This window comes from Flagellimonas lutimaris, from assembly GCF_003581615.1.
Lineage (GTDB): Bacteria > Bacteroidota > Bacteroidia > Flavobacteriales > Flavobacteriaceae > Flagellimonas > Flagellimonas lutimaris.
This window is the reverse complement of sequence record NZ_QXFH01000070.1, coordinates 634,387-865,072: the sequence shown is the minus strand read 5'-3', so window position 1 is coordinate 865,072 and position 230,686 is coordinate 634,387. Positions and strand designations below refer to the sequence as shown.

The 230,686-nt window shown below is 40.5% G+C and carries 208 protein-coding genes and 5 tRNA genes (2 of these 213 running past the window's edge); 104 read left to right on the top strand and 109 right to left on the bottom strand.

From position 1 onward, the window contains the following. A protein-coding gene (locus D2V08_RS08330) for a CBS domain-containing protein (protein ID WP_119607571.1) crosses the window boundary here: on the bottom strand, positions 1–1,417 show its 5' portion. The gene continues 428 nt to the left of window position 1, outside the view; 1,417 of the gene's 1,845 nt are visible here — the first part of the coding sequence; its start codon is at positions 1,415–1,417; its stop codon lies beyond the left edge, outside the window. Positions 1,418–1,601: 184 nt separating this feature from the next. Here D2V08_RS08330 and hemN point away from each other — a divergent pair, with 184 nt between their 5' ends. Together hemN and D2V08_RS08320 are read left to right on the top strand one after the other, a co-directional pair. Then, positions 1,602–2,960 (top strand): oxygen-independent coproporphyrinogen III oxidase, encoded by a 1,359-nt coding sequence (gene hemN / locus D2V08_RS08325; RefSeq protein WP_119607570.1) that lies wholly within the window; start codon positions 1,602–1,604, stop codon positions 2,958–2,960. 17 nt (positions 2,961–2,977) lie between these two features. Next, on the top strand, positions 2,978–3,799 hold the full coding sequence (locus D2V08_RS08320; protein ID WP_119607569.1) for a universal stress protein: 822 nt from the start codon (positions 2,978–2,980) through the stop codon (positions 3,797–3,799). Positions 3,800–3,893: 94 nt separating this feature from the next. Here D2V08_RS08320 and D2V08_RS08315 read toward each other — a convergent pair whose 3' ends face one another. From D2V08_RS08315 to D2V08_RS08275, 9 genes are read right to left on the bottom strand one after another with little or no spacing between them, the layout of a single operon-like run. Then, positions 3,894–5,162: an acetyl-CoA hydrolase/transferase family protein gene (locus D2V08_RS08315; protein ID WP_119607753.1), complete on the bottom strand. Its 1,269-nt coding sequence runs from the start codon at positions 5,160–5,162 to the stop codon at positions 3,894–3,896. Positions 5,163–5,176: 14 nt separating this feature from the next. Then, entirely contained in the window at positions 5,177–5,887 is a 711-nt protein-coding gene (locus tag D2V08_RS08310; RefSeq protein WP_119607568.1) for a sulfite exporter TauE/SafE family protein, read from the bottom strand. A 2-nt stretch (positions 5,888–5,889) separates the two neighbouring features. Further along, positions 5,890–6,336, bottom strand: a complete 447-nt coding sequence (locus D2V08_RS08305) for a FixH family protein (protein WP_119607567.1) — start codon at positions 6,334–6,336, stop codon at positions 5,890–5,892. 10 nt (positions 6,337–6,346) lie between these two features. Beyond that, positions 6,347–7,756, bottom strand: coding sequence for a cytochrome c oxidase accessory protein CcoG (ccoG, locus tag D2V08_RS08300; protein WP_119607566.1), 1,410 nt, complete (start codon positions 7,754–7,756; stop codon positions 6,347–6,349). Between the two features lie 50 nt (positions 7,757–7,806). Next, complete coding sequence (locus D2V08_RS08295; protein WP_119607565.1) at positions 7,807–8,781, bottom strand: cbb3-type cytochrome c oxidase N-terminal domain-containing protein; 975 nt, start codon at positions 8,779–8,781, stop codon at positions 7,807–7,809. Positions 8,782–8,785: 4 nt separating this feature from the next. Then, positions 8,786–8,974 carry a CcoQ/FixQ family Cbb3-type cytochrome c oxidase assembly chaperone gene (locus tag D2V08_RS08290; protein ID WP_119607564.1) on the bottom strand — a complete coding sequence of 63 codons (189 nt, stop codon included), beginning with the start codon at positions 8,972–8,974 and terminating at the stop codon, positions 8,786–8,788. A 2-nt stretch (positions 8,975–8,976) separates the two neighbouring features. Beyond that, the gene (ccoN, locus tag D2V08_RS08285; protein WP_119607563.1) at positions 8,977–11,178 is read right to left on the bottom strand and encodes a cytochrome-c oxidase, cbb3-type subunit I; all 2,202 of its coding nucleotides are present in this window, start codon (positions 11,176–11,178) and stop codon (positions 8,977–8,979) included. A 2-nt stretch (positions 11,179–11,180) separates the two neighbouring features. Continuing rightward, positions 11,181–11,390, bottom strand: coding sequence for a cbb3-type cytochrome oxidase assembly protein CcoS (ccoS, locus tag D2V08_RS08280; protein WP_119607562.1), 210 nt, complete (start codon positions 11,388–11,390; stop codon positions 11,181–11,183). 59 nt (positions 11,391–11,449) lie between these two features. Further along, positions 11,450–13,834, bottom strand: a complete 2,385-nt coding sequence (locus tag D2V08_RS08275) for a heavy metal translocating P-type ATPase (protein WP_119607561.1) — start codon at positions 13,832–13,834, stop codon at positions 11,450–11,452. Between the two features lie 173 nt (positions 13,835–14,007). Here D2V08_RS08275 and D2V08_RS08270 point away from each other — a divergent pair, with 173 nt between their 5' ends. From D2V08_RS08270 to D2V08_RS08260, 3 genes are all read left to right on the top strand, one after another. Next, complete coding sequence (locus D2V08_RS08270) at positions 14,008–14,643, top strand: Crp/Fnr family transcriptional regulator (protein WP_245980540.1); 636 nt, start codon at positions 14,008–14,010, stop codon at positions 14,641–14,643. Positions 14,644–14,722: 79 nt separating this feature from the next. Beyond that, positions 14,723–15,628: a universal stress protein gene (locus D2V08_RS08265; RefSeq protein WP_119607559.1), complete on the top strand. Its 906-nt coding sequence runs from the start codon at positions 14,723–14,725 to the stop codon at positions 15,626–15,628. Positions 15,629–15,677: 49 nt separating this feature from the next. Continuing rightward, positions 15,678–16,613: a threonine ammonia-lyase gene (locus tag D2V08_RS08260; protein WP_119607558.1), complete on the top strand. Its 936-nt coding sequence runs from the start codon at positions 15,678–15,680 to the stop codon at positions 16,611–16,613. A gap of 4 nt (positions 16,614–16,617) precedes the next feature. Here D2V08_RS08260 and D2V08_RS08255 read toward each other — a convergent pair whose 3' ends face one another. The 3 genes from D2V08_RS08255 to D2V08_RS08245 form a co-directional block, all read right to left on the bottom strand. Then, on the bottom strand, positions 16,618–18,075 hold the full coding sequence (locus tag D2V08_RS08255) for a sensor histidine kinase (protein ID WP_119607557.1): 1,458 nt from the start codon (positions 18,073–18,075) through the stop codon (positions 16,618–16,620). A 67-nt stretch (positions 18,076–18,142) separates the two neighbouring features. Next, positions 18,143–18,532 (bottom strand): response regulator, encoded by a 390-nt coding sequence (locus tag D2V08_RS08250; RefSeq protein WP_119607752.1) that lies wholly within the window; start codon positions 18,530–18,532, stop codon positions 18,143–18,145. Between the two features lie 477 nt (positions 18,533–19,009). Continuing rightward, a tRNA-Leu gene (locus D2V08_RS08245) sits at positions 19,010–19,091 on the bottom strand. Between the two features lie 96 nt (positions 19,092–19,187). Between D2V08_RS08245 and D2V08_RS08240 the strand changes: the two genes are divergently transcribed. Further along, positions 19,188–20,576, top strand: coding sequence for a dipeptidase (locus D2V08_RS08240; protein WP_119607556.1), 1,389 nt, complete (start codon positions 19,188–19,190; stop codon positions 20,574–20,576). Here the strand turns inward: D2V08_RS08240 and D2V08_RS08235 are convergent. After that, positions 20,573–21,151 carry a PhnA domain-containing protein gene (locus D2V08_RS08235; RefSeq protein WP_119607751.1) on the bottom strand — a complete coding sequence of 193 codons (579 nt, stop codon included), beginning with the start codon at positions 21,149–21,151 and terminating at the stop codon, positions 20,573–20,575. The genes D2V08_RS08240 and D2V08_RS08235 overlap by 4 nt on opposite strands. Positions 21,152–21,287: 136 nt before the next feature. Here D2V08_RS08235 and D2V08_RS08230 point away from each other — a divergent pair, with 136 nt between their 5' ends. From D2V08_RS08230 to D2V08_RS08220, 3 genes are all read left to right on the top strand, one after another. Continuing rightward, entirely contained in the window at positions 21,288–21,653 is a 366-nt protein-coding gene (locus D2V08_RS08230; RefSeq protein ID WP_119607555.1) for a BlaI/MecI/CopY family transcriptional regulator, read from the top strand. A gap of 2 nt (positions 21,654–21,655) precedes the next feature. Continuing rightward, entirely contained in the window at positions 21,656–23,689 is a 2,034-nt protein-coding gene (locus D2V08_RS08225; RefSeq protein ID WP_119607554.1) for a M56 family metallopeptidase, read from the top strand. 104 nt (positions 23,690–23,793) lie between these two features. Then, positions 23,794–24,894 carry a DUF4407 domain-containing protein gene (locus D2V08_RS08220; protein ID WP_119607553.1) on the top strand — a complete coding sequence of 367 codons (1,101 nt, stop codon included), beginning with the start codon at positions 23,794–23,796 and terminating at the stop codon, positions 24,892–24,894. Here D2V08_RS08220 and D2V08_RS08215 read toward each other — a convergent pair. The 14 genes from D2V08_RS08215 to D2V08_RS08150 all read right to left on the bottom strand — a co-directional run bounded on the left by D2V08_RS08215 (position 24,891) and on the right by D2V08_RS08150 (position 37,504). Next, positions 24,891–26,660 carry a MutS-related protein gene (locus tag D2V08_RS08215; RefSeq protein WP_119607552.1) on the bottom strand — a complete coding sequence of 590 codons (1,770 nt, stop codon included), beginning with the start codon at positions 26,658–26,660 and terminating at the stop codon, positions 24,891–24,893. The two genes, D2V08_RS08220 and D2V08_RS08215, sit on opposite strands and share 4 nt — an antisense overlap. 6 nt (positions 26,661–26,666) lie before the next feature. Further along, entirely contained in the window at positions 26,667–27,026 is a 360-nt protein-coding gene (locus D2V08_RS08210) for an MmcQ/YjbR family DNA-binding protein (protein WP_119607551.1), read from the bottom strand. Next, the gene (locus D2V08_RS08205) at positions 27,023–27,427 is read right to left on the bottom strand and encodes a Dabb family protein (protein ID WP_119607550.1); all 405 of its coding nucleotides are present in this window, start codon (positions 27,425–27,427) and stop codon (positions 27,023–27,025) included. The genes D2V08_RS08210 and D2V08_RS08205 overlap by 4 nt, the downstream gene beginning before the upstream one ends. Before the next feature lie 2 nt (positions 27,428–27,429). Continuing rightward, the gene (locus tag D2V08_RS08200) at positions 27,430–28,053 is read right to left on the bottom strand and encodes a DUF4230 domain-containing protein (RefSeq protein WP_119607549.1); all 624 of its coding nucleotides are present in this window, start codon (positions 28,051–28,053) and stop codon (positions 27,430–27,432) included. A 1-nt stretch (position 28,054) separates the two neighbouring features. Next, positions 28,055–28,405, bottom strand: coding sequence for a DUF4260 domain-containing protein (locus D2V08_RS08195; protein ID WP_119607548.1), 351 nt, complete (start codon positions 28,403–28,405; stop codon positions 28,055–28,057). Next, complete coding sequence (locus D2V08_RS08190; RefSeq protein ID WP_119607547.1) at positions 28,406–29,158, bottom strand: cyclase family protein; 753 nt, start codon at positions 29,156–29,158, stop codon at positions 28,406–28,408. It abuts the gene before it with no gap. A gap of 83 nt (positions 29,159–29,241) precedes the next feature. After that, a complete protein-coding gene (hemW, locus tag D2V08_RS08185; protein ID WP_119607546.1) occupies positions 29,242–30,390 on the bottom strand; it encodes a radical SAM family heme chaperone HemW in 1,149 nt (382 codons plus the stop codon). A 39-nt stretch (positions 30,391–30,429) separates the two neighbouring features. Then, on the bottom strand, positions 30,430–30,984 hold the full coding sequence (gene ruvC / locus D2V08_RS08180; RefSeq protein ID WP_119607545.1) for a crossover junction endodeoxyribonuclease RuvC: 555 nt from the start codon (positions 30,982–30,984) through the stop codon (positions 30,430–30,432). A gap of 1 nt (position 30,985) precedes the next feature. Then, positions 30,986–31,465: a hypothetical protein gene (locus D2V08_RS08175; protein WP_119607544.1), complete on the bottom strand. Its 480-nt coding sequence runs from the start codon at positions 31,463–31,465 to the stop codon at positions 30,986–30,988. Between the two features lie 44 nt (positions 31,466–31,509). Then, positions 31,510–32,646, bottom strand: coding sequence for a tetratricopeptide repeat protein (locus tag D2V08_RS08170; RefSeq protein ID WP_119607543.1), 1,137 nt, complete (start codon positions 32,644–32,646; stop codon positions 31,510–31,512). Positions 32,647–32,655: 9 nt separating this feature from the next. Further along, a complete protein-coding gene (locus tag D2V08_RS08165) occupies positions 32,656–34,311 on the bottom strand; it encodes a M56 family metallopeptidase (protein ID WP_119607542.1) in 1,656 nt (551 codons plus the stop codon). Next, positions 34,311–34,670: a BlaI/MecI/CopY family transcriptional regulator gene (locus D2V08_RS08160; protein ID WP_119607541.1), complete on the bottom strand. Its 360-nt coding sequence runs from the start codon at positions 34,668–34,670 to the stop codon at positions 34,311–34,313. Before D2V08_RS08160 ends, D2V08_RS08165 begins: the two co-directional genes overlap by 1 nt. A 120-nt stretch (positions 34,671–34,790) precedes the next feature. Then, positions 34,791–37,016: a TonB-dependent receptor gene (locus D2V08_RS08155; RefSeq protein WP_119607540.1), complete on the bottom strand. Its 2,226-nt coding sequence runs from the start codon at positions 37,014–37,016 to the stop codon at positions 34,791–34,793. 110 nt (positions 37,017–37,126) lie between these two features. Beyond that, positions 37,127–37,504, bottom strand: coding sequence for a hypothetical protein (locus D2V08_RS08150; RefSeq protein WP_119607539.1), 378 nt, complete (start codon positions 37,502–37,504; stop codon positions 37,127–37,129). Between the two features lie 177 nt (positions 37,505–37,681). Here D2V08_RS08150 and D2V08_RS08145 point away from each other — a divergent pair, with 177 nt between their 5' ends. Beyond that, positions 37,682–38,194: a DUF456 domain-containing protein gene (locus tag D2V08_RS08145; RefSeq protein WP_119607538.1), complete on the top strand. Its 513-nt coding sequence runs from the start codon at positions 37,682–37,684 to the stop codon at positions 38,192–38,194. Here D2V08_RS08145 and D2V08_RS08140 read toward each other — a convergent pair. Further along, a complete protein-coding gene (locus tag D2V08_RS08140; protein WP_119607537.1) occupies positions 38,191–38,745 on the bottom strand; it encodes a nitroreductase family protein in 555 nt (184 codons plus the stop codon). The genes D2V08_RS08145 and D2V08_RS08140 overlap by 4 nt on opposite strands. Positions 38,746–38,937: 192 nt before the next feature. Continuing rightward, on the bottom strand, positions 38,938–39,825 hold the full coding sequence (locus tag D2V08_RS08135; protein ID WP_119607536.1) for a LysR family transcriptional regulator: 888 nt from the start codon (positions 39,823–39,825) through the stop codon (positions 38,938–38,940). 73 nt (positions 39,826–39,898) lie between these two features. On the opposite strand from D2V08_RS08135, the gene hutH reads away from it, so the two are divergent. The 8 genes from hutH to D2V08_RS08095 all read left to right on the top strand — a co-directional run bounded on the left by hutH (position 39,899) and on the right by D2V08_RS08095 (position 53,102). Continuing rightward, entirely contained in the window at positions 39,899–41,476 is a 1,578-nt protein-coding gene (gene hutH, locus D2V08_RS08130) for a histidine ammonia-lyase (protein WP_119607535.1), read from the top strand. 1 nt (position 41,477) lies between these two features. Next, on the top strand, positions 41,478–42,704 hold the full coding sequence (gene hutI, locus D2V08_RS08125) for an imidazolonepropionase (protein WP_119607534.1): 1,227 nt from the start codon (positions 41,478–41,480) through the stop codon (positions 42,702–42,704). 10 nt (positions 42,705–42,714) lie between these two features. Continuing rightward, positions 42,715–44,718: a urocanate hydratase gene (hutU, locus tag D2V08_RS08120; protein ID WP_119607533.1), complete on the top strand. Its 2,004-nt coding sequence runs from the start codon at positions 42,715–42,717 to the stop codon at positions 44,716–44,718. Positions 44,719–44,722: 4 nt separating this feature from the next. After that, positions 44,723–45,694 carry a formimidoylglutamase gene (hutG, locus tag D2V08_RS08115; protein ID WP_119607532.1) on the top strand — a complete coding sequence of 324 codons (972 nt, stop codon included), beginning with the start codon at positions 44,723–44,725 and terminating at the stop codon, positions 45,692–45,694. A 418-nt stretch (positions 45,695–46,112) separates the two neighbouring features. Further along, positions 46,113–47,327 carry a DNA polymerase IV gene (gene dinB, locus D2V08_RS08110; RefSeq protein ID WP_119607531.1) on the top strand — a complete coding sequence of 405 codons (1,215 nt, stop codon included), beginning with the start codon at positions 46,113–46,115 and terminating at the stop codon, positions 47,325–47,327. A gap of 60 nt (positions 47,328–47,387) precedes the next feature. Further along, entirely contained in the window at positions 47,388–50,387 is a 3,000-nt protein-coding gene (locus D2V08_RS08105) for a DNA polymerase III subunit alpha (protein WP_119607530.1), read from the top strand. A 40-nt stretch (positions 50,388–50,427) separates the two neighbouring features. Next, complete coding sequence (locus D2V08_RS08100) at positions 50,428–50,796, top strand: DUF7009 family protein (protein WP_119607529.1); 369 nt, start codon at positions 50,428–50,430, stop codon at positions 50,794–50,796. Between the two features lie 5 nt (positions 50,797–50,801). Next, positions 50,802–53,102, top strand: coding sequence for an FdhF/YdeP family oxidoreductase (locus tag D2V08_RS08095; RefSeq protein ID WP_119607528.1), 2,301 nt, complete (start codon positions 50,802–50,804; stop codon positions 53,100–53,102). 7 nt (positions 53,103–53,109) lie between these two features. On the opposite strand, the gene D2V08_RS08090 is transcribed toward D2V08_RS08095, so the two are convergent. The 4 genes from D2V08_RS08090 to D2V08_RS08075 are packed head-to-tail and all read right to left on the bottom strand — an operon-like array spanning position 53,110 to position 56,215. Next, entirely contained in the window at positions 53,110–54,288 is a 1,179-nt protein-coding gene (locus tag D2V08_RS08090; protein WP_119607527.1) for an acyl-CoA dehydrogenase family protein, read from the bottom strand. A 44-nt stretch (positions 54,289–54,332) separates the two neighbouring features. Next, the gene (locus D2V08_RS08085) at positions 54,333–55,046 is read right to left on the bottom strand and encodes a tRNA1(Val) (adenine(37)-N6)-methyltransferase (RefSeq protein ID WP_119607526.1); all 714 of its coding nucleotides are present in this window, start codon (positions 55,044–55,046) and stop codon (positions 54,333–54,335) included. A gap of 56 nt (positions 55,047–55,102) precedes the next feature. Continuing rightward, positions 55,103–55,630: a ribosome maturation factor RimM gene (rimM, locus tag D2V08_RS08080; RefSeq protein ID WP_119607525.1), complete on the bottom strand. Its 528-nt coding sequence runs from the start codon at positions 55,628–55,630 to the stop codon at positions 55,103–55,105. Positions 55,631–55,642: 12 nt separating this feature from the next. Further along, the gene (locus D2V08_RS08075) at positions 55,643–56,215 is read right to left on the bottom strand and encodes a 30S ribosomal protein S16 (protein WP_119607524.1); all 573 of its coding nucleotides are present in this window, start codon (positions 56,213–56,215) and stop codon (positions 55,643–55,645) included. Between the two features lie 263 nt (positions 56,216–56,478). On the opposite strand from D2V08_RS08075, the gene D2V08_RS08070 reads away from it, so the two are divergent. The 14 genes from D2V08_RS08070 to D2V08_RS08005 all read left to right on the top strand — a co-directional run bounded on the left by D2V08_RS08070 (position 56,479) and on the right by D2V08_RS08005 (position 69,294). Beyond that, positions 56,479–56,934 carry a ferritin-like domain-containing protein gene (locus D2V08_RS08070; RefSeq protein WP_119607523.1) on the top strand — a complete coding sequence of 152 codons (456 nt, stop codon included), beginning with the start codon at positions 56,479–56,481 and terminating at the stop codon, positions 56,932–56,934. 146 nt (positions 56,935–57,080) lie between these two features. After that, on the top strand, positions 57,081–61,466 hold the full coding sequence (dnaE, locus tag D2V08_RS08065) for a DNA polymerase III subunit alpha (protein WP_119607522.1): 4,386 nt from the start codon (positions 57,081–57,083) through the stop codon (positions 61,464–61,466). A 102-nt stretch (positions 61,467–61,568) separates the two neighbouring features. Next, on the top strand, positions 61,569–61,886 hold the full coding sequence (trxA, locus tag D2V08_RS08060; RefSeq protein WP_100817082.1) for a thioredoxin: 318 nt from the start codon (positions 61,569–61,571) through the stop codon (positions 61,884–61,886). A gap of 83 nt (positions 61,887–61,969) precedes the next feature. Then, positions 61,970–62,899, top strand: coding sequence for a DUF58 domain-containing protein (locus D2V08_RS08055; protein ID WP_119607521.1), 930 nt, complete (start codon positions 61,970–61,972; stop codon positions 62,897–62,899). 126 nt (positions 62,900–63,025) lie between these two features. Further along, positions 63,026–63,099: transfer RNA gene (locus tag D2V08_RS08050), tRNA-Asp, on the top strand. A 197-nt stretch (positions 63,100–63,296) separates the two neighbouring features. Further along, positions 63,297–63,800, top strand: a complete 504-nt coding sequence (locus D2V08_RS08045) for a pyridoxamine 5'-phosphate oxidase family protein (protein WP_119607520.1) — start codon at positions 63,297–63,299, stop codon at positions 63,798–63,800. Positions 63,801–64,181: 381 nt separating this feature from the next. Beyond that, positions 64,182–64,625, top strand: a complete 444-nt coding sequence (locus D2V08_RS08040) for a GNAT family N-acetyltransferase (RefSeq protein ID WP_119607519.1) — start codon at positions 64,182–64,184, stop codon at positions 64,623–64,625. Between the two features lie 8 nt (positions 64,626–64,633). Next, positions 64,634–64,831 (top strand): 30S ribosomal protein S21, encoded by a 198-nt coding sequence (gene rpsU / locus D2V08_RS08035; protein ID WP_119607518.1) that lies wholly within the window; start codon positions 64,634–64,636, stop codon positions 64,829–64,831. Between the two features lie 29 nt (positions 64,832–64,860). Further along, complete coding sequence (locus D2V08_RS08030; protein WP_119607517.1) at positions 64,861–65,052, top strand: hypothetical protein; 192 nt, start codon at positions 64,861–64,863, stop codon at positions 65,050–65,052. 39 nt (positions 65,053–65,091) lie between these two features. Next, a complete protein-coding gene (gene proC, locus D2V08_RS08025; protein ID WP_119607516.1) occupies positions 65,092–65,898 on the top strand; it encodes a pyrroline-5-carboxylate reductase in 807 nt (268 codons plus the stop codon). A 3-nt stretch (positions 65,899–65,901) separates the two neighbouring features. Then, positions 65,902–66,678 (top strand): glutamate 5-kinase, encoded by a 777-nt coding sequence (gene proB, locus D2V08_RS08020; RefSeq protein WP_119607515.1) that lies wholly within the window; start codon positions 65,902–65,904, stop codon positions 66,676–66,678. Beyond that, a complete protein-coding gene (locus D2V08_RS08015; RefSeq protein ID WP_119607514.1) occupies positions 66,678–67,877 on the top strand; it encodes a glutamate-5-semialdehyde dehydrogenase in 1,200 nt (399 codons plus the stop codon). Before proB ends, D2V08_RS08015 begins: the two co-directional genes overlap by 1 nt. 181 nt (positions 67,878–68,058) lie before the next feature. Beyond that, positions 68,059–68,385, top strand: a complete 327-nt coding sequence (locus D2V08_RS08010; RefSeq protein WP_119607513.1) for a YegP family protein — start codon at positions 68,059–68,061, stop codon at positions 68,383–68,385. Positions 68,386–69,000: 615 nt separating this feature from the next. Next, positions 69,001–69,294: a LytR/AlgR family response regulator transcription factor gene (locus tag D2V08_RS08005; RefSeq protein ID WP_245980536.1), complete on the top strand. Its 294-nt coding sequence runs from the start codon at positions 69,001–69,003 to the stop codon at positions 69,292–69,294. 7 nt (positions 69,295–69,301) lie between these two features. Here the strand turns inward: D2V08_RS08005 and D2V08_RS08000 are convergent, their stop codons facing one another. The 11 genes from D2V08_RS08000 to D2V08_RS07950 form a co-directional block, all read right to left on the bottom strand. Next, the gene (locus tag D2V08_RS08000; protein ID WP_119607512.1) at positions 69,302–69,883 is read right to left on the bottom strand and encodes a precorrin-2 dehydrogenase/sirohydrochlorin ferrochelatase family protein; all 582 of its coding nucleotides are present in this window, start codon (positions 69,881–69,883) and stop codon (positions 69,302–69,304) included. A gap of 101 nt (positions 69,884–69,984) precedes the next feature. Further along, positions 69,985–70,926 carry a PorP/SprF family type IX secretion system membrane protein gene (locus D2V08_RS07995; RefSeq protein ID WP_119607511.1) on the bottom strand — a complete coding sequence of 314 codons (942 nt, stop codon included), beginning with the start codon at positions 70,924–70,926 and terminating at the stop codon, positions 69,985–69,987. 2 nt (positions 70,927–70,928) lie between these two features. Next, positions 70,929–75,074 carry a T9SS type B sorting domain-containing protein gene (locus D2V08_RS07990; protein ID WP_119607510.1) on the bottom strand — a complete coding sequence of 1,382 codons (4,146 nt, stop codon included), beginning with the start codon at positions 75,072–75,074 and terminating at the stop codon, positions 70,929–70,931. Between the two features lie 278 nt (positions 75,075–75,352). Next, on the bottom strand, positions 75,353–77,143 hold the full coding sequence (locus D2V08_RS07985) for a ribonucleoside-diphosphate reductase subunit alpha (RefSeq protein ID WP_119607509.1): 1,791 nt from the start codon (positions 77,141–77,143) through the stop codon (positions 75,353–75,355). A 3-nt stretch (positions 77,144–77,146) separates the two neighbouring features. Further along, the gene (locus D2V08_RS07980) at positions 77,147–78,421 is read right to left on the bottom strand and encodes a ribonucleotide-diphosphate reductase subunit beta (RefSeq protein WP_119607508.1); all 1,275 of its coding nucleotides are present in this window, start codon (positions 78,419–78,421) and stop codon (positions 77,147–77,149) included. 382 nt (positions 78,422–78,803) lie between these two features. Continuing rightward, on the bottom strand, positions 78,804–79,691 hold the full coding sequence (locus D2V08_RS07975; RefSeq protein WP_119607507.1) for a diacylglycerol/lipid kinase family protein: 888 nt from the start codon (positions 79,689–79,691) through the stop codon (positions 78,804–78,806). Beyond that, positions 79,688–81,655 carry an LTA synthase family protein gene (locus tag D2V08_RS07970; RefSeq protein ID WP_119607506.1) on the bottom strand — a complete coding sequence of 656 codons (1,968 nt, stop codon included), beginning with the start codon at positions 81,653–81,655 and terminating at the stop codon, positions 79,688–79,690. The genes D2V08_RS07975 and D2V08_RS07970 overlap by 4 nt, the downstream gene beginning before the upstream one ends. A 16-nt stretch (positions 81,656–81,671) precedes the next feature. Next, positions 81,672–83,162 carry a DUF3570 domain-containing protein gene (locus D2V08_RS07965; RefSeq protein ID WP_119607505.1) on the bottom strand — a complete coding sequence of 497 codons (1,491 nt, stop codon included), beginning with the start codon at positions 83,160–83,162 and terminating at the stop codon, positions 81,672–81,674. 7 nt (positions 83,163–83,169) lie between these two features. Continuing rightward, on the bottom strand, positions 83,170–83,379 hold the full coding sequence (locus D2V08_RS07960) for a DUF4266 domain-containing protein (RefSeq protein ID WP_119607504.1): 210 nt from the start codon (positions 83,377–83,379) through the stop codon (positions 83,170–83,172). Between the two features lie 8 nt (positions 83,380–83,387). Next, the gene (locus D2V08_RS07955; protein WP_119607503.1) at positions 83,388–84,434 is read right to left on the bottom strand and encodes an FAD:protein FMN transferase; all 1,047 of its coding nucleotides are present in this window, start codon (positions 84,432–84,434) and stop codon (positions 83,388–83,390) included. A gap of 10 nt (positions 84,435–84,444) precedes the next feature. Next, positions 84,445–84,888, bottom strand: coding sequence for a thioredoxin family protein (locus D2V08_RS07950; protein WP_119607502.1), 444 nt, complete (start codon positions 84,886–84,888; stop codon positions 84,445–84,447). A 112-nt stretch (positions 84,889–85,000) separates the two neighbouring features. Here D2V08_RS07950 and D2V08_RS07945 point away from each other — a divergent pair, with 112 nt between their 5' ends. From D2V08_RS07945 to D2V08_RS07935, 3 genes are read left to right on the top strand one after another with little or no spacing between them, the layout of a single operon-like run. Beyond that, a complete protein-coding gene (locus D2V08_RS07945; protein WP_119607501.1) occupies positions 85,001–85,522 on the top strand; it encodes an RNA polymerase sigma factor in 522 nt (173 codons plus the stop codon). A 43-nt stretch (positions 85,523–85,565) separates the two neighbouring features. After that, complete coding sequence (locus D2V08_RS07940; RefSeq protein ID WP_119607500.1) at positions 85,566–86,486, top strand: FecR family protein; 921 nt, start codon at positions 85,566–85,568, stop codon at positions 86,484–86,486. A 3-nt stretch (positions 86,487–86,489) separates the two neighbouring features. Continuing rightward, on the top strand, positions 86,490–89,054 hold the full coding sequence (locus D2V08_RS07935) for a TonB-dependent receptor plug domain-containing protein (RefSeq protein ID WP_119607499.1): 2,565 nt from the start codon (positions 86,490–86,492) through the stop codon (positions 89,052–89,054). 66 nt (positions 89,055–89,120) lie between these two features. Here the strand turns inward: D2V08_RS07935 and D2V08_RS07930 are convergent. Further along, positions 89,121–89,202, bottom strand: a tRNA-Leu gene (locus tag D2V08_RS07930). A 161-nt stretch (positions 89,203–89,363) separates the two neighbouring features. Here D2V08_RS07930 and D2V08_RS07925 point away from each other — a divergent pair. The 3 genes from D2V08_RS07925 (at position 89,364) to pth (ending at position 91,684) form a co-directional block, all read left to right on the top strand. Further along, entirely contained in the window at positions 89,364–90,305 is a 942-nt protein-coding gene (locus tag D2V08_RS07925; protein ID WP_119607498.1) for a ribose-phosphate pyrophosphokinase, read from the top strand. Between the two features lie 19 nt (positions 90,306–90,324). Further along, complete coding sequence (locus D2V08_RS07920; protein ID WP_119607497.1) at positions 90,325–90,966, top strand: 50S ribosomal protein L25/general stress protein Ctc; 642 nt, start codon at positions 90,325–90,327, stop codon at positions 90,964–90,966. 88 nt (positions 90,967–91,054) lie between these two features. After that, entirely contained in the window at positions 91,055–91,684 is a 630-nt protein-coding gene (gene pth / locus D2V08_RS07915) for an aminoacyl-tRNA hydrolase (RefSeq protein WP_119607496.1), read from the top strand. 2 nt (positions 91,685–91,686) lie between these two features. On the opposite strand, the gene D2V08_RS07910 is transcribed toward pth, so the two are convergent. After that, the gene (locus tag D2V08_RS07910) at positions 91,687–92,373 is read right to left on the bottom strand and encodes a hypothetical protein (protein ID WP_119607495.1); all 687 of its coding nucleotides are present in this window, start codon (positions 92,371–92,373) and stop codon (positions 91,687–91,689) included. After that, positions 92,370–96,164, bottom strand: coding sequence for a reprolysin-like metallopeptidase (locus D2V08_RS07905; protein WP_119607494.1), 3,795 nt, complete (start codon positions 96,162–96,164; stop codon positions 92,370–92,372). The genes D2V08_RS07910 and D2V08_RS07905 overlap by 4 nt, the downstream gene beginning before the upstream one ends. 58 nt (positions 96,165–96,222) lie before the next feature. On the opposite strand from D2V08_RS07905, the gene D2V08_RS07900 reads away from it, so the two are divergent. The 14 genes from D2V08_RS07900 (at position 96,223) to D2V08_RS07835 (ending at position 107,774) form a co-directional block, all read left to right on the top strand. Beyond that, the gene (locus D2V08_RS07900) at positions 96,223–97,152 is read left to right on the top strand and encodes a bifunctional riboflavin kinase/FAD synthetase (protein ID WP_119607493.1); all 930 of its coding nucleotides are present in this window, start codon (positions 96,223–96,225) and stop codon (positions 97,150–97,152) included. Then, positions 97,153–98,469 carry an HTTM domain-containing protein gene (locus D2V08_RS07895; RefSeq protein ID WP_119607492.1) on the top strand — a complete coding sequence of 439 codons (1,317 nt, stop codon included), beginning with the start codon at positions 97,153–97,155 and terminating at the stop codon, positions 98,467–98,469. Positions 98,470–98,519: 50 nt separating this feature from the next. Next, the gene (serS, locus tag D2V08_RS07890; protein ID WP_119607491.1) at positions 98,520–99,791 is read left to right on the top strand and encodes a serine--tRNA ligase; all 1,272 of its coding nucleotides are present in this window, start codon (positions 98,520–98,522) and stop codon (positions 99,789–99,791) included. Between the two features lie 104 nt (positions 99,792–99,895). Beyond that, positions 99,896–101,653 (top strand): tetratricopeptide repeat protein, encoded by a 1,758-nt coding sequence (locus D2V08_RS07885; RefSeq protein ID WP_119607490.1) that lies wholly within the window; start codon positions 99,896–99,898, stop codon positions 101,651–101,653. Positions 101,654–101,683: 30 nt separating this feature from the next. Continuing rightward, complete coding sequence (locus D2V08_RS07880; RefSeq protein ID WP_119607489.1) at positions 101,684–102,001, top strand: DUF4286 family protein; 318 nt, start codon at positions 101,684–101,686, stop codon at positions 101,999–102,001. Between the two features lie 4 nt (positions 102,002–102,005). Continuing rightward, positions 102,006–102,314 carry a gamma-glutamylcyclotransferase family protein gene (locus D2V08_RS07875; RefSeq protein WP_182835503.1) on the top strand — a complete coding sequence of 103 codons (309 nt, stop codon included), beginning with the start codon at positions 102,006–102,008 and terminating at the stop codon, positions 102,312–102,314. An 18-nt stretch (positions 102,315–102,332) separates the two neighbouring features. Beyond that, the gene (gene rsmA, locus D2V08_RS07870; protein ID WP_119607487.1) at positions 102,333–103,205 is read left to right on the top strand and encodes a 16S rRNA (adenine(1518)-N(6)/adenine(1519)-N(6))-dimethyltransferase RsmA; all 873 of its coding nucleotides are present in this window, start codon (positions 102,333–102,335) and stop codon (positions 103,203–103,205) included. Continuing rightward, complete coding sequence (mgtE, locus tag D2V08_RS07865) at positions 103,192–104,544, top strand: magnesium transporter (RefSeq protein WP_119607486.1); 1,353 nt, start codon at positions 103,192–103,194, stop codon at positions 104,542–104,544. Before rsmA ends, mgtE begins: the two co-directional genes overlap by 14 nt. Positions 104,545–104,553: 9 nt before the next feature. Further along, entirely contained in the window at positions 104,554–104,919 is a 366-nt protein-coding gene (locus D2V08_RS07860) for a cupin domain-containing protein (RefSeq protein ID WP_119607485.1), read from the top strand. 19 nt (positions 104,920–104,938) lie between these two features. Then, entirely contained in the window at positions 104,939–105,871 is a 933-nt protein-coding gene (locus tag D2V08_RS07855) for a 2-hydroxyacid dehydrogenase (RefSeq protein WP_119607484.1), read from the top strand. Positions 105,872–105,931: 60 nt separating this feature from the next. Continuing rightward, positions 105,932–106,390: a DUF1801 domain-containing protein gene (locus D2V08_RS07850; RefSeq protein WP_119607483.1), complete on the top strand. Its 459-nt coding sequence runs from the start codon at positions 105,932–105,934 to the stop codon at positions 106,388–106,390. Beyond that, complete coding sequence (locus D2V08_RS07845; protein ID WP_119607482.1) at positions 106,387–106,773, top strand: VOC family protein; 387 nt, start codon at positions 106,387–106,389, stop codon at positions 106,771–106,773. Before D2V08_RS07850 ends, D2V08_RS07845 begins: the two co-directional genes overlap by 4 nt. Positions 106,774–106,825: 52 nt before the next feature. Further along, positions 106,826–107,197, top strand: coding sequence for an NINE protein (locus tag D2V08_RS07840; protein WP_119607481.1), 372 nt, complete (start codon positions 106,826–106,828; stop codon positions 107,195–107,197). Positions 107,198–107,282: 85 nt separating this feature from the next. Continuing rightward, on the top strand, positions 107,283–107,774 hold the full coding sequence (locus D2V08_RS07835; RefSeq protein WP_119607480.1) for a GNAT family N-acetyltransferase: 492 nt from the start codon (positions 107,283–107,285) through the stop codon (positions 107,772–107,774). Here the strand turns inward: D2V08_RS07835 and D2V08_RS07830 are convergent. The 3 genes from D2V08_RS07830 to D2V08_RS07820 all read right to left on the bottom strand — a co-directional run bounded on the left by D2V08_RS07830 (position 107,771) and on the right by D2V08_RS07820 (position 111,429). After that, the gene (locus tag D2V08_RS07830; RefSeq protein ID WP_119607479.1) at positions 107,771–109,591 is read right to left on the bottom strand and encodes a GNAT family N-acyltransferase; all 1,821 of its coding nucleotides are present in this window, start codon (positions 109,589–109,591) and stop codon (positions 107,771–107,773) included. The genes D2V08_RS07835 and D2V08_RS07830 overlap by 4 nt on opposite strands. Before the next feature lie 78 nt (positions 109,592–109,669). After that, positions 109,670–110,917: an aspartate kinase gene (locus D2V08_RS07825; protein WP_119607478.1), complete on the bottom strand. Its 1,248-nt coding sequence runs from the start codon at positions 110,915–110,917 to the stop codon at positions 109,670–109,672. Between the two features lie 29 nt (positions 110,918–110,946). After that, positions 110,947–111,429, bottom strand: coding sequence for a GNAT family N-acetyltransferase (locus D2V08_RS07820; RefSeq protein ID WP_119607477.1), 483 nt, complete (start codon positions 111,427–111,429; stop codon positions 110,947–110,949). 113 nt (positions 111,430–111,542) lie between these two features. On the opposite strand from D2V08_RS07820, the gene fbp reads away from it, so the two are divergent. Beyond that, positions 111,543–112,550 (top strand): class 1 fructose-bisphosphatase, encoded by a 1,008-nt coding sequence (fbp, locus tag D2V08_RS07815; protein WP_119607476.1) that lies wholly within the window; start codon positions 111,543–111,545, stop codon positions 112,548–112,550. On the opposite strand, the gene D2V08_RS07810 is transcribed toward fbp, so the two are convergent. Continuing rightward, positions 112,547–112,978 carry a tellurite resistance TerB family protein gene (locus D2V08_RS07810; protein ID WP_119607475.1) on the bottom strand — a complete coding sequence of 144 codons (432 nt, stop codon included), beginning with the start codon at positions 112,976–112,978 and terminating at the stop codon, positions 112,547–112,549. The genes fbp and D2V08_RS07810 overlap by 4 nt on opposite strands. Before the next feature lie 97 nt (positions 112,979–113,075). On the opposite strand from D2V08_RS07810, the gene D2V08_RS07805 reads away from it, so the two are divergent. From D2V08_RS07805 to mfd, 3 genes are all read left to right on the top strand, one after another. Then, positions 113,076–115,538 carry a ligase-associated DNA damage response DEXH box helicase gene (locus D2V08_RS07805; RefSeq protein WP_119607474.1) on the top strand — a complete coding sequence of 821 codons (2,463 nt, stop codon included), beginning with the start codon at positions 113,076–113,078 and terminating at the stop codon, positions 115,536–115,538. Then, entirely contained in the window at positions 115,535–116,161 is a 627-nt protein-coding gene (gene pdeM, locus D2V08_RS07800; RefSeq protein WP_119607473.1) for a ligase-associated DNA damage response endonuclease PdeM, read from the top strand. Before D2V08_RS07805 ends, pdeM begins: the two co-directional genes overlap by 4 nt. Before the next feature lie 343 nt (positions 116,162–116,504). Then, positions 116,505–119,897: a transcription-repair coupling factor gene (gene mfd, locus D2V08_RS07795; RefSeq protein ID WP_119607472.1), complete on the top strand. Its 3,393-nt coding sequence runs from the start codon at positions 116,505–116,507 to the stop codon at positions 119,895–119,897. A gap of 118 nt (positions 119,898–120,015) precedes the next feature. Here the strand turns inward: mfd and D2V08_RS07790 are convergent, their stop codons facing one another. The 4 genes from D2V08_RS07790 to D2V08_RS07775 form a co-directional block, all read right to left on the bottom strand. After that, the gene (locus tag D2V08_RS07790) at positions 120,016–121,173 is read right to left on the bottom strand and encodes a serine hydrolase domain-containing protein (protein ID WP_119607750.1); all 1,158 of its coding nucleotides are present in this window, start codon (positions 121,171–121,173) and stop codon (positions 120,016–120,018) included. Between the two features lie 262 nt (positions 121,174–121,435). Then, on the bottom strand, positions 121,436–123,418 hold the full coding sequence (locus D2V08_RS07785; protein WP_119607471.1) for a DUF3352 domain-containing protein: 1,983 nt from the start codon (positions 123,416–123,418) through the stop codon (positions 121,436–121,438). 73 nt (positions 123,419–123,491) lie between these two features. Beyond that, positions 123,492–124,151, bottom strand: a complete 660-nt coding sequence (locus D2V08_RS07780) for an aspartate kinase (protein ID WP_119607470.1) — start codon at positions 124,149–124,151, stop codon at positions 123,492–123,494. Between the two features lie 53 nt (positions 124,152–124,204). Beyond that, positions 124,205–124,564: a YraN family protein gene (locus D2V08_RS07775; protein WP_119607469.1), complete on the bottom strand. Its 360-nt coding sequence runs from the start codon at positions 124,562–124,564 to the stop codon at positions 124,205–124,207. A gap of 170 nt (positions 124,565–124,734) precedes the next feature. Here D2V08_RS07775 and D2V08_RS07770 point away from each other — a divergent pair, with 170 nt between their 5' ends. From D2V08_RS07770 to D2V08_RS07740, 7 genes are all read left to right on the top strand, one after another. After that, positions 124,735–126,246 (top strand): DUF1800 domain-containing protein, encoded by a 1,512-nt coding sequence (locus D2V08_RS07770; protein ID WP_119607468.1) that lies wholly within the window; start codon positions 124,735–124,737, stop codon positions 126,244–126,246. Between the two features lie 10 nt (positions 126,247–126,256). Further along, positions 126,257–127,975: a DUF1501 domain-containing protein gene (locus D2V08_RS07765; protein ID WP_119607467.1), complete on the top strand. Its 1,719-nt coding sequence runs from the start codon at positions 126,257–126,259 to the stop codon at positions 127,973–127,975. Between the two features lie 143 nt (positions 127,976–128,118). Then, a complete protein-coding gene (gene metG, locus D2V08_RS07760) occupies positions 128,119–130,200 on the top strand; it encodes a methionine--tRNA ligase (protein ID WP_119607466.1) in 2,082 nt (693 codons plus the stop codon). Between the two features lie 82 nt (positions 130,201–130,282). Beyond that, complete coding sequence (locus D2V08_RS07755; RefSeq protein WP_119607465.1) at positions 130,283–132,415, top strand: Tex family protein; 2,133 nt, start codon at positions 130,283–130,285, stop codon at positions 132,413–132,415. Between the two features lies 1 nt (position 132,416). Continuing rightward, a complete protein-coding gene (locus tag D2V08_RS07750) occupies positions 132,417–133,319 on the top strand; it encodes a histone deacetylase family protein (RefSeq protein WP_119607464.1) in 903 nt (300 codons plus the stop codon). 31 nt (positions 133,320–133,350) lie between these two features. After that, a complete protein-coding gene (locus D2V08_RS07745; protein WP_119607463.1) occupies positions 133,351–134,193 on the top strand; it encodes a phosphatase PAP2 family protein in 843 nt (280 codons plus the stop codon). A gap of 327 nt (positions 134,194–134,520) precedes the next feature. Further along, on the top strand, positions 134,521–136,074 hold the full coding sequence (locus tag D2V08_RS07740; RefSeq protein WP_119607462.1) for a M20/M25/M40 family metallo-hydrolase: 1,554 nt from the start codon (positions 134,521–134,523) through the stop codon (positions 136,072–136,074). Between the two features lie 74 nt (positions 136,075–136,148). On the opposite strand, the gene D2V08_RS07735 is transcribed toward D2V08_RS07740, so the two are convergent. After that, entirely contained in the window at positions 136,149–136,553 is a 405-nt protein-coding gene (locus D2V08_RS07735; protein WP_119607461.1) for a hypothetical protein, read from the bottom strand. Positions 136,554–136,693: 140 nt separating this feature from the next. Continuing rightward, a complete protein-coding gene (locus tag D2V08_RS07730) occupies positions 136,694–137,026 on the bottom strand; it encodes a single-stranded DNA-binding protein (protein WP_119607460.1) in 333 nt (110 codons plus the stop codon). 198 nt (positions 137,027–137,224) lie between these two features. Between D2V08_RS07730 and D2V08_RS07725 the strand changes: the two genes are divergently transcribed. The 4 genes from D2V08_RS07725 (at position 137,225) to D2V08_RS07710 (ending at position 139,429) form a co-directional block, all read left to right on the top strand. Beyond that, positions 137,225–137,470: a hypothetical protein gene (locus D2V08_RS07725; protein ID WP_147374080.1), complete on the top strand. Its 246-nt coding sequence runs from the start codon at positions 137,225–137,227 to the stop codon at positions 137,468–137,470. Positions 137,471–137,698: 228 nt separating this feature from the next. After that, positions 137,699–138,193, top strand: coding sequence for a Dps family protein (locus D2V08_RS07720; RefSeq protein WP_119607458.1), 495 nt, complete (start codon positions 137,699–137,701; stop codon positions 138,191–138,193). 53 nt (positions 138,194–138,246) lie between these two features. Then, a complete protein-coding gene (locus D2V08_RS07715; RefSeq protein ID WP_119607457.1) occupies positions 138,247–138,717 on the top strand; it encodes a hypothetical protein in 471 nt (156 codons plus the stop codon). Between the two features lie 109 nt (positions 138,718–138,826). After that, positions 138,827–139,429, top strand: coding sequence for a GNAT family N-acetyltransferase (locus tag D2V08_RS07710; protein WP_119607456.1), 603 nt, complete (start codon positions 138,827–138,829; stop codon positions 139,427–139,429). Here D2V08_RS07710 and D2V08_RS07705 read toward each other — a convergent pair. After that, positions 139,426–140,562: a glycerate kinase gene (locus D2V08_RS07705; protein WP_119607455.1), complete on the bottom strand. Its 1,137-nt coding sequence runs from the start codon at positions 140,560–140,562 to the stop codon at positions 139,426–139,428. The two genes, D2V08_RS07710 and D2V08_RS07705, sit on opposite strands and share 4 nt — an antisense overlap. A gap of 123 nt (positions 140,563–140,685) precedes the next feature. Between D2V08_RS07705 and D2V08_RS07700 the strand changes: the two genes are divergently transcribed. The 5 genes from D2V08_RS07700 (at position 140,686) to D2V08_RS07680 (ending at position 146,057) form a co-directional block, all read left to right on the top strand. Continuing rightward, positions 140,686–141,384 (top strand): SIMPL domain-containing protein, encoded by a 699-nt coding sequence (locus tag D2V08_RS07700; RefSeq protein ID WP_119607454.1) that lies wholly within the window; start codon positions 140,686–140,688, stop codon positions 141,382–141,384. Between the two features lie 33 nt (positions 141,385–141,417). After that, positions 141,418–141,909 carry a DUF6265 family protein gene (locus D2V08_RS07695; RefSeq protein WP_119607453.1) on the top strand — a complete coding sequence of 164 codons (492 nt, stop codon included), beginning with the start codon at positions 141,418–141,420 and terminating at the stop codon, positions 141,907–141,909. Positions 141,910–141,972: 63 nt separating this feature from the next. Beyond that, a complete protein-coding gene (locus D2V08_RS07690; RefSeq protein ID WP_119607452.1) occupies positions 141,973–145,122 on the top strand; it encodes a VPS10 domain-containing protein in 3,150 nt (1,049 codons plus the stop codon). Beyond that, positions 145,122–145,694, top strand: a complete 573-nt coding sequence (locus D2V08_RS07685; protein WP_119607451.1) for a pentapeptide repeat-containing protein — start codon at positions 145,122–145,124, stop codon at positions 145,692–145,694. Before D2V08_RS07690 ends, D2V08_RS07685 begins: the two co-directional genes overlap by 1 nt. Positions 145,695–145,703: 9 nt before the next feature. After that, complete coding sequence (locus tag D2V08_RS07680; protein WP_119607450.1) at positions 145,704–146,057, top strand: hypothetical protein; 354 nt, start codon at positions 145,704–145,706, stop codon at positions 146,055–146,057. 1 nt (position 146,058) lies between these two features. Here D2V08_RS07680 and D2V08_RS07675 read toward each other — a convergent pair whose 3' ends face one another. Next, the gene (locus D2V08_RS07675; RefSeq protein WP_119607749.1) at positions 146,059–146,529 is read right to left on the bottom strand and encodes a CBS domain-containing protein; all 471 of its coding nucleotides are present in this window, start codon (positions 146,527–146,529) and stop codon (positions 146,059–146,061) included. Between the two features lie 122 nt (positions 146,530–146,651). Here D2V08_RS07675 and D2V08_RS07670 point away from each other — a divergent pair, with 122 nt between their 5' ends. The 3 genes from D2V08_RS07670 (at position 146,652) to D2V08_RS07660 (ending at position 150,504) form a co-directional block, all read left to right on the top strand. After that, entirely contained in the window at positions 146,652–148,922 is a 2,271-nt protein-coding gene (locus D2V08_RS07670; RefSeq protein WP_119607449.1) for a M28 family peptidase, read from the top strand. Continuing rightward, positions 148,915–149,724 carry an SDR family oxidoreductase gene (locus tag D2V08_RS07665; protein ID WP_119607448.1) on the top strand — a complete coding sequence of 270 codons (810 nt, stop codon included), beginning with the start codon at positions 148,915–148,917 and terminating at the stop codon, positions 149,722–149,724. Before D2V08_RS07670 ends, D2V08_RS07665 begins: the two co-directional genes overlap by 8 nt. An 81-nt stretch (positions 149,725–149,805) precedes the next feature. Further along, entirely contained in the window at positions 149,806–150,504 is a 699-nt protein-coding gene (locus D2V08_RS07660) for a hypothetical protein (RefSeq protein ID WP_119607447.1), read from the top strand. 1 nt (position 150,505) lies between these two features. On the opposite strand, the gene D2V08_RS07655 is transcribed toward D2V08_RS07660, so the two are convergent. Both D2V08_RS07655 and D2V08_RS07650 read right to left on the bottom strand, forming a co-directional pair. Further along, a complete protein-coding gene (locus D2V08_RS07655) occupies positions 150,506–151,009 on the bottom strand; it encodes a nuclear transport factor 2 family protein (protein ID WP_119607446.1) in 504 nt (167 codons plus the stop codon). Next, positions 150,999–151,496 (bottom strand): hypothetical protein, encoded by a 498-nt coding sequence (locus D2V08_RS07650; RefSeq protein WP_119607445.1) that lies wholly within the window; start codon positions 151,494–151,496, stop codon positions 150,999–151,001. Before D2V08_RS07650 ends, D2V08_RS07655 begins: the two co-directional genes overlap by 11 nt. A gap of 64 nt (positions 151,497–151,560) precedes the next feature. Here D2V08_RS07650 and D2V08_RS07645 point away from each other — a divergent pair, with 64 nt between their 5' ends. Next, positions 151,561–152,502: an NAD-dependent epimerase/dehydratase family protein gene (locus D2V08_RS07645; RefSeq protein ID WP_119607444.1), complete on the top strand. Its 942-nt coding sequence runs from the start codon at positions 151,561–151,563 to the stop codon at positions 152,500–152,502. A gap of 4 nt (positions 152,503–152,506) precedes the next feature. Here the strand turns inward: D2V08_RS07645 and D2V08_RS07640 are convergent, their stop codons facing one another. Beyond that, positions 152,507–152,833: a hypothetical protein gene (locus tag D2V08_RS07640; protein WP_119607748.1), complete on the bottom strand. Its 327-nt coding sequence runs from the start codon at positions 152,831–152,833 to the stop codon at positions 152,507–152,509. Between the two features lie 258 nt (positions 152,834–153,091). Between D2V08_RS07640 and D2V08_RS07635 the strand changes: the two genes are divergently transcribed. Beyond that, entirely contained in the window at positions 153,092–154,375 is a 1,284-nt protein-coding gene (locus tag D2V08_RS07635; protein WP_119607443.1) for a DUF2157 domain-containing protein, read from the top strand. Next, complete coding sequence (locus D2V08_RS07630) at positions 154,368–154,955, top strand: GDYXXLXY domain-containing protein (RefSeq protein ID WP_119607442.1); 588 nt, start codon at positions 154,368–154,370, stop codon at positions 154,953–154,955. Before D2V08_RS07635 ends, D2V08_RS07630 begins: the two co-directional genes overlap by 8 nt. A 125-nt stretch (positions 154,956–155,080) precedes the next feature. On the opposite strand, the gene D2V08_RS07625 is transcribed toward D2V08_RS07630, so the two are convergent. The 18 genes from D2V08_RS07625 to D2V08_RS07545 all read right to left on the bottom strand — a co-directional run bounded on the left by D2V08_RS07625 (position 155,081) and on the right by D2V08_RS07545 (position 171,511). Beyond that, positions 155,081–156,130 carry a serine hydrolase domain-containing protein gene (locus D2V08_RS07625; RefSeq protein ID WP_119607441.1) on the bottom strand — a complete coding sequence of 350 codons (1,050 nt, stop codon included), beginning with the start codon at positions 156,128–156,130 and terminating at the stop codon, positions 155,081–155,083. A 9-nt stretch (positions 156,131–156,139) separates the two neighbouring features. Beyond that, positions 156,140–156,904 carry a DUF6090 family protein gene (locus D2V08_RS07620; RefSeq protein ID WP_119607440.1) on the bottom strand — a complete coding sequence of 255 codons (765 nt, stop codon included), beginning with the start codon at positions 156,902–156,904 and terminating at the stop codon, positions 156,140–156,142. A gap of 159 nt (positions 156,905–157,063) precedes the next feature. After that, complete coding sequence (locus D2V08_RS07615; protein WP_119607439.1) at positions 157,064–157,918, bottom strand: CPBP family intramembrane glutamic endopeptidase; 855 nt, start codon at positions 157,916–157,918, stop codon at positions 157,064–157,066. Between the two features lie 273 nt (positions 157,919–158,191). After that, a tRNA-Arg gene (locus D2V08_RS07610) sits at positions 158,192–158,263 on the bottom strand. 111 nt (positions 158,264–158,374) lie between these two features. Continuing rightward, complete coding sequence (locus D2V08_RS07605; protein ID WP_119607438.1) at positions 158,375–158,782, bottom strand: response regulator; 408 nt, start codon at positions 158,780–158,782, stop codon at positions 158,375–158,377. A 104-nt stretch (positions 158,783–158,886) separates the two neighbouring features. Continuing rightward, complete coding sequence (locus D2V08_RS07600) at positions 158,887–159,300, bottom strand: DUF6691 family protein (RefSeq protein ID WP_119607437.1); 414 nt, start codon at positions 159,298–159,300, stop codon at positions 158,887–158,889. After that, positions 159,297–159,854, bottom strand: coding sequence for a YeeE/YedE family protein (locus D2V08_RS07595; protein ID WP_119607436.1), 558 nt, complete (start codon positions 159,852–159,854; stop codon positions 159,297–159,299). The genes D2V08_RS07600 and D2V08_RS07595 overlap by 4 nt, the downstream gene beginning before the upstream one ends. 61 nt (positions 159,855–159,915) lie before the next feature. Further along, positions 159,916–160,119 carry a YgaP family membrane protein gene (locus tag D2V08_RS07590; protein WP_119607435.1) on the bottom strand — a complete coding sequence of 68 codons (204 nt, stop codon included), beginning with the start codon at positions 160,117–160,119 and terminating at the stop codon, positions 159,916–159,918. Between the two features lie 9 nt (positions 160,120–160,128). Next, positions 160,129–160,434: a hypothetical protein gene (locus tag D2V08_RS07585; RefSeq protein WP_119607747.1), complete on the bottom strand. Its 306-nt coding sequence runs from the start codon at positions 160,432–160,434 to the stop codon at positions 160,129–160,131. 1 nt (position 160,435) lies between these two features. Further along, positions 160,436–163,630, bottom strand: coding sequence for an efflux RND transporter permease subunit (locus D2V08_RS07580; RefSeq protein ID WP_119607434.1), 3,195 nt, complete (start codon positions 163,628–163,630; stop codon positions 160,436–160,438). Between the two features lie 16 nt (positions 163,631–163,646). Then, positions 163,647–164,735 carry an efflux RND transporter periplasmic adaptor subunit gene (locus D2V08_RS07575; protein ID WP_119607433.1) on the bottom strand — a complete coding sequence of 363 codons (1,089 nt, stop codon included), beginning with the start codon at positions 164,733–164,735 and terminating at the stop codon, positions 163,647–163,649. 7 nt (positions 164,736–164,742) lie between these two features. Next, positions 164,743–166,047, bottom strand: coding sequence for a TolC family protein (locus D2V08_RS07570; RefSeq protein WP_119607432.1), 1,305 nt, complete (start codon positions 166,045–166,047; stop codon positions 164,743–164,745). Positions 166,048–166,270: 223 nt separating this feature from the next. Beyond that, complete coding sequence (locus D2V08_RS07565; RefSeq protein WP_245980535.1) at positions 166,271–166,969, bottom strand: DUF2202 domain-containing protein; 699 nt, start codon at positions 166,967–166,969, stop codon at positions 166,271–166,273. 135 nt (positions 166,970–167,104) lie between these two features. After that, positions 167,105–168,142 carry a cytochrome d ubiquinol oxidase subunit II gene (cydB, locus tag D2V08_RS07560; protein WP_119607431.1) on the bottom strand — a complete coding sequence of 346 codons (1,038 nt, stop codon included), beginning with the start codon at positions 168,140–168,142 and terminating at the stop codon, positions 167,105–167,107. Positions 168,143–168,147: 5 nt separating this feature from the next. Further along, complete coding sequence (locus D2V08_RS07555) at positions 168,148–169,521, bottom strand: cytochrome ubiquinol oxidase subunit I (protein WP_119607430.1); 1,374 nt, start codon at positions 169,519–169,521, stop codon at positions 168,148–168,150. Between the two features lie 131 nt (positions 169,522–169,652). Beyond that, a complete protein-coding gene (locus D2V08_RS17645) occupies positions 169,653–169,778 on the bottom strand; it encodes a hypothetical protein (RefSeq protein WP_262696701.1) in 126 nt (41 codons plus the stop codon). A gap of 94 nt (positions 169,779–169,872) precedes the next feature. Further along, positions 169,873–171,135, bottom strand: coding sequence for an NAD(P)/FAD-dependent oxidoreductase (locus D2V08_RS07550; protein WP_119607429.1), 1,263 nt, complete (start codon positions 171,133–171,135; stop codon positions 169,873–169,875). A 169-nt stretch (positions 171,136–171,304) separates the two neighbouring features. Further along, positions 171,305–171,511 (bottom strand): YgaP family membrane protein, encoded by a 207-nt coding sequence (locus tag D2V08_RS07545; protein ID WP_119607428.1) that lies wholly within the window; start codon positions 171,509–171,511, stop codon positions 171,305–171,307. Positions 171,512–171,755: 244 nt separating this feature from the next. On the opposite strand from D2V08_RS07545, the gene D2V08_RS07540 reads away from it, so the two are divergent. After that, a complete protein-coding gene (locus tag D2V08_RS07540; protein ID WP_119607427.1) occupies positions 171,756–172,631 on the top strand; it encodes a sterol desaturase family protein in 876 nt (291 codons plus the stop codon). A 9-nt stretch (positions 172,632–172,640) separates the two neighbouring features. Here D2V08_RS07540 and D2V08_RS07535 read toward each other — a convergent pair whose 3' ends face one another. From D2V08_RS07535 to D2V08_RS07470, 14 genes are all read right to left on the bottom strand, one after another. Further along, the gene (locus D2V08_RS07535) at positions 172,641–173,645 is read right to left on the bottom strand and encodes a c-type heme family protein (RefSeq protein WP_245980534.1); all 1,005 of its coding nucleotides are present in this window, start codon (positions 173,643–173,645) and stop codon (positions 172,641–172,643) included. Beyond that, entirely contained in the window at positions 173,642–173,911 is a 270-nt protein-coding gene (locus tag D2V08_RS07530; protein ID WP_119607426.1) for a heavy-metal-associated domain-containing protein, read from the bottom strand. Before D2V08_RS07530 ends, D2V08_RS07535 begins: the two co-directional genes overlap by 4 nt. Positions 173,912–173,928: 17 nt before the next feature. Further along, a complete protein-coding gene (locus tag D2V08_RS07525) occupies positions 173,929–174,273 on the bottom strand; it encodes a rhodanese-like domain-containing protein (protein WP_119607425.1) in 345 nt (114 codons plus the stop codon). A gap of 91 nt (positions 174,274–174,364) precedes the next feature. Further along, complete coding sequence (locus tag D2V08_RS07520) at positions 174,365–174,748, bottom strand: rhodanese-like domain-containing protein (RefSeq protein WP_119607744.1); 384 nt, start codon at positions 174,746–174,748, stop codon at positions 174,365–174,367. Positions 174,749–174,756: 8 nt separating this feature from the next. After that, positions 174,757–176,166, bottom strand: a complete 1,410-nt coding sequence (locus D2V08_RS07515; RefSeq protein ID WP_119607424.1) for an MBL fold metallo-hydrolase — start codon at positions 176,164–176,166, stop codon at positions 174,757–174,759. Positions 176,167–176,222: 56 nt separating this feature from the next. After that, positions 176,223–177,956 carry a SulP family inorganic anion transporter gene (locus tag D2V08_RS07510; protein WP_119607423.1) on the bottom strand — a complete coding sequence of 578 codons (1,734 nt, stop codon included), beginning with the start codon at positions 177,954–177,956 and terminating at the stop codon, positions 176,223–176,225. A 63-nt stretch (positions 177,957–178,019) separates the two neighbouring features. Continuing rightward, positions 178,020–178,652, bottom strand: a complete 633-nt coding sequence (locus D2V08_RS07505) for a Crp/Fnr family transcriptional regulator (RefSeq protein ID WP_119607422.1) — start codon at positions 178,650–178,652, stop codon at positions 178,020–178,022. Between the two features lie 145 nt (positions 178,653–178,797). Further along, complete coding sequence (locus tag D2V08_RS07500; RefSeq protein WP_119607421.1) at positions 178,798–179,874, bottom strand: sulfatase-like hydrolase/transferase; 1,077 nt, start codon at positions 179,872–179,874, stop codon at positions 178,798–178,800. Continuing rightward, positions 179,864–181,468, bottom strand: a complete 1,605-nt coding sequence (locus D2V08_RS07495) for a fibronectin type III domain-containing protein (RefSeq protein WP_119607420.1) — start codon at positions 181,466–181,468, stop codon at positions 179,864–179,866. The genes D2V08_RS07500 and D2V08_RS07495 overlap by 11 nt, the downstream gene beginning before the upstream one ends. Then, positions 181,468–182,838, bottom strand: a complete 1,371-nt coding sequence (gene pbfA / locus D2V08_RS07490; RefSeq protein WP_119607419.1) for a (R)-1-hydroxy-2-aminoethylphosphonate ammonia-lyase — start codon at positions 182,836–182,838, stop codon at positions 181,468–181,470. Before pbfA ends, D2V08_RS07495 begins: the two co-directional genes overlap by 1 nt. Continuing rightward, positions 182,816–184,090, bottom strand: a complete 1,275-nt coding sequence (locus D2V08_RS07485; protein WP_119607418.1) for a ComEC/Rec2 family competence protein — start codon at positions 184,088–184,090, stop codon at positions 182,816–182,818. Before D2V08_RS07485 ends, pbfA begins: the two co-directional genes overlap by 23 nt. A gap of 2 nt (positions 184,091–184,092) precedes the next feature. After that, a complete protein-coding gene (locus tag D2V08_RS07480; RefSeq protein ID WP_245980533.1) occupies positions 184,093–185,763 on the bottom strand; it encodes an alkaline phosphatase family protein in 1,671 nt (556 codons plus the stop codon). A 9-nt stretch (positions 185,764–185,772) separates the two neighbouring features. Continuing rightward, entirely contained in the window at positions 185,773–187,227 is a 1,455-nt protein-coding gene (locus D2V08_RS07475; protein ID WP_119607417.1) for a SusD/RagB family nutrient-binding outer membrane lipoprotein, read from the bottom strand. 19 nt (positions 187,228–187,246) lie between these two features. Further along, positions 187,247–190,534 carry a SusC/RagA family TonB-linked outer membrane protein gene (locus D2V08_RS07470; RefSeq protein WP_119607416.1) on the bottom strand — a complete coding sequence of 1,096 codons (3,288 nt, stop codon included), beginning with the start codon at positions 190,532–190,534 and terminating at the stop codon, positions 187,247–187,249. Positions 190,535–190,816: 282 nt separating this feature from the next. Here D2V08_RS07470 and D2V08_RS07465 point away from each other — a divergent pair, with 282 nt between their 5' ends. Next, positions 190,817–191,383, top strand: coding sequence for a helix-turn-helix domain-containing protein (locus tag D2V08_RS07465; RefSeq protein WP_119607415.1), 567 nt, complete (start codon positions 190,817–190,819; stop codon positions 191,381–191,383). On the opposite strand, the gene D2V08_RS07460 is transcribed toward D2V08_RS07465, so the two are convergent. From D2V08_RS07460 to D2V08_RS07450, 3 genes are read right to left on the bottom strand one after another with little or no spacing between them, the layout of a single operon-like run. Then, positions 191,384–192,058, bottom strand: coding sequence for a phosphonatase-like hydrolase (locus D2V08_RS07460; protein ID WP_119607414.1), 675 nt, complete (start codon positions 192,056–192,058; stop codon positions 191,384–191,386). It abuts the gene before it with no gap. Further along, complete coding sequence (locus D2V08_RS07455; RefSeq protein ID WP_119607413.1) at positions 192,055–193,227, bottom strand: TIGR03364 family FAD-dependent oxidoreductase; 1,173 nt, start codon at positions 193,225–193,227, stop codon at positions 192,055–192,057. The genes D2V08_RS07460 and D2V08_RS07455 overlap by 4 nt, the downstream gene beginning before the upstream one ends. Further along, positions 193,217–194,425: a DUF5690 family protein gene (locus D2V08_RS07450; RefSeq protein ID WP_220473386.1), complete on the bottom strand. Its 1,209-nt coding sequence runs from the start codon at positions 194,423–194,425 to the stop codon at positions 193,217–193,219. The genes D2V08_RS07455 and D2V08_RS07450 overlap by 11 nt, the downstream gene beginning before the upstream one ends. Positions 194,426–194,853: 428 nt before the next feature. Between D2V08_RS07450 and D2V08_RS07445 the strand changes: the two genes are divergently transcribed. After that, the gene (locus D2V08_RS07445) at positions 194,854–196,503 is read left to right on the top strand and encodes a solute:sodium symporter family transporter (protein WP_119607412.1); all 1,650 of its coding nucleotides are present in this window, start codon (positions 194,854–194,856) and stop codon (positions 196,501–196,503) included. A 51-nt stretch (positions 196,504–196,554) separates the two neighbouring features. Here D2V08_RS07445 and D2V08_RS07440 read toward each other — a convergent pair whose 3' ends face one another. After that, positions 196,555–197,244, bottom strand: coding sequence for a LytR/AlgR family response regulator transcription factor (locus tag D2V08_RS07440; protein ID WP_182835502.1), 690 nt, complete (start codon positions 197,242–197,244; stop codon positions 196,555–196,557). A 4-nt stretch (positions 197,245–197,248) separates the two neighbouring features. Next, the gene (locus D2V08_RS07435) at positions 197,249–198,091 is read right to left on the bottom strand and encodes a sensor histidine kinase (RefSeq protein WP_245980532.1); all 843 of its coding nucleotides are present in this window, start codon (positions 198,089–198,091) and stop codon (positions 197,249–197,251) included. Positions 198,092–198,501: 410 nt separating this feature from the next. On the opposite strand from D2V08_RS07435, the gene D2V08_RS07430 reads away from it, so the two are divergent. Together D2V08_RS07430 and D2V08_RS07425 are read left to right on the top strand one after the other, a co-directional pair. Beyond that, complete coding sequence (locus D2V08_RS07430) at positions 198,502–199,062, top strand: YceI family protein (RefSeq protein WP_119607410.1); 561 nt, start codon at positions 198,502–198,504, stop codon at positions 199,060–199,062. Positions 199,063–199,133: 71 nt separating this feature from the next. After that, complete coding sequence (locus tag D2V08_RS07425) at positions 199,134–199,643, top strand: PepSY domain-containing protein (protein ID WP_119607409.1); 510 nt, start codon at positions 199,134–199,136, stop codon at positions 199,641–199,643. Positions 199,644–200,303: 660 nt separating this feature from the next. Here D2V08_RS07425 and D2V08_RS07420 read toward each other — a convergent pair. Continuing rightward, positions 200,304–200,774, bottom strand: coding sequence for a cupin domain-containing protein (locus D2V08_RS07420; protein ID WP_119607408.1), 471 nt, complete (start codon positions 200,772–200,774; stop codon positions 200,304–200,306). Positions 200,775–200,810: 36 nt separating this feature from the next. After that, a complete protein-coding gene (locus D2V08_RS07415; RefSeq protein WP_119607407.1) occupies positions 200,811–201,416 on the bottom strand; it encodes a TetR/AcrR family transcriptional regulator in 606 nt (201 codons plus the stop codon). 113 nt (positions 201,417–201,529) lie between these two features. Here D2V08_RS07415 and D2V08_RS07410 point away from each other — a divergent pair, with 113 nt between their 5' ends. The 5 genes from D2V08_RS07410 to D2V08_RS07390 all read left to right on the top strand — a co-directional run bounded on the left by D2V08_RS07410 (position 201,530) and on the right by D2V08_RS07390 (position 205,504). Beyond that, complete coding sequence (locus tag D2V08_RS07410; protein ID WP_245980530.1) at positions 201,530–202,321, top strand: sterol desaturase family protein; 792 nt, start codon at positions 201,530–201,532, stop codon at positions 202,319–202,321. Continuing rightward, on the top strand, positions 202,318–203,166 hold the full coding sequence (locus tag D2V08_RS07405) for a DUF5694 domain-containing protein (RefSeq protein ID WP_119607406.1): 849 nt from the start codon (positions 202,318–202,320) through the stop codon (positions 203,164–203,166). The genes D2V08_RS07410 and D2V08_RS07405 overlap by 4 nt, the downstream gene beginning before the upstream one ends. Positions 203,167–203,172: 6 nt before the next feature. Then, on the top strand, positions 203,173–204,099 hold the full coding sequence (locus tag D2V08_RS07400) for a PLP-dependent cysteine synthase family protein (RefSeq protein ID WP_119607405.1): 927 nt from the start codon (positions 203,173–203,175) through the stop codon (positions 204,097–204,099). Position 204,100: 1 nt separating this feature from the next. Further along, complete coding sequence (locus D2V08_RS07395) at positions 204,101–204,739, top strand: class I SAM-dependent methyltransferase (RefSeq protein WP_119607404.1); 639 nt, start codon at positions 204,101–204,103, stop codon at positions 204,737–204,739. Positions 204,740–204,964: 225 nt separating this feature from the next. After that, complete coding sequence (locus D2V08_RS07390) at positions 204,965–205,504, top strand: GNAT family N-acetyltransferase (RefSeq protein WP_119607403.1); 540 nt, start codon at positions 204,965–204,967, stop codon at positions 205,502–205,504. A gap of 190 nt (positions 205,505–205,694) precedes the next feature. Here the strand turns inward: D2V08_RS07390 and D2V08_RS07385 are convergent. Together D2V08_RS07385 and rseP are read right to left on the bottom strand one after the other, a co-directional pair. Beyond that, a tRNA-Asn gene (locus tag D2V08_RS07385) sits at positions 205,695–205,768 on the bottom strand. Between the two features lie 69 nt (positions 205,769–205,837). After that, a complete protein-coding gene (rseP, locus tag D2V08_RS07380; protein ID WP_119607402.1) occupies positions 205,838–207,193 on the bottom strand; it encodes an RIP metalloprotease RseP in 1,356 nt (451 codons plus the stop codon). 152 nt (positions 207,194–207,345) lie between these two features. Here rseP and D2V08_RS07375 point away from each other — a divergent pair, with 152 nt between their 5' ends. From D2V08_RS07375 to D2V08_RS07340, 8 genes are all read left to right on the top strand, one after another. After that, complete coding sequence (locus D2V08_RS07375; protein WP_119607739.1) at positions 207,346–208,020, top strand: SCO family protein; 675 nt, start codon at positions 207,346–207,348, stop codon at positions 208,018–208,020. Between the two features lie 88 nt (positions 208,021–208,108). Further along, the gene (locus D2V08_RS07370) at positions 208,109–208,351 is read left to right on the top strand and encodes a FeoA family protein (RefSeq protein ID WP_119607401.1); all 243 of its coding nucleotides are present in this window, start codon (positions 208,109–208,111) and stop codon (positions 208,349–208,351) included. Further along, positions 208,348–210,564: a ferrous iron transport protein B gene (feoB, locus tag D2V08_RS07365; RefSeq protein ID WP_119607400.1), complete on the top strand. Its 2,217-nt coding sequence runs from the start codon at positions 208,348–208,350 to the stop codon at positions 210,562–210,564. The genes D2V08_RS07370 and feoB overlap by 4 nt, the downstream gene beginning before the upstream one ends. Before the next feature lie 217 nt (positions 210,565–210,781). After that, the gene (locus tag D2V08_RS07360; protein ID WP_119607399.1) at positions 210,782–211,180 is read left to right on the top strand and encodes a TonB-dependent receptor plug domain-containing protein; all 399 of its coding nucleotides are present in this window, start codon (positions 210,782–210,784) and stop codon (positions 211,178–211,180) included. A gap of 116 nt (positions 211,181–211,296) precedes the next feature. After that, positions 211,297–211,821, top strand: coding sequence for an RNA polymerase sigma factor (locus D2V08_RS07355; RefSeq protein ID WP_147374079.1), 525 nt, complete (start codon positions 211,297–211,299; stop codon positions 211,819–211,821). Positions 211,822–211,823: 2 nt separating this feature from the next. Beyond that, positions 211,824–212,609, top strand: coding sequence for a HEAT repeat domain-containing protein (locus tag D2V08_RS07350; RefSeq protein ID WP_119607397.1), 786 nt, complete (start codon positions 211,824–211,826; stop codon positions 212,607–212,609). An 18-nt stretch (positions 212,610–212,627) separates the two neighbouring features. Then, positions 212,628–213,380, top strand: a complete 753-nt coding sequence (locus D2V08_RS07345) for a DUF4097 family beta strand repeat-containing protein (protein WP_119607396.1) — start codon at positions 212,628–212,630, stop codon at positions 213,378–213,380. A 34-nt stretch (positions 213,381–213,414) separates the two neighbouring features. Then, entirely contained in the window at positions 213,415–214,125 is a 711-nt protein-coding gene (locus D2V08_RS07340; protein ID WP_119607395.1) for a DUF4097 family beta strand repeat-containing protein, read from the top strand. Here the strand turns inward: D2V08_RS07340 and D2V08_RS07335 are convergent. The 3 genes from D2V08_RS07335 to D2V08_RS07325 are packed head-to-tail and all read right to left on the bottom strand — an operon-like array spanning position 214,122 to position 215,379. Further along, positions 214,122–214,514 (bottom strand): DUF423 domain-containing protein, encoded by a 393-nt coding sequence (locus tag D2V08_RS07335; protein WP_119607394.1) that lies wholly within the window; start codon positions 214,512–214,514, stop codon positions 214,122–214,124. The genes D2V08_RS07340 and D2V08_RS07335 overlap by 4 nt on opposite strands. A 14-nt stretch (positions 214,515–214,528) precedes the next feature. Further along, on the bottom strand, positions 214,529–214,933 hold the full coding sequence (locus D2V08_RS07330) for a DUF2141 domain-containing protein (RefSeq protein ID WP_119607393.1): 405 nt from the start codon (positions 214,931–214,933) through the stop codon (positions 214,529–214,531). Positions 214,934–214,935: 2 nt separating this feature from the next. Beyond that, the gene (locus D2V08_RS07325) at positions 214,936–215,379 is read right to left on the bottom strand and encodes a hypothetical protein (RefSeq protein WP_119607392.1); all 444 of its coding nucleotides are present in this window, start codon (positions 215,377–215,379) and stop codon (positions 214,936–214,938) included. 104 nt (positions 215,380–215,483) lie between these two features. Between D2V08_RS07325 and D2V08_RS07320 the strand changes: the two genes are divergently transcribed. The 7 genes from D2V08_RS07320 (at position 215,484) to D2V08_RS07290 (ending at position 227,837) form a co-directional block, all read left to right on the top strand. Continuing rightward, the gene (locus D2V08_RS07320) at positions 215,484–216,239 is read left to right on the top strand and encodes an SDR family NAD(P)-dependent oxidoreductase (RefSeq protein WP_119607391.1); all 756 of its coding nucleotides are present in this window, start codon (positions 215,484–215,486) and stop codon (positions 216,237–216,239) included. Between the two features lie 6 nt (positions 216,240–216,245). Continuing rightward, positions 216,246–216,722, top strand: a complete 477-nt coding sequence (locus D2V08_RS07315; protein ID WP_119607390.1) for a hypothetical protein — start codon at positions 216,246–216,248, stop codon at positions 216,720–216,722. Between the two features lie 138 nt (positions 216,723–216,860). Beyond that, entirely contained in the window at positions 216,861–219,977 is a 3,117-nt protein-coding gene (locus D2V08_RS07310; protein WP_119607389.1) for a VPS10 domain-containing protein, read from the top strand. 73 nt (positions 219,978–220,050) lie between these two features. Further along, positions 220,051–221,796: a glycoside hydrolase family 13 protein gene (locus D2V08_RS07305; RefSeq protein WP_220473385.1), complete on the top strand. Its 1,746-nt coding sequence runs from the start codon at positions 220,051–220,053 to the stop codon at positions 221,794–221,796. A gap of 81 nt (positions 221,797–221,877) precedes the next feature. Then, entirely contained in the window at positions 221,878–222,279 is a 402-nt protein-coding gene (locus D2V08_RS07300; protein ID WP_119607388.1) for a hypothetical protein, read from the top strand. A 78-nt stretch (positions 222,280–222,357) separates the two neighbouring features. Beyond that, on the top strand, positions 222,358–226,707 hold the full coding sequence (locus D2V08_RS07295; protein WP_119607387.1) for a CusA/CzcA family heavy metal efflux RND transporter: 4,350 nt from the start codon (positions 222,358–222,360) through the stop codon (positions 226,705–226,707). A gap of 2 nt (positions 226,708–226,709) precedes the next feature. Beyond that, positions 226,710–227,837: an efflux RND transporter periplasmic adaptor subunit gene (locus D2V08_RS07290; RefSeq protein WP_119607386.1), complete on the top strand. Its 1,128-nt coding sequence runs from the start codon at positions 226,710–226,712 to the stop codon at positions 227,835–227,837. Between the two features lie 3 nt (positions 227,838–227,840). On the opposite strand, the gene D2V08_RS07285 is transcribed toward D2V08_RS07290, so the two are convergent. Both D2V08_RS07285 and D2V08_RS07280 read right to left on the bottom strand, forming a co-directional pair. Then, on the bottom strand, positions 227,841–228,662 hold the full coding sequence (locus D2V08_RS07285; protein WP_119607385.1) for a ZIP family metal transporter: 822 nt from the start codon (positions 228,660–228,662) through the stop codon (positions 227,841–227,843). Then, entirely contained in the window at positions 228,662–229,336 is a 675-nt protein-coding gene (locus D2V08_RS07280) for a metal-dependent transcriptional regulator (RefSeq protein ID WP_500683414.1), read from the bottom strand. Before D2V08_RS07280 ends, D2V08_RS07285 begins: the two co-directional genes overlap by 1 nt. A 61-nt stretch (positions 229,337–229,397) precedes the next feature. Between D2V08_RS07280 and D2V08_RS07275 the strand changes: the two genes are divergently transcribed. Continuing rightward, positions 229,398–230,686, top strand: partial view of a TonB-dependent receptor gene (locus D2V08_RS07275; RefSeq protein WP_119607384.1) — the 5' portion only. It continues 982 nt past the right edge of the window; only the first 1,289 of its 2,271 coding nucleotides appear in the window; the start codon lies at positions 229,398–229,400; the stop codon falls past the right edge of the window.

Genomic DNA, 230,686 nt, shown 5'->3' with positions numbered 1-230,686 from the left:
TTGCCTTGGTTAGTTGTACAATTGCACTGTCCTGTTTCATCTGTTTTTTAAGTTCCCTAAAATTTTTGATTTGCCACTCGGCACCTGTACCATTTTTGATTCTGTCCTCGATTACCCCTAATAACCTATTGATGTCATCTTCATCAATATTAAATTTTCGCAATCCATTGTATGCTATCGGCAAGAGTTCATCTGTGATCATTTTTTTTACAGTCATGGTTTTGTCCATCCAAGAAAATACAGTATGTCTTCCACTCATGGCGGCTCTGATAAAATTGAGTTTGGCCATCTTAAAATCCATAATATTGGACATATCATCGTACTTCTTTGGTCTTCCGGCCATAAGGCCAACCCAAAAGGCAAAATTGGCCATTTCATCAATAACGGTTGGACCAGATGGGATATATCGATTTTCAATTCTTAAATGGGGCTTCCCATTCCCAACTCCATAGCATGGTCGATTCCATCGATATACAGTGCTATTGAACAGACTTAATGCTTCAAGCTTTGGTATTTTTCCTTGCTGTAAAAGGTCCAAAGAGTTATTTTCAATGGGTTTGGTCAGCAAAATTCGATGGGTTGAAATATCCTTCTTAAAAATCTCGGCTACAGAATCCTTTTGCCAGGATTCACCAAAACCCACTCTAGCCACCTGCTCCTTTACCGCTTTTGTCCAAACCCGTGTATCCAAACTTTGCTGGAACAAAGCTATCCGGGTTTCTCTCCATAATTCTTTTCCCAAAAGGAGCGGAGAGTTACAACAAACTCCCAATACTGGTCCGGAAATAGCCTGGGCCCAATTATAGCTTTTGATAAAATCTTTTGGGGGTATTTGTAAATGGAGCTGAAAACTGGTATTACAAGCTTCAAACAGTACAGAATCATGGTGAAGTGATAGTTCATCGGCACCTTTGATTCTCACTGTAAAATCATCACCTCTCCATGCTGTTAAAACTTCATTGATTCTATAATATCTGGGGATTGGTGTCATAAAATCCATACCAAGCTCATCCTTGCTGATCGTGGGAAGTATCCCTGTCAATATAACCTTGGAATTGTATTTATCGGCGGACTTTTTCACCTTGCCCAACAATCCTCTTAATTGTTGCTCCATGGTTGTAAAGCAATCTTTTTCCAAAGTATAAGGGTCAAGGTTGGCTTCAATATTATACGTGGCAAACTCGGTGGTAAAATGGGAATCGTCAACATCCTTTAATATGTCCAATGAGTTTGGTGATGGTCTGTAATCATCCCTTATCAAACACATTTCTTGTTCGGCACCAATACGGACAATATCGTCCTCTACCAATCCCTCTTTGATCATGTACTCCAAGGCTTGGATATCATCGATAAGATGTTGTACAAAAACTTTCCGTTCCTCTTCTCCAAATGAGCTTTTCTTGATATGTTCTCCCATAGAATTAAATTTAAGAGCAAGTCAAAATCATTTAAAGATACGATGTCGGCAACACGAAAAACATGATACTCATCAGGCACATAATTAGAGTCCGATTCTTTTTACATCGCAACACTGACAATTATCATGTTTTTTGCAGGCTATCAAAAGTAATTTTGAACTATAATGAAATGGTATGTAGCTTATGTGCGAATTAGTTCAAAAATATAATGTTCCTGGCCCTCGATATACGAGTTACCCGACTGTACCATATTGGGATTTGGAAACTTTTTCAGGAAAAAAATGGAAATCCAGTGTACTAAAAGCTTTTGGGGAAAGTCCCGAAGAAGGAATCAGTGTTTATATACACTTACCCTTTTGTGAAAGTATGTGCACCTTTTGTGGATGCCATAAACGCATAACAAAACGACACGAAGTAGAACGGCCGTATATAAATGCGGTGTTAAAAGAATGGGAATTATACGTTGACTTAATGGGTTCCAAACCTGTTATAAAGGAACTACATTTAGGTGGTGGCACGCCCACTTTTTTTTCTCCAGAAAACTTAAAAATACTGATTGAGGGCATTGTTCGCCTGAGTAAAAAAACGGATGAAATTGAATTCAGTTTTGAAGGTCATCCCAACAACACTACCAAAGAACATTTACAAGCACTTTACGATGTAGGGTTTAGAAGAGTGTGTTTTGGTGTCCAGGATTATAACCTCACTGTTCAACGTGCGATAAATAGAATACAGCCCTTTGAAAATGTGAAAAACGTTACTGATTGGGCCAGGGAGATTGGCTACACATCGGTAGGACACGATATTATTTATGGTCTGCCATTTCAGGAAAGTGCCGACGTGGAGAAAACTATTATGAAGACCAATGCCATAAAACCGGATAGAATTGCTTTTTACAGCTATGCACATGTGCCTTGGCTAAAAGGAAACGGACAAAGAGGTTATAAAGAATCCGACCTTCCCTCATCCGAAGAGAAAAAGTCACAATACGAAATGGGAAAAAGGATGCTTAGCGAGTTTGGTTACAAAGATGTTGGGATGGATCATTTTGCCTTACCCACCGATAGTTTGTACAAAGCTTTGGAAACAGGAACGCTACATAGGAACTTTATGGGCTATACACCTTCCAAAACCAAACTAATGGTTGGTTTAGGAGTATCGAGCATTAGCGATAGTTGGTATGGTTTTGCCCAGAACGTAAAAAACGTGGAAGAATACGAAAATTTGGTTTCACATGGAGTTATCCCTATTTTTAGGGGGCACATTCTTAATGCAGAAGACGAAATCTTAAGAAGGCATATCCTCAACATCATGTGTCAATTCGAGACCACATGGGACGTAGAGGAAGAACGAATAGTTGATTTTGAAAATATTTTGGCCAACCTATCGGAATTGGAAACGGATGGATTGGTCGAAATTAACGGCACAAATATTAAAGTGACCGACAAAGGAAGACCTTTTGTAAGAAACATAAGTATGGCATTTGACTTAAAAATGCATCGAAAAAAACCAAATACCCGAATATTTTCCATGACCGTTTAACCTAAAAAAGCAATAAAATGAAAAGTATAATCGTACCGGTTGATTTCTCAAATCAATCTGAAAAAGCCCTTAAAGTAGCTGCTTCCCTTGCGAAGCAACACAAGGCAGACCTATTGGTCCTCCATATGTTGGAGCTTTCTCCTGCCATTATGGGAGAATCAGGATATATATCCCAAGAACAGGTGGTTCACCTCATAAAACTTGGCGAACAACGATTTACGGACTTTTTGGACAAACCTTATTTAAAGGATATCAAAGTAGTTCCGGTAATAAAACACTATAAAGTGTTCAGCGAAGTGGCCGAAGTGGCCGCTAAACACAATGCAGACCTTATTGTAATGGGCTCGCATGGTGCAGATGGACTTCAAGAGATCTTTATAGGATCAAACACCGAACGTGTTGTTAGAACTTCTGATGTCCCCGTATTGGTAATCAAAGGAGATATCGAAGATTTCAAACCAACTAATTTTGTGTTCGCTTCCGATTTTGAAGAAGAAAGTGTTCCTGCCTTAAAGAAAGCCAAAGCAATGGCCGATTTATTAAAATCCAAGCTTCATTTGGTGTACATAAACACTCCTGGGGATGAATTCCTGAGCAATAATGATGCAAATGAAAAGATCTCTAAATTTTTAAAAGCTGCCAACGTAGGCATGGAAGTAAAAATATATAACGACTACACTGTTGAAAAAGGTGTTCTTAACTATAGTGAGCGAGTATCCGCCGACCTTATCGGTATTCCAACACATGGTAGAAGAGGCTTATCACACTTCTTTATGGGAAGTATTGGTGAAGATATTGCCAACCATTCCGAAGCACCTGTGATAACCTTTAAAATTTGATGGATTGCATTTTTGATTGGTTTCATGCGATTCAAAAAAAGGGGGGCAATTTTAAAATTGCCCCCTTTTTTATTGTGATTAATTTTTATAAATCCTAACCATGAAATCTTTCATAGGCTGCTTTTTCCAGTGCTTCCCGATGATCTGGATGTGCAATGGAAATTAAAGCTTCGGCCCGTTGATGCAGGTTTTTCCCAAAAAGATTCACCACACCATATTCCGTTGCTACGTAGTGCATGTGGGCACGAGTTGTTGTCACCCCTGCACCCTGTTTTAAAAATGGTGTTATTTTGGAAACACCTTTTTTTGTAGTAGATGACATGGCTATTATGGGCTTTCCTCCTTTTGAAAGGGATGCCCCTCTCATAAAATCCATTTGCCCGCCCACTCCGGAGAATTGATATCCTCCAATGGTATCCGCACAAACTTGACCCGTAAGATCAATTTCTATAGCACTATTAATAGCGGTCGCTTTCGGGTTTCTTCGGATTCTGGCCGTATCGTTGGTATAACCGGAGTCCCTAAAATCACATATCGGATTATCATCAATAAAATCATATAGCTTTCGGGAACCCACTGCAAAGCAGCTTACAATTTTACCACGTTTTACCGCTTTTTCCTTTCCGTTTATAACGCCACTTTCCAACAAAGGCAACACCCCATCAGAAAACATTTCGGTATGAATTCCCAAATTTTTATGGTTTCCCAAATTGGATAGTACCGCATTGGGTATGTTTCCAATTCCCATTTGGAGGGTAGCACCATCTTCAATCAACGATGCCACATGCCTACCTATTTCATGTTCCACTTCTGATATTTCGGTCGGATTATGTTCGTGAATAGGCCTATCTACTTCAATGGCAAATTCTATTTCGTCCACATGAACAATGCCAGTACCATGTGTTCGGGGTACTTGGGGGTTTATCTGCGCTACAATTTTTTTGGCGGTTCTAACCGCAGGTAATGCGACATCAACGGATACTCCCAGTGAACAATATCCATGTTTATCTGGAGGTGACACCTGAACAAAGGCCACATCCAATGGAAGATATTCGTCGGTGAACAACCATGGTATTTCACTTAAAAACACAGGAATATAGTCGCCCATGTAGGTGTTTACAAAGTTTCTTACGTTGCCCCCGACAAAACAGGCGTTCAAAGTAAAGGCATCGGAATAGGGTTTTCTGGTATACTTCGCATCTCCTTCGGTGTGGATGGAAATAATCTCGACATTTTCAAGTTCATCATACCTATCGCATAAGGCATCGATCAATTCGTTTGGGGTCATGGCCGCCCCTTGGAAAAAGACTCGGTCTCCTGATTTAACACTTGCTACCGCCTCTTTCACTGATGTTATTTTCATTGTGGATTTGATTTTTAGGGTTGATGGCATTCTATGGTCGCCGTTACTGAATCTGCAGGTGCTTGTTTGGGGGAAACATAGGGTATTCCCAATCCAAGTCCACGTACAATAAACAAAATACCTATGATGACCACAAATACCGGTATCAATTTCTGTATCTTAAATTTGATGGAACTACTGAACATTCCTTTGGAATAGACCACCAAGGACATCAAAGGAACTGTTCCCAGACCAAAAATCATCATGTAAAGACCTCCTTCCAACGGGCTCCCCATGGCAATGGCTCCCAAAAGGGCCATATACACAAGACCGCAAGGCAAAAAGCCGTTCAAGAAACCAATGGTCAAAAAGGTATCGGGGGTCTTTTTTTTAAGTTCAGCACCCAATTTGGATTTCACCTTACCGATAATAGAATAGATAGGTGATAAAAATTTATGACCGTTCAAGTACTTCCCTGGAATCAGTACTAAAAGAATCATAAGTACACCGATACCAATGGATAGTTTTTGCTGAATCCCGAAAAGGGACAAGCCCTTGCCCAAAAGTCCAAAAAGGACTCCAATGACACCATAAGCCAACAATCTTCCGAAATGGTAGATGGACAACTGTGTGGTCTTCTTTAGATTATTTTTTTGATCCAAAGGCAGCATAAAGGCGATTGGCCCACACATACCCAAGCAGTGCAAGCTTCCCAAAAGCCCCAAAACCAACGCGGATGTCAACATGATCAGTAGACCAATTTTTGTTTATGCAAAAAGGAATTACCTTCGTATTCCCAGTTTATGGAAATGTCCCAGCGACCGTCTACCAAGCGATTGTCAGGTATGAGCAAATGTGTTTTGGACAAACTTATAGAAAAGTTAGTATCCAAGTGCTTGTTAGACGGTCTATATAGGGACACTGTTCCACTTATTTTTTTGGGGTCGAAACGCTCTGGAAAATATATCACCAAACCCTTTTCAGTTTTTTCAACCTTTAGGTTGGCATTCATTTCCGATGCTGTATTTGATGCATCGATTTCCTGCTGATAGGATAATTCTTTTTTATAGTATTCCTCCGTCACCAAATCGTGATTGGCACTATCATCAGTGCTCATCCTGAAGACGAAGTATAGAATGAAGGTTATAAAACCTATAAATGCCAAGACAATTCCCGTTCCCCAATTAATTTTCATTTCAATCTTTTTAATTATAACTCCTTGGCGCCAAAAACTGGGTCACCGTGGTTTCTATGAGTTTATCATCACTATAAACCCCTATCTCCAACTTATCCTTGTCTCCGTTCAATGCAGAGGCGTTAATCTCGATAAACAATGTTCCTTCTGCAATTTCTTCTGCTGGAACAGTAAAGCTGTCCTGGGACACCATTTTAATTTCTCCATTATGGGACATCAGTTCAAACCGAACATTTTCGATATCCTTTGTGGTCTTGTTCACCAATTTATAAGTGTAAACATTACTGATGATATTGTTCTCCTTACGCTCATATAACTGACCAGGTAAGCGTAGTACATTGGCCTCGACCTCGTTCCTCATGAACAACATTCCGATAAGAATACCTGTAAGTACCGCAAGTACAGCCGTATAACCCTTCATACGTGCCGTAAATTTGAATTTATTGTTGTTGGTTATCTCATCTTCACTAGCGTATCTAATCAACCCTTTAGGTTTATTGATACTGTCCATTATGTGATCGCACTCATCTATACAAGCTGTGCAGTTAACACATTCCAACTGTGTTCCATTACGAATGTCTATTCCGGTAGGGCATACATTCACACATTGAAAACAATCGATACAATCACCATGTCCAAGCGCTTCCCTATCTTCATTTTTTCTGAACTTCTTACGTCCGCTTTCACCTTCACCGCGTTTATGATCATAGGCTACCACGATGGATTTATCATCCAAAAGCACTCCTTGCAATCTACCGTAAGGGCAAGCAATAATACACACCTGTTCCCTAAACCAAGCAAAGATGAAATAAAACACTCCTGTAAAAATCAGCAATGGGACCATAGTACTCAAGTGCGCCATTGGACCATCTGTGATGTATGATAAGAGCTGGTCACTCCCGATCAAGTAGGCCAAGAACACATTGGCTATAAAAAAGGAAATGATGAAGAAAATGATCCACTTCAATACTCTTTTCCTAATCTTTTTACCCGTCCATGGAGCTTTGGCCAACCGCATTTGTGCTCCTCTATCCCCATCTATCCAATATTCAATACGTCGGAAGACCATTTCCAAAAATATGGTCTGGGGGCACATCCATCCACAAAAAATACGACCATAAGCAACTGTAAACAGTGCAATGAATATTACTCCAATAATCATGGACACGACCACCAAATGAAAATCCTGGGGCCAAAACGGAAGTCCAAATATATTGAACCGTCGATCCAATACATTGAACAATAAGAATTGGTGCCCGTTGATTTTAACAAACGGAGCTGCTATCAAGAAAATCAGCAAAAAGTAACTTACATACTTTCGGTAATCATAATACCGTCCACTGGGTTTCTTTGGAAAAATAAAATTCCGTTTACCTTCCTCTGTGATTGTGCCTATGGAATCCCTAAAGTTCTCTTCCATCGCATTTGTGGTTTATGGATAAATATTTGTCGCCTATGTGTCTCAAAGGACTAATTCATGGCAACTTCTGTAGAATCTACGGCCTGCTCCATTTCTTCCGGGGCAGTTCCTTCCGTTTCAGATTCTGTTCCATTGGATTCTTCGGGAGCATCTGGGTCTACCCAAATTTCTCCTTCAGGTTCCTTTGGATTGGCGGGTGTGGTACCGCCCAAAGTGATTACATAACTGGCAACCTGAGCCATTTCGGCAGGTTTTAGGGTTTGTTTCCAAGCAATCATACCCTTACCATCTCGACCACCTTCGGAAATTGTTGTAAAGATATTTTTGATTCCTCCTCCCAATATCCAGTGTTTGTCGGTCAGGTTTGGACCAATTCCACCACCTCCGTCAGCCATATGACAGGCCACACAATTGGCCTGAAAGATTTTCTCTCCTGCGGCCAAATCCGATTCATCGGATAGGAATTCAACCGTACTGGCATCTACCAAGTCTTTGGCGGTTCTTTTGTATTCTTCAATGGCCAATTGGGCAGCGGCTACTTCTTGTTCATATTCAAGTTCTTGGTCGTATTCGCCGATAACATGGAAACGAACCAAATAGACTACTGCAAAAACAATGGTCGCATAGAAAAGATATACCCACCATGGAGGTAGTACGTTATCCAACTCACGGATACCATCATAATTGTGGTCCAAGACTATTTCACCTTCACGCTCAATCGAGCGGCTTTTGGTAAGTCGTTTCATTAAGTTCTTGGCCCATGTCCATTCAAACTTCTTGTCTTTGGCTTCCAAGTAACGCTCTTTTCCTTCTTCTGAAAGGGTTTGAAACATGATATTCTCAATGGAAGCTAAAATCAGTTCTATGGCAATAAGAATCATCAATACCAACAGCATAAAAAACTGTGTGATCGGATATTCAATTATTGCAGGTTTATCACCAGAGTCTATAAAGAATTCCATCAATCCGAAGATTAAAAAGAATAAAACGGGGACTCGTATCCACCAAGGTGTTTTTGTGCTCATAATGTTATAGTTTGTTTTGTTGATCTTCGTTATCCAATGGCAGTTCGGACATCTCCCTTATGTGTTCTTTGGTAGCGGTAAACACCCACCAGAACAATAGAACAAAAAATACAAAGAAGATTAGTAGGGAAACCATGGGATAGTTGGCTATCCCATCGATGGTTTCCATATGTTCTTTTACAAATTTCAACATGGTTATTTGTTTTGAGATATAGTTTCTTCTGTTCCTTTAATTTTGATATCGGTACCCAATCGCTGCAGATAAGCAATCAAGGATACGATTTCACGATCTCGCATTTCCACAAAATCCAATCCGTTTTCCTCGGCGTATTTTTTATCCGCTTCATACGTCTTGGCGAATTCAGGGTCCGTGTAAAGGTTCTTTTCGATTTGCGCTGCTTGCTCTGCCATTGATTGCGGAGCATTGGCAATATCCTCTTCGGTATAAGGAACTCCAAGTTTTACCATGGTTTCCATTTTTGCCTGCACATCACTGCGGTCGTGCTCATCGGTAACCAACCATTCATAAGATGGCATGATTGAGCCGGCAGAAGTACTTTGCGGATCGTACATGTGGTTCAAGTGCCAGTTATCGGAATATTTACCGCCAACTCGCAATAAGTCAGGTCCAGTACGCTTACTACCCCATAGAAATGGGTGATCGTAGACAAACTCACCTGCCTTGGCATATTCTCCATAGCGTTCTACCTCGCTACGGAACGGTCTGATCATTTGTGAGTGACAGCCTACACATCCTTCTCTTATATAAAGGTCTCGACCTTCCAATTCCAGTGGTGTATAGGGTTTAACGCTGGTGATTGTCGGGATGTTGGATTTTACCAATATGGTTGGAATGATTTGAACCACACCTCCAATCAAAATGGCTACGGTGGCCAAGATGGTCAACTGAACCGGTTTTCTTTCCAACCAGTTGTGGAAAGTTTCACCTGCCACTCTTCTTTTGGCAACTCGTTCCAATGCTGGAGCTTCTGCTGCTTCGTCTTCTACTTTGCTACCAGACCTGATGGTCAACACAACATTGTAAAGCAAAACAAACATACCCAAGATATAAAGGGAACCTCCAATGGCCCTCATCCAGTACATTGGGATGATTTGGGTAACGGTCTCCAAGAAGTTACCGTATACCAAAGTACCATCTGGGTTGAATTCTTTCCACATGAGAGCTTGGGTGAATCCAGCTACATACATTGGAAGGGCATAAAGCACAATACCCAAGGTTCCAATCCAGAAGTGGAAATTCGCCAATCCTTTGGAGTGCAATTCTGTTTTGAACATTCGTGGCACCAACCAATAGATCATACCAAAGGTCAAGAACCCGTTCCAGGCCAAGGCACCTACGTGAACGTGTGCAATGATCCAGTCACTAAAGTGAGCAATCGCATTTACGTTTTTCAAAGAAAGCATGGGGCCTTCAAAAGTGGCCATACCATAACCGGTAATGGCAACCACCATGAATTTTAGGGTGGCATCGGTACGAACTTTATCCCATACCCCACGGAGTGTTAACAATCCGTTGATCATACCACCCCAAGAAGGTGCTATCAACATTATGGAGAACACCACACCAAGGTTCTGCGCCCAATCAGGCAAAGCAGAATATAACAAGTGGTGAGGACCTGCCCAGATATAAATGAATATCAGCGACCAGAAGTGGACAATGGAAAGTCTATAGGAATAAATGGGTCTGTTCGCGGCTTTTGGAACAAAGTAGTACATCAACCCCAAGAAAGGCGTAGTCAAGAAGAATGCCACTGCATTGTGACCGTACCACCACTGTACCAAGGCATCCTGTACACCTGCGTACACGGAATAACTTTTAAGTGCGGTCACTGGAAGCTCCAAGCTGTTAAAAATGTGCAGCACGGCTACCGTAACAAAGGTGGCCAAGTAGAACCAAATGGCCACATATAAGTGCCTTTGCCTTCTTTTTAAAATTGTACCGATCATGTTCCAACCAAAGACTACCCATACAACTGCAATGGCCAAATCAATCGGCCACTCCAGTTCGGCGTATTCTTTGGATGTAGTGTACCCAAGTGGTAACGTCAACGCGGCAGCGACAATAATCAATTGCCAACCCCAGAAGTTGATGTTACTCAGGGCATCACTGAACATTCTCGCTTTAAGCAAGCGTTGTAGGGAGTAATATACCCCTGCAAAAATCGCGTTCCCCACAAATGCAAAGATCACGGCATTGGTGTGCAATGGGCGTAAACGTCCAAAACTCAACCATGAGATACCTTCTGTAACATTGGGGAACAAAAACATAAAGGCCAACAAGAGACCTACCGACATACCTACCACGCCCCATAAAATGGTAGCGTATAAGAACTTTTGTACGATTTTGTTATCGTAGCGGAACTGTTGTATTTCCATATTTATTGGTTTGTACTTTTAGTTTGTTTGATTTCCTTTTTATTTAGATTTGATTCATCCTTGTCCTTGACCACCTCATCTTCAAACAACATTCTTACCGATGGGGTATAGGTATCATCGTATTGTCCGCTTTTTACCGAAAAAACAAAGGCTATAAAAAAGACTATGGCCACCGTTATGCTAATGGCCAGCAACACATAAATAACACTCATACCCTTGTTAAATTTGGGTTAAAACTACTGTGATGATATCCTTCAAAAAATGACATATATCAGCTTTCTAAAATTTTTAATTCTTTACCGAGATAATTTGTTGCCAAGGTTGTGAACACTACAATACTTATGGAGCTCAACGGCATCAGAATAGCGGCAATAACGGGCTGCAACTGACCTGTTACAGCAAAATATAATCCTACAATATTGTAGCAGAGCGATAGCAAAAAGCTCATTTTTATTATCCGAATGGACTTTTTGGACAGCTTAATGAACTTTGGCAGCATTCTCAACTTGCTAGCATCCAAAATTCCATCACAAGCTGGCGAAAACACGTTGATGTTTTCGGAAACGGCCAATCCCACATCACTTTGGGCCAAAGCCCCTGCATCGTTCAATCCATCGCCCACCATCAAAACTTTGTGGCTTTCTTGCAAACTTTTGATGTATTCCAGCTTGTTCTTCGGTTTTTGGTCGAACATCATTTTTGTCTTGACTGGAAGTGCTTTTTGCAACTGCTCCTTTTCCCCGTCATTATCACCGGAAAGAATGCCAAGTTCCAAATCAGTCCCTAGCTCCTCAAAAATTTGACTCATACCATCCCGATACGTATTCTTGAAAACAAAACGGCCTTTCACGTCCTCATCTGCACTTACATACACCGTGGTATTGGTCAAAGAATTTGCTTTATTCTCACCAACATAAGACGCCGAGCCAACTTTTATAGAGTGTTCATTATATTTTCCCTCAATGCCTTTTCCTGTATGCTCTTGGAATTCCTCAAGAGTCATTATGGCATTTGACTTTAAAATATTGTAGAGTGATCGGCTCAACGGGTGGTTAGATGCCCTTAAGGTTGTTTTTAAAAGGGCCGTCTCCTCTTCTGTAAGTTCCATCCCTTCATAGTGAATAGTATCTTTTATGTTTGTGGTGAGGGTTCCCGTTTTATCAAAAATAGCAGTGTCTATCTTTGACAATCTTTCAATGACATTGGTATTCTTCAAATAGAATTTATGCTTTCCAAAAATGCGGAGCATGTTCCCCAAGGTAAATGGAGCAGCCAAGGCAATGGCGCAAGGACAGGCAATGATCAATACGGAAGTGAATACATTCAGGGCCAAACTCGGATCCAAAATCAACCAAAAAAGAGTAGCCAAAGTGGCAATGCTCAAGACTGCTATGGTAAACCGTTTGCCAATACTATCGGTAAGGGTCTGGAATTGACTTGCTTTATCTTTGGAAAATACCGAGTTACCCCACAGCTGCGTTAAATAACTTTGGGAAACGGATTTTAATACCTCAACTTCCAAAACTCCCGAAAGTTGCTTTCCACCCGCAAACAGCTTTTCACCAGATTCTTTGAACACAGGTTCGGACTCACCGGTAACAAAACTATAATCAATTTCGGCCGTTCCTTTGATCAGGATACAGTCTACGGGTATAATCTCATGGCTTCGAATCAAAACCCTGTCCCCTACTTCAATATTATAGATTTGGATGTTTTCTTCTTCTCCATTTTTCTTCAAACGGGTAACGGCTATTGGGAAATAGGATTTGTAATCCCGCTCGAAAGATAGATAGGCATATGTTTTCTGCTGAAAAAATTTCCCTAATAACAGGAAGAATACCAAACCTGTGAGACTATCAAAAAAACCAGAGCCCAAATCAAAAACAATGTCCACCGTACTTCTGATAAAAAGAGTTAAAATACCCAGGGCAATTGGGACATCAATATTCAGCAATTTGGAACGAATGCCTTTATAGGCTGAAATAAAATAATCTTGAGCGGCATAGAATACAACGGGTAAGGAAAAGGCGAACATCAACCAACGAAAAACGTGTTTGTATTGATCCAGCCAAAACTCCTCTACCTCGAAATATTCAGGAAAGGAAAATAGCATCACATTGCCAAAGGCAAAACCTGCAAACCCCAATTTATAAATTAAGGAACGATCCACCTTTTTTCCCTTTTTGTTGTACTCCTCTAAAGAGATGTATGGTTCATAACCGATACTTCCCAACAAAAGCACTAACGCTTTTAGGGAGAAATCTTCAGTTTTATAAGTAACTCGAATGGTTTTCTTTGGGAAATCTACTTGCGAAAATGTAATGGCGGAATGTAGTTTGTTCAAGTTTTCCAATACCCAAATACAAGAACTACAATGGATTGTAGGAATACTTAAACTAACCACTTGGACGCCTTCTTCATTAAACTCCACCAATTGCTGTACAATTTCCTGGTTGTCCAAAAAATCGTATTTCTGGCGGATTTCGTTGGGTGTTGTTCCTGCCTTGCCCTCTATCTCATAAAAGGTGGACAGGCCGTTCGATGTAAAAATCTCGTAAACGGTTTTACAACCGTTACAACAAAAGTCTTCATCATCAAACCGCACACTACCCCTACCGCACTCGTCTCCACAATGATAACAGGTCGAGTCTGCCATTTCACATTTGCTTTACCTGATGCAAATTTGTAATACTATTCCCCTTAAAAATATGATAATTATCAGTAAATTGTGATTGTTTATCAACTATTTTTGTTGAATCAGGTAAACTAATTAATATGGAAAGCAGGTGTGAAAATTGTATAGTCCGACAGTTCAACTCGCTACGCGCGATGAGCAAAGAGGAGCTGAAAAAAGTCTCCGACTCCAAAACCACCAAAACGGTAAAAAAGGGTGAGCCTTTATTTGAAGAGGGCGATAAACTCAACGGCGTTTATTGTGTAAGAAATGGTGTTTCCAAGCTTTCCAAATTAAGTGCCAACGGAAAAGACCAAATTGTGAAATTGGCGAGCAAGGGGGAAGTTCTTGGTCAGCGCTCGGTTATTTCGCAAGAGAGCACCAATCTTTCTGCCATTGCCGTTGATGATATGGAGGTTTGCTTTATTCCTAAGGAAAGCATCAACAATACCCTTCAAAAAAATCCAAATTTCACTTTAGAGGTTTTGCGTCATATGGCCCATGACCTCAAAGAAGCAGACGATGTAATTGTCAATATTTCCCAAAAAACGGTAAAACAAAGAATGGCGGAAGCTTTTCTATACCTAAAGAACAATTTTGGAGAGGATGCCGATGGCTTTTTGGCCCTTACCCTGTCTCGAGAAGATATTTCCAATGTAGTGGGTACCGCTACGGAATCTGCAATTAGAATCATTTCAGAGTTCAAAAAGAAAGGCTTGATTCATACTTCGGGCAAAAAAATTGGCATTAAGGATGAACGCAAACTTTTGGAAATGGTTGAAGGCTTTTAGCCCATTTTTAAAAAGCTGACAATTGTCATAGTATCCCCTACCCCATAGGTCTAATTTTATGCATCATAATCTTAGTCAGATGCAAAAGATTTTAATACCTACGGATTTTTCGGAAAATGCATGGAATGCAATAGATTACGCCATGCAATTGTTCCGCAACAGGCGTTGTACTTTTTACCTGCTCAACACCTATACCCCTGTTATCCCCAGTAGCCGATTTATGGCAAAAATGATTGATGGAGTTCGCATTGTGGATGCGGTGAGGGAGAATTCTGAACGAGGATTGACCAATACCGTGGAACGGATAAAAACCAAATATGGCAATCCCAACCACAGTTTTGAGACCATTTCCTCCTTTAACCTTTTGGTAGAAGAGGTAAAGGATATCGTGGAGACTTTTGGAATCCATTTGGTAGTTACCGGAACCAAGGGTGCTTCTGGTGTGGACGAGGTATTTATGGGCAGTAATACGGTGCGGATTATAAAAAGCACCAAAAAATGTCCTGTTTTGGCCATTCCTTATCATTTTGAATACGTAACACCTTCGGAAATTGCTTTTGCCACAGATTTTAATCGATTTTACACCTCTTCCGAGCTATCTCCGCTTCTGGAGATGGCCAAAATGTTCAATGCAACCATCCGAATTGTTCATGTGCAGTACGGTATAAAAGCATTGACGGAACTGCAGCAGTTCAACTTAAATATGCTGCGACGCTATCTTGGTGATGTGGAACATTATGTTCATACGGTTTCCGAGCTAAATTCGGTTTCTCACACTTTGGAAACATTCTCTAAGGAATTGGATATCCATCTTTTAGCGATGTTGAATTATCAGCATAGTTATATGGAAAAGATGACACGTGAACCCATAATCAAAAGAACGGCGTTCCATACCCAGATACCCTTGTTGGTAATACCTGAATTGGGCATGGAAGGTGTTTCTACAGAAGCAAAAGAAGAAGAGGAAGTAGAGTCGCACAATTGATATTCGGTTGTTATCTTTATACCGTAAAAAACTCGGTATAAGGTAATTTATGGACAAACAACAATTAATTGACTGCCACGAACGGATAAAACCTTTTATCCATAATACTCCTGTGCTCACTTCCAGACTTATTAATGAGATAGCTGGTGCCGATTTGTACTTTAAATGCGAAAACTTTCAACGGATGGGTGCCTTTAAAATGCGCGGTGCCGCCAATGCCATAATGCAACTTACGGACGAGCAGAAACAAAATGGAGTCGTTACCCATTCTTCCGGTAATTTTGCACAAGCCCTATCCCTTTCTGCGCAAAGTTTAGGAGTAAAGGCCTATATCGTAATGCCAAATTCAGCGCCTAAGGTTAAAAAAGAAGCGGTCAAAGGATACGGTGGCATCTTGGTTGAGTGTGAATCTACCTTAGAGGCTCGGGAACGTGAATCTGATCGTATTGTAAAAGAACATGGAGCAACTTTTATTCACCCTTCGAATGATGACCATGTGATTTTAGGACAAGGAACAGCCTGCAAAGAACTATTGGAACTCCGACCAAGTCTTGATTATGTAGTTACTCCTGTTGGCGGTGGAGGATTGATTGCTGGAACAGCCTTGTCTGCCTATTATTTCGGAAACAATTGCAAAACCATAGGTGGAGAACCCTTTGAGGTGGATGATGCTTATCGGTCCTTGCAAAGTGGAAAAATAGAGACCAACACCACAACAAATACGATTGCAGATGGACTCAAAACCCAATTGGGTGATAGGAACTTTCCAATCATTCAAAAATTTGTGGACGAAATTGTTCGGGTAACAGAAGATGAAATCATTTCGGCCATGCGATTTATTTGGGAACGACTCAAAATTGTATGTGAACCTTCCAGTGCTGTTGCCCTAGCGGCGGTTCTTAAGAAAAAAGATGACTTAGCGAACAAAAAAGTGGGTATTATAATATCTGGCGGAAATGTTGACTTAAGCCATTTGCCCTTTTAAGATATTACAGAACTTTAGGGAAAGTTATGGTAAAAGTGGTTCCAACATCCTTCTCACTCTCAACTTCTATTTTTCCATCCATGGCCTCCACTTGTGTCTTTACCAAATAAAGTCCAAAACCCTTGCCCTCAGTAGCACCGCTAAGTCTGCCATACATATCAAAAATCTTTCGCTCTTTTTCGGGGGTAAGTTCCATTCCTATACCATTATCGGAAAACTTCAATACAACTTCTTTATCATTTTCATCCGAAGCTATTTCAATAACCGCTGAAACTCCTTCCTTGGCATAATTTATCGCGTTAAGAATAAGGTTGTAAAAAACATTTACTACGTAGCTCTTTGCACCAAATACAATATTGGCTTTTGAAAAATTGGTTTCAATGGAAGCTCCATTTTTTGTGATTTCTTCTGATAGAAGCCCATTTACATCTTTCATTACATCCCCAAGAAGAACCTTCCTGAATTTTTCCTTGTCCGCAGCTTTTAACGCCAACGAATGATGAAGGTCCTTTATAGTCTGATCTAGAGCTTCTGTAGTATGCTCTATCTTTTTCATAATATCGTCGTTCATCTCATCCTTGCCCCAATCATATATTTTGGATAACATTAAAAGGTTAGAAATGGGGCCTCGCAAGTTATGGGATATAATTCGGACAAAATTTTGAAGCTCATGATTTTGTTCCACTATTTGCCTATTGGACAGTACATCTTTGGTAACCTCTTGGGTGGTACCACTCATCCTGTAAGGCTTGCCATTTTCATCGTAAAAAGCTCTGCCCTTTTGATGGACATACCTAATTTCTGCGTTACCCACCAAAATCCGATGGACAATATCATGTAATTTTTTTCCCTCGATACATTTATTTACATCTTCATTAAAAGCATCTCTGTCCTCCGGATGAATGATTTCCATTAATGACTCATAATTCGCTTTAAATGTTTCAGGATGCTTATCAAAGATTCTGAAAAGTTGGTCGGACCAGGTGATTTCGTTCTTTTTCATGTCCCAGTTCCAATGCCCAACATCGGCAACTTCTTGGGCCTCCCGATACTTTCTTTCACTTTCCCTTAATCGATGATTGTTGTTTACTTCTTGTGTAATGTCCTTTTGCCAGATACAACAACCAACTACATTTCCAAAGTGATTCATAAAAGGTTGGAAGGAAAACTCGTGCACCACTATTTTTCCGTTCTCCTCAAAAGTATGCTTTGATGTGGTTGCATAGCGATTTAGCGCCCTTTCACAACCTTGTTGACAGGGATTAAAGAAACTATCTGCCTTATATACCTCTTTAAGGTCTATACCCCTTTCAACATCTCCTAAACCATTCTGTTTAAGACGTGCCTTGAAGGACGTATTAAAAGCGGTAAGCTTGTAATCTTCATCCATTGCCCACACAAGGTCACCCCTATCTTCAACGATTTCAATTTTATTTTGAATAAAGGCGTGGTTCTGTTTCACAGTTCAAAAGTTATTCAGAATAAAATTAAGGGCCTTATATAAGTTAAGTAATAATTAAATATGTATCTTATTTATTGGCACTTTGCAGATAGTCCTCCAAATGCTCAATTTTTAACGGCTTTGTGATAAATTCCTTGACGTATTTCTCATACTTTTCAGCCTCTTCCTTATCCGCATCCGATTCCGAAGAAGTTACTAAAAGCACTTCATTGGATTCTGGAAAATCTTCGAGCATCATAAATTCCAAAAATTCAAAGCCACTCATCTCCGGCATATTGATATCCAATAAAATGAGTGTTTTAACTTTTGGGTCATCTCTAAACCTGAGATTATCAAGGGCCAGTTCCGGGTTGGTAAAACTCTTTACCCTATCTTCCATTCCCATTCTTCTAAAGTGAATCGCATTCACAGTATTCACTAGGTCTTCGTCGTCGACCAAATATATTTCCTTGTACATAGCGTTGTTGGTCAATTATTTTAGTTAGTTTCAGTTTGGTTTTCTCAAAAAATTGATAAATATCAATATTTTCTAATTAATAGAACTTAAATAACACTATTTTATTGTAAAATCAATAGTCATGATTAGTTGATAAACACCAGTGATATTTAAGGTCCCAATTACATTAAACCCGCCTTTCAACAAGGTTTATCGTAAATTTAACATTTTTCTTTTTATTCGTAAAAATCACTAAATATTTATTTTTTTATAATCTACCCTTTATTTTTTTATCATATTTAAAAAAATTGTCCAACTGAGTTAATTAAAATCTAAACGGGAAATATATGAGAGATGTAACTAGCAAAATACCCTTTTAGATTTTCATTTAAACAGTATTGATATATAATACCAAGGAAAACTTACGCAAGATGGAGGCTAAAGAGCAATTAATTATATTAAAAAAAGGCCCTTCAAATATTTGAAGGGCCTTTTTTGTGCGGGTGAAGGGAGTCGAACCCCCACGCCTTGCGGCACTAGATCCTAAGTCTAGCGTGTCTACCAATTCCACCACACCCGCGAAACGGAGTGCAAATATAAATCAATTTTCCGATTTGCAAATGTACTCCCTTTAAAAACTTGTTTTTTGTACTTTTAGGGTACTTTTAATTCATATATGAAAGACATAAATAATTACATCAGCACGAACAAGGACAGATTTATCAACGAGTTAATCGACCTGTTAAAAATCCCCTCCATCAGTGCTGACCCAGCTTATTCAAAAGATGTGTTGGAAACTGCTAAAGCCGTAAAGAAATCATTGGATGATGCAGGTTGTGAAAACACAGAAATTTGCGAGACTAAAGGCTATCCCGTGGTGTATGGTGACAAAATCATAGACCCTAATCTGCCAACCGTATTGGTTTATGGCCACTACGATGTACAGCCACCAGACCCCATTAATCTTTGGGATTCACCGCCTTTTGAGCCTATCATCAAGAAAACGGAATTACATCCTGATGGGGCCATTTTTGCTCGTGGAGCCTGTGATGATAAAGGTCAGTTCTTTATGCACGTAAAGGCTGTTGAGTATATGATCAAGAACAACACCTTGCCTTGCAATGTAAAGTTCATGATCGAAGGTGAAGAAGAGGTAGGAAGTGATAGTTTGGAGGATTTCCTAAAGGAAAACAGCGAAAAACTCAAAAACGATATTATTTTGATTTCCGATACCGGAATGATTACCAATGACACACCATCCATTACCACAGGTTTACGTGGACTTAGCTATGTTGAGGTAGAAGTGACTGGCGCCAACCGAGACCTGCATTCAGGTATTTATGGAGGTGCAGCACCAAACCCCATCAATGTTTTGGCAAAAATGATTGCTGAGCTGCATGATGAGAACAACCATATCACCATACCTGGTTTTTATGACAAAGTAGAAGTCATATCAGATGAGGAGCGTGCCGAAATGGCAAAAGCGCCTTTTGATTTGGAAGAGTATAAAAAAGCTCTGGATATTGATGATGTACATGGAGAAAAGGGATATTCAACATCTGAACGTTTTGGAATACGTCCAACTTTAGATGTTAATGGTATTTGGGGAGGTTACATGGGCGAAGGTGCAAAAACCGTAATCGCCAGTAAAGCCTACGCTAAAATTTCGATGCGATTGGTTCCCGATCAAGATTGGCACGAGATTACCGATTTGTTCACCAAGCATTTCAAATCACTTGCGCCCAAAAGCGTAAAAGTAAAAGTGACTCCTCACCACGGTGGGCAGGCATACGTAACACCGATTGAGAGCATTGGCTACCAAGCAGCTTCCAAAGCAATGGAAACTACCTTTGGAAAAACGCCAGTTCCACAACGAACAGGAGGAAGTATTCCGATCGTAGCACTTTTCGAGAACGTTTTTGACAGCAAAACCATCCTTTTAGGATTTGGATTGGACAGCGACGCCATCCACTCCCCTAACGAACATTTTGGAGTTTGGAACTTTTTAAAGGGAATTGAGACCATCCCTTATTTCTACAAATATTATACAGAGATGAAGGCCTAGAGTTTTTTAACGTATTTGGTAATAATAACGATTTGTTGACCATCTACCTTGCCTTCAATGTATTCAGCATTTTCGTAATCCAGGGAAATTCGTCTAACGGCGGTTCCCTGTTTTGCGACCATACTGGAACCTTTTACTTTTAAGTCCTTTACCAGTACAACGCTATCACCATTCTCCAAAATATTGCCGTTTACATCCCTGTGGATGATTTTTTCACTTTCTTCTTCCCCTTCTCCAGTTGCTTTGGCCCATTCCAAGGTTTCATCTTCCAAATACATCATATCCAAAAGATCTTGAGGCCACCCTTCGGACTTTAACCTGTTCAGCATACGCCACGCAACCACCTTTACGGCATCGTGCTCGCTCCACATACTATCATTCAAACAACGCCAATGATTGGAATCTGTGGTATCGGGATTTTCAATCTGACCAATGCAGGTGGAACACCCCAAAAGGCTTCCATCAACCCCGCCTGTGGAAACCGGAGGAACTTCATACACCTGTAAATTCTCTGTTGCCCCGCATAGTTCGCAAGTATTTCCGCTTCTGTTCTGTAAGTCCTCTAATAATCCCATGATATTCCAATTTGACGGCAAACTTAACATTTTAGGATATCATAATAACTTCTTCTCATCAAAAACATACTCTACATTTGTAGAATTAAAATTTTTATTCTATGTTTGTAGAACAATAATTGTAAAAGATTTGAAAATGCAGTTATCAAAATCCGAAGAGGAGTTAATGAACATTGTTTGGAAATTAAAAAAGGCCTTTATGAAAGACCTTTTGGATGCCTATCCAGAACCCAAACCTGCCACTACCACCGTAGCAACCCTTTTAAAACGTATGACGGACAAAGGTTTTGTAGCCTACAACAGTATAGGAAGAAGTAGGGAATACTATCCTTTGGTAAAGAAGAAGGATTATTTCTCCAAACATGTAAACGGGCTCATCAAAAACTTCTTTAACGATAGTGCCAGTCAATTTGCCTCTTTTTTTACCAAAGAAACCAACTTGAGCAAAAGTGAGTTGGAAGAATTGAAAAAATTGATCGACAACGAAATCAAAAAGAAGTAATTATGCTAGTCTTCCTTTTAAAATCTACAGCATGCCTAGCCATTTTTTTGGCCTTCTACAAGTTAGTCCTGGAAAAAGAAAGTGTACACAATTTTAAGCGATTTTTTCTTTTAAGTGCTCTAATTACCTCCTTTTTAATTCCCAATATTGTCTTTACCGAATATATTGAAATAGCAAAAAACACTGTATCTCAAAACTTAGCAAACACAAGCGGAACACCGGAAATTAATACTAACCAGCTAGTCGCCGAAGAATCCGCTTTCAACTGGGAAATTATGCTTTGGAGTATCTATGTACTTGGAGTTATTGCATTTGGAATCCGCTTTATCAGACACCTTACTCAAATTTGGTCACGTATCCGTCTTAATCCCAAGTTTAAGGAAAATTTTATTACAAGGGTTCTTTTAAAACAATCCATGCCTCCGCATACTTTTTTCAACTATATCTTTTTGAACAAAGAACAATTTGAGGAGCAAAACATTCCGCAGGAAGTCATTTTACACGAGGAAACCCATGCCAAACAACGACATAGTCTGGATATTCTCTTTATTGAAATAGCACAAGTACTATTATGGTTCAATCCTATTATCTACTTATTTAAGTCATCCATTAAACTGAACCACGAATTTTTGGCTGATAGGGCCGTAATCATCAAGAACAATAATCGTTCACAATATCAAAACACTATATTATCGTATTTATCACACGATAGCTTTAACAAAAATCAGTCAATCGGCATTGCGAATGCCATTAATTATTCATCAATCAAAAAACGTTTTACAGTCATGAAAACAAACACATCAAAAAAATCATTTGTATTCAGAAGCATGCTGCTTCTGCCCCTTATGGCCCTACTGTTATTCGGGTTTAGCGAGCATCGGGAAATTGCAAGGGAAATTCCAACGGACCACATTATTACAATGGATATTTTGGGTATTGAAACTGTGCAAATTCAGGATGAGGTTGTACATTTTAATGAAGTCGCTCAAGTTTTAAATCAAGAACACCTATCGACCTATGATCCTAAAAAAACCAAGGTTGAGATAAATGTCATCCAACCTGTATATCTAAATACCATAAACAATTTGTCCAAAAAAATAAGAACCACTGGCATTGATTTGATTGAGGTATTTGCCAATGAGGTGATTATGGAAGAAAGTCAGTTTCAAGAAAACGTTCCAATTACTCCGACCACAACAGTTTTGAATGCAAAACAAATGACAGTTGAAGGAATAGACAAGGCGCAAAAAGAACTTGTACAACCCTTTCCAGAGTCTTTGCCTCAAAATGCTGGTCAAAAAACCATCAACCCGATCAACATTAAAATCAACAAGAGTGGTCAGATATTGTTCCAAAAAGATTTGGTGCCCTTAAATGATTTAAAAGGAACACTTTCTAAAATTAACGATCATCTTTCTTTTGATGAACGTAAAAAAACACTACGCTCGGTAATCGAGGTTGACCAAAACACCCCAAAAAATATTATTGATCAGGTAGATCAAATTCTCGCCGAGCACGGTTCTGCCACCATTAATATTGTAGGGCCCAAAGTGCTTTATCAAGAGAGCGCTACGCGAGAGGAAATGAAGGAATACAATGCTTTGGCCAAAAAGTACAATGCAATGGACCGAAACCATATAATCATCAAAAAGAAAGAGGTAATGCGGTTAAAAGTGATTTATGGGAAAATGTCCAAAAAACAGCGTGAGGATGCGGAACCTTTTCCAAACTTTCCACCTGCACCACCTGCACCAGATGCTACAAAACCCCCAATGCCGCCCTCAGTTGTTAAAAACGTAAAAGCAATAAAACCTGTAGCACCACCTAGCCCACCCGCGCCAAAATCTCCTTTGGAACACGTTAAGGAAATGGCAGCCAAGGGAGCAGCTTTCACTTTGAATGGTAAGGAGATATCCGCTAAAAAAGCGATTGAAGTAATTCAAAATAATGATAAAATAAACATAGACACCAGGGGCTCCAAGGATAAAATACCAACTGTAAAACTTTCGGTAGATCCCATTGAAATAGATAACTAGACTCCTACTTCATACAATGTTAAAAGCCCCTTAATTGGGGCTTTTTATGTAACAAATCCACAAAAATTGCGTTCTAATAACCTATCAATCAAAGAGAACACACTATGTTACAACGCTTTTTTATCTTCTGCTCAGGAGCGGACACCCAAATTTTAGACACTTGTTCCAACGGGGAACGCAATAAGTACGCTGGTATCGGTGCCACGGTATTTTTTACCGCTGTAATGGCATTCATTGCTTCCGGTTATGCCCTTTACACGGTTTTCGACAACATATACACCTCCATTTTTTTTGGTTTGATTTGGGGTTTGCTCATTTTTAATCTGGACCGATATATTGTTTCTACCATTAAAAAGCGTGACAATTTTAAAGGAGAACTGCTCCAAGCAGCTCCACGGATAGTCTTGGCATTGATCATTGCCGTGGTGATTTCCAAACCTTTGGAGATGAAAATTTTTGAAAAGGAAATTAACCAAGTCCTTTTAGAAGAGAAGAATGCCTTGACCCTAAACAACAAGGAACAATTAGCGCTACAGTACACTCCAAAAATTGAAAGTCTTAACCAAGACATCACAAACCTGAAGACAGAAGTTACTACCAAAGAGGCTGAAACCAATGCCCTTTACAACACCTATATTTCCGAGGCTGAAGGCACCGCTGGTACAGGATTGTTGGGCAAAGGTCCCGTATACAAAGAAAAACGCGAAAAGCATGATGCAGCCTTGACGGAGCTCAACTCCTTGAAGGAGACCAACGCTACAAAAATTGAAAACATCGAAGCTCAAATTGCGGCTTTGCAAACTGATTACGATACGGCAGTTGCCAACTCCCAACCCATTATTGATGGTTTTGACGGACTGATGGCACGCATCAATGCCTTGGGAAAATTACCCTGGTTTCCATCATTTTTTATCTTTTTACTGTTCTTAGCAATTGAAACAGCTCCAATTATTGCCAAATTGTTGGCACCAAAAGGCGAATACGATTATAAGTTTGAAGAACAAGAAAGTGTGGTGGCTACGTGGGTAACCCAAAAAGTGGAGCAACGCAAATTATTGTTGTCTACCGATGGAGAAATCAACCAGCAAATCTATGCTGATATCAAAAACGAGGAAGAGCTCTACCGTTACAAAAAGCAAAAAGCAGAAGAACTGCTTCGACTGCAGGCAGACTCTTTTCACAATGTGCAGGTAAAAGGACTTTAATCCACAATACCCATATTTTTTAGTAGGAAAGATGCATTCATGTTTTGGCAAACCCCTTCTTTGAACTTGTAATCGAAGAACAGTTCCCCGTTTACAATCTGGGCATCAAAATATCGATTTTCTACCTCCGGAAGTTCATCGGCAAGGATGCACAGGCTTAAATCGTGGGTAGCCACCATTCCCGTAGACCCATTATTCACCAAACGCTCCACAAATTTTTTGGAACCTTCGGCCTTGTCCACGCTGTTTGTACCTTTCAGGATTTCGTCCAAAATCACAAAACAATCATCTTTTTCCAACTCCTCAACAATATACTTTAACCGTTTGAGCTCTGCATAAAAATAGGAGGTCTCATCCGCCAAAGAATCCGAAGAACGCATACTGGTCAACAAACGAACTGGAGCATATTTTACATCTTTTCCTTTTACGGGCAAACCCATGTTAGCCATTACTATTTGCAAAGCAACGGCTCTCAAAAAAGTACTTTTTCCAGCCATATTGGCCCCTGTCACGATACAAAAACGCCCCTTTCCTATTTCAAAATCGTTGAGGACATTCTTTTCGGGGTCCACCAATGGATGTCCAATTTCTTTTCCGCTTATAACAATATCTCCACCCACTAAACTAGGATAAGTATGATCAGGATGATTAAAGGCATAGGTGCCCAATGTGATGTAGGCATCAAATTGAGCAATGGCGGAAAACCAATTTTCCACCTCCTTACCGTATTTTGCTATCCAAGATTCAACTTTATAGGCATAAAATAGACTGTACAACCCGAGACCCTGACCAAAAAATGACACGATCAAGTTGAATTGCTGTTCCAACATCGTCATATTTTGGGAGAATCGTTTTAATATTTTAGATGTAGTTTCACCCTTGACTACTAATTTCTTTTGGAGTTCTTGCAGCAATTCCGAGCTAAAAGTATGTTCCTCCAGTTCGGAAATCAATCGTTGGTGCTGCTGGATGGTTTCCTGTGCCTCTGACACTTTTGCGGTAAATCCAATAATATTCTTGGCATATCGACCCACGATTCCCACGCCCAAAACATACCAAAACAAGACCAAACTTTCCGGTACCAAGCCCATAAAAGCCATACCAATCATTAAAATTGATAGCAAAGTAAAAATCAGAGGGACGATTCCCGCCCATTTCGGCATAAAGGATTTGTGATTTTTCAGCCAGTCGGAGACCACATCAGGGGATATTTTGGGTTGGGTTTCCCCAGCCAAAGCTGAAAAATGCTGTCGCCACTCGGGCAACTTGGTCAACTCTTGAATGGCTTCTTGTTTTTTGGCAATATCCTTTGGATATCCATCTAACAAAAGTTTCGAAAACACTTCCCGTCCCTGTCGCAAAATGGTTCTATTGGCGTATTGATAAAAAGACCCCCTTCCAAAAAGGTCCAAATCCTGCGCGTATGGGTGATTTGGTTTTAAGAACTCCTTTCCATCTGGTAAATCGTGGTAACGGCGATTCAAGATTTCCAATTCCGTTGTATTGATGGTTATAAGCCTTTCTAAATATTTTTTATGACGTTTTACATTACTGAATTGGTTTACCAAATAGAGAAATAATACAATTAAAAGAGGTATTATCACCACTAAGGCCGTAGAGCCCCAAAGCAAATAGATTGCAAACCAAAAAGCCACAAAAACAGAAAGTCTAAACGTGGCCAAAAGACCCAATCGTTTTTTTACTTGCTGATATTCTTGCTGATGTCTGTTCCGTTGAGATTCGTAAAAGCCTTTTAAATCTTCCATGTAATGTCAGCCTAAATTGTTAAGCTCTTGCTGAAGCTTTTTGGTTAATCCAGATACGACCAATCCGTAGGAATGGTCTACCAAATCTTTAATTAATTGAGGTGGAAGCTGTCCCAAGAATAAGGTGTTCCAATGCTTTTTACTCATATGGTAGCCAGGAATGATGGCTCCATCATATTCCTCCCGAAGCTCTTCCGATTTTTCTGGATCGCACTTTAAATTGCATTGGGGAGGAACCCGTTCCAAAGGAACTAAGGCAAACATCTTTCCCATTACCTTAAACACCAAAGTGTCGGCATCAAAAGGAAACTCCTCGGTCACCCCTTTTTTGGATAGGCAAAGCTCCCTAAGTTCTTCTACATTCATTGTTTGATTCCCTGAGAGTCGTAAACGATTACCTTTTCCCAAAGATCCTCGCATTCTTCAACAAATACCTTGTGCGGCGCTTCTTCTTGATAAGCGGCCTGATCTTCAGCAGATTCAAAAGAAAGAATCAAGGAGTAGGTAAAGGAATCATCCACAACATCGCGTATGGCCTTTGGAGGTGTACCAATGAATTTTGTTTTGGCATACTGGGAATTGTCCAGAAACTTGGTCAAGGATTTTTCAAAAGTAGTTCTGTCGGCATGACTATCTGGATTTTTAAACCAGAAATACACCACATGCGCATACGTGTGGTCAAAATTATTGTCCATATCGGTTTTGATTTGTACACAACTGGTGGCAAATACACCCACCAAAAGCAAGGTTATGATTTTTGTTTTCATGTTTACTTTTCTATAGATTGTTTTTCACTATTTGATATTTCCAAGGCAGAATAATCCAATGTCCACCCGATGGTCTCAACAATTTTCTCCACAACCAAAACGGCCTGCAAAGCTTCATTTCGAGCGGTTTCCATCAACCCGCTCTCTGGTATTCTTTTTTTGATATGCTCTTTAGCCTCTTGGTTGAGATTGGTTAGATCTGTGGGCGAAAAACTATTGAAGATACCATTTTTGATATCGTAAAACTGTAAATCAGGCTCAATGGACAATACTTCTGGCTCTGGAAAATGACTCAATATTATTTTCTTTTTATCGTTTTCTGCCTTCAGATCAAGCTTATTCAAATCGTATCCGATATGCGCTTTGGCCTTGATGATAATCAGTGCCTTCTTCTTGCTACGGAACAAACTCATAAAACTGTCCTTGGTATTTTCGTAGTGATAGATCTCGGCAAAATCACCTTCAACAGAAACCAATTTGCATACGCTCCGTATTTTATTCAAGATTACGGTGGATTGCTCTTCGGTTATCTCTTTGTTTTTCTTTTTTCGGAACAAGGAAAAGACCCAATACATTAATATTGCACCTAAAATCAATCCCAAAACTATGTCTACTGCTTCACCCATGTTATTTACCTATTTCACCCAAATGGGTAAACTTAAATCCTTTATCATACTTTAATCCATAGCCTAACATTCTGTCCAAAGACGAGTGCGAGAACAAAATCACACCAATTAACTGACATAAAGGTATTGAAAAGTAGATACCAGCAAGGTAAATTAGTATGGCCAAGCCTTTATGATGAAATAAATTATAGGAAAGGGCACCCACTTTATTTCCGAAAAGATAACCGACCATGCCAATATCCGGAGTTAAAATCAAAACCAAAAACCACCACCAGGCATAATCCAATACACTAAAAAGATAAATGCCCAATGAAAGCATCATTACCTCTTCTAACTTAAGTATTGTTTTCATCTACTTATCTTCAATTTTATAAAGAACCGGTCTACTTGGGCTAGCATCGTTCTCAAAAGGTGCCACTTGAAGGTTCAGAAAATAAGTGCCGTCCTCCACAGGGTTGGGCACATAAATAAACTCGGTAATGGTAGCTTTTGTTCTTCGTTTTCCACCCATATTCCAAAAAGCTTTATGCGCCAATAGTTCTCCGCCGTCCCTTTCCTTGTCCACAGATGGCAAATCGATAAGCAAATGCTCTACCTCTTTTTTAACCAAATACTTGGCGGCTTCCTCCATCAAATAAGGTGGATTTGAATCCGAATATTTTTTAGAACGCTTATAATCCAGATTGGGAATGGTCCGAATGACCACAGCCTGTCTTTTTTTGTTTCCCAAAGCGTACTTTATTTGCTTTTCTGATATGACAAAATCATCTCCCTTTTGTTCGGGAGCTACGGTAATTACCTCGGCCAAAAAGAAAAACTTCTTCAGTTTTTTATTGATGGAATTGAACTCCTCAGATATATGTCCCAAACATTCGGTATGCGTTACATGCGAATGCGGATTGAACCAAATATCATTGAAATTTACCGGAGCTCCCTCAGAAACTTTTCCCACAAAGCCATCTTGTTTGTGCGGTGCAATTTTTGGTGGGTCCAAATACCAAGCATTCACATTTTTATCTCCATCCTGCAAAGCAATGGAGATATCAAGAGGTTTGGTCAGGTCTATTTTATAGTTTCGAGAGTTGTGTTTTATTGAGGCTATCAAATTTTGTTACTTTTTGTTTTCCCAACTCGATTGAGAATCTATTCTACTTCATGGACACCTGTTTTCACAGAAATGACAATTTACTACTTTAAATTAACCATAAAAAGGTCGGAAGCAATTCCATCGGTTAAAAACTTGCCTTTTTTTGTAGTGAGCAATTTTCCACCTTCCAGAACCAGAAAATCCTGCTCCAGAAATTTAGCCGCTTGTTGGTTGAGATATTTAAGATAATTCTCTCCAAATTCCGATGCTATCCTATCCAAATCCACGCCCCAAATGGTTCGTAGGCCTGTCATCACATACTCGTTGTATCTGTCCGTTTTGGAAAGGGTTTCAATTTCCGAAGGCAATTCACCTTCGTTTATTTTTTTGATATAGGTTGGATTGTTTCTGATGTTCCAACTTCTTTGTTTGCCATCAAAAGAATGGGCCGATGGGCCAACCCCCAAATAGGTTTTGCCCAACCAGTAGGCTGTGTTGTTCTGGGAAAAAAATCCGGGTTTGCCAAAATTGGAGATTTCATAATTTACAAAACCTTCGGCTTCCAACATATCTGCCAGAATATGGAACTGTTCCTGTGCCTGTTCATCATCGACATTGTGAACGACTCCTTTTTCAATGAATTTTTTAAGGGCGGTTCGGGGTTCCACCGTCAATGCATAGCTGGAAATGTGCGGAAGTCCAAAATCCAACGCCTTCTGGATGTTGGATTTCCAGCGTTCGTTGTCCATTCCGGGGATTCCGTAAATCAAATCTATGGTGATGTTATCAAAATACTGCATAGCTGCTTGGATACATTGTTCCGCTTCACCTGCATTGTGGGCACGGTTCATCAACTTTAAATCTTCATCAAAAAAAGATTGAATACCTATACTGAGACGGTTGATACCAACATTTTTGTATTCCAAAAAGAAATCTCTCGACTCCGCTCGAGATGACACCAGATCATCGGGATTGGCTTCTAAAGTGATTTCTGGGCGGTCAATTACTTTGTAATTGTCATATACCGCTTGGATCAATCGCTCCATTTCTTCCAAGGTAAGAACCGATGGGGTGCCTCCTCCAAAATAAATGGTTTCCACTTGATCATCCACCTCAGCTTTGCGCAATACCAGCTCCTTGACAATAGCATTGACCATAGCTTCCTTTTTTCCCAATTGCGTGGAAAAATGAAAATCACAGTAATGGCAAGCTTGCTTGCAAAAAGGAATGTGGATATAAATTCCGCTCATTCAATCAATGATCAATTAACAGTTAGCAATGAACAATTATTATTTTTTGATTCTTGATTCATTCTGCTTTACAAAAGCCTCCCAGCCTGTGTAGCTTTTTCCGACCTCAACCCTACCTTCGTTGTAGAAATGACAAACTGCGGCAGCCAAACCGTCTGTGCTATCTAAATTTTTAGGCAATGACTTTAATTTTAGGACACTCTGAAGCATTTTTGCCACTTGCTCTTTGCTAGCATTCCCATTCCCTGTGATGGCCATTTTTATCTTTTTGGGCATATACTCGGTAATCGGAATTTCTCTGGATAACCCAGCGGCCATCGCCACTCCTTGGGCGCGGCCCAATTTCAGCATCGACTGCACATTTTTTCCATAAAAAGGAGCTTCAATCGCAATTTCATCTGGGTGATAGGTATCGATAAGTTCTATGGTGCGCTCAAAAATAAGTTTGAGCTTTACATAGGGATCATCATACTTTCGGAGCATCAACTCGTTCATTTGCACAAAGTGCATTTGTTTGTTGATCACCTTGATGATACCGAAACCCATAATGGTGGTTCCAGGATCTATGCCCAATATAATTTTTTCTGTTGCCAAATTAATAGGTGTTTAGTACCAGCGGAAGCCTAAAACGCAAGCTTACCGGGTTTCCTCTCTTTAATGCAGGTGCTACGGTGGTCAAATCGTTCAAACGTTCGGAGATTTTGGTATTGAAATCCGAGATTTCATTGAGCACGGATGTCTTTTCCTCCACGTTCAACACGGAAATAAAACCGTGTTCATCAATAAGAAAATCAATATAGACCGTATCGTTCATATCGTTTCGAACCTGAAATTTGAGTCCTGCCAACGCTTCGGAAAAATACTCGGTGATCACGTTTTGAAAGCACTCCTGCTGGGCATCTTTGGGTGCGGTTTCGTCGCAATCCTCAAAAAGGGGGTATTGGTCCACATCGTTCCAATCGATGGCCAAAAGTTCCTCATTCACCAATTTTTGGGTCTTGTCCTCCTTGGACTCGAACAGCTCGCAGGATACGAGCAAACCCATAAAAATGATTAACAAAACAAACTTCTGCATGACAGCCCCGATAATTTGGCTGAAATTACGATATTTTGAAGAAATCAGTTGCCGACAAAATGGATTTCCTCTTTTATCTCGGTGATACGGTTTTTGACCCACTCCTTCAGCCAAGGAACCAAATCAGGGTACATTTCGAGTAACTTTTCATAATAGTTCAGTCGAGTTTTGGGATCCTTGTAGTATTCGTCCGCCAAGAGACAGACTTGATAATAATTGTAATAATTATCCTTGTTCTCCTCCCAAGCCTTTACATAGTAATCCAGCGATTTTTTGGTCTGTCCCCTCAATCGCGCTATGCGACCCAGGCTTGCATATTCCTGCGGAAAGAAAGCCTTGCTCTCCTTGATGGATTTTTCGATGTAGTATTGCGCACTGTCCAACTCCTTTTCCTTGAAGTATACCTCGCCCAGACCTGAGTAGGCAACCGCCAGCTTATCAGGAAATTTGCTCAATTTGTGGTAGGTTTTCAATGCTTTTTCCGGTTCCCAGTTTCGAAAATAACAATAGGCGAGCTTTTCGAAAACAAAAGGTTTCTCCTCGCCCAATTCCAACAATCGCTCAAAATGGGGAATGGCGAATTGGAATTGTCCGTTGTTGTAAAAAGCCAACGCCTTCAAGTTGATCATGGCCACATCATCTTCATAAAACCGTAGGCCTTTGTCTATATAAACCAGTGCAGAATCCTTGATTTCTTGACCCACATAATATTTGCCCAGGGCATATAAACTTCGTAAATGGGTACTGTCCATTTCCACAGCGTTCTTGAATGCCTGGTTCGCTTTGTCAGTTTCTTTAAAAGATTCATAAGTTCTGCCCAAATAATAGAAATACTCAGGATTTTCTTGTTTTAAAGAAACCAACGTTTTGAATGCTTCCATTGCAGACTCATATTTTTTGGTTTTAAGCAACAACTTGCCCAGCTCGAACCGAGCTAAATCCAATTCAGGTTTTTTATCCAAAATAGCCCTGTATTGGGCAATGGCCTTATCATAATTGCCTATAGCATTGTAGGCCCGAGCAATTTGGATACTCGATTTATCATTACCAACCTTAGCATACTCATTAATGGCCATGGCATAATTTCCCAAAACGTACAGACTATCCGCAACGACCAAAGCCGATGTTTGCGCACCGGCTTTAAAAAGTATCAACAGAAAGAGAACAAATATCTTCTTCAAGATATAGGCCTATTTTAATTTAAAAGTAATAGGAATGGAAAAAATCACGTCTGCAGGTTTTCCATCCTGTTTGGCGGGTTCCATTTTGGGTAATCTTGTAATTATTCGTTGGGCTTCCGCTTCCAAAATTGGACTTGGCCCCTTTGATTTGATATCCACTATATCGCCCTCTGCATTTATACCAAACATAATGGCCACTCTACCTTGAATTCCTTGTTCTTGTGCTTCTTCAGGATATCTAAAATGTTTACGTACATGATTTTGTACGTTTTCCAAAAAGCAAGCTCGCTTGTCCGTAGCATCTTCACATCCTGGAAAAACAGGAGCCTCATCAATCGCCGTAAACGGAACCCAACCATCTCCGCGATCACCAAACTTTTGAATTTCTTTATTGATGGCTTGGTCACCATCGTCAAGCTTAAAGGTTATCGGAATGGAGAAAGGTACGTTAACAACTTCACCTTCATGCTTTCCTGGTTTCATTTGCGGTAGTTTGGCCAAGATGCGTTCAGTTTCTTTTTCCAAAAGCTCATGCGGCCCCCTCATTTTGATGTCCACTACATTTCCTTCTACATCAATTATAAAAATTGCACTTACCCTACCCTGGATACCTTGCTCTTGAGCCGCTTCGGGATAATGGAAGTTTTTACGTATATGCGCCTGAATTTTTTCTTGAAAACAGGCTCTTTTGTCTTCAGCATTTTCGCACCCAGGAAATATCGGCACTTCGTCAATAACCCCAAATGGAATCTCGTTCGCACTAGTCAAGGAGACTCCTTCTTCCGGTTCAAACTCATTATCTTCCTTATTTGTCACGCAGGAAGTGTAGACCAACATTCCTAAAATAATGGGCAACAACAATATATACTTTAACTGCCAAACGGCTTTCGACTTCTTTTTTTGTAACATGACTATTCGCTTTTTGATTAGTGATTTATTGAAAAATTGATTGACAAAACTGATGTTCTGCGTATGGAATGCTTCGGACAACAGCATTTCAAAATGGGCGGTTTTATTTTGTTTGACGGCTTTTTCATCGGCAATGAATTCATGAAGCTCCGCAAGCCTATTCTGGTAGATATACACCAAAGGATTGAACCAGAAGACGATTCGGGCCAACTCAAAAAAGAGCAAGTCCAAAGAATGCCATTGTTTTACATGCACCAGTTCGTGGGCCAGGATATTGGCCTCGTTGTCCTTTTTGATTTCTTCTCCCATAAAAATATTTCGGAAAAAAGAAAAGGCCGAGGTGCTTTTGGGCACTATGACTTTTGTGAATTCTTGATAATGTTCAACAGCACTTTTATTACGAAGTCTTACTATCTGAATCAATTTGTAGGCAAACCATATGCAGGCCAACATACTCCCGACACCCAAAACCAAATATGGCCAAGGCATACGTTCCAGAAAACCGGTTTCTTCTACGCCTGGGCCAAGCACCACTCCGTTCAACTGTGCAAGAAACACCGTTGTGGGTTCCAACTCTTGGGGCATGGAAGTTTGTAGAGCCTCAATCTTTACCCAAGGCAATATGAGGGAAAGGGCAAATGTGCCCAACAGATATGCTCGATTCCATTGAAAAAAGGTCTCTTTCTTTAGAAAAAGGTCGTAAGCCAGCAAAAAGACCAGTTGAAATGCTAAGGATTCTAATATATAGGTAATCATTACTCTTTGTCTTTGATGTTCTTCATTATGTCTTCCAGTTCTTTCAAGCTGATATCGTTCTTCTTCATAAAAAAGGACACCATGCTGGAAAATGATCCTTGGAAATATCCATCCATCAATTTATTAAGGCTCTGATTGCTGTACTCTTCTTTTTTCATCAATGGAAAATACACATGTCCCTTCCCAACTTTTTCGTGGGATACAAAACCTTTGTCCTCCAAAATCCGAACAATAGTGGATACTGTATTATATGCCGGTTTAGGTTCCGGCAACTCCTCCAAAATTGAGGCTACGTTGCCTTTTTCAATTTTCCAAAGGAGCTGCATTACCTCTTCTTCTGCCTTGGTGAGTTGTTTCATTTTTAACTAATTTTTTAGTTCAATACGAAACAAATATAACTAAATATTTAGTTTAAACTAATTTTTTAGTTGAAAAATAGGTTAAAAATCCCCCAGTGTAGTATTCTGGAGGATAGTTGTTTAAAAAGTAACGGTAACCTTTCCTCTTAGATAAAAAGGTGTACCGGGTGTAAAATGAATCTCCTCAAAAGAATTCGGTTCATTGAATAAACGGCTTTCTGTCGCGAACTGTGTTTCGTTCCATTCGGTATCGAACAGGTTTTCTACAATCAAGCCAAAGGTCCAGTTGTTTACACTATAGTTAAGGGTTACATCGGCGACAAAATAGCCTTCGGCCACAATAGAATTGTCCTCGTTGGCGGGTCTGTCATCAATATATCGGCAACTAAGTCCTCCTGAAAAGCCTTGACTGCCTCCCAAAGTCACACCACCTGCCATCGTAAAATCGGGTGCCAGAGGAATGTAATCTTGTCCATCGGCGGCTTCAGTGCTACGGACTTGGGTGTAATTGGCATCAGAATACAAATAAAGCCAATCTAATGGCTGGTACCTCGCTCCCACTTCAAGTCCCATTCTTCGGGTTTTTCCACTAGGCTCCACAATCCCGGCATCCCCTACGTATACAAACTCTTGATCCAAGAACAGGGTCCACAAAGTGGCATTCAACACCAACTTATTTACTGGTTTTATAATGGTTCCCAAATCCACTCCGTAAGCGGCAGGTAGAATTTCTTCGCCTTCGTTCGCCACCACAACTCTAGTGTCGTTAGAGTGAAATCCAATTCCTGTTTTCAAGAAAATTTGGGTGTTTTCTGTTGGACTATAAATGGTATTGAACTTAGGACTAAAAGCCACCTTTTCTTCACTACGGCTATCGTACAGTTCACTCATTTTGTCAATGTAATCGAACCTAAAATAGTCCAAACGAACGGCTGGCTCAAAAGTAAATTGCCCTGATTTGAATTCGGCTCCCGCAAATGCGTAGCTGTTTACTTCATCGATATCACCATAAGCCAAACGCTCCAACAATTCTTGACGGTTCAGCGTATGTGATAATTGGTTATCGTCCACATTGTCGTATCTAAAACCAATTCCTGCGTTGTATTTGAACCCCATGTCTCCCAAACTGGCAGAATTGTTCTGAAAAACGGTTTTCGCCCCTGCCATTAATCGGTCTTCAAACTGTTTGATCTGATCTCCGTTCACGGGGTCTTCCAAGAAAAAGGTGAAGTTGGAGTACAATTCAAAGTCGTAATGGGAAACAAAAGCCATTGTATTGAGTGATTTACCAGCACCCAAGTTTTTGCTGTGATTCAATACAAAATTGGTTCGGCTCGTTTGTCCGCCCTCGGTATCGTCAATAGCGCCAAATCGACCAATCAATCCTTGATCTACCGCTCTTTGCGGTATTTGTCCTGATGCATCCCATTTACTTGTAAAGTGTGATGCGGTCAACAGCAACTCTTGATCACCTGGCAACGCGTATCGGTATCTTCCCAAAATATTGATACGATTAAAGTTTTGTGGTGACTCAAACGGACCATCCGTTAAATATAACTCGGAAGCTAAGTACGCATTGCTGTTTTGATTGTCCAAAACATTGAGCATCCCCATAAATCTTCGTGTTCCAAATTGCCCTGCTTCGGTGGACAACATACTCTTGTCCAAGCTTTTTCTCAATTTTAGGTTTACATAACCAGCCGTGTTAAAGTTTCCTTGATCGGCATAATAAGGTCCTTTTCCAAAGTTTACGTTTTCAATGGTTTCCGGAATCACAAAGTGAAGATCGGCATATCCCTGCCCGTGTGCGTGGGATACCATGTTCACGGGCATACCGCCTACATTAATGGCCACATCGGTACCGTGATCCACGTCAAAACCGCGTAAAAATATCTGCTCGGCCTTTCCTCCTCCAGCGTGTTGACCGATAATAAGGCCAGGAACCTTCCTCAAAATTTCTTGTGATGATTTTACGGGATTAGTTTTCACATCCACATCTACTATCCTGCTCAAAGCATCCACCTTTGACACCAAAACTACTTGGTCCAAAGAAATAGAACTCTCTTCAAGAACTATGGTCAACGGATTTTGTAAATCCGCTTGATTCACCACTCGGGTTTGCGTGGCATATCCCAATCTTGAAAAATAAATTGTATCCTTTACCGAGGTTCTATCCAGAACAAACTGCCCTGTGCCATCGGTATGGCTGTGTTGACCACTGGTCTTGTTAAAAATACCAGCGTCTTCCAATGGAGAACCAGTTTCATCTACCAGCTTTCCCTTTATGTTTTGTGCTGCGATTGTGCCCATGAACAGCATGGACAATGTCGCCATAAAATATTTCATGTCGTTGTCTTTTAATTTGATTTGTGTAAATAAGTTTGAACAATAGCAATGCTAGACCCAGTTCCATTCAAACATGGAACCTGTTCCTTAAAGTTTTGGCCTAGCCTATTTCAGCTATGTTGGGGAGGCGGCGTACTAACACCTTGGCACCAAAAAGAAGTTTTGCTTTGGTATGCCCAATCACTTTTACTAGTTATGGAAGTATCTATGTTCGATGGAATATGGACTTCTTCCACAAAATGTTTATCCAGTTGAAGACTGATATCATTCTTGGATTCTTGCTCATCTGAATGATTGGCTTCCAATAAATCCTTTAATGCTTCTAACGATTCGTGGGAGTGACCTGCCATAGCTTCCAACGAAGAATAATCTATGGCTTCGTGGTCCGAGACAAAATTATGATGGTGTGTTTTTGGAGTCAACACGTGTGATACTTCATGCAGGGCTTCCAATACCAAACCATTAAAAAGGCCTAACAAATAAAACATACACATCACGGTGCACCCTATGTGGATGAACCTTAATTTTTTATGTGTTTTATTCGTTTTCACGACAGCTTCGTAATTGGTTTCAAATTTACCTACGAAAAAATTAAGGGTAGGGTTTTATTTTGATTTTGTTTGTAACAATTGTCAGCTACATTTGTCTAACAGTAAAGCACAACCATGGATATTGCACTACTCATTTTAGGGTTTCTTTTGATGTTGGTCGGGATACTTGGAAGTTTTTTGCCCGTATTGCCAGGCCCGCCCATAAGTTGGGTTGGATTGTTACTGCTTTATTTAACCAAAGCAGTACCCGATAATTGGTGGATTTTGGGAATCACTTTTATAATTGCAATTACTATTACCATTTTGGATTATGTGATACCCGCTATGGGCACCAAACGGTTCGGTGGCAGCAAAGCTGGCATGTGGGGTACCATAATAGGCTTACTTGTGGCCATCTTTGTTCCCATTTTCGGTCCATTGGGCATTATCATTTGGCCATTTATTGGGGCCTTGGTAGGTGAACTGTTGAACAAGGCCAACAAAAAAACCGCCATGAAGGCGGCTTTCGGTTCGTTTTTAGGCTTTTTAACAGGTACCTTCATGAAACTTGTGGTTACCGTTATGTATGCCATTTTTTATGTCTACATTACCATAAAATATGCTGGAGACTTATTTACCTTTAGTTAGTCCAACCACTCCACTTTTTCAGAAATAGGGGTTCTACTTGATGGTTCCACATCACCATCATAATACCCCATAAAAAGAAATCCAAGACACCTTTCCCCTTCATTCATATCAAAAAATTCATCCATAAACTTTATGAGGCCCGGTGAGGCCCAATAAGCTCCAATACCCAGTTCTGTACAGCACAACCACATATTTTGAACCGCCATGGAGACAGCTGCAATTTCTTCCCATTCTGGCAAACTCTCCTTAGGGTCTCGTTGCATGCAAATGGCAACAACAGCAGCAGAATTGGAAGGGTTGAACTGCAGTTTTTTGATTTTCATTTGCTTTGGCTTGGGGTCTGCCTCCTGATATTTATTGGATAAAAAGGCACCCAACTCCTGTTTCTTTTCTCCCATTAGTACTTTAAAACGCCAAGGTTCCGTTTTTTTATGGGTCGGGGCCCAATTGGCGGCTTCCAAAATCTTTTCCAGGGTTTCTTTCGAAATAGGTTTATCTGTATATTGAGGTGGAAAAACACTTCTCCTTTCCTTGATTAAATCAAAAATCATAATTATAAAAAGTTAAATCTTTCTTCTTTCAAAACTTAGATAGCAAACGAAATGTCAGTTAGAGTTTTTTCCTTTGGAAAAAGTATCGAGAACAAAGCTTCCTATATTTCAATTCTCGATACTATTTTCTTCGTTTCACTCCAAAAATCACTCGAATTGACAAATCCAAAGTTACTCTCCAAAATGTTCACATCATAATTTCATAAGCAAATCCATACATTTTTGAAGAGCAGGGTTTCGATTATCCCTTTTCCAGACCATGCTCAATACAGCGCGCTGTTTTATTTTTTTCATTTCGATGAACTTCACCTTCATCTGAAATCCGTGTTGAAGCGTCGTTGGTACAATGGCAATGCCCAATTTGTTCTCTACCAATTTAAAAATGGTCTGCGCATGCACCGATTTATGGGAAACATTGGGCACAAACCCACTATCTTCACAAATACTCAGAACAGTATCGTAGTACATGGGGCTGTAATCTTGAGAAAACAGGATAAAATCTTCATCCGCCACTTGATTAATGTTTTTGAAATTCTTTTCATCCAAATAATGCTCCGCTGGAAGCACCAAAGAAAAGGTGTCCTCAAAAACAGGTCTTACTTCAAGTCCTTTTGGCACTCTGGATAATCGTACAAAACCAAGGTCCAAACGGTCGGCCAATATCGCATTGATCTGCGCCCGATTGGAAAGCTCTTCTAAAGTGGTATGCACCGTTGGATACTTTTCCTTCAAACCCAACAACAAATTGGGAACCACATTTTGCATGGCCGAACCCAAAAATCCGATTCGAACTTCTCCCAAATGTCCTTCTCCTATAAGTTTAAGCTGTTTTTTGGTCTGTTCGAGGTGATTCAAAATAAATTCCACTTCTTTTTTCAAGAATTCCCCGGCCGCGGTCAAGCTTACCTTTTTCTTATCACGGATAAAAAGTTGGGTCTCAAGAATTTCTTCCATCTGTTTAATCTGCGTGCTCAATCCTGGTTGAGAAATAAAGAGTTTTTCTGCGGCTTTTCTGTAATGAAGTTCCTCGGCCACGGCCAGAAAATAGATGAAATGTCGAAGTTCTATTTGATAATTCATACTTATTGATTGTTACAAAAATAAGTATTGGTGATTATTAAACCTAACTAGTAATTTTATTCAAAAGAAAAACATGGCGATAGACCGAACATTTCAATTTGGTGAAGACCATTTAACCGCAAGCATAGCTTTGGGATTGGCCCAAGGTAGCATAAAAGGTGTTTTTACAGATGAATGCCTAAAAAATGTAAATGCGAGTTACCAACGTGTACAGCGTATTGTGGAAAAAGGCGATACGGTGTATGGCATCAATACGGGATTTGGCCCTTTGTGCAACACCAAAATATCCAAGGAGGACACCAAAATTCTTCAATCCAACATATTGCAGAGCCATAGCGTAGGTGTCGGCCAACCTATTTCTACGGAATTGGCAAAAATTATGCTAATTCTAAAAATCCATGCTTTGGCCAAAGGATACTCTGGTATTGCAGAAGCTACCTTACAACGTATGCTTTGGCATTTGGAAAACGATGCCATTCCCGTGGTTCCAAGTCAAGGTTCGGTAGGGGCATCAGGCGATTTGGCACCACTTTCCCATTTGTTTCTCCCATTGATTGGACTGGGCAAGGTACAGTACCAAGGCAAGACCATTCCAACCCAAGAACTATTCGAAAAAAACAAACTAAAACCATTGGAATTAGGACCGAAGGAAGGACTCGCCTTGATCAACGGAACCCAATTCATCGCTGCTCATGGCGTAATGGTAGTACATAAATTACAGCATTGCCTTCGACATGCGGACATTATTGGCGCCATGATGCTCGAAGGCCTGCAAGGTTCCATGAAGCCCTTTTTTGAAGAATTGCACCAACTTCGTCCTTTCAAGGGAAACCAACATGTGGCGGGAAGGATTCGAACCCTGCTTCAAGGTTCCGAAATTTTGGAAGACCATATCGATTGCGAACGGGTGCAGGACCCATACTCCCTACGTTGTATGCCTCAGGTTCACGGAGCATCCCGTAATGCATGGCTCCACCTCAAGGAATTGTTGGAAATAGAACTCAATTCAGTAACGGACAATCCTGTCATCATAAATGATGAACTGACCATTAGCGGAGGAAATTTCCATGGGCAACCCTTGGCCATGGCCTTGGATTATGCCGCATTGGCCGCTTCGGAAATTGGAAACATATCCGACCGGCGTATCTATCTGGCCCTCGAGGGCAACAGCCCCGGTGTTCCCAAATTATTGATGAACGATACCGGAATCAATTCCGGCTACATGATTCTTCAGTATACATCAGCAGCATTGGCCAGTGAGAACAAAAGCTTATGTTTTCCCGCCAGCGCCGATAGCATCCCTACCTCTTTGGGTCAAGAAGATCATGTAAGCATGGGGTCTATTAGCGGTAGAAAAGCGCTTAACATTATTGAAAATGTGGAAAAAATACTTGCCATTGAATTGTTGACATCGGCCCAAGCCTTTGAATACAGAAAACCACTAAAATCAGGTATTGTGTTAGATGAAATCCATACATTCCTGAGAACAAAAGTCGCTTTTGCCGAAAACGACCGTGTTTTTGCGGATGACATCGAAATAGGAATCGAAATTATCCAAAACCGTGAGATCATTGATTTGGTGGAAAAAGTAATGAAAGAAAAAGATCTTTCTTGGAACACACCACATCTTGATGAATTTGAAACGTATTAAAATGAACAAACCACTATTAATAGGACCATTTACCCAATTACTCCCCATGACAGGACTCCCATTAAAAGGAGCGCTCAAAGATGAGCAACTGCCCATCATTGAAAACGGGGGTATTTTAGTTTCCGAAGGAAAAGTCCTCAAAGTTGGTGTTTTTGACGAGTTGAAATCCGATGATGTCGATGTGCACCATATCGAAGGTCAATATGTTTGTTTGCCCGGATTTGTGGACTCCCACACCCATATCTGTTTTGGAGGTACGCGTGCTAGGGATTATGCGTATCGAAATGCCGGAAAAACCTATTTGGAAATTGCCAAAGCAGGTGGTGGTATCTGGGATACGGTAACACAAACTCGAAGGGCATCACAAGGAGCATTAGTGGAAGGCATTATTTCCAGAAGTGAAAAACATCTCAAAAACGGTGTAACCACTATTGAGGTGAAAAGTGGTTATGGCCTTTCCGTGGATGAAGAATTAAAAATGCTACGCGCCATAAAGCAGGCCAATGAAAGCTCGAGTGCTACATTGGTTCCGACCTGTTTGGCAGCCCATATGAAGCCTAAAGATTGGAATCAGGACAAGGTATATCTTGATGAAATTATTTCCACATTGTTCCCCATCATAAAAGAGGAAAACTTGGCCCATCGGGTGGATGCCTTTGTGGAAGAAAGTGCTTTTTCTCCCGAAGAAATCAAACCCTATTTCCAAAAAGCCAAAGAACTTGGGTTCGACATTACGGTTCACGCCGACCAATTTACTACGGGTGGCAGTCAGGTTGCCGTAGATTTTGATGCAGTAAGCGCCGACCATTTAGAAGCCAGTAGCGAAAAGGAAATTCAATTATTGGCAAAGAGCAACACCATTGCGACCGCCTTGCCAGGAGCATCCATCGGTTTGGGATGCGCCTACACGCCAGCACGGAAAATTCTGGATGCAGGTGGAGCTTTGTCCATTGCCAGCGACCACAACCCGGGGTCTGCCCCCATGGGCGACCTATTGACGCAAGCCAGTATTTTAGGAACCTTTGAAAAGCTTTCTAACACCGAGGTTTTGGCAGGTATCACTGCGAGGGCTGCAGCTGCTTTACGGTTAGCCGACCGAGGAAAACTGGAAGCTGGGGCACAGGCTGACTTTGTTCTTTTCCCAACGGATAACTACCAAGAAATCACTTACCACCAAGGGCAATTAAAGCCTAGCGAGGTTTGGAAAAAGGGAACGCCCATCCACTAAAAATTGAATCATGACTGAATTTCAGCGACAAATATTACAAGGAATACCCGAGCAACTTCCGCCCAAAAAGGCATACCCTAAAAATGGAAATCCAGCGCCAAAACGAAAGGACATCCTTTCCAAAGAGGAAAAAAAGCTGGCCCTACAGAATGCGCTACGCTATTTTCCCGAAGCTTGGCACAAGGAGCTAGCATCTGAATTTGCCGAAGAGTTAAAAAAATATGGCCGTATCTACATGCATCGGTTTAAGCCCGATTATGAGATGTATGCACGGCCCATTTCGGAATACCCTGCCAAAACACATCAGGCTGCGGCTATCATGCTGATGATTCAGAACAATTTGGATCCTGCGGTGGCACAGCATCCCGAAGAACTCATTACCTACGGAGGAAATGGAGCGGTTTTCCAAAACTGGGCACAATACCTGCTTACCATGAAATATTTGGCCAAAATGACCGAAGAGCAAACCCTTAACATGTATTCAGGTCATCCGATGGGCCTTTTCCCATCATCTAAAGAAGCACCTAGAGTGGTGGTCACCAATGGTATGATGATTCCCAATTACTCCAAACCCGACGATTGGGAACGCTTCAATGCATTGGGTGTCAGCCAATACGGACAAATGACGGCTGGTTCCTATATGTACATTGGTCCACAAGGTATTGTTCACGGAACGGCCATCACAGTAATGAATGCTTTTCGTAAAGTATTGCAGAAAAACGAATTGCCCGAAGGAAAAATCTTTTTGACCGCAGGATTGGGAGGTATGAGCGGTGCTCAACCCAAAGCGGGCAATATCGCAGGGGGTATTACCATTTGTGCTGAAGTCAATCCCGAAGCTGCCAAAAAAAGACACGACCAAGGTTGGGTGGATGAACTTTTGGTCGATTTAGATTTATTAGCCGTGCGAACCAAAGAAGCTGTGGAAAACAAAGAAGTAGTTTCCTTGGCATACATCGGCAATGTGGTGGATGTTTGGGAACGTTTTCACGAAGAGAACATCTTTATTCATTTGGGTTCCGATCAAACCTCTTTGCACAATCCTTGGGCAGGTGGTTATTATCCGGTTGGACTTTCTTTTGAGGAATCCAATTCCTTGATGGTGGAAAATCCCGAAGCATTCAAGGAAAAAGTGAAGGAATCGTTGCGAAGACAAATCAATGCCATCAACAAACACACGGCAAAAGGCACCTACTTTTTTGATTATGGAAATGCCTTTTTGCTGGAAGTTTCGCGAGCAGGTGGCGATGTAATGGCCGAGAACAATATTGATTTCAGGTATCCATCCTACGTGCAGGATATTTTGGGTCCAATGTGTTTTGATTATGGTTTTGGCCCGTTCCGATGGGTATGTACATCGGGCGACCCAAAAGACCTTCAAAAAACCGATGCCATTGCCCTTGAAGTAATGAAAAAAATCAAATCTGAAGCGCCAGAAGAAATCCAACAGCAGATGCAGGACAACATCAAATGGATTTCGGAGGCAGAACAAAACAAATTGGTAGTAGGCTCACAGGCTAGAATCCTGTATGCCGATGCAGAGGGACGAAGCAAGATTGCAGATGCCTTCAATACGGCCATTGCCAAAGGAGAAATTAGTGCTCCCGTAGTTTTGGGGAGGGACCATCACGATGTGAGCGGAACAGATTCTCCCTTTAGGGAGACCAGCAACATTTATGATGGCAGCAAGTTCACCGCCGATATGGCCATCCAAAATGTGATTGGCGATAGTTTTAGAGGTGCCACTTGGGTTTCCATCCATAATGGTGGAGGTGTTGGCTGGGGAGAAGTAATCAACGGTGGATTTGGAATGGTACTCGATGGTTCCGAAGAGGCATCCAACCGATTGAAGAAATTGTTATTTTTTGATGTGAACAATGGAATTTCCCGAAGAAGTTGGGCCAGAAACAAGGAAGCTCGCTTTGCCATTGAACGGGAAATGGAACGTTCTCCCAATTTAAAAGTAACTTTGCCTTATCTTGTAGAAAGGGATATTTTGGACGACCTTTTTTAATGTAATGAAACACTACACACTCCCGAAAAAAGAACTTTGGACTGGTAGAGTCTCCAACAAATGGCTATACCTGCACGAAAAAGTGCATTGCACGCCTTTGAAGGAACTTCCTGAAGCCCAGAAAAAATCCATTGCTCTTTTGGGCTATGCTTGCGATGCAGGGGTACACCGGAATCAGGGCCGTGTTGGGGCCGCGGATGGACCAAACGTAATTAAAAGTAGTTTTGGAAAAATGCCCAACCATTTGGGGAGCAACGTTCTTTTGCACGATGTGGGTTCGGTTACTTGCACCAATAGCGATATGGAATCTGCCCAAGGACAACTTGCCGAAATAGTCACGACCCTTTTAGAGAAAAAACAGTTTCCCATTCTGTTGGGGGGCGGACACGATATGGCTTATGGTCACTATAACGGCATCAAAAAATATCTGGATGCCAAAAAAGAGGGACAGACTATAGGCATCATCAATTTTGATGCACATTTTGATTTGAGGAAAAACACGGAACAAAGTAATTCGGGCACTCCGTTTTATCAGATTGCCAAGAACTGTGAAAAAGAAGGCATTGATTTTAATTACCTCTGTCTGGGTATTCGAAAAGATGCCAACGATAGAAACCTTTTTCAAACGGCCAGAGACCTTGATGTCATTTATGTGATGAACGATACCTTTCAAATTCCACTATTAAACGAAATCACAACTTGGATCAACGCGTTTGCCAAGAACGTAGATCATATTTATGTAACTATCGACTTGGATGGGTTCTCCTCCGCCTATGCTCCTGGGGTTAGTGCCCCTTCGCCCATGGGTTTTAGCCCATATATGGTTCTAGAATGTTTGAAAACGATTATCGGTTCAGGAAAACTGATCAGTCTGGATATCGCCGAGATGAACCCAAAATATGATGTGGATGGGCAAACGGCAAAACTAGCTGCTTCTTTAGTGCACCATGTGGCACACGCTGTTTCGGAAAGTTAACGGTACTTATTTGTCATTCTGAGCCTTTCGACTACGCTCAAGACGGGCTTTGCGAAGAATCTATTGTTCAGGGAAATATAATTGGCTTGACACGAATTGCACGAATTACCACAAATGCTTTGTTATTTGTCAGGTCGAGCGTAGTCGAGACCTTTGGTAGTAAGGTGACATCCACATTTACTCTTTTACTCCCCACCACAAACAAAAAAAGCCTTCCAAATGGAAAGCCTTTCATTGGCGAGCATCAGTTTGATGCTTCAACCTGATTCCAATCATCGTGATTGAAATCCAACACAACAAGACAAAGATATGATGATTTTTCCGAAATAAAGACAGCAGAAGTTGTTCATATTTATTTTATGGATTATTTCCATTTTATAGGAATATTTCCATAATTTAGCTTTCCTTCAGCTAAACAATGAAAAAAACGATTTTGCATCTAGACTTGGATACTTTTTATGTGTCCGTGGAACGTATCATCAATACAGAGCTTAAAAGCAAGCCCTTATTGGTAGGCGGCACCAGCGACCGTGGTGTGGTAGCAGCCTGTAGCTACGAGACCCGCGGGTTTGGGGTGCATTCCGGTATGCCCATGAAAATGGCCAAGGAACTTTGCCCGGAAGCCGTGGTGATTCGTGGCAATGCAGGCACCTACAGCAAGTATTCGGATGTGGTTACGGAAATCATCAAGGAACAGGTTCCCCTTTTTGAAAAATCGAGCATTGATGAATTTTATGCCGATCTATCTGGCATGGATCGTTTTTTTGGCTGTTACAAATTTGCTACGGAGATGCGTCAGAAAATCATTCGGGAAACAGGCCTGCCTATTTCGTTTGGGCTATCAGTGAACAAAGTGGTTTCCAAAGTGGCGACCAACGAGGCCAAGCCCAACAATCAACTTAAGATAGACTTTGGTCTGGAAAAGCCTTTTTTGGCTCCGCTTTCCATCAAAAAGATTCCGATGGTGGGCGATAAAACCTATCAAACTCTAAGAAATCTGGGGATACGGCAGGTAAAAACCGTTCAGGATATGCCCGTGGATATTATGCAACGGGTACTGGGTGCCAACGGTCGGGTAATTTGGAAAAGGGCCAATGGCATAGACAATACTCCCGTGGTTCCGTTTCACGAGCGAAAATCCATCTCCAACGAAAGGACTTTTGACCGAGACACCATCGATGTCACAAAACTGAAAGGCATTTTGATCGCTATGACCGAAAATCTGGCCTACCAATTGCGTCGGGGCGATAAATTAACGGCCTGTATTGCCGTGAAGATTCGGTATTCCGATTTTAACACCTATTCCAAACAATCGCGCATTCCCTACACGAGTGCAGACCACACCCTTATTCCCAAAATATTGGAACTGTTCAATTCACTATATAATAAACGAATGTTGGTTCGTCTTATCGGAATTCGGTTTAGCCATTTGGTGTCGGGCAACTACCAAATCAATCTTTTTGAAGATACCGAAGAGACCTTAAACCTTTCCCAAGCCATGGATCATGTCCGCAATCGGTTTGGAAGTCGAAGCGTGTTGCGCGCCTCCGCCATGGGCGCAAAAACCATCGGGAGCATGCACAATCCCTTTAACGGGGAACCGCCTGTGGTTTTGGCTCACAGAAAACAGTGAACAATGAGCAATTTCCAATGAACATTAAACAATTGGTAATTGATAACTGAAAATTGACAATTGTATTTAAACTGCCACACATATTACAGTTTGCGGTTCGGGACCTTCTCGGAGGTTGAGCTATTGCAGTTGGCACAAGAAAACCACGTGACCCAATTGGTGCTCACGGACATCAACAACACCTCAGCGGGACTGAATTTTGCTCGAAAGGCGCCCGAATTTGACGTGAAACCCATTCTTGGTATCGATTTTAGGAATGGGGTCCAACCCTGCTTTATCGGGATTGCCCAAAACAACGAGGGCTATCTGGAACTGAACGATTTTTTGTCCCGTCACCTTCATGATAAATCTAAGATTCCTGATAGGGCGCCTGCTTTTACAAATGCGTTTGTAGTATATCCGTTTGAACAGGTACTGCTCAACGAACTGAATCATTTTCAGGGTCATGAGTTCATCGGAGTCTCCATTAAAGATTTACGCAGACTTCCGTTCTCGAAATTGGCTTCTCTTACAAACAAATTGGTGGTGCAGCAACCCGTTACTTTCCGGAACAAGCAAGATTTTAATGCCCACAGATTACTGAGGGCCATCGATAATAACGTACTGCTGAGTAAACTTCCGAAGGAAGAAGAAGCAAACGAGGAAGAGAAAATGTACCCTATCCAAAATCTGGCTGCTGCGTTTTCTGAATTTCCTTTTATTCTGGAAAACACGGAAAAACTGCTCAACAAGTGCAGTATCCATTTTGATTTTTCCAAGGACAGAAAACCTCAAAACCTTGAAACGTATCTAGGAAGCGTAGAAGAGGACGAACAGCTCTTGGAAAAACTATGTGCCAAAGGACTCCCCTATCGGTATGAAGAGGTGAACGACTCCATCAAAAGCAGATTGAAAAAAGAATTGGAGCTCATCAAAAAAATGGGTTTTGTCTCCTATTTTTTGATCAATTGGGATATTGTTTCCGAAGCAAGGCGAAGGGATTTTTTTTACGTGGGTCGAGGAAGTGGCGCCAACAGCATTGTGGCCTACTTGCTCCGCATCACCGATGTGGATCCTATGGAGCTTGATCTTTATTTTGAGCGTTTCATCAACCTGTACCGAGCCAATCCACCTGATTTTGATATTGATTTTTCATGGAGGGACCGCCCTGCCATGACGGAATACATCTTTAAACGCTTTGAACACGTTGCCCTGCTCGGAACATATGTCACTTTTAAAGAACGTGGCGTTGTCCGAGAGTTGGGGAAAGTATTTGGGCTCCCGCCCCAAGACATTGATTTTTTATTGACGGGAAGATACGCCATAGAACAGTTAGACCACGTTTCCAAACTCGTCCTGAAATATGGCGGCTTGCTTAAGGGCAAACCCAATTATCTGAGTATTCACGCTGGGGGCATTTTAATTTGCAACAAGCCTTTACATTGGTTTTCGGCCACCCATTTACCACCAAAAGGATTTCCCACAACACAATACGATATGGTAATCGCCGAAGATGTAGGGCTTTATAAGTTTGATATTCTTGGTCAACGCGGATTGGGTAAAATCAAAGAGGCCTTGGAAATTGTCGCCTACAATCAACCTGAAAAATATAATGGTATCGATATTCACGATATCAAAGGTTTTAAAAAAGACCCTGTTATCAATAACCTCATCAAAACCGCACAATGTATGGGTTGTTTTTATGTGGAGTCGCCCGCCATGCGCATGTTGTTGAAAAAACTACAGGTCGATAATTATTTGGGATTGGTGGCCGCCAGTTCCATTATCCGTCCTGGGGTGGCCAAAAGTGGTATGATGCGAGAATACATCCTGCGGCATCGCAACAAGGGCAGAACCGAGGAAAAAGCACACCCTATTATGTTGGAGATTATGCCCGACACCTATGGTGTGATGGTCTACCAAGAAGATGTAATCAAAGTGGCCCATCATTTTGCGGGATTGGACCTTGGCGAGGCCGATGTGCTTCGCAGGGGCATGAGCGGCAAGTTCCGTTCGCGGGCCAAATTCCAAAAAGTGCAAGACAAGTTTATTTCAAATTGCAGAAAAAAGGGCTACTCGGAATCCATGATTTCCGAAATCTGGAACCAAGTGGCCAGTTTTGCGGGCTACGCTTTTGCCAAAGGGCACTCCGCTTCGTACGCCGTGGAAAGCTATCAAAGTTTATTTTTGAGGGCCTATTTTCCCTTGGAATATTTGGTGGCAGTGCTCAACAACGGAGGTGGATTTTACCGTTCAGAATTCTATGTGCACGATGCCCGTATGATGGGTGCCACCATTTATCCGCCCTGTGTGAACAAAAGTATGGCCGTAAACCGCATTTATGGCACCCATATTTATTTGGGAATGATGTACCTCCGTGATCTGGAGAGCAGGGTCATGGAACGCATCCTAAAAGAGCGCATGCTTCACGGAAGTTTTACTTCTCTGGAAGATTTTCTGGACCGCGTGTTCATCCGCATGGAACAACTTTCTATCCTGATTCGTATCGATGCCTTCCGGTTTACGGGAATCAACAAGCACGAACTGCTTTGGAAGGCCCATTTGATGCTTTCAAAAAACGACCGATTGGAACACCCGAAGCTTTTTCCACCGAGGCATCAAAAATTTCAAATGCCCCAACTGAACACCACCGCCTTGGAGACCGCTTTTGAGCAATTGGAACTTTTGGGGTTCTGCCTTTGCAGTCCTTTTGAACTTTTGGAGGAACCTCCCAAAAACACCAACGGACAAAAAGATATGGAACGGCACCTCAACAAATACATAGACATTTATGGGTATCTGGTCACCCTAAAAAATACCTCCACGCATCACGGCAAGCGCATGCATTTTGCGACTTTGGTGGACCAGCATGGCGAAGTGTTCGATACGGTACTCTTTCCTCCTGTTGCGGCCAAATATTATTTTCGGGGAAAGGGTATTTATCGATTTTATGGTAAAGTGGTGGAAGAGTTTGGTTTTTTGAGCATTGAAGTTATCAAAATGAAAAAAGAAAACTACATCCAAGACCCCCGATATGCCGATATGAGGACAAGCAAAAAGTTGTTTGGTTCGAACAAGTGAACGGAATACCGTAACTTAGGAAAGCGAATTAAACCAGTGCATGAAAATTAGAATCAAAGGGAATTCCATACGATTTAGATTGACCCAAAGCGAAGTACAACAATTATCTGAAATGGGTTCGGTAAAGGAAACCGCCGAATTTGGACCGAACGTTTTTCAATATCAAGTTAAGTTGATGTCCTCTGTCCAAAATCTACAAGCATCATACTCCAATAATACTATACTGATGATGGTTCCCGAGGCCGATGGAAAAAAATGGTTCCACAACGACACCATTGGTTTTGAACATGAAATGGAGCTTTCCACAGGAAAAAAACTGCATTTATTATTGGAAAAAGACTTTACCTGCCTTGAAAATAGGGATGAAGACCAATCGGACAATTATCCCAATCCAAAACTGCAACATTAACCACGATGGAAAAAGAAATAAAACGTAATGTCTCCCTTACCGGGGAAATTAAATTCACGGGGCTTCGTCTAAAGGAGCCCATGCAAACTTCCGCTGGTTTCCAAGGCGTAAAAGAAGCATTACGTCACAGTTTTAAGGAAATGGGCATAGTACGTTCCATGAACACCCTGTCACAAATGAACCAAGAGAATGGTTTTCGCTGCCCTAGTTGTGCCTGGCCCGTTCCCGAACATCCATCAAAAATTGCGGAGTACTGCGAGAATGGAGCAAAAGCATTGGCAGACGAAGCAACCAGAGAACATATCGGTGCGGAGTTTTTTGCAGAACATTCCGTGGAAGAGCTTTCTCAATTAAGCGATTTTGAACTCAATAAATTAGGAAGGATTGTAGAGCCGATGCTTCTCAAACCAAATAGCATACACTATGAGCCCATTACGTGGCAAGATGCTTTTGAATTAATATCGGAGGAATTACATCGTTTGGACAATCCGAACGAGGCGATATTTTATACCTCAGGTAGATCCAGTAATGAAGCTGCCTATCTCTACGGAATGTTTGCCCGTGCTTTCGGCACCAACAATATGCCCGATTGTTCCAATATGTGCCACGAATCATCCGGAGTGGCACTTTCCGAAACTTTGGGGATCGGTAAAGGTTCTGTAAAACTTGATGATTTGCATGGAGCGGAAGTTATTCTTGTGGTGGGACAAAACCCAGGAACCAATCACCCAAGAATGTTATCGGCCTTGGAAAAGTGCAAAAAGAACGGTGGCAAGATCATCAGTATAAATCCATTAGCAGAAACGGGATTGGTCAACTTTAAAAACCCACAGAGTGTTTCGGATATGTTGGGGAACGGACAACCTATTGCTGATATCCACTTACCTGTAAAAATCAATGAGGATATTGCCTTGGCCAAGCTCATCTTAAAAAAATTGGTTGCGCTCGATGCTAAAATTTCCAATGTGCTCGACCATGAATTTATTGTGGAATATGTTGATGGTTATGATGACCTCTTAAAAGACCTTGAGCGCTACGATACGGAAAGTCTCCAACAACGGACTGGAGTCTATATGCGCAAAATAGACAAGGTAGCCGAATTATTGGCAGAGAACTCCAAAATAGTCATCTGTTGGGCTATGGGGATTACCCAACATAAAAATGCGGTAGAGTGTATTAAGGAATACGTAAACATTTTGTTGCTGAAGGGCGCAATAGGCAAACCTTTTGCAGGAACCTGTCCTGTACGCGGGCATAGCAATGTGCAAGGAGATCGTTCTGTGGGCATTATGCATTATGTGAACAAAACTTTGAACAACCGAATTCAAGAGCACCTCAATTTTGATCCACCTACCGAAAAGGGATATGACACTGTGGAAGCTATCGAGGCCATGCACGAGAAAAAGGCCAAGGTCTTTATTTGCTTGGGCGGCAATTTTTTAATGGCGGCATCCGATACAACATATACTGCAGAGGCCATTCAAAATTGTGATTTAACGGTTCAGATAAGTACCAAACTGAACCGAAGTCATTTGGTGACAGGTAAAACTGCCTTGCTATTGCCAACCTTTGGTCGTTCCGAAAAAGATGAGAAGAACGGGGAACTCCAATTTTTGACCATGGAGAGCAGTACTGGGAAAGTACGCCAGAGCAAAGGATTATTGAAACCCGCTTCGGAACAAATAAAAAGCGAGCCTGAAATTATTTCACTATTGGCACACACTTATTTTAGGGGCAACCATTCCATGAATTGGTATGAGTTGGGGCAGGATTACAACCTTATCCGAAAACTCATTGATAAGACCGTAAAAGGATTTGAGAATACCAGCGAACAATCTAAAGGATTTGGGTATTATTTGCCCAATAACGTTCGTAAGCGTGATTTTCGCATGCTTCCCAATGGGATGGCGCAGTTATCGATTACCTCATTGCCCGACCATCAATTAAAACCTGATGAATTGTTGTTGATGACCATTCGTTCCCATGATCAATTCAATACTACTATTTATGGATTGAACGACCGCTATCGTGGTATCCACAACGAGCGCCGAGTCGTTTTTATGAATGAAAAAGATATGACTGAAAAGGGGTTGACCAAATTAGATGTTGTCAATCTCCACAGTAATTATGATGGGATTCAGCGAACCGCCGAAAAATTCATAGTTATACCCTACGAAATACCAAAGGGAAATATGGCCGCTTATTTTCCAGAGACCAATTTATTGGTTCCCTACAATCATTTTGCGGACAAGAGTCAGACACCCATCAGTAAATCAATCAAAGTAACCGTAGAAAAAGTTTCCTGATACTTAACTATTTGAACGCGGAGATACCCGTAATGTCGGCTCCGGTAATCAACAAGTGAATATCATGGGTGCCTTCATAAGTGATTACACTTTCCAAGTTCATCATGTGGCGCATAATGCTATACTCCCCAGTTATACCCATTCCACCTAACATTTGTCGAGCTTCACGAGCAATTTTGATGGCCATTTCCACATTGTTACGTTTAGCCATGGAAATTTGTGCCGTAGTCGCCTTTCCTTCATTCTTTAATTGTCCCAAACGAAAAGCCAACAACTGGGCCTTGGTGATTTCGGTAATCATTTCGGCCAACTTCTTTTGCTGAAGCTGAAATCCGGCAATGGGTTTCCCGAACTGAATTCTTTCTTTGGCATATCTAAGTGCGGTATCGTAACAATCCATAGCTGCCCCGATGGCTCCCCATGCAATTCCATAACGAGCGGAATCCAAACAACCGAGCGGTGCGCCCAAACCATTTTTACCGGGCAACAAGTTTTCTTTGGGCACTTTTACATTATCAAAAATAAGCTCCCCTGTAGCAGATGCACGTAATGACCATTTGTTATGGGTCTCTGGTGTAGAGAATCCCTCCATTGCGCGTTCCACAATAAGTCCATGGATTCTACCTTCTTCATTTTTGGCCCAAACCACGGCCACATCGGCAAATGGTGAGTTCGAAATCCACAATTTGGCTCCATTCAATACATAATGGTCTCCAGCATCCTTGAATTTTGTCTCCATGCCTCCAGGATTGGAACCATGGTTAGGTTCAGTGAGCCCAAAACAACCCATCCACTCCCCTGTTGCCAATTTGGGTAGATATTTTTTACGTTGTTCCTCGGAACCATAAGCAAATATGGGGTACATGACCAAGGAAGACTGAACAGAAGCCGTGGAGCGAACTCCACTATCTCCGCGTTCAATTTCTTGCATAATCAACCCATAACTGATTTGGTCCAGCCCAGCACCTCCATATTCTTCAGGAATATAGGGTCCAAAAGCTCCAATTTCGGCCAAACCTCCAATAATTTGCTCAGGAAATTCTGCCTTTTGGGCATATTCCTCAATAATGGGAGAAATATCTCGCTTTACCCATTGACGGGCTGCATCACGAACCAGTTTGTGCTCTTCGGAAAGTAAATCGTCGAGGTTGTAATAATCTGGGGCTTCAAATAAATCAGGCTTCATTCGGAATAAATTTTGAGTAAATATAACATTTCATTCATGTATTGTTACATTTTTAAATAAAATGCTTGGGTCAATTCAATATATTCTTTGGTGTATTGATGTCTTCCTTTCTCAATGACCATGGTATTAATTATAGGTTCATTTTTATGAAAACTAAATTCCATCAAACTCCTTTTAAAATTGGTCTCGGGATTTCCTTTTACCCTTGTGATTCGGTTCGGGTACAATTCAACATTTTGAGCAAGGTCAATAAAAGTCTCCTCTTCTTTAAAAGGAATGATTACAGCAAAAATTCCATCTTCCATTAAAAACTTAGAAACTCCATGAACCAGTTCATCGAACGGCAACGAACTACTTTGCCTTGCCTTATCCCTAGATGGGTCAGCACTTGCGACATCTTCAGCATAAAACGGTGGATTAGAAACTATTAAATTGTACTTATCGTCCATTTCATCCACAAACTCATCAAATTCTGCATGGTAACAGAATAGTCTGTCTGCCCATGGAGAGGCCTCAAAATTGGCAACACATTGTTCGTATGCATGATCATCCAGCTCAATGGCATCAATAACTTGTGCTGAAGAACGCTGGGCCAACTGCAAAGCGATTAGTCCAGTTCCCGCGCCAATATCCAAAATAGATTCTGGTTGTTTGTCCAATGATGCCCAAGCACCCAACAATACACCATCAGTACCCACCTTCATGGCGCATTGATCTTGGTGAATTGTAAATTCTTTGAATTTGAATGCCTTCATCATTTCAAAGGTAATTAAGAAAGGAATCTAAATAGCCCTTTTTATTCGCTTCAGTCTTGTTAACCCAAATAAAGTTCAACCAAACCTTCAGGAGCTTTTACATGGATGGTTTTGTTTTCCCGATCAACTTTGTTGATAATATCATCATTTATCGGAATAAACAACTCTTTATCACCCTTTTTCACCTCAAAAAGGTCTTGGGAAGCATTATCGTTTACGGATTCAACAACACCAATATCCCCGTGTACTTCATCCAATATTGTAAAGCCTATTACTTCGTGGTAGTAAAATTTGTTGCCTGTAAGTGGCGGCAACATGGTAAGGGGTAGATAAAGTTCGGAACCTATTAGTTTATCGGCTGTGGGTTCATCTTTTACCTCTTCAAAATCGATGCGAAGGAGATTAGATTTGTGCAATCGGCATCTATCAATAAAAAATGGAACCAGATTGTTTCCCAATGAAACAAGCACTGATTCCATATTTTCGTAGATATCGGGTTCATCGGTGTCCAATTTAATCAACACCTCTCCCTTAAAACTATATTTTGAAACGACTTTGCCCAGATAGAAACAATCTTCCTTGCGCATCGTCCTATGTTTCTATTCTTCTTCTTTGGCAGCTTCTTCAGCAGCAGGAGCCTCTTCTTCGGCTGGTGCTTCTGCGGTAGCCTCCTCAGTTGCAGCTTCAGCAGTTTCTTCCGCAGCCTCTTCGGCTACTTCCTCTTCTGGCAATGCAGCGGCAGCTCTCTTGGCGCTAACTTCTTTTTCAGCTTCCAATGCTTTGGCTCTTGCTTCAGATTCAGCTTTGCTCAAACCATCTTTCTTGTCTTGGATTTTTTGTTCTTTCTCTTCCAACCAAGCTTTGAACTTTTCCTCAGCTTGCTCTTCGGTCATTGCTCCTTTGCGAACACCTACTGCTAAGTGGTGCTTCATCATCACACCTGAATAAGAAAGAATAGCTCTAGCCGTATCAGTTGGCTGTGCACCGTTCTGCAACCATTTTACAGAACCGTCTATATCAAGATTGATTGTAGCTGGATTGGTGTTTGGGTTATAAGTTCCCAATTTCTCCAAATATTTACCATCTCTTTTCGCTCTTACATCTGCAGCGACTACCCAATAGAATGGTTTACCTTTTTTACCGTGTCTTTGAAGTCTAATTTTAACTGGCATATCACATTAATTTGTAGGGTGCCCGACCCTGATTATTAATTCTTTTTTAATCGCTTATCCGTTAAGCGGGTGCAAATATACATTTATTTGTTTATAGCACAGCGTTCAAAGCAAAAAAAGTTAAATCCCTTTAACAACTGAGGCTCATTACGTTAAACCTATGATAAACCTACTCAATCCTTTGGTATTCCGCTCATTATCTGTAATTTATATATGGATGTCGTCGAGAATCGATGACTACTAACCTAAAATGAAGAGAGATTATGAAGTATACCGTAGAAATGTCAAACAAATTGAACGAACTTTTGGAAAGAACCTATGATGCTGAAAAAGGCTTTAAGCAAGCAGCAGAAAAGGTTGACAATAAAACAATAAAGGATTTTTTCCTTAACAGTGCCAAACAGCGATACAATTTTGGTCAGGAGTTAAAAGCAGAAATTATGTCCTTCGGACAAGCACCCGATAAAGGAGGAAGCGCCAAAGGAACATTGCACAGATCTTGGATAAATTTTAAATCGTTGTTTACATCAAATAATGAAGAGGCGATGCTCGAAGAAGTACACCGCGGAGAGAAGGAAGCCATTGAAACTTACAATGACATCCTCCACGACAAAGATTTTGTTTTGCCGCCATCCACGGAAAGTCTTTTGATGAGACATAGAAATGCCATCAGGGAAACCTTGGAGACTGCAAACATATTTGAAACCGCAGTTTCATAATTCCAAAAGTCAATAGATAACAACAAGAAAAGCTGGGATATTCTCCCGGCTTTTTTTCGTTGATAACTCATCACAACTCTTTTTTATCAAATCTATCTTCTTCCGTACTTTTATTCATTCCTTTTTTTGACCGAGACAGATAGCTTATGTATTTAATTTTTGATACGGAAACCACAGGTTTGCCCAAACGTTGGAATGCTCCTATTACCGATACCGATAACTGGCCAAGATGCGTTCAGATAGCATGGCAATTGCACGATGAACTCGGAAATCTGATAGAGCATCAAGACTTTTTGGTAAAACCCGAAGGGTTCAATATTCCATACGAAGCGGAACAGATACACGGCATATCCACAGCTTTGGCAGAAGAAAAAGGCGTTCCTTTAAGTGAAGTTCTGGAAGCTTTTAACAAAGCAATGCGGCAAACCAAATTTGTAGTCGGTCAAAATGTGGGCTTCGATATCAACATTATGGGGTGTGAATTCCATCGTGAAGGCGTAGAAAGTCCAATGACCGAACTTCCCGTTCTCGATACTTGTACCGAACACACTGCGGAACTTTGTAAAATACCTGGAGGTCGAGGTGGTAAATTCAAGCTACCTACCCTTACCGAGCTTCACGAGTTTTTGTTCGGGGAACCCTTTTCCGAAGCACATAATGCAACGGCCGATGTTGAGGCGACCACGCGTTGCTTTTTGGAGTTGATTCGTAAAAAGCAGTATTCTTACCAAGAACTCGATGTTCAACCCGATTATTTTGAACGATTCTCCGAAACCAATCCTAAGGAGATAGAACTTATTGGGTTAAAGCATATCAATCTAAAAGCTGCATCCAAAGAAATTGCCGATGCCCTTTGGACAGAAGATACCGGAGGGGTTTCTGATGAGGAAATCCAAGAAAACGTGGAGACGCTGGAGGAGGAACCTTTTGTCCACCTACACAACCACTCACAGTTTTCGGTGCTTCAGTCCACCATCAATATAAAAGATTTGGTAAAAGCCACTGCCAACCATGGCATGCCCGCCGTTGCCCTTACCGACCACGCCAATATGATGGGCGCCTTTCATTTTGTAAAAGAAGTGATAGGACACAACAAAGCCGTAAAGGCTAAAAACGAAGAACTTATAGCCAATGGTGAGCAACCTGCGGAAAAAGAAATCACGCCCATTGTTGGTTGTGAATTTTTTGTCTGCGAGGACCACACCAATAAAAATGTGAAGGACTACGGGCATCAAATTGTACTCTTGGCCAAGAACAAAAAAGGGTACCACAACTTGGCTAAAATGTCCTCGATTGCATATACCGATGGATTCTACTACGTACCCAGAATCGATAAAAAAGTTGTTGAGCAATACAAAGAAGATGTAATCGCCCTTACGGGAAACTTGTACGGTGAAGTACCCAACAAAATTTTGAATGTTGGCGAAAAACAGGCCGAAGAAGCCCTTATTTGGTGGAAAGAACAGTTTGGTGATGATTTCTACATTGAAATCATGCGCCACGGTCAAGAAGATGAGGATCGCGTAAACCAAGTTTTGGTGCGAATGGCCAAAGACCACAATGTAAAACTGGTTGCTACCAACAACACCTATTATTGTGATAAAAAAGACGCCGAAGCACACGATATTTTATTGTGCGTAAAGGATGGTGAAAAACAATCCACGCCAATCGGGCGAGGTAGAGGTTATCGTTACGGATTGCCCAACCAAGAGTACTACTTCAAGTCTTCGGACGAAATGAAGGAGCTCTTTAAAGACTTGCCTCAAGCCATTTTGAACATTAAAGAGATTGTGGACAAAATTGAGCCCTACGATCTTGCCAGTGATATTTTGCTGCCCAAATTTGGTATCCCGGAAGAATTCAAGGACCCAGAAGATGAAGTTGATGGAGGCAATCGAGGTGAGAATGCCTATCTAAGACATATTACTTACAAAGGAGCCGAGAAACGCTACGGTGAACTTACGGATGAAATTAGGGAGCGGATAGATTTTGAGTTGGAAATTATCAAGAACTCAGGCTATCCCGGATACTTTTTGATTGTAGAGGATTTTATCCGCGAAGCTCGAAATATGGATGTTTCCGTGGGCCCGGGAAGGGGGTCCGCAGCAGGTTCGGTGGTGGCATACTGTTTAACGATCACCAATATCGACCCTTTGAAGTACGACCTGCTTTTTGAGCGGTTCCTGAATCCAGATAGGGTATCCATGCCCGATATCGATATTGATTTTGATGATGAAGGACGTAGCCGTGTGATGGACTACGTAATCAATAAATATGGTGCCAACCAAGTGGCACAAATCATCACTTACGGTACCATGGCGGCAAAATCATCCATTAGGGATACCGCCCGTGTATTGGATCTGCCCCTGGGTGATGCCGACCGTATCGCCAAGTTGATTCCCAATATGTCCAAGCTCAACAAGATATTTGGTGTTGACGAGGCAATTTTAAAGAAAAAATTCCGTGCCGATGACTTGGAAAAAGTACATGAATTGCTCAACATTTCGGAAACCGATGATCTAGAAGGACAAACCTTGAAGATGGCCCGTGTGCTTGAAGGTTCATTAAGAAACACAGGAATTCATGCCTGTGGGGTCATCATCACCCCGGACGACATCACCAACTTTGTACCCGTATCTGTTGCCAAGGATTCCGATCTTTATGTTACCCAGTTCGATAACTCCGTAGTAGAAAGTGCTGGTCTGCTAAAAATGGATTTCTTGGGATTAAAGACCTTGACCCTGATCAAGGACACCGTCAAAATCGTAAAGGCAAGGACAGGAACAGAGCTGGTACCCGATGATTTTCCACTGGATGATGAAAAAACATACGAGCTTTTCCAACGAGGGGAAACCGTAGGGGTATTCCAGTACGAATCCCCGGGGATGCAGAAACACATGAAAAACCTGAAACCAACGGTTTTTGATGATCTTATTGCCATGAATGCCCTCTACAGACCAGGCCCCATGGAATACATCCCGAGCTTTATTGCCCGTAAACATGGTGACGAAGAGATTACGTATGACCTTCCCGATATGGAGGAATATCTACAGGAAACCTACGGAATTACCGTGTACCAAGAGCAGGTGATGTTGCTCTCCCAGAAACTGGCCGGGTTCTCCAAAGGTGATGCGGACGTGCTCCGAAAAGCCATGGGTAAAAAGATTTTTGCCCTTCTGGAAAAACTAAAACCCCAGTTCTTGGATGGTGGGGAGAAAAACGGTCATCCGCGCGACGTGCTCGAAAAAATCTGGAAGGACTGGGAAGCATTTGCTTCCTACGCCTTTAACAAGAGTCACTCTACCTGTTATGCCTATATCGCGTATCAAACGGCCTATTTAAAGGCCCACTACCCTGCCGAATATATGGCCGCTGTGTTGTCCAACAACATGAACGACATTAAGCAGGTTACCTTTTTTATGGAAGAGTGTAAACGTATGGGGCTGGAAGTTCTGGGGCCAGACGTTAACGAATCCTATTACAAATTTGCCGTGAACAAGGACAATGCGGTACGGTTTGGCATGGGAGCCATTAAAGGTGTGGGACGTTCCGCAGTGGAGACCATTGTCGAAAACCGAAAGGACGACGGGCACTACAAATCTATTTTTGACCTGGCCAAACGGGTCGATTTACGGGCAGCCAACAAAAAAGCATTCGAGAACTTGGCGCTGGCAGGAGGGTTTGATTCCTTTGGAGACACCCATCGAGCCCAATATTTCCATGATGAGGGTGATGGTATCACATTCTTGGAAAAGGCTGTAAAATATGGTTCCAAGTTTCAAGAGAATCAAAATTCGTCACAAGTGAGCCTTTTTGGTGAAGCAAGCGAGGTACAGATTCCAGAACCCATTGTTCCTCCCTGTGAAGAATGGGGCACCATGGAAAAGCTGCGCCGCGAAAAAGAAGTGGTCGGTATTTATATTTCGGGGCACCCGTTGGATGATTTTAAAAAGGAAATCAAGGCGTTCTGCAAGAACACGGTTAGCGATTTCTCCCGTTTGGAAGAGCATGTAAACAGGGAACTCACTGTTGCCGGGGTAATTACCGATGTGCAGCACCGGGTTTCCAAAAATGGCAAGGGCTGGGGACTCTTCACACTGGAAGATTACAACGAATCTTATGAACTTCGGATTTTTGGGGAGGAGTATTTAAAGTTCCGTCATTTTTTGATGATCAATTCCTTTGTACACGTGAGGGCCTTTGTGCGCGAGGGCTGGGTAAATCGCGATACGGGCAAAAAGGGTGACCCAAGGCTTCAGTTCAACGATTTTAAACAGCTTCAAGATGTAATGGATGCTTTTGCCAAGAAGCTTACCATCAAACTAAATATTGACAGATTGCAGGAACAACGGATTCAAACCCTGAAGGATACTTTAAGGTTACATAAAGGAGAGCATCCTATTAGTTTTGTAATTTATGAAATGCAAGAGGAAATAAAATTGAAATTATCGAGTCGAAAACAGAAAGTGAAAATCAACAGCGAATTACTTTCAGAGTTGGATGCCCATGAAATTCACTATAAATTAAATTAGGTCATAACTATTACCAATGGCACAATAATTAAAACGAATATGTTGTATGTAAGTTACATGGGCATTATTTGACTAACTTTGCATAATATTAAAATAAATAAGATGGCACTAGAAATAACAGATGCAACTTTTGACGAAGTAGTTTTAAAAAGCGACAAGCCTGTCCTAGTAGATTTTTGGGCAGCATGGTGTGGGCCTTGTAGAATGGTAGGTCCAATCATTGAAGAAGTAGGACAAGAATACGACGGTAAAGCCGTTGTTGGTAAAGTAGATGTTGATGCAAACCAACAATTTGCCGCCAAATATGGTGTACGTAACATCCCAACTGTTTTGGTTTTTAAAGATGGCGAGGTGATTAACCGTCAAGTAGGCGTATCTCCTAAAAAAGTTTACACGGATGCAATTGATGCAGCACTGTAAAAAACCATTTAAATAATGGATTTTAAAAAAGGTTTGGCAAATGCCAAACCTTTTTTATTTTATCTTGTCTGCAGAAACAAGTCATGGATGTAAGATCGGAACTTAGCAAAGCAACCCTTTTTCAGAATTTGGAACTTTTGGCAAACCAAATTGTGGAAGGTTTTATTAGTGGTATCCATAAAAGTCCTTTCCATGGGTTCTCTGCGGAGTTTGCCGAACATAAAATCTATAACCCAGGGCAGAGCACCAAACATATTGATTGGAAACTCTTCGCTCGGACCGACCGTTTGTACACCAAACGTTTTGAGGACGAGACCAACCTGCGTTGCCACATGATTTTGGACAACTCAGCATCCATGTATTACCCCGAAGTCAAAGAATATTCCCTGGACAAACTTAACAAAATTGGATTTGGAGTACTTTCTATTGCTGCTTTAATGCAGGTTTTGAAGAAACAACGCGATGCAGTGGGGCTAAGTATTTATTCGGACACCTACGATTTTCATGCATCAGAAAAGAACAGTGAGCGACATTTTCAAATGTTGTATAACAAATTGAACGAGGTCGTGGCAAACAAAACCAACACGAAAGAGACCAAAACATACACCTTTCTGCATCAAATTGCCGAGAAAATACACCGAAGAAGCTTAATTTTTTTATTTACGGACATGTTTCAAACAGAGGCCGAAGAGGAAAAACTTTTTGAAGCACTGCGCCATCTCAAATACAACAAACATGCAGTAGTCCTTTTTCACTTGTTGGACCACGAGCACGAACTCAATTTTGATTTTGACAATGCCCCCAAACGTTTTGTGGATGTAGAAACAGGTGAACAGATAGATTTGTATGCCGATTCCATTAAGAAAGCATATTCGGAAAAAGTATTGGAATATCAGAAGGACTTGAAACTTAAATGCGCACAGTACCAAATAAAATATGTAGGGGTCGATGTTCGCTCGGACTTCTCCCAGGTACTGAATTCCTTTATGATCGAGAGGCAGAAGTTTGCTTGACTATTTTTTTAAAAAAATGTTTTGCCATATCCGAAATGAGAATGTATATTTGCACTCGCTTTAAAAAAGCAAATGAACAAGATTTGAATTCGACTGTTGTCGGAGTCTTACAAAGATAAAATCATTGGTCTGGTAGTTCAGTTGGTTAGAATACCTGCCTGTCACGCAGGGGGTCGCGGGTTCGAGTCCCGTCCAGACCGCAAAAAGCTCCGAGAAATCGGGGCTTTTTTGTTTTTAACACCTACCCTATTTACTCCAAACACCAATAATACCCTTCAAATTGCTTAAATATCGGTGATACCGTTAAACATCCCATCATTTGAGCAAAGCAAACCCACACGCAACACTTATCTTATTATCGAATATCTGAATTGATATAACGTAAAATAAAAAATAGATGAACAATAAAAACTACAGGAACAACCCGGAAGGGCTCCGACACATAAGAACTTTAATCGATGAACAGAAAACAGTAATGATGGCCAGTGAATTGGACACCATACCATTTTCCATCTGTCCCATGACGCTTCAACAAATGGATGAACAAGGAGATTTATGGTTCTTTGCTTCAAAGGACAGTGGGCTTTTTAGGGACATAGAAAAAGATAATAGAGTACAAATCATCTACTCAGATGAACAAAAACATACATACATTTCCATCTTTGGAAACGCCACCCACATTATAGCGAATCAAAAAAGAGATGAATTGTGGAATTCAAACCTCCTAAATTGGTTCGATGGCAAGGAAGATTCAAATTTGGCCTTGATCAATGTAAATATGGAGAATGCTTTCTATTGGGACAACGAAAATTCGGAACTCGTCTCTTTATTTAAAATTGGAAAAGGCGGTTCCGTTAAGGAGAAATCAGGTGCAGGAGTAAAAGGTTTTGTTAATCTTTAGCAAACTGGCACCTATAATTCAATAGGAAAAGGTAGACTACTATAACGTTTTCAGAAATTAAAAATATTGCCAAGAAAATGTTAGAGAAAACATAAACCCCAGTATTATTGGGATTTAAGGGCTACTTTACTTACCTTTGTCCCGATGAACGTCAAGCTCCACGAGAGAAAAAATTGCAGGATTCTAAGTTTTAATTATCTGGTATTTCGAAACCAGCCAGATAAGTTTATTCCGCCTACCCTATAATCACCTTTCCCCGACACGGGAAAATTGACCCAATTTAAATGGGAATTCACGGAAAATTTTTTTCGACATTTCCATTACGCCCTATTTGTAATCATTAATTAAAAAACTAGATCCATTATCGTTCAAAATAAAAGCATGGTAATCAAGACCTACGATGCCTACACTAGACTTTCTACCATGGAGGCTAACCGATTTGCCAACTTCCTTTTCGAACATCAAGAAGGGAAGAAAGCTACGAAGAAGGCCATTAGAAAGGCCATCCAGTATTCCACTAAAGACATTCCAGGATTGGGAGGATATGTTTTTGCCATGGAAGAGAGGGATGAAATTCTAGGTTTGGCCGTTGTGAACAAGACAGGTATGGGAGACTATATCCCCGAAAATTTTCTGGTATTCTTTGTTATACACAGAAACCATAGGGATAACGACATCGAACAAAAGCTATTGGACTACACGCTCCAATATTGCAAAGGGGACGTTGCCATTCATATTACGAGTGAAAACCAATATCCGAATAAAAAGTTTTTTGAAGAAAAAGGGTTCAATGCAACCCATTTAGAAATGAGATTGAACAGATAAACCATTATATGCTAAAAATTGAAGTTAAGTCAGGCGAAAGTATTGAAAGGGCTCTAAAACGCTACAAGAGAAAATATAGAAACACGAAGCGTTTGGACCAAATACGCAGTCATCAAGAATACACTAAAAAGTCCGTAGAACGCCGAAAAACATTAAAAAAGGCACAATACAAGGAACAATTCCTAAAAGAACAAGAAGACCAATAACATTAAAAACAAAAAGTATCAACAACAAAATGAGACTTTCAAGAATTAAAAGGGAAACCAAATATGAAAAACGCTACAGCGTTAAAATGGGGGAACTTACCACCCAGGTAACGTACATTAGAAAGTACATTATGGGGCTTCCCGTTCGCACTTTGCACAAATACCGTGAAACTTATGACGGAAAAGTGAAAGATTGCAAAGAATGCAATGTATTAGCATAACACCATTATAATTTATTATATAACCCTTTAATAAAACAAATGAAAGTATTGGTTATTGGCGCAGGTAACATGGGGCTTACCTATGCCACAGGAATGTCTAAATCCAAATTGTTGAAAAAACGCAACATTATGGTGCTGGACAAGTCAAAAGAAAAATTGGAAGAAGTGGGTAAAATTGCCTATTTCGATGCCATTGATAGGATTGAAGACTGCGTTCCACAAGCAGATATCATCTTTTTGGCTGTTAAACCCTATCATGCCGAAGAACTTTTCCAACGCATGAAAAAATTGGTGAATCCGGAACAATTGTTCATTTCCATAATGGCCGGAGTCACCATAAACTACATTCAAGAAGCTTTAGGAATCAAAAAAGTGGTAAGGGCCATGCCCAATCTTCCAGCTCAAGTTGGTAAAGGACTTACCAGCTATGTATCCGCAGAGGAAGTATCTCGATTAGAGTTATTTATGGTTGAAGGTCTATTGGACACTACTGGAAAATCACTTCGGGTTAAAAATGAAAAGTTCATTGATGCATCTACCGGAATTTCCGGAAGTGGTCCGGCTTACGTGTTCTATTTTATGCAAAGCATGATGGAAGCCGCTCTGCAAATGGGATTCTCAGAAAATGTATCCAAAGTATTAGTAAGCCAAACCTTTACAGGTGCAGTTGAGCTGTTTAATCAAAACAACCTAAATCCCGATACTTGGATGGAAATGGTTGCCTCCAAAGGAGGGACAACCAGAGCTGCTTTGGATTCCATGGAAGACAACAATGTAAACGAATTAATTAAAGAAGCCGCCTTTGCAGCATTTGGAAGAGCTGTGGAATTAGGCGAAGAATACTAAATCATGTATAAAGAACTAGTGGTCATCAAAGTAGGTACAAATGTGATGACCAACAAAGACAATAGAATTGTAAGACCTGTGCTCAACAGTTTGGTACAACAAATTGCAGAGTTATACGAACGAGACATCATGACCATTTTGGTCTCCTCTGGGTCGGTAATCGCCGGTAAGGAGGTTTTGGGTAAAGCAAAAATCAAGGATAAGACCCAACGCAGGCAAGTATACTCTGCCATTGGGCAACCCAGAATGATGAGGCATTATTACAACATATTCAATGATTACGGTATGAAATGTGCCCAGGTACTCCCCACAAAAAGGGATTTTAACCCTGGTGTACACCGCGACAATATGATCAATTGTCTTGAAGGCCTCCTTTCCGAAGGAGTTATCCCGATAGCCAATGAGGATGATGCGGTTTCCGTTTCCATGTCAATGTTTTCCGATAACGATGAGTTGGCAACATTGCTAGCGCAATTAATGAGGGCAGATAAACTTATCCTTATGACCGATATCGACGGTCTTTATGATGGACACCCTGAAAAGGAGGAGTCCAAGGTAATAGATAAGGTAGAGCCAAAAGAAGACTTGGAGAAGTATATTGAAGAAGGAAACAAACAAGAAGGTGAAGGCCGTGGCGGTATGGGCTCCAAATTGAGCTATGCACAAAAAGCTGCTGCCGATAATATTCCATCCTACATTGTTAACGGTAAGCGAGATAATGTAATCCTTGATATTATAGAAGGAAAGAACGTAGGAACTGAAGTTTCAAAACCAGAGTAATGAAATTATTAAACACAGAATTAAAAAATAAAGTATTACAAGATATGGAGCGCATTCTTGATGAAAATCGGGATGAGCTGCTCCAAGCAAATAAAAAAGATTTAGACGCTTTTAATCGCGACGACCAAGCTTTGTATGATCGTTTGGTAGTAGACCAGACGAAAGTGGATCAAATGATTCAGGCCGTGAAGGAAGTACGTTTGCAGGAAGACCCTGTAAACAAAGAAATCTCCACAAGGGAGTTGGACAACGGGTTAAAAATCATCAACCGTACAGCACCATTCGGGACAATCATGATTATTTATGAATCCCGCCCCGATGTAACCGTGGAGGCCGCCGTACTTGCTTTCAAGGCCAATAACAAAATATTGCTAAAAGGTGGTAAAGAAGCCTACCATAGCAACAAGGCACTTGTAAAGTTCTGGCACCAAGCGTTGACTGAAAATGGACTCTCCGAAGACTTTATTCAGTTCTTGGAAATGGACAGAACCCAAACGCAGGAGTTTTTAAGGAATCCTGATCAAGATTTGGACCTTATCGTACCTCGTGGAGGCGAACGTTTGATCGCATTTGTAAAAGAACATGCGAAGTGTGCAGTGCTTATTAGTGGTAGAGGAAACAACTTCCTATATGTACATAAAGAGGCAGATTGGGAGAAAAGTCTGAAAGTGATTTTAAATGCCAAAACCCATAAAATTTCAGCCTGTAATGCATTGGACAAAATTTTAATGGATACCCAAATTGATGGTTACGAGGACAGGCTGAATGAATTGAAGCAGGTACTCACAGCAAATAATGTTTCCATTATAGTAGATGATGAAGTCAAAAAAGTTTTGACGGATGAAGATACCATTACAGATGAATCTATCTGGCAAGAGGAATTTTTGGCTATGAAGTGCGTTATCGGCGCCGTCAACAATATTGATGAGGCCGTGGAAAAAATCAACAAAAACTCAGGAGGGCACTCTGCTTCCATTATGACGGAAAACAATGATGTGGCCAAGACCTTTATGGAAAACGTGGACTGTGCTGCAGTATACCAGAACGCCTCAACCCGATTCACCGATGGTGGACAAATGGGGGTTGGCGCTGAATTGGCAATTAGTACGGACAAATTGCACCACCGAGGTCCATTAGGCCTAAAACAATTGGTAACTAACAAATACTATGTATTTGGAGATGGACAGATTAGGGTGTAAAAATTATATATACAATAAAAAAGGAGGCAAAATTGTCTCCTTTTTTTGTGTGTAAAACTTTTATTCTATTCCCAAAGTGTTTCTCAAAGCATCCAAAACTTATTTTATTATCAATTTTCGCATCTTTTATTGGTCATTTTTTAATAAAATATCTAGATTTATTACTTAAAATAGATTAAGTATGGGAAAATTTGAGATTAAAACGGATAAAGCCGGCAAGTTCAGGTTTAATTTAAAAGCTGGGAACGGCCAAGTAATTTTAAGCAGTCAGGGATATTCATCCAAAGATGGCTGCGAAAATGGTATCGAGTCTGTGAAAAAGCATTCACAGGAAGATGGAAATTTTGAAAGAAACACCGCAAAGGATGGCAGCCCATTCTTTAACCTAAAAGCATCAAATGGCCAAGTTATAGGCAATAGCGAAATGTATTCCAGCGAATCTGCCATGGAAAACGGTATTGCTTCCGTAAAAAAGAACGCGCCAAGTGCATCGGTAGAGGAAATCTAATTGACCATACCGTTTTAAATAATTAAGAACAGTCCTAAAGGGCTGTTTTTTTATGCTTGTTTTTTTCTTCCTCAAACCAAAAAGGGCATTCATTGGTTCAAACAGGTCATCCGTAAAACGGAGGACTTCTATATCATTTTTACCACTTATGTTTGTTGTGCAATCGCGTTAGTGCATATTGATAAGCAAGATCTATTTAACGCATGCATATATAGCAATTCACTTTTGAAGACTGTTGGCCATAAAAGTGTTTAGTTTAGTTGAGGTTTCCGTTACGCCAAGGAATTTTAAAATTCTTTGGTTGTAATGGTTTTTTGCTTTGGGGGCAACTCGTAATAGGTAGGAATACTCTTCACTTCAAAATGGTGTATAAATTCAACTGCCCCATTCGTCAATCCAAAAGCCCGATTCGTTTATTTGTCCCTATAGATCATCATTATTTATATTCTATTTGTCTTTTCAAAAACATGAAAACCAAACCCTAAACGTAGATCATGGAAAATAAAATGATGTATTTAAGGAAGCTAATAATAGGCTTATTATTGACTTCGACAATCAACGTAATCCAATCCCAATCCTATCTTGGGTATTTGGAAGATAATTATAACGGGGTGCATGGAATTTATTGCTATGGACGATATCATAGCATGTAAGGCAGATGGCTCATATACCAGTTTTGTCCTTGAGCACAATAATACCCTATTGGTGAGCAAACACTTAAAGGAATATGAAAATCTATTGTCTGAACATCAATTTATGCGTGTTCACAACAGTTACCTCATCAATTTAAAAAAGGTGAAAAAATATATCAAATCAGATGGGGGCTATGTGATAATGAACAACGATTTGCAGGTAAACATTTCACCCAGAAAAAAAGATGATTTGATTGAAGCCATGAAACGGTTGTAGAACCTTTTTAATCTTTCTTATTGACCAAGCCTTTTGTGAACTCGTTCAAGGCCTCTACCTTTTGCTCAAAATCACCTTTTAAAGTCTTGCGGTATTCATTAAGGTTGTTCACAAGGTCATCTATATTTTCGGGGAGCACATCCTCAAAAAATTGACGTAACCGCTTTGCTGTTGTCGGGGATTTCCCGTTGGTAGAAATGGCAACTTTTACATTGCCCTTGGTCACAATACCGCCCATATAAAAATCACAAAAGGGTGGATTATCTGCCACATTCACCAGTTTACTTTGCCTTCTACAGTCATGGTACACCTGCTCGTTCACTTCAGGCTTGTCTGTGCAAGCTATAACCATATGTTTCCCTTCCAAATACTTCTTAACATACACATCCTTGGTAGTTTCCACATTGTGCTTTTCCGCTAATTCCAAAGTGTCGGGTAAAAACTCAGGGGCTACCATCTGTACTTGTGCTTTGGGACTGGATTTCAACAAAAAAGTCAATTTTTCCAACCCAACATTGCCTCCACCCACAATGAGCACATTCAAGTTTGAAACTTTTAAAAAAACGGGATACAACTCATTCCTCTCCATAGCAAATCAATTTTAGCAACTAATTTTTCATTGCAATGCTAAAGATAATGACAATTTCTAGCTGAAGAATAGTTCTTAAAGGAAGATACATTTACTAAAACTTAGAACGTAGGCTCCTCTTTTGGTTTTTTGCTGGATTTGAACTCGTATCGCACAAAAAGTTCGTGAGACCCTCCTGTGTAGCTTGCCAAATTGGAAGTGGTTAAATCGTAGGCATAGCCCGCACTAAAATTCGGGTTAATCTGCATTCCCAACAAAGTGGAAAAAGAATCGTCCCAACGGTAGGCCAAACCAAAAGTGAAAGTTTCCTTGAGCATGGTATTTACCGAAACATCGGCAACGATCGGAGCACCCGGAACCCATTTTACAAAGAAAGCTGGCTTCAATTTTACATCAGGGGTCAAATCCATAACCTTTCCACCAATAAAGTAATAATGCAATCGCTCCGCAGCAATTTCTTGCTCCTCGCCATCGTAATGCTTTTGTGAAAAGAAATTGGGTATGGCAAACCCCAAATACCCCTTCTTCGTATCGTAATATATTCCCGCCCCAATAGTAGGGAAGAATTTGCTTTTGATATTATTTTGAAAGGCCACATCCGCATCTTCAGTAAGTCCTTTGGAAAAATCCACATCAAAAATGCGTCCGCCCAACTTCATCCCAAAAGAAAGCTTACTATTGGCACTATCCAATTGAATGGTATAGGAAACATTTCCGTCGACCGATATTTCGGAAGAAGGTCCCAAGGCATCACGAGAGATGATTCCCCCTATCCCAAGTTTGTTTTCCAAAGGTGTATCCACGGCCAATACTTGCGTATTAGGAGCACCATTTACTCCTACCCATTGTGATCGGTGCAACAACAAAGCTGTTAAATGGCCATTGGAACCAGCATAGGCTGGATTAACACTCATGGTGTTGTACATATATTGGGTGAATTGAGGGTCTTGCTGTGCATACATGGAAACTGAGCACAGGGTAAACAGCAATAGACAAGCTTGTTTATATCCCTTTGTTATATGTTTTGTAAAAACAACCCCCATATTTATCTATTTAAATACAACCAATCTGTTCGTGGTTCAGACCCATCTCCTAAATCCAATACATAATAATAGGTGCCTACGGGCAGCTGGTCTTCGGGCTGAACAATGGCACGCCCATTCGGAGTACCGTCCCAATCATTCTTATACGATCGTGTCTGGAAAACAATATTTCCCCATCGGTTATACACCTGAAGTGAATTGCCAGGGTAACGAGAAATACAGTCAATCTTAAAATAGTCGTTTACACCATCACCATTCGGTGAAAATTCGTTGTACACTACCAGACAACTGGGCTCTACAAATGCTTCGGCATCATTATTACTTTCATCCACATCCCATTGGTCCACATAGGCCAAACTAACTCTGTTCATGTAATCCTCAACATCCAAAACCTCTACAGTAAGCAGCAAAGTGGCCGTTTCGGAAACGGGCAAGGATTCAATTTCCCAAAAAGAAGCCTCAGAATCATAAGTTCCAACAGTTACATCGGAGCTTACAAATTGATAACCGGAAGGCAGTTCTTCCTGTATTCCAATATTAACGGCATCATCTAAACCTTGATTGGTTGCGGTTATTTCAAACACAACCTGATCTCCAATATTGGGCATTGCATTATCCACATTTTTTGTGACAACAATATCGGTAGTTTGAGGCACCACAAAAACAGATACTTCATCGTCATCCGAAATACCATCGGTAAAATCATCTTGATCCATCCCTGTTGATGGATCGCTATCGGGATCCGCATACAAACTTGATGTAACAAAGGCCTCGTTTAAATATTCGTCTTCGGTTCCTGTTGGTGCATTGACCACGGCCAAAATTTCCAAACTCTCTGTATCCTCATTTAAAATGGTTCGGTTTATACTCCAAATCCCTGAATCAATATTGTAAAGCCCAGCTGTTGAGGTGTGGGATTCGTACGTATAACCAGATGGTAAAACATCGGTGACCTCAACGTTTCTGGCATCGGATGGACCGTTATTGGTGACACTTACCACAAACCGAACTACATCTCCTACATTGGGATTTGTATTGTCTACCGTTTTTGAAAGCGATAAATCGTTCAATCCACCAGGAAGGGGAATAATGGTCGCTTGATCATCCTCGGAACCTAAATTATTGTTTGGACTGGAATCTGGGTCATAAGTATCCAAGGCTATCAGTTCTGCAGTATTTTTATATTCGCCGCTTGAAAGCACAATCGCTCTGACCTCCAAAGTTTCGGTTGACCCATCGGTAATGGCGGGCAAATCCCAAGAACCAGCTATTTCGTCATAGATTCCAGCTGTTGTCGAAGCGGAAACAAATTGATAACCGTTTTCCAATTCATCTTCAATAATCAATCCTGAAGCATCGTTGGGTCCATCATTGTTCACTTCGATGGTAAAAACAACCTCATCGCCTACTTCGGGATTCATGTCGTTTACCACTTTAGATACGGAAATATCGGTTACGTGTCTTGGAGTGATCAATTGTTCGTCTTGATCATCTTCTGATAAAATATTATTATCTGGAGTGGAATCAGCATCAAAAAAAGTGGCATCAACAACCTCTGCAGTTGAGGTGTAATTCCCTGAAGGATTCACCTGGGCAACAATGTTCAGTTCCATTTGAGATTCCAAAGGAATGATTCCTACACCCCAAAGTCCATTGGATGGATTAAATGCCCCACTTGAATCATCCGAAACATAGGTAAAACCACCAGGCAATATATTCTCTACTTCAACACCTACAGCATCACTAGGTCCCTCATTGGTCAGGGTGACGGTAAAAGTAACCTGAGACCCAACATCGGGAAATTCATTGTCTACACTTATGTCTAAATTTAAATCTGCTGAAGGAATAGGTGTAGTTCCCGCATTATCCTGGTCATTTTCAAAAACATTGTTGTTGTTAGGAATTGAATTGGGGTCATATTGGTCAGAAGCAAATACTTCTGTAACATTGAAATAATCACCTGTGTTGTTTACTGTGGCCACAATGGACAGTGTTTCGGTACTTCCATCGGCCATATCTCCGTTAAGAATCCACATCCCTGTAGTGTCATTATAAATTCCCGCCGTAGTACCATGGGAAACATAAGTGTACCCATCCGGCAACAAATCCATTACCTCAACTCCAGAAGCATCACTTGGCCCAAGATTGGAAATATTAATCGTAAAAATTACTTCTTGACCTACATAAGGGCTCAATACATTTACCGATTTTCGCAATAACAGGTCGGCAACTGGAACGACAATAGGTTCTACGGTCTGCTGGTCATCTTCTGATTCGTTGTTATTGTTGGGACTGGAGTCCACATCATCTTCGGCAACATTGGTCAGCTCAGCTGTGTTGGTATAATTTCCTGTCGGTAAAATTTCCACAGCCACCTCCAGAGTCTCGGAGGCACCATTGGCCAGATCACCAACGACCCATGATCCATTGGTAGCATTGTAGGTTCCCGTTGAGGGTGTAGTATTTACCAATTGATAACCGGAAGCCAAAACATCGGTAACCACCACATTGGTGGCATCGCTAGGCCCATCATTTTGGACGGTTACAGTAAAAAGTATCTCCTCTCCCACTTCTGGAATCAGCTGGTCTACCGTTTTGGTCACAAAAATATCAACCAAAGGTTCTGGTATTACCGAAACTTCGTCTTGGTCATCCTCACCAGGCGCATCATTATTTGGGGTTGAATCAATATCAGTTTGATCATGCCCCGTAATTTCCGCAACATTGTTGTAATCTCCGGACGCATTCACATTGCAAAGGATACTTAAGCTCGTGGAACTACCATTCGCCAAAGACCCTATATTCCAAATTCCTGTGATTTCATCATAAGTACCTCCCCCATTATCAGAAACATAAGTGTATCCCGACGGTAATAGATCAGTCACTTCCACAGAAGTAGCATCGCTCGGACCATCATTGGTTACCGTCAGCGTAAACCTAACATTATCACTCACCAAGGGAGGTGATTTATCAATTGTTTTGGTCAAGGATAAATCAATGAGTTCCTCTGGAGCCACGATTACATCTCCCTGATCATCTTCCGAAGAAACACCATTGGATGGAGTTGAATCGATATCGAAAGCATCAGAAGCAATAACTTGTGAGGTATTGGTATAATTTCCTGAGGTATTTACCACAACATCAATGGTAAGGTTCTCTGTATTTCCATTGGGCAAAGTTCCCACCTCCCAAAAACCACTAATTGGATCATAGGTTCCGGTAGTCGCAGAATAGGAAACAAAATTGAACCCTGACAGTAACTGATCTACTACGCGCACATTTGTTGCAGCGTGTGGGCCATCGTTGGAAATGGATATTTCAAAACTAATCTGTTCGCCGACAAAGGGTGACAAATCTCCTCCTACAACCGACTTGATCAAGGATAAATCGGCTTGGAGCGGAGCTACTGTTATGTTATCCTCATCATCTTCACTCTGGTCACCATCATCGTTATTGGGCGTACTGTCCACATCCAATTGATTTGCAAAAATTACTTCGGCTATATGGGTGAATTCTCCCAGTGTGCCCGTTGGTGTCTGTACCGTGGCATTAAAATTTAAAGACGCTGTATTGGTTCCTACGGGAACATTAATTCCCGTCCAAGTTACTTTATCTGTCAAAAAACTGAAGGTTCCGCTATTATTAATAGCGGTAATATTTGTGAAACCAAAGGGAACCAAGTTTTCAATAGCTACCCCTGTAGCACCAACACCTCCGATATTGCTCAGATTGATGGTAAAAGTGACCACATCGCCTATATCGGGTTCTGTGTCACTGACGACCATTTCCATTTCTAAATCTATGCCCTCAATGGTAATTGCTGCTTTATCTGAAGCTGTATCACAAGTGACATCGGAAACGGTCCACTCAAAAATGTAAGTCCCTAATGTGGTGTTGAATACTTGTGCATTGGGGTCGTTGATATCATTAAAAGTCACCAATGTAGGACCTGAAAGCTGTGTCCAAGACCCTGTGCCTACTGGAGGGGTATCAGCATTTAAAAAAACCGAGGTAGTCTGGTCAAAAGTTTGGTCTGTACCAGCATTAACCACACAATCCTGCGAATATGCCGCTTTAAATGAAACGAGCAGAAGTAAAACTACCAATAGCAAGCTCCTGGAAATTAGGGAGGATTGGGGTTTGTACATAGTTTAGTTGATGAGGTTCTCCTTACATAGTAAGGCTTACCCAAACTTATCAAGAACGGGTTAAAAATGAGAAGTTATGTTGTATGGCAAGACGGTTTTGTTGTGAAAACATACATTACTGATGGAAGAAAAACCGTTGTCTTACAATTGGTGCCAATACACTTTTTTAAACCGGAAATACCATTATGGAGCCGCTCCTCAGGAATAAAAAAGTATTGTGCAAAAAAAAGACCCTGTTTTACTAGGGCCCTTTTCTTTAAAGTTGGTTATTATATCTTCTATGCTTCACAGCTCACACAATCTTTCTTTTGCTTGAATTTTTGTGCAGCATTCATACTATGCTGGTAATACAAGGATTTTAGACCCAATTTCCAAGCCGTAACATGGATTTTGTTGACATCCTTGGTAGGCATATCGGGGTGTACAATAATGTTTACCGATTGTCCTTGATCAATATGATTTTGTCTGTTGGCCGCTTGATAAACAATGTCCAATTGATCCAATTCTGAATAAGTCTTGAACACCGCTTTTTCCTCCTCGGTCAAGAAATCCAAGTGCTGAACCGAACCGTCCATATCACGGATACTCTTCCAAACCTCTGAAGTGTTTTGATCTTTTTCCTCCAACAACTCCATCAAAAATGGATTTTTGATAGTGGTCTTTATTTTAGCGATATCCTTTACATAGCAATTGGACCAAATAGGCTCAATTCCTTGGGATACCTGACCCAAAATAAAGGCGGATGATGTAGTAGGTGCAATGGCGTTCAACGTAGCATTACGTCTTCCATAACCCTTCAAAACTTCGGGTTCACCAAAACGCTCCGCCAATTGTTCCGAAGCTTTATAAGAACGCTCTTTGATCTCTTTAAAAATTTCGCTGTTCAAGTTATAGGCCTCTTGGCTATTGAAGGCCAATCGTTTGGACTGCAACAAAGAGTGCCATCCCAAAGCACCTAGACCCAACGAACGGTTTTGCTTGGCAAAGTTATAAGCTCTCTCCATAAACAAGAAGGTTTGTCGATCTTCTCTATCGGAAGAATCCCTATAAACCTCCAATTTTTCGATAAACTCCGTAATTACGGCATCCAAGAAGTGAACCATGGTTTCAACCGCATCGGTCTTTTTCCATTTATCGTAATGCATCAAGTTGATACTGGAAAGCACACAAACAAAAGACCAGTTATCATTGGATGGCAACATAATCTCCGTACACAGGTTACTGGCGTGGATACGGTGATTTTTGTCTTTATAAACATCTGCAGCGCCGTCATTGGCGTTGTCAGAGAAGAACACATAGGGATATCCCATTTCCCCTCTGCGCTGCAATACTTTGGCCCAAACGGTTCTTTTATCAGTGTCACCTTCTATCATTTCTTGCATCCACTGGTTGGTCACCGTTACCCCATGGGTCAATTGCTGGATAGGATTCCCTTCGGTACCAATTTCCAAAAATTCCATGATATCCTTATGGTCAATCGGCAAATATGGAGAAAAACGACCGCGACGTACCGACCCCTGGCTTACCACATCGACCATGGATTCGAACAACTGCATAATATGAACCGCTCCAGAAGCTTGCCCATTATTTTTAACAGGAGCCCCTCTGTGCCTTATTTTACCAAAGTACCCAGATGTACCACCCCCAAGTTTGGACATCATTCCGACCTCCGACTGGGTGTACAGGATATTCCCCATGTCATCATCAATATGAGACCCAAAGCAACTGATGGGCAAACCACGTTTTTTACCAAAGTTGGACCACACTGGAGAAGCCAATGAGAAAAAACCTTCGGACATGTAACCGTAGAATTTATCCGAATACCCCGGTATCTGCAAAATCTCTTCTGCCCTATCTCCAATTTCTCGGATACGTTCCTCTGGACTTACTCCCTCCGTTAGGTATCCAGATGCCAAAAATTTTCGGCTATACTCGTTCAACCATTCAAATCCCTTGCCTTCTTCGCTTTTAAGTTTGGACAAGGTGTCCTTTCTTGCGTTTACAAGTTCTTGAGTTTTGTTGTCCTGCTTAAGTTCGGTAATTGGGGTTGTTTGTGTTCTCTTCTCCATAATTTAAAAAAGGTCGTCGCTGGTTATACTTTGTGTTCTTTTGCTATAGTTGATGGATCTTTTTACAAAAAAGTCTCCGTGTTTTGTTCCTATGATCTCGTCATCGAACCATTCGGTCTGCTCCAATAGTTTTTGATCAACGTCGAATATTTTGGTGATTCCAATGCTCTCCAATGAATTGTTGAATCTGTTTTTAATGAATTCGTTTACCAAGTTCTTTGGCAAGAAATCCAATTCACCAGCTTCAAAAATCCAGTCCACTATTTTACTTTCTGCCTCGAATGCTTTCTCACAGATATCTTGAATCATCTCTTTATAGGCATCATCAAACCATTCTGGATGTTCTTTTTTGATGATGTTGATAATATCGATACCGAAATCACCATGAATCTGTTCTTCTTTTGAAGTTGCCTCCACAACATTGGATATTCCCTTAAGCACATTTTTATGCTTATTGAACGCCATGATGATCAAAAACTGAGAGAACAGGGATACGTGCTCAATGAACAAAGAGAATAGTAAGATGGACTCAGCATACTCCTTGTTGTTCTCGCTTTTTGCATTTTTAAGGGCAGTCTCCAAATACTGCACCCGCTTCATGATAACTGGTTTTTTCTTCAGGTTTTCAAACTCCTGGTTCAATCCCAAAATCTCCAAAAGGTGGGAGTAGGCATCGTGGTGACGTACCTCACTCTCGGCAAACGTAGCTCCGACCGAACCAATTTCAGGCTTTGGCATACGATGGTAGATATCGCCCCAGAATGATTTTACCGCTACCTCAATTTGAGAAATGGCCAACATGGTATTCTTGATGGCACTACGTTCAACTTCGCTCAACCCAGATTTAAAATCCTGGATATCACTCGTAAAGTTGAACTCGGTATGTATCCAATAGGAGTGTCTAATCGCAGGCACGTACTCATACAATTGTGGATACTCGTAAGGCTTCAAATTGATGCGCTTCTCGAAGATATCCGACTCGCGCATTTGAGCCCTTTTGTTCCTGTAAATAATGTAGGCTTTTGCCGCATCGTGGAACTCACTATCCATCAGTTCGTTCTCAACAACATCTTGTACCTCCTCAACGGTCGGCAAATAATGTTCGTCTTGACTTTTTCGTTCCAACAACGTTTGGTTTACATTGTTGGCAATGGTCTGCGCATCGGTGATCTGACCATGTTCCACAGCGGTCATGGCCTTCAAGATTGCATTTGTAATCTTGTGTAAATCAAATTCTTGCGTACTAAAATCCCTCTTGGTTATGTGAGTAATCTGCATGAAGAAAACGGTTTGGAGTTGAAAAAAATAGCTTGACTGTAAAATTCACATTTTCTTTACTTGGATTTTAAGTCACCCCAATCAGGTTCTTAACACTTTTATCAACATTTGAATTTTTGGACAACGAAAATCCGTGGGAGCAAACGTAAAATAAGGGCTCCGAAAAAAACCAGCGATTCTCATCCCTATCAAATTTTTTTTCACAGTTTTTTAACAAAACCTGTCGACAATACAATCGAAACCTGTAAACATCTGGGATTCAGTGGAAATCAAAAAAATAGGAGGAATTCATTAAAGTTTTTCGACCGACCTTAAAGATTAAGGCATACATCTCCTAAAAAGACTTGTCAACAATATTTATGAGCAAATGAAAATTCCAATTTTAAGGAACCAAAACATTCAGAGCCTTTTTCTCAATAGTAACAACAACCTCTCCATCGGTCAAATGGTGTAATTCACCATCTGCTTGCATAAGGTGAGTGGTGTCATTATTTTCAAAGGCCAATTTGAGTTCCTTTACCTTGAAATATTGAATTTTTTTGAGGTCTTGATTTAATCTGAGTAGAATAAAAAAACCTAGCATTAGCATTTCTCCTCTGTTCAAGTTTTCGATAATCACTACGTCCAACAAACCATCTTGCAATGATGCCATTCGAGTAAGGGAAATATCATACCCCATTACTTTTGAGTTTGAAACAAAAAACATAAAGGGGTTTGCCTTGAAAGTTTTTCCGTTTAGTTCAACCTTTATCTTTTCACTGTTCTTAAATTCTTTGATAGATTTTAGAACAGCTTTAAGGTAGGCCCAAAATCTTCTTTTACCGCAGTTGTTATAATTGGAAATCACTTTTGCATCAAAGCCGATTCCCATATTGCTAAAAAAAGGTTTCCCGTTCACCAAGGCGACATCTATTCCATTGGTTCTACTTTCCTTGATAATTTTAACAGCCTCCTTGATGTTTCGAGGAATTTCTAAACTTTCGGCCAATCCATTCCCCGAACCCATTGGTATAATCCCCAAAGGCACGTCGGTCCCCACTAAACACGAGGCCACTTCGTTGATGGTACCATCCCCTCCACAAGCTACAAGAACTTGCGCTCCATCTCTTAAGGATTCGGTGGACAAAACCGCAGCATGACCGGCGTAATTGGACACTTTTACAGTTAATTCATATTGTTTTGAATCGAAGTATCCGGACAAAAAACTTTCATTGAATTTTAAATCTCCCTTGCCAGCAATCGGATTCACTATAAAATGCACCTTCTTCATCGCGCAAGGTTTACATCAAGTCCGCCATGGTTATAGAGGTAATCCGCTAATTGGTAAAATGAAATGGTCTGAGTCAAAAATGTAGTGTCCACAGGTTCCTTTTTTAAGCTGTTGTCCTGTTGGTTCCATTTATATTGATTAGCGGTTTTTCCATCACCCAAAACCATCAAATTATTTGATTTTAAAAGACCAAGCTTTCTATAATTACCAATAAAAGCTCTTTGCTCAGTAGGCTCTATGCTAAAAACATCTCTACCGAAAAAGTTGTTCTTGTACTCCCAGCCCAAAAGAGAAAATAGGGTCGGCATTACATCTATTTGCGAACATTGTTGGTCAATTTGAGTTCCTTTTAACCCATCTAAATTGACAATAATGGCCGGAATACGATAATTGGCCACATCCAGCTCCCATTTACCAGCACTACTGGCGCAGTGGTCGGCCATAATAACAAACACCGTATTATCATACCAAGGTTTGGTTTTGGCTTTTTTCAAAAAATCCCCAATAGCATAATCGGTATATTTGACCGCACCGCTCCGTCCTGTACCTGATGGAACATCTATCCTTCCCCCTGGATAGGTATAGGGCTTATGGTTGGAGGTGGTCATTATAAAATTGAAAAAAGGTTTTCCTTGCTTTGAGGACTTATCAGCCTCCTTTAGGACCTTATTGAAAATATCTTCATCACATACGCCCCATGCATTTTCAAAAGTCACCTCATCATCTTCTATATTATTTCGTTTTGTAACAATATCTCCCGATGGCAAAAAACCTCTTCCACGATCCACAATATCAAACCCATTTCCACTGAAAAATTTGTCCATATTGTCAAAATAACCATCACCTCCATAAAAGAAAGTCCGGGCATACCCCTTGCTTTTAAATACTTCGCCAATGGTATATAGGTCTTGGTTATGTTCCCGTTTTACGATACTTCTTCCTGGTGTTGGCGGAACGGCCATTGTAATGGCCTCCATTCCTCGTACCGTTCTTGTACCTGTTGCATATAAATTGGTGAAATAAATTTCAGCCTTTGCGATGGAATCCAAATTGGGAGTCAGTTTTTCGTCATTCCCAAAAACACCTAAATAACTAGCGCTCAGACTCTCCACACAAACGAGTACCACATTCGGTCTTTTTTCTACATTTCCTTTTACAAGTCTTAGTATGTTCTTTTGGGGGTTGAGAAGGCTATCGGAGGGAGCTTTTATACGTTCCTCGACCATAGAAAGGGCTTTCTGTTCAGGTATGGTCCTATAGAATTCCGTATAGCTGAGCTCATTGTTCCTAAAAGCTGCAAAAAAGGAATAAATCCCCGCTTTGGACAGTTCATTGTTATAGCGGTTGTTCGAAATCTCTGCATCCTCGTTCTCTATGATTCCACTGTAAAATGAAACCAGTACCATAGCGATAAGCGTGGGCACCAACTTTTGACGAAAAGTGGCCGTTGACCCAAATGCTTTCTTGAACACTCCCTTGCGTTTAAACAACCAGATGGTGAGCACTACTAAAAGCAACATGCCCCCGATAAGAATAGGCAATGGATAAGATTCGTTGATGTTCTTTACTACCTCGTAGGTATATACCAAATAATCCACCGCAATAAAATTGAAACGTCTTTGGAACTCATCCCAAAAAGTGATTTCGGCAAAAAAGGAAAAGTAAACAATCAACAATCCAACGGCCAAACCAAAATAGCAGATAACTCTATCAACAAACGAACCATAAAATCGCTTAGGCAGTAAAAGAAAGTAAAGGGTAGCTACCACGGAGAAAAAAGATATCGTTCCCAAATCAAAAAACAGGCCCATAAAGAATATTTTGATCAACCCAAAAAAGGAATGTTCTACCTGTGAAAAATCCATCGCCAAGAAAATAAACCGAACCAAAGAGGAGACGGTCAAAAACAACATTGCAAAAGCATTGATGATGGAAAAACGTGATGGAAAAATATTTTTAAACATATGCAAAGTCCAATTTTTAATCCATTACAAATTTGAATCCCAGACCAAAATAATTGGCTTTTAGGCCTGTGCTCCGTTGATAGTTGTTGTATTTTAAGTCGATGCTCTTGAGTCCGAAATGCCATGTCCTGAACTTGGTGAAAATATCAGTGTAGCTGATTCCAAATCCAACTTGATGGGCGTCATAAGCCGACAAATCAAAGTCAGATGTGTAATACTGTTCAGTGGATAGGTTGGTGTCAAAGGGAGCAAAATAGTCTATCTGGTTCTGCGTATAATATCGATATGATGGATACAGCGTAAAATTTTGAGTTATTTTAATCGGCAGTTCAACACTTGCTGTGTGCGACTGCAGCCCCCAATCGTCAAAATAATAACGATAATATGTCCGTACGGTAAGCACCTCATTGAAATAATGATTCAAACGGAAACCAACTGGAAATTTCATCCTATTGTCCGGTAACCGCTCTATATCATCAGCTAACATAAAAGCATCAGTGTTTTGGGATGAAGTGTAATAGGATATACTTGCCGGATTTCCGATAAAATAGTTGGGGACATCAGCAAAATAGACTCGCTGCATGGGATTGGAGAGCCAACCTTGTTGATTTACCACATCAGCAAAAACAGACATTTGCGTATTCTTGCCCAGAATTTGGGAAAAGGATACCAAAAGGGCAAAGCTGTTCCGTTTTTTGTCCGAAATCAAGCTAAATCCGTCAATAGGTCTCCACGTATTTGGACCATTTTTATCTGTGACATTTCCGTTGCTGTCCAAAATATCCACCCCATTGAAAAATCCACTGTTCAGGTTATTTCCAGCTTCTAGGTAACTATCCAACTCAGTAGGATATCTGGGCAACCAGGTATCCAAAAACACACTTCCCTTTACACTTACTTCGGTATTTTTTTCATTAAACAACTTGGTAATTCCACCCCCAAAACCGAAGGATGTATAGTCATATTCCGTCGCAAAAGATGCATTGGCATTCCATATCTGGTTTCTATCATCCGAACTATGGGCATATGCCACGGTAATACCGCCCCATGTGTCTTGTCGGGAAGCTCCAGAAGATGCCAACCACGGACTTCCGATTACACCGGAATAACCTCCATTATTGTTATCGTCGCCAAATCCATCATCGTCACCACCTCCGACACCAGAGGTCCCAGATGCCCCACTAACACCTGATCCACTTTTGGTCAAATCAAATGGATTCAAATTACTGGAAGATGCGGAAGTGTAGGTACTAATACCGGCATCCACGGTCAAAGCATCGTCATCGTTCAATGGGATGCTCACAACAATGGATGGTGCGACATCGGTCAATTTTTCGGTTCCAATACCTCCTGTAACCGAGGCATTATTGCCGGTTTGCTCGTAATAACTGGACAGAATATCCACTTCGGTGGACTCCAATACCCGTTTTTTGTAACTCCCGGTATTTTCTTGCTGTGCCAAACCCATTAAGGGACTTAGTAGTAATACCCAAATTATCTTATACATGTTCCGCTCAATTACATCCACAGCCACCTCCTGTTTTTCCTCCGTTTCCACCAGAGGCACCTTCGCGGTATACCTGATAATTGGTTTCGAACTTTGCCAATTTTTTATCGGCCAGCACCATGTCCGGATCATTTATGTTCACCTTATCGTATTCGTGCAACACTATACACGAGGATAGGCTGGACAAGCTGCACAATGCAATTAAAATCTTCTTCATATTCAGATTTATCTACTTTGAGTTTCTATTTCTTTTAAGGCAATATTTTTGGATGTGATAATCTTATTGTTTTCATCCACAATAATGCATTCGACTCCCTTCAACTGATTCACAAAATCAAGGCCTGTTTCCACGCCCATAACAAATATGGAAGTGGCCAGGGCATCTGCCAGTTCTGCATTTTTGGTAAAAATTGTGGCACTTAAAATGCCCTTGCTGGGGTATCCCGTCCTCGGGTCTATAATATGGGTATAGCGCTCCCCATTCAGGATGATGTATTTTTCATAATTGCCCGAGGTAACTACAGCTTGATCCTTTATGGGCAACCAAGAAAAAACCTTGCTCTTGTTCAATGGATTTACAATGGCTACCATCCAGTCCTTCCCATCTGGTTGGGTACCCCAGGCGTTTAAATCCCCAGATGCATTGATAATGCCGGAAGTCACTCCATGTTTTACCAATAATTTTTTGGCTTTGTCCGCAGCATACCCTTTTCCAATAGCCCCAAAGCCAATTTTCATCCCCTTGTTTTTTAGAAAAACAGTTTGCTCTTTATGGTTTAGAATGATGTTTTGATAACCAACTTTGGATACCGATTGCTTTATCACTTCCGCTTGGGGCATCTCGGTTACGGAACCATCAAACTTCCAGATACGGTCCATAGAAGCATAGCTAATATCAAAAGCGCCTTGGGTCAACTTGGAAATCTTAAGGGCCCTTTCAATAAGTTGAAAAAGTTCCGAATCCACTTTTACCGGCGATACTCCTGCATTACGGTTAATCGCGGAGGTTTGCGATTGAGAATCCCATGAAGAAATTATTTTTTCAATTCTCGAAATCTCGGATATGGCCATATCCAAATATTCATCTCCCTTTTTTTGATTTTCTGCTACAACGGTTAGGTCGAAACGGCTTCCCATTAATTTTAGGGTACGCTGGTATACTTCTAGGTTAGATGTGTTATCCCTGAATGTCGAATTTAATCCTCCTGAATAACCGGATACAACCAAAAAGAAAAGAATGGCACTCGATGTAGCTTGTTTTAACCTTAACATCACAGTATCCTTAGAATGAGTTCAACTTATTGAAATAAGCCTTTGGACCCATTTTTTCATACCCAGTTTGCCCCAAGACTTTTCCTGATGGGTCTAACACCACCACATAGGGGAAATAACCGTTTGGATTATACTTTGCAGCCAAGGATTTGTTCCGTGCTTCTTGTTCCGTAGGTAATTTGTTCTTTTTTCTTCTGGGAAAATCGGCCTTGAGCATAACAAAATGATCCTTGGCCAGTTTTTGAAAATCCTCTTTGCTCCAAACCTCTCTATCCAGTTTAATACAAGGCGCGCACCAGTCGGAACCTTGGAAGACCAGAATAATGTTATTGTTATTTTTTTGAGCTAGATCTTTGGCTTTTTCAAAATTTGTTTGCCAATCTTGGGCAGCAAGGTTTTGAAGTAGAAAAAAACAACCTACAATCAAGGTTGTGACCCATTTTTTGTTGTCCATAACTAGATATTAATTTCTTTTTCTATTACTTAGACAGTCAAAAAACAGGACACCCTATTTTTTTCTAACTATTTTTATAATCTACTTAAAGTAGTTTCGCCCAAAACAGAACATGACAGAGGAAGAGCCATCCATTTGTGAACAAAAAACCTACAATCAAATATTTCGTGATCACTACGAAACAGTGACACGATTTATTTATTATAAATGTGGAGACCTTGCACAGGCCGAGGATATTGTTCAAAATGTATTTGTGAAACTTTGGAAGTTGTGTTCCACGGTTTCATTTTCCAAAGTGAAGGCTTACCTGTACAGGGCAGCCAACAACTCTTTCCTAAATGAAAAAGCACATGAGAAAATTGTATTGAAACATTTAGAAAAGGTAACACCTTCCGTGGACAATGAAAACCCTGAATATTTAATGCAAATGGATGAATTCCACGAAAAGCTTAAAGCAGCCATTGCTTCCTTGCCACAAAAAGAAAGGGAAGTATATCTGTTAAGCAGAGTGGAAAAGAAAACCTATACAGAAATCGCAGAAATATTAGGGCTTGGTGTAAAGGCAATTGAACGTAGAATGAGCAAGGCCTTGTTGAGCTTACGGGAAGTACTTGGAAAAGAATTAAAATTTTAATAGGGTAATCGGTTGTTTAACTGTCATTTAAATAAGAGAGTAAATGCCTATGGAGGAAAAATACGCCAGTGAAGATTTTTTGGCCCGATGGTTAGCAGGAGAATTGAGCGAAGAGGAACTAACAGGGTTCAAGGCATCCGATGTCCATAGGGAAATTATGGCCATTGATAATGCCGCCAAATCCCTGAACGGCCCTAAAATAGATACTGAAAAGGCCCTCTCCCTTGTTACTTCAAAAAATCAAAAGGTAAAGAAAGAGCCCAAAGTAAAACGCTTATGGTTATTTTCTGCGGCTGCGGCATGCATTGCCTTATTGTTTACTGGCTACACCTATTTCTATGGCACAAAATCGTATTCCACCGGTATTGGCGAAAAAGAGTCCGTGCTTCTCGCTGATGGCTCTATCATTGAGATGAACTCCAATTCAAGATTATCCTACAAACGATTTAATTGGGAGGAAGACCGCTCTGTGGATTTTAACGGCGAGGCATTTTTTGATATCAAATCAGGTGACGATTTTACGGTGAAAACTTCCCAAGGAACAGTTTCGGTTTTGGGAACCAAATTCAACATTAAGAACCGTAAGGGTTTTAAAGTTCAATGCTATGAAGGTTCTGTAGTATTTAATCCATTGGACAAAACCCATTCTAGCATGGAGCTCACCCAAGGAATGGAAATCCAATTGATAAATGGGGAACTCTATCAAAAACAATTTTCACAAAACACTCCAGACTGGCAAAATGGATTTTCTTCCTTTTCAGAACAACCACTCTCTGAAGTTTTGGATGAGCTATCCCTACAATATCCTATTATGTTTAATTTGAATGACCTTGATATCAATCGAAAATTCACAGGGAAATTCACCCACAACAATCTTGAAAACGCCCTAAAGACAACTTTGGAACCCATGGGTGTCAAATATCATATTTCTAAGGACAAAAGAATTGTTACCTTGTCTGAATAAGAAATGAGGTATTTTATAACTCTATTATTGTTCCTTCTGGGCATCCCTATATCCCATGCCCAAGAAAATCTATTCTTCGAATTCAAAGAAACTCCCTTAAAAGAGGTCATCCTACAACTGGAAAAGGAAATGAGCCTGAGCTTTTCCTATGCTGAGGATCTCATTGACAATAAAACGATTACTGCCTTGGCAGAGGGTATGTCCATGGACGAACTTATTGGCCTCCTGGAAGCGCAGACGGGATTACGTTTTGAAAAAATCGATGGCCAAGCACACATCATTATTGCACCTATTTCACTAGAAAAAGAAATCTGTCTTTACTTATTGGATCAAGATACCCGATTGCCCATTACAGAAACCCAGGTTGTGGTAGATTCAAGTTTGGTGAAGGAAACCGATCAAAAAGGAAATGTCAAGTTTAAGGATTCAGGGAAAACCAAATATCTGGTTGAAGTTTCGGGTTATGGTTCTCTGGATATTAAGCCAACGGATACATGTAATCCCATCTATCTATCGGCAGTTTACAAAGAACTGGATGAGGTCATAGTCACTTCATACATTACAACGGGAATAGATCGGAACCGCGATGGCTCCATTGCCATTACCCAAAAACCTTTAGGGCCAATTCCTGGACAGACAACACCCGACATCTTACAGAGCATCCAAATGATTCCCGGTGTTTCCAGTTTGGATGAGTCAGCTTCCGGTATACAAATACATGGGGGCACTTCCGATCAAAATTTGGTGCTTTTTGATCATATCCGAGTGTTCAATAGCGGATATCTTTACGGCATGTTGTCCAGATTTAACCCATATGCTACTGAAAAAGCAATGATTTTTAAGACAGCCACCAGCGCCGCCTACGGTGACCGGGTTTCGGGGATTATCGATATAAGTACCGATGACAAGGTTTCCAACAAGGTATCCGGAGGGGTTGGAATAGATGGATTGAGTGTGGACGGATATATTAAAACACCTCTATCGGACAAATCATCTTTGTCCCTATATGCTAGAAATGCCTATTTGGACATTCTCAAAACCCAGACCTATGAAGCCTATGCCAAGAAAATTTTCAGTAATTCGGGCCCAATTTCGGACCGTAACGGAAATCCGTTGAATGTAAGTTCCGACGACGGCTATACGTATGGTAACAGTGACAGTGAGTTTCGGTTTTACGATATCAACGTAAAATACGTGTACCAACCTTCTGAAAAGGACAAACTTTCCGTTAGTGCATTAATGACCAGAAACCGTACGCTTTTTTCGTTCCAAAACAAAGGTGAAACAAAAAGGGATTCCTTGGCCACCGGGAACGGAGGCGTAAGCATCAATTGGAAACACCAAACCTCTTCGAGGCAGACAGATCAGATTACCACATATTTTTCATCCTACGATTCGTATTACCGAAATCTGGAATTGTACGGTGACGTATTGGAAGAAACCAATATTCGAGGGAACAGAATAAGTGATTTTGGATTGGAACTCAAGTCGGATAGGGTTTTTAAAAACAATGATCTGCTAAGTTTCGGATACCAACTTTCCAATACCAATTTGGAAATAGATATGAGCTATGTATCCAATTTGGATCCTACGGACAATATTAGCCTTCCCGTGCAGGATAGCAACTTAAAAAATGTACTTTTTGGAGAATACAGCTTCAGAAAAGACAATGGAGCATTGTTAAAAATAGGGCTAAGAGCCGTACACTATGGCAGTTTAGGGAATCTATATCTGGAACCAAGATTAAATATTGAGATGCCCATCAACAAAAGCCTTCGGATACGTACAGGAATGGAAAGAAGAAACCAACCCATTTCGCAACTTATCGAATTTAACCAAACCGAGCTTAGGCTGGAAAACAATCTTTGGAGACTGTCCGACAATACGGACTACCCCCTTTTACAAAGCAATCAATTTTCGGCAGGTTTGCTTTTTGATAAAAATGGGTGGACCGTTGATGCCGAGGCCTATTATAAAAATTTAAAAGGACTCACTTCCTATAGTCAGGGTTTTCATCTGCCTCAACCCAACCTGAGTAAAGGAAAAAGTCGAATTATAGGAGTGGATATACTATTGAAAAAACGCATTCGAAACTACAGTTTCTGGGCAGGATATTCCTTCAATGATGTGAATTTTACTTTTGATGAGATCCAAGAAAGTAGTTTTTCAGGAAACAACGATATACCGAATAGCTTTAGGGTATCCAATAGTTTGGACATCAAAAACCTGAAGCTTTCCCTAGGATGGCAATATCGCACGGGAACACCATTTACTCCGATTAAAAATTACGATGAAGAATCCAAAGCGGTTACATTTGAATCGTTGAACAGCGGCAGATTACCCAGTTTCCATAGGCTGGATGCCTCTTTGACCTATGATTTTGCGATCAATCCCAAATCCACTAAAATCCAATTGGGCATTTCGGCTTTGAATATCTACGACCGTATCGTACCTCTTGCCATCATCCACAGAACCAATCAACAAAATGGAGAATTGCTTTTGGAACAGGTTATACAAAGAAGGTCTTTGGGATTTACTCCAAATCTAACTTTACGAATATTTTTCTAAGGCAACCAAATAGTCATCTCCACAAACAAAAAACCCTGACAATTTCTATTGTCAGGGTTTTTGAAGTACCTTGGGAGGGAATCGAACCCTCACTCCCGAAGGAACTGGATTTTGAATCCAGCGCGTCTACCAGTTCCGCCACCAAGGCATTGGCCTCACATTTTTCAAATGCGAGTGCAAAGCTAAAAAAATATTTTTATTTATCACCAAAAAATACTTTCATTTATCCTTTAGCAACCCGAATTAATTCTTAAATTTGCACCTCCTTATTAAAAAGTACTTTAAAACGCTAGTTAACAAGAGATTGTAATGGCCTATCAAGTTCCGGAACCTAAAATTTTTGCTTGCACCCAAAGCGTTGAGCTGGGTGAGAAGATTGCCGCTTCCTATGGCGCAGAATTGGGAAAAGTCCAATTCTCACGTTATAGTGATGGTGAGTTCCAGCCTTCGTTCGAGGAGTCAATTCGGGGAGCAAGAATTTTTATAATTGGTTCCACTAATCCAAGCTCGGAAAACTTGATGGAAATGTTGTTGATGCTGGATGCTGCCAAAAGAGCTTCCGCCAGACACATTACTGCCGTTATGCCCTACTTTGGTTGGGCCAGACAGGATAGAAAGGACAAACCACGTGTTCCCATTGCTGCAAAATTGGTAGCTAAAATGTTGGAAACCGCAGGCGCCACAAGAATAATTACCATGGACCTGCATGCAGACCAAATCCAAGGCTTCTTCGAAAAGCCGGTAGATCATCTGTTTGCCTCCACCCTATTCTTGCCTTATTTAAAAGGACTGAATCTGGACAACTTGTGTATTGCATCCCCAGATATGGGAGGTTCCAAAAGAGCCTATGCTTATTCAAAAGCACTGGAATGCGATGTGGTCATCTGTTACAAGCAAAGAGCCAAGGCCAATGTTATTTCCCATATGGAACTGATAGGCGATGTAAAAGGAAAAAATGTAGTATTAGCTGATGATATGGTTGATACGGCAGGCACCCTTACCAGAGCTGCTGATTTGATGATGGAGAGAGGTGCAGTAAGTGTACGTGCCGTAACTACCCACGGACTTTTATCGGGTGATGCATACGAAAAAATAGAAAAATCAAAGTTGACTGAATTAATCGTAACCGATTCCATTCCAGTAGACAAAGATAAAAGCAAAATAAAGATATTGTCATGTGCCGATCTGTTTGCAGATGTAATGCACCGAGTGCACCACAACACATCCATATCTTCAAAATTTTTAATGTAAATCAATTTAATATTTAACAATGAAGTCAATTACAATCAAAGGATCCCAAAGAGAAAGCGTGGGCAAGGTTTCTACCAAAGCCTTACGTAATGCTGGAAAGGTCCCTTGCGTGCTGTACGGAGGGGATAAACCATTGCATTTTTCAGCTGATGAAATCGCATTCAAAGACTTGGTGTACACCCCAAATGCACACACCGTAGTAATTGAATTGAAGGATGGCGAAAAGTTTGCCGCCATATTACAGGATATTCAATTTCACCCTGTAACGGACAAAATTCTTCACATTGATTTCTACCAATTGTTCGAAGACAAACCAATCACCATGAAAATACCAGTACGTTTGGAAGGAAATTCGCCAGGGGTACGAAATGGTGGACGTTTACTTTTCAGAAAAAGAAAACTTTCCATTAGAGCATTGCCCGATTTGCTTCCTGATTTTATCACTATTGATATTTCCAAGTTGAGGATTGGTCAAACCATTGCTGTGGAAACTATTCTAAACGACGACTATACATTCTTACACCCAGATAGTACCGCTATCGTTCAGGTGAAAGCTTCTAGAACTTCTGTTGATGACGAGATAGAAGATGAAGATGAAGAAGGTGCAGAAGGTGAAGGCGCCGAAGCTGGAGAAGCTCCTCAAGCCGAAGCTGCGGAATAGCACTTTGAAGATTTTGCAAAAGCATCCCTTTTTTACTTTGGTAAAATTTGGGATGCTTTTGTATTTTTAGAGAAACCTAACATCGTCGATGCTCAAATTCATCAACAAGCTTTTTGGCCCATCAAAACAATTACTGAAAGAAATCGACCCCATGAAAAAATTTTTGATTGTTGGTCTTGGAAATATTGGACCTGATTATGAGGATACCCGCCATAATATTGGGTTTAAGATTCTTGACTTTTTGGCAGAACAGGAGGGTTTTACTTTTGAAAGTGCAAAACTGGGAGCTGCTGCGACGTTTAAACACAAGGGAAAAAGTGTGGTATGCTTAAAACCATCCACTTACATGAACTTGAGCGGCAAAGCAGTAAAATACTGGATGGATAAGGAAAATATAAATCTGGACAACATATTGGTGGTAACGGATGACATTAACCTACCTTTTGGCTCCCTAAGATTAAAAGGCAAGGGAAGTGATGGTGGCCACAATGGATTAAAGGACATCCAAAATGTTTTACAGACAACTAAATATAACCGCTTTAGATTTGGTGTAGGTTCTGATTTCAGTAAAGGCAAACAGGTGGATTATGTTTTGGGCAAATGGGATGATGACCAAGAAAAAGCCATGCCAGAAAGACTAAAAGTATCTACTGACCTTATACGCTCATTCATATTTGCTGGTGCAAAAAACACCATGAACCAATTCAATGGCAAGTAAATCTAGAGCACTTTAAAGTCAAACACCCCTGAATCTGAGGTATTACCCTCCAAATCGGTTGTTAGGACTCTCCAATAATAGGTCGTACCAGATTCTACACCTACAGGCAATTCCATGGTGGTTGAATTCGTTATTCCCACAGAAGTACTTGGAGGATTCACCTCTGAGAAAAACACCTCAAAAGAATCAATATCATTGTCCACATCTGCACCGGACCATTCCAAAACAACTTCATTGGCAATATCCTTTTGTACGGTAGAACCTGATGCAGGCTTGACCAGTTGCGCGGGAAAGGGTGTATAGGTAGTTTGTGAACCCGCATTATAAAATAACCATGTTACACTTGAAGCTACTTGGTCAGAATCAGAATTCCGAGATGTAACGGACCATGCAAATGGTGTTCCCTTGGTAATCGTAAGACTGGCAGAAGTGGTAGTGGTAGATATATTTTGAGGCACATTGGTTTCCAAATTCACAACACTAAGGGTATAGCTCTCCGTATTGTTGGATGCCATCCACCTAAAAGTTATCTGGGTGGACGTTTGATTGATATCGGTACCGGTAGTGCACTCAGAATTTTCTTCAGGAAACACCAACATTGCCCCTTCCGGTGCTGGAGGAGGACCATCATCACCCCCACAAGAAACCAATAAAGCCATTATGGATAACCTAATTAAATTCCGAATCATCTTTTTATAAGTTTAAACATTTCTTTTACTCCGGCTTTTTCAACTCGTAGATAATAAATCCCTTTGGTAAGATTAGATAGATCCAATTGAAGGTCATCTCCAAAAACCCTTCTATTCTCCGTTTGCACCAGTCTACCATTGGCCGTAAATATTTGAATTCCCACATTTCCTTCATAACCTCCCAAATAGATTTCTGTAGTGCTCTCTACTGGGTTTGGAGACAATATGGGCCTTGAGGAATAGAACAAGGTTTTTTCTATTACACCTTGACAGGGCAAGTTTGAATAGACCCTCAATTTATTAGTGCCTTCCTTCAAATCCAGCTGAACCTTTGATGCTTCTGTTTGAGTTACCAATCCATTGAGCTCAATATTATAAAATGAAGCTCCACTCAATTCTATACTCAAAATACCCGCATCTACTAACGCTGACAAATCCAGAACATCTGGTTGTGTAATTACAGCATTGAAACATACCTCCTGATAGGTAATCATACCATTTGTTCCTGTAATACAAAGAGAATAATCACCAGCGGTTAAATTGCTAAATATTTGAGAGTCGGTAAAATCAAATGAATCCGCACCACTAGGACCAGTCAAAACAGCCGTATAGGTTATGGAGGTATCAAAAGGTGTTATTGTAATGGAGCCATTATTGCTGGTACGGCAAGTTTCACTTTCTATTTCAACTTCAAAATTATCTTGGGCAAATCTATAAATGGCACACCCATTGGTATTTACCTCAACACCTTTTGGAGTTCCCAAGCAAAGATCATCACCATCGTCAAAAACCCCATCTTCATCTTCATCGGGCCGGTAATTTCCTTCAATACAGATATCCAAAGAAAAACCTATCAAAGTTCCTCCATCGCTCGAAGCTGTATCCTGAATTTCCAAAATCCATTCACCCAAAATGGATTCACCTTTAAATGAAGCTAATGACCCTAGAGGTGTTACCGTTCCAGAAATCGCTGGGCTTCCTGTACATTCAATGGGGCTTCCATCATCATCAAAAACCGCATTAATGTTATTTAAGTCTCCGCATGTATTAGAGATCAATGTTACCTCTGTCCCGGCTGGTGAAATCAAAGTTATAATCAAGTCTTCCAAATAGGTATGGTCCAATTCCAAGTTGACACTCACATCGGATATAGGTAAATCTTCCAAAAAAAACACTGATGTGGTCACTGTTGGCGTACCTGAAGATGAAACAGTAATAGGCAGGTCGTTAGATTCTTTGTTCTTACAATCAACTTGTGATGTGATAAAATTAAATGCGGCTCCAAAAGTTCCTGTTCCACAGCCATTATTTGGTCGAACCCTCCAAAAATATTCGGTTTGTTCCACCAAACTGGTTGTTTTATAGATTGTAAATGGAATCGAGGCAGATTCAACAATATTGGTAAAGCCAGCATCGGTAGCAACCTCAACATCATAACTGGAATACAGCGGGTTTTCTTCCCAAATGAGTTCAGCATCCAAAGAAACTCCACCTTCTCCATTAGCAGGTGACAATAGTGCTACATCGGGAAAAGTACCATCCTGTACCGTTAGCGCAAAAATCACACTTTTAGTCACAGATGCAGCGGTCGAAGTAACTGTAATATCATAAACACCGGGAACAACGCCATTGGTATTGGATAAGGTCAGATCCACCGAAGTATTATCGGAACTTGCTGCTGTTGGAGAAAAGCTTGCGGACAAACCTGCAGGAACATCTGCCGAGAATGTGGAATTCTCATTAAACCCAACATAGGTTTCATATACAAAAGGAATTACCAAATCATTCGGTTGACAGACCTCATATTTAAGATCGGCAAAATTCAAGACTACTTCGGATTGCTCAATGGTAAAGTCGGTTGTATTAACCGCAAAAAATATGTTGTCGCTTGCTTTTACCATGATTCGAGCAGTAGTTGTTACATCACCTGGTAATTGTATTTCTTCGGACCCATCATTAAGAGTGTTTTCCAATAAAATGATGGGATACGTTAACCCTCCATCCAAGGAAAGAAAAATATCCACTGTTTTGGTGTTCACTGGAGCAATATTGGTACTGGCCACATCCCATGTGATTTCTTGTACCGAACCTGCTGCATAAATTTCATTGCTCGTTTGTGAAGTAACCACAAATGGACCCGCGGCTTTAATCACATTTACATCCATTACATCTGAAATCACCTGTCCTCCACCTGCGGCATTGTCTCTTACAGTACACGCAAAACTGAAGCCTCGCTCTATTTCGGAAACAGTTTCCCAAGCATCCCCTGTAGCAGGGTTGTTTTGGGTGAGGTTTCCCTGAGCCACTTCCGATAGCCGTGGAAAATATCTTTTTGGGTCCGTACTAGGTGGAAGAGACCTAAAATTAGCGCCACCGGGATTGGTAGGGCCAAAGGATGCTGTGGTCACCAAACCATCATCTATTTGTTCCCAAGTAAAGGTAAGCACATCCCCCACATCGGGGTCGCTTGCAATACCTTCTAATACAAAAGCAGTACCCTTTGGTATTGTAAAATCGTTTACCGGGGTAAGTACTGGTGGTGAATTGACCAATTCCGTAGTTTGTGCACAGGATGTTGTTTCCAAATAAGTTGATATTTGAAGAATACTGTTATAATGAAAATAATCATCCCCATTGGATGCCACGTTATTCTCCCCAACAATCCCAGCATAACCCATAATTGTGCTTCCGCTGGCCGGCTCTGCCTGTACTCCAGTACCTTCAGATTCGAACGACCATGTATGGTTAGCTCCAAATTGGTGCCCAAGTTCATGCGCTACATAATCCAAGTCATAGACATCCCCTTGTGGGTTGTTAGCTGAAGAAAAAGCACTTCCCTTTCTATTGTCCACACAAACGGAAGCAATAAAACCAGCATTTCCATTATCTTCCCCCTCACCAACTTTATGAAAAAGATGTCCCACATCATAATTCGCCTCACCAATAATGGAAGTGATGGTGGACTGTACTTCCGAATTTAAACTATCATCATACGGGTCGGTAACCGCATTTGTAAAAATAATGAGGTCGTTATTGGGTATCAACTCCAATGTAATGCCCAAATCGGTTTCAAAAACTTCGTTCACTCTGGTAATGGTAGCATTGATTCCTGCAAGAGCATCTTCCACTGTCCCTCCCATCTCCTGAGTATATTCTCCTGAGGCAGAAATCGCAATTCTATATTTACGCAATACTTGACCATCTACCAAAGGAACAATGGTCTTTGCCATAGTGCCTGAAGACTTATTATCCCCACCGAACAGGTCTTTGCTGGTTTCACAGATAAAATCCATCTTCGAAGAAAGTCCATCTTCTTTATCGTACAAAATATAGGTGTCGGACTTATTGGAAACCGGTTCCATAAATGCTGTTTTGTTGTTCTGCAAGTCCACAACCATACTTTGAAGACCTTTTTGCGAACTACTCATCTTCACCTTATATCTCCCGTCGGCACTAACTCCCGTGTACGATTTTATGTTAGGGTATTTCTTGGCAAGGTCAGGATGCAATACCGAAGTTTCTTTCAAATTAAATGGAACCACATTGCCATTATTATTTGGAAGGTACACTACTTGCTTATTGTTTTTTGCTACGGAAAAAGATTTTATCCTATCGGAAAACATTCCCTTTTCCAATGAAAAGACACTCTTAGCGCCAGAAATATCCTTTAGTGAAGCACTACGCAGGTTAGTCTGTTTGGGAATGCTTTTCCAATAACCTTGCTGCCCGTAAATGCAAAAGCAGCTAAAAAATATGGCTATTGAAAAAACAAAATGTAATTTAGCTTTCATACACGGTTAGGGCATAGTATAATTTCAAATGTAAGCCTTTTTTTATTTCTTTATTGCGTTGGAAACAATCCATAACATTTCTGATTTCAAGGACATTCCGCACCATACGGTGGTGACCATCGGCACCTTTGACGGTGTACATCTTGGACATCGCAAGATATTGGAACGCCTCACAAACAATGCCAAAAACACCGGATTAAAGTCCACAGTGCTCACTTTTTTCCCGCATCCACGTATGGTGCTGCAAAAAGATGTGGACATTAAATTGTTGAACACTCTCGAAGAAAAAAAACAGATTTTGGAAACCTTGGGACTGGATTATTTGATCATTCATCCCTTTACCAAGGAATTTTCCAGGCTTTCAGCCATTGACTTTGTTCGCGATATTCTTGTGAACAGCATCAAATCAAAGAGAGTCATCATTGGTTACGATCATAGATTTGGACGCAACCGAAATGCCAACATACAAGACCTGACCACCTTTGGAAATACCTTCGATTTTGAAGTGGAAGAAATTCCAGCTCAAGAAATTGAAGACGTTTCCGTAAGCTCCACAAAAATTAGAAAGGCACTTTTGGAAGGTGATGTGGAAACTGCCAACAATTATCTCAGTTATGCCTACATGCTCACTGGGACGGTAAAAAAAGGAAAGGGTCTGGGCAAAGGATTTGGTTTCCCAACGGCTAACCTACATATTGCCGAAGATTATAAGCTTATTCCCAAGAATGGCGCTTATGTTGTAAAAAGCAATATTGATGGAGAAGAATACTTTGGCATGATGAACATCGGGTTCAACCCCACTGTAGATGGTTCCCAAAAGAGCATTGAGGTCAACTTTTTTGATTTTGAAGGCGACCTCTACGACAAAAAGATTCAAGTGGAACTGCTGCACCGCATTCGAGACGAGCATAAGTTCAATTCCATTGAAGAACTTAAGGAACAACTGAAAAAGGACAAAAACCACTCCCTGGACCTAATCTCCAAATAAATGCTAAGCCAATTTCTTTTTAAGAAGATTGACAATGCACAATTTGTTGTTTTCAGGGTGTTTTATGGCCTATTGGTTAGTGCCGAATGTTATGGCGCCATAGCAACCGGTTGGGTGCGCAGAACCTTGGTGGAGCCCGAATTTACTTTTTCCTTTATCGGTTTTGAATGGTTACAGCCGCTGCCAGGAAATGGCATGTATATTTATTTCGCGGTCATGGGCACCTTAGGTCTTTTAATAGCCCTTGGACTCAAGTATCGCTTTAGCGCATTGGCCTTTGCCGTATTGTGGTCCGGTGTGTATTTAATGCAAAAAACATCGTACAACAACCATTATTATTTACTGATGCTACTCGCGTACATCATGGCATTTCTGCCAGCAAACCGAGATGCATCTTTAGATGCCAAATTCAATCCCAAACTCCGTTCGCAGACGATGCACAATTGGATACGATGGATAATTATCCTGCAACTCTTCATTGTGTACACTTATGCATCCGTGGCAAAACTGTATGCCGATTGGTTGGATTTTAGTATGATTGAAGTATTGATGAGTTCCAAGAAGGATTACTATGTGATCGGGGACTTGCTTCAAGAAAGATGGGGGCATAAAATAATAGCCATTTTTGGAATTTGCTTTGATTTGTTGATTGTTCCTGCCCTACTTTGGAAACCCACTCGGAAAATAGCCTTTGTGCTGTCCATTTTCTTTCATTTGTTCAATAGCATCGTATTTCAGATAGGTATTTTCCCTTACCTGTCATTGGCGTTTACGGTTTTCTTTTTTGAACCACAAACCATCCGGAACATATTTTTAAAGACCAAGAAAATAATTCCAGAAACCAAAATCATCATCCCTAAAACAAAAAACGTAGTTCTTACGGTTTTGGGCATTTACTTTCTGTTTCAATTGATTTTGCCACTTCGTCACCATTTTTTCAAAGATGACGTGCTTTGGACCGAAGAAGGCCACCGATTAAGTTGGCGGATGATGTTGCGTAGCCGTGGCGGAAGAATCACCTATAAAGTGGTAAACTCCCAAACCAAGGACACAACCAAAATCAACTTAAACGATTATCTCACAAAAAAACAACAACGAAGAGTGGCCTGCTATCCCGACTTTATTTGGCAGTTTGCCCAACGCCTTAAAAAAGAATATGCCGAGCAAGGTGAAGAAATCCAGGTTTTTGTGGAAAATAAGGTTAAGATTAATCAAAATCCCTATCAGCAATTTATTGACCCCAATGTTGATTTGGCCAACGTTCCATGGAAACATTTTGCCCATAACGATTGGATTCTGCCCTCTCCCAAGGAATAAAGTTGGGCACTTCTTCAGATTGAATTAAATTTGCGGCTCAAAACAAGGCCATGCTTCAAATACAGAACATCAGGGAAAACAAGGAAAGTATCATAACTGCTTTAAAAAAGCGTAACCTCGATGCCGAACCTATGATATCAAAGGTTTTGGAACTCGACGAAAGAAGACGTTCCATCCAAACCGAACTGGACGCTACCTTGGCCGAATCCAATAAACTTTCAAAAGAAATTGGTATGCTTTTCAAAACAGGAAAAGCACAGGAAGCCAATATTCTAAAAGAAAAAACTGCTGGACTCAAAGAAGCATCAAAAAAATTAGGAGACGATTTAAACACTACTGCCGATGAACTTCAGGAGCAATTGTATTTAATCCCGAACGTTCCCCACGATTCTGTACCTGCTGGCAACTCGGAAGAGGACAACGAAGAAATTTTCAAGGAAGGAGACACCCCTACCCTATCCAAAGAAGCACTTCCACATTGGGAATTGGCCAAAAAATACGACATCATCGATTTTGAGCTTGGGGTAAAAATCACAGGGGCAGGATTTCCCGTTTACAAAGGAAAAGGCGCTCGCTTGCAACGTGCCTTGATTGCTTATTTCTTGGATAAAAATGCCGAAGCGGGCTACACCGAAATGCAAGTGCCACTTATGGTGAACGAAGACTCTGGTTATGGAACAGGTCAGTTGCCGGACAAAGAAGGACAGATGTATCACGTACAGGCCGATGATCTGTACCTTATCCCAACGGCCGAAGTGCCTGTGACCAACTTGCACAGAGGCGACCTTTTGGCGAAAAGTGATTTTCCCATCAAATACACTGGCTACACCCCCTGTTTCCGTCGCGAGGCAGGAAGCTACGGAGCACACGTTCGCGGATTGAACCGTTTGCATCAATTCGACAAGGTGGAAATCGTACGAATGGAGCACCCCAACAATTCATACCAAGCTTTGGATGAAATGGTGGAACATGTGAAAAATATTCTTCGCGAACTCAAGTTACCATACCGAATTTTGCGTCTTTGCGGAGGCGATTTAGGCTTCACTTCTGCATTGACTTTTGATTTTGAAGTATTCTCAACCGCACAAGACCGTTGGTTGGAGATCAGTTCCGTATCCAATTTTGAAACCTTCCAAGCCAACCGTTTAAAGCTTCGGTTCAAGGATGAAAATGGAAAAAGCCAATTGGCCCATACCTTGAATGGCAGTTCTTTGGCATTACCTAGGGTTTTGGCCGGAATCTTGGAGAACTATCAGACCGATGAGGGCATAAAAATACCTGAGGTTTTGGTTCCTTACTGCGGTTTTGATATCATCGATTAGGCATTTCAACCAATTATTTGGATTCGCTTAACAGAATCCCCCACATTTCTGCGTTATATTTGAAAGAAAACAAGCTATTGCAACGTCTTTTATTTCTCATATTTATGCTATCCAGCAGTATTGGAATGGCCCAAGAAGATTTCTTGGCCAAACAATACTTTCAGGATGGTGATTACGAGAAAGCGGTGGTGTTCTACGAAAAATTGGTGGAAACCAATCCAAGGCGCACGGATTATGCTGAAGGACTGGTGGCCTGCTACCAACAATTGGAACGCTATGATGATGCCGAAACGTTTTTACTTCAAAAAATAGAGGACAGCTATGCCTTTCCTACTTTTTATATTGAGTTAGGATACAATTTTACCCTAAAAAATGAAGCGGAAAAGGCCGATACCTACTACGTTAAGGCCATCAACAAAATAGATGACAATCCCAACTACGGGTACAGCGTAGGATATCGATTCCAAAAATATGCGCTGTTGGATTATGCCATCCAAGCTTACACCAAGGCAATGGAATTAAAGCCCGACCTCAACTACGATTTTCAATTGGCCCGGATTTATGGTGAGCAAGGAGACATTGCAAAAATGTACCAGTCATACCTCAACCTTATTTGGGAAGGACGAACATCCCGTTCCAATGTGCTCCGCAACATTGACGATTTTATCTCCGAAGACCCTTCGGACGAAAATAATATGCTCTTGCGAAAAGTCCTGCTTCAAAATGCACAGAAAGCACCCGATATTCTCTGGAACGAACTATTAAGCTGGCTTTTTGTACAGCAAAAGCAATACAATAGTGCCTTTGGTCAGGAAAAGGCCATTTACAAACGAAGCGAAGGCCAGTCGGTAGATAGACTGGAAAACTTGGGAAGCATAGCTTTGGAGGATAAAGACTTGGAAACAGCTACTTCCATCTACGAATATATTGTGGACAATACGGAAAATCCACGGACCAAGCTCAATGCAGAACTGAGCTTAATTGATATCGCTTTGGAACATCCGACAGAAAAAGTAGTAAAAGATGTGGAAAAGCAATTTGAGGATTTGGTGGAGGAATATGGAAACCAGAGCAGAACCCTTCAGCTTCAGATTGCTTATGCCAATTTCTTAACATTCAAAAAAGAGCAGCCCGAACCCGCAATTGCCATGCTTAAACAAAGTTTGGAACTTCCTATGGGCCGAATGACCATGGCTTATGTTAAATTGGCACTAGGTGACATTCTGGTGTTCGACCAAAGATTCAACGAAGCCCTGATTCTATTTACTCAAGTGCAGAAAAGTGTCAAAAATGATGTTCTTGGACAAGATGCACGGTTTAAAGTGGCCCAGACCAGTTTTTACAAAGGTGATTTTGATTGGGCCCTCACCCAACTTAAGGTGTTGCGAAGTTCCACTTCCCAGCTCATCGCCAACGACGCCATGCAATTAAGTTTGCTGATTTCGGACAACTCTCTTGAAGATTCCACACAAACCGCGCTGAAAAAATATGCCAGGGCAGACTTGCTGGCCTATCAAAATAAAAACAAAGAGGCCATTGAATCACTGGAAGATATCTTGCAGAACCATAAAGGAGAAAAAATTGAAGATGAAGCCCTGCTGAAACAAGCAGAACTATTGATAGAGCAGAAGAATTATGAAAGTGCCGAGTTCAACTATCAAAAGATCGTGGAGTTCTATGGTGATGGCATTTTGGCCGATGATGCACACTTTGCTCTGGGAGAATTATACGAAAACATCTTGAACGAACCCGAAAAAGCTAAAAGTCATTACGAAAAAATCATCTATAAATATCAGGATAGTTACTATTTCCCCCAAGCACGCAAGAATTTTAGGAGGCTACGTGGGGATGCGATTAACTAATTTTACCCTCAAAAAAAACAGACGAAGCAAATGCTCATATACAACGTTACCATCAATATAGATGAAAGTGTGCACGACCAATGGTTGGATTGGATGAAGGACAAGCACCTGCCCGATATGCTTGCCACAGGAAAGTTTTCCCATGCTAAAATGGTAAAAGTTTTGGTGGAAGAGGATATGGGAGGCATCACCTACTCCGTGCAATACACTACTCAAAGCAGAGATACTTTGGAAGCTTATTACAAAGAGGACGCCGACCGTTTACGAGCCGATGCACAGAAAATGTTTCCTAATAAGTTTGTGGCCTTTAGAACCGAGTTGGAGGTCGTTAGTCAACAAATCCCATAAAATTTTGGAATATCTGTTTTCCTACGGAACACTTCAAGACCTGCAGGTGCAGGAATATATTTTTGGTCGCCTGCTCAAAGGAAAAGAAGATGCTGCATTGGGTTTCAAAAAAATGGATAATGCAGTTTATGGTCGTTACCCTCTGGTTGTCCATACAAACAATCCTGAAGATAAAGTAGCAGGAATGGCATATGAGGTAAACGATACTGACCTTAAAAAAGCGGATATTTACGAAACCAGCGCTTATAAACGGGAAAAATTCCCCTTGGAATCTGGCGACGAAGCTTGGATTTATATCGAAAATTCCAACTAACTTGCAAAAAAATCCTCTGTGTCCAAAAAGAAAAAGAAGAAGTACTCCAACGACGCCTCGCAGAAAAATAAATATGCGCAAGAAGATAGTGCGGTAAAGGCAAAAAAGCACTTAGGTCAGCATTTCCTTAAAGATGAATCTGTTGCCAAAAAAATAGCTCAGACCCTTTCTTTGGACGGATACTCCAATGTTATAGAAATTGGCCCTGGCATGGGAGTACTCACCAAACATTTGCTTCAACGGGATTTGGATTTGGTAGCTATGGATTTGGACGAAGAATCCATTGTTTACCTCAATCACAGCTTTCCTTTGGAACATGCTGACATTTTAAAAAGTAACAATCGACTTAACATCATCGAAGCAGATTTCCTCAAGTTTGACCTAACCCAACTTTACGGTGATGAACAATTTGCCATCACAGGTAACTTCCCGTATAATATTTCCAGCCAGATTGTATTTAAAATGTTGGAAATGCGAAAACAGGTCCCCGAATTTTCGGGAATGTTTCAAAAAGAAGTGGCTAAACGCATCTGCGAGGGACCCGGAAGCAAAACCTACGGAATACTTTCTGTTTTTGTTCAGGCCTTTTACGACGCTGAATATTTGTTTACCGTTCCACCAAGCGTGTTCGACCCTCCACCAAAGGTGGATTCCGGAGTTTTACGTCTGACCCGAAAGAAGGAGCTTAATCTCCCATGTGATGAACGTCTTTTCTTTAAAGTGGTAAAAACAGCATTTAACCAAAGACGTAAAACTTTACGTAACAGTCTTAAAATCTTCAACCTTTCCGATAATCTAAAAGAAGATACTATCTTTGACCAACGCCCAGAACAGCTAAGTGTAGCTGACTTTATAACGTTGACACATAAGATAGCCAATGACCCCATTTAAACTTACAGACGAACTTTTAGAAGAAATCAGGCAACTGATCGCGGAAAAAAAGAACGCCGGACTTCAGGCCATGATGAAGGAGTTCCACTATGCCGATATAGCGGAGATAGCGGATGAACTTGAGGTGGAAGAGGCTACCTATCTAATTAAACTTCTGGACAGCGAAAAAACTTCGGACATCCTTGCAGAAATGCATGAAGACATCCGTGAAGCTGTACTTAAAAATCTTACCGCCAAGGAAATTGCAGGAGAGCTATCGGAACTGGACACGGATGACGCTGCGGATATTATCAATGAACTTCCAAAGGAACTTGTTCAGGAAGTTATCTCCGAGATAGAAGACCGTGATCATGCCAAGGACATTGTGGATCTTTTGCGTTACGAAGAAGATTCTGCAGGTGGCCTTATGGCCAAAGAGTTGGTTAAGGTCAACGAAAATTGGACCGTTACTACCTGTATTAAAGAAATGCGCGCCCAAGCAGAAAATGTAACCCGCGTGCATTCCATTTATGTTGTGGATGATGAAGGTAAACTTAAAGGTAGACTTTCCTTAAAAGATTTACTAACCACCTCTTCCAAAACACATATCAAGGATGTTTACATTCCTAAAGTGGATTCGGTAAACGTCAACGAAAAAGGTGAGGAAGTCGCCAAGATCATGTCCAAATATGATTTGGAAGCCATTCCTGTAGTGGATGAGATTGGACGTTTGGTAGGACGTATTACCATTGACGATATTGTGGATGTAATCCGAGAAGAAGCCGATAAAGATTATCAAATGGCTGCTGGTATCTCACAAGATGTAGAGGTAAGCGATAGTATTTGGATACTTACCCGTGCCCGCCTCCCTTGGTTGATATTGGGTCTTTTAGGAGGACTTGGGGCTGCCGCAATCATGGGAACTTTTGAGGATATGATATCCAAACATGCCGTGTTGTTCTTCTTTACCCCGTTAATTGCCGCGATGGCGGGCAATGTTGGAGTACAATCCAGTGCCATAGTGGTACAAGGTCTGGCGAACGATGATTTAAAAGGAAGTGTACGAAACCATCTGATAAAAGAAATGCTATTGGCTCTGTTAAACGGGTTCATCCTCGCTATTTTACTTTTGCTTTTCACTTGGATTTGGAAAGGTGCCTTTGCTACCGCATTGGCTATATCACTTTCGTTAATTGTTGTAATTGTAGTAGCTGGATTTATCGGCACTTTTATTCCTTTGTTCCTTAACAAACGAAATATTGACCCCGCAATTGCCACTGGTCCGTTTATTACTACAAGCAATGATATTTTTGGAATCCTTATCTATTTTTGGATTGCCAAAATGATTTTGGGGATTTAAAACTATCACATGAAAACTATCAACCTAAAAGAAAAACACGCCGAGTTTACCAAACAATGGCACCCACATCAAATTGCAGTAGTGGATGATATGCAAGTGCTTTTGGCTAAACTCCAAGGTGAGTTTGTTTGGCACGCCCACGAGAACGAAGACGAATTGTTCCAAGTAATAAAAGGCACACTCTACATGCAATATCGCGATAGAACGGAGGTGGTGAACGAAGGAGAGATTATTGTAGTGCCCAAAGGCGTGGAACATAACCCCATGACCAAAAACGGTGAAGTGGTGCACGTGCTCCTATTTGAAAAAATCAATACAGCACACACCGGTAATGTCCAACACGAAAAAACACAGACACACTACCCAAAAATCTAGGAGTTGTATATTTGCCCTCATGAAAGTTCTCCACCTAGACACCAATCATCCCTTGCTTATAGAACAATTTGCAGAGCTTGGGTTCGAAAATGATGAAGACTACACATCCAGTAAAGAACAAATAGAGAGAAAAATCCATTTGTACGACGGAATCATTATTCGAAGTAGGTTCACTATTGATCAACAATTTTTGGACAAGGCCACCAATCTTAAATTTATTGGAAGGGTCGGTGCCGGATTGGAAAATATTGATGTGGAACATGCCAAATTTAAAGACATATTTCTGGCATCAGCTCCGGAAGGTAACCGTAATGCCGTAGGTGAACACACTTTAGGTATGTTACTTTCCCTGATGAACCATATGTGCAAGGCCAACAGCCAAGTAAAAAAAGGTAAATGGAAACGCGAAGCCAACCGAGGCGCAGAACTGGATGGCAAAACGGTAGGAATTATTGGCTATGGAAACATGGGAAAGGCCTTCGCCAAAAAACTCCGCGGGTTCGATGTAGAAGTCATCTGCTACGATATTGTGGGAGGTGTAGGTGATGACAATGCGAGACAGGTTGGGATTATGGAATTTCAACAACGGTCGGATGTTGTCAGTTTGCATGTTCCCGAAACCGAGGAAACCGTTGGAATGATAAATTCCGAGTTTATTGAAGCATTCCATAAACCATTTTGGTTGCTGAATACCGCTCGTGGTAAATGTGTGGTGACCAAGGATTTGGTTGAAGGTTTAAAGTCAGGAAAAGTTCTAGGGGCAGGATTGGACGTATTGGAATATGAGAAAAAGTCTTTTGAGAATATGTTTGTACAAAAACCAAAAGCTTTTAAATACCTACGTAAAGCAAAAAATGTACTTCTCACCCCCCATGTAGCTGGTTGGACGATAGAAAGCAAAGAAAAATTGGCACAAACTATAGTTGACAAAGTCAAAGAGAGATTTTGTTAACTTTATAAACCTTATCTCTCCTACTTTTGGCTCTGGCAATTCAATATAAATTGATCATACATGACGATAGATGCCAAAACACCGGACGAGTATATCCAAAAACTACCCGAAGAACGTAAAGAGGCCGTTTCCAAACTTAGAGAAACAATAAAAACCAATTTACCCGTAGGGTTTGAGGAATGCATCAACTATAAAATGATAGGTTTTTTAGTGCCCCATTCCATCTATCCCGATGGGTATCATTGTGACCCCAAACTTCCACTGCCCTTTATCAATATTGCATCACAGAAAAACTTTGTTGCACTATACCATATGGGAATTTATGCCGATAAAGCTTTGCTCGATTGGTTTGTGGGCGAGTACCCCAAACATGTGAGCACAAAACTGGATATGGGCAAAAGCTGTATCCGGTTTAAGAACATGAACAAAATACCTTATGGATTGATAGCAGAACTTTGCCAAAAAATGACACCGAAGGAATGGATTGCATTGTACGAAAAAAACACTAAGAAATCATGAAAAACAGAGTGACAGGACTGGGCGGCTTTTTCTTTAAGAGCAAGGACCCGAACAAAATCAAGGATTGGTACAAAAACCATTTAGGATTGAACACCGACCAATATGGCTGTACGTTTTGGTGGAAGGACAAAAAAGGCAACGATTGTTCAACTCAGTGGAGTCCTATGGATGAGAAAACCGAATATTTTAAACCAAGTGAAAAGCAGTTCATGATGAATTTTAGGGTAGAAAACTTGGTAGAACTGCTCGAGGTCCTGAAAAAAGAAGGCGTTACCGTAGTGGGTGAAATGGAAGAATACGAATATGGAAAGTTTGGTTGGATCTTGGACCCGGAAGGCAACAAATTGGAACTGTGGGAACCTATTGATAAAGCCTTTCTTTAAGTATTGATTTATTTGCTACATTTAACATACATTAACCAACACATTTACAGACATGTCAGAAGAAGAGAAAAAAGACTTTGGCGATAAAGCGGAAGAAGCCGCCAAAGATTTTAAAGAAGAAGCCAAAAAAACTGCGGAAGAATTTAAGGAGGGTCTTAAAGACGCAGGTGGTGATAATAAAAAAATCCTTGCCGGTATCTTAGCTATTTTACTAGGAGGGTTTGGTGTTCACAAATTTATTTTGGGCTATAACAAAGAAGGTATCATCTTACTTGCCGTGACCATTATATTAGGTGCCATAACATGCGGAATTGGTGCTTCGGCAGCATGGATTATCGGTTTGATAGAGGGTATTATCTACCTCACCAAATCTGATGAAGAGTTTTATAACACGTATCAGGTGGGTAAAAAGCCCTGGTTCTAAAAAAGATTAAAAGCCAGATAAAATTATCTGGCTTTTTTTAATTTTAAATTCATCGTAATATTACAATCATTAAACAGAGATAACCATGACCGTCAGAAGCATGAAACCATCCGATTGGGAAAACGTTTCCAGAATCTATTCAGAAGGAATAGCTACCGGATTTGCCACTTTTGAAACGCAAACCCCTACTTACGACCATTGGGACCAAGCGCATACGGAGCATTGTAGGTTGGTTGCGGAAAAAGATGGGGAAATTATGGGATGGGCCGCCCTTTCCCCAGTATCTAGCCGTTGTGTTTATGGAGGTGTTGGCGAGGTTAGTGTTTACATTTCAAACAAAAGTCGCGGCAAAGGGGTTGGCAAATTACTCATGGAACATTTAATTAAAAAAAGTGAAAAGGCTGGTTATTGGACCATACAATCCGGGATATTTCCAGAGAATATTGCAAGCATTAAACTACACGAAAAAATGGGCTTCCGATACATTGGAAAACGGGAGCGAGTGGGCAAAACCCATGGTGTTTGGAAGGATAATTTATTGTTCGAAAAACGTAGCGACAAAATTGGAATAGACTAATCAATGTTAGAATTACCGTTCCCTTCCGCCACTTTACGCTCCAATTCTGCCTGAAATTCTTCCATTACCGGCTTTACGGTACTTTCTGGAAGGTCCGCGATTCGAATATACATTAACCCATCCACAGAATTATTGAACAATGGATCTACATTAAATGCTACCACCTTGGCATTTTGCTTAATATATTTCTTTATCAATACAGGTAACCTTAAACTGCCGGGCTCCACTTCACTGATTAGCTTATCGAACTTGTTCAAATCGGCCTGGGTTTCGTCAAATACAAACTCTTTATCGCCATCTTTCAACTTCACCTTGAACTCCTTTTTGGGTCGAATATATTGTGCCACGTAGGGATCCCAGTAATTGGATTTCATAAACTCAATCATCAACGACTTGGAAAAATTGGAGAACTGATTGCTGATACTCACCCCACCAATCAAATACTTGTGTTCCGGATGCCTTAACGTTGTGTGCACGATTCCTTTCCAAAGTAAAAATAAAGGCATGGGCTTTTGCTGATATTCCTTTACGATATAGGCTCTTCCCATTTCGATGGATTTTTCCATCATACCATACAATTCAGGTTCAAATCGGAAAAGATCTTGAAGATAAAAGCCATCAATGCCATAATTTTTGAAGATTTCCGAACCCAAACCCATGCGGTAAGCCCCAACTATGGTTTTATTGTCGTTGTCCCACAAGAATAAATGATGGTAATACGAATCGAACTTATCCAAGTCAATCGCATTATTGGTTCCTTCCCCTACTTCTCTAAAAGTTACTTCGCGCTGGCGACCGATTTCGTTTAAACAGAAAGGCATATCCTTGGCCTGCGCTAAAAACACCTCATAGTTTTTACTTTCCAACATGCGGCAATCTTTCTCCCGTAATTTGTCAATTTCGCCCTCCAGTACCTTGGCACTAATGGCTGTAGCTATTTTTTTTGGAGGTTTAGGAATTTTAAGCGAGGTGGGCACTTTGTCTATAAATCGCTCCTTTTCAAACGCATTGGCCAATAGATAGGTTTTTTTACGAAGCAATTCTGCAAAATCCTCCAAAGTCTCTTCTTCTTTCTGGGTATTTACCGATATAGGCTGACCAATACGCACTTTTATAGGACGTCTGCTCTGCGATGTTAACTCCGAAGGCAGCTTTGCCGTTCGGAATACATCATCCATCTTGGACAATCGGTAAAACAATCGACTGTTTCGTGCATGAAAATAAATGGGAACCACAGGGACTTCGGCTTTTCTTATCAATTTTATGGCCGCTTCCTCCCAAGGTCGGTCCACCACCAATCTTCCATCGCGGTAAGTGGATACTTCTCCCGCAGGGAAAATACCTAATGGGTGTCCATCCCTTAAATGTTGAAGTGCACTTTTAAAACCGGCTACGCTACTCTTGGCATCCTTATGGTTTTCAAAAGGATTTACCGGCATTATATAAGGCTTTAATGGTTCTATCCTATGGAGTAAAAAATTGGCTATTATTTTATAGTCCTGCCGCTCTTTTAGGAGAAGTTTTAACAAAAGCACCCCATCAATACCCCCTAATGGGTGGTTGCTGATAGTAATGTAGGGACCTGACTTGGGAAGTCGTTTTAAATCCTCTTCTGGAATTTCAAAATCAATTTCGTAATGGTCCAATATAGCATCCAAGAATTCGGGACCGGGAAGGTCTTTGTTCTTATCGTAAAATCTGTTGATAGTGCTAATCCTAGTGGCTACCATTAAAAGCCATCCTACAAAAGTGCCCAAAAAGCCATATTTGTCCAGATGGATGACTTTCGCCACCTCTTTAGCAGAAACCAAGCCCATAGAAAAAGTATTTAGGTACGTGTAAAGATAGAAAATAAAGGTTACTGACCCTTTTACCTAAATATTATATGGAAACTTCTATTTTACAACAAGTTGAACGGTTTCCTTACCTCTTTGCTCGACCAATACGGACTTTCCATTTTGAAGGGATTTAACCGAATCATCATTAAAATGACGAATGGTATAAAGTGAAACATCTTCGTGGCACACCACTTTAAACTTTCGCTTAAGTTCTTCCAATAAAGGTGGAAGTCCTCGAAATTTATTGTCCAAACAAACAGAAAAACTAATCGCAGAATTCTGAATAAGGTCCACCTTTAATCTGTGATCATGAAACAGCTTGAAAATTTCACTTATGTTATCCTCCACTATAAAAGAAAAGTCAAGGGACGAAAGTTTGAGTAACACCTGATTCTTTTTCACGATAAAACAGGGAATCTTAGGTTCAATTCCATTTCCTTTGCCCACCGTGGTCCCACTATCCTTTGGCCTTACAAACGATTTTACCTTCAGTGGGATTTCTTTGCGTTGCAAAGGCTGCAATGTTTTCGGGTGAATTACCGAGGCTCCATAAAACGCCAGCTCAATAGCTTCTCGGTACGAGATTTTATCCAACAATTGTGCATGTTCAAAGTTTCTTGGGTCGGCATTCAAAACTCCAGGCACATCCTTCCATATGGTCACCGATTCAGAATTTAGGCAATAGGCTAAAATAGCAGCAGAGTAATCAGAGCCCTCCCTGCCCAATGTAGTGGTAAAATTATTATCGTCACTACCTAAAAAACCTTGGGTGATATTCAATTTGGACACGTCTATTTTGGCAACTTCCTGTTGGGTGCGTTCCCAATTGACTTGGGCATCCCTATAATTGCTATCTGTTTTGATAAGAGTACGGACATCCAGCCACGTATTGGAAATGCCGACTTCGTTTAAATAGGAACTCACAATGGTTGTGGACAACAATTCACCATAACAGACTACTTGATCGTACACAAATGCATATTTAGGTGATTTATTCCAAGCTAAAAATCCCTTTACCTCATCAAAAAGTACTTTTACTTTGGAATAAACCGGATGGTTCGGATTCTGAAATAGGTCCGACAATATTTCATTGTGATAATCAATCACCTCTTGAATTGCAGCAGATACAGCATCCTTATCATTAAAATAGGATTCCACCACTTTTTCCATGGCATTGGTAATTTTTCCCATCGCAGAAACCACAACCAAAGTGTCGCTATAACCAACCTCCTGTAATACGTTGACCACATTTTTAACTGCATCTGCATCTTTAACGGATGCTCCACCAAACTTAAATACCCTCATGTATTTTTATAATATAGAATTTGGCCGGCCTAGTTGAGGCTTTCCAAATAATTTTTTATTCCTTTTTCATCCAATTGGACCACGTCCCAATCTCGTAGCACATTGGCTCCTTTCTTCTCATAAAACTCAATAGCGGGCTCGTTCCAATCCAAAACTTCCCAGCAAATTCGTTTTACCCCCAGACTATCGCCATACTTTACCACTTCATCCAGCAGGGCTGTACCCAGACCGCTCCCCCTCACCTTTTCGGATACAATCAAATCTTCCAAGTGAATGGCAGGGCCTTTCCAAGTGGAATATCTTGGATACACCAAGGCAATGCCTGCAATACCTTCGCTGGTGTCAGCAACAAAACAATGGAACATTTTTTGGTCACTAAATCCATGTTTCACTAAATCATCCTTGGTAATTTCCACAGCATCGGGTTCTTTTTCAAAATTGGCCAATTCTTGAACCAAGTTTAACACCTCTTCCATATCCTCAGGACGAGCCTCTCTAATTGTATACTCCATAATTGTTACAAATAAAACTCAAAGTTATAAAAATACATAATTAAACCTCTTCGAAAACGTTGTAGTTTCACAAAATGCCCGATATTTGTCGAAAAATAAAACAGTCTTTTCCAATGTTTGACAAACAGCGACTCACCATGGGCGAGTTCATCATCGCCAACCAAAATTCATTTCAATACACTTCCGGGGAACTTTCAAGACTACTTAACGGAATCCGTCTAGCGGCAAAAGTAGTGAACCATGAGGTAAACAAAGCAGGTCTGGTCGATATAACTGGCGCCGCAGGTGACACCAATATCCAAGGAGAAGATCAACAGAAACTGGATGTATTGGCCAATGAGAAATTTATTGAAACCCTTAAGAATCGTGAGATTGTTTGTGGCATAGCTTCGGAAGAGGAAGATGATTTTATAACAATCAATAGTTTTGACAAAAAACACCAGAACAAGTACGTGGTTTTAATAGATCCCCTGGATGGCTCATCCAATATTGATGTAAATGTATCCGTAGGAACCATTTTTTCCATCTATAGAAGGGTAACTCCGGTTGGAACTCCAGTTACTTTGGAAGATTTTCTACAACCTGGAAAAAACCAGATAGCTGCAGGGTACATTATCTATGGAACCTCTACCATGTATGTTTATACCACAGGACATGGTGTAAATGGTTTTACCCTAAACCCGGCCTTGGGAACCTTTTACCTTTCCCATCCAAATATGCAGTTTCCAGAAACAGGACAAATCTACTCCGTAAACGAAGGAAACTACATCCATTTTCCGCAAGGTGTAAAGGATTACATTAAATATTGCCAAAAGGAAGAAGGTGATAGACCTTATACTTCGAGATATATCGGATCCTTAGTTTCGGACTTTCACCGCAACATGATTAAGGGTGGAATCTACATGTACCCAAAAAGCAGCAAAGCTCAAAATGGCAAGCTTCGTTTATTATATGAGTGCAATCCCATGGCATTTTTAGCCGAGCAGGCCAATGGAAAGGCTAGTGATGGCTACCAACGTATTATGGACATAGAGCCTACCGAACTTCATGAACGAGTTCCATTTTTCTGTGGAAGCAAAAAAATGGTCGAGAAAGCAGAGGAGTTTATGTCCAATGCCTAGTTACACTCTCGCTTTATCAATTGATGATAATCTTCGAAGGCAATTTGTCCAGAGAAAATAGCGATGGACTTATCGATAATTTCCGATGCTTTTTTAGGATCAAAACCTAAACCAACAGCATACTTTTCAACAATTTTACGTTCATCATCATCAATATAATGATCGGAAAAAATAATCTGAAAAAATTCGAACAACCTTTTAAATCTTTTCTCGCCACTGTGAGGAGTATCAATAGGATATTTGTTTTCCTTCTTCATCACTTCTTTGATTTCCTCATCAGTAATATTGAGCTTAAAAGCGAATTTATCCAAAACCGCTTTTTCTTTCGGATTGATTTCCCCATCAACCGAGGCCAAACTAGCCAATGTGGCAAAATGGGCCAGGTTTTTCCTGTGGTCTCCGTGCTCGTATAGATCTAAAATTGGCATATCGAAAATTTTATACCACAAATATAATTCTTATCACAAAAAGCAGGTGTATAGGCAATAAAGAATTTCGTATTTTTCAATCCAAAGTACAACGACACTGCACGATTCAAAACTCCTTCATATTGCAGAAAATTGGTTTCAAGGTCAAGATTGGAAACCATTCCCCTTTCAAAAGCAGACTTGGCATGCTTTTTTAGAAGGTAAACATGGTTTGTTGAACGCACCCACCGGAAGTGGAAAAACCTATGCCCTATGGTTTCCGATTGTGCTCAACTACATTAAAAACAATCCTAATTACAAGACTAAGCACAAAAAAGGATTGAAAGCCATTTGGATTACGCCGTTACGGGCCCTTTCCCAAGAAATCAAACAGTCTGCGGAGCGAATCACCCAAGATTTGGAAACCCAAATGACCGTGGGAATTAGAACTGGGGATACTTCCGCAAAAGAACGGGCAAAAATGCGGACCAACATGCCCGACCTATTGATTACTACGCCAGAGAGTTTACAGTTGCTATTATCTTCCAAAGCTTATGAAAAGACCTTTAAGAACTGTTCTGCCATTGTGGTTGATGAGTGGCACGAGCTTTTGGGAACCAAGCGGGGCGTTCAAATGGAACTGGGACTATCCCGATTAAAAACTATCTGCAAGGAATTACGGATATGGGGCATATCGGCCACCATTGGCAATTTAGAGCAAGCCCGTCAAGTGTTATTAGGACCCACATCGCCAGAACTTGATAATTCAATATTGGTCAAGGCCAACCTCAACAAAAAAATCACAGTTAAAAGCATTATTCCAAAGGAAATGGAAACCTTTCCTTGGCGAGGGCATTTGGGATTGCATCTTTTAGATCAGGTAGTGCCGATTATCAACAATAGTAAAACCACCTTACTTTTTACCAATACCCGTAGCCAATGTGAGATATGGTTTCAGAAAATATTGGAAAAATATCCGGAGTTCGCAGGTGAAATGGCGATGCACCACGGTAGCATCAACAAAGAAACCCGTCTGTGGGTGGAGCAGGCCATCCGTAACGAAAGTCTAAAAGCCGTGGTCTGCACATCTAGTTTGGACCTTGGAGTTGATTTTGCCCCAGTGGAAACCGTTGTACAGATTGGCGGACCCAAAGGAGTAGCTCGTTTTTTGCAAAGGGCAGGACGAAGCGGCCATCGACCTGGCAAGGAAAGTGTGATTTACTTTTTGCCCACCCACGCTATTGAATTAGTAGAAGCTTCGGCCATGCAAAAAGCCGTGTTGAACAGTGCTGTTGAAGACCGTATTCCCTACCTAAATAGTTTTGATGTTCTCATTCAATATTTGACCACTTTAGCAGTTTCAGATGGGTTTTATCCTGATGAAATCTATCCTGAAATCAAACAAACTTTTTGTTATCAAACCTTGACCAAAGAACAATGGCAATGGCTATTGAATTTTCTGGTGATGGGAAGCCAAAGTTTAAAGAGCTACGACGAATACAAAAAGGTAGTGATTGAAGAAGATGGCAAGTTTAAAGTGAACAGCAGGGCCGTTGCTATGCGGCATCGATTCCAAATCGGAACCATTGTTGGAGATGCCACCATCTCTGTTCGCTATCAAAAAGGGGGCTATATCGGCAGTATTGAAGAATATTTTATTTCCAAATTGAGTCCTGGCGATGTCTTCACCTTTGCAGGTCGAAATCTGGAATTTATCCGAATAAAAGGGATGGCCGCTCACGTGCGTAATTCCAAAAAGAGAACCAATAAAGTGCCCAGCTGGATGGGCGGACGCTTAAGTTTTTCCGCAAAAATGTCCGAACTGCTTCGGCAGGAATTGTACACAGCCGAGTTAGAGTTTTCAGAACAATCCGAGGAAATTAAAGCTTTGCAACCGATGTTTTCCAAACAACGAGAAGAAAGTATAGTGCCCCAACCCCATCAACTTTTAATTGAAACCTTTAAGACCCGTGATGGCTATCATCATATGTTTTACCCTTTTGAAGGTAGGGCTATTCACGAAGGGATGAGCAGTCTGTTGGCCTATCGAATCAGTTTATTGACGCCGATAACCTGCTCGCTTGCTTTTAATGATTATGGTTTTGAGTTGCTATCTGACAGGGAAATCAATATTCAAGAAATTTTGGATAACAACTTGTTTACTCCCGAATATATGTTGTCCGACCTTCAAAAAAGTTTGAATTCGAATGAAATGGCGCGGCGAAAGTTTAGGGACATTGCCGTAATCAGCGGAATGGTTTTTACGGGATATCCCGAAAAAGGAGTCAAAATGAAACACCTGCAAAGCAGTTCCGAATTGTTGTTTGATGTATTTCGTGATTTTGAGGATGATAATCTGCTCTACCAGCAGGCCTATACGGAAACTTTTGAGCATCAATTGGAGGAAGGTCGTTTACGCCTAGCTTTGGAACGTATTGCTGAGCAGGACATTGTTTGGAAAAAATGTTCACAACCTACGCCCCTATCCTTCCCGATTATTACGGATAGGCTCAGGGAAAAGCTCTCCAACGAAAAGTTGGCAGACCGTATTAAAAGAATGATGGCTAAATTGACCAAATGAACTTGACAATCCGAAACCAAAAATTTCAACTTCATCCTTTGGGTGGATTGTTTTGGGTAGAAAAATCACTTTTGCTGATCAGCGATATGCATTTGGGCAAGGTATCACACTTTAGAAAATTTGGTGCCGCCGTTCCCAGAAAGGTAATTCACAAAAATTTTTTGTTGTTAGATCAAATTGTGGCCGATTTTCAACCCTTTCAAATCTGTTTTTTGGGCGATTTGTTTCATTCATCCCTGAACAAAGAATGGGAATTGTTCGAAAATTGGGTGGCCAAAACACCTGCCGAAATACTTTTGGTTGCCGGAAACCACGACATCATTGCTCCTGAAAAATTTGAAAAAGTGAACGTTTCCATATTTCCTGAGCTCGTAATTGATTCTTTCCTATTGACGCATCATCCCGAAGAGCGAGAGCATCACTTTACATTTTGTGGTCATATCCACCCCTCCATTAAACTCAAAGGTTTTGGGAGGGAACGAATAAAACTGCCCTGCTTTTTTAAGTCCAATAACCAAATGATTTTGCCAGCCTTTGGTCAATTTACGGGAACACACACCCTCAATCCCAAAAAGAATGACGAGGTATATGCTATTGTCGAGGATAGTATTATTAAGGTTTAGATTCTTCGCTCCGCTCAGAATGACATCCTTACTTAAACTTGTCATTCTGAAAACACGAAGTATTTGAAGAATCTCTTTTCGATAAAAGAAGAATAAAACCAATTTGGAGCACAAAGGTATTTGTGGTAATTCGTGCAATTCATGTCCAATATTTTGACCTCTCGACAACCAATAGATTCTTCTCTATGCTCAGAATGACATAATAAATACCGTCATTCCGTGCTTGACACGGAATCGCATCTGAGGGAGACGCTTAAACAAGTTCAGCGTGACGACAAGAAACCCAAAAAAACATTTTTAGTAAAAGGTTTCGCGGTTTATCTTTGTCGCAAAGTTTTTTGGATTGACCAAAACCCTAATTCCCAAATTATTTGAACAGTCTCCCCCACTCGGGAAACTGAGGGAGATTATTGCCCAACCTCTCGACTCCGCTCTAGGTGACAGTCAAAAAATTAGCATAAAAGGACTTGTTGGCTCCTCACTTTCTTTTGTGGTTTCCGAAGCTTTTAAGTCAGCAGAATCACCGTTTTTATTGATTTTGAACGACAAGGAGGAAGCCGCATACCATTTAAACGATCTGGAACAGCTCATCGGTGAAAAGGATGTGCTATTTTATCCAGGCAGTTACCGAAGACCTTATCAAATTGAGGAAACGGACAATGCCAATGTGCTGTTACGTGCCGAGGTGTTGAACCGCATCAATTCAAGAAAAAAACCTGCGGTGATTGTCACCTATCCCGATGCCCTTTTTGAAAAGGTGGTCACGCGAAAGGAACTTGACAGGAACACTCAAAAAATAAAATTGGGTGATGAAATCTCGTTGGATTTTTTGAACGAAGTCCTTTTTGAATATCAGTTCAAAAGAGTGGATTTTGTTACCGAACCCGGGGAGTTTTCTGTTCGTGGAGGTATTGTGGATGTGTTCTCCTTCTCGCATGATGAACCTTATAGAATCGAGTTTTTTGGAGATGAAGTGGACAGTATCCGAACTTTTGATGTGGAAACACAACTTTCTACGGACAAGGTGAAAAAAATCACCATTATTCCCAATGTCGAGAACAAGTTCACAGAGGAGATACGGGAAAGCTTCCTAAAATATATTTCAGCCAACACAGTAGTTTTTGCAAAAAATCCTGCACTGATCTATGACCGCATTGATTCCTTTTTTGAAAAAGCAGAGGAGAGTTTTGCCAAGTTGAGCGAAGAAATCAAACATGCGAAACCCAAGGAACTCTTTTTGGATTCGGCTTTGTTGAAAAACCAATTGCAAGATTATTTATGTTTTGAGATTGGTACTTCAAGTGAAGCCTTGAATCAAGCAGGTGACGAAATTGTATTTCAAACCAAACCCCAGCCAGCTTTCAACAAAAAGTTTGACCTGCTCATTGAAAACCTGAACGATAATCGGGATGCAGGTTACAGCAATTATATTTTTTGCTCCACCGAGCAACAGGCAAAGCGTTTTCACGATATTTTTGATGAAGTGGACGAAACGGTCCACTACCAAACCATCATTTTCCCCTTGTACAAAGGGTTTGTGGATGATGACCTCAAATTGGTCTGCTACACCGACCATCAAATTTTTGAGCGTTACCACAAGTTCCATTTAAAGAATGGCTATGCCAAAAAGCAAGCCATCACCCTAAAGGAGCTCAACAAACTGGAAATCGGCGATTATGTGACCCACATTGACCACGGTATCGGCAAGTTTGGCGGTTTGCAAAAAATTGATGTGGAGGGCAAAAAACAGGAAGCCATCAAACTAATTTATGGTGACCGTGATATTTTGTACGTAAGCATCCATTCGCTACATAAAATATCCAAATACAACGGCAAGGACGGAGCTCCTCCAAAAATATTCAAACTAGGTTCCGCTGCTTGGAAAAAACTGAAGCAAAAGACCAAAGCTCGGGTCAAAAAGATTGCTTTCGACCTTATAAAAGTCTATGCTAAACGGCGATTGGAAAAAGGTTTCCAATATGCTCCTGACAGCTATTTACAATACGAATTGGAAGCATCGTTTTTGTATGAGGACACTCCCGATCAGGAAAAAAGTACCCAAGATGTAAAAAAGGATATGGAAAGTGAACGCCCTATGGATCGATTGATTTGTGGGGATGTTGGCTTTGGAAAAACTGAGGTGGCCGTACGGGCAGCGTTTAAAGCTGTGGACAATGGCAAACAAGTTGCCATTTTGGTTCCAACTACCATTTTGGCCTTTCAGCATCATAGAACTTTTTCGGAACGATTGAAAGAAATGCCCGTTACGGTGGACTACCTCAACCGCTTTAGAACAGCTAAGGAGAAAAGGGAAACCCTCGAGAATTTAGAAAATGGAAAAGTTGACATCATTATAGGAACGCACCAATTGGTCAACAAAAATGTGAAGTTTAAGGATCTGGGCTTGCTCATTGTGGATGAGGAGCAAAAATTCGGGGTTTCGGTGAAGGAAAAACTACGTGCGATCAAAGAAAATGTGGATGTGCTTACGCTTACCGCTACACCGATTCCGAGAACCCTGCAATTTAGTTTGATGGCTGCTCGTGATCTTTCCGTAATCAATACGCCACCACCCAACCGCTACCCCATCGAAAGCCATGTAATTCGATTGAACGAAGAAATTATCCGTGATGCGATATCCTATGAAATCCAACGGGGCGGACAAGTGTTCTTTATCCATAACCGAATTGAGAACATTAAGGAGGTTGCGGGAATGCTCCAACGTTTGGTTCCCGATGCCAAAATCGGAATTGGCCACGGACAAATGGAGGGCAAAAAACTGGAACAGCTCATGCTTTCCTTCATGAATGGTGAGTTTGATGTTTTGGTTTCGACCACCATCATTGAAAGTGGTTTGGACGTGACCAATGCCAACACTATTTTTATCCATAATGCCAATAATTTTGGTTTGAGCGACCTTCACCAGATGCGTGGTCGTGTAGGTCGAAGCAACAAAAAGGCATTCTGCTATTTCATTACGCCACCTTATGAAGTGATGACCACTGAAGCTCGAAAACGTATAGAAGCCTTGGAACAATTTACCGAGTTGGGAAGTGGTTTCAACATTGCGATGAAGGATTTGGAAATTCGTGGTGCCGGTGACCTTTTGGGAGGCGAACAGAGTGGGTTTATCAATGAAATTGGGTTCGAAACCTATCAAAAAATATTGTCCGAAGCCATTGAGGAGCTCAAAGAAAATGAATTTAAGGAACTGTATGATGAAGTTGAGGGCGACAAGGAAAAAGTGTACGTGAAAGAGATGCAGTTGGACACGGATTTTGAACTGCTCTTCCCTGATGATTACATCAACAATATAACAGAACGCTTAAACTTGTACACCCAATTGAATGATGTGGAGGACGAGGAAGGCCTGCAAAAATTTGAAGCCCAATTGGTGGACCGTTTTGGAGAATTGCCCGAACCTGTAGTGGACTTGATGAATTCCGTCCGTATTAAATGGATTGCCACCCACATTGGCTTGGAAAAGGTGATTATGAAAAAGGGCAAGTTTATCGGTTACTTTATTGCTGACCAGCAATCCAGTTTTTACCAGAGTGCTGCATTTACCCAAATATTACAATACGCGCAAACCCATCCTCAACTTGTAAAACTCAAAGAAAAACAAACTCGAAACGGATTGCGATTATTATTGGTATTTGATAAGGTTACCACCGTAGATAAGGCACTGAAGTTTTTGGAGCCTTTTACACCTCAAACAAAAAATGTTTCCGTATAAATCATGTTCGTCATGCTGAATCTATTTCAGCATCTCATTACTTTTTATCGAGATTCTTCGCGTCGCTCAGAATGACATCAAAAATGATTTGTGGAAATTAGTGTAGTTCGTGTCATTGTTAAAAAGCCTCATACACCTGCTTTACAAACTCCCCGATCTTTGAAGGTTCCAGCCAGCGGGTCACAATAACCAATCCGCTTTTTTGGTCCACTACAATAAAATTGCCTCCAAAACCTGCGGCGTAGAAAACATGTTCGGGAACACCTTCCCAATGCCGGCCGCCTTTTTGGTTTAACCACCACATATAACCATAATTTACATTGGGTACCGAAGGTGTAGTTGCTTTTTTAATCCAATCTTCACTTATGATTTGTTCTTCTTCCCATTTACCATTGTTCAAGAAAAGAGTTCCAAAACGGGCCATATCCTCAGTGGAAATAAAAAGTCCAGCACCGGAGTGTCCACCACCGGTCACAGATTTCATTTTCATTCCATCGATTACGGTCCAAGCATTGTCATAGCCAAACCAACGCCATGAGGTAGTAGCTCCAATTTTGTCCATCAGCTCTTCTTTGAGTACCATTGGCACAGGTTTTCTCCACACATGAGTTAAGGAGTAAGCTAGCACGTTTACACGAACGTCGTTATACTCCATCACAGTTCCCGGTTCGTTGAGCTTTCGGAATTTCCAATCGTCCAGACCACCTTCACTTGGTGGACGGTCCGCCCAATCCTTGCCACCCCAAAGTTCGCCCGACCAATCGGAATTTTGCTGTAGCAAATGCTCCCAAGTTATTTTGGAGTTGTGTTCACCATCAAAAGTACCGTCCCAAATATAGTCCACCACTTTGTCCTTGGTGCTCTTGATCAAACCTTGATCTTCGGCAAGTCCGGCAACCGTGGACAAAAAACTTTTGGTAACGCTAAAGGTCATGTCCACCCGCTTGGTATCACCCCAAGAAGCCAACACATATCCATTCTTCATAATCATTCCGGCAGGACCTCCCCTCTTCTTAGTAGGGCCAAGAATTTCATGGAAAGGTTCACGTTTAAATCCTTCCAAAATAGCTTGTCGGATATCACGAGAGCCAGAATATTCGTTGGCATTGGCGTATTCCGCAGCTTTATCCAATGCTACATTATCAAACTTAAATTGTCCCTTCTCTGCGGTTTTCCATGTTTCGTAGCGTTCGGGAAAATTGAGTTCTTGCGCATTGGTTTCAAAAGTTGTGGCAAAAGCAACAATCAGTGTTGCTGTAAAAAGAAGATTTTTCATCTTTCGGAGGTTTGGTTTGGGCAAGAAAGGTACTAATTGTTGATGGATTTCGACAGAGTAAAAGATTGTTAAATCGCTTGAATTCGTCATGTTCTACGAATAATTATCGAGATTATTTTAGCATCTCATTCCGATTTGCTAGAGATTCTTCGTCCCGATAGCTATCGGGACGCTCAGAATGACAAACAAGATTTCTCATGTCCATTCGAAATGACAATCAGTTCTATAAAGGTCATTTCGACAAAGCGTAGCGACAAAAAATCTAAAACCGTTTTTTATGGACTTGGTCTCCTTCCGCATTATAGTATCGCCATGTGCCCACTTGTTCATCGTTTCGGAAGCGACCACGGATTTTTCGGGTACCATCAGGGTAGAATTCTTCGTAGCGCCCATGCTTTAATCCATCTTTCAGGTCAACTTCGAACCGAATGTTTCCGTTAGTATATTTTTTACTGAAGGAGTCAGCATTTAAATCAGTTGGATAAATGGGCCTCAGGTTAAAAACCGAATCGGTAATCTCTGCCGTAGCTGAACTTTGGGTTTTAGGTATTGTTTTAGTAGTATTTTTTGAAGTATTGACAGTTTTCTTTACTTCTTCCACATCCTGATAGTTCAACACCAACCGGCTTTCGAACAAATCATCTTCCGGGGTCAATTGCAAGCCTACTTGCGGGAAACATATGATAAAATCTTTGTTCTTTCGCATTTTTTGTTTGGTAGGCCCATCGGCCAGAGCGAACATAGTATCAAACAACAAAGGAACATTGCTGTACACGAACACGGTAGATTCAGCATCAAATTTTTGGTCGAAATCTCTAAAGACTTCAGAAGTTGCAAGCGTTTCGCCTTCCACTACTTTATCAATTATCCCCTTTAGGGTATTGGGGTTATCGCTAAAAATAACATAGTCATCAATCTGGGTAAAGTAAGGTTTATCAAACTCATCAAACCTGCCGCCCAACAACATTTTAAAAAAGCCTTTGATAGACAAGAAATTGATTTCATAATCCTTGTAGTTGACAGCTTTGAACTTTACGGGTGTTTTTTTACGGATCTGTTCCACTACAAAATCCAGATTGGTCTTGGCATCTTCCACATCATTTGCTTTGAGTACCAGAGCTACATCATTCTTTCCTTTGGAAATGTGGGATTGAATTTGCAGGACCGCAATTTCATCACCAATCCAACTGACGAAATTTTCTTTTACATCAATCTTGAGGAACTTCTCTACCTTGGCTATGCCACCTTGATAACTCTCGAACTGCTCCGGATCGTTTTGCTGGACCATCTCAAAATTATCGTAGAACTCGGAAAAGCTATCAAATCCATAGCTGATGTAAAGTGCCGTACTATTTGGGGCGATTTTAGGAATGGAACGCTCCGCTGTACCCGATTTTTGAAGCGCCTCCAAATAGTATTCGTTAACAGCGCTAATGTTGGTATACCCATTGGCGGTTAGCGTGCTGTTCTCGTCCAAATCAAAATAAAAACCTGAGAATAAAAAGTTTTCGCTCACCCGCTTTACCCAGTCGGAAGGCCGGTCCGAGTATTGTTTTATGTAATCATCAAAATAGTGGTACTGTACATACATTCGGAACAAATCCTCGTGCCCCACCTTTTGGTTGATTTCCAGAAAATTGAGATTTCTCCCTAGCACCGGCTCATTGTATTGATCAATAGAAGCTTCTACCAAGGTGTGGGTATACGAGGCCACCAATTGGTTTTTGATAAAAGCCAAATACATGGTTTCCTTGCTTTCCCTGTCGTGCACTTCCAAAATTTCGTGATCGTGATAGGTTCGTTTACTCAACACATAACCATCATCTAGCAACGTATTCAAATAGGTCTTGAGTAATTGGAGTTTGGCGATTCGTTTGAGGTCCAGCACATAAAATATCCCATAATCTTTGGGTGATATCATGTGAATGGAAATAAAAAGGGAACGATTGTCAAAAAACTCGAACAGTTTATGATTGTCGTTGAAAACCGTGTCTACTCGTTGTATATTTTCGGTAAGTTCTGAAAAGTAATCGTTCTTTTTAAGGTGATGCCAAGCTTCACTTTGGCTGATTTTTTCCCAACTTTCCACAGGCTGTTCCGACTCAATGATGAAAACGGCATCCCTAGGAATCAGATAGATGGACTGAAGGTTGGTCTTGGGAGAGAGTATAAAAATATAGGCCAAATAGCACAAGTATAGTACCATTAGGCCTAAAAAACCGTAAAGAATCCTTTTTTTGGTCATTTTTCCAAAAAGTGTCTTTTTCTAGAACGAAGAAGAATTCGTTTTAGTTTAGACCTAGCAAAGGAATCTCAAATTATAGTGATTTTAAATCTTTGATCGTCTTGAAAGCGACATCCACCTGCTCATCATTCACTAAAATGGTGAACTCGTTGGTGGTGGAAATTACCTCGTAGAGTACAATCCCTTCCCAAGCCAATCGCTGAAAGATGAAGTAATAAATACCAGGCACAGAAACATTCTCCGCAGGTAATTTTACGGTAATGGAAGAGAGTCCCTCGGCCTTTTGGGTACAACGTTCCATTTTAAAGTACTTTTCCACAACACCATCCATTACATTGCTGATCACAATGTTGATTTCGTTGACACCACGTGAAGAGGTATAAAAAACATCTTGGTTTGCATTCACTTCTTCCAACAATCTCGCTTGCTGCTGCAATATGGTATCGGAAGCCAAAAAAGTGTAATCCGTAAGGTTGGAGCGTACCGTAATCTCACCAATATTTTTAAGGACCTTTACGATTTTGTGCGTGGCTCTAAACTCCAAATCGTCCGAAAGACGCTTAAGTGCCATTACTATAGCTCCATCTTTTACATCTTTACCCAATTCTTCTGCGATTTCGGGTTTTATTTGTCTGGACAAAGAGGTCAAATTGATAATTCCTTGTGCCAAAGCAGTTTGTAAAAAAGGCTTTTTCTTAATGTAATGCTCAACAACAGCAGATATTGTTTTCATTTATTGATTGGTTTTGAACAAAAATAACATATTGTTACAAAACAAACAAATGGTTAAAAATGATAGAAAGCATTTTCAAAATGCTCAATTTCAAAATTATCTGCATTTTTTATCACTGGAATCACATCAAATCTAACCTCAAATTCTTTGTCCTGTTCTTCCACATAACGGTTAGCTGCCATGGTTAAAAGTTTTACTTTTTTTGGTGTGATCACATGAGAAATATCTTCCAGAAACCCTTTATTTCTTGACTTTACCTCCACAACGACCAAGATACCCTCTTTCTCAGCAATGATATCCACTTCAGCATTTAGATAGCGGTAGTTAAGCGATTTAATCTCATACCCAGAAGTCTTCAAAAAGTCAACTGCTTTTTGTTCTCCCAGCTTTCCAAATTTGTTGTGATCAGCCATACAATTTGTAATAATGTAAAAAAAATGCGCATTTCATCGAAAAATTTGGTCGTTCATGGACTTTAGAGCGTTAAGATTGTAATTTGTTGGCTCAATTGAACCACACCCAACACTAGCATAAACATATAGTTGCCCCAAAACTATGTACCAAATTAACGCCAGAAATTGCTATGGAGTACTTTATCAATTGTAATTCCTCAACCTTGGCGCCTTACACTACTCCATTGGATGAGTTGCGTGCGGCCCACTTGTACCGAAGGCTTGGTTTTAGTGCCTCTGTACAAACTATTAATGCCGCTGTTGGACAAACAGCCGGTTCCCTTGTAGATAACTTAGTAAATCAAGCCCTAGCGGCACCAACCGTCCCTGCACCGGAATGGGCAGATTGGAACGATACCAACTATCCTGCCGACGATGATATGGCGCGTGCGCTACGAAGATTACAAATAGAGGACTTTACAACAGCTTACGGCAATGCAATTGTAGACAATGAATTGTTGGACAGGATGAGCTTTTTTTGGAGTAATCACTTTGTAACCCAGTTAGAGACTTATAATTGTCCCCAGTTTCTATTTTACTATATCAACTGTCTTCAGCGAAATGCCTTAGGCAATTTCAAAACCTTCACTAGTGAAATTGGACTTACAAGCGCCATGCTTTATTATTTAGATGGTGTTCGCAATCGAGGGGATAACCCGAACGAAAATTATGCACGTGAGCTTTACGAGCTTTTCACTTTGGGAGAAGGAAACAATTATACGGAAGAAGATATTATCGAAACTTCCAAAGCAATATCAGGGTATACCGAGCGGGGTGAGCAAGGATGTACACAAGTTGCCTTTGATCCAACAGAGTTTAACACCGAGAACAAAACCATATTTGGTCAAACTGGAAATTGGGACTACGATGATGTTATCGATATCCTCTTCAACCAAAGAGCTGATGAAATCGGTTGGTTTATCTGCAAAAAATTATACGAGTTTTTTGTCCACCCCGATTCAACCAGTGATGATGGAGGAATTGCTCCCCAGATAATCGATGGTTTAGCTCAAACATTTATTAGTAGTGGCTTTGAAATTGCCGCTGTGCTTCGTCAACTATTTAAAAGTCAGCACTTTTTTGATGAAACAGCTATAGGGGTGATCATTAAAAGTCCTGCAGACCTATACTTCAACTTTTTAAAAGAATCCGGTTTCTCTTACGATGATGGAACTATTATAAATATGATTGATGCCTGCTCCTTGATTGGACAGCGATTTTTTCAACCACCCGAAGTGGAAGGTTGGCAACGAGACCGAACATGGATCAACACCAACTTTATTATTGGACGTTGGCTGACCATGGAAGTCTTCATTGATCGTTTTTTCCAAAACGATTCGGAACAGTTCAGAACTTTGGCCATGGACGCTGTTGGACCAGCCAATAGCAATACTAGTAACCCAGAAATTGTGGTTAGAGCCTTGGTGAACAAGTTTACACCGAAAGGTCTTTTAACTGATGCTGATTTTGAGAAGGCCATGGACGCCTTTAAGATTGACGACGTACCCGAGGAATACTACTCCTCGGATTATATTCCAGGAGGTAATGGCTGGTGGGTCCTTTCATCGAGTATGGAAGTTCCAACGCAAGTCCATGTATTATTGCGTCATTTATCCAGAGAGCCCGAATTTCAACTAAAATAACCCCTACACCATGTGCGATAATCACCATACCCACCATAATTCCCCTCACAAAGGCCTCGAACACGATGGCCACGATATGGAACACAAAAAATGGAGCCGACGTTCCTTTGTCCAAGCCTTGGGCATTGCAGGTTCTGGTTCTATGTTTTTGGGAAGCCACTTTATTTCGGCTTCTTCACCATCTCCACTTACGGCAGCAGTTGCCGCAGCGGAAACCGACAATATCTTAATCCTGATTCGATTATCAGGAGGGAACGACGGACTTAGTACCGTAATCCCGATCCAACAATATGATACTTATGCAAATGCAAGGCCTAATATCTATATCCCAGAGAGTAAGGTCCTGAAACTTACCGATGATTTTGGAGTACCTACCTACATGAGTGCCTTGGAACCTCTTTGGGGAGATGGGCAGTTTAAGGCTGTTCATGGTGTAGGGTACGAAGGTCAAAGTCTATCGCATTTCACAGGATCTGATATTTTTGCCAATACCGATTTGACAACGACTGGATTTTCAGGAGAAAATACAGGTTGGATGGGCAGACATTTTGAAGAACTTTACCCCGATTATTTGATCAATCCACCAGCAGCTCCAGCAGCTATTCAAATCGGAAACTTGGCGAACTTAGTTTTCCAAGGTGAAGAAACCAATTATGCTTTTGTGACCAACAATGTCGATCAGTTGGAACAAATCGCAGAGACCGGAACCTTTTACGATATTGAAAACGCACCATTTGACGACTGTATGTACGGAGACCAACTTAGGTTTCTTCGTGGAGTGGCCAATACCACTTATGAATATGCCGGAATTATCCACGATGCCTATATGGCAGGTCAGAACCAAGTGGAGTACCAAGACAATGGCTTTGCCAGACAATTGGCTCTTTTGGCACGATTGATCAAAGGAAACTTGGGCACCAAAGTTTATATGATTTCCTTGGGAGGATTTGACACCCACGGTAATCAACCGATAGTACATGAGCGTTTGATGTCCAACCTATCTGTCGCTATCAACAATTTCTACGAAGACTTGGCTTTCACAGAACAGGATGACAACGTACTGAGCATGACTTTCTCCGAGTTTGGCCGAAGGATTTATGAAAATGGTTCTAACGGTACCGACCATGGAAAGGCCGCTCCCACCCTATTCTTTGGTTCAGGATTGAGCGGAAGCGCATTTGTTGGAGAACACCCATCGTTGGATGAACCCAACAATCGAGGTAATTTGGAGTACACCATGGACTTTAGAAACCTTTATGGAACCGTGTTGGCCGAATGGCTTTGTGTTCCAAGAGCTTCTGTGGAGCAACATTTATTGGGTCATCCCTATCAGGCCATAGACCTTGGGTTTAACTGTAGCGGTGAAACCTTTGACGATATTGCCATGGACAATGACCCACCAACATTGCCAGAGACACCACCAAGTCAAGACCCAATGGATCCAAATGTGGATATTTTGGATACCATAGAGCACGCAGCCATATATCCGGCGACATCACCAAGAAACCCATACATCCATTTAGAAATGCCCGTATCGGCCCATGTGGATATTGAATTATTCAATATTTTGGGACAACGTGTGGGAACACTGTTCAACGAAATGATGTTGGAAGGCGCTGTGGATATCAACATACGGGAACGTATGCGCGATAGTTTATCTACAGGAAAATACATTTACAGAATTTCTGTGGGTGATAAAAAAATGAGTAAGTCAGTAATGATTGCTTAAAGAAGCGGGACACTTTTCTATCCATTTTACAGAAGCCTTCGAGGATGCACCCCTCACCCCAAATAGGGTCGCATTTTCGGAGGCTTCCTTTTTTATGTCTATCCCGTTAAAATCAGTATTTTTGGGCCTAATTAGAATTTTACATGGCTCAAGATAAATCACCCTCTAGGTATACCATTACAGCAGCACTGCCTTACACCAACGGTCCCATTCATATTGGGCACTTGGCCGGCGTTTACGTTCCTGCGGACATTTATTCCCGTTATTTACGCTTAAAAGGAAACGATGTGGCCTTTGTCTGCGGTAGCGACGAGCACGGTGTGGCTATCTCCATGAAGGCTAAAAAAGAAGGTGTCACACCCACGGAAATAATTGACAAGTACCATCATATCATTAAAAAATCCTTTGTTGATTTTGGTATTTCGTTTGATAATTACTCAAGAACATCCGCAAAAGTCCATCACGACACCGCTTCGGAATTTTTCAAAAAAATGTACGAACAAGGTGATTTTATTGAGGAAGAAACCGAGCAACTATACGATGACGAAGCCGCACAATTTTTAGCGGACAGATTTGTTATTGGAACCTGCCCCAGATGCGGTCACGAGGAAGCATATGGCGACCAATGTGAAAATTGCGGGTCATCGCTCAATGCTACGGATCTGATCAATCCCAAATCAACCATAACAGGAACGGTTCCATCTTTAAAAAAGACCAAACATTGGTTTTTACCTTTGGACCGTTACGAAGGATTTTTGAAAAAATGGATTCTCGAAGAGCACAAATCCGATTGGAAACCCAACGTCTACGGACAATGCAAATCTTGGATTGATGAAGGTTTAAAACCACGTGCCGTTACCCGTGACTTGGACTGGGGAATTCCCGTACCTGTTGCAGGTGGGGAAGGCAAAGTGCTATACGTTTGGTTCGATGCGCCTATTGGCTACATTTCTTCTACAAAAGAGTGGGCCGAACGTGAAGGTAAAGATTGGGAACCCTATTGGAAAAACGAGGATACCAAATTGGTCCATTTTATAGGCAAGGATAATATTGTGTTCCACTGTATTATCTTCCCAAGTATGTTGAAAGCACATGGAGATTTTGTATTGCCGGACAATGTGCCTGCCAATGAGTTTCTGAACCTTGAGGGCAACAAACTTTCCACTTCTAAAAACTGGGCGGTTTGGCTGCACGAATACTTGGAAGAGTTCCCGGATATGCAGGATGTACTGCGATATACCTTAACCGCAAATGCTCCCGAGACCAAGGACAACGATTTTACTTGGAAAGATTTCCAGGCAAGAAACAATAACGAACTAGTGGCCATTTTCGGAAACTTCGTGAATCGAGTTGCCGTTTTGACCCATAAATATTACGATGGGGTAGTTCCTGCTCCATCTGAATTTTCCGAGACGGATTTGGAGACTTTGAAAGCTTTAAAGGGTTATCCTGAAATATTGGCTAGCTCTTTAGAAAGGTATCGGTTCCGAGAAGGTAGTCAAGAGTTGATGAACTTGGCCCGTTTAGGAAACAAATATCTGGCAGAAGCTGAACCTTGGAAACTTATTAAAACTGATGAAGAGCGCGTAAAAACCATTATGTACATAGCGCTTCAAATTGCAGCTGGATTGGCAGTGCTCAGTGAACCCTTTTTGCCATTCACTTCAGAGAAGTTAAAAGGAATTTTAAATCTCAGTTCGAACCAAAATGAGAAATCTATCGGCTGGGACGATGTTAGTTTAAAAGAAACATTACTTCCCGCAGGACACACCATCAACAAAAGTGAACTGCTTTTCAGAAAAATTGAAGACAAAGAAATTCAACAACAACTGGACAAATTGGAAGCCACCAAAAAAATCAATGCTCAAATGGATAAGGAAGTACCTCCTCAAAAAGACACCATCACTTTTGATGATTTCTCCAAATTGGATATGCGCGTGGGAACCATCATCGAAGCTGAAAAAATGCCCAAGGCCAACAAGCTTTTGGTATTGAAAGTGGATACAGGATTGGATACGCGAACCATTGTTTCAGGTATTGCCAACAGTTTTAAGCCCGAAGATATTGTGGGCAAAAAAGTGACCGTTTTAGTGAATCTTGCTCCACGAAAACTTCGTGGTGTAGAAAGTGAAGGGATGATCTTGATGACCGAGGACAAAGACGGAAAACTCGTTTTCGTTAACCCTGATGAAGACAGGGTGGAGAACGGGGAGACCATAAATTAAGCTCCCGCATCATTTAAAATTTACTTTTCTGGGCTGCCCCGCCTTATGAAGAGGTTCTAACCTACTTTAAATTTTAGAAACAATGCAACTTGTTCCCTATATCGTTCGCCATACCAATCTTTCAGAAAAGAGTGTTGAGAATACCGTGGCACTTTTAAACGAAGATTGCACTGTTCCCTTTATTTCTCGATATCGTAAGGAACGCACGGGCAATTTGGACGAGGTGCAAATTGGTTCTATTGTTGAGTACAAAGCTCAGTTCGAAGCACTGGAAAAAAGAAAAGCAGCCATCATCAAAGCGGTAACGGAGCAAGATGCGCTAACTCCTGAACTGGAAGCGAAATTTTTGAACTGTGCCGACCTGACCAGTTTGGAAGACCTTTATCTTCCCTTCAAAAAAAGCAAAAAGACCAAAGCCGAAACCGCACGAAAAAATGGTTTGGAGCCATTGGCCAAAATTATTATGGCACAACGTAGCGATGAAATCGAGTTTATCGCTTCCAAATATCTGAGCAAGGATGTCGTTAACGAAGACGATGCGTTGGAAGGAGCTCGACACATCATTTCCGAATGGATCAATGAACGTACCGACATCCGAAATCAGCTGCGTGGTCAGTTGGAGCGCCATGCCTTGATCACGACCAAAGTCATCAAAACCAAAAAAGAGGACGAGAAAGCTCAGAAATTCCGAGATTATTTTGATTGGAGCGAACCGCTGAACCGTTGTTCATCACATCGCTTTTTAGCCATCATGCGAGCCGAAAATGAAGGCTATATCCGGGTAAAAATTGAAATAGATGATGACAGAGCTATCCAGAATATGGAACAGCGCTTGGTAAAATCGAACAACGCATGTGCGGAACAAATAGAAATGGCCATAGCCGATGCCTATAAAAGGCTTTTGTTCCCTTCCCTGTCCAAAGAAATATTAAAAACAGCCAAGGAAAAAGCAGATGCTTCGGCCATCCAGGTTTTTTCAAAGAATTTGAAACAACTACTCCTTGGTTCCCCCCTTGGCGAAAAACGAATTTTGGCCATTGACCCTGGTTTTAGAACGGGCTGCAAAGTGGTTTGTTTGGATGAACAGGGCGATTTAAAGCACAACGAAACCATCTATCCCCATCCACCACAGCGCGATAGTTCTGGAGCCATCAAAAAAATAAGTTCTTTGGTGGATGCTTATAAAATTGAGGCCATTGCGATTGGCAACGGAACGGCCTCCCGGGAAACAGAACAGTTGGTAAAGCGCGTTCCGTTCAAAAAACCCATTGAAGTCTTTATCGTAAGCGAGGCTGGAGCGTCCATTTACTCTGCTTCCAAAATTGCCCGCGACGAATTCCCGAATTATGACGTTACGGTACGGGGAGCCGTTTCCATTGGTCGCCGTTTGGCAGACCCTTTGGCCGAATTGGTGAAAATTGACGCCAAATCTATCGGCGTTGGGCAATATCAGCACGATGTGGACCAAACGCAGTTGAAAACATCTTTGGATACCGTGGTGGAAAGCTGCGTGAACTCCGTCGGTGTCAATATTAATACGGCGAGTGTTCCACTTTTAAGTTATGTTTCCGGTATTGGACCAAAACTAGCGGAGAACATTGTCGCCCACCGAAATGAAAATGGGAAGTTCAAAAGCAGGGAGCAAATTAAAAAAGTACCACGTCTGGGAGGCAAGGCCTTTGAGCAAAGTGCTGGGTTTTTACGCATTAAAAATGGTGATAATCCTTTGGATGATTCTGCCGTACACCCGGAAAGTTACGGACTAGTATCTAAAATGGCCAAAGACCAAGGCATTTCCACCAAAGAAATTGTAGGGAATAAAGTAGCCTTGCAAGGCATCGACCTCAAATCCTATTGTACGGAAACCATAGGAATGCCAACATTGGAAGATATTCTGAAAGAATTAGAAAAACCAGGATTGGATCTTCGTGAGAAAGCGAAAGTGTTTACGTTCAATCAAAATATAAAGGAAATAACAGATTTGCGTCAAGGGCAATTGTTGCCAGGGATAGTAAACAACATTACCAATTTTGGTTGCTTTGTAGATATTGGAATCAAAGAAAGTGGCCTTGTGCACATTTCCAACCTTTCCGATACTTTTGTGAAAGATGTCAACGAACACGTTAGCCTTCATCAACAGGTGGTTGTAAAAGTCTTGGATGTTGATGTACCCAGAAAGCGGATTCAGTTGGCATTGCATAAACAAGGTGCTTAAAATGCTCAAAATAGCCTATCACCCTATTTACAAACATCCTTTGCCCGAAGGTCATAGGTTTCCCATGATCAAATATGAGTTGTTGCCCCAACAATTGCTTTATGAAGGAACCTGTTCCGAGGAAAACTTCTTTGAACCTTCATTTCCCGAAGATCATCATATTTTGGCAGCACATGATGAGGAATATTACAAAGATTTGGTGAGTCTGGACCTTTCCAAAAGTGCAGCTCGCAAGATTGGTTTTCCACTTAGTGATGAACTTGTAATGCGAGAACGAATTATTGCCGATGGAACCATAAAAGGATGCGAATTTGCACTCGAAAATGGTATCGCCATGAACATTGCAGGCGGAACACATCATGCGTATTCCGATAGAGGCGAAGCTTTTTGCATGTTGAACGATCAAGCCATTGGCGCACGTTATCTTTTAAACAGCAAACTGGCTAACAAGGTTTTAATAATAGATCTGGATGTGCATCAAGGTAATGGCACCGCGGAAATCTTTCAGACAGACCATTCTGTGTTCACCTTTTCGATGCATGGTAAAGGAAATTATCCCTTTAAAAAGGAAACATCAGACTTGGATATCCCATTGGAAAAAGATACCAAGGATGAGGAGTATCTTTCTATTCTAAAAAAGACCCTGCCCAAGTTGTTGAAGCAAGTACAACCAGATTTTATTTTCTACCTCTGTGGTGTGGACGTTTTGGAATCGGATAAATTGGGTACGCTATCCATGACTTTGGATGGATGCAAGGAACGGGACCGATTTGTACTTGAAACCTGTTACAATGCTAAAATCCCACTACAATGTAGTATGGGGGGCGGATACTCTCCCGATATTAAAGTAATTGTGGAAGCACATGCCAATACTTTTCGGACTGCTCATGAAATGTATGAATAATTTTGCCGACTAGTTTTGGTAATACAACATCATGAGACTTATAAAATACTTCACCTTAGTTCTATTGACCACTACTATGACCGGTCAAGAATTGCAATCGCAAAAAGAAAAAAATCTTTGGAACGACTTTACCTATGATATCGGAAATGTATTTGGGGGGGTTGGATATTCCTATTCCCGTCCGTTCCATTGGAAAGGAAACGATTGGGCCAATTTTGGATATTTAACAGGCGGCACCTTGCTGCTATTTACCGTAGATGATGAGTTCATAGATTGGAAAAATGGTTTTGAGCAGGATGTTCCGGACCTCATTAAGGATTATGGAAACAAATATGGCGCTCCCGAAAACAACTATATGCTTACCGGCGGGGTCTATTTAGCAGGACTTTTTACGAAAAACGAAAAACTCAGGCGTACTGGGGTTCTTTTGATTTCCTCAGCCACCGCGGGAGGTTTTTTACAACAGGTAAGTAAACGAATCATTGGTAGGGCACGCCCCAAAAGCGGAGCAAGTTCCGCCACCTTCGACCCACTGCATTTGGACAGGGTATACGATTATGATTCTTTCCCTTCGGGACATGCTATGCTTGCATTTAGCAACGCATATGCAATCGCCAAACAATTTAAAAGTCCATGGGTCAAGGGCGCGCTTTATACCGTGGGTATGATTCCGGGGCTTGTACGTGTTATTGATGATTTTCACTGGATTTCCGATGTTGCCTTCAGTACGGTGCTCAGCATCTTTATTGTGGAGTCCATCGACAAATACCTTGATTCCAAATACGATGAAAAGTACAATGACCAAAAGCCCAAAAATGTAAGCTGGAATCTTTCTTTTGGTCCAAACACTTTGGGTGTCTCCCTTCATTTTTAACGAATTGGAAATACAATTATGTTAAATTTTATTTAGATTGATTTAAAATAATTATTTTCGTCCCCTATTTCGCTTCTAATAATGGGAAAGAAAAAGGATAAAAAGAAACTCAAAAAAGCAAAACTTAGGGAATTGCCTCCAACTGGCAAAGTAAAGTCCAAGTGTTGTAAAAAATATAAAAAAAGTGAAAGCAAGCGCTGTAAAAAGTGTCCCTGCTTTGATCTTCTTAAAAAAGTTGCGTAACCCATTTATGCAATCGTCACATTACTCCTACTCCTGACCAAAAGGTTTCTTTATTTGTTCTATTTTTAAAGCAAACTAGAAACCATGATCAAAAAAACCTCTCTTTTATTTACCCTTTTCCTTGTGTCCAGCTTTGCTTTGTGGGCACAGGACAAGGATGCAGTGATTGAAACAATCATTCAAGAAGCCACCGAAAACTCTCAATTAGAAACACTTGGCCATCAACTTATGGATGGTATTGGGCCCCGATTGGTGGGTACTCCACAAATGAAAAATGCCCACGATTGGGCCTTTACCAAATACGAAAGCTGGGGAATTCCAGCCCGCAATGAACAATGGGGCGAGTGGAAAGGCTGGGAACGCGGCATTAGTCATATTGACATGGTGCACCCGCGAGTGCAAAGCCTAAGGGGAACCCAATTGGCTTGGAGCCCAAGCACTCCCAAAAAAGGAGTTACTGCCGAGTTAGTGGTTTTACCTATGGTTTCCGACTCTCTCGAATTTGTGAATTGGCTGCCCAACGTTAAGGGCAAATTAGTAATGATTTCCATGCCGCAACCCACGGGAAGACCCGATTATAATTGGGAAGAATTTGCTACTGAAAAGTCTTTTGAAAAAATGAAAAAAGAACGCGAAGAGCAAACTGAAGCTTGGAGAAAAAATATAGGGAACACAGGACTCGACAGACGCACCCTTCCTGTTGCTCTGGAAAAAGCAGGAGCCGTGGGCATTGTTGCTTCGTATTGGTCCCGCGGTTTTGGAGTAAACAAAATATTTGGAGCTTATACGAAAGAAATACCGACAGTGGATCTTGAACTGGAAGACTACGGAATGTTGTATCGATTAGTGGAATCAGGGCAAAAACCCCAGCTTCATATTGTGGCAGAATCCAAGGAATTGGGCAAGGTTCCCACATTCAATACCATTGCAGAAATAAAAGGTTCCGAAAAACCAGAAGAATACGTCATCCTATCAGCCCATTTTGACTCTTGGGACGGTGGCACAGGAGCTACAGATAACGGTACCGGGACTTTGGTGATGATGGAAGCCATGCGTATTTTGAAAAAAGCATATCCCAACCCAAAGCGCACCATTTTGGTAGGACACTGGGGCAGTGAGGAACAAGGCCTCAATGGTTCCAGGGCTTTTGTTGAAGACAATCCGGAAATTGTTGAGGGCGTACAAGCTGTTTTCAATCAAGATAACGGAACGGGTAGAGTGGTTCGAATTTCCGGTGGCGGATTTTTGGATTCCTATGATTATCTCGGGAAGTGGTTGCACGAAGTGCCAAGGGAAATCACTGATGAAATCGAAACGACTTTTCCTGGAACTCCTGCCCGTGGGGGATCCGACTATGCTTCTTTCCAAGCAGCGGGAGCGCCGGCGTTTAGCCTGAGTTCATTGAGCTGGTCCTACTGGAACTATACTTGGCACACCAACAGGGATACCTACGATAAAATTATTTTTGATGATGTCAGAAACAATGCTATCCTAACGGCTATTTTGGCCTATATGGCTAGTGAACATCCTGAGAAAACATCCAGAGAAAAAGCGGTGCTGCCGATAAGCAACAGAACGGGAGAACAACTGGAGTGGCCCTCGCCTCGTTCACCGGAACGCAATGGCGGACAGAATTAAATAAACGCACAACTAATAATGAAAAAACACCCCATTTCGGGGCGTTTTTTTATATAACTAACTAAAATGCACATTCAAAATATACGTGGAGAAGCTGTTTGTACAACTGATTCAATTGCTTCTTTGGATAAGTATTGATCATCAGCATAAGCAAAATATAATGTTGCATGCTGGTAATAATCTTTACCGTGCCTGCATTGTTCTCCGCATGATTTGGCATGCTCAGCATAAACTGTTTTCTTTTCATTCATGTAGACGTTATACGCATTACCATCATGCTTTTTCAAATCCCTTTCAAAACGTGCTTGATCTTTCCAATAATCTTCCACATCTTCGTTGCTTACCAACACTAGGGATTGTTCGTAATGAAAATCTTTTCTGGCCTGTGCCTCATAAAAAGAATATTCTCCTTCTTGCGCAGATGCCATAGCCGCCAAGCCCAATGCAAACAATACTGTAATTAGAGTGTTTAACCTCATCTTTCTGAGTTTTAATAAATACATTGTTCATTTACTAAAGTTCTGGCGTCTGGTTATGTAACAACTCAAAATGTATTTACCCTACAGGAAAACAAAAAAAGGGGAGTTACCCCCTTTTAGTCGTCATTAAGTAACAATAATTACTTTCCGAGCATCAATAGCTCGTTACATTTAATTTCGGTGATGTATCTTTTTTCACCCTCGTTGGTCTCATAGGAGCGATTCATGAGTTTCCCCTCAATCATAACCTCTTTCCCTTTGGATAAAAAATCCTCTGTTATTTCGGCCAGTTTTCCCCATGCCACAATATTGTGCCATTGCGTATCCGTTACCTTTTCTCCTTTTGAATTTTTGTAGGATTCATTCGTAGCGATTGAAAACTTCGCCAATTTATTGCCATTTTCAAGCATGATAATTTCTGGATCATTTCCTAAGTTGCCAATCAATTGTACTTTGTTTCTAAGTGAATTCATAATAGTAAGATTTAAGTTTTAAACATTTATCCATCGAACTCTCATTGTCCGACGAGGCAAACTTAGAAGCATTTAAAATCATATACGGTTTGTAATCATTAGTTTTCGTTTGTAAACGTATGTAAATAATTACACCTAATTAAAAGTGACTTACACGGTATTATTGTGTCCTATGGGATAACAAAAACCCTCAACCCAATGCACATAAGAACCATTAATAAATATAAGGTTGTCAAAAGATTTAGCCTTTGTAGAAAAATGTATGACATATCGGAAACCATATATATTCAACAACAAGATCTTGAACACGGTGACCCACAAAAAGTATTTAGTCACGAGAAAGAATACTTGACCGATATTTCTTCTGAAGTATATGAATGTCTTTGCAAAGGTTTCATTATCAGTAACGATAGAGAACCATCCATCCAAAACAATTCCCAATAAACGTTAAATTAATTTAAATACTTGATTTACTGAGTTTTATATTTATTTTAATGGAGAGAGGTCATGGTTGGAATTTCTACCGACAATCATGACCATTGGGGTATGAATTCGACTTATTTACCTTAAAACGTACTCAAAAACCTTTTGCATCAAGAATTACATCGTTACAATCAATCCTCTAAGGTATTGACTTGTAATTTTACAATAAACAAATCAAAAACATATTACATGGAAGCTATTAAAGCAAAAAATAAAACTTTTAAAAAATTAGGATTCACTTATTTAGAAACCGCAGAAATTGTTGTTAGCCTAAATACATTATTGGCCAACTATCAGGTATTCTATAATAAGCTTAGAAACTTTCACTGGAACATTGAAGGACCAGATTTTTTTGAACTCCATGAAGAGTTTGAAAACGAATACAACACGGTTAAAGAAAACATTGACATTGTAGCAGAAAGAATTCGGGTGTTTGGTGTGCAAAGCAATTTTACACTAAAGAGAACATTGGAACTTTCTAAAATCGAGGAGCAAGACAAAAATATTTCCGCTCTGGAAATGGTAAGAGAAGTGCTGCGAGACTACGAGATTTTGCACGATAGCATGTTAGATGCTGTAAATGCATCTCTTGAAACTGGCGATGTTGTCACAGAAAATATGTTGACCGAGTTTATGACCGAGCTGGAGAAAAGACACTGGATGTTCACTTCTTATTTAAAGTAAGAGACAAGCAGCTCATCCAGAAAACAGATTTATTAACCACAAAAAATAATACTATGAAAAATTTACTCACTATACTATCATTCGCAACCCTAACAGCTTTTGCCGGATATGGGCAAAATCAGAATTCCGGGGTCATGAAAGCCACTACACAACTTAAAACCTTTACCCTGTCCGAAAATGGAAAAGAAAAGGAATATAGTGTAAAGGTGATGGAGCGCAGAAAATACGGCGTGGAACTGGATAACAAAGACAGAGGCATGGTAAACCAAGATAGAAAACCATCCTCTCCTTTTGTCACCAAGTTGGTAGCTATTGACAGTGATGCCGATAAAAACTACGACGATTATATGGTACTGAAATACAAAGGTACCGTGAACAATGATTTTGAAGTAGTGCAGAGCGACAAAGGGTTTGATATTAATGTTGATGACAAAACCATGCATTACGATGTTTTGGAAAACAATTATATCGTGAAGAAGAAGAGCAAAAACTTCTTTATTATTGAAGAATTTGAATCGAAATAGTTGATATAATTTCGTTTTTTGATTGATGATGAAGCCAAGGCAACCCCTTGGCTTTTTCTTTGTTTAACTCGATGGATTAAAACTTATATTTGGACTTTAATTTCAACCTATGGATTCTTGGTTACGTCCCATACAACTGGAAGGCGAATTGGTAAAGCTCGTCCCCTTGCAGAAATCGCAAAAAGTGGATTTGGCATTTGCCGCATCGGATGGAAATTTATGGAAACTTTGGTACACCTCCGTACCCTCTCCCAAGACCATAGATTCCTATTTGGATATGGCACTTTCCGAGCAAGAAAAGGGAAACGCATTGCCCTTTGCCATTATCAACAAAAAAACCAACACCATTGTAGGGAGCACCCGCTACTTAAATGTGGATGCAAAAAACAAAAGAGTGGAAATCGGGGCCACGTGGTATGCCAAAAAAACACAACGCACCGGAATCAATACGGAGTGCAAGTACCTTTTGCTAAAGTATGCTTTTGAAAATCTGAACTGTATCGCCGTGGAGTTTAGGACCCACTTCCACAACCATCCCTCCAGAAATGCTATACTCCGTTTGGGAGCCAAACAGGATGGCATTTTAAGAAATCACCGTGTTGATGAATTCGGAAATCTTCGGGATACCGTGGTATTTTCCATTTTGAACAGTGAATGGAAGACCGTTAAAACCTCCTTGGAGCATAAAATGAAGAAAAGTTATTTGAGCTAGTCTTTGCTCAGTTTCACCAAGTGCGCAAAATTGTAACTGGCCAATTCTAAGTTTTCGGTAGTCTTCGCTTTCGCATCATCCAAGTTTCCTATCTGATTTAGAATGGAGACAGCATAATCCAATCCCATTTTTTGCATCTCTTCAATGGTAACATCAATGGAACCACAGAAGGCAGCAATGGGAACATTTTCTCTTTTGGCAGATTGTACCACCCCGCTGATGGTTTTTCCCGAAAAAGTTTGGCCATCCAACTGTCCCTCTCCCGTAATGACCCAATCGGCACCTTTCAACACCTCATCAAAATTGGCGAGTTCCATCACCAAATCAACTCCAGAGGCCAATTCGGCATTCAAAAAAACTACAGCACCTCCTCCTACACCACCAGCAGCACCCGCACCAGCGATATTTTGCACATCAACACCAAAAGTAGATTGCAGCACCTTGGCAAAACTTTCCAATCCTTTGTCCAAAAACTCAATATCCTCCATGGAAGCACCTTTTTGCGCTCCATAGATTTTGGCTGCTCCATTTTCACCATAAAAGGGATTGTTGACATCGCAGGCCACTTGGATTTTTGCCTTGGACAACTTCGGGTTTACATTATCTTGATTGATTTCCGATACATTTTCCAAGTTCCTCCCAATAGGTTCCAATTCATTGCCATAAGCATCCAAAAAAGAATAGCCCAAAGCCTGGGCCATGCCCATTCCCCCATCGTTGGTAGCACTACCCCCTATGCCCAGCACAATGCTTTTTGCTCCTTTTTCAAGGGCGTCTGCAATCATTCCCCCAGTACCCAAAGTTGTAGTGTCCATACAATTCATCTCGGATTTTTCAAGCAATTTATATCCGGATGCTTCGGACATTTCGATGAATGCTGTTTGTTTGTCTTCAGAAAGTAGATACTGTGTAGTGATTTCTCTAAACAGTGGGTCCTTTACCTTTACAGAAACCTTTGAAGCATTTAGATAATCTGCAACCACATCAATGGTACCATCGCCCCCATCAGCCAAAGGTCTACTGATTATTTCCGCATTCGGAAAAACTTTTTTGATGCCAAGGGCAACGGTTTCACAAAATTCGCGTCCTGTTAACGAGCCTTTATATTTATCAGGTGCCAAAATAAATTTCATACCCACAATGTACTTAAGTTAATTGAGTTAATCCAGAGATTTTAATGAATCCATCAACCTTGAAGATTGCGGCACAGGTTTTGAACGTAAGGGTGAAGTATTTACCTTTAATAAAATTCAATCATGAGAAAAACAATCCTTTTTATAGTAACAGTCTTGTTCACAACGGCAATTTTTGCCCAATCCAAAAACTTTTTGGACACCCCATATTTGGAAACTCAGGCCAGAGTAGATACCATGGTAACTCCTGATAAAATCTACCTGAACATCATCATCCAAGAAAAAGATACAAAAGGCCGTGTTTCTGTCGAAGAACAGGAAAACCAAATGGCCAAACGCTTTAAAGCCATGGGTATTGATCTTGATGAGCAATTGGTCATCAAGGATATGGGCAGCAACTTTAAAAAGTATTTTCTACGTCAGAAAGAGGTGCTCAAAAGCAAACAGTACTCCCTATTGGTCTATTCAGGGAAAGAACTGGGCGATGTTATGATGGCATTGGAACAATTAGACATTGCCAACACCAATATCGAAAAAACTGAGTATTCCAAAATGGATGAACTGGAACTAGAGTTGAAAACAAGAGCCGTAAAAAAAGCGATGCAAAAAGCCAATGCTTTGACCAAGCCACTAGGTCAAAAAGTGGGCATGGCCATCCATATTGCTGATAACTCACAGTATTACCCAAGGTACAATCAAGCTCCCATGATGGAGATGAAAGCCGTTTCTGCCGATATGGGCAATGCACAACCCTTGAATATCGATTTTGAAAAAATAAAGGTGGAAACCACTGTAAATGTAAAATTTGCCTTGTCCAATTAATGTCAAGGCATTCATCATTCAAAAAACCCAATCATGAAATCAATCGCACTAATTTTTATGTTCAGCGCAGGACTTGTTTCTGCGCAACAAACCATGCAACTGCCCGAAGGCCAGTCATCACCCAAAGCCAATCTCGTGGAAGTATCATGGATTGAGGGCCATTGGACCGGAGAAGCATTTGGAGGCGTTGCCGAAGAAATTTGGAGTGCTCCCATGGGCAATTCCATGATGTTCGTATTCCGAATGGTTAACGATGATAAAGTCTCCTTCTACGAATCGGGCCACATTCAACAATTGGATGATTCCATCATACTTCAACTCAAACATTTTGATGGAAACATGAAAGGTTGGGAAGAAAAGAATGAAACTATCGATTTTAAACTAGTGAAACTCGAAAAAAACAAAGTGTATTTTGAAGGACTCACTATGGAAAAGATAAGTGACAACCAAATGAATGTTTGGGTTCTAATAGAAGAGGACGGAAACCAAGAAGAAATCCTATTTGCGTATAAAAGAGTTAAGTGATTTAGTTTCATTGGAATAAGTTGAATTAGTATCTTTAACGGAATAACTAATTCCAACTAACTCGTGAAACTAAGACCTCTACTTTTATGTGCCATGTTATTGGCATTGCATCCCATGGATGCACAACGACGAAGCAAAAAATCAGACCAACCATCTATTGTAGTAAACGATTCCCTTTTTCCAGGGCTAAAATGGCGTAACATTGGCCCTTTCCGAGGTGGACGAAGTGTTACCTCTACTGGTGTTGTGGGCCAGCCCCATACCTACTACATGGGAAACACAGGCGGGGGTATCTGGAAGACCACCGATGACGGTATCACATGGAAAAACGTTTCCGATGGATTCCTAAAAACAGGTACCGTAGGTGATATTGCCGTTTCCGAAAGCAATCCCAACATTGTGATAGCCGGAATGGGAGAACATGCAGCTCGTGGTGTTATGACCTCTATGGGCGATGGTGTTTACAAATCCACCGACGCTGGAAAAACTTGGAAACATATCGGTTTAGACCATACTCGTCATATTTCCGATGTGATTATCCACCCGACCAATCCCGACATTATTTTTATTGCGGCACAAGGTGCCCAATATGGGCCATCCGAAGACCGTGGTATTTACCGCTCCACCAACGGAGGGGAAACTTGGGAAAAAGTGCTTTATGTCGACGATATTACAGGAGCTTCATCCCTAAGTATGGACATGAACAACCCGCTTATTTTATATGCGGCCATGTGGCAACATGAAAGAACCCCGTGGACCATTACTTCTGGAGGAGCCTCTTCTGGATTCTATAAATCCACCGATGGTGGAACTACTTGGGATAAAATGGAAAAGGGACTTCCAAAGGAATTTGGAAAATCAGGTATCTCTGTTTCCAGGGCAAATTCAGATGTGGTATATGCCGTACTTGAAGCCGAAGGTGAAAAAGGCGGGGTATACAAGAGTACCGATGCTGGAAAGACCTGGAAACAGACCAATAAGAACCGAATCAATATTGCACGGTCTTGGTACTACATGGAGATTTTTGCGGATACGCAAGATGAAAACATCGTATATGTACTCAATGCTCCCGTGACCAAATCCATTGATGGAGGAAAAACCTTTACACCCGTTTCTACCCCTCATGGCGATAACCATGATTTATGGATTCATCCCAAAAACAACCAAATCATGGTCAACTCCAACGATGGTGGTGCCAATATTTCCAACAACGGAGGTGTCAGCTGGAGTTCGCAACAATACCAACCAACCTCACAGTTTTACCGAGTCATCACGGATAATTTAGTGCCCTACAATGTGTACGGAGGACAACAGGACAACTCTTCCGTGGCCATAGCCAGCCGCACACGAGATAGGGGTATCGATTGGAAAGATTGGTACCCGGTTGCTGGTTGTGAAAGTGCCTATTTGGCTTTTGACCCAGATAATCCCGAAGTTGTATACGGTGGTTGTTATCAAGGAATCATTGAAAAGTGGGTAAAGGCTTCCCGCGAAGCAAAACCTATTAAAGAATACCCTGAATTGGGTCTAGGTAACATTCCGAAGGATTTTAAGTTCCGCTACAATTGGAATGCCCCCATTATTAGTTCACCACACGACCGTAATACCATCTACCATGCCGGTAACGTAGTGTTCCGAACAAAAGATGGCGGGTATAGCTGGGATGTAGTGAGTCCTGACCTAACTCGAAACGAAATTGAAAAGCAGGGCCCAGGAAGTGGCCCATACACTAACGAAGCGGCAGGTGGAGAAAATTACAATACCATCATGTACTTGGCAGAATCTCCCCATGAAGAAGGGGTTCTTTATGCCGGTTCTGATGATGGATTGGTTCACATTACTAAAAATGGTGGCGATACTTGGGAAAATATTACTCCTCCAAATAGCAAGGAAGGCATCATCAACAGTATTGAAGTATCTCCTCATAATCCTGCAACGGCATACATTACTTTGATGCGTTATAAGTTCATGGATTTGGACACCTACATCTTCAAAACCACGGATTATGGTCAAACATGGACCAAAATCACCAACGGGATTGATGGAGAACACACTTTTGCCCGAGTGGTCCGAGAGGATAAAAAGCAAAAAGGATTACTTTATGCAGGTACAGAAACAGGCCTATATGTGTCTTTGGATGATGGCCAACATTGGCAACCCTTGCAACTGAATTTACCAGTGGTCCCTATCAATGATTTAATTATTCAAGATAATGATTTGGTAGCTGCCACAGCGGGAAGAGCCTTTTGGATATTGGATGATTTGGGGGCGATTCAGAATAGTTTAATACCGGCAAGCTCGATTCAAATTGTGACGCCAAAACCATCTTACCGTATTTTTAACGGTAGCAATGACGAGTATGTTCCAGGCGTGGGTCAGAACCCAAAATCTGGAGTCACTTTCGATTATTACTTGCCCAAAAAATTAGATTCCACCGAACTGAAGCTAGAAGTGTTATCTGGAGGTAAAGTGATCAGATCCTACACGAATCAAGCACCAAAAGATTTTAAAAGCTGGCCAGGTGGGCCATCAAAACCAAAGGTTTTACCTGCAGCAAAAGGATATAATCGATTCACTTGGGATTTTTACCGTGAACCTTCACCTGCCATTGAGAATGTTTTTGGTTTTGATGGTTACGGAAGTTCGCGAGTGGCCCCTGGCACATACACGCTTCGCCTTACTATGGAGAACGAGACAGTGGAGACCAATGCAATAGTATTGGAGGACCCATTAATCGATGCTTCACCTGCTGATTATGCGGAGCAGCAATCCTATCTAACTAGAATCGATGAAACTTTGGTGAACATGCACAAAGCGGTCAACCAAATGCGTACGGCCAAAAGTCAACTTGAAAAATATAAGGAATTGCTTAAAGACAACGAAAGTGCAAAAGAGTTGCTTGAGAAGGGAGATACCCTTTTGGAACGAATCAATACTTGGGAAGAGAACTTGATTCAACCCAAGCAAAAAACCTTCCAAGATGTGGTTAATTTCAGCAGCAAGTTAAATGCCGATTTTATGCATTTGAGAGGTTTTATCGATGTGCCGGAACCAAAAGTAACCGAAGGTGCCAAAGAGTTGTTTAGGGACAACATGGCCGAATGGAAAACTTTTGAAGATGAGAAAAATGCCATTGTGGGCAGTGGCATGAAAGATTATAATGATATGTTCAAAGCACTGGAAATACCAGCCATTATTTTAACAGGAGAATAATGGCAGGATCCTTTTGGTCAGATCAGGAGTTCACAAAACAGGATTATACGCAAAATAAATTGCCCAAGGGCGATTACGAAAATTGCAGTTTTGTGGACTGCCTTTTCTCCAAGGGATTTTTGGACAATCAGAATTTTGTGGAATGCACTTTTGAAGGATGTGATTTCACAAATGCCAATATTGCACACACCATTTTTAACGTCGTAACCTTTGAGGATTGCAAAATGGTAGGGCTTCAGTTTGAAACCTGTAACCATTTATTGTTATCCCTAAAATTCATTGGGTGCAATCTATCCGTTGCATCTTTTGTTGGTATGAACTTGCCCAACATACAATTTCATGATTGCAGGCTCCATCAAACCGACTTTGCCGATGCACACTTGAAACAGGCCGAGTTCCCGAATTGTGATTTTGAAAACGCGATATTTGAGAATACTGATCTTGAACAAGCTGATTTTTCCTCAGCTTTAAATTTCAATATAGATCCATCCATCAACCAAGTGAAGAAAACCCATTTTAGTAAAGATGGATTAATAGGTTTATTAAAAAAGTTTGATATTGTGGTGACCTAATCTTATCCTATGTCCGAAAGAAAATGCCTGGTATGCGGCGAAAAGTTACTTGGCCGCATCGACCAAAAATACTGTTCCGACCATTGCAGGAATGCCTATAACAATCTACTGAACCGAGATAGTAAGAACTTGGTACGCAACATCAACAATAAACTACGCAAAAACTATAGAATACTTGATAGTTTTCCACTCAAAGACGGAAAAACAAAAACAACAAAAATGAGATTGTTGGATAAGGGATTCGATTTTGAATACATCACCAACCTGTACACGACCAAAAAAGGCAGTACCTACTTTTTTGTCTACGATTTAGGATATCTTCCGCTAGACAATGATTATTACATGATCGTAAAAAGGGAATAAATTATTTCCAGCTATGGGATGTTAGTTTTAGGGCAGCTATTACCACATCTTTTCTACTTATTTGCCCGACCAAAATATCGTTTTTCATTACGGGCAACCTGCGCCTGTTGTGTCTATCAAAAACACCGGCTACATCGAAAATTGACATATCGTGAGGTACCGTTTCCACGTTTTTTGTCATAAAACGCTCCACGCTCTTGTCCAAAATAGGTTGATTAAAATATCGGCTCTCGGAAATCTGTTTCATGCAATCTGCCTCGGAAACGATTCCTACCAGAAAACCATTGTTGTCCAGAACAGGGCCACCAGAAATATGGTGTTTGGCAAAAGTCTCCATTACTTCCAAAATGGATTGGTCAGGAGAAAAGGTGATCAATTTTTTGGTCATATAATCCTCCACCAAAATAGGGGCGTCGTATTTTTTCTTGTTCTCCTCCTTGCTTCGTACGCCTTGAAAACTCTTGATTGCCATAAGGTTAGATTTTAAAGTTGAATAATAAATATAGCTTTTTTTAGCGAATAACCTAATTTTAACTATCAAAATATGAGAACCTTTCATAATTTCATACATTTAAGTTTCAACAACGCTGAACCATGAAGTTTTCCCGAACCCTTGCCCTCATTCTGCTTTTTATTGCTGTGTATTGGAGTTTCAAATCTCTTATGCCCGCTTATAAAGCCAACGAAGATGTATCAACGGATTCCTTTTCTACCGATAGGGCCTTAGAACATGTAAAAGAGTTGTCCAAAGAACCCCATGCTGTTGGTTTTCCAGGACATGAAAGAGCCAAAAGCTATATCATTTCCGAACTGAAAAAAATGGGTTTGGAAACAACTATGCAAGAGGGATATACTGCAGGGAATTGGGGTAACTTAAGTAAAGCCACCAATATTTTGGCTAGAATCAAGGGTAGCAACAAAGGTAAAGCACTTCTTTTGCTTTCTCATTACGATAGCAATCCACACTCATCCTATGGAGCTAGTGATGCCGGTAGTGGCATAGCGACCATTTTAGAAGGGATTAGAGCATTTTTAAGCGAGAACAAGACTCCTAAAAATGATATTATTATCTTAATAACGGATGCAGAGGAACTTGGACTCAACGGGGCCGACATTTTTGTGAACAACCATCCGTGGGCCAAAGATGTGGGGCTTGCCCTAAATTTTGAGGCTCGAGGTAGTGGAGGACCCAGTTACATGCTCATTGAAACCAACCGTGGCAACGGCACATTGATCAAGGAGTTTACCAAAGCAAATCCTCTATATCCCGTAGCCAATTCACTCGCTTACAGTATTTACAAGATGCTCCCCAATGATACCGACCTTACCGTTTTTAGGGAAGATGGCGATATCGAGGGCTTTAACTTTGCGTTCATAGATGATCATTTTGATTATCACACTGCTTTGGATACATACGAACGACTGGACCGTAACACCTTGGCACATCAAGGGAGTTATTTAATGCCTTTACTCATCTATTTTAGCAATGCCGATTTGGACAACCTTAAAAGTTTGAACGATTACGTCTATTTTAATATGCCCTTCTTCAAACTTGTCTCCTACCCCTATGAATGGATTTGGCCCATGTTCGTTTTTGCAGTTTTGGCATTTATAGCATTGCTGTTTTGGGGTTTCAAAAAGAAAAAACTCAACATCAAGGATATTTTTAAGGGATTTGTACCCGTACTGATTACGTTAATCGTGAATGGGGTTTTAGGATATTTTTGTTGGTCCATAATCACTTGGTGGTACCCTGGATTTAAAGATATGCTGCATGGCTTCACCTACAACGGACACACCTACATCGCAGTGTATGTGATGTTTTCCCTGTTTATTTGTTTTTATAGCTATCATAAATTCCGAAAAACAACTACCCCCAATTTATTGGTGGCACCCATAATTATTTGGTTGCTTATCTGCGGATTGGTAGCTCAATATTTAAAGGGGGCAAGCTTTTTTATTGTTCCCCTCTACGGCTTATTGGCAGGTCTTCTCGTAACCCTAAATCAAGAAAAGCCAAATCCGTTTCTCATGGTGTTTTTGGCATTGCCAGCGGTACTAATTTATTCGCCATTCATCAAAATGTTCCCCGTTGGCCTTGGTTTAAAAATGATGGTGGCCGCAACCCTCTTTACAACATTGCTTTTCTTCTTGGTGCTTCCCTTTTTTGGTCAGTTAAAGAGTAAAGGAAGGTTGGCGTATCTGTTCTTGTTCCTGTTCTTTGCATTCGGAATAACCAGCCATATTCAATCTGATTTTAATGAAGAAAGACCAAAACCGAGTAGCTTATTATATGTTTTTAATGCAGATACCGATTCCACGCATTGGGCTACCTACGATAACGTATTGATCGATTGGAACGGACAATTCATTGGAGAGAACAAAAGAAAACCCAATACAGAGACTATTTCCAGTAAATACCGTACAAATCTTAGCTATGTGGCCGATGCACCCAAAAAGGATATTCCATTGCCCTACATTGATACCGTAATGGATACCATCATTGGAGACAACAGGATGATTGAACTTTGCATAACCCCAAAAAGGGATGTGAACAGACTGGAAGTATTTACAAATCCTATTGGTATGAAGTCCGCCAAGGTAAATCGGATTGAATTATCTTCCTACTTCCTCCAAAACCGAAGAAGCAAATTGGTAACTCACTATATCACCAACAATGATTTCACGGAGTTGCAATTGGAGTTTCCAAAAGATTCCGTTTTGGAGCTTACTTTGTACGAAGCTTCCAATAACCTCTTGACCCATCCCGATTTTAGCATTCCAGAGCGGCCAAAAAATAGTATTCCGATGCCATTTGTCCTAAATGATGCTATATTGACCATAAAAACCTTGCGATTTGAATAAAAATATTGGCATTTTAGGCTGCGGATGGCTAGGGTTTCCCTTGGCTCAAAAATTGATTGAGCAAGGATACAATGTAAAAGGCACTACCACATCTTCCAATAAATTGGAGGTTTTACAAAATGAGAAAATCATACCTTATCAAATAAACCTTTCGGAAGATGGAATCAAAGGTAACATCGAAGGTTTTCTATCCAATATTGAAACCTTGATCATTGATATACCGCCCAAACTTAGGGGGAAACATACCGAAAGTTTTGTGGAAAAAATGAAATTCCTGATTGCCGCAATCAGAAAAAGTGAAGTTTCCAATGTTATATTCGTAAGCAGCACCGCTGTTTATGGAAATGCCGAAGGAGAAGTCTCAGAAAGTTCTCCGCTGGAACCTGTCACCGAATCGGGCAAACAATTAGTGGAATGCGAAAACCTCTTTACCAACGAAAAAGGTTTCAAAACCACCATCATTCGTTTTGGCGGTTTAATAGGGCCTGATAGGCATCCTGTAACCACCCTATCTGGCAAAGAGCATCTTAGTAATGGAAATCATCCCATCAACTTGATCCACAGCAAAGATTGCATCCATATGATCCTAACCATTTTAGAGCAAAGCTATTGGGGAGAAGTTTTCAACGGGGTATATCCTCATCATCCCAAAAAGCAGGTATATTATTTTGAAGAAGCACAAAAAAGAGGATTACCCACCCCTTCTTACGAAACAGAATCGTTCCAAAAAAAGGGCAAGATAGTTTTGAGTAAAAATTTCTTGGATAAAAATCAGAGTTTTACCACACCCATAATTTCCTGAAACCCCAATAATTACTTATTGAATTCTTAACAGCTAGGTTGGGATTATTTTGTTAGATTTGGCGCACTAAATGGAAAATCAATGAAAAAGACTGTACTCTTATTGCTCCTGTTCTTGGGCTTTAGCGGTATTTCGCAAACCAACAATGAGCTTTTGAAACATTATAAAGCTTATTATAAAGAAATGCGCCTGCAGGGTGATGTAAATGGTGTGATCGGTGCTTTGACGCATTTGAACGTTTTGGCTCCATCTAAAGAAAGAAGGGACACCTTGGCTTTCGTTTACATGAACAATGGTCAGCACATGCAAGCTTTGAACACCATAGGGGTGGAGAAAAATAGTAATGACTCCGACCTTGCCGTGCAAATCAAGGCCTTTTCGTTAAAGTCATTGAACCAACCCAAAAGAGCATTGGAACATTTTGAAGAACTATATTCTCGAAATCCGTCTCCTTACATAGCTTATGAAATGGCCGATCTTAAAATTCAAACAGGAGATATGAATGGTGCCGCTACCAACATTGAATATGGTATAGCGAATGCAACCGATGAAATGAAATATGCTTTTTATGAGAGGCAACAACCTTATGAAGTCCCCCTTAAAGCTGCTTTTTACCATTTAAAAGGTTTAGCGGATTTTAATAAGGATAAAGAAAATATTGATGCAGCGATCGCTTCTATTGACGAAGCACTTAAAATTGCCCCAAATTTCAACCTGGCAAGCTTGAGCAAGCAGGCTTTGGAGTCTAGAAAAGAAACAGCAGAAGTAGAGAAGAATTAAGTTATTGCTTATTCTTTTTTAGTTCCAGAAGTAATGCATTGTCCTTTTCTTCCTTTATTTGGATAAGTTCGTCCACGTTTTCATTGGGCACTGCAATTGAAAGTACATAATGGGCAATTTTCCATTGCCCATTTACTTTTTTGAGCACCCCGGAACCTCTACATATTTTCATTTGGGTATCCAAAAGCTCATCAAACCAAGCAAAGTTCCCAGATTCACCCAAATAAATGTTGCGCTGCACAGCAGTAAAACTCCATGCCTTTCCCTTGTCAAAATAAGGTTTGGAAAAAGATCTAAACTCTTCATTTTGCCAATTCTCCATGGCATCGGTTCCCAAAAACACGCCATCTTTCGTCATTTTATCAAAATAAGCCTCAAAATCGGCGTTGGCGGCCGCTAGGTGCCAGCTGTCCAAAACATCGTTGATTTTATTTTTCTCTGTATTTTGGGCGAAGAGGGTCATGGACACCATCAATAGTCCCAACATTAAAATATTACGTTTCATCTAAAATCAATTTTTTGTCCAATTGGCTATTCATAATAACATTCAACTGCTTACGCATGTTGTTGTATGCTTCCAAGGCCTCTACAACGGGCTGGGTAGTTGGCTGATTCTCCTGAATACTTGCTTTAGCTTTATACAAAAAGGTACGCAGTACTCTTTGCCTACTTTTTACCTGAAAAGTATCGAACAATTCGGGATATATTCCATCGGCCATTTTTTTCTCCTTTTCAATAAGGTCATCAATGGCCAACGCTAAATCTTCGTTATTGGTTGCTTTGTAGAGCACATCAATGCTTGCATTCAATGCTTTGAACTCTTCCCATTTTTCAACAATGGCTGTTGCTTCTGGATTTATTCCAATTTTATCGGGCATTTTCTGATAACTGAATTCTAAATCCTGATTTTCAACTACGGCCGTGGTCTTTTCGTTTTTTTTGCAAGCACTGAAAACCATGACCAAGACAAATATGCCTAACAATTTTTGCATAGGCGAATGTACAAATTTTAATAAAGGGTATCTTTGCCATCAAACTAAATTAACTTCGATTTTAATGCACAAACCAATTTTAATTATCGGCGCATGCGGGCAAATAGGAACCGAACTAACCTTTGAACTCCGAAATAAATACGGTGCCGAAAACGTAATTGCAAGTGATATAAGGGAAGGTAGCGAAGCACTGATGCAATCTGGCCCATTTGAACTTTTGGATGCCACCGACTATTCAGCAGTAGAGGATGTAGTAATGCATTATGAAATTGATGAAGTGTATTTAATGGCAGCTATGCTGAGTGCTACAGCGGAAAAATTTCCTATGCGTGCTTGGAACCTTAACATGAACTCACTTTTCAATGTGCTCAATTTGGCCAAGGAAAAGAAAATAACCAAGGTGTTTTGGCCATCCAGTATTGCAGTTTTTGGCCCCAATACGCCAAAGGAAGATACCCCACAGAACACTATTATGGAACCTAGCACGGTTTATGGCATTAGTAAACAATCTGGAGAACGATGGTGCGAGTATTACCACAAAAAATATGGGGTCGATGTTAGAAGCGTACGATACCCTGGATTAATCAGCTGGAAGACCATGCCAGGGGGCGGTACTACTGACTACGCGGTGGAGATTTACCATGATGCCCTAAAAAAGGGCTCCTATGAATGTTTTTTAAGCAGTGACACCGAACTTCCGATGATGTATATGGATGATGCCATTAGAGCTACTATTAGCTTAATGGACAGTCCTTCGGAAAAAATAAAGGTTAGATCTTCCTACAATTTGGCGGGAATGAATTTTACCCCAAAACAAATGGCCAAAAGTATTGCGAAGCACATTCCTGACTTTGAAATAAGCTATGCCCCTGATTTTAGGCAAGAAATTGCCGATTCTTGGCCTAGCAGTATTGATGATTCTGCGGCTAGAAAGCAATGGGGCTGGGAGCCTAGATTTGATTTGGACCAAACCTCTGCTGAAATGCTTAAAAATTTAAACGGATAGGGAATCAGTACTCATCGTTGTCTTTGTCCTCGTCATCGTCCGAGAAGTCTTCGTTGTCCTCAGAGATTTTTTCAAAATCATCCGGTTCAAAATCATCATCGTCCTCTTCGTCGAAATCCGCCATGGTACGTTCGAGCTTGGAGCTGATTTTTACAAGGTATTTAGTATCCTCAGTGGTTACTTCCACAGCTTCTATGGATTCTCCTTTTAGGTTTTTGAAGTTGATTACATCATCATCTCCATATCCATCAGGATATTTCTCCACCAAAAGTTTAAGCACCTCCGAGGTCAGTTTTTTATAGTCTACAATTACGCGTTTGAGGTTATTCATGATGTTGTGGTTAACTCCTTGCTCCAATTAGAGCAACTATGATTGTATTGAAAAATTATAAAAAAAAACTTGGGTTGTCAAAATTGGAGCAATTTTATCGACCAAAAATGATGTAAATCTGAAGTTAGTATTAAAAAAGGGTAAAGATGATACACATAGGAAACAAGATTGACCAAAACCGATTCTCTATGCTAAATACCCAATTAATTATGTATATTCAACATGTAAACCGGCCTTTGAGCCAACAAATACAGGACTATGAGCATACTCAAAGACCTGCCAGAACTTATAAAAGCTGGGGTAATCTCAAAAGATACCGCAGCGAACATCGAAACTTATTTTAAAAACAAGAACGGACCTACCACCAACAAATTATTTGTGGTTTTTGGCATTCTTGGAGCTATATTGGTGGGAATGGGCATTATTCTGATCATTGCCCACAATTGGGATGAGCTTTCTCGTAGTTTAAAAACATTCTTTGCCTTTTTACCTCTGCTTATTGGCCAGTTCTTTTGTGGCTTTGCTTTGCTTAAAAAGCCGGATAGTGCAGCTTGGAGGGAAAGTACTTCCGCATTCTTGTTCTTTGCTGTAGGTGCAAGTATTTCATTGGTAAGCCAGATATACCATATCCCCGGGAATTTAAGCACCTATCTACTCACTTGGATGCTTTTGTGTCTTCCGATTATTTATGCTATGAAATCTTCAATGGTTTCTTTGATCTATTTGGCAGGAATCACCTATTACGCATGTGAAACCAGTTATTGGACCTATCCTACCTCAACCTCCTATCCGTACTGGGTATTGTTACTACTCGCTCTACCTTTTTACTTTGGATTACTCAAGAAAAAACCTAAAAGCAACTTTACGTATCTACATAATTGGGTGATTCCGGTATCACTGATTATAACGCTCGGAACTTTGGGGGGTCATTTCGATGAACTTATGTTTATTGCTTATATAAGTTTATTCGGTTTAATTTATTTGATTGGGGAAAGCAATTTTTTCTCCAACCAATTTAGTTTTAGCAATGGCTATAGGGTTTTGGGTTCTTTGGGTACCATTATATTACTACTTATCTTAAGTTTTGATGATTTTTGGGACCATTTAAGAAGTAAAACTGATCTATTTGATGAAGTATACACAACGCCTGAGTTTATTACATGTGTTATCATTTCACTTATAGCATTGGTACTGCTATATCTTCAAATAAAAAATAAAAGCATTAAAAACTTAAAACCCATTGCCTTGGTATTTTTGATCTTTGTACCAATTTTCATCATTGGCAATTATGTTCCATTTTCCTCCCTTTTGATCAATATCCTGATATTCTTGATTGCCATACATACCATTCGTGTAGGTGCAAAGCAGAACCATTTGGGCATCCTCAATTATGGATTGCTAATAATAACCATATTAGTGATTTGCCGATTTTTCGATACCAACCTCAGCTTTGTTTTACGTGGAATGATGTTCGTTATAGTTGGTGCAGGTTTCTTTCTTGCCAACTATTGGATGCTTAAAAAACGAAAAGCCAATGATTAACAAGAAAACACAAATTGTATTGTTTGTTCTGGTGGCTCTTGCACAACTATATGTTCCTGCTAAAATGATATGGGACCAAGAAGATGTATTAAAAAATGGGTCTGAATATAAATTCAAGACGGATCCAGTTGATCCAAACGATACTTTTCGCGGAAAATATATCACCCTAAGTTTTGACAACAACACTTTTGAAGTCAAGAACAAAATGGACTGGCAGCGAGGCGATGAAATCTATGTATCCATTACAAACGGAAGTGATGGTTTTGCGAAAATTGCATCCATTTCCAAGGAAAAGCCAGAAAACAATCAAGATTATGTAAAAGCCAAGGTGGGTTTTGCCATAGGCAAGGGTTCTAAAATATCCATAGATTATCCATTTGACACATATTATATGGAAGAGTCCAAAGCCTATGATGCTGAATTAACATATCAGCGATCACAATTAGACTCAACACAAATCACTTTTGCACTGGTACACATAAAAAATGGTAAAGCTGTACTTAAAAATGTATTGATTGATGGAGTTCCAATTAGGGAGATTGTAAAAAAAGAACACCTAAAGAATGAAAGTGAAAAGTAACCCTGGCAAGAATCGAACTTTTTCCCCACCCTCCTATTTTATTGGGGTATCCACTTTTTGATTTCAAAATGTTGACGATTTGTGAACTTTAGAAACCGTTTAGTAAAAATGGCGTTTAAGGGCCTTTAAACTTTGTTATTTGTTTTTTGCCTTTTCAGAATTTTAAGGATTCTATTATTTATGATTTCTGACAAGTTCCAATTGTACAGTCTAGAATCAGTTGTACTATAGAACTCGATAGTAACTGCATCAAGGTCTTTGTGATATTTTGCAAAACTTTGATATCCCGGAACCCAACCTCCATGCTCGTATTCATAAATAGAAGCATATATTTCCTGCTCCCCTGGGGCAAATAATGAACCATCGTTCAATGCCCTAAGGAAAGTACCAACGTCTTCAGCTGTGGCCAACATGCCATGTTCGTCTGCCTTTAAATCAAAGGGGTGTCCTACATGATATCCACTCATAACCTCATCCATATTTACTTCACTTAATGACCCATAGGTATTATTTAGATTTAGAGGCTCTAAAATTTCTTCGCGTATAAATTGAAAATTAGGATATCCCAAAACATCATCCATTATCTTGTTGATCAGTAGGTAATTTGTATTGCAATATTCATAGTCCTCACCGGGTTCAAAGTTGGCAGGTTTACCCTCAATCAATGCAAGACTCTCTTCAAAAGATTGTGTTGGAGCGGACCAAAAATTAGGAGCGTCTGTGAAGTTGGGGATTCCACTTCTATGTTGAATCATCAACCTTAAAGTAATTTTCTCCGCGTTTTCGATTTTTCCCACGAGTTCAGGTAAATAATCAGCGATGGTTTTATCTAAAGAAAGCCGCCCATTACTTACCAGTTTGGTAACAGCCACAGCATCATATAGCTTGCTAATACTGGCAATTTTAAACAATGCGTCGGGTTTGGCCGGTATCTTGGATTTTCGGTTGTGCCAGCCTGCAGCATAAAACTGTGGTGGTTTACCGGTTTGGTCTACATAAACAATCACTCCGTCAAATCCATGATCGATGGCTTCTTCAGCTTGTTCCTGAATCGTATCAGGCAGCGGAAGTATCCATGCTTTTACCAATAGCCATGGCACAAAATAAAGTGATATTAAGGTTCCAACCAACAGCAAAACGCGCACTGTCCATTTGGCTTTTTTGTTTTTTATCATTTTTATCTTTTAGTCTTCGGTTATCGCATCTATTTCATTAATTATTTGATGTCCTAGTTGAATTAGCTGATTGTATTGATCAATCATTGTATCGAATTGCCATGCTGCTAGACTAATGACATTTCTATAAGCTGGTTTCGCTGTATATTCTATAAATGCTTGGTCATATTCGGACTGAGGTGTAGCTTTTGTGGACAAAGAATCTCTTGACATAAATGCAGAAGCCAAAATAAGTGACCTATCGAATTGAGTATCGAGATAATTCTCTTGATGAACGGTAAATTCGTTATAACTCCTTTCATTTTCAGCAATAACATCAACTAAACCGTGATATTTTGCTAAAAGCGAATCAAGGTTGGTATTGTTTATTTTTCCATAATATTCTGAACTTTTCAATGATTCATAACCACCTGAATTTGGTTTGAAATAGAAATCGGTAAAAGCATAACCACTTGCCATGAACAAAAAAAGATTCTCTTTTTCGGTCTTATTTAAGATACTATTACGTGCCTTTTTACATATGTCGGCAATTTGCTTTCTTCCCTTTTTCAACTCGCCCAACTGCTCTATATCTTCCGATGTATGAGATTTAATCTTTATCAAATATTCGTCCAGGGACTTTTTATCTTTTATGGACTGATTCCAATTATTTATCTGTAATGCAATCAAAATTCCGATTACAACCAATACAATTTCTCCTAAAGCATACTTAAAGTATTGAGTTTTTTTATTGTCCAAAATCAGCTTATGCCTAATTTTTCTAAACAACTTCATAGGATAGATTTAAAATTAGCCACAACAATAATTTGTATGGCTCATTGCCAAAAAGAGGGTGACCATTTTCCGATTTAATTGAAAGATAGTGAATTGCAATTAATAAGGGCCAGGAAGTAATTGGCAATGACCCAATATGCGTAGCTAGGCCCTTTTTGTTTACAATTTTTCTTTAATTCCTTTATACCAAAAGTAAATTCCAAAAACACAAGTAACAATGGCAAACATAATTCCATTTTCACCAAGCCAATGTTCACTTCCTTCTATTTTCATCGTTAGCGGGGGCATTATTTTTTGAATAAATACATTGCTTACGGCGTGAAATAGCACCGCTGGCCATAGACTTTTAGATTTAAAAGTGAAGTAGGCCATAATAAAGGACATGGAAATAATTACGATAAAGAACGTTATAAATTCCAATAGTACATTGCTACTATAGTAAACGAGCAGCGGCCAATGCCAGGCAGCCCATATAATTCCGCTGAAAATTGATACGCCAGTAAAAGAAAGTACCTTTCTCAATTCATAGATAAAAAAGCCTCTCCACCCAATTTCTTCTCCCAATGTTGTTGCTGAAGCTCTTATTACTTCTACAGTCCCCAATAAGATTATAGCTATGATGGTTATTGAGGTTGGGTTCAACGTTCCTATTCCAAATAATCCCAATTCTGCTCCCCAATCCGTTATCACTTCTTTGTTGGCCAAATCTCCAAGTTCGAAAATCCAGATTAAGACGTAAGTGATTATACCATAGAAAGCAGGAATTAAATAAGACAATCGGATATATTTCCAATCCCCCCAATTCCAATTCAGAGATGTAATTTTACGCCCTTTAATTTTTAGGGTGATAAAAGCTGCTATTGCAGGACACCACATTATAGCTCCAACATATATCCTCGAAGGATACAGATTTACTATGGCATAATGGAACGGCGAAGTAAGAGCAACGACAAGTAAAAGAAATAAAAAGATTGTTTTCCAAGCTTCTTTACGATCTGATAAATTTTTAAGCATTTTGTTTTTATGATTGGTTCGTTTGTTTAATTAAGACGAAGAGATACTAGTTTTGTAACATTATACCTAATAGGGTTGTTGGCTATTGCTTTTTATTCGAATTTTTAAAAGATAGCGTATTATAATTATAGCCAACTTGTTTGTAAAGATGTAAAATGCATTTCTATCGTTTATTTTGAACGATTTTAAATGTTAAAACTTCAAATAAGCAAGATTTGAGTTTTTGGTGAAAAGGAAAGTGAAATGATCAAAAATCATTCGGAAGTCAAAAAGTAGCCCCGGCAAGAATCGAACTTGCATCTAAAGTTTAGGAAACTTCTATTCTATCCATTGAACTACGGGGCCATCCCTAAAAATGGACTGCAAAAATAGGTTTTTTTAAAAACTTTTCGCAACCGAGTCTGTCAAATTAAGGTGTTTTAAAGTGCAGCCCTTTTAGAAAGAACCAAAGAGCTATTAAACAGTTCTTTTTTTTTCCTCTTCTTTCAAGATTTTCTCCAAGTACGAACGAGACAAAGGTTTATCCACATAGCCCGCAATCAATCCATGGCCTTTGGCAATGGTACGGTCTGTTGCATTGGCGAAAGCCGAAAGCACATAAACACTAGGGAGTTCATGCCCTTTGAACAAATTCTGAAGATTTTTCAAAAAATCCCATCCATTCATCCCATCCATTACAAGGTCTAAAAAGATGATGTCAGGTAATCTATTATGTTCTTCTATGGAACTAAAACAAGCTTGGATTCCCTCTTCGCCACTTGAACAAGTAACAATATCAAAATCACCATGGGATTGTTGTATGCAGTATCGTGTCGCAAACTGCGACACCAAATCATCGTCTATAATAAACGTGGTAAGCTTCATTACTTGGGACTATTAAGTAGGTTTGGGATAGCCAAAGCTATAAGCTTATCGCCAACGAACCATTCATTTTCGTTGTTTTACCCAAATATCCCGTTAAGTCCACCTTAGTGGGGTAATTTACCCCTTAAAACACCATACAGGAATGCCCCTACCGTGGCACCAAACAATACAATAAGGATTGGCCAATATCCCGCACCGGTCAATATGTACATGGGACCAGGACAAGCCCCGGCCAAGGCCCAACCCAAGCCAAAAAGAATACCACCCAATAGATATCGTGTAAATGCTTTTTCCTTGTTCGGAATGTTTATGGTCTCACCAAAAAAAGATTTCGTTTTGGAACGTTTGATCAATTGGACCAATACGACTCCAACAGCCAATGCAGAACCGATAATGCCATACATATGAAAAGAATCGAACTGGAACATTTCATAAATACGGAACCAAGAAGCGGCCTCTGATTTGTATAATACAATACCTAAAAACGTTCCTATAATGATATATACAATGCTTTTCATGATCCAAAAATTAGGGGAAACAATAGGTGATTCATAATCAAACCACCGATAAAAAATCCAATTACTGCTATAAGTGAAGGTCGTTGAAGGTTACTTAGACCGGAAATGGCGTGACCAGAAGTACAACCTCCCGCATACCGTGTTCCGAAACCGACCAATATGCCTGCCACCAATAAAATTACCCAGACCATTGGCTGTGAGAGCGCCTCCAAACTGAAAAGTTCTGTAGGCAAATAGGCTTTTCCTGCGCTTTCAAAGCCTAAACCCTGTAGTTTGGCAACGGTCTCGTCCGTTATGTCCACAGCAGGATTGGGCGATAGCACATGTGCACCTAAAAACCCTCCAAAAACAGAACCTAATACGACCAAAAGGTTCCATCTTTTAGATTTTACATCAATTTTAAAATAATCAGTGAATTTTCCAGCACCCCCCACAGAGCAAAAAGTCTCTAGGTTGGAGGACATACCGAATTTTTTTCCCAGTAGGATCAAAACTGCCATTATTATGGCAATAAGCGGCCCTGATACATACCAAGGCCAAGGTTGATAAAGCATTTTCTATTTATTTTATTCCAAAATAATGAAAATACCTCTATTAAAAAACCTAAATTTTGCGTTAACAACAATTTTCGTTGGAATCCTTAACTCCGAACTTTTTTAGGATATCTTCAAGCAAGCACCATTTGGTAATTGATGATTGTAAAAGATTGGCTCCAACAAAGGCAGTAAACCATAGCCAATTGATATTTACATAAATGGCCAAGGCCAAGCTTATCAATATAAAGGTTCCTGCTACTCCTCGTACTATTCTATTTTTCATTTTTGATTTTTAAACGGTTCTTTCAATGGGTATTTCTACTGCTCTAATGGGGTTGGTCGTTTCACTTTCAGTATTGAATTCCTTCAATAACTTAAATAACTCAGTTACTTTTTCTTCTTCGGTAAAGGAGAAGAACATATTGGATGCAGCACCTCCCTTTTCACTGGGAAACCAACTACTGGTATACATTAAGGGCGCTGCACTTTTATACCCATCAATATCAGATTCACTAAAGCTTTCCACACCGGCCTTTTTAAATAATTTAAAGACCTCGCTTTTATATTCTTCAACCGTGGTAACAATGATCATTTTCATTTTACTTGTAATTTTTGCGTTCAATCATATAATAAACCAATGGTACTACCAACAGAGTCAAAACGGTAGACACTATGGTTCCTCCCATAAGTGATATCGCCAATCCCTGGAAAATAGGATCGAACAAAATCACAAAAGCTCCTATAACAACAGTTCCAGCAGTCAGTAAGATAGGCGTGGTACGAACGGCACCTGCTTCTATTACTGCTTGCTTTAATGGAATGTCCTCTTTCAGCCTCAAATTGACAAAGTCAATCAGCAGCACCGAGTTCCTTACCATAATACCCGCTAGGGCTATCATACCAATAAAGGATGTTGCGGTAAAGAATGCTCCAAGCAACCAGTGACCTAGCACAATACCGATCAATGAAAGCGGTATGGCCACCATCATCACCATAGGTGCCTTAAAGTTTTGGAACCATCCTACGATCAACATGTAAATGATTACGATTACACCCAAAAAGGCAATTCCCAGATCACGGAATACCTCTAGGGTAATCTGCCATTCCCCATCCCATTTTACGGTGTAGTCATCTTCAAATTGCGGCTGCTCCATATAAAGTTCGTTGATGGAATATCCTTGCGGAAGTTCCAACGCGTTCAGCTTATCGGTCATGCCCAAAATGGCATATACAGGGCTTTCCAATTCTCCTGCCATATCCGACATTACATAGACCACACGTTTTTGATTTTTCCTGTAGATGCTTTTGGCCTTGGTTCCTTCTTTTACCGAAACCAAGTCTCCCACAGAAACCATATTGCCTTTTTGTGACGCGATTTTTAATTGCTTGATTTCATCCAAGGATGATTTGTCCTTTTCACTTATGGAAAGTACAATCCCGATTTGATCAAAGGCCTCTTCGTGATAAATGTGAGACACTGGATTTTCCCTAAAGGCCATCGCCATCACTTGAACTATTTGTTGGGGAGTAACTCCATACAACATTGCTTTTTCCTTATCCACCACAAAATCATACTCCACTTGATCATCTTCGACCATCCAATCTACATCCACTACATCAGCGGTATTGTTCAAAATGCCCTTCACTTTATCAGCAAGTTCCATCTGCTTGTCATAATCGGGACCATATACTTCGGCCACAATGGTTGACAAAACAGGAGGTCCAGGTGGCACTTCAACAATTTTGATGTTGGCATTGTACTTTTTGCCCAATTCTTGAATTTTGGGCCGTAGTAATTTGGCAATATCGTGGCTCTGCTCACTTCGATCGTGTTTATCCACAAGGTTCACCTGAATATCGGCCATATTACTGCCACCACGAAGGTCGTAGTGCCTTACCAATCCATTAAATGTGATAGGAGCCGATGTTCCCACGTAAGTCTGATAGTTAACCACTTCTGGACGTGTGGACAGATATGCGCCTATTTCTTTGGTGACAGCCGATGTCCTTTCCAAAGTGGTCCCTTCAGGAAGGTCTAGCACTATTTGGAACTCGTTCTTGTTGTCAAAAGGAAGCATTTTTACCGCTACCGATTTGGTAAAGAACATGGCCACGGAGGCAATCAACAAGAAGAAAGTAATCCCCAAGAACATCCATCTTTTTTTCTTACTATCTATTAAAGGGCTTTCGAACCGTGCGTAAGCTTTATAAATGAAAGTGTCTTGGATTTCAACCGGCTGTTTTTCTTTTTTATTCTTTTTGTCTTTCTCTCTTAGGAAGATATATCCCAAATAGGGGGTGATGGTCAATGCGACAAACAGCGACAGCAACATGGCGATGGAGGCACCAATGGGCATTGGTGACATGTAGGGTCCCATCAAACCAGATACAAATGCCATGGGCAATACAGATGCAATTACCGTAAAGGTGGCCAAAATGGTAGGGTTACCCACTTCGTTAATGGCATACAAAGCGGCATCTTTGAACGGCAATCGCTTCATTTTAAAGTGACGGTGCATGTTCTCTGCAATAATAATGGAGTCATCCACTACAATACCCGTTACAAAAACCAAAGCAAACAAGGTGATTCGGTTCAAGGTATAATCCAACATATAGTAACTCAGCAAAGTCAACGCAAATGTGATGGGAACGGATAGGAACACTACCAGTCCTCCTCGCCATCCCATGGCCAACATTACCACAAAGGTTACCGCAATGATGGCTCCAATTAAGTGCATCAACAATTCTGATACTTTTTGTGATGCAGTTTGTCCATAGTTACGGGTTACCTCAACCTTTACTTCATCTGGAATTAGGGTAGTTTTTAGATGGTCTACCTTCTCCAATACCACATCGGCAATCTTCATGGCATCAGCTCCTTTTCGTTTAGCGATGGAAATGGTAACTGCTGGATATTCTGAATTATAGGCCTCAGCTTTTTCACTTGCGGCCCCAAAACCAAGAGAAACGTAGTTCTTTGGAAGTTCTGGACCATCCAACACCGTTGCCACCTGTTTTAAATAGATGGGTTGACGTTGTTTGGTACCCACAATCAGGTTTTCTAGATCTTCCTTGGTTTCCAAGAAATTTCCTGTGCTGATGTGGAACTCCGTATCGTTGGAAAGGAAGTTACCGGCATCCATCTGTTGGTTGTTGGCCTTGATCATTTGAGCCACGGCCAACATGTCAATACCAGATTCTGCCATTTTATCCTTATCCACCACAATGCGAAGCTGACGATTACGTCCTCCTATTTTTTTGGTGATGGAGACCCCGTTTACTTTTTCAATCTCGTTGATAAGTTCCCCGGAAATTTGCCTTAACTGATAATCATCGTACTCTTCGCTCCAAAGGGTCAGTGCGAGCATAGGTACATCGTCAATGGCTCGGGTTTTCACCAAGGGCATGGTGACCCCTTCGGGCATCTGGTCCATGTGCTTGTTGATCTCGTCGTACAAGCGTACCAAAGACCTTTCGATATCCTCTCCTACGTAAAACTGTACAATGGCCATTCCCTGCTCCTGCATGGAAGTGGTATACACATATTCTACGCCTTTAATGTTCGATATAATTTTTTCCAGTGGTTTTGTAATCCTGGATTCCACCTCTGTTGGGCTGGCCCCGGGATATCCCACGAAAATATCTGCCATGGGTACATCTATCTGTGGCTCCTCCTCCCTTGGAATAAGGAAAGAACTGTACACCCCAATGACCATAAACACAATCATTAGGAGCACCGTTAGTTTGGAGCTTATAAACCCTTTGGCTATTTTTCCTGCAAGTCCGTCTTTCATTAGTACCTTTTTTAGGTTATTGAATGGTTACTTTAGCTCCGTTGTACAACTTTCCTTCTGCTGAGACGATATATTGGTCTCCTTTGGACAAGCCGGACAATACTTCCACTTCTTCCCCATAGTTTTCTCCCAAACGCAACCAGCGCAAAAGGGCTACGTTGTCCTGTCCTAAAGTGTAAATGCCAGTCAACTGGCCTTTATGGACCAAGGCTTTGGACGGAACGGTTACAACTTTTCTACCATTGCTCTCTTGGTCCGCCTCTAGCCTAACGGTTGCATACATACCTGACAAAATCTTGGCTTCTGTTTTGTCTAATAAAACCTTCATCAAATATTGTCCGCCTGTATTTTGTGCCGAGGCACTCAATTCGGATACTTTTCCAGTAATGATGGTATCCAAAGTCTTTACAAGAATTTGTGCCTTTGTTCCCACCTCAACACTAGAAATGTTGTTTTCAGCAACTTTGGCAACCACTTCAAATGTTCCTGGAGATTCCACGGACACCAACGGAACACCTGGATTGGCCATATCACCTTCATCTATGTAGGTATTGGTGACCACCCCACTAAAAGGTGCCCTAATGTTGGCATAAGCAAATTGGGAGTTTACTTCGTTCTTCATTTGGTTTGCGGCTTCCAATCTGGCTTTTGCCATTTCGTAGCGCGCAGTCATATCATCCAGTTCTTTTTGAGAAGCACTGTTTTCGCGAAAAAGGTTCTGGAACCTTTCGTAGTCTTTCTTAGCATTGTTGAACGCAACGGTTGCCTCCGTAATGGATGCCTCCACCTGTGCTTTCTTGGCTCTTAGGTCCCCGTTGTTGATGGAAATAAGGAGGTCTCCCTTTCTTACTTTTTGTCCAATCTTAACGGGCAAGGCTTCTACATACCCCATCATTCTGGTACTCAAAGTGGCGCTATTTACAGCTTGTATTTGACCACTACCCGCCAAAATGGTGGAACTATCACCAGTATCCACATCGGCAACAGTGACCGATACAGCTTCTGCAGTGTCCACCGCTTGTTTTTCGTCACTTCCACATCCTGTAAGGGTCAATCCCAATGCTAGGATTAAAGTGAAGCTTTTATATATCGTAATGTTTTTCATTTTGCGATTATTCTTTGGTTAAAAATGTTAATAAGGATTGTGCTTGATTGTATTCAAAAATGGTTTGATAATAGGCCAATTGTTTTTCGGCATAAGTAGCTTCCGCACCCAACAAATCTGTTGTTTTTTCCAAACCTTCTTTAAATCGATTGGTGCGAATCCTCAATGATTCTTCAGATTGCTCCATAGCCAATTTTGATGTCTCGAGCCTGCTTTTCGCATCTTCGACCATCCTTTTGGTGCGTTGTAGCTCCATAGTGCTTTTGGCGACGTACTGTTCGTATTCTTGTTTTGCTTTTTCATAACTCGTCTTGCTCTTTCCTGCTTTGGCAAATCGTTGGGAACCTTTAAAAACATCCCAGCTTAAACTTGCTCCAATAATGTATCCCTTGGCATCTGCTTGGAAAATTTGATCATCGTACATTTCGTAGCTGGCAAAGGCGTTAAGCCTTGGTAAAAAGGTCATATTATCTGCCCTCATGTTTGCCTTATAAGCTTCAGAAACCAAATCCATAGCCTTTACATCTGCCCTGTTTTCCAATGAACTTTCTACAGTTTTACCTAGATTTTCCGGCACCAACTCTTCAGATGGCTCATAGACCACATCTCCTTGTTCGTTCATTAAAAAGGCTAAATAGTCCGAAGCATTTTTCACATTGCTTTTAGCTGTCTTCAGTTGATCGGAAACCTCGGTCACTCGAACTTTCACTTCTAACAAATCCGCTTTTTGAAGTAATCCTTGATCATAGCTGTTCTGTGCCATGTTCAAGTTTGCATTTGCTGCATCGTAAGCTTTTTGAAATACACTTACGGCTCTATGTGCCAATTGTAATTGACCATATGCTTTTTGAGCTTCAAAATCGAGATAATCCCTTGTTCTCATGGCTTGAAGCTCTTTGGCTTCCATGGTGGTTTTAGCAGCTTTGCGTTGATAAAACCCATCTAAGTTGATCAAGGGTTGTTCCACAGATACTTTTGTAGCATAATTTTCAATCTGATCAGGATCATTCAATAAATCAGGATTAAAATCCGCTTGGGTCAAGATCTCCTGGTTGAGTTTGGAACCAAAAGCCATCAAAGGATTCGTGGTTGCCATTCCTGTATGTGAAACAGAAATCTGTGGCAAGAAGATGGAGTTGGAAAACCTATAGTCATATTTGGCCATCCGGGCTTCCTGCTCGGACACCTTAATACTAGCATTGGACTCTTGTACCCGCATCAAGACATCCTCCAAGGAAATCTTTACATGATCTTGGGCAAACAATTGTCCCTGTGCATAAAAGAATATTATTAAAACAAATAATCGTTTCATATACGTAATTAATTTGTGCCAAAAATAGATTTGTTAAAATACCCGCACAGTAACTTGTGTTACTGAGAAAATTGCATAAAAAAAACCTCAATACAGAGAAAACTTTACAAAGTAAACCTGTATTGAGGTGCTGAACAATGATGAAAATCAGGATCTAAGCTATTATATCGATCAATACCAATTCAACAACATAGACATTGATTATTCCAATATACTTTTTGGCTTAATTGCACTGTTCGTGCGAACCTTCTAAAATAGCATCAAATTCTTCTTGTGTGAGAAACTGTGGAGTGTAGGTTTCTCCAAGAGTTTCGATACTCTGTACAAAACTTCTTAAATGATTTCGGGAACCACACTGCAAACTTGAAAACACCTCTGCAATATCCGTATTGGAGGTAGCCTGGATTTGTTCTTCCAAATCTACAATATCCAAATCTTCAATGGTCGCACCTACCGTTAGGGCAGCTACTTCATCAACAACCCCATCTTCTACAAATTTGTCATACCATGCCTGAAGGTCCTCATTTTCGAAGACACCTTCTCCCAATATTTCATATTCAATGTCGTAAGCGTTCAACAATATTTCCACGGCATCCATGTGGGATTGTTCGCTTTGCATAATGTTTTCAAATTGTACCATGCCCCAGTATTCGTTCAAAAACTTGTAGGTATCCCTTGCTAGTTTCTCCTCCTCCAACATAAACAACAATGCTGCTTCATCCTCATTAACTTTTGAAGACCCATCATCTACGTCATCGTCATTTATATCATCATTGACATCATCATTGACATCATCATCGATACTGTTTTCAATTTGTGGGTCAACTGAATCATCATTGGAGTCCGAACATCCAAAAATCATCGCGGACACCAATAGTACCATAATAAAAACGGAACCAATTCTTTCAATACGTACTTTCATAACTTTTTTTTCTAAAAGTCATTATTAAGCCGATGAACATCAGTAACATTAGTTACCGAATGCTTAACTTTAAACAAAACATTAACTAAAAAGACCCTACATATGCAGGGTCTTGATATTGAATTGACTCAGTCTTTAATAACTGGTTTCGTCCAATTTTACTTTTCCCCAGAAAGTTTTGTAGACAAAAATGGTATAGAAGAGCACCAAAGGTGTTCCGATGGCTACAATAACCATCATAATCTGCAAGGATTTTGTGGAAGAGGCAGCATTGTATACATCTATATTATATTGTGGATCTATGGTGGAGCGCAACAAAACGGGATACAGTTCAACTGCTACCAATACCAACAAAAATGCTATGGTCAATGATGAAAATAAAAAGGCCCATTTATATTTTCGCTTTTCGGCCAGTCTGGGCACATTGGCAATACTGAGAAAAGTGAGCAACGGAATTATAAAAAGTGATGGATTGGTCTTAAAATCGTCTGATAGATGGGGTATATAAATTAAGGTGTATAGGGTGGTCACAGCAAAGCTGACCATAAAAAAGATCATTCCTCTTTTTAAAAGCAGGGTCAACTTGGCAAATAACCTTCCTTCTGTTTTTAACAAAAGAAAAATAGCCCCATGAGCCATAAAAAGTGACAATGTGGTGAACCCTGTCATCAATGCATAAGGATTCAAAAATTCGAAAAGTACGCCTCCTTCGTATTGATAGTTTTCTCCTATGGCTATTCCCTGCAATACATTACCAAGCACAACACCCAATAAAAAAGCCAACATTATACTGGAAATACTATAGCAAACATCCCAAAGCCTACGCCACCAGAGCATTGGCTCCTTACCCCTAAACTCAATGGAAATGGCCCTAAAAATGATGAACAACAAAAACAACATAAAAGGAATATACAAGGACGAAAACAAGGTGGCATACATTACAGGGAATCCTGCAAATAATGCGCCCCCTCCAATGACCAACCAAACCTCGTTGCCATCCCAAACCGGACCAACAGCATTCAATGCGATTCTACGGCTATTCTCTTTCTTTAGAAAGAGATGCCATGCGCCCGCCCCAAAATCAAAACCATCCAAAATGGCATATCCTGAGAAAAGACCTCCTACTACCAAAAACCACCATGTGGGATAATCCAATCCTAAAAACGTTTCCATAATCCTTATTTCAACATATGAGTTAATGTTCCTCCAAAAGGCGTATCGTCATTTTCCGATTCTTCATAAGGTCCATGTTTGATTTTTTTGTGCAATAGATAAATAAACAAAACAAACAACAAGGCATACACCAAAAAGAACAAAATCAAGGAGAACAAAATCTGGTTCTCTGAAACGGCTTGGGAAAATGCCTGATCAGTCCTCAGAAGTCCATAAACCACCCAAGGTTGCCTTCCCATTTCGGCGGCAAACCAACCTACTTGATTGGCTATTTGAGGTAAAAAAACAGCGAAAACAAAAATCCAGAGTAGCCATTTTTTATTAAAGAGCTTACCTCGCCACATCAAAAAGCTCGCAAAAAGAGTCAAAAATATCAAGGCCATACCAATGGCCACCATAATATGATAAAATTGAAAAACTGCGTTTATTTGGGAAGGACGTTCATCTTCAGGAAATGCATTGAGACCGGTTACCGGTGCTTCAAAATCATAATCCAACAAAAAGGATAGTCCTCCGGGCACTTTTAATCCAGTAACCTCTTGTTTTTCTTTATCCACCCAACCCATAATATACATATCGGCAGGTGCCGATACTTCAAAATGACCTTCAAGTGCAGCAAGTTTTGCAGGTTGATTTTCCGCCACCCCATCTGCCGATTGGTGACCTGTAAACAATTGCCCTAAAGAAAATATGGTTGCTACGACCAAGGCAATCTTAAATGCTTTTTTGGAAATTTCTACATACTTCCCTTTTAAAAGATAATAGGCATGTACACTCAACACCAAAAAGGCTCCCGCCAAAAAGGCTCCAAGCCATACATGTGTCAGTCTATCTACACTGGATGGGTTGAACACCATGGCCCAAAAATCGGTAATCTCGGCACGAGCATCCATCCCCTCTCCCACTATGTGAAATCCTGCTGGGGTCTGTTGCCAACTATTGGCCACTACAATCCAAATAGCAGAAAACATGGAACCTAGAAACACTCCAATGGTAGACACCAAATGTACCCAAGGCTTCACCCTGTTCCAGCCAAACAACAATATTCCCAGGAATCCACTCTCCAAAGCGAAGGCAAAAATACCTTCAGCGGCAAGAGCACTACCAAATACATCACCTACATAACGGGAATATACGGCCCAGTTGGTACCGAATTCAAATTCCATGACAATACCGGTAACAACACCGATACCAAAAGTCAGTGCAAAAATTTTGGTCCAGAAACGGGCCAGTTTGTGATAGGCTTCATTTTTGGTTCGAATATAAATACTTTCAAAAATGACCAATAATAATCCAAGACCTATACTAAGTGGGGGATATATGTAATGAAAAGCAACAGTAAAGGCAAATTGGATCCGAGCAAGTATTTCGGTTTCCATAAGTGATATTTTGTGCTTTCAAAAGTAGCTTTATCGCTAACTTTATTAGGTTACTAAAGTTACAAACAAAATGGATTTAACATAAAAAACATTCTTATGTTAAATCCATCTCTTAAATATGTGGTTAGTGTTTACTTTTTACCACTGTTCATCATGGCCAAAACTGCTACTATTAAAATAACGACCACAAGGGCAAACAGACCTATCATCCAGATACCGTTCTCCCATACGACTAAAGGAATATTCAGGGTTTTCAAAATGTATTGGTTTTTATTTTGAACCAAATTTAATCGGAAAACCTCCTTTAAAACATGATATTCCTCAGGATTAAAGTTTTCTGATTATTTGATTCTAAACATTTTTACCTTTCATCATTTTGTTCCAATACAAATATGGAAGTCCATATTTTTTTAGCATCCAAAGTCTCCAATGTTCTTTGGCACTATTAAAGACCAACATGCGTTTTAGTTTTGGGTCTGGAATAAAATTATTGTTGTAATCAAACTCCGCTAAGGTCATTTTGCCAAACCCTGTTACCAGCGGGCATGACGAGTAGCCATTATAGGAATGGTTCTCAGCAGTTTTTCCACCGAGCAAACTTATAATATTGTCGACCACAATTGGAACTTGCTTCCGAACCGCAGCTCCAGTTTTGGCCGTTGGCAAGGCTGCTACATCCCCTAGGCCGAATACATTCGAATACTTATTGTGCTGCATGGAAAAATGGTCTACATCCAACCAACCTGCTTCGTTTGCCAATATCGATTCACGTATAAATTTTGGTGCTGCCTGTGGAGGGGCGATATGCAACATATCAAAAGGCACTTGGATATCCACATCCCCAATCATTTTTTCTCCTAACTCGTTATCTTCATTGATAACACATCTGTTCTCTTCGGGTGCGGTATGGCTAAAGTGTACGATCCTGTTTTCAATATCAATCTCTTTGGGAGCATAAAATGGTTTAAAGTGGATGCCATAACGATCTATTACCTTATTCAAGGTTTCCCTAATTTCCTTTACGCCAAATATTACAGAACCTGGTGTGGCAAAAATCACATTCGTACTGTCCTTAAGTCCCTGCTTTCCAAAATAGTCGGCGGCCAAATAGGCGATTTTCTGAGGAGCGCCACCACATTTAATAGGTGTGGTAGGCTGGGTGAAGAGTGCATTTCCTTTTTTAAAATTCCGTATCGTTTCCCATGTGTGTTCCGGGTCAATGTAATTACTACAGGCCACTCCCTTTTCCAAAGCTTCGGGAAGTCCTTTGATCATACTAGGCTCCATTACCAATCCTGTAGCTACTACCAAGTAATCGTAGGTAATATCACCACTACTTTCCATCGCGACCGTATTCTTTTCTGGATCAAAACCGACGGCCTTGTCCTTAATCCAATCCACACCATTGGGCATTACCTCTGCCATGGGCTTTTTGGTTTTATTAAAATCATAGGTTCCAGCTCCAACAAGCGTCCATGCTGGTTGGTAGTAATGTGTCTCCGAAGGTTCTATTATAGCTATATCCAGCTTTTTGTTTTTTCGCAATAACTGGCCAGCGGTCATAATACCAGCCGTTCCTCCACCAATTATTAAAATTTGATAATGTGACTTCATGTTTTTTTAGTTAAATTCAATTATTGGTAAAATATTGAGGAAAGTCATAAAATCTTGTAACAAAAGTTACATAATTGATAAAACACAGGCTTTTTTATATGAATATTATCATTTTATAAAAAAAGCCGCTCTTAGTAGAGCGGCTTCCTTTATCAACCAACCAAAAAACCTAATTCTTGACCTTGCATGTATTAATCCCAAATAGGGTGTACAAAGGACAAAAACTAACAAAGCTTGTTAAGACAAATATTACTGCCAATGCCAGCAGTATATATGCCAATGTTCCTGTAATCACATTAAAATAATACAATGCTCCAACACCAAGTGCCAAGATAACTCGAATTGTACGGTCTGCACCGCCCATGTTTTTTTTCATAATTGATAGTTTATGATTCTTAACCAACAAGTTACCAAAAAGAAACTGATCGTCAGCATCTTATCCATTACGGTTTCTTACAGAGCATACATCAAAAGTAGCTTTTGGAAATACAACATATGGTAACCTTGGTTACACTGTCCTCTTTATTTTTAAACTATATTTAATTTTGATGCATTCTTAAAAGACTTTTGCCGTTTAGCGGTAAGTTTCAATGGAATGCGCGACTTAAGATTTAATGCTTATGACTGAATATTTTGATGCCCTTGCCAATGGTTTTTTAGGAACTGTGCGCTGGACATGGAAATCGATTTTATTTGAAGTTCCCTGGTACTCCAATTACTTTTGGGGCCTTATTATTATCTCCCTTATCGTATGGGGGTTGGAGATTCTATTCCCATGGCGCAAAGAGCAATCCATTTTTAGAAAGGATTTTTGGTTGGATGCATTTTACATGTTCTTCAACTTTTTCATTTTTGCCATTGTTATAAGTGGTGTTTACAAATTGCTTGGAGTCCTTTTTAAGGATTTAGGGATTACCGCAACAACTTTGACCATTATGGATATTGCACATTGGCCACAATGGGTTCAATTACTGGTCTTTTTTGTAGTGTTGGATTTTGTTCAGTGGTTTACCCATGTGCTTTTGCACAAATACCCTGTACTTTGGCAGTTTCACAAAGTGCATCACAGTGTAAAGGAGATGGGATTTGCCGCCCATTTAAGGTTCCATTGGATGGAAAATATACTCTACAAGCCTTTAAAAACTATAGGTGTTATGGTTCTTGGTGGTTTTGAACCCGAACAAGCCTACATTGTACATTTTGCTGCCATTGCCATAGGACATTTTAATCACTCCAATATTAAATTGACCTACGGACCACTAAAATATATCTTGAACAACCCGGTAATGCACTTGTACCACCATGCTTATACCATTCCTGAAGATTCGTACGGCGTAAATTTTGGGATAAGTCTTAGTATTTGGGATTATATCTTTAAGACCAATTACATTCCCGAAAGTGGTGGTAAAATTAAATTGGGGTTCCCTGGTGATGAAAAACTACCCAAAGGATTTTGGGGACAGTTGGTGTATGGATTTAAGAGACCAAAAAAATAAAGAATTCCTTTAGTTTGAATTGTTTGAAGCATCAAATACAATGCTCCAAATCCCCCTTACCTCATCAGCACCATACCCTATCGCTTTATCATCTGGATATAGTTGTGATAAATGGGTCAATACTTCTGGTTCGATTTCTTTTTCCGGAGTTCCATGGCAATTCAAACACATGGTATTGGTAACAATGGGATAGTAGAAATAGATTTTTCCGTTCTCTTCCTTTAAAATGGGTTCAACCGACTCTCCAGTCGCAACTTTGCTTTTAAAGGTTGCTATATGAGCCAATTCGGTATCATTGGCTTTATTGTTTGGATTTCTAGGCTTGTCTGAAACCCTTTTTATTCGAGCATTGAAATTTGTTGACATACTATCCGTCAACGGATAGGCTTTCTCATTACAAAAAACAACCGCCTCATCAACGCCTTTGTTTTGAATGGTTCCCATAAGGTTTTTACCCAGCACTTTTTTTGTTTCCAAAGCATATTTCATTCCCAATTCTTTAGGACTTTGCTCTTTGGGTGTAACCGTTAGCTTTTTTCCTCGATTGTACAACGAGTCGCCCCGTCTGTCCATCCAATGTTCTTTGAACCAATCGGGCTCTTCAATTTGATAATCGTAAATGTACTCGGCTATTTTTTGGAGTTCTTCTTCTGGGAATTGCTGGGAAGGCATCAATCCAAATCTTCTTACAGCGCCCCGCATCATGGTATTTTCTTCTGAAGGTGCTTTCACAAACTCCATTATACCCTTCACAAATGCTTCTTTATCCTCGTAAACATCCAGATAATGTGCTTTTACCGCTACCATAGGCGGACCAATACGTTGCCCGTTCTCTGGAACAGATGGGTTGTGGCATAGGTAACATTTGGTTTCCATCAATTTTTTGCCCGCTTCAGGAGAGGAAGCGGTTAATTGTGCCACCGATTTAGGGTCACCATCAGTTGTTTTAGGTCCCTGTTTGCAGGAAAGCATCAATAATACAAACAATATGGAAATGGAAAGTTTTTTCATCATTGTGCCATTTTACCACTTGCACAACTTACAAAAGATTTTGCTTTCTCAACAAAACCATTTTCATCATCGATAGTGGGGTAACCCAGATTCCTAAGGATTTCTTTAACTAAGGAAGCATCATCGGCGCTTTGATGATCAAAGCTAACCGATGAGCTATCCTTCTCCACAATCACATCTTTAATTTCTTTTATACCCGAAAGCTTATTGGAAATGGTTTTGGCACATCCCCCGCATTTGAGATTTTGTACTTGGAATTTAGTTTTCATTTTGCTCTATTTCCAAATTAATAGCTCCATGTTCTATACCCTCCTCGGAGGTCATACACTTTGGCAAATCCCATATTTACAAGCTTTCTTGCTGCCTTTTGACTTCTATTTCCAGATTGGCAGTATAGGTATATAGGTTTGTCTTTTTTCAATTTTGAGAAAGCGGTCTCGAATGCAGATCCCTGAAAAAAATCAATGTTCTTGGCCCCTTTAATATGGCCTGACATAAATTCTCTCTTGGTTCTAACATCGACCAACTGAACCTTACCTCTGGTAATTGCTTTTTTATAATCCTCTCTATCTAAGATTTCAACTTCATCGGGAAGTGTTTGCCCTTTGAACAAAAAGCTTAATAATGACATATTCTGTTTTAGTATTTATATAGGGCAAAATACCCAGGATAAAAAGTCTGGTCAGTAACGATGGTTACACAAGAAAAAATAATCCAAAAACTTATTGATTCCTTACCCAATCCATGTAGCCGCCTGAATAATCAAAAATTTTTGTGAAGCCTTCGCGTTCAAGAATTTTTGCTGCATAGGCACTACGCGACCCGACAGCACAATAAAGGTAAACGGGTTTATCCTTGTCCAGGGTATTGATCTGTTGTATAAAAGCCTTTTGTCTACTCAAATCAAAATTAACGGCATTGTCAATGTGACCAGAATTGTATTCATTTGGTGTTCTTACATCCACCAATTGTACATTCTTACCAATTACTTCCTGTTTTATGAAGGTATTATCAACTTTTGTGATGTTGGCGCTTTCTTGCGATTGACAAGAGGAGACCCCCATCAAGAGTACCAAGCTCAAGGCCAACCTGAGAATGTTCTTCATTGTCAACCCTATTTTAAGGTAGTTGGACATACATAGTCGGTCACGGGCGTTCCAACTTTTTTAATGTCTTCAAACCCACCAGAAACATCGACCAAATTATGAATTCCTCTGCCTTTAAGAATGGATGCTGCAACCATACTTCTATATCCACTTCTACAATGGATGTAGAATGTTTCCTCTTCTGGAAATTCGGCGATATGATCGTTAAGGTAATCCAAGGGGGTCAAATGTGCATCTACAACGTGCTCTGCATTGAATTCAGATTCTTTTCTTACATCGAACACAGGAACTCCTTCATCGACCTTTTGCTTGAATTGCTCGGCATTTACATTGACAACAGTGTCTATTTCCTTACCTGCTTCTTTCCAAGCATCAATGCCACCTTTCAAATATCCCAAGGTTTTATCAAAACCAACCCTAGAAAGTCGAGTAACGGTTTCTTCTTCTTTTCCTTCGGGAGTAACCAATAAGATAGGTTGTGAAACATCGGCAATAAGTGCTCCCACCCAAGGTGCAAAGCTTCCGTCCAATCCTATGAAAATGGATCTTGGCACGTGTCCTTTTGCAAAATCGTCCTGATGACGAACATCAAGGATAATGGCCCCGGTCTCATTGGCCGCAACTTCAAAAGCATCCGGGCTCAAGGCTTGGGTTCCCCGTTCCAAAACGGTATCGATATCCTCATAGCCTTCCTTGTTCAACTTCACGTTCAACGGGAAGTATTGAGGTGGTGGCAATAGACCTTCTGTAACTTCTTCAACAAATTCCTTTTTGGTCATATCTGCCCTTAAGGCATAGTTCATCTTTTTCTGATTGCCCAAAGTATCCACTGTTTCTTTCATCATGTTCTTTCCACAAGCAGAACCAGCGCCGTGAGCAGGATAAACAATAACATCATCGGCCAAGGGCATAATTTTGTTACGAAGGCTATCGAACAAAGTTCCCGCCAATTCTTCCTGTGTCATATGTGCCGCTTTTTGGGCCAAATCCGGACGACCGACATCTCCAAGAAACAAAGTGTCCCCACTAAAAATAGCATGGTCCTTTCCATTTTCATCTTTCAACAAAAAGGTTGAACTTTCCATTGTGTGCCCTGGGGTGTGCAACACTTTTATGGTAATTTTACCCAATTTGAACTCTTGCCCATCTTCTGCAATAATAGCATCAAAAGAAGGTTTCGCTGTTGGGCCATATACAATGGGTGCGCCTGTTTCTTTGGATAGGGTTACGTGTCCACTTACAAAATCAGCATGGAAATGTGTTTCAAAAATGTATTTGATTTTGGCTCCATCTTCCTCGGCTTTTTTAATATAGGGCTTCACTTCCCTTAATGGGTCAATAATCGCCGCTTCCCCTTCACTCTCTATATAATACGCCCCTTGGGCCAAGCATCCTGTATAAATTTGTTCAATTTTCATGTGATATGGTTTTTACCAAATATAATCTTGTGTTTTCTAATGTTCTGTGACTTAAGTTACAAACTCTTTTTCTGTGATTGCAAAGACACCTTTTTTTGAATCGTACTTCGTTCTTGATGATTCGTGCAACATTCAACAGCATCAATGGTTTGTACAAATAGGTTTTCTTCTCCCAAAATATTGATTATTCCGCTTGAATAAAGGATGTCCCTTGTAGGTCCAATGGCCCCTGCTATCAAAAACTGAATATTCTTTTCCCGGAGCTCCAAAATTATCCGTTCCAACAATACTGCAGCACTACTATCAATATAATTTATGGCTTCGGCATTAAGAATCACAAACTTTAGCTTAGTACCTTTTTTACCGACTTCTTGATAAAGCTGCTTTTTAAAATAGTCTTTGTTCCCAAAATAAAGCTGTGCATCAAAACGAAGAATCAACGTATTGTCGTAAACTTCTACGTCCTCCGAAAAACGGGTGATATTCTTAAAATAATCTGTTCCTTTTATCCTACCCAAAATGGCAACATGGGGTTTGGAGATACGATAGACCAACAATAACAACGAAATCAATACTCCTAAAATAATACCCTCGATCAAACCAATGGAAAGTGTCATCACAAAGGTTGCTATTAACAACAGGAACTCATCCTTTCTATTTTTCCATAGAAACAATGGGTATTTGACATCAATCAAACCAAAAACGGATACAATGATGATTCCTCCCAATACCAAGGTAGGAAGGTTATGGAACAAAGGAGTAAGAAACAACAATATAGCTGCAATGACCAATGTGCTAAAAACAAGCGACATGCTAGTTTTTGCGCCCGACTCATCGTTAACAGCACTCCTTGAAAATCCACCGGAGACCGAGAACGATTGAAAGAATGAACCCAAGATATTGGACAATCCCAATGCCCGTAGCTCCTGATTGGCATCTAGTTCGTATTCCGGATGTTTTTCTTCCAAAGTTTTGGCAATGGAGATGGATTCCATGAATCCGAACAAGGCAACCGTAAGTGCAATGGGCAGAAATTTGCCGATTTTATCCCAATGCCCAATAGGCAATTCAAATTTGGGAAGTCCCTGTGGAATTTCACCTACAACATGGATCCCTTTACCTTCAAGGCCAAACAATACTACACCCAAAATTCCCAGAACCACGATTAATAGAGGAATGGGCAATTTTTTGCTGATTTTTTTTAAACCGATGATGAGCAGAATCACCAAAACACCGAGAACAAATGTCAAAAGATGAACATGATTCAAATTTTTAAAGATACTCCCTAGCAGTACGTATATTTTTCCTGATTGCGGCAATTCAATCCCAAGTATATGCTTTAATTGTCCCAGTCCAATCAATATGGCGGCCGCCGAAGTAAAGCCATTGATCACCGGCTTGGACAAAAAGTTTACAAAGGCCCCCATTTTAAGGAACCCGAAAAGTAATTGAACCAATCCTATGAGTAAGGTTAGGAATATCACCGCTGAGATATAGGCTCCCTCTCCCGATAGTTGCATGGCTCCAATTCCTGCTGCTACCAACAAAGAGTCCATGGCAACAGGTCCAACCGCCAATTGCCTTGACGTTCCTGTAATGGCATAAACAAATTGGGGCACCAATGCTGCGTACAGCCCATAAATGGGAGGCATACCTGCAATCATGGCATAGGCCATACCTTGAGGAACCAGCATAATTCCTACAGTGATACCTGCAATTAAATCGCCATAGAGCAATGAGCGATTATAGGTTCTTATCCACGTTAAAAAAGGAAAAATCCTTTTGAGCATGCGATTGGTTTTATGCAAAAATAGGTTGCCTAAGGGCAAACAACAGTAACAAAGGGCACAAACTTATAGGTCTACGACATGAATATAATTTCTATGGAGCACAAGCTTTTTCATTTTTTCCAGTTTTTTGAGCAATCTGGAAACCACCACCCTTGAGGTATGCAAATCATAGGCAATCTCTTGATGTGTGCTTTTTATGCGATTATCCTTGGTTACCTCAACCTTCTTTTTGAGATAATCCATAAGTCGTTGATCTAAATTTTTAAAGGCAATACTGTCCACGGTCTGAAGCAGTTCGTTTAAGCGATTTTGATAACTATCAAAAACATAATTGCGCCACCCTTTGTACTTGGCCATCCATTCTTCCATTTTCTGAACGGGAACCATAATAAGTTTGGTCTCTGTCTCAGTAATGGCTCTAATTTCACTTTTTGTATGACCCATGCAGCATGCCATGGTTACCGAGCAAGTTTCGCCCTGTTCCAAGTAGTACAAAAGCAGTTCATCACCCTCTTCATCTTCCCGAAGTACTTTTATGGCCCCGGACAACATCAATGGTATGCTTCTAATATACTGCCCTATGTCCATGATGGTTTCGCCCGCAGGGACTTCCATTAATTTCCCCTCTGCAAGTATCTCATCGATAAGGGGTTGTTCAAAATAATTGCTGAATGTTCCTAAAAGCTCTTCTTCCATATTGTTTAAATACACTGCCCTAAGGTAACTATTTTGGCAAAAACAGTGGGTATTATTCAATGGCCCTAAAAAAAAAGACCCGCACACTTAATACGGGTCTTTGGCATTAACTTAAACTAATAAACTGAATCAAACCTACTTAAACTTATAATTTTAAGGGTCCCCCCTTTATTTCTTTCATAATAGGCATTCCCAACAATTTTAAAATTGTGGGTGCGAATTGGTTGGAATACAATTGTTCCTGTTGATGAACTTCGCCCAAAGGCTTTACATTCTTTCCAAAAGCTACCATCCAAACCTGACCTGCACCTTTTATGTCGCTTCCATGACTTCTCCAAGTATCCAAAGGTTGTGTTCCCCTACCATGATCGGTTGTAATGATGAAAACGGTTTGATCTTTATAAAAATCATCCTGTTGGGTAAATTCCCAAATCTCTTTGATGAGAGAATCGGTATTATGAGCAGATTTCAAATAGGCTTGATAATCCCCATCATGGGCAAAATCATCGGTTTCTCCATAAGAAATATAAACAAGCTTCGGATACTCTTTTTTCATATGTTCCAAGGCATAATGATGCGTAAATGCATACAACCGAACCGAACCCCAAGGACTCGGTATCTGTTCCTGAAGCTGGTTCAAGAATCTTTCCCTTTCGTTCAAATTTCCCGTAGCGGCTTCAAAACCTGCATTTACCGGAACGCCGGAACGCTCTTCGTTGATGATGAACGGAAACACATCCCAGCTGCCAAAGGCAGCTACTTTTCCTTTACCTTGAGAGGTATTGTTGTACCGTTCCAAAATGGTGGTGTTGGGGTTCGGTATTTTATCATTACTTGTGATACGTTCGTCATCCGCGGTTCCTGTCAAAATTTCGTTGTAGCCTGGGTAGGAAAACCACATGGAGTTGGTCAAGTTTACTTTACTGCCCGACTTTCGATTTCCATGGATCTGACCCATCTTTTCCACTTGACCCCAAAAAAATGGCAAAAGCACTTCCCTTCTTTCTTCTGGTGTTTCCCTCCAAAAAGCCTCTTTCAACATATCGGCATTGTGGACATAATCCTTGTTACCAATTAAAAGAGAGTCTGCTCCCGTGAACAATTCCTGCCAGCGAAAACCATCCAAAGTGATCAATATCACCTTGGTGTCCCCTGCGTTTTGAGCATTGATATTAAATACTGCTGCAACCGCAGCCATCAAAAGGATAATTTTATTTTTCATTTGCTTGTTGTGTTTTAAATGTTGCTATTTTGGACCAATCACTCCAATTGAGATTTTGGTCGCGGTACCGAACCCTCCAATAATAGGTAGTGCCCGGTTTTAATCTTTTTGTGCTCTCGTCGGTCAAATCGTCCTCTTTTTGGCGATTCTCCTTGTAATACCAATTTTCAAATTGTTTCCAACTATCCAAAGCCAACTTTTCAAAATCTTGTGTTTCGGAAACCTGCCAATGGGCAGCAGCATGAAATGCTTCATTAAGCGAACTTGAAAACTCACCAGCCTTTAACACTGCAAATTCTTCATTCACAATTTTATTGTTATTTGGAGAAACCACTTTGGGGGCATTGGGCTTTTTATCCAATCGCCAAATGGTGATACTATCGCGAAGTTCATTTTGCCTAGACTTTATATTGTTCCCTTGACTAATTCTCTTGATCGTAAATTTAGGGTCATTTCGGTTACCATCCACTTCCACCATTACAAAACCATATTCGTCCTGGGTAACGGTGAACTCATCATAATCACGCCCTTCGAACTCGCCCCAATTATCAATGGCACCACCTGCGGAGGCCACATTGATCCACAAATGTTTGTGATCTCTGGATTGCCCTCGGGAATAGCCGTGCGTATGTCCAAAAAAATGAATGCTCGGCTTTCCTGTTTTGGTGGAGAATGCTTCGAGCATCTTAACTACTTTTCCCGTTGATTCTTCTTCACCGGGAATCCAAAGTTCGGATTTGTGCGGGTGATGTAATTGCGCAAAAACAAAATCAATATCATCGTTCCTTTCTGTATCGGCCAACACTTTTTTGAGCCACTCGTATTGTTCCCTAAGGTCACGGTAACCATCATTGGAATTCAACCCAATAATTCGTGTATTGCCATAGTCCTTATACCACCAATGTTCAGCATAAGCAGGGGTTCCATTTTCGGGAAGGCTGAAGTATTTAAAATAGAAAACGGAATTCCGTTCATGGTTGCCCAAAACGGGATAGACAGGTACCTCAGCAAATAATTTTTGGGCTGGATCAAAGAAATGCTCCTTCCATTGGTAATATTTGCTTCCGGTAGAAACCAAATCGCCGGGTATCATTACCATAGCCAGATTGTCGGGCAATTTACCTCCGTGTTCTTTTTCGAGATATTGAAGTACTCCTTGATTCACGATTTCCGAAAACTTGTTAGGATGCTGACCATCGTATTGCATATCGCTCATCGCAACTATATTGAACGACTCCTCATCACTTGAAAATGGAGGTGTCTTAAACTGGAAAATATCGGATTTGGTCTTACCCGTTTTCACGCGATAGTAATATTCTGTAAAACGTTTTAGACCCTCCAATTTTACGGTATGCACCCTAGAATCGGAAAAATTGATATCCGCGGCTTTCCCAGATGTTTTTTTACCAAGTTTCTCGGTGGCGCCCCATTCCACAATACTTTCTTCGCCACTGCTGGTTTCCCACATAATCACAATGGAATTGGGTTCGGCATCCTGAAGATAAGGCTGCACCAAAGTCTGGGGCTCGGTTTGTGCAGTTACTTGCATCAAACCCATACAAAACACAATAAGGAGTTGGTTGATTTTTTTCATTAGGCTATGGCATTGGTTTTTAGAAAAGCCTCATTTAAAATTTCCACGGCTCTTTCAAGTTCTTCTCTGGTTATGGTTAATGGGGGTGATAGTTGGAGTACATTTCCTTTGGAAACTTTAAAACTCAACCCCTGTTTTAGACATTCGTACATGATTTCCTCGGCTTCGTCCATGGCTTTTTCTTTAGTGGTTCTATTGGTTACCAATTCGATTCCCCATATAAGCCCAACTCCGCGCACATCTCCGATCAAAGAATATTTTCGGTGCATTTTGTAAAGGGCTTTCTTCATGAATTTTTGATCCTCCTTTACTTTTTGCAAGAGATTTTCTTCTTCCAAAACTTCCAAAAGGGTCAATCCCGCCATAGACCCCAACGGACTTTTCTCGTGGGTATAATGTCCAAGGGAAATATGTCCAAATTTGTTGTACTCTTCTCGGGTAACAATGGCGGCTTGTGGAATTATTCCTCCTCCGAGGCCTTTTCCCAAACAAAGAATGTCGGGTTCAATGCCAAACAGTTCGTAAGCGAACATAGTTCCGGTTCTTCCGAAAGCAATTGGGATTTCATCTAAAATAAGTAAAACACCATGTTTGTTGCAGAGTTCCCGTGCTCCTTTCCAGAACTTTTCCGAGGGAATCTGCACATCCGTATTGCGGATGGTCTCTGCCAAAAAAGCACCAATTTGTTGGTCTTTTTCCAAAACATACTCTAAATATTCGAGGGCTTTGTCCACATTCCCTTCAAAAATACCCCGATAGGTTATTGGAGGTGGAATTCGTTCCACACCGGGCATCAATGGTCCCATATGTTCTTGAAAAACCGATTCTCCGCCGACGCTAATCGCATCCAAAGAGGCTCCATGAAATGAATCCCAAAAGGAGACCACCTTGTGCTTACCCGTTACGGCCCTGGCCAATTTTAAGGCAATGCCGATTGCTGAGCTTCCATTTGGTGTTAATAGAATTCGATTGAGACCTTCGGGGGTATAGGAAGTTAATTTCTCCGCAAATTGAACCGCAGTTTCATTGGCATACCTTCTGGTGGAAAAAGTTAAGTTTTGAAGTTGCTCCGTTAATCTTGAAATCAATTTTGGATGGGAAAACCCGATTTGATGCACATTGTTTCCGTGAAAATCGAGATACTTCTTCCCAGATACACTTTCAATGTACGACCCTCCACAATTTTGGAGTACGTCCAAACAAGGGGTGGACATGGATTGATGCATAAAATACTTGGCATCCTTTTCCAGTAGCTCCCTAGCTTCTTCGCTCACTTCGTTCTGCAACCATTCCTCCCGAGCAGGAGTTAAATTGATATCGCCTTCCACAACAGATTCTGCGTTGTGCTTATCGCGCTTTGTATGGTCCATGCTTACTTATTATTTCTCGCTCTTCGGATGTATCGTCCAACACATAAACATCGTATGTGTCGCCGTTATCGTACACCCGAACAACAATATGTCCGTTTTGACTTTTATATTGATTCAACCTACCACCAATCACATCTTTGGTGCCTTGCAGCATAATGGTTGAAAAAATATCCCGGTCGCCGGGGTAAAGCTTTTTTGATGTTATTCTTCTCAGCACCTCTTCTCCTGGATGGTCTGCCGTCCAGTTTTGCTGAATCCATACTTTAGGACGAATGGTTCGCACATAAAACGGATTCTGTGAATCCCGGTTTCCATGATGATTCAAAGTTGCTATATCCACCGGACCAACAACTGGGGCTACGTGGGATTCCAAGGCATCAATATCGGTCTGTCCAAACCCATTAATGCCTGCAATATCTCCTCCCGTGTAATAGTTGAACTTTCCAAAATCAATTCGGATGGCATTGCTCAACGGGTTTTCTCCCGGATACTCCCCTTCTTTAAAAAGTGGGTAAAACGAATTGTCGTAACCTGTCCAAATATTCCCATTAGAGGCTATATTTTGAACAGAAAACTTGGGATAATCCTTTGGATGATGTTTTAATGCAATCTGATTGTTGCTTCCCACCTGTAAGGCTTCATTTTCCAAACCCACTTTTTCTGATTGATATGTGATGAAATTCCAATACTCTTTCAAAGTAGGGATCATTCCGTAGGAATCCTTCGAAAATCGTTCTTGGGATTGTACTTCGGCATCTTTTAAGTTGATTGGAAAATCAAATCCTCGATCGATCAATTTTTTGATGGGAATCAAGGTACCCACTTCCAAAACCCCCGTTAGCTGATACCCTCCAGAAGCAATTTTTCGCAAGGAATCCATCTCTCCAAAGTGATCATCGTGGTAATGGGTGATCAGGGCATAGTCCAATCGTCGTTCCTGTTTTTTAGGCAAGAATTGATCTATATAATCTACAATCCATTGGGGAGCGGTTTTGGACCGGTTGGGAACAAGCTTCGCATTTCTGCTCGATGTTGTCCGCGGATGGGTTTCGGACATATCACCTGCATCCACCAACATAGTTGTACCATCGGGGAATACCATAAAAGCCGCATCGCCCCTACCCGTGTTAATGTGGTGTATATCCAAAAATCCGGGTTGCCATTCGGGCAGTTTCTGGTCTTGCCCATTGGAAATTTGTATCATAAAAAAGAGGAGGAGGAAGAAACCAAGTTTTTTAAGGTTGAAATACATGCTTATTTTTTTCTATATAAATGGTTTGCTGGAATGATTTGCTTTGGAATATTAGGGCCTTTATACTTTGCATCTAAATGGAAGCCGCCGCCACCATTAAAAAACTCCACTCGGACTAAATGTCTCCCTTTGGCAAGTTTCAAAGAACCGCTGCGTTCCATTACGCCGTGATCACCATCGTTGTCTACAATTTGAGTACCGTTCACATATAGTTTGCTACCATCATCACTATTAGTGAAAAAAGTATATTTCCCTGCTTCCTGCACTTCCAAATAACTTTCAAAAGCAACAGCAACTTGCTCTTGTGGTATCTCTTCTGATAATGCCTGCTTATGTGAAAATTCATTTACAAAACCTTCAAGAATCGGATTGAAATCAGCGAAATCGGGTAACTTTTCTATTCCGTTTACCTGATATACTTGAAACGTAACTGGATCTTGCTTTGCTTTTGATACAATTCTGAAGCTTCCTTCTGCAATGGTGCTTACCAATTGATTATTCTGAAAGATCCCTGCCTTAATAATGTCCGTCTGATTTAAGTAAAACGTATCTTGATACACTTGACTATTTTCCAATGTAGGTAGGCTATTGCCAATCGTATAGCGAATTTCGCCGACATTGTTGGGGTTTTGCATTACCACGGCAACGGAATCGGCTTTAAAAACTCCCCCAGCTGGCTCAAAATAGCCAGCATCCGGAAGAATTTTTGGTTGGGTTATTTGCTCTTTTCGCTTGTAGATAAGTTTTGGGGCTTCATTTCCCATAAATGCGCCTTTTACAGGTCTGCCTATCCAAGCCTGCGGTGTTTGCAAGCCCATGGCATAGGCAACGGTCGCTGCATTGTCGTACTGATAAACGGTTTCTTCTATTTTATAGCCTTTTTTGATGCCTGCTCCATACAGAATGAAGGGTATTTCCATTTCGGCCAAGCTTTCTCCTCCGTGTCCAAAGCCTAAGCCTCCGTGATCTGCGGATACGATGAACATGGTTTTTTCGAAGATGCCAGCGTCTTTTGTTGCATTCACGATTTCGGCAATCAAGGAATCTGCTTTTTCCACCGATTGGAAATAATCCGGGGTACCGTGACCTTGGGCATGACCTGCATGATCCACGTGGTCCAAGTGCACAAAAGTGAATTTTGGCGTGTGTTCTTTAATATAGTTTACCGCTTCCTCGGTGGTTTTGTCCCCATGGTCCCCATCTATATCAAAATCCACATCTGACTTTTCGAATAGGCGACCAAATCCATCCCAATCGTAAATGGCTCCGACATGGGCTTCGGGCTGTTGATCTTTAAAAAGAGTGAAAATTGTTGGAAAGGTTCCATTTTCGGTAACTACCACAGGAGGTAGTTGGTGGTCGAACTTTTCCCAACCGTTGGAAGTGACCCCGTGTTGCTCGGTATCGGCTCCCATGATCATACTCGCCCAATTGGGACTGGAACTTGAAGGAAGCACTGACCTTGCATGCATTGTGGTTGCTCCATTTTGGATCATGGAATCCAATGTAGGTGTGTTTGCTTTTTGAATACCGTTGGGACTCATCCCATCAATCCCAATAACAACAACATGTTCAATTCCCCTTGGGATTTCTTCTTTTTTGGAAGAACAAGACCACAGGAACAAAGTTCCCATGGTCATGATCATTACTTTATTAAGTTTCTTTTTAAACATTGGCAAACCTTAGTTTTCCCACCAAACCTTGGTAGTTATTTGGTCACCACCAATTCTGTTGGCCGCTTCGGTATAGTTCGCATTGTTCAAAGATTCCTCGTTACTTGGATACTCAAACCTACTTGGGTACACATCGTAGAAAGCATCGGGTCCTGGCTCAATTGTGGCAGGGAAGCCGGTTCTTTTGTATTCGATGAAACCTTGGTAATCGGTATAGAACAAATTGATATACTTCTGAGTCATTATAGTTTCCAAACTATTGTCAAAAGCAACTCCAGTCCTAGTTAAGTAATCAGCTGGTAAATCCACCCCCCAATACTCAAAATTGGAAGTAACGCCTTCTTCGTAAAACGTTTGGGCTTCGCCGGTTATCCAACCTCTTTGTGCTGCTTCTGCCAAAATAAACTGTACCTCGGAGTAAAGCATTAATCTTGCTTGGTTGGCATTTGACTGAAAATAGAAGTAATCAATATTGAATTTTGAAAGGAACGCATCCCCACCTTGGTAGGTATAAGCAGGCCCATCTACCACTCCATTCAACATACCAACAATTTCAGGTGTTCCCGCTTCCACGGAGTTAGCTGTTGGGTCTGCAAAAAATTCCAATCTAGGATCATTCAATCCTTCCAACATGGTCACAAAGTGTTCCGAAATTCTGTATTCGTTGTAAGAACCTACACGATATACAGATTCTTCAGTTACAGGGTGAGCATCAGGATTTGCCGACAAGAATGTAAGAGCGGCATTGTCATCATTTGATTCCATTACAGGATTTTGCCCTGGATTCCCATAAATTTCAGCTATAACGCTAGAAGCAGTTGAAGGAGATACTTCGCTTAACCTAAGCGCCAAACGTAGTCTAAGTGAGTTGGCAAACTTTCTCCACATATCCAAATCACCATCAAACAATAAATCTCCCTTAATTTGGGTAAGGTCCGCCCCAGCTAAAATGGAATTGGCAGCCGCTAGTTCTGCAAGCATTGAAGCATAAATGGTTTCTTGCTCATCGTACATAGGTGTATAATTTTCCTCACTGGCTTGGTTTACCTCAGAATAAGGAATATCTCCCCACATATCGGTCAATATACTGTAAGCCCAAGTCTGCATAATTTTGGAAACGGCCACATAACTTTTCAGTTCGTTTTCGTTGGCCAAAGTTTCCAATTCCTTTGCATCCCTGATAGCATAGTAATAATTGTTCCATGCTCCACTTTGGTCTCCCCAGTCGAACAAATCGAAAGAGGTAAATACAATTCGGGCACCATATTGTCCCATTAGGTTTCCTTCACTCCAAGAACCACCTACGGCCTCCCTAATAGATCTTCTTTGAAGATTTGTCAATAGAAGTTCCGGGTTTTGGCTGATGCTCAAGGCAACATCCGGATTATCGTTGCTCACGTCAAACTTGTCACAAGACGAAAAGGTCATTGCAAGTACTGTCGCTATAAAAAATATCTTTTTCATGTTGTTGTTGTTAACCTGATTAAAATTCTACGTTGATTGCAAATCCTAAACTACGAGTAGTAGGTACTGTGGCATTTTCTACCCCTGGCACATAGCTTCCGCCTCCGAAAGACAATAGTTCTGGGTCACCATGGTTAAAGTCTTTGGCCCACAACCAAAGGTTGGTTCCAATCACAGAAAAGCTTAAGTTTTTAATGTCGTCACCCTTGAACAATTTTGTAGGGAAATCATAGGTCAATCTTGCTTCTCTTAGTTTTATAAAGGTGGCATCGTAAATACCTTCAGTATCGTTACCTCTTCTATATCTATTATTGTGGTATGCATTGGCAGGTACAATAACATCGTTGGTCACATATTGTCCATCTTGCAATTTTACACCATCACCAATTACACCATCGGTCCAAGCAGTACCATTATCATCGGTATAAGAAAGTCCTGAATCTGCAATACCTGGGTGTGGACCTCCATATTCTGGAGAACGCCCCCAAAGTGTTTCCACTACGTTACCAGAAGTGGCGGCAATCAGACGGGTTCTAGAAAGCAACTCCCCACCTTGTCTCCAATCGAGCAAGAAATTAAGGGAAAGGTTTTTGTAGGTAATGGTATTGTTCCATCCCAACGTAAAGTCTGGATTAAAGTTTCCAACCTTTCTCAAGGTATTGTCTTGTTGAACAAGACCTTCGTTAAAGATTACATCACCGTAGTATGGGCTATTTTCATCTTCCACTTTCACCAATCCAGTTCCCCACATATCGCCAAGGGAGCCTCCTTCTTCAGCGACAAGAGAAATACCATTTCCTCCATATTGGTATCTTTCAACACCATCGGCCAATTCCAAAACCTTGTTTCGGTTCAATCCAAAATTGAAAGAGGTATTCCAGTTAAAACTCTGATTGGAAACTGGGTTGGCACTTAACATAATCTCCAAACCTTGGTTTCTAATTTTACCTGCATTAATGGTCCTTGCTGTTTTACCCGATGTGATGGGCAAATCAATGTCCAAAATCTGGTTTTTGGATACCGAGTTATAATAAGTGGCATCCAAGGATAGTTTATTATTGAAGAACCTTAAATCGGTTCCAAACTCGTAAGAAGTCTGAATCTCCGGTTTCAAATCAAAGTTTGGCAATGTATTGGAAGGACTCGCCGTAGGGTTATCACCAACAGGGGTTCCCAACGCATAATAATCCGAAAGCCTATAGGCATCGGTATCACTACCAACTTGTGCCCAACCTCCTCTTAGTTTCGCAAAGCTTAGCACATCCTGACCGCTAAAATCAAATAGATCGGATAACACCACACTTAAGGAAGCGGATGGATAGAAATAGGAGTTGTTTTGCTCTGGCAATGTAGAAGACCAGTCGTTACGGGCAGTTAGGTCCAAGTAAATACTGCTGTTCCATCCCAATTGAGCAAAAGCATACAAAGAATTGATTTGCTTCTCTGGTCGGCTTGTGCGCTGCACCAAGGCTCCATCCACGTTAGAGAAAGAATAAATGCCTGGAATCAACAGCTTGTTGGCCATTAAGGAATTGAAATGGTTTTTCTGTACCATTCTGTTTCCACCGACATTGGCATTGACCTTGAACTTATCGGTAACATCCTTGTCATAGGTCAACAAGAAGTCCAAGTTGGTTTCCTGAAAATTGATTTTATCTTCCCTGAACTGTCCGTTAGGAAAACGTTGCGTGGAATAGGCTCTTTTTATGGTTCTATATTCAGAGAAGAAATCACGACCTCCCCTTACCATAAATTTGAAATCATCACTGATATCATAGGTTGCAGAAAGGTTTCCTATGATTCTGTCCTTAGCTAAACCATTGGTATTCTCATACATGGTGAAGTAAGGGTTATCGTGATAGTTATAGTTGTAGTTATACTGTTGGAATCCTTCCAGACCATCTTGCCAGTAGTTTCTTAAACTATTGACATTGACTTGTTGACCCCACCAAATGAACAGATACATTACAGATTCGGTACCATATCCATTTACATGACGGTTATCGGAATCTGACCGTATATAATTGATTTTGGAGGACACCTTTAATCTATCTGTAATCTGATAGTCTCCAGAAGCAGAAATAGTGTTTCTTTTGATATCGGTATTGGGAACAATACCCTTATTGTCCAAGTTGGTATAGCTCACTCTGTAGTTTCCATTGTCATTGGAACCAAAAAATGAAACTGTGTTGATCAGAGTTCTACCGGTTTCCATGAATTCTTCGGCTGGATTTCCACCATATACAAATGGTATAGGTGTAATGGTACCTCTTCGGTCCAAATCAACACCGGAAGACCCCAATATATAATCCAATCCGTGAACATCACCACCACGAAGTCCGTTTGATGTAGGAGAATCGTGCTGAGCACGTAAAGTTCCATCTAATAATGGACCCCAAGATTCATCTACACCATCGTAGGTTCCGCTTCCGTAACCATCCACAAATTGAAAGTCAAAGTTTTTACCTTGACCATATACTCCTTGATATTCCGGAGCTTTTAAAACACTTTCAAAAGTAGTTTTGGAGCTAAAGCTAATTCCTCCTTTACGTCCTTTACCTGACTTTGTTGTAATAATGACCGCCCCGTTGGCAGCTCTGGAACCGTAAAGTGCTGTTGCGTTCGCACCTTTTAATACAGAGATGGACTCTACATCATCCGGGTTGATTTCGGCAGCACCGTTACCGTAGTCCAAATTCATGTTGGAAGCACCTCCCAACGTATTGGTTCTGGTATCGGTATTGTTATTAATTGGAATACCGTCCACTATAAATAGTGGCTGGTTGTCTCCCTGCATGGAAGAATATCCCCTTATCACTACAGAAGATGATTGACCAGGTCCGGTTCCGTTTGTCACCACTTGAACACCAGCTGTTCTGCCCGATAATGTACTCACCGTATTGGTACTGGTTGATTGCGAAATTTCTTCGCCACCCACTTTTTGAACAGAATAACCCAAGGATTCCTCATCCCTAGTAATGTTCAAGGCGGTTACCACAACCTCTTCCAATTGTTGTGAATCCGGTTGCAACATGATTGTTGCGGTACTTTTTCCAGACGTATCCAAATCTTGTGGTACGTACCCTATATAGGAAACCACCAAAATCTCCCCACCTTGCGGAAGTTCAATTTCGAAATTTCCATCAAAGTCTGTGGCCACTCCAGTGGACCCTCCTTTAACAACTACCGATGCACCAGGCAACGGTACGCTGTTTTCGTCTACTACCTTTCCTGAAAAGGTGACTTGCGAATAGCTAATTATACTTACGGTAAAAGCAAGTAAAAATGCTACAATCGATTTTTTCATTTGTTGAGTATTTGTAAAACTTGGTTAATTATTTATCAACAAATATCCAACACATGGGTTAAGACAGCCCTTCAAATAGATTAAAAAAATGATACGGAAAGGTTAAAAGAAATAGCCTAATGTTAGGTAAACATTATTTACAAATACTCAATTTTTATAAAACCTTGTCAACTTTGATTTTAACAAGATATCCTAGTGTTTCAGTGGATTAATGGATTTTTTTATTAATCTTGAAGCATCAAAAAATATTATAAATACTAAAATTCACCAACCTCAATAAAAATGGAAGATTACCTCATCGGTATTGGAAAAAGAATTAAGCAAATTCGTAAGAACAATAAAAAGACCATAAACGATGTTGCCATCAGTGCCGGAGTAACCGCAGGGCTTATTTCCCGTATAGAAAATGGCCGAACCATTCCTTCATTGCCAGTTTTTTTGAAAATAGTTGGGGCCTTGGAAACGGAAATGACAGATTTTTTTGATGGTATCCCAAAGGCCAATGGACATAATTTTTTGGTCACCCGTAAAGATGAGCAATCCGTTATAGAAAAGGAAGACGAAGCTGTTGGGTTCTCATACAACTACATTTTTGGAAAACAATTGAACTCCGTAGGTTTTGAAAGTGTGCTTTTGGAAGTGCAACCTAACTCGGAACGCGATAAGGTAGTAACCGATGCTTTTGAGTTCAAATATATTTTAACTGGAGAATGCTATTATGAGATAGGCGATCAAGAAGTGCTGCTAAAAGAAGGGGATTCCATTTTTTTTGATGGTAGAATCCCCCATGTACCTATTAATAAAGGAAAAGTTCCCTCTAAAATGTTGGTGGTCTATTTCTTTATATAATCAAGGAAACAATACTTTGGCCAAATCAGCTAGCGAATCCAATATTAAGTTGGGTTCTGCTGTTGCCAATTGTTCGCGGGTCTGAGCCCCTGTCAATACACCTATTGTCCATCCGCAGTTGGCATTTTTACCCTCTTCAATATCAATAACCGAGTCACCGGCCTTCAAAACATTTTCTGATTCTGATATTTTGAACATCTCCATAGCCTTGTCAATCATTTCAGAAGATGGTCTTCCTTTTACCACATCATCCGCAGTAATCAAGGCATCAATTTGTTCGCCTGGAACCCAACCCAATTTATTTAAAAGTGATTTTGCTGTTTTATGGTCGTAACCCGTGTTAAGTACCACCTTCACACTTTTGGATTTCAATAGTTCAAAGAGTTCCTCCACACCATCATAAGTGGTTACATCCAAATTGGCGTAGGCCTCTTCCAACATCTCTTTAAAATCTTCAAAAACTGCATTGGCGTCGACCCCTGTTGTTTTGGTTTCCTTCAATATATCGGCAATGGCCTTGAACTTTTCCTTACCAGCACCAAACTCCAGTACCGTATCCAGAGAAACCTCAACTCCGTGTTTGGCCAAAGCGGCCTTAACGGTTTTATACACCACATTGTCTTCGTTTACCGTGGTTCCCGCCATATCAAAAACGGCCAATTCTATTCTTGTCATAATTTGATTTTCTGTGTATTAAATATAGTCGCAATATTCTTCTTCGAGAACCCGGCACTGCCCGTCATTCCCTTTCCACCGATTCCCGTTACAATATGAATATTGTCTTCAATGGTTTTTTGAAAAATATCGCTGTTCTTGCATTGTGAGTACATCCCGTACCACCTTTTCTGGATTTGATAGGTGGGCAGGTCTATTATTTTCTTGGCCTCCTCGATCATAAAATTATCGATATCCATATCCAGGTCATAACCAAGATCTTCAATTTTGTTGGCATCGGCATATTGATGGGAATCCCCCAAAATTACCGAGCCGTCGGCCGCTTGTTTAAAAAGAATATGCACGCCCCATTTCTTTTGAAGGCTATCTTTGGGCTCATTTTTCTTGACATTTGTAAATGATGGACATTCGTGAAATGCTTCATATCGTCTAATGGACCATCCTGTAAGAATTGAACCTTTCAATTCATAATTTTCCTGTGGCTTGGTCTGCATCATCTGCAATTTGGAAACCTCAAGGTCACTCGACAAAAAAGTCTCCGGATATAAATTTTTAAAATCACTTCCGTTGCAAACAATCACCTTTCTACCAAACACATGTTCGTTTTTGGTGTTCCGAACTGCCACCCACTCCCTAGTGGATTCACAAGAAACCACGGGGAAATCAAACTTGATATCCAACCCTTTTTGGGCAACCAAATATTCCTGAAGCCTATGAATCATTGTTCTAGGTTCCACGGTAACTTCCTCGGGAAAAAACAGCCCCGCCACCACATAATCTTTTCGTAGCCCAGGATATTTTTCCAAACACTCTTGCTTAGTTAGCATTTTGGATGCGTAGTCGTTTCCACTATTTATAGCCCTAAGCTCTACTAGTAGTTGCTCCTCTTCCTCGTTGGAGGCCAAGTACACCGTTCCATTCTGACGGATGCTGATATCAAACTTTGACTGGATCTCCTTATAGATTCTAAGACTCTCACGACCATATTTTTGCCATTTGGTGTTCATGCCCGAAGGCACCACTTGTCCAAAATTTTGGGTGGTCGCTCCTTTGGGGTACGCATCTTTTTCTACCAAGCATACTTTTAGTCCAAGTTCAAGTGCGTGGTAGGCATGAAAAGTCCCCAAAATGCCACCACCAATTATGACGGCATCATATTTATTGTCCATATTCCAATTGCTTATTAAGTTGTTCCGACTTGCGGCGTGCCGCAAAGTGTAGAAATAAAATTACCGTGCTACAAATCCCGATAAAGGCAACAGCATAGGTCCCATATACAAAGAAGTTGAGCCAAGATAAGTTGGCCTGTCCAAAGTTTTTATACAACAAGACCAGAACACTGCCCACATACCCGAAGGCATCGGCGATATAAATAAGAAAACCCGAATTTCCTTTTACCTTAAACGTGGCAATAAAACGATCAAAAAAGAGGCAATTGAATGGTACATAACAAATGTAAAGTCCAAAACCTGTGGATACCATCCATATGAATGGGTCTAAAATTCCCAATTGAAACATGGCCGTACTTGCGGCCAAAACCAGTGTCCCCAATAAAAGCAGCGCATGATACGTCAAAAGGGCTTTAAAGTTGTCCTTAATATAGAAAATGGCACCAATGATCAACAGTACCACAATAGCGATAATTATTTCAGAAGTTGAAAAAACAGAAGCATCACCTTGGTAACCTATACTGTCCCAAAGTTCTCGTGCAAAATTGTCCCTGAAATCTCTAAAGGCAGTCAAAAAAGTATAGAACAACACAATTAAGAGCAATGGGAAAAAGAACTTTTTTATCAAGTTTTTTCTATCCATGGCAGTCATGGGAATCCGTTCTGTCCGGTTGGCAATATCCTCTTCCGTAGGTGGTGGCACCCGCTGTAAAAGATAGGAGCAAATCAAAAGTGGTATAAAAAATAGAGCCCCGGTTACGGAGGGCATCCAAAATTCACTCACCCCCCAGGAATTCATCACATAAAGCCCCACTGATTTTACCACCCCACTCGAAACAATAAAACTCGCAGAAAGCACTACCCCTAATATATCTGTGAACCGTCTTCCTTCGATATAAGAAAACACGATTCCCCAAATCATCCCTAATGGAAAACCGTTGAGGAACATAAACGGAATATTGTACGGTGCCGGTACCCAAGCAAAGAGCAACAGGGATATCTCAGCTAGTACAATCAACGAAATTAAATAGAATAACCTGCGGTTTGGTTTTAATTCTGATATAACTTTTATCCCGACAAATTTGGAAAGCGCATAGCCCAAAACCTGAGCAATAACAAGCAGTATTTTGTAATCCATTCCCATAAAGGCCAAGCCCTCAAAAGTAGCTACAGAGAAAGGCTTTCTAAAAGCGTACATACAAAAGTAAGTGCCAAAAGCAGCAAGAGAAGCATGCAGAACAAATAGTAAACCCGGTCGCTTTTGGACCACACTTTTATCAATCAATGTTTACAAATAATAAAATTATGTTTCAAATTACTCAAATTTATAAGAAAGTAGCCGCAACTTTTAGTTTAAATTATTGTTAGCACTTAATTATGCTTTACAAGTGTTTCATTAACATCAAAATTTTTAAATCCCTAAAACCTACTTTAAATTGTTGTGTTTACAGCTTCCCCTCTTATTTCGGAAAAATCAAGTTATATTAGCGTTAACAGAAATTAAAATATACGCTTCAAATTAGGTTTTTAAAAGGCATTTATTCCTGTCCATTTTGAAGATTTTTCTGTGCACAACCAACTAAACAAACTGTTTTGGTATTAAGCCGGAACATCAAATTTTAATTTATGGCACTTATTTCCTTTTTAGGATTCACACTTTTAGTAGGAATAATATCCTGGTGGTCGGTTAGAAAAACAGACGAGACATCATCCGATGGCTATTTTTTGGGCGGCAGAAGCCTTACCGCAGGAGTCATTGCTGGCTCATTGCTGTTAACAAACCTTTCTACCGAACAAATAGTTGGACTTAATGGAAGTGCCTACAAAGATGGGCTTTCTGTAATGGCATGGGAAACCTTGGCTGCACTGGCCATAGTGGTTACGGCCCTATTTTTACTCCCACGTTACTTAAAGGGCGGATTAACCACTGTACCCCAGTTTTTGGCCAAACGGTTCGATGTCACCACTAAGACGATAACCTCTGGATTGTTTCTTACAGGTTATGTGGTGGTGCTTCTTCCTGTAATTTTATATTCCGGCTCTGTTGCCATTAGTGGCATGTTCAATGTACCTGAACTACTTGGAGTTTCAGATTCCACTGCTTTGGTTATCTGTATCTGGGGAATTGGTATTATAGGCTCTATATACGCCGTTTTTGGAGGATTGAAGGCGGTCGCCGTTTCGGATAGTATTAACGCAGTCGGACTCATTATAGGTGGTATTCTAATACCCGTTTTTGGTTTGATGGCCATAGGGGATGGAAGTGTTTTTGGAGGATTGGAGACCTTAATGGCCGCTAATCCGGAACGTTTTGATTCTACGGGAAACCCTGGACAAGAAGTGCCCTTTTCAACCATTTTTACCGGAATGATGCTAGTTCAGCTTTTCTATTGGGGAACCAACCAACAAATTATTCAACGGGGACTGGGAGCCAAAAACCTTGCTGAAGGTCAAAAAGGACTTTTGTTGGCGGCCTTTTTAAAGATTTTAGGGCCTATTATCTTGGTATTGCCTGGAATGATTGCCTACTATTATTTTGAGGGAGGATTAGCAAGTAGTGACCTTGCCTATCCAGAATTGGTAAGGGCCGTACTGCCCAAACCTTTGATGGGCTTCTTTGCTGCGGTACTTTTTGGGGCTATCCTGAGTTCCTTTAATAGTGTACTCAATAGTTCTGTAACCTTATTTGGAATAGATATCTACAAACAACATATCAATAAGAATGCCCCGGAAATGACTGTAGTAAAATACGGTAAGGTCTTCGGTGTATGTTTGGCGCTTGCAGCAATGTTTATTGCTCCACTAATTGCCAATGCAGGAAGTTTGTTCAACTATCTACAAGAAATCAACGGTATTTATAGCATCCCAATTTTTACCATTATTGTAGTTGGGTATCTTACCAAAAGAGTTCCTGCCATTGCAGCCAAAATCGGTATTCTTTCAGGTTCTGTTCTTTATATCATCAGTCAGTTTATTATTGGCCCTAAAATGGTGGCCAATGCACTGGCCGAAGCTAAGGCAAATGGAATTACCGACCCTGTTGAACTAAATTTGGTCGAAGCAGGTGCATATCCGCACTATCTTCACGTAATGGCCATATTGTTCATTTCCAATATCATCATTATGCTTACTATTGGAAAATTCTATCCTCGAAAAGAGCCTTTCCAGCTTGAATATACCAAACAGGTCTCTATAGAGCCTTGGAAGCATGTGAAAATTGCAAGTGGGTTTATCGCTTTTGTTGTAATCGCCATCTACATCTATTTCGCGAAGTAGACCAATGGACAAATCATTAATAAAAGCCCAGAACTTTTCTGGGCTTTTTTATTACAATATGCTTTTTAAGAAGCTGTCTTTGTAAGCCCTTCCCATGGGTATTTTAGCTCCATTGATCAAGAGTACCAAGTTACCGGAAATCCTGTCAATCTTCTTGGTGTTAATAATGTGAGATTTATGTATCTGATAAAATTGATTGCCCCCTAAAACCTCAACCCAATGTCGAAGAGACTCATTGGAAAGTATCTTTTTGTCTTCCAAATGGATTTCGGTATAATCAGAATCTGATGTAATCTTGAAAATATCGTTTACCAAAACCTTGATATGCTCATGACTAGATTTTACATAGATTTCTGTCAGGGAAGCACTATCATTTTTGAATACTATTTGCTCGTGTTTGCCATTCACTTTATTTATAGCCTGCAAAAATCGTTGGAAAGAAAATGGTTTCAATAGGTAATCCACAACATTTAGATCGTACCCTTCCAAAGCATATTCGGAAAATGCTGTGGTTAAAATAACATGGGGCGGGTCCGGAATACTTTTTAAGAAATCCAACCCATTAATTTTTGGTAGGTGGATATCCAAGAACATTAAATCCACAGATTCCTCGTTTAAGAATTCCAATGCACTTAATCCGTCAGAAAACAACTCCACCAATTCCAAAGTAGGAACATCTTGAATAAATTTTTTTAAGATTCGCTGTGCTGGCGGTTGATCTTCAACAATAATACACCTCATCACCTTATACTTTTTCCAATTCCAGCTTTAAGTATACTTTATAACTATTATCGGCTTCTTCAATTTGTAAAATATGCTTTTTAGGATATAGTAGCTCTAACCGTTTTTTCACATTCGTCAAGCCTATTCCCTTGGCAACGCTGTCCAAACTGAACCCTGGTTCATAATTGTTTTTACAAAGAAACTCCAAAGTAGAGTTGTTCAGTTTTACGGATATATCAATTTCTATATCAGAAGATTGACCCGATTGACTATGTTTGAAAGCATTCTCGATAAATACAATCAAAATTAAGGGCGCAATCCTATACTCTGCTTCAATCTTGTCCACATCAAAATGAACCTCTCCCCTATCTTCTATCTGCAGTTTGTACAATCGAATAAAGTTGCCCAACTGCTCCAATTCCTTCTTTAAAGGTACAAACTGTTCTTTGGATTCGTATAACATATATCGCAGAACACCGCTCATTTCCAGAATAATTTCAGGAGTTTTCGGTGATTCTTGCAATGCGTAAGAATAAAGATTGTTCAGGTTGTTGAACAAAAAATGGGGATTTATCTGGCTTCTTAAAAATTGTAATTCACTTTCTTGTATGGTTGTCTCAAGCTCATCTATCTGAGCCTGTTTTTTTAAGGCATCCCAGCCAAATTTACAGCCTGAAAGAATAAACATTACCGGCAAAGTTCCCAATAGGGACACATAAACACCTGGAAAGGTATCCCCTCTCTTTGTTCCCGCGAATATAATGGGTTCCAATACCACTTCTTCTATCGTAATAACCGCCACTACTACCAGAGCGGAACCTAAGAAAAATTGCCAATACTTTTTCTTATACAAATATTTAGGCATCAGATAGTATGTTATGGTAAGCGTGGCAATACTGTAGAATAAAAGGAAAATAGCCCTATGTCCCACTATGCTCCCAGTATTTCTATTAAAAGAAAAAAACAGGAGTACCAGTATATGCAGTACTATTTGAAAAAGAAGTTCCTTTTTAGAAATCAAAACTATGTGATTAATAATGTCAAAACTATATATAAAAGTCATTTAAAAGAAAATCAGCTTTATAAACAACCATATTTACCCTGTAAACGACATTTTATACAAGCATTCTATATAATCTATTGGTTGATTGGGTATTAACCTATGTCGTTCATGGAAAAAATTTATGATTTAATCCCTGATTGATAATATTTGATTTCGTAACCTAAAAAAGGATTTTGAAAAGCATTAATGCAAACACTTTAAATCACACAATCATGAAAAAAACATTATTTACACTGGCGTTTCTAACTACTTTGATGGTTGCAGCCCAATCTACATGGAAATCGGATGGGGCGCACTCCAAAGTAGGTTTTGCCATCACCCACTTGATGATCTCGGAAGTAGAAGGACATTTTAGTGAATTTGATATTACGGCCACAGCTACCGATACTTTTGACGATGCTGAATTTTCCGTTGACATTAAAACAGTAAGTATAGACACCGACAACGATAGACGTGACGACCATTTGAGAAGCCCGGATTTTTTTGACGCCGAAAAATATCCTTCCATCACTTTTAAGAGCAACCGTTTTGAAAAAACAGGAGATAAAACCTTTAAGCTCACTGGTGATCTTACCATGCACGGAGTCACAAAAACAGTTTCATTGGAAGGAAAAGTAAACGGAATCATCACCGACCAACGCAGCCAAAAATTAAAAGCTGGTTTAAAATTAACGGGGACCATCAATAGATTGGAATTTGGTGTAGGCGGAGACACTGCCTCGTTGGGGGATGATGTGGAAATGACGATTAACCTCGAGATGTCACAACAATAAAAATAGATTAATATCTTTACCTCGAAGAAAGGCCTAGTAGCCTTTCTTCCTTATTTTATACAATCTTAACCATGGGAAGAAAATCAGAAAATACCTTTAGGGAATTCCACCGTTACCTTGGATTCTTTTTGGCCGGAATTATGGCCGTTTACGCCATTAGTGGTATCGTACTTACATTTAGGACAACGGATTTTTTGAAAAGTGAATACGAAGTAAATACCACCCTTGAAGCTAATTTAAACGAGGAAGCCTTGGGCTCTGCTTTGAGAAAGCGTGGGTTTAAGGTGGACAAAACAGAAGGTGACCTACTATATTTTACAGGGGGAACCTATAATGTAAAGACTGGTGAAGCTTCTTACACAGAAAAACGTTTGCCCGCAGTTTTGGAAAGCATGAACAAACTGCATAAGATGCATACCGGTAACCCGCTGTTCTGGCTGGGTATTTTCTTTGGAATTGCTTTGTTATTCTTTGCGGTTTCTGCCTTTTTTATGTTTCGACCCAGTGCCCCTATCTATAAAAAAGGATTGTATTTTGCTGCCGCCGGTTTTCTGTTGACGATAGTGCTTTTATTGGTTTAAGACAAGTACCCTATAAATGAGAAAACCCAAAAAAACAGGGGAAAATACCAAATAGAATTAAACTGATTATTCAATCTTATATATTCTAATTAACAATAAATGTTAGGTTTTAAAATATCCATTACCGTACAAGGTAAATGCTACGAAGAATATTGTGAATATTAGAATAGCTATGGTTGTATAAATTTGCTGCTTTTTATTTTTCATAGTGTTGGTTTAGTTGAGAAACAAAAATAAGATAAACGATGTCTTATAAGACGTTTTTTATCGTTTTTTCTTACGCATGTATTTATAAACCAATAGCACAGCCACTCTTTTCCATTAAGGTCCTTAACCTAAGAGCATTAGTAATAGCAGTTATAAACTTAATGGGTAACCTATGTACCATAAGGCACTAAAGTCTTTACAAGAAGAAGGATTATTAGAAAAGAAAGGATAGAACAGATGTGTTTTACAACATTTAATCTGTCCTAAAGAAACAAGTTTTTGTGTATGAGCTAAATTTTCTGCTTCTTCAATATTTAAATAGAAGTAGATGTCCAAAAAAGGCCATCGATATTGGTTGTTATTGCTTTGATGTTCCCCTATGATTCAAAATTACAGGTAGTGTTTATGCAATAATACTTCTGTTGATTTCTACTTAGCAAATAGAACAGTAGTTCAATTCTTCTTCAACTTTTCGGCTACTTTATCGTAATTTTCTTGGGAAAGTACTTCGGTCCATATTGTTTCCCCGCTATAAATTGCCAAATAAGTAACGTCATGTTCTTTGGTAGATGAATGCCAATGTTCAATATCCTGATTACACTTGATTACATCCCCAACCTTAAGAATTAAAGGCTCCTTTCCTCTTTCTTGATAATAACCTTCACCTTTAACAATGATGATGACTTGAGGTGAAGTATGTTTATGCCAATCCAAAGTTGAGTTTGCTCTAAAAGTTGCTTTGGTTATGTTGTAATTAAGATTTTCATCGGCGCGTAACAATCCATTTAACCATGCCTCACCTATGTAATGGGTGTTTGGCGCCTTGACTCCTTCATCCAAATAAGAGTTTAGGTTGTACTCAGAGTTTTGAGCATAAATGAATAGCGGTAATAGTACGAGCAATACGCTTATGGATTTTTTCATTTGCAATTTACTTTATGTTTAGTGTGAACTACCCGTTTAATCAAATAGTAGTTCCAAATAGTTTTTTAAATGTTGTAATTGTTTGGCCGTTATATCGGAATCGTTGAGAGCCTTGGAAACCACAAAAGCCCCTTCAAAAATTACGACAAACTGGTCGGACAACGATTGTACATCAATATCCTTTTTTGGTGTATTCTCCACTAATACTTTATTAAGAAGTTCTGTGAAGGTATTCCGCCATTCCAGAATAGAGTCCGAAACAATATCCATGGTTTCCTGATCAAATTGATTTGACTCATACGAATAGGAAGCATATAAACAACTGGGCGGTTCTTTTAGGGTCATCATCATATCTATAAATAGCTGAACAAACTGCAAAAGCCTTTTTAAAGGGGTTTCTTTTAACGATTCGGTTTCCTGTAAAGCCGACTCCAAATGTGACATATCTTCCTCAGCATATGTCTCTATCAAAGCTTTTGCCAATGCATTTTTAGTCTTAAAATGATAGAAGAATGCACCTTTGGTTATCCCAGTTTTATCAAGTATTTGATCAATACTAGTACCAGAAAATCCATTACAAAATACCAAATTCTTCGTTTCGGTTAGGATTTTGTCCCGAGTCGGTTTTCCATCTCTTGCCATAAAAACAAATATATTAAATATTCACAAATTATAACAGACTAGTTGGTATAATTAAAATTAATTCTATATTTGTACCGTCTAGTCTGTTTAATAATTAAAAATATAAAAGACCCATGCAAAATTTATTTTCACAATTGCCATCACCATTAGAGGTGTTACTTGACCCGCTCTCAATAACCGTACTTGGGTTTTATGTATTCTTGATGGTATGGGAATCCCTATTTCCCGCTAGAGCGCTACCCAAGATTAAATACTGGAAATTAAGGGGGCTTACCTTTTTTATGATCTTCTTTTTAGTAGCCACCTATCTTCCCTTACTGACCGACCCGTACTTAATTGAATACCAGCTATTGGATTTAAGTCAATTTGGGTTAATTCCAGGCGCAATTATCGGGTTATTGGTTTACGAATTGGGCCTTTATGTGTATCATCGAGCAATGCACAAGTTTGATTTTCTTTGGCGGATATTTCATCAAATGCATCACAGCGCTGAGCGTCTGGACACTTATGGCGCCCTATTTCATAGCCCATTGGATGCGATTGGGTTCACCTTGATGGGGAGCTTATGTTTAGCTTTATTTGTTGGAATATCTCCACCATCCATTACGATTGTTTTACTAGCAGTCAACTTTTTGGCCTTTTTTCAACATGCCAATATAAAAACCCCTCATTGGCTGGGATATATTGTCCAACGACCAGAAAGCCACTCCATTCACCATGGAAAGAACATACATAGAAACAATTATGCGGATATCCCATTAATAGATATACTATTTGGAACTTTTGAAAACCCGAAAGACTATCAAAAAGAAACAGGCTTTTACGAGGGCGCTTCAAGTAGGGTAAAAGAAATGCTTTTGTTCAAGGATGTTTCAAGTCCCAAAAGGAGTGATTTAAACCCATGAACAAGGACCATCAATCATTTTATATCATAAAAAAAACGTATTTACTTTTCATCTCATTATTTATTTTCTGCAATATTGCCAAAGCCCAATCAGATATTGATCAAACACAGCGCAAACCAACCATTGCGCTACTGGGAACATTTCATTTCGCTGGTTCAACAGACGCCATGTCTTTGAAAACAGATGACCTTGACGCTCCAAAACGGCAAAATGAAATAGTAGCATTGGTACAGGCACTATCAGATTACAAGCCCACTAAAGTTATTCTGGAATACCCCTACGGTGCTATGGGTATTGATTCGACCTACCAACTTTATTTGAGTGGCTTCCATACACTGACCAAAAATGAAAGACAGCAAATTGGTTTTCGATTGGCCGCTAAAATGGGACATAAAAATGTGTATCCCGCAGATTATCGATTAGATCTTCCATTTGATAGCCTGATGACCTTTCTCACCAAGACAAATCAAACTAAACTGTTTGAAAACCTAATGTCCGACATGAAAGTTCAAGTGATGGATGTTTGGCAAAATGCCTATAACAAATTGACCCTTAAAGAATTTTTTGCGTTTCTAAATAGCAATAAATATGATGCCCTGAATAGAAATGTCTATTTGGAATACATCAATAAAATGGGTTCAAAAGACAACTATGTGGGTTCTAAGGTGGTGGCTAAATGGTGGGAGCGAAACTTTAAAATAATGTACCATATCGATTCCCTTATGGAGCCGGGAGACCGGGTCTTGGTGTTATTCGGGCAAGGTCATACTGCTATTTTGAAAGATTTTTACAAAAACCGAAGTGATATAATTTATGCCGATATTCTTCAATACTTAAAAAAATAGAAACACATGAACGCAATAGGAAACACTCCACTTATTAAACTGAACAAGCTATCCGATGAGAACAGTGCAGATATATATGTAAAGTTTGAGGGGGCAAACCCTACAGGTAGTATGAAGGATCGGATGGCCCTTGCCATGATCGAGGGTGCCGAAAAAAGAGGTGAATTAAAAAATGGATATAAAGTGGTCGAATATACCGGTGGAAGTACTGGTAGTTCTTTGGCCATGATCTGTGCCAACAAAGGATATAAGGCCCATTTTGTTTCTTCCGATGGTTTTGCCGAAGAGAAAATCCAAACCATGAGAGCTTTTGGTGCCACCGTGGAAATTATTCCGGCCAAAAATGGAAAATTGACCGCTGAAATCATCAATAAAATGATAAGCAGGGCCAAAGAGTTAATCGATGAACCAAATACATTTTGGACGGACCAAATCAACAATCCCGACAATAAAAAAGGCTACTATGGAATGGCCAACGAGATTATCTCAGCATTGGGAACCCATATCGACGAGTTTGTAATGGCTGTTGGAGGTGGAGGTTGCATTTCGGGCAACTCCGAAATATTAAAAGAAAAGATGCCCAATCTAAAAACTATCGCTGTGGAACCCTTGCATGTTAGGAACATATCGAGCGGAGACACCAGTGGCACTCATAAGTTGGAAGGTATTGGGCTTTCCTTTACCCCATCAATTTTAAGAAAAGATCTAATAGATGACATTATTGCCGTATCGGACGAAGACGCCTATAGAACAGCCAGAGAACTTGCCCAAAAAGAAGGCATTTTTGGAGGAGCTACTTCCGGGGCAAACGTATGGGCCGCAATGCAAAGGGCAAAAATTCTTGGGCCAGGAAAAAAAGTAGTGACCGTTATATGCGACTCTGGACTTAAATACTTGCAAGGCGACCTTTATAAAAACAAAAACAATCTTTAAAATGAGTACAGTATTTAAAAACAACATCATTCTTGGCCCCATCAATTCCTGGATGTTCAAGATGCTCTCGGGCTATATGGACCATTTGTTCGGAAATTCAAAAAGGGAACTTTTCAAAAACCACCCTCAAACAGTCGTTGAAATAGGTCCTGGGGCAGGTGCCAATATGCGCTATTTTAAAAAGGGAACACATTTAATAGCGATAGAACCCAATGTGCACATGCACAAGAACCTAAAAAAAAGCGCTGATAAATATGGGATCGAATTGGAAATTAAAACCTTGGTAGGGGAATCCATAGACCTTCCATCAAATTCTTGTGATTTTGTGGTATGTACCTTGGTACTTTGCTCCGTTGCCGATCCCAATCAATGTATCGACCAAATTAAACGCATTCTAAAACCATCGGGGAAATTTGTTTTTATAGAACATGTAAAAGCTAATGAAAACTCTGTATTGGCTTTTATTCAAAACATAATCCACAAGCCTTGGCACTGGTTTTTTGAGGGCTGCAATACAAATCGGGATACTAAGGTTTTGTTGGAACGTGCAGGATTCAATTCCCTGCATATAGAATCGTACCATCTTTATTCGCCATTTATACCGATTACACCTCAAATAAAAGGGGAAGCAATCAAGTAAACACAGGCGGCTTTTACCTGGGAATGGACCAAGCATCAATAAAAATGGACAAGGGAACGATTATGATATTAGAACAATTCCAATCGTTGGAGCAATAGTTGGTCCGGGGATAAGCCGTATATTGCTACAGTCATTAATAATGGCCATGAAAAGCATATTGGGTTCTTCCCGCATGGTAATAACATTGATGCACAATTACATAAAAAACTATAAGTAACTTCAGAAATGAATTTTGATAATTATTCTTTAAGGCTCCTTAAAGCATCAGATCTTGATGATTTTTTTCATTTAATGAAAAACAACCAAAGTAGGCTAGAGAATTTTTTTGCCGGTATCGTGGCCAAGACCCAAACCATTGATGCCACCAAAAACTTTCTTGACGATGTGGAACAAAAAATCGAGAACAAAGCGTACTTCCCCTATATAATTATTGATGTAAATTCCGGTACCATTGCAGGATTCATTGATCTAAAAAATATCGATTGGAACATCCCAAAAACAGAAATGGGACTTTTTATAGATGTGCAGCATGAAGGCAAAGGAATAGCTGCCAAAGCCTTTTATCTTGTTTGCCAACACTGTTTTGAAAAGCATGGTTTTCATAAACTTTTTTTAAGGACGCATCCAACAAATACCTCGGCTATCGGCATTGCAGAAAAAACAGGCTTTAAAAAAGAAGGGTTGTTAAGAGATGATTACAGGACAACCTCAGGGGATTTGGTCGATTTGCTTTATTACGGGCTTTTGCAAGCAGATTTTATATAATCGAATGGAGGATTGGTCTATGTTGTTTGGCGAAGTAGCTCAAGTGTGAACCCCAAACGTTGTCTTCTCATTAAAAACACTCTATAAATTAAGGTGTTCAGTTTTTTATTTTTGAAAATATGGATTGTGAACAAAGTTTGCCATAACAAAAAAATCCAACACTGTTTCTAGTATTGGATTTCTATTCCTGCTCCCCCTCTTGGACTCGAACCAAGGACCCTCTGATTAACAGTCAGATGCTCTAACCAACTGAGCTAAGGAGGAATATTTTACCTTAAGCGGGTGCAAATATAATGGATTCTTTTTTACACCACAAACAAAAAAATTGCTTTTCTATTTAAAAAGCCATTTATACAAATCGTTTCCATTGGCAAATAGCAATAGAGCTATTAGAATAAAGAACCCTATCATTTGGGCATACTCTAAAAATTTGTCGCTAGGTTTGCGTCCGGTTACCATTTCGTATAACAAAAAGGCCACATGCCCACCGTCCAATGCCGGAATAGGCAAAATGTTCATAAAGGCTAAAATAATAGATATAAATGCCGTTGTAGCCCAAAATGCAGGCCAATTCCATGTATCTGGGAACATACCACCAATAGCGGCAAATCCACCTACTTCTTTATAGGCACCGGTATCAGGATTGAATATTTTCTTCATCCCTTTTATGTAATCCGTAAGCGTTTTTACGCCTTTGTTCCAACCAGCGGGTATCGACTCCAAAAAGGAATATTTTAAAGTTTCAACCTTCAGGTATCCCTTTTGTTGCAAATCGTCCATGGTTATCGGAGCTGTAACAATTCCCAACTTTCCATTATTGTTAACCTTAGCGGTAACATGCTCTTCAGTGCCATTCTCCCTGCGAACAAGTACATCTATGTCTTTACCCTTATTGTTTTCAAGATGGTTCATTACTTGATCTCGATAAATCGCCTGCGCTCCATTTATGGCCACAAATTCATCCATTGGTCTAAAGCCCGCATTTTTGTTTTGGGAAGTATCCGGAACATTATTCACGTAAAATGGAATCCTGTAATAGATAAAACGAGCCTTTTCCTTATCCTCGGACAAGGTCTCGATAAAATCGACCGGAATTTCCTTTTCAATAACCTGTCCGTCTCTTTCAATGGTATACTTTTCTCCATATACCATTTCCGGAAGTACTTGTTGCAAAGCTTCTATCTTCTTATCATCTACGGATAAAATTTTATCACCAGTTTGGATTCCCAATTCATCACCTAAACTTTTCTCGGTAACCCAGATACCATCCTTAAGGCTATCGTTGGCTATATATTCTTCTCCATAAGTAAATACTAGACCAATAAAAATGGCTACAGCCAAAATAAAGTTGACCGTAACCCCGCCAAGCATTATAATCAATCGTTGCCAAGCTGGTTTGCTTCGGAACTCCCAAGGTTTTGGTTCTTCTTTCATCTGCTCCTTGTCCATGCTCTCATCGATCATTCCTGAAATCTTCACATATCCGCCCAAGGGCAACCAACCAATACCGTAAACGGTCTCACCGATTTTCTTTTTGAACAACGAAAATTTCACATCAAAAAAGAGATAAAACTTCTCCACCCTGGTCTTAAAAAGCTTCGCCGGGATAAAGTGTCCCAGCTCGTGTAGCACGATTAGAAGCGATAAGCTCAAAAAGAATTGTATGGTCTTTATAACTATAGGGGTCATTCGTCTTATTTTCTTAAAACGAACAAAAGTAACCTTTTAGGTATTGATAAAAAAACCTCAATTTTATTCCCCCTTACTATTTAAGAAAGATTTAGCAACAAAACATGGCTTTCTCCTTGACGAATAGCCATTTGGGCCGTAATTTTGTAACCATGAGATCATTTTTTGCAAAGTACAAGTTGTTCGGAATCGTAATGTTGGCACTTTCGGCGATAATAGTATACCTCTTTTATGATGCTTTGCAACCAAAAAAAATGCTTCCGGTCTATCAACCTTCAATGGTGGACAAATCATTAGTGGACAGTACTTTACATTACACTAAAAAGTACCACAAAGTAGCCGATTTTTCTTTGGTCAACCAGAATGGGGACACCATTACGCAAGAAAACTATAAGGATAAAATATATGTGGCCGACTTCTTTTTTACCACATGCCTTACCATTTGTCCCATTATGACGAAGAACATGGGCGAAGTTCAGGAAGCTATCAAAGACGACCCTAATATTATGCTTCTCTCTCACTCCGTAACTCCACAAATAGATACTGTTGCACAACTAAAAAGATATGCACTTGAAAAAGGTGTGATTGATAGCAAATGGAATTTGGTCACTGGTGACAAAAAGCAGATTTATGAGTTGGCCAGAAAGTCGTACTTAGCTGTAAAAACTGATGGGGACGGTGGTCCGTTTGACATGGTTCATACTGAAAATTTTATTCTGGTGGACAAGGAAAAAAGAATTCGCGGGTTTTATGACGGCACTAATCGTGAAGATATAAAAAGGCTTCTTGAAGATATCAAAATACTTGAAGCCAGTTACCTAGAATAGTCTGGGATACCTTTATCACCAAATACAAGGTAAAGTTCCCTTTTTTATTTATTTTTGCTCTTAATTAAATTTATTCTAAATAAATACAGTGGCGACCGTAGCAGATTTACGATATGGACAAAAGGGTATAATTAAGGATTTTACCGAACATACCCTACCTATTAAATTAATGGAATTGGGTTGCCTTCCCGGTAACAGCGTGGAACTCTTACAAATTGCCCCATTGAACGATCCCATCTACATCAACCTCAGCGGAAGTCATTTGGCAATACGAAGATCTTTGGCAGAACTCATCGAGCTGGATATTATTGAAGAAACGCAGGCCAAATGAGCAAAAACATCAATGTAGCCCTTATCGGCAACCCCAACACAGGTAAAACCTCAGTTTTTAATCAGCTTACAGGGCTCAAACAAAAAGTTGGGAACTATCCTGGAATTACCGTAGAGAAAAAAGAAGGTATCTGCAAGCTTCCCAGAGGAGTTAAGGCACACATACTCGACCTTCCTGGCACCTATAGTTTAAACACCACTTCGTTAGATGAAAGCTTGGTGGTTGAACTTTTGCTCAATAAAAACGATAAGGACTATCCAGATGTCGCTGTAGTCATCAGCGATGTAGAAAACCTAAAAAGGAACCTACTTCTTTTCACTCAAATAAAGGACCTTAAGATTCCTACCATTTTGGTCATAAACATGGCAGATCGGATGTCCCGAAAAGGGATTTCGTTGGATGTTGAGGCCATGGAAAAAAAGTTGGACACCAAAATTGCATTGGTAAGTACAAGAAAGCGCACGGGAATTGAACGTGTCAAAGAACTTATTGCCGACTACAAGAGTATTTCTTCCAAACCAGTTTTGGATCCGACCAGAATTTCTCCTGAATATTTTGACCGTCTTAAAAAGACATTTCCACAAGAAGACCTTTACAAATTATGGTTGGTCATCACGCAGGATGTGAACTTTATGCCCATAGAGAAAAAGCGGATCCAGGATGCTACGGATTTCTCCACTAAATCAAAGGATGAGCTAAAAAAATTACAGCATAAGGAAACCGTTCTTCGATACCAGTTGATCAACAACATATTGAAAGAAACTTATAAGGTCGACTTTATGGCTGCAAAAGGTTTGCGCGCTTCAATGGACAAGATTCTTACGCACAAAGTATTTGGCTACCTCATATTCTTTGTAATTCTGCTAACCATTTTCCAGGCCATTTTCGATTGGAGTGGGTATCCCATGGATTTTATTGATGAGCAATTTGCCATGGCCAGCGAATGGGTGAAAAATACGCTTCCTGCAGGTCTGTTTACTGATTTATTGGCCGAAGGTATTATTGCAGGTATTGGTGGAATTGTCATTTTTATACCTCAGATAGCATTTTTATTTCTTTTCATCTCCCTTTTGGAAGAATCGGGATATATGAGCCGAGTAGTTTTTTTAATGGATCGTTTAATGCGGCCATTTGGATTGAGCGGAAAAAGTGTTGTGCCCCTAATATCTGGAAATGCATGTGCCATCCCCGCTATTATGGCCACACGTACCATAGAAAATTGGAAAGAAAGACTGATTACTATTTTGGTGACACCGTTTACCACATGTTCTGCCAGATTACCCGTGTACTTAATACTGATCGCCCTTGTTATTCCCGAAGGGAGTTTTCTTGGTCTTAGCTATCAAGCATTGACCTTGATGTTACTGTACATGATTGGATTTGGAATGGCACTTTTATCTGCCATGGCTCTGAACAAAATTCTAAAAATAAAAAGCAGGTCGGTTTTTATGATAGAGATGCCGACCTATAGACTACCCTTGTTAAAAAATGTAGTTTACACTGTAATTGAGAAAACAAAGAGCTTTGTGTTGGGTGCAGGTAAAATCATCTTGGCCATTTCCATAGTATTATGGTTTTTAGGTTCCAACGGCTATTCCGATGATTTTGAAAATGCCGAGAGCATTGTTACTGAAAGAATCGAGAAACAGGGATTGAGCATCTACAGTAAAAATTATATCCAGAACAACGTAGCATCGTATCGAGAATCCGTTGAGGCAGAAGATTTGGAACCAAGTATACTAAAGGATTCCGTTCAGGTCCTTACCGAACAGCTTTCCGAAAGAGCTGTCGCCCAGGAAATAGCCAGTTACAAATTGGAGCATTCCTATATCGGTCAAGCAGGAAAAGCCTTTGAACCCATCGTAAAACCTTTGGGTTACGATTGGAAGATTGGAATTGCGGTTTTGACCTCCTTTGCTGCTCGTGAAGTGTTCGTGGGAACTTTGGCTACTATTTACAGTGTGGGAAGCGATGAAGAAGAAACCATTAAAAACCGAATGGCTGCTGAATTGGATGAATCCGGCAAGCCATTGTTCAATTTGGCCTCTGGTATTTCTTTAATGCTGTTTTATGCCTTTGCCATGCAATGTATGAGCACCCTCGCCATTGTAAAGAGAGAGACCAACTCTTGGAAATGGCCTATGATCCAATTGGGCTTTATGAGTGTTTTTGCCTATATTATAGCATTGATAGCCTATCAAATTCTAATTTAATCCAAAGATGATTCAACAAATATTGGCATACGGAACTCTAATTATCGCAGCAGGCTATTTGGTTTGGAAATTTTTGCTTCCCAAGTCACTCTTAAACAAAGGGAACAGTAATTCCAATTCATGTGGACAAGACAACTGTGGGTGCAGTTGATTTACTAGCCATTTTTATATCCTCTATTCATCAAAAATCGATAGATTGTAGGATAATTTTATTCTAATGAAAAACCTTGCATTCATTTTCTTTCTAACATTTCTTTCAATATTGGGTAGTTGCTCTTCAAGCAAAAACACCGTTTACAACAAGAATCTTTCCGAAGAAATAGCCGAAAAAAACAACAAAACCATTCCGTTACTGGACAGGATAAGGCGTTTGCCCGGAATCACCCTTAGAGGCGGTACACCATATTTTATGAAGTCGGCAAACCAAATCTCTGGAACTGCGACCGAGCCATTGTATGTATTAAACGGGTTTATTTTGGGCAATTCATTTAAATCTCTTGAACAATTGGTAGATAGTCCGACTATAAAAAGTATTGATGCCCTAACCGGTTCGGAAGCCGCAGAATTTGGCTCAAGAGGCGCTAGTGGCGTTATTAAAGTAACCACCTATCAATAGGCTTACAAACCCTTATTCTTTCCTAAAACTCAGAAAAAAATATTTTTTTCACTCGTTCGTGTAACCTTTCTTAATTTCCTGACTATATAAGTTAAACGCCAACTAAAAAACAGCATTTGGAAACACTTTCAGATGAGATTATCATGCAAAGAGTATCTGAAGGCAACTTGGATCTGCTCAAGGACCTTTTTGACCGACACCACAAACACGTGTACAATTTTCTGTACAAAATGTCGGGTGATAGCATGTTGGCCGAAGATCTTACACAGGATGTTTTTTACAAACTGATCAAGTATCGGAACTCATACAAAAATGGGTCTTTCTTGTCTTGGATGTTCACGATAGCAAGGAACAGTCTAAAAACACATTACACAAGGAACCACAGACCACATGATGACATTGAGGTTTTGGCGTATAAGGCAGTGGAAGAGGAAAATGATATTTCCGAAAACAACGCCCATTTGCAATATGCCCTGAGCAAGCTCGATCCTTACGACCGGGAATTGGTAATCCTTAACCGGTATAAGGAAGTTAGGTACGAAGATCTGGCGGAAATAATGGGGAGCACCCCGGGCGCCATGAAAACCAAAGTGTGCAGAATTTTAAAAAAGTTGAAGAATATTTATTTAGAAAGTATATAGCCATGGAAAAGCAACATGTTTTTGACCAAATACCAGATTATCTGGATGGCAAGTTGGATATGTCCGAAAAAGCAAAGTTCGAACAGCACATAGCAGAATGTGCTGATTGCAAAAAAGAAGTGGAGGAAATGAAAGCCTTTTTCAATGTTTTTGAAGAAGAAATTCCAACACCTACGAATAGACTTAAAACCAAGTTTGAAACAGCCCTTGAGGAAGAAAAAATGAATCGGGGCAAAGTGGTTCAAATGGAATCAAAACCTTCTTCCAATTGGACAAACAATGTGCTAAAAATTGCAGCTAGTATTGCGATACTCGTGGCCTCTTTCCAAATGGGAAGCTTGTTTCAACAAAGAAAGGTAGACCAAGATATTGCTCAGTTACAGGATGAAACAAATCAGATGAAACAAACAGCCATGCTATCGCTCATGGAGAATCAATCCGCGAGCAAGCGAATTCAAGGAGTCAATTATATCGAGGAATTTGAAAAGCCCGATGCAGCTATCATCAAAGCATTGAGTAACCGATTACTCTATGATGATAACGATAATGTTCGTATGACCGCCTTCGAAGCATTGGTCAAGTTTACCTCCTCCGAAACTGTGAAAAGCACCTTTATTGAAGCTTTGGAAAAAGAGAAGAACCCAAGTATTCAGGTGGCCATCATCCAGGCATTGGTTAAGATACAGGAGAAAAAAGCGGCTGAGCCCATGAAAAAATTATTGGAAAAAGAAGACACACAACCCTTTATAAAAGAGCAAATCAGGGCAGTATTGCCAAGTATATCATAAACATCAAAAGCGAAAATCATGAGAAAATTCACATTTATTTTAATGGCCCTGTTTATGGGCACCATTGCTAAAGCGCAATCCGATTACACTAAGTCATTAAATGGAATCCAATGGGTAAAAATAGATTCCAAAACCGACATTGTTGTAAAAACCCATAGTGCCAACGAACTTCTGATCAAGTCCGGACCCGAGGTTAAAACACCGGAAAAGGCCAAAGGGTTAAAATTGGTCGGCGAAGGTGGCACGGATAACACCAACGTAGGTTTTTCCGTGGTGCAAGACGGCAACACGCTAATTGTTTACAACTTAAGAAAGAGCAAGGGAGCTGAAATTTATTTGCCTGCTTCACAAAATATTGCCGTAAAAAGCACGTGGAACGGTGATATTGAAATCGATGGTTTTTCAGGAGAAATTGAGGCAGATGCCCAGTTAAACGGCAGTGTAAAAATATGGAACGTAAACGGACCTGTTACGGCCAATTCTTTGAATGGTCAACTGGAAGTAGTTTTCGGAAAAGTAAAACAAGACTCTCCTATTTCCCTTTACTCCACCAACGGTGCAGTCGACGTAAGTCTTCCCGGCAGCACTCCAGCCCACTTGGCCCTAAGCACCCTAAATGGGAATGTGTACACGGACTTTGACATAAAGGCTGAGGACAAGAACGGACTTAAATCAGTTTTGGGACGAGACATTAAGGCATCAATCAACGGTGGTGGTGTAAAAATTTCCATAAAATCCACCAACGGAAACATGTACCTAAGAAAAAAATAATCTTCAATCAAATAAAATCAAAAAACGTACAGTCATGAAAAAATTTATCATCACCGCATTTGTGGGATTGGCAACCTTATCCTTAAGTGCACAAAAAATTATTGAAAAAAGCTTTAACTACTCAGGGCAATCCATTGATTTGGATGTAAAATTTGCCAATAACATCGAGGTGAAAACATGGGATAAATCAACCGTTTATTTTAAGGCGGATATCACTATTGAAGACGGGAAGTATTTGGATAAATATAAACTCGATATTGATGAAAGTTCCAGCTCCCTAAATATTGCTTCCAATGTTGAATATGTATTTGATGCTTTTAAGGAAGAATGGGACAAAACCAGACCCAATAAAAAGGGGTACTATTTTTCGGATGACACCTACGAGTTCAATTATGTCCTATACGTTCCCAAAAACGCAACGTTCAAAGTGAGCAGCATTAACGGAGACCTTATATCGGAGATCATAGAAGGAGATTTTACAGCTGAACTGATCAATGGCGACATTGATATCAAAAAATATAATGGCAATATGGACCTTCAGACCATCAATGGTGAAATAGATTTGGTGTTGAAGAATTCGAGACTGGTTGCGGAAACCTTGAACGGCAATATTTATGCCGATGAGAATATGAACCTGACCGTATCCGATCGTTATGTGGGACAAAAAGTGGAAGGTCGATTTGATAGTGCTACCCACCGCCTAAAATTGAACACCATAAACGGAAATCTGTACTTGAGGCTCTAAATCAAATTGGAAACAAAGGAGTAGAGCAACAAGGCCCAACCCGCAACCAAAAGCAAACCTCCAATCGGAGTAACAGGTCCTAAAAAACGTGGTTTATTGCCTTTTGCAGCGCCCAAACACAAGGCATAAATACTAAAGGAAAACAACAATGTACCAAAAATAAAAAAGTTTACAATAGCCGAATCCAAGGGCTTATCAAAACTGAGATTAAAGCCCAAAACCAATAGTACAATGGCATGGTACATCTGATATTTGACCCCTGTCTCAAAACTTTGAAGCAGTTCAGGGGTCAATTTCTTTTTTAGGGCATGGGCACCAAAAGCACCAAAAATCACTGCCAAAAGTCCGAATAAAGCTCCCATAAATTGAGCCATAAAAATTGTTTCCATTGTCCTAAGTTTTGTTATAAATCAATGTGAATTTCGTAATCGGAACTCATCTTAAAAGTACATTCCCGATATTTTGGCGGACCAAAAGTTTTCATTTTGGCATTGGAAAATGCCACCTTTTCTTTAGGAATTCCCAACCAATTGGTGTCCAGTTTTCCATTATCGTTTTCATCATGGAATACGGCCAAGGCGTATTCCCCTGGAGGAAGGTTTGGTATATGCAATACAACACTGCCTTTATGCGCAGCTACGCTATTTGCCTTCAAAACATGATCAAAAGACAAAAAAGCTTCATCGGAATCGTAAACTGCAACTTTTACACTTCCATTTATTGAACCTACATTATTTACCTTGATGGATAGTGTGTTCTGGGAGAAACCCAAAACGGGCAATAACAGTAAAAGAATAAAGACCTTCATATCTATTGGACTCCTTTGGCAGTTTCTGTGTTGTTCAACAATTCGGTCTGCAAAATTGAGAATAATTTCTCAGTTTCAAGGCTATCACGAAGATTCACATACATTTTAAGGGAATCGTGGTGGACCAATTTTATTTTTTGTTGGTATAAATCGTCCACAAAAACATACACTTTGGTCTGGAATATGGAATCCATAAAAACACCTTTTTCCTTTTCCATCCAAGAAAACCCACTGGAGCGTTCCATTTCCGGCAACTTATCTACCAATAGCACACTGTCCAATTCCGTTAAAGGTATTTTTTGATAGTAGATTCCCGAAAATATTTTAAAGCTCCCCTCCTCTATCTTGTGCCAATTTTTGTAGTGCTCCACAAAAACCAAAACACAAAGTGCCAAAGTCAGAATTATCAAAACATTCCATAACCAATGCCGTTTTCTTTTGCTCATCTTTTTGCTTAGGTAATATTTGGTGTGAATTAAAGGTAGTTCAATTCTTTTTAAGGGTCAAGAAGATACATTCCTAGTATCTTTGGAACATCAAGATTGAATTTATGGATTTCACCGGAAAAAACGTATTGATTACTGGTGCCTCACGAGGCATTGGAAAAGCAACCGCAATGGCATTTGCCAAAAAAGGAGCCAAAGTGGGCATTAATTATAGAAGCAATGATGATGTTGCCCAACAAACCTTGACAGAATTGCCCGGTGAGGGACATCAGCTTTTTAAGCGGGATATTTCACAAAAGGCCGAAACAGAAGCCTTGATTGAAGATTTTGTAAAAGCCTATGGTCAATTGGATGTTTTGGTGAACAACGCTGGCATTTCCATTTTCCACGAAATTGACAAAGTCGATTTTGACCATTGGACCAACGCATGGGAAAAGACTTTTGAAACCAACCTTTTCGCCGTGGCCAATTTGTGTTACTGGGGGGCAAAAGCCATGATGAAAACAGGTGGCGGGCACATTGTAAGCGTATCATCCCGTGGTGCCTTTCGTGGCGAACCTACCAAGCCGGCCTATGGGGCCAGCAAAGCTGCTCTGAACTCTATGAGTCAATCCCTTGCCAAAAAATTGGCGCCGCACCATATTTATGTTGGGGTGGTCGCCCCTGGGTTCACCGAAACCGAAATGGCCAAAGAAACCCTGACTCCTGCCGAGCGCGAAAATCTGCTTCGTGAATCTCCTTTTAAACGAATGGCCCAACCCGAAGAAGTGGCACATGCCATTTTGTTTTTGGCATCATCAGAAGCGGCCTATTCCTCTGGAACTATTATCGATGTAAACGGAGCTTCTTATTTAAGATAATTGATTATGAAAGCTGCTACCGTTGCACAACTCAAAAAAGAACTGAAGTTTAAATCCCAGGAAGAGACCATGCAACTTTGTTTGCGCTTGGCACGCTTCAAAAAGGAGAACAAGGAATTGCTCACCTATTTACTTTTTGAATCCGACAGTGAGGAAGGGTACATTGAAACCGTAAAAGAGGAAGTTGATGAAATGTTCGCCGAAATCAACATCAACAGCTATTTCTACATCAAAAAAAGTGTTCGAAAAATACTTCGTACCATCAAAAAGTATATTCGCTATTCGGGAAACAAAGCCACCGAAGTGGAACTATTGCTGTACTTCTGTGAAAAATTGAAATCCTTTCGGCCATCCATCAACAGAAATACTACCCTAAAAAACCTATACAACCGACAATTGGATTACATCAACAAAAAAATTCCATTGCTTCACGAAGACTTGCAACACGATTATGGGGTGATCCTTGAAGAATTATACTTTTAAATAGTATCCAATAAAACGCAGTAAATTCTTTAGAACGGCTCAAAATATGCAAGGATTGGGTTGATTTGGCTAAATTTTCTCATCCATATTGATTAAATTGTGTCTTTATTTTAACTACTCATAACCAACCTTGACATCATGAGAATGCCAACAACCTCTCTGAAAACATGGACGCTACTCTCCATGCTCTTTTCAACATTATTTATTAACGCACAAAATGCATCCCCTATTACCATCGACACCAGTTTTTACAGCGGTTTTGAATGGAGAAATATTGGCCCCAACCGAGGGGGACGTTCCTTGGGTGCTTCAGGAAGTCCATCCAGACCAAACGAATACTACTTCGGTGCTACGGGCGGTGGCTTATGGAAAACCATTGACGGTGGAAACACATGGGAATCTGTTACCGATGGCCAAATAACCAGCTCCTCCGTGGGAGCCGTAGCCGTAGCCGAAACCAACCCAGATGTGGTTTACATTGGGATGGGCGAAACACAATTACGAGGAAGTATCACCCAAGGTGATGGAGTATACAAAACCACTGATGGAGGTGAAACATGGACACACCTAGGACTGGAGGAGACGCAAGCCATTTCCAGAGTTCGAGTAGACCCTACCAATGAAAATATCGTTTACGTTGCTGCATTGGGACACCCCTATGGCGATAATGAAGAACGTGGCGTTTTTAAATCTGTAGATGGAGGTGAAACATGGAAAAAGGTGCTCTACGTAAGCGATAAAGCAGGGGCTGCCGATTTGATTATAGACCGTAACAATCCCAATGTACTTTATGCCAGCACATGGCAAGTGTACCGTAAAGCATGGAAAATGTGGGGTGGTGGTCCCGATAGTAAACTATGGAAGTCTACCGATGGTGGAGAAACTTGGACAGACCTTACCGAGAACCCGGGAATGCCCGAAGGTCCCATTGGTAAAATTGGGGTGACCGTATCCCCAGTAGACTCCAACCGAGTTTGGGCCATTGTAGAAGCTAACGAAGGTGGCGTTTTCCGTTCTGATGATGCAGGAAAGACTTGGGAATTGACCAACAACGAACGTAAACTGAGGCAACGTGCTTTTTATTACTCAAGAATTTATGCCGATCCTAAGGATAAAGATGTGGTGTATGGCTTAAATGTAGGTTTCTTTAAATCGACCGATGCAGGTAAAACATTTGATGAAAGAATAACTACCCCTCACGGCGATAACCACGACCTCTGGATTGACCCCAACAACCCGGACAGGATGATAAATTCCAATGATGGAGGCGGTGTAGTCAGTATCAATGGAGGTAAAACTTGGACGGAACAAGATTATCCGACATCACAGTTTTATCATGTAATGACCACTAGTGATGTTCCATATCATGTGGCGGGTGCCCAGCAGGATAATTCCACTTTGGCCATGCCAAGTGATGGATGGGGTTTTAAACAAGCTCGAGGACCAAATCACGGATGGTACTATGCCGTTGGTGGTGGTGAAAGTGGTTGGATTACCCAAAGCCCGACCAACCCGGATATTTTTTATGCAGGAAGTCAAGGAGCATTATTAACAAGATACGACCGAAGCAATGGTCAAACCAGGGATATTCAAGTATATCCGCGGTTTTTCTCTGGTGAACCTGCCAGTGCATTACCAGAGCGCTGGCAATGGACATTCCCCATTATGTTTGCTCCAAAAGACCCCAACGTAATGTACACCTGTTCCCAACATATTTGGAAAACCACCAATGACGGTCAGACCTGGGAAAAGATAAGCCCAGACCTTACCTATGCCGACCCGGAAACTTTGGGCAAAACTGGAGGTATTTTAACCATGGATATGAATGGACCAGAAATTTATGCCACCGTATTTGCTTTGGCACCATCCAACCATGATATCAATACCATTTGGGCCGGTTCCGATGATGGCAAGATTCACATCACAAGAGATGGTGGTGAAAACTGGGAGGATATTACCCCAGAGGACCTACCAAAATATTCAAGAGTGAGCATTATTGAAGAGTCCATTCACAATCCTGGAACTTTATATGTGGCAGCCAACAGGTACCAAGTGGATGACAGAGCACCATACGTTTTTAAAACACACGATTATGGCAAAACCTGGACCAAAATCATTACTGGAATAGAAGATGGGCATTTCGCCAGAGCTATTCGTGAGGACCATAAAAGAGAAGGCCTATTGTTCTTGGCTACCGAGCACGGGGTTTATTTTTCCATAAACGATGGTGCTGAATGGCAATCGCTTCAATTGAACTTACCTGACACCCCAATTCGAGATTTGGTCATCAAGGACAACGATGTGGTTTTGGGATCCCATGGTAGAGGGTTCTGGATTTTGGACGACATCCAACCTTTTAGGGAATATTCTGAAAATCTAAAAAGTCAAAAAAATGTACTCTTTAAACCGACAGATGCCATTAGAGGTATTTACAATGCCAACTTCCAGTACTATTTGGAAGAGCAAGTGGACACGGTCACTTTTTCAATATTTGATGCCGACAACAACCTCATTGAATCGTTTGGAGGGAACCAAACAAAATATGAAGATAATGGAAGTTCATCGTGGTGGAGTCGTTTTAGCAGTACCAAACCCACTACGGCAAAAGGCATCAATACCTTTACCTGGAACTTAAGATATCCTGGCCCCACTACTTTTGATGGCATAATTATTTGGGGAGCATCTGCAGAAGTTGGACCCAAAGCCCCACTTGGCACTTATACCATTCAAATGAAAGTGGGGCCCGAAGTCATTAAAAGCTATCCATTCGAGATAAAAATGGACCCTAACTTGAAAGGTATTACCGTGGAAGACCTTCAGAAGCAGTTTGAATTGGCTTCAAAAATCACTGATAAAGCCACTATTGCCAATGAAGCGGTCATTCAAATAAGAAGCATCCGCAAACAAATGGATAGTTTGGGTAAAGGTGTTTCCAGTAGAAAATTCAAAAAGCTTTCCGAAGATTTTATGGGAACGCTTACCGAGATTGAGGAAGACCTCTATCAAACCAAAAACCAATCTGGGCAAGATCCATTGAACTTCCCCATCAAATTGAACAACAGGTTCAATGCCTTGCAAAGAAGTATTGAAAACGGAGATGCCAGACCAACCGATGCCGCCTACGTGGTATACGAAGAACTAACTGAAGAGTTGAATGGCCACATGGCCAAACTGAACAGTGCATTGGAGAACGAACTTCCAAAGGTGAACGCTATTTTACAAGATAACGGAAAATCTACCATAAGCATGGATTAGGTTAATTCCGATAACTATAACAATAAGGAGCAAATCTTTACCTTTAAGGATATCTGTACATAAATGAAACGTTATGAACCGTTCCTTGATCAAATTGATGATTTGCTCTTTCTTTTTGATTGCTTTTTCATGCAAAGAGAAGGTCAATGAAAAGAGTAATCCGCCTATAGAAAATGCCAAATGGTGGAAAGAAGCCATAGTATACCAAATCTACCCCCGAAGTTTTAAGGATTCGGATGGAGATGGCGTCGGTGATTTAAAAGGTATCATTCAAAAGTTGGATTACATCAAGAGTTTGGGTGTAACCGCTGTGTGGCTGAATCCCATCTATACATCTCCCAATGCCGACAACGGTTATGATGTAAGCGACTATCGGGATATTATGGAAGAATTCGGCACTATGGCGGATTTTGACAGTTTGCTCGCTGGAATGCATCAAAGGGATATCAAATTAGTAATGGATATTGTAGTTAACCACAGCAGTGACGAGCACGAATGGTTTAAACAGTCCAGAAGTTCACGAGATAACCCTTATCGCGATTATTATCACTGGTGGCCGGCCGAAAAGGGTGAACCACCCTATCGTTACAGTTTGTTCGATGCCAAAGGCGATGCATGGCAATACGATTCGCTGACTGATGCCTACTATCTGCATTACTTCGCTAAAAAACAGCCCGACCTCAACTGGTCCAACCCCAAAGTACGTCAAGAGGTCTACGACATCATGAAGTTTTGGGCCGACAAAGGCGTGGACGGATTCCGTTTGGATGCTTTTCAGTTTGCCGCGAAAGACACTACTTACCCTAAGTTCCCGGATGGGTTCGAAGAGGACTTCATTCAATATTACGCCATGCAAGACGGATTGCACGACTATTTGAAAGAAATGAACGAAGAGGTTTTTAGTAAATATGACGTGATGAGCGTTGCCGAAGGGGCCGGAAGAAATTTTGAAGATGCCCATAAACTGGTGGATCAAAACCGTAACGAGTTGAACATGGCCTATGCCTTTGAAGGTGTGGACGTTCCCAAATATGGAGGGTACGACCTGAAGACCATGAAAGAGGTGTTTACCAAATGGGACAAGGAATTTGCCGAAGATGGTTGGCTCTCCATATTTCTATCCAACCACGACCAAGCCAGAATGGTGAGCAGATGGGGCAACGACAGTGAAGAGTTCAGAAGTGCCTCTACCAAGCTCCTGAATACGTTTATACTCAGCATGCGCGGCACGCCCTATTGCTACTACGGGGATGAACTGGGCATGACCAACATTGATTTTGATTCCATATCACAGTATCAGGATATTGCTGCAATCAATGGGTATCAGAAAGCATTTTCCGAAGGAGAGGATATGGAACTGTTTATGAAAAAATTGAACTTTGGCTCCAGAGACAACGGAAGAACCCCCATGCAATGGGACAATTCCGAACATGCAGGTTTTACCAATGGAACACCATGGCTTCCTGTGAATGACAATACTGCAGATATCAATGTTGAAGATGAAAACGCTGATCCAAACTCTGTACTTAACCACTTCAGAAAAATGACAGATCTCCGAAAGCAAAATCCCGTTTTGGTGTATGGCGCATATGAACTCCAAGCACCAGAACATCCTGATATTTATGCTTATACAAGGGTTTTGGGTGATAAAAAAGTGCTCATTCTGTTAAACTTTTCTAAAGAAACTTCGGAAATAAAACTCAAAGATGACTGGAGCAACTGTTCTATATTGATCAATAATTATTCTGATGCCGAATTATTTGAACATTCCATAAAAATGAAGCCTTTTCAAGCTATAATTCTCAACATTGAACATTAAATCCTGTAAAATCAGATTAATTCTAAATTAGGCACGGTCATTTATCCTACAACGTATTATTCGTAGTTTTACGTTGTCAGGATGAATAAAATTGTAATCATAGGGATTTCCTTGCTCATTTTACTCCAAGGAGCCAACATCCATTTTAAGGATTTGGTGGAAATGGGGGAATTAATGGAGCATTACCAATTTCACACCGAGGAATATGGTGACAATTTTGTGGTCTTTGTATCCAAACACTATGGAGAACTAAAAGTCTCCCACAGCCAAAAACACCAAGAAGAGCAGAAAGATCACGAAAAACTTCCTTTTCAACACCAACAAGCACCTTGTGCCCAACATTTAGTTTTTGTATTGGGCTCAGATAATTTTATTCACTCCTATTCTGAAATTCCCCTAGCTTCCAAAGGAAATTTTCACTACAAAATATCTTATTCCCACATTTGGGGCGATAATCCTTTTCAGCCCCCGAAACACGCATAATTCATAGTTTTCAGCTTTGCTGAACACCTTTTAGCAGGCCTTATTCCATATTAATAATGCTATCATTTTATATGAATTATGTTTTCAAAAATTATCAACTTTAGTATAAGGAACAAGTTTATTGTTCTTCTATTTACAACGTTTATAGCCCTCATTGGGTTATACTCACTTTCACAAATACCCATCGGGGCTGTTCCCGATGTAACCAATAACCAAGTTCAGGTAATCACAACCTCGAGAAGTTTGTCCACACAGGATATGGAACAATTTGTTACCTATCCCGTTGAACTGGAAATGGCAAACCTTCCCGGGGTCAAGGAAATCCGTTCGGTATCAAAGTTTGGGCTATCCGTGGTGACCATCGTCTTCGATGACGATATGGGCACCTTTTTGCCCAGGCAACTTATTGCCGAAAAAATAAAGTCTGCATCCAGCCGAATACCAGAAGGTTTCGGAAGTCCCGAAATGGGACCCATAACCACAGGTTTAGGGGAAATATACCAATATGTGTTGGATGTTAAACCCGAGTACAAAGACCGATATTCTTCAACAGAGCTTAGGACTATCCAAGATTGGATTGTAAAACGACAGCTTTCCGGAATTCCCGGTGTAGTAGAGGTCAATACATGGGGAGGTCACCTCAAACAATACGAAGTGGCCATACAGACCCAAAAATTGAACGCCCTTAACATCACTGCAAAAGAAGTGTTTACCGCTTTGGAAATGAACAACAGCGTTACCGGTGGTGGATATATCGAAAAAGTGAACCAAGCCTATTTTATTCGAGGTGAAGGTTTGGTGAGCAGCCTCTCCGATATTGAAAATATAGTAGTAGCCAATAGAAATGGCATCCCTATTTATATTAAGGACCTTGCCAAAGTAGGTTTTGGCAGCGCACCTCGGTTTGGTGCCATAACCGGTAACGGTGAAGGTGAAAAAGTCCTTGGGCAGATTATGATGCTGAAGGATGCAGATTCCAAAAGGGTAATCGAGGCCGTAAAAGAAAGGGTTGCCGCTATTTCCAAATCTTTACCAGAAGGAGTTTATATTAATCCGTTTTTGGATCGTAGTGAACTAATAGGAAGGACAACATTCACAGTAACCGAAAACCTGGTTTTAGGTTGCTTGATCGTAATATTCGTTGTGGTTTTACTATTGGGTAATTGGCGATCAGGTCTTGTAGTGGCTTCTGTGATCCCACTTTGTCTTCTTTTTGCTTTAACCCTGATGAACATTTTTGGGGTAGATGCCAACCTTTTGAGTCTTGGTGCCATCGACTTCGGTATCATTATAGATGGTGCGGTAATCATTGTAGAATACATTGCCTTCCAAATAACCCAAAGGCAAGGTGAACTTACTCAATTGGGCAAGAATGAAACGCAAACCATTAAAGATAAAATAACCGTGGAAGGCGCTTCAAAAATGATGAATTCCGCAGTTTTTGGACAGCTCATTATTTTAATAGTGTTCATTCCCATTTTATCGTTAAGTGGTGTTGAGGGCAAAATGTTCAAACCCATGGCCCTAACGTTTAGCTTCGCCCTTTTGGGAGCAATTCTTTTATGTTTTACCTACGTGCCTGTGGCTTCAGCATTGTTCTTGAAACCAGCCAAAGAATCTTCCAAAGGTATCTCGGCCCGATTGGTCGGTTGGATCAACAAACAATACGAACCGGTAATCCATTGGGCCATGCAAAGCAAGAAATTCGTCCTTTCCATTGCAGCGGCATTATTGGTCGGTGCCATTTTACTGTTCTCCACCATGGGAGGTGAATTTGTACCAACCTTGGATGAAGGGGATTTTGTAATACAACCTGTCCTGAAAACAGGAACATCTTTGGCCAAAACTGTGGAAACCACCACCAAAATCGAACAGATTTTAATAGATCAGTTCCCTGAGGTAAATCAAATAGTGAGTCGTATTGGTGCTGCAGAGGTGCCTACTGATCCTATGTCCATGGAAGAAAGTGATGTAATCATCACCCTTAAACCAAAAGACGAATGGGTTTCGGCCAAAACCAAGGATGAATTGGCCGATAAGTTCAAAGAAGCCCTTGCCGTACTACCAGGCATGGAGGTGGAATTTACCCAACCCATTGAAATGCGATTCAATGAATTGATTACTGGGGTGCGGGCGGATATAGCCATCAAAATATTTGGGCAAAGTCTGGAGACTTTGAATAGAAAAGCCAATGAGATCAAAGATCTCATCCAAAATGTGGAAGGAGCCTCCGATATTGTTGTGGAAAAAGTGGAAGGCTTGCCACAGATGAATGTATCCTTTGACCGCGCAAAAATTGCTCGCCATGGACTCAACATTGCAGATCTTAATGAAATGATCGCTATGGGCTTTGCAGGTAAGGTTGTAGGAAGTGTATTTGAGGGCGAACGACAGTTTGATATGGCCGTTCGATTGGATGCGGAAAACCGTCAAGACATTTCCAACTTAAAAAACCTTTATGTTGATATTCCCAGCGGTGGAAAAATACCGATGAGCGAATTGGCACAAATCACGTATCAAAAAGGAGCGGCCAAAATTTCTAGGGATGATACCAAAAGAAGAATTGTTGTTGGTATCAATGTAAGGAATCGAGACCTTCAATCAGTTGTAGATGATGTACAGCTATTAATCAATGAGAACATTACTTTGCCTCCAGGTTATACTATTACCTATGGTGGGCAATTTGAAAACCTTCAAAATGCGAAAGCTAGGTTGATGATTGCCGTACCCATTGCCTTATTGCTCATCTTTATCATGCTCTATTTTGCTTTCGGTTCTGTTAAGGAAGCTTTGCTTATTTTCTCGGCAATTCCACTTTCTGCCGTTGGAGGTGTTCTCTTACTTTGGTTAAGGGACATGCCTTTTAGTATATCAGCCGGGGTAGGTTTTATTGCCCTTTTCGGTATTGCTGTGCTGAACGGAATTGTATTGATAGAGCATTTCAAGGAATTGAAAGGCAGAGACTTTGATTCCATGGAAGACCTCATAAAACAAGGAACCAAAGATAGGCTCCGTGCCGTATTGCTCACTGCATCGGCGGCAGCTTTAGGTTTCTTGCCCATGGCAGTATCAACCAATGCCGGAGCAGAAGTTCAACGACCGCTCGCCACCGTAGTAATCGGTGGATTGGTAACGGCAACCATGCTCACCTTGGTGGTTCTGCCTGTGCTTTATGCCTATTCACACAATATTAAGTTTGGCGGAAGGAGAAAAAGAAGAAAAGAGCGTAAAATGAGAAAAAGGAATGCATTAACCATCATGTTACTGTTGGTTTCACTTTCAGGATTCTCACAAACCAAGTTGAATCTAGAAGATTTAATGACGCTTTCCCTTGAAAATAACAAGGGAATACAAGCAGGTTCATTAATGGTAGATCAAGCAGAAACCCTCAAAGGAACCGCTTTTGAGTTTGATAAAACAGATATTTACTACCAATATGATGAAAACAATCTAGCGTTGAACGGGGAACCGCTCAAGGTTTTTGGTGCACAACAGCAGTTTGAGTTTCCCACGGTGTACGGAGCAAAAAACAGACTTCAAAAATCGAATTATGAGCTTCAAAAATCATCGTTTGAAATCAAGAAGAAACAATTGTTCCAATCGCTGAGCATTGCTTACTATGAGTACCAGACCTTGCAGCAAAAAGCAGAGCTTTATAGTACGCTGGATAGTATTTATGGTAAATTTTCCAAAGCAGCCGATAGGCGGTTTGAACTGGGAGAAACCAATTATCTGGAAAAGGTGACGGCCCAGGCAAAACAAAGGCAAATCATGAACACCTATTCCAAAATAAAGCAGCAACTACTCACCACTTATGGTCAGATTGTGAGTTTGGTGCAAAGTGAGGACACTTTGAACATTGCTGTAGAAAAACCGGAAAAGCTTTCGGTACTGAATGCTGTAGGTATGCTGGAAACAGAAGCATCATTTTTGAACAACCGCCAAGCACTGAGCAATGCCCAAAAGAGTTTGGAAGAAAACCGATTACTTCCTGACCTCAACCTTGAATATTTCCAAGGGACAAACAAGGGACTGGGAACATCATTATATGGTATTCAATTGGGTGTTCGGATTCCGATTTTCTTCTTTGGACACAGTAGCAAGGTAAAATCATCGAAAATCCAGACCAAGATTACCGCAATGGAGAATACTGAAATCAATGTTGCCATGAATCAGAGGTACAAGACCTTGATGGGGCAATTGGAACAGCAAACCAAGGAACTCTCCTATTATGAAGATGAGGGCGGTCAACTTTCGGATCAAATTTTGAAAGCAGCCTCTGGAAACTTCATGAACGGAGAAATTGACTTTTTCCAATACATCCAAAGTTTGGAAAATGCTTACGATATCCAACTCAATTACTTGGATGTCCTCAACCAATACAATCAAACCGTAATCGCCATTAATTACTTGACAATAACATTATAACAATGAAAAATATAATTCAAATCGCCGCTGTTTTCCTTCTATTGATAGGCTGTGGCAACAAAAATAACGCTGAGTCCGTTTCCGAAGAACAAGTAGAACCTACTGGAATACGGGTGACCCAAGATCAATTTGACACCAACGACCTAATGTTGGGTGCCCTGGAAAAAAGAACCTTTCCTAAAATGGTGGAAACTTCTGGAATGATTGATGTTCCGCCAGAAAACCGGGCTAGCATAACAGCCTTTATGGGAGGATTCGTAAAAAACACCTCATTATTGGTTGGTGACCAAGTGAAGAAGGGGCAACTTTTGGTAAGCTTGGAAAATCAGGAATTTGTACAGATGCAACAAGATTATCTCGAAATTTTCAACCAATTGGATTTCTTAAAAGCTGAATTTGAAAGAAACCAAACACTGTTTGAAGAGAAAATCGCTTCGCAAAAAAACTTTCTTCAGGCCAAGAGCAATTATGAAACGGCCAAAGCTCGCTACAAAGGATTAAGGGAGCAGTTGCAAATGTTAAACATTTCACCTAATAGGGTCGAACAGGGCAACATTACTTCCCAAGCGGTAATTTATGCCCCAATTTCGGGAAGTGTAACCAAAATGAACGTGGCCAAAGGAAGTTATGTTTCACCAGCTACCGAGATTATGGAAATTGTAGACAATGACCATGTACATTTAGAACTGTCCGTTTTTGAAAAGGATATTCTTAAAGTTAAAAAAGGACAAAGAATCCAGTTCAAAATTCCTGAAGCCTCGGAAGATACTTTTGAGGCCGAAGTGCATTTGGTAGGCACATCCATTGATGATACGAATCGATCCATAAAAGTACATGGTCATCTAGCTCACGAAGAAGAGGCAAATTTCCTCCCAGGAATGTTCGTGGATGCCAAAATCATGACAGACACCATCAAAACTTTGTCATTGCCAGAAGAAGCTGTGATTGAATCCGAAGGCACTTATTACGTGCTTAAATTAGTTGATAAAGAAAACGGCGGTTATACGTTTGAACAGATTCCCGTAAAACAAGGAAATACCTATGATGGTTATACGGAAATCATAGCTACCGACTTAAACGAAACAGATCAGTTTTTGACCAAAGGTGTTTTTGATTTGATTGGGGGATAGTTTTTAACCCAATCCTACATCCAAGGTCATCATAATAATAAATCCACCGATAAAGCCCATTGTAGCGATATCGGTGTATTTGTCTTGTTGTGTTTCGGGAATCACCTCTTCCACCACCACAAATATCATAGCCCCTGCGGCAAAGGAAAGGGCATATGGCAAAATAGGCTCAAATGTGAGCACGGCCCAAGCACCTAAAACAGCAGCAATAGGCTCAACTAGTGCCGAAGCCTGACCATACAAAAAACTTTTGGTGCGAGTAAGTCCTTGTCTCCTCAATGGCATTGCCACTGCAAATCCTTCCGGGAAATTTTGAAGTCCAATACCAAGTGCCAATGCTACGGCACCTCCAATGGATGCACCTTCAAATCCTGCGGCCACACCACCAAAAAGTACCCCTACCGCCAACCCTTCGGGAATGTTGTGCAACGTAATTGCCAAAGTTAGCAAAGTAGTTCTATGCCAAGGTGTTTTTACGCCTTCCGCCTCGCTTAATTTAAAGTTGATGTGCAAGTGGGGCAATATTTTATCCAAGCCAAAAATAAAACCGGCACCAAGTAAAAATCCCACTGCAGCTGGAATCACTTTCACAAAGCCTTCACCGGCACTCATTTCAATACCAGGTGCCAACAGACTCCAAAAACTCGCTGCGACCATAACTCCTCCGGTAAAACCCAACATTCCATCAAGTAATGCACGGTTCATCCCTTTAAAAAAGAAGACCAAAGCAGCTCCTGCCGCGGTCAACCCCCAAGTAAATAGGGTAGCATAAAAAGCCGCCAATACGGGGTCTATATCTTGAAAATACTGTATTACTTGATCCATTAGTCGTTCTTTTTTACATAAAGGTTAGACGCTATTTGATGTGATATTCGCATTTCCTTCCCATCCATTTGAATTCTTAGAGAATTATCAAAGTCCTCCTTGTCCAACACCTGAATGGTATTTCCCAAAGCAATATTGTTCTTGTCCAAAAACTTAAGAAAGGGCACAGAGGAATCCTTTACCCCAACACATATTCCTATGGATTTGATGGACATTTCGCTGAGTAATTTTTCATCCCGTTCCTGAAACTTACCGTCCTTAGTGGGAATGGGATCCCCGTGTGGGTCATATTTTGGAAAATTCAAAAGTTCATCGATTTTGTCAACCAATTTTTCACTTTTAATGTGTTCCAATTGTTCAGCAACTTCGTGCACCTCATCCCAACTAAAATCCAATTTCTCCACCAAGAAGACCTCCCATAAACGGTGTTTTCTAATGATGGATAAAGCTGTCTTCTTGCCTTCAGTGGTTAATGAAACCCCTTGGTACCGTACATAATCCACCAATCCTTTATCCGATAATTTCTTGGCCATATCCGTAACCGAAGAAGGTTTGGTCTCCATTTGCTCTGCAATGGCATTAGTGGTGATGGACTTGGAGTCACCACCACCCAAATGAAAAATTGTCTTTAAATAGTTTTCCTCTGATCGGGTCATCAAAAAATATTTTTTCAAAAATACATTTTTATTTGACAAAATCTATTTTTAGCTTTGTCTAAATTTAATTTTATATTAATTGAAATATCTTTGTAAACATATCACTTTGTTATGGATAGCCTTTGTAAGCAGCAGTTGTTTTGCGCAAACAACTTCGTTAAACGGAAAGGTTTCGGATAACGGTGAGCCTCTTCCCCTGGCAAACGTATTCCTCAAAGGAACCAAAATAGGAACTGCTACTGATATTGATGGTTTGTATGAGTTGAACAACATTCAACCTGGCGAGTATCTTTTGCTGGTGACCTCTTTGGGATATCAACGCTATCAAACAAAAATCAGTATACGGGCCAACGAATTCAAAACGATTAACATACAATTAGAAGCTTCTGCGCAAAGTTTAAAGGAAACCGTAGTAACAGGTACTTTAAAACCTGTTAGCAGATTGGAGAGTCCGGTTCCTGTGGAGGTCTACTCCCCTACTTTTTTGAAAAAGAACCCTACCGCGAGCGTTTTTGATGCGCTTCAGAATGTGAACGGTGTACGCCCACAGATCAATTGTAATGTATGCAATACGGGAGATATCCACATCAATGGGCTGGAAGGCCCTTATACCCTTGTGCTCATCGATGGAATGCCCATTGTAAGCGGTTTGGGAACGGTTTATGGCCTTACCGGCATCCCAAATTCCCTTATTGAACAGATTGAAATCGTAAAAGGACCTGCTTCTTCACTTTATGGTAGTGAAGCAGTAGGTGGTTTGATAAACATCATCACAAAAAATCCTTTGAGCGCTCCCGAATTTTTTGCCGATGGCTTTGCCACAGGTTGGGGCGAGTACAATTTGGATGTCGGCAGTAAAATTAAAATTGGACGAAAAACGGACCTTCTTTTAGGCGTTAATTACTTCAATTATGATATTCCCGTGGACAACAACGGTGATAATTTTACCGACCTCACCCTCCAAGACCGTATATCCATTTTCCAAAAGTGGAATTTTGAGCGTAGCGATAACCGTTTGTTCTCTTTAGCTGGACGTTTTTTTTATGAGGACCGTTGGGGTGGCGAAATGCAATGGACCCCTGAATTTCGAGGTGGGGATGAAATTTATGGGGAAAGCATCTACACCCGAAGATGGGAAGTGCTGGGAAAATATCAATTGCCGTTGGAAGAAAAGCTTCTCTTATCTTTCTCTTATAATGACCATAGCCAGAATTCGGTGTATGGCGACATAGAGTATTTGGCAGACCAACGTATCGGTTTTGCACAATTGACTTGGGACAAAACCGCGGGAAATCACGATTTGCTGTTCGGGACTGCGATTCGTTACAATTATTACGATGACAACACGCCTGCTACCTTGGAAGCTGA

Excerpts from the sequence above, each read along its gene's own strand:
- hemN (WP_119607570.1), top strand. The coding sequence starts at position 1,602 with ATGTGCGAATTAGTTCAAAAATATAATGTTCCTGGCCCTCGATATACG.
- D2V08_RS08320 (WP_119607569.1), top strand. The coding sequence starts at position 2,978 with ATGAAAAGTATAATCGTACCGGTTGATTTCTCAAATCAATCTGAAAAA.
- D2V08_RS08315 (WP_119607753.1), bottom strand. The coding sequence starts at position 5,162 with ATGAAAATAACATCAGTGAAAGAGGCGGTAGCAAGTGTTAAATCAGGA.
- D2V08_RS08310 (WP_119607568.1), bottom strand. The coding sequence starts at position 5,887 with ATGTTGACATCCGCGTTGGTTTTGGGGCTTTTGGGAAGCTTGCACTGC.
- D2V08_RS08305 (WP_119607567.1), bottom strand. The coding sequence starts at position 6,336 with ATGAAAATTAATTGGGGAACGGGAATTGTCTTGGCATTTATAGGTTTT.
- ccoG (WP_119607566.1), bottom strand. The coding sequence starts at position 7,756 with ATGGAAGAGAACTTTAGGGATTCCATAGGCACAATCACAGAGGAAGGT.
- D2V08_RS08295 (WP_119607565.1), bottom strand. The coding sequence starts at position 8,781 with ATGAGCACAAAAACACCTTGGTGGATACGAGTCCCCGTTTTATTCTTT.
- D2V08_RS08290 (WP_119607564.1), bottom strand. The coding sequence starts at position 8,974 with ATGTTGAAATTTGTAAAAGAACATATGGAAACCATCGATGGGATAGCC.
- ccoN (WP_119607563.1), bottom strand. The coding sequence starts at position 11,178 with ATGGAAATACAACAGTTCCGCTACGATAACAAAATCGTACAAAAGTTC.
- ccoS (WP_119607562.1), bottom strand. The coding sequence starts at position 11,390 with ATGAGTGTTATTTATGTGTTGCTGGCCATTAGCATAACGGTGGCCATA.
- D2V08_RS08275 (WP_119607561.1), bottom strand. The coding sequence starts at position 13,834 with ATGGCAGACTCGACCTGTTATCATTGTGGAGACGAGTGCGGTAGGGGT.
- D2V08_RS08270 (WP_245980540.1), top strand. The coding sequence starts at position 14,008 with ATGAGCAAAGAGGAGCTGAAAAAAGTCTCCGACTCCAAAACCACCAAA.
- D2V08_RS08265 (WP_119607559.1), top strand. The coding sequence starts at position 14,723 with ATGCAAAAGATTTTAATACCTACGGATTTTTCGGAAAATGCATGGAAT.
- D2V08_RS08260 (WP_119607558.1), top strand. The coding sequence starts at position 15,678 with ATGGACAAACAACAATTAATTGACTGCCACGAACGGATAAAACCTTTT.
- D2V08_RS08250 (WP_119607752.1), bottom strand. The coding sequence starts at position 18,532 with ATGTACAAGGAAATATATTTGGTCGACGACGAAGACCTAGTGAATACT.
- D2V08_RS08240 (WP_119607556.1), top strand. The coding sequence starts at position 19,188 with ATGAAAGACATAAATAATTACATCAGCACGAACAAGGACAGATTTATC.
- D2V08_RS08235 (WP_119607751.1), bottom strand. The coding sequence starts at position 21,151 with ATGGGATTATTAGAGGACTTACAGAACAGAAGCGGAAATACTTGCGAA.
- D2V08_RS08230 (WP_119607555.1), top strand. The coding sequence starts at position 21,288 with ATGCAGTTATCAAAATCCGAAGAGGAGTTAATGAACATTGTTTGGAAA.
- D2V08_RS08225 (WP_119607554.1), top strand. The coding sequence starts at position 21,656 with ATGCTAGTCTTCCTTTTAAAATCTACAGCATGCCTAGCCATTTTTTTG.
- D2V08_RS08220 (WP_119607553.1), top strand. The coding sequence starts at position 23,794 with ATGTTACAACGCTTTTTTATCTTCTGCTCAGGAGCGGACACCCAAATT.
- D2V08_RS08215 (WP_119607552.1), bottom strand. The coding sequence starts at position 26,660 with ATGGAAGATTTAAAAGGCTTTTACGAATCTCAACGGAACAGACATCAG.
- D2V08_RS08210 (WP_119607551.1), bottom strand. The coding sequence starts at position 27,026 with ATGAATGTAGAAGAACTTAGGGAGCTTTGCCTATCCAAAAAAGGGGTG.
- D2V08_RS08205 (WP_119607550.1), bottom strand. The coding sequence starts at position 27,427 with ATGAAAACAAAAATCATAACCTTGCTTTTGGTGGGTGTATTTGCCACC.
- D2V08_RS08200 (WP_119607549.1), bottom strand. The coding sequence starts at position 28,053 with ATGGGTGAAGCAGTAGACATAGTTTTGGGATTGATTTTAGGTGCAATA.
- D2V08_RS08195 (WP_119607548.1), bottom strand. The coding sequence starts at position 28,405 with ATGAAAACAATACTTAAGTTAGAAGAGGTAATGATGCTTTCATTGGGC.
- hemW (WP_119607546.1), bottom strand. The coding sequence starts at position 30,390 with ATGAGCGGAATTTATATCCACATTCCTTTTTGCAAGCAAGCTTGCCAT.
- D2V08_RS08175 (WP_119607544.1), bottom strand. The coding sequence starts at position 31,465 with ATGCAGAAGTTTGTTTTGTTAATCATTTTTATGGGTTTGCTCGTATCC.
- D2V08_RS08165 (WP_119607542.1), bottom strand. The coding sequence starts at position 34,311 with ATGATTACCTATATATTAGAATCCTTAGCATTTCAACTGGTCTTTTTG.
- D2V08_RS08160 (WP_119607541.1), bottom strand. The coding sequence starts at position 34,670 with ATGAAACAACTCACCAAGGCAGAAGAAGAGGTAATGCAGCTCCTTTGG.
- D2V08_RS08155 (WP_119607540.1), bottom strand. The coding sequence starts at position 37,016 with ATGAAATATTTTATGGCGACATTGTCCATGCTGTTCATGGGCACAATC.
- D2V08_RS08150 (WP_119607539.1), bottom strand. The coding sequence starts at position 37,504 with ATGTTTTATTTGTTAGGCCTTTTTAATGGTTTGGTATTGGAAGCCCTG.
- D2V08_RS08145 (WP_119607538.1), top strand. The coding sequence starts at position 37,682 with ATGGATATTGCACTACTCATTTTAGGGTTTCTTTTGATGTTGGTCGGG.
- D2V08_RS08140 (WP_119607537.1), bottom strand. The coding sequence starts at position 38,745 with ATGATTTTTGATTTAATCAAGGAAAGGAGAAGTGTTTTTCCACCTCAA.
- D2V08_RS08135 (WP_119607536.1), bottom strand. The coding sequence starts at position 39,825 with ATGAATTATCAAATAGAACTTCGACATTTCATCTATTTTCTGGCCGTG.
- hutH (WP_119607535.1), top strand. The coding sequence starts at position 39,899 with ATGGCGATAGACCGAACATTTCAATTTGGTGAAGACCATTTAACCGCA.
- hutI (WP_119607534.1), top strand. The coding sequence starts at position 41,478 with ATGAACAAACCACTATTAATAGGACCATTTACCCAATTACTCCCCATG.
- hutU (WP_119607533.1), top strand. The coding sequence starts at position 42,715 with ATGACTGAATTTCAGCGACAAATATTACAAGGAATACCCGAGCAACTT.
- hutG (WP_119607532.1), top strand. The coding sequence starts at position 44,723 with ATGAAACACTACACACTCCCGAAAAAAGAACTTTGGACTGGTAGAGTC.
- dinB (WP_119607531.1), top strand. The coding sequence starts at position 46,113 with ATGAAAAAAACGATTTTGCATCTAGACTTGGATACTTTTTATGTGTCC.
- D2V08_RS08100 (WP_119607529.1), top strand. The coding sequence starts at position 50,428 with ATGAAAATTAGAATCAAAGGGAATTCCATACGATTTAGATTGACCCAA.
- D2V08_RS08095 (WP_119607528.1), top strand. The coding sequence starts at position 50,802 with ATGGAAAAAGAAATAAAACGTAATGTCTCCCTTACCGGGGAAATTAAA.
- D2V08_RS08090 (WP_119607527.1), bottom strand. The coding sequence starts at position 54,288 with ATGAAGCCTGATTTATTTGAAGCCCCAGATTATTACAACCTCGACGAT.
- D2V08_RS08085 (WP_119607526.1), bottom strand. The coding sequence starts at position 55,046 with ATGATGAAGGCATTCAAATTCAAAGAATTTACAATTCACCAAGATCAA.
- rimM (WP_119607525.1), bottom strand. The coding sequence starts at position 55,630 with ATGCGCAAGGAAGATTGTTTCTATCTGGGCAAAGTCGTTTCAAAATAT.
- D2V08_RS08075 (WP_119607524.1), bottom strand. The coding sequence starts at position 56,215 with ATGCCAGTTAAAATTAGACTTCAAAGACACGGTAAAAAAGGTAAACCA.
- D2V08_RS08070 (WP_119607523.1), top strand. The coding sequence starts at position 56,479 with ATGAAGTATACCGTAGAAATGTCAAACAAATTGAACGAACTTTTGGAA.
- dnaE (WP_119607522.1), top strand. The coding sequence starts at position 57,081 with ATGTATTTAATTTTTGATACGGAAACCACAGGTTTGCCCAAACGTTGG.
- trxA (WP_100817082.1), top strand. The coding sequence starts at position 61,569 with ATGGCACTAGAAATAACAGATGCAACTTTTGACGAAGTAGTTTTAAAA.
- D2V08_RS08055 (WP_119607521.1), top strand. The coding sequence starts at position 61,970 with ATGGATGTAAGATCGGAACTTAGCAAAGCAACCCTTTTTCAGAATTTG.
- D2V08_RS08045 (WP_119607520.1), top strand. The coding sequence starts at position 63,297 with ATGAACAATAAAAACTACAGGAACAACCCGGAAGGGCTCCGACACATA.
- D2V08_RS08040 (WP_119607519.1), top strand. The coding sequence starts at position 64,182 with ATGGTAATCAAGACCTACGATGCCTACACTAGACTTTCTACCATGGAG.
- rpsU (WP_119607518.1), top strand. The coding sequence starts at position 64,634 with ATGCTAAAAATTGAAGTTAAGTCAGGCGAAAGTATTGAAAGGGCTCTA.
- D2V08_RS08030 (WP_119607517.1), top strand. The coding sequence starts at position 64,861 with ATGAGACTTTCAAGAATTAAAAGGGAAACCAAATATGAAAAACGCTAC.
- proC (WP_119607516.1), top strand. The coding sequence starts at position 65,092 with ATGAAAGTATTGGTTATTGGCGCAGGTAACATGGGGCTTACCTATGCC.
- proB (WP_119607515.1), top strand. The coding sequence starts at position 65,902 with ATGTATAAAGAACTAGTGGTCATCAAAGTAGGTACAAATGTGATGACC.
- D2V08_RS08015 (WP_119607514.1), top strand. The coding sequence starts at position 66,678 with ATGAAATTATTAAACACAGAATTAAAAAATAAAGTATTACAAGATATG.
- D2V08_RS08010 (WP_119607513.1), top strand. The coding sequence starts at position 68,059 with ATGGGAAAATTTGAGATTAAAACGGATAAAGCCGGCAAGTTCAGGTTT.
- D2V08_RS08005 (WP_245980536.1), top strand. The coding sequence starts at position 69,001 with ATGGAATTTATTGCTATGGACGATATCATAGCATGTAAGGCAGATGGC.
- D2V08_RS08000 (WP_119607512.1), bottom strand. The coding sequence starts at position 69,883 with ATGGAGAGGAATGAGTTGTATCCCGTTTTTTTAAAAGTTTCAAACTTG.
- D2V08_RS07995 (WP_119607511.1), bottom strand. The coding sequence starts at position 70,926 with ATGGGGGTTGTTTTTACAAAACATATAACAAAGGGATATAAACAAGCT.
- D2V08_RS07990 (WP_119607510.1), bottom strand. The coding sequence starts at position 75,074 with ATGTACAAACCCCAATCCTCCCTAATTTCCAGGAGCTTGCTATTGGTA.
- D2V08_RS07985 (WP_119607509.1), bottom strand. The coding sequence starts at position 77,143 with ATGGAGAAGAGAACACAAACAACCCCAATTACCGAACTTAAGCAGGAC.
- D2V08_RS07980 (WP_119607508.1), bottom strand. The coding sequence starts at position 78,421 with ATGCAGATTACTCACATAACCAAGAGGGATTTTAGTACGCAAGAATTT.
- D2V08_RS07975 (WP_119607507.1), bottom strand. The coding sequence starts at position 79,691 with ATGAAGAAGGTGCATTTTATAGTGAATCCGATTGCTGGCAAGGGAGAT.
- D2V08_RS07970 (WP_119607506.1), bottom strand. The coding sequence starts at position 81,655 with ATGTTTAAAAATATTTTTCCATCACGTTTTTCCATCATCAATGCTTTT.
- D2V08_RS07965 (WP_119607505.1), bottom strand. The coding sequence starts at position 83,162 with ATGTATAAGATAATTTGGGTATTACTACTAAGTCCCTTAATGGGTTTG.
- D2V08_RS07960 (WP_119607504.1), bottom strand. The coding sequence starts at position 83,379 with ATGAAGAAGATTTTAATTGCATTGTGCAGCTTGTCCAGCCTATCCTCG.
- D2V08_RS07955 (WP_119607503.1), bottom strand. The coding sequence starts at position 84,434 with ATGTTAAGGTTAAAACAAGCTACATCGAGTGCCATTCTTTTCTTTTTG.
- D2V08_RS07950 (WP_119607502.1), bottom strand. The coding sequence starts at position 84,888 with ATGGACAACAAAAAATGGGTCACAACCTTGATTGTAGGTTGTTTTTTT.
- D2V08_RS07945 (WP_119607501.1), top strand. The coding sequence starts at position 85,001 with ATGACAGAGGAAGAGCCATCCATTTGTGAACAAAAAACCTACAATCAA.
- D2V08_RS07940 (WP_119607500.1), top strand. The coding sequence starts at position 85,566 with ATGCCTATGGAGGAAAAATACGCCAGTGAAGATTTTTTGGCCCGATGG.
- D2V08_RS07935 (WP_119607499.1), top strand. The coding sequence starts at position 86,490 with ATGAGGTATTTTATAACTCTATTATTGTTCCTTCTGGGCATCCCTATA.
- D2V08_RS07925 (WP_119607498.1), top strand. The coding sequence starts at position 89,364 with ATGGCCTATCAAGTTCCGGAACCTAAAATTTTTGCTTGCACCCAAAGC.
- D2V08_RS07920 (WP_119607497.1), top strand. The coding sequence starts at position 90,325 with ATGAAGTCAATTACAATCAAAGGATCCCAAAGAGAAAGCGTGGGCAAG.
- pth (WP_119607496.1), top strand. The coding sequence starts at position 91,055 with ATGCTCAAATTCATCAACAAGCTTTTTGGCCCATCAAAACAATTACTG.
- D2V08_RS07910 (WP_119607495.1), bottom strand. The coding sequence starts at position 92,373 with ATGATTCGGAATTTAATTAGGTTATCCATAATGGCTTTATTGGTTTCT.
- D2V08_RS07905 (WP_119607494.1), bottom strand. The coding sequence starts at position 96,164 with ATGAAAGCTAAATTACATTTTGTTTTTTCAATAGCCATATTTTTTAGC.
- D2V08_RS07895 (WP_119607492.1), top strand. The coding sequence starts at position 97,153 with ATGCTAAGCCAATTTCTTTTTAAGAAGATTGACAATGCACAATTTGTT.
- serS (WP_119607491.1), top strand. The coding sequence starts at position 98,520 with ATGCTTCAAATACAGAACATCAGGGAAAACAAGGAAAGTATCATAACT.
- D2V08_RS07885 (WP_119607490.1), top strand. The coding sequence starts at position 99,896 with ATGCTATCCAGCAGTATTGGAATGGCCCAAGAAGATTTCTTGGCCAAA.
- D2V08_RS07880 (WP_119607489.1), top strand. The coding sequence starts at position 101,684 with ATGCTCATATACAACGTTACCATCAATATAGATGAAAGTGTGCACGAC.
- mgtE (WP_119607486.1), top strand. The coding sequence starts at position 103,192 with ATGACCCCATTTAAACTTACAGACGAACTTTTAGAAGAAATCAGGCAA.
- D2V08_RS07860 (WP_119607485.1), top strand. The coding sequence starts at position 104,554 with ATGAAAACTATCAACCTAAAAGAAAAACACGCCGAGTTTACCAAACAA.
- D2V08_RS07855 (WP_119607484.1), top strand. The coding sequence starts at position 104,939 with ATGAAAGTTCTCCACCTAGACACCAATCATCCCTTGCTTATAGAACAA.
- D2V08_RS07850 (WP_119607483.1), top strand. The coding sequence starts at position 105,932 with ATGACGATAGATGCCAAAACACCGGACGAGTATATCCAAAAACTACCC.
- D2V08_RS07845 (WP_119607482.1), top strand. The coding sequence starts at position 106,387 with ATGAAAAACAGAGTGACAGGACTGGGCGGCTTTTTCTTTAAGAGCAAG.
- D2V08_RS07840 (WP_119607481.1), top strand. The coding sequence starts at position 106,826 with ATGTCAGAAGAAGAGAAAAAAGACTTTGGCGATAAAGCGGAAGAAGCC.
- D2V08_RS07835 (WP_119607480.1), top strand. The coding sequence starts at position 107,283 with ATGACCGTCAGAAGCATGAAACCATCCGATTGGGAAAACGTTTCCAGA.
- D2V08_RS07830 (WP_119607479.1), bottom strand. The coding sequence starts at position 109,591 with ATGGGCTTGGTTTCTGCTAAAGAGGTGGCGAAAGTCATCCATCTGGAC.
- D2V08_RS07825 (WP_119607478.1), bottom strand. The coding sequence starts at position 110,917 with ATGAGGGTATTTAAGTTTGGTGGAGCATCCGTTAAAGATGCAGATGCA.
- D2V08_RS07820 (WP_119607477.1), bottom strand. The coding sequence starts at position 111,429 with ATGGAGTATACAATTAGAGAGGCTCGTCCTGAGGATATGGAAGAGGTG.
- fbp (WP_119607476.1), top strand. The coding sequence starts at position 111,543 with ATGTTTGACAAACAGCGACTCACCATGGGCGAGTTCATCATCGCCAAC.
- D2V08_RS07810 (WP_119607475.1), bottom strand. The coding sequence starts at position 112,978 with ATGCCAATTTTAGATCTATACGAGCACGGAGACCACAGGAAAAACCTG.
- pdeM (WP_119607473.1), top strand. The coding sequence starts at position 115,535 with ATGAACTTGACAATCCGAAACCAAAAATTTCAACTTCATCCTTTGGGT.
- D2V08_RS07790 (WP_119607750.1), bottom strand. The coding sequence starts at position 121,173 with ATGAAAAATCTTCTTTTTACAGCAACACTGATTGTTGCTTTTGCCACA.
- D2V08_RS07785 (WP_119607471.1), bottom strand. The coding sequence starts at position 123,418 with ATGACCAAAAAAAGGATTCTTTACGGTTTTTTAGGCCTAATGGTACTA.
- D2V08_RS07780 (WP_119607470.1), bottom strand. The coding sequence starts at position 124,151 with ATGAAAACAATATCTGCTGTTGTTGAGCATTACATTAAGAAAAAGCCT.
- D2V08_RS07775 (WP_119607469.1), bottom strand. The coding sequence starts at position 124,564 with ATGGCTGATCACAACAAATTTGGAAAGCTGGGAGAACAAAAAGCAGTT.
- D2V08_RS07770 (WP_119607468.1), top strand. The coding sequence starts at position 124,735 with ATGGAGTACTTTATCAATTGTAATTCCTCAACCTTGGCGCCTTACACT.
- D2V08_RS07765 (WP_119607467.1), top strand. The coding sequence starts at position 126,257 with ATGTGCGATAATCACCATACCCACCATAATTCCCCTCACAAAGGCCTC.
- metG (WP_119607466.1), top strand. The coding sequence starts at position 128,119 with ATGGCTCAAGATAAATCACCCTCTAGGTATACCATTACAGCAGCACTG.
- D2V08_RS07755 (WP_119607465.1), top strand. The coding sequence starts at position 130,283 with ATGCAACTTGTTCCCTATATCGTTCGCCATACCAATCTTTCAGAAAAG.
- D2V08_RS07750 (WP_119607464.1), top strand. The coding sequence starts at position 132,417 with ATGCTCAAAATAGCCTATCACCCTATTTACAAACATCCTTTGCCCGAA.
- D2V08_RS07745 (WP_119607463.1), top strand. The coding sequence starts at position 133,351 with ATGAGACTTATAAAATACTTCACCTTAGTTCTATTGACCACTACTATG.
- D2V08_RS07740 (WP_119607462.1), top strand. The coding sequence starts at position 134,521 with ATGATCAAAAAAACCTCTCTTTTATTTACCCTTTTCCTTGTGTCCAGC.
- D2V08_RS07735 (WP_119607461.1), bottom strand. The coding sequence starts at position 136,553 with ATGAGGTTAAACACTCTAATTACAGTATTGTTTGCATTGGGCTTGGCG.
- D2V08_RS07730 (WP_119607460.1), bottom strand. The coding sequence starts at position 137,026 with ATGAATTCACTTAGAAACAAAGTACAATTGATTGGCAACTTAGGAAAT.
- D2V08_RS07725 (WP_147374080.1), top strand. The coding sequence starts at position 137,225 with ATGCACATAAGAACCATTAATAAATATAAGGTTGTCAAAAGATTTAGC.
- D2V08_RS07720 (WP_119607458.1), top strand. The coding sequence starts at position 137,699 with ATGGAAGCTATTAAAGCAAAAAATAAAACTTTTAAAAAATTAGGATTC.
- D2V08_RS07715 (WP_119607457.1), top strand. The coding sequence starts at position 138,247 with ATGAAAAATTTACTCACTATACTATCATTCGCAACCCTAACAGCTTTT.
- D2V08_RS07710 (WP_119607456.1), top strand. The coding sequence starts at position 138,827 with ATGGATTCTTGGTTACGTCCCATACAACTGGAAGGCGAATTGGTAAAG.
- D2V08_RS07705 (WP_119607455.1), bottom strand. The coding sequence starts at position 140,562 with ATGAAATTTATTTTGGCACCTGATAAATATAAAGGCTCGTTAACAGGA.
- D2V08_RS07700 (WP_119607454.1), top strand. The coding sequence starts at position 140,686 with ATGAGAAAAACAATCCTTTTTATAGTAACAGTCTTGTTCACAACGGCA.
- D2V08_RS07695 (WP_119607453.1), top strand. The coding sequence starts at position 141,418 with ATGAAATCAATCGCACTAATTTTTATGTTCAGCGCAGGACTTGTTTCT.
- D2V08_RS07685 (WP_119607451.1), top strand. The coding sequence starts at position 145,122 with ATGGCAGGATCCTTTTGGTCAGATCAGGAGTTCACAAAACAGGATTAT.
- D2V08_RS07680 (WP_119607450.1), top strand. The coding sequence starts at position 145,704 with ATGTCCGAAAGAAAATGCCTGGTATGCGGCGAAAAGTTACTTGGCCGC.
- D2V08_RS07675 (WP_119607749.1), bottom strand. The coding sequence starts at position 146,529 with ATGGCAATCAAGAGTTTTCAAGGCGTACGAAGCAAGGAGGAGAACAAG.
- D2V08_RS07670 (WP_119607449.1), top strand. The coding sequence starts at position 146,652 with ATGAAGTTTTCCCGAACCCTTGCCCTCATTCTGCTTTTTATTGCTGTG.
- D2V08_RS07660 (WP_119607447.1), top strand. The coding sequence starts at position 149,806 with ATGAAAAAGACTGTACTCTTATTGCTCCTGTTCTTGGGCTTTAGCGGT.
- D2V08_RS07655 (WP_119607446.1), bottom strand. The coding sequence starts at position 151,009 with ATGAAACGTAATATTTTAATGTTGGGACTATTGATGGTGTCCATGACC.
- D2V08_RS07650 (WP_119607445.1), bottom strand. The coding sequence starts at position 151,496 with ATGCAAAAATTGTTAGGCATATTTGTCTTGGTCATGGTTTTCAGTGCT.
- D2V08_RS07645 (WP_119607444.1), top strand. The coding sequence starts at position 151,561 with ATGCACAAACCAATTTTAATTATCGGCGCATGCGGGCAAATAGGAACC.
- D2V08_RS07640 (WP_119607748.1), bottom strand. The coding sequence starts at position 152,833 with ATGAATAACCTCAAACGCGTAATTGTAGACTATAAAAAACTGACCTCG.
- D2V08_RS07635 (WP_119607443.1), top strand. The coding sequence starts at position 153,092 with ATGAGCATACTCAAAGACCTGCCAGAACTTATAAAAGCTGGGGTAATC.
- D2V08_RS07630 (WP_119607442.1), top strand. The coding sequence starts at position 154,368 with ATGATTAACAAGAAAACACAAATTGTATTGTTTGTTCTGGTGGCTCTT.
- D2V08_RS07625 (WP_119607441.1), bottom strand. The coding sequence starts at position 156,130 with ATGATAAAAAACAAAAAAGCCAAATGGACAGTGCGCGTTTTGCTGTTG.
- D2V08_RS07620 (WP_119607440.1), bottom strand. The coding sequence starts at position 156,904 with ATGAAGTTGTTTAGAAAAATTAGGCATAAGCTGATTTTGGACAATAAA.
- D2V08_RS07615 (WP_119607439.1), bottom strand. The coding sequence starts at position 157,918 with ATGCTTAAAAATTTATCAGATCGTAAAGAAGCTTGGAAAACAATCTTT.
- D2V08_RS07605 (WP_119607438.1), bottom strand. The coding sequence starts at position 158,782 with ATGAAGCTTACCACGTTTATTATAGACGATGATTTGGTGTCGCAGTTT.
- D2V08_RS07600 (WP_119607437.1), bottom strand. The coding sequence starts at position 159,300 with ATGAAAAGCATTGTATATATCATTATAGGAACGTTTTTAGGTATTGTA.
- D2V08_RS07595 (WP_119607436.1), bottom strand. The coding sequence starts at position 159,854 with ATGCTTTATCAACCTTGGCCTTGGTATGTATCAGGGCCGCTTATTGCC.
- D2V08_RS07590 (WP_119607435.1), bottom strand. The coding sequence starts at position 160,119 with ATGAAAAATAGAATAGTACGAGGAGTAGCAGGAACCTTTATATTGATA.
- D2V08_RS07585 (WP_119607747.1), bottom strand. The coding sequence starts at position 160,434 with ATGAAAATGATCATTGTTACCACGGTTGAAGAATATAAAAGCGAGGTC.
- D2V08_RS07580 (WP_119607434.1), bottom strand. The coding sequence starts at position 163,630 with ATGAAAGACGGACTTGCAGGAAAAATAGCCAAAGGGTTTATAAGCTCC.
- D2V08_RS07575 (WP_119607433.1), bottom strand. The coding sequence starts at position 164,735 with ATGAAAAACATTACGATATATAAAAGCTTCACTTTAATCCTAGCATTG.
- D2V08_RS07570 (WP_119607432.1), bottom strand. The coding sequence starts at position 166,047 with ATGAAACGATTATTTGTTTTAATAATATTCTTTTATGCACAGGGACAA.
- D2V08_RS07565 (WP_245980535.1), bottom strand. The coding sequence starts at position 166,969 with ATGAAAGTACGTATTGAAAGAATTGGTTCCGTTTTTATTATGGTACTA.
- cydB (WP_119607431.1), bottom strand. The coding sequence starts at position 168,142 with ATGGAAACGTTTTTAGGATTGGATTATCCCACATGGTGGTTTTTGGTA.
- D2V08_RS07555 (WP_119607430.1), bottom strand. The coding sequence starts at position 169,521 with ATGGAAACCGAAATACTTGCTCGGATCCAATTTGCCTTTACTGTTGCT.
- D2V08_RS07550 (WP_119607429.1), bottom strand. The coding sequence starts at position 171,135 with ATGAAGTCACATTATCAAATTTTAATAATTGGTGGAGGAACGGCTGGT.
- D2V08_RS07545 (WP_119607428.1), bottom strand. The coding sequence starts at position 171,511 with ATGAAAAAAAACATGGGCGGTGCAGACCGTACAATTCGAGTTATCTTG.
- D2V08_RS07540 (WP_119607427.1), top strand. The coding sequence starts at position 171,756 with ATGACTGAATATTTTGATGCCCTTGCCAATGGTTTTTTAGGAACTGTG.
- D2V08_RS07535 (WP_245980534.1), bottom strand. The coding sequence starts at position 173,645 with ATGATGAAAAAACTTTCCATTTCCATATTGTTTGTATTATTGATGCTT.
- D2V08_RS07530 (WP_119607426.1), bottom strand. The coding sequence starts at position 173,911 with ATGAAAACTAAATTCCAAGTACAAAATCTCAAATGCGGGGGATGTGCC.
- D2V08_RS07525 (WP_119607425.1), bottom strand. The coding sequence starts at position 174,273 with ATGTCATTATTAAGCTTTTTGTTCAAAGGGCAAACACTTCCCGATGAA.
- D2V08_RS07520 (WP_119607744.1), bottom strand. The coding sequence starts at position 174,748 with ATGAAGAACATTCTCAGGTTGGCCTTGAGCTTGGTACTCTTGATGGGG.
- D2V08_RS07515 (WP_119607424.1), bottom strand. The coding sequence starts at position 176,166 with ATGAAAATTGAACAAATTTATACAGGATGCTTGGCCCAAGGGGCGTAT.
- D2V08_RS07510 (WP_119607423.1), bottom strand. The coding sequence starts at position 177,956 with ATGCTCAAAAGGATTTTTCCTTTTTTAACGTGGATAAGAACCTATAAT.
- D2V08_RS07505 (WP_119607422.1), bottom strand. The coding sequence starts at position 178,652 with ATGGAAGAAGAGCTTTTAGGAACATTCAGCAATTATTTTGAACAACCC.
- D2V08_RS07500 (WP_119607421.1), bottom strand. The coding sequence starts at position 179,874 with ATGAAAAATAAAATTATCCTTTTGATGGCTGCGGTTGCAGCAGTATTT.
- D2V08_RS07495 (WP_119607420.1), bottom strand. The coding sequence starts at position 181,468 with ATGAAAAAAATCAACCAACTCCTTATTGTGTTTTGTATGGGTTTGATG.
- pbfA (WP_119607419.1), bottom strand. The coding sequence starts at position 182,838 with ATGGACCATACAAAGCGCGATAAGCACAACGCAGAATCTGTTGTGGAA.
- D2V08_RS07485 (WP_119607418.1), bottom strand. The coding sequence starts at position 184,090 with ATGTATTTCAACCTTAAAAAACTTGGTTTCTTCCTCCTCCTCTTTTTT.
- D2V08_RS07480 (WP_245980533.1), bottom strand. The coding sequence starts at position 185,763 with ATGTTTAAAAAGAAACTTAATAAAGTAATGATCATGACCATGGGAACT.
- D2V08_RS07475 (WP_119607417.1), bottom strand. The coding sequence starts at position 187,227 with ATGAAAAAGATATTTTTTATAGCGACAGTACTTGCAATGACCTTTTCG.
- D2V08_RS07470 (WP_119607416.1), bottom strand. The coding sequence starts at position 190,534 with ATGAAAAAATCGATTGTAGCATTTTTACTTGCTTTTACCGTAAGTATA.
- D2V08_RS07465 (WP_119607415.1), top strand. The coding sequence starts at position 190,817 with ATGGAAGATTACCTCATCGGTATTGGAAAAAGAATTAAGCAAATTCGT.
- D2V08_RS07460 (WP_119607414.1), bottom strand. The coding sequence starts at position 192,058 with ATGACAAGAATAGAATTGGCCGTTTTTGATATGGCGGGAACCACGGTA.
- D2V08_RS07455 (WP_119607413.1), bottom strand. The coding sequence starts at position 193,227 with ATGGACAATAAATATGATGCCGTCATAATTGGTGGTGGCATTTTGGGG.
- D2V08_RS07450 (WP_220473386.1), bottom strand. The coding sequence starts at position 194,425 with ATGTACGCTTTTAGAAAGCCTTTCTCTGTAGCTACTTTTGAGGGCTTG.
- D2V08_RS07445 (WP_119607412.1), top strand. The coding sequence starts at position 194,854 with ATGGCACTTATTTCCTTTTTAGGATTCACACTTTTAGTAGGAATAATA.
- D2V08_RS07440 (WP_182835502.1), bottom strand. The coding sequence starts at position 197,244 with ATGAGGTGTATTATTGTTGAAGATCAACCGCCAGCACAGCGAATCTTA.
- D2V08_RS07435 (WP_245980532.1), bottom strand. The coding sequence starts at position 198,091 with ATGCCTAAATATTTGTATAAGAAAAAGTATTGGCAATTTTTCTTAGGT.
- D2V08_RS07430 (WP_119607410.1), top strand. The coding sequence starts at position 198,502 with ATGAAAAAAACATTATTTACACTGGCGTTTCTAACTACTTTGATGGTT.
- D2V08_RS07425 (WP_119607409.1), top strand. The coding sequence starts at position 199,134 with ATGGGAAGAAAATCAGAAAATACCTTTAGGGAATTCCACCGTTACCTT.
- D2V08_RS07420 (WP_119607408.1), bottom strand. The coding sequence starts at position 200,774 with ATGAAAAAATCCATAAGCGTATTGCTCGTACTATTACCGCTATTCATT.
- D2V08_RS07415 (WP_119607407.1), bottom strand. The coding sequence starts at position 201,416 with ATGGCAAGAGATGGAAAACCGACTCGGGACAAAATCCTAACCGAAACG.
- D2V08_RS07410 (WP_245980530.1), top strand. The coding sequence starts at position 201,530 with ATGCAAAATTTATTTTCACAATTGCCATCACCATTAGAGGTGTTACTT.
- D2V08_RS07405 (WP_119607406.1), top strand. The coding sequence starts at position 202,318 with ATGAACAAGGACCATCAATCATTTTATATCATAAAAAAAACGTATTTA.
- D2V08_RS07400 (WP_119607405.1), top strand. The coding sequence starts at position 203,173 with ATGAACGCAATAGGAAACACTCCACTTATTAAACTGAACAAGCTATCC.
- D2V08_RS07395 (WP_119607404.1), top strand. The coding sequence starts at position 204,101 with ATGAGTACAGTATTTAAAAACAACATCATTCTTGGCCCCATCAATTCC.
- D2V08_RS07390 (WP_119607403.1), top strand. The coding sequence starts at position 204,965 with ATGAATTTTGATAATTATTCTTTAAGGCTCCTTAAAGCATCAGATCTT.
- rseP (WP_119607402.1), bottom strand. The coding sequence starts at position 207,193 with ATGACCCCTATAGTTATAAAGACCATACAATTCTTTTTGAGCTTATCG.
- D2V08_RS07375 (WP_119607739.1), top strand. The coding sequence starts at position 207,346 with ATGAGATCATTTTTTGCAAAGTACAAGTTGTTCGGAATCGTAATGTTG.
- feoB (WP_119607400.1), top strand. The coding sequence starts at position 208,348 with ATGAGCAAAAACATCAATGTAGCCCTTATCGGCAACCCCAACACAGGT.
- D2V08_RS07360 (WP_119607399.1), top strand. The coding sequence starts at position 210,782 with ATGAAAAACCTTGCATTCATTTTCTTTCTAACATTTCTTTCAATATTG.
- D2V08_RS07350 (WP_119607397.1), top strand. The coding sequence starts at position 211,824 with ATGGAAAAGCAACATGTTTTTGACCAAATACCAGATTATCTGGATGGC.
- D2V08_RS07345 (WP_119607396.1), top strand. The coding sequence starts at position 212,628 with ATGAGAAAATTCACATTTATTTTAATGGCCCTGTTTATGGGCACCATT.
- D2V08_RS07340 (WP_119607395.1), top strand. The coding sequence starts at position 213,415 with ATGAAAAAATTTATCATCACCGCATTTGTGGGATTGGCAACCTTATCC.
- D2V08_RS07335 (WP_119607394.1), bottom strand. The coding sequence starts at position 214,514 with ATGGAAACAATTTTTATGGCTCAATTTATGGGAGCTTTATTCGGACTT.
- D2V08_RS07330 (WP_119607393.1), bottom strand. The coding sequence starts at position 214,933 with ATGAAGGTCTTTATTCTTTTACTGTTATTGCCCGTTTTGGGTTTCTCC.
- D2V08_RS07325 (WP_119607392.1), bottom strand. The coding sequence starts at position 215,379 with ATGAGCAAAAGAAAACGGCATTGGTTATGGAATGTTTTGATAATTCTG.
- D2V08_RS07320 (WP_119607391.1), top strand. The coding sequence starts at position 215,484 with ATGGATTTCACCGGAAAAAACGTATTGATTACTGGTGCCTCACGAGGC.
- D2V08_RS07315 (WP_119607390.1), top strand. The coding sequence starts at position 216,246 with ATGAAAGCTGCTACCGTTGCACAACTCAAAAAAGAACTGAAGTTTAAA.
- D2V08_RS07310 (WP_119607389.1), top strand. The coding sequence starts at position 216,861 with ATGAGAATGCCAACAACCTCTCTGAAAACATGGACGCTACTCTCCATG.
- D2V08_RS07305 (WP_220473385.1), top strand. The coding sequence starts at position 220,051 with ATGAACCGTTCCTTGATCAAATTGATGATTTGCTCTTTCTTTTTGATT.
- D2V08_RS07300 (WP_119607388.1), top strand. The coding sequence starts at position 221,878 with ATGAATAAAATTGTAATCATAGGGATTTCCTTGCTCATTTTACTCCAA.
- D2V08_RS07295 (WP_119607387.1), top strand. The coding sequence starts at position 222,358 with ATGTTTTCAAAAATTATCAACTTTAGTATAAGGAACAAGTTTATTGTT.
- D2V08_RS07290 (WP_119607386.1), top strand. The coding sequence starts at position 226,710 with ATGAAAAATATAATTCAAATCGCCGCTGTTTTCCTTCTATTGATAGGC.
- D2V08_RS07285 (WP_119607385.1), bottom strand. The coding sequence starts at position 228,662 with ATGGATCAAGTAATACAGTATTTTCAAGATATAGACCCCGTATTGGCG.